Source organism: Haloplanus rubicundus (assembly GCF_003342675.1).
GTDB classification, from domain to species: Archaea; Halobacteriota; Halobacteria; order Halobacteriales; family Haloferacaceae; genus Haloplanus; species Haloplanus rubicundus.
The window spans coordinates 556,087-774,068 of sequence record NZ_CP031148.1 but is presented as its reverse complement, the minus strand read 5'-3'; the positions used below and the strand labels follow the sequence as shown (position 1 = coordinate 774,068).

The following is a 217,982-nucleotide window of genomic DNA, read 5'->3' as shown; positions in this document are numbered from 1 at the left end:
ACGGGCTCGGCACCCTCCAGCCCGAGGATCAACGGCGGGCGTACCCCAACGGACCGAGTGGGTGGGTGTCGAAGACCATCGAGCCCGGATCGCTGTGAGACGGATTATCGTAACTGGTTACCGGTGGGTCGCCGAGACGCTCCGACGACCCACCGGTGGTGACTTACGATAACCCGTATGAGACGGGCGAAGCGTTTTGTCCCCACCAACCGCTCACTGGACCACACCATCAGATGGAGAAGGCACTCTGGTATCTGCTCGCCGGCACGCGTGGCGGACGGAACCGCGCACGGATCATCCGTCTGCTCGACGAGCGTCCGCGAAACGCCAACCAACTCCACGAGGAACTCGGCATCGACTACAACTCCGTCCGCCACCACCTCGACATGCTGGAGGATCACGACGTGATCGAGAGCGGCGATCAGGAGTACGGTCGACTCTACTTCCTCACCGACCGGTTCGACCGCCACCGCGAGCAGTTCGAGGAGATCACGGAGCACGTCTGACATGGCACCAATGACCCCCACCCTCACGATAGCGAGCGCCCTTGCGGGCCTGAACATCGCATTGCTGGCCGCCTTGCTGGTCGTCTGGTGGCGCAACTACCGCGCGTTCGGCACGCCGCTCACGCTCGGCCTCGTCGCCTTCGCGCTCGTCCTCGCCGTCGAGAACGTCGTCGCCATCGGCTTCTTCCTCAGTTCGGGGATGCTGTACGCCGCCGACGCGAGCGCACAGACCGCCGTCCTCGCCATGCGTGCCCTCCAGTTCGTCGCGCTCGCCTTTCTCACCTACGTGACGATGCGATAGCCGGGGAGTTTTTTCGCCCGATGCCGATACACGGCCCATGCCCTCCGACGCGCGCCTCACGAGCGAGACGAAGGTGATCGTCGCCTGCATGTTCCTCGGCCTCACCGGCTGGTATCTGATACAGGGCGTGACCGACAGCGCCGCCGTCGAGTTCGCCGTCCTGATCGGCGTCGGCGTCGTCCTGCCGACGCTGCTCAACGAGTGGCGACGGAACTAAGCCACCGTCGCCAGGTCCTCGTGCGCCTCGGCGTCCTCGGCGGGCACGACGAACCGCGGCCGGCATCCGCCCGTCGACCCGCTCGACGGCGAGGACACCGCCGAGGGCGTCCACGAGCGACACGCAGGCGACGTGGCCGCCACCGCCGTGGGCCCTGAGGCGGGACCATACGTGCGACGTAGACACACGGCCGAAAAACCGACTGCGCGGAGTTTCAGCGATTGGCAGGCGCCACGAATCGATTCGCGGGGGCGCTAATATAGAGCGGCTAGCGGGTCGGTTCGACCGTCAGGTCGCTCGCGATCCAGCCGTCGGTGTTGCCGGACTCGATGAAGACCGTCCGACCGGGACAGCTCTCACACACCGACACCGTGGGGGTCTCCGGCGGGGAGGGCTCCCCCTCGTCGTCCGTTCCCGACTGCGTACCAGTTGGCATCGATCGTGTTTAGGGAGACCTAAAATAAAAAGGGTGCGGTTCTCACGTGCCACCGGAGTGACACGCGTCGGCCAACTCCTCTAGGTCGACGTTGGCCCCGCTGTCGACGGAGACGAAGACGCCGGAGAACTCGCCCTCGGCGTAGTGGACGCACGTCGCCCGGTCGAACCGGTGCATCGTGCAGTGCCACCGCCCGACGCTGAACAGTCCCTCCAAGTACTCCCGCCCGAGTTCCTGGAGGACGAGTTCCTCGTGGATGCGGTCGATGTCCGTCTCCTTCTGGCTCACGTCGTCGCGTTCGTAGCGGAGTTCGAGGCCATCCCGGTCGTAGGCGGCGACAGCGCGGAGGGCCTCACCGGCGACGTCCCGGAGGGTCGGCACGGGATCGAAGGACATCTCGGCTCGGACGTGTGTTTTGATCTTCATCAAACCACCGGCGGAATCCCCACCGACTATGTGTTCGGCCCCGGTTGCGGCGTCCATGGATCGGACTCTACTCGGTTGGCTCGGCACCCTCGTCGGCGTCTCGATTCTCACACCGATCGTTCTGTATCTGTTCACCGGCGCCGTCGTCGGCTTTCTCGTCGCCTGTGGCGGCGGGCCGGAGGGGACGTTCGTCGTCGGGACGTCGGGCACCGATACCCTGTCGCTCTCGTGTGCGGCCGTTCGAACGCTGGTGAAAACCGTCGTCACCGTGGGCGGGAGCGCCGCGACGACGGTGAGCGTCGCCCTCGTCGCCGTCGCCGACATCGTGCGCGAGTCGTCGGGTATCGGGCGATAGGTCGGCGGGACGTTTTTGCGTCAGGAAGCCGTCACGTACGCGCGGGGTGATGGCAGATGCCCCTCGTACCACACCTGCCAGACGACGAACCGGCACGTGACCGAACGCCACCCGACCTCGACGACATCGTCGAACGGATCGTCTACGGCGACGCGTCGTCGGCACGGGGCTGACGGCTCGTGTCGACGACCTCGTTTTGACGGCGTGACTACTTTCCGACCCGTGCGTTCGGCGTCGGCCCGCCGCTACGCTCGCGACGGTGCCGACACCGGATGCACTTCCCAGCAATCGGGACACTCCGCGTGCGGCCGCACGTCGGTGCGGTCGACGATCCGTTCGTCGGGAATCGCCGTCCCGCAGTTCGGACAGCGGATCATAGGGGGGTGGGGAGCGTGTGACACGATCCCCAGCGGAGACGAGTCACGCCGACCGCTTAGTTAATCCGCGGTTAAGCGCCTACAACAGGACGCCGCCGAGCGCGAGGAGGGCCACGGCCGCGACCGTCGCGGCGGTAAAGAAGGGCGTCGCCGACTGCGCTGGCGACCGGACCTTCCGTTCGTCGAGGCCGTCGACGAGGCGGCCCGATCCCACTTCGACCAGACCGGTCAGGACGAACCACAGCACGACCATCGCGAGCACGAGATACCCGCGGGTCGACCCGAGGAGCGTCTCGGCGGTGTAGCGCGTCCCGGCGAGGTGGCCGCCGGTGAGAAACAGCGCCAGCGACGAGACGCGCGACCACGTCCGGAACCGGCCGACGAAGCCCCGGAGTGGCGTCGCATCGAGGTCGCCGTCGCGGGCCGCGGGCACCACGGCACGCGCGACGAAGAGTACGCTTCCGGCCCACAGTCCCGCGAACACCAGGTGGATCGCGTTTATCGCCGTATCGACGGTCGCCATGGTCGTCGCTGGACCGCCGCCGACTTGAATCCGCGGATCGACGGCCGGCGTCGAACCGAAACCGATTAAACGCCCGCTCTCCCAACTTCTGGTGAGCCGAGGTAGCCTAGCCCGGCCAAGGCGGTTGCTTCGAGAGCAACTGTCCGTCAGGACTCGTGAGTTCAAATCTCACCCTCGGCGCTTCTCTTCGCCACTACTCGAAAGTCCACTCGGTAGCGACGTCCGGCGACTCGACGAGCGTCCGATACACCACGCAGAACCGCTCGGTCGCGTCCCGGATCGACGCCGCCGTCTCCGGGTCCAGATCCCCGGAAAGCGTCACGTCGAGGCGAATGTCCTGGAAGCCGACGGGCACGTCCGCGACGCCCATCGTCCCCCGGAGATCCAGATCACCCTCCACCCGCACTGCGGCGTCGGCGTCGACACCGAAGTTCTCGATGACCGCCTGCGCGGTCAGCTGTGAGCAGGCCGCCAGCGCGCCGAGCAGGAGGTCACCGGAGCAGGCGGCAGTGCCCGACCCGCCCGCACCCTCGTGTAACTCCGCCTCGTACACCGCCTCCCCCACCTCGACGCTACACGACGTCGCGTCCACGGTGTCGCCCGTCGCGGTGAGCGTCACCCGTGCCGCCTCGGGGTCGGCTTCGTACGCCTCTTTCAGGGGCCGTTGCGCCTCGCGGAGGTCGCTGTCTGTCATACCTTCTCATGGACGGACGGACTCAAAAAGGGTTCCCCACGACCTCGTATCGACGACCCTGAACCCGAGTTAACGGTCGATTCGGTCGGTGTATGGTGTGATTAACGAAGTAGTCGCTTCCCGAGTGGATCGACGATGGACGGCGGCGGAATCGCGCTGACGCGACGGCGGGCGCTGAGCGCCCTCGCCGCGACGGGTGCCGTCTCCGCGGGCGTCGGCGTCGGCACCGACGCCTTCTTCAGCGACGCCGAATCGTTCGACGGGAACCGCCTCACTGCCGGCGAACTCGACCTCGAAGTCGCGTGGCACAAGGTCGTCGAGACGGCGACGACGCGCGTGACGACGAGCGATGGGTGGCCGACGCCGCGGGGCGACGCGGCGGCGCCGCTCTGTGACCTCACGGACCTGAAACCCGGCGACACCGGCCGGCTCACGCTCGCCCTCCGGATCGACGGCCTGCCCGGCTATCTGTCCCTCGTCGGCCGCGAACGGGCCGACGAGGAACGCGGCCAGTCCGAGGCCGAAGCCGGCGACGACGACGCGGAGGGCGAACTCGACGAACTGACGACGGCGGCGGTGTCGTATCTCGACCCGACTGATCCGGCGTCGCCCGAGGCGGGCGGGGCGACCACGGGCGCCTACACCGGATCGCTGTCGTCGCTCCTCGGCCTCGGGGGGCTCGGCCGGGGCCTCCCCCTCGACGGCACCGGGGCGGCGAGCGTCTACGACTGCCTCGTCGACGATGCTCCCCTCGGGACGTTCGCCGGCGGACGCACCCACCACCTCCGCGTCGAGTGGACGGTGCCGACGTGGGTCGACTCCAGCATCGCGAGCGACGCCTTCGCGTTCGACCTCGGGATCTACGGCGTGCAGGGGGATGGCGGATGAACGACGACGCCCGCCGTCGCCTGCAGGCGGCCTTCCTCCGCCGGGAACGGGCGGCGCGACAGCAACTCCTCCAGTCGACGTACCGCGTCGACGAGGGCGACGCCGGCGGCGATCCGATCACCGACTACGGGAAGGCCCTCGTGCATCGGGACGACGGCGTGCCGACCGCGTCGGCGTACGCGAGCCTCGTCGACGCCCTCGACGCGGGCACCGTCGAGGCGTACAACGCCGTCGAACTCGACGAGCAACCGGAAGGGCGAACGCTCGCCGACCCGCACGCCGCCTACGGCTTCGAAGGGATGGGCGCCGACCCGTGGGCGATCCACATGGCGCCGCCACCCTCGTTCGCCTCGCCCGAGATGGGTTCGGAACTGGTCGAACTCTACTGCCGTGCGCTCTGTCGGGACGTCCCGTTCGGGGCGTACGGCGACGACGGCGCTATCGCCGACGCCGTCGCCGACCTCGAGGCCGCGGCGGGCTACGCCGGCCCCGGCGGGGCGACGGACCCGCAGAGCGGGTCGCTCGACGCCGCGGGGGTCTTCCGGGGCCTCCTCCCCGGCACCCGGACCGGCCCGCACGTCTCGCAGTTGCTCTGGAAGGACGTGCCCCGGGGGGCGATTCCACAGAGTCAGCGGATTCGCGTCCTCGCCGCCGAGGCGGCCGCCGGCACCGGCGACGCCGACGTGGTCGGGGTCGGCCCGGACTACCTCACCGACTGGGGGACGTGGCTCCGCGTCCAGCGTGGCGTCCCCGTCGCCCGGACGAACCCGCCGCCGACGCTGGTCGACGCGGGCGCCGACCCCGACGCGACGGTGACACGGCACATCGTCACCGGCCGCGACCTGGCGAACAAGGTCCGCCGGCAGGTGCCCTATCTCGCCAGCCGCGACGCCGCCGAGGTGTTGCTGGGGATGGGCGTCCCCCTCGACCGACGGATTCCGTACCGGCAGGGCGGGTCGGGGAGCGAAACGGCCGGGACGACCGGCATCCGGACCGCCGCGCCGGTCATCAACTTCGGCGTCCACGACGTCCTCGAATCGGTCGTGAGCGTCTTCGACCTCGCCCAGACCGCCGCCTGGTACCGGAAGTGGCTCGTCCACCGTCGCCTCCGGCCGGAGGAGTACGCCGGGCGAGTGGAGGCCGAACGCCGGGGCGCGGGGGGGCCGTTCGACCTGCCCGCCACCCTCCGCGAGTCGGCGGCGCCCGACCGGGTCGTCGACGCCCACGGCACCGCGCTCCTCCCGCAGGCCTACACCGAGGGGTCGCCCACCCACCCCTCCTACCCCGCGGGCCACAGCGTCGTCGCGGGGGCGACCGTGACGGTCCTGAAGGCGATGTTCGACGGGCGACACCCGATCCCGACCGACGAACTGGTCGTCCCCGTCGGCGACGGCACCGTCGAGGGGACGATGGCCGGCGGCGGGACGACGACGGTCCAGTCGACGCGGCTGGCGTCCGTGACCGAGGTGTCGACGGCACTGGGCGCGACGGCCGAGTCCATCGCCGAGGCGCGGTCGGCGACGATCACCGTCGACGACGAACTCAACAAACTCGCGACGAACGTCGCCCTCGGGCGCAACTGGGCCGGCATCCACTACCGATCCGACGGGGTCGAGGGACTCCTGCTCGGCGAACAGGTGGCCGTCCGCTACCTGCAGGACCACCTCCGGGCGACCGACCTGCCGTTCGACGGCTACCGCCTCGAACCCTTCTTCGACGCCTACCCGGGCACCGCCGAGGGGGCGGCGCCGAACCACGCCCAGGACGGCATCCTGATCACGCCCGACCGGATCACGACCCCCGACAACGAGTCGAGTTCGGTCGACGTGGACGACCCGGCGCGGTAGTGGGTCGTCGACCGCCTCGTCCGAGCCCGTGTCAGGCCTCGTGGATCGCCTCGCCCCGATTGAGCCGTTCGGCGATCCGGAAGGTCTGTTCGCCCTCGCGGCGCGTCGGGGTGTGGGCCGCGAGGTAGCGCGCGGTGGCGACGGGGTGGACGCGGCCGCGTCCCGCGTCGTACCGCGCGAACGCCGCCTCGACGTTCTGTCGCGGGTGGAAGCCGGCGTCCTCGCGCAGGAGCACCTCGCCGAGCGCCCGCTTCAGGCGGGCGGGGTCGCCGCCGCTCGCGAGATATTCGGCCGTATGCCGACCGGCGCGACCGACCGTCTCGTCGGCCTCCACCTCGAACGTCTCCAGCAGGTCGTCGAGGGCGGCGTCGGGGTCGGCGTCGCCGTCGGGGTCGGGGAGCGGGATGGGTGGCGTGTTGAGAAAACGGTCGAGGTAGACGCTCACGGCGCCGTCGAGGACGGCGCGGTAGAGTGCGGGGTCGTCCGTCCGCCCCGCCAGCCCACAGACCGCGTTGGCGTAGGTGTAGGTGTGATGCACCGTGTTCCAGTCGCGAAACTCGTTGGCGGTGCCGAACCCCGCGACCCGGCGAGCGGCGGCGTCCGCGACGGCGCTCGCCAGATCCTCGCCAGTCGCGCCGGCCGCGACGGCGTCGGTTAGCGCGTCGACGATGGCGTGCGGGTCGTCGCCGAGGAGTCGGTCGACGAAGCCCTCGGGTTCGGTCCACGTCTCCCCCGCACCGCGCGCGAGGAGGTCGGGGAGGTCGGCGGCCGCGTCCTCGACCAGCGCGGCCACGTCGACCGGCTGGCGCCACGACGAGCGCTCCTCCGCCCGACTCGCGTCGGCGAGGCCGGGGACGAGGCTGGGGAGGACGGCGTCGGCGTGCTCCCACCCGATCCGGTCCAGCAGTTCGAACGCCTTGTTCACGAAGTCCAGCTGATGGCCGGAGTCGAGGTAGCGGTGGTCGGTGGCGGCGGCGACGAACATCGTGGCGAGCGCCGACTCGTCGAGGCCGGCTTCGCCGGTTGCACCGTCACCGGTCGTCGACCGGTTGCCCGAGGGACGGCGTCCCTCGCTGGCTTCGTGAGGCGTCGAAGCCGCCTCGACCGCCGCGCGCACCACCCGCTCGGCCCCGTCGGCGTCGCGCACCTCGATCGTGTCGCGGAACCACTCCGTGAGGCGCTCGGCCGAAACACGGTCGGTCGAGAGCGGGTCCTGCACGAAGAAGGGAGGTTCGCCCGCGCAGTCGTCGGCGACGGCGCCGAGGCCGACGGCGAGCGCCCGGCGCCGGTCCACGGGCCGTAAGTCGGGGAGGAGATTCGCCATCGCGGCGAGGGTCGTCAGGCCGCTCCCCCACCCGTCCTGCCGGTACTCGGTCCCGAACGCCGTGCCGATCCGGAGCGACACGGCAGGATCGACGCCGGCGTCGTCCAGGCCGATCACCGCCTTGTCGATCACGAGGGGGAGCGACTCCCGCAGGCCGTGTTCGAGACGCTCCTGCCAGTGGGTCGCCGGATCGACCTCCCGTTCGGGATCGGGGTCGACGTACACCTCACCCTCGCGCACCTCGACGGGGAAGGTCGTCACGTCGTCGGCGAACGGGTCGAGCGTGTCGCCACAGGAGAGTTCGAACCGGGCGTGGTGCCACGGGCAGGTGAGGATCCCATCCTCGACGGAGCCGTCGCTGAGCGGGAAACCCATGTGCGGACAGCGGTTGTCGACGGCGTAGAACGATCCCTCGTGATAGAACAGGCCGATCGTCCGGCCGCCGCCGGTGACGACCTGCGGACTCGCCTCGCGGGCCTCGGCGGCGGCCGCCACGCGTTCGAAGCTGGGCATGAGAATTAATAGCACGCCGAGGGGAATAAGCGTGTCTCGGGGTCGTTCAGGGCTTCACCAGCACCTTGATCGCCTCGCGGTCGTCCATCAGCCGGTAGCCCTCGGGGACGCCGTCCAGGTCGACGGTGTGGGTGAAGATCGGCGAGGGGTCGAGGGTGCCGCCGAGCACGTCGGCCATCAGGTCCTCGGCGTACGCGCGGACGGGGGCGACGCCGCCCCGCAGGGCCACGTTGTCGCCGAACATCCCGTAGAGGTCTAGGTCGTCGACGCCGTGGGGGACGCCGACGTAGCCGACGGTGCCGCCGGGGCGGGCCATCGCGACGGCGGCGTTCATCGACGACGACGCACCCACGCACTCGACGACGTGGTTCGCGCCGCCGTACGTCAACTCCCGCACCCGCTCGATGGCGTCGTCGCCGCGGGCGGCGACCGTCTCCGTCGCACCGAACTCCTCGGCGACGGCGAGGCGGTCCTCGTGGTGGCCGACGGCGACAATCCGTTCGGCGCCCAGTCGCCGGGCGGCGAGGACGGCACACAGGCCGACCGCGCCGTCGCCGACGACGACGCAGGTCGATCCGGCCTCGACGCCCGCGCTGACGGCCGCGTGGTGCCCCGTCCCCATCACGTCCGTCAGCGGCAGGAGCGCGCGCAGGGTGCCCTCGTCGTCGGCGTGGCGCTCCGGCACCCGGACGAGCGTGCCGTCGGCGTGAGGCGCGCGGACGTACTCGCCCTGCCCGCCGCCGTTGTCCCCGCCCCATCCGTCGCCGTTCACACAGGAGGTGTGCAGGCCCTTCCGACAGAACTCGCAGGACCCACAGCTGATGCGGAAGGGGGCGAGCACCCGGTCGCCGGGCTCGACCGAGCGCACGTCGTCGCCGACGTCCTCGACGACGCCCATGGGTTCGTGGCCGACGGGACTGCCGACCTCTCGGTCGCTCTCGCCGCGGTAGAACCAGAGGTCGGAGCCACAGACGGCGGTGTGGGTGACGCGGACGACGGCGTCGGTCGGCGCCTCGATCTCCGGGCGCGGTCGGTCCTCGATGCGGATGTCGCCGGGGCCGTGGAAGGTGGCGGCGCGCATAGGGGGTCACGGGCGCCGAGGGACAAAGGGTTATGCCGCCGCCGGGTGCACTGACCGACATGTCACGTGGAGTCGTGTTACCACGCCGTGGGGTCGAAGCCACCCGACGGTTCGCCGTCCGGTGTGAAGACCTCGGGTACGACGCCTGCTGGACCGGCGAACTCTGGGGACGGGACGCGTTCGTCACGCTCACCGCCGTCGCCGACGCCGTCGACCGGATCGACCTCGGCACGGCCATCGTCAATATCTTCTCCCGCTCCGCGGCGACGCTCGCGGCCGCGGCGGCGACGCTCACGGAGGTCGCTCCGGGCGGCGTCCGTCTCGGTATCGGCCCGAGTACGCCCAAAGCCATCGAGGACCTCCACGGGTGCGACTACGACCGCCCCGTCCGGCGCCTCCACGAGACGGCGGAGCTGATCGCCGCCTTCACCGCGGGCGAGGGGCGCGTCGACTACGACGGCGAGACTGTCTCGGTCGCCGACTTCCCCACGCTGGACGCCGACGTGCCCGTCTACACCGCGGCGCTCGGCCCCGCCGCCCGGCGCGCGACGGGGCGGGTCGCCGACGGGTGGCTCCCCCACAACGTTCCCTTCCCGGAACTGGCGGACGCCTTCGAGACGGTGGCGAAGACGGCCCGCGAGGCCGGGCGCGATCCGGACGCGATCACCGTCGCACCCTACGTTCCCGCGGCCGTCGCGGACGACCCGAGCGAGGCGCGGGCGGCGATCCGCGGCCACCTCGCCTACTACGTCGGGAGCGGCGAGGGGTATCGCCGCGCCGTCGCGTCGGCGTTTCCCGACGAAGCGGAGCGCATCGCCGAGGCGTGGGGAGAGGGGGAGCGCGACGCGGCGCGCGAGGCGGTCACCGGCGAGATGGTCGACGCCCTCGGCGTCGCGGGGACGCCAGAGACGGCGCTGGAGCGGTTCGAGCGGGTGGCGTCGCTGGAGACGGTGGATCACCCCATCGTGGTCGTGCCGGACGGCGTGGACGCCGAGACGGTCGACCGAACCGTCGAGGCGCTGGCGCCAGGACGGCGTGAGACGCCGCCCTGAGCGTCTCACGCGGGGTTCTTCCGCGACAGATCGCTCCCGCAGATGGGACAGCGGTCGCGGTGGTCGTCGAACTCACGGCCACAACCCTGACACTGGAAGCGCCAGTCGCGCTGTTCGGTGATGCCGTCGCGCGCGATGGCCTCGACGACGACGCCCAGGTGCTCCGCGACGTTCTGCATCGCGTAGTCGTCGGTGACGAGCGTCCCGTCGAGTTCGAACGCGGCGGCGACCAGGCGCACGTCGGTGTCGGAGAGTTCCTCGCCGTCACCCGTCTCGACGGCCGCGCGCTCGATGGTCTCGACCGTGTTGTCGGCGGGGATGTGGATGTGCATACCGGCCCCCTCCATCGCGTCGAAGCGGAAGGCGCTCTCGCCTTCGAGTTCCTCCTCCACGGCGGGGACGGAGGCCATCTCGTCGGACGTGTGGTACTCGTGAATGAACGCAGAAGAGTCGAGGACGTGCATCTACCGGTCGATAACGATGTAGTCTTTCACGGCCTGCACGTGGGAGACGGGGACGTGGAGCCGACCCTGGTCGTCCATGTCGAACCCGGAGTCGGCCGCCGGGAACTCCTCGTTGGGGGAGACGAGCAGGTCGTTCAGCGACCCGGTCTTCAGGTTCATCGTGATGTTGTACAGCATGCCGAGTTCGGTCCCGTCCGATCCCATGACGGCCTTTCCGGAGAGGTTTTCGGCGAGTACGTCGGACATGGACGTGACATTCGCGGGGATGACCTTAAACGCCACGGGGTCGCGGCCGGTCGGCCGCCGCATGTTGAAAGACTTAACTTCGGTCCACGGCTCATCTCCCACAAGGAACCTTCTGCCGGGGGACACTATGTCAGATTCGGACACACGCGACCGACCGGATACGCTTCGCACCCCCATCGTCGCCGTGTTGGGGCACGTCGACCACGGGAAGACCAGCTTGCTCGATAAGGTCCGCGGGTCGGCGGTCAGCGAGGGCGAGGCCGGCGCCATCACCCAACACATCGGCGCGACCGCCGTCCCCCTCGACACCATCTCGAGCATCGCCGGCAGCCTCGTCGACCCCGACGACTTCGACCTGCCGGGGCTGCTCTTTATCGATACGCCCGGCCACCACTCGTTCTCGACGCTCCGCTCCCGTGGCGGCGCTCTCGCCGACATTGCCGTCCTCGTCGTCGACGTGAACGACGGCTTCCAGCCCCAGACCGAGGAAGCCATCGACATCCTCAAACGAACGGGGACGCCCTTCATCGTCGCCGCCAACAAGATCGACACCACGCCCGGCTGGAATCCCCAAGAAGGGGAGCCCATTCAGGTCACCTACGAGGCCCAGAGCGACCGCGCGCGCTCCCGCCTCGACGAGAACCTCTACGAGATCATCGGCCAGCTCTCTGACGCCGGATTCTCCGCCGACCTCTACTGGCGCGTCCAGGACTTCCAGGCCAACGTCGGCGTCGTCCCCGTCTCCGCGATGACGGGTGAGGGGGTCCCCGACCTCCTGACCGTCCTCATGGGCCTCTCCCAGCGGTACATGAAAGACCAGATGGCCATCGACGTCGAGGGACCGGGCGCCGGGACGGTGCTGGAGGTCAAAGAGGAGAAGGGCTTCGGCACCACCCTCGACGTGGTCGTCTACGACGGGACGATCCGCGAGGGCGACGAAATCGTCGTCGGCGGGATGCACGAACCCATCGTGACGGAGGTGCGCGCGCTCCTCCAGCCCAAGCCGCTGGCGGAGATCAGAACGGAAAAACGGTTCGACCGCGTCGACGCCGTCGCCGCCGCAGCCGGGGTAAAAATCGCCGCCCCCGACCTCGAAGACGCCATGGCCGGCGCGCCGGTCCGGGTGATCCGCGGCCGCAACCGAGACGCCGTCGTCGCCGACGTGGAGTCCGAACTCGCCGAAATCGAGGTCGATACCGAGGAGGAAGGCGTCGTCGTCAAGGCCGACACGCTCGGCAGTCTGGAGGCGATGGCCAACGCACTCGTGGAGGCCGAAGTGCCGATCCTCCGCGCCGAAGTCGGCGACGTGGCCCCGCGGGACGTGGCCGTCGCCAGCACCGCTGGCGAGGCCGACCATCAGGTGATCCTCGGATTCAACGTCGACGTGCTGAAAAACGCCCAGCGGGAGCTAGAGGAGAGCGACGTGCGCCTGTTCCGCGACGACGTGATCTACCAACTCGTCGAGGACTACGAGGAGTTCGTCGCGGAACGACAGCGCGCCCAGCAGGAGACGGTGCTCGACAAGATCGTCCGTCCCGCGCGCTTCCAGATTCTCCCCGATCACGTCTTCCGGCAGAACAACCCCGCCGTCGTCGGCGTCGAGGTGCTCTCGGGCACCCTGAAGAACAACGCCTACGTCGGCCGGTTCGACGGCAACGAGTTCGAACGCGTCGGCCAACTCAGCGGCATCCAGAAGCAGGGCGACGACGTCTCCGAGGCCCGCGCCGGCGAACGCGTCAGCGTCGCCATCGACGGTCCCACCGTCGGCCGACAGATCGACGAGGGCGACGAGCTCTGGGTGGACTTGCCCGAAAAGCACGCCAAGATTCTGGAACAGGAACTCACCGACGAGATCCCCGCCGACGAACTGGAGGCGCTGCAGGGCTTTCTCGACAACCACCGGCGGCGGGACCCGTTCTGGGGGAAATAAGCCACACTCCTACCTTGGGGACCCACCTCACGACCTTCTGTAACCGTCTCATATTATTCACGGCGGTCCCTTCGACGATCGTGAGACGTTCCCGAGACGAGTTTGGTACGCTCGAAGAAACTTTTTAGTCCGAAAATGAACGAGTAAGGAACGAGGTGAGTGTCCGATCGACCCGTAGCGACGGTATCGGCCTGCCGACGATGTCCCGCTACGATCTGCTGTTGGCGCTGCTGCCGATTCCCTTGCTTCTCGGCGGGGTGGTGTCCCGGCTCACGCCCGTTCCGGATCCCATCGGCATCGGCGCCGGGAGCCTCCCCTCGGCGCTGCTGTTCGTCTACGCGATCACCGCGGCGGCGCCGACCGTCACCGAGCGGTCGGCGTGATCCCGTCGCCGACGGCGTCCATCACTTGGAGGGCGGCGCTCGCGGCCAAGCCCCGCGCCACCTCGTCCCGTTCGTCGTCCCCGATCCCCGCTTCGAGGTCGTCGAGATTGGGGGTGAACCCCGCACTGACCGGGTGGCCGGCCGGCGGTCGGACCGCGACGGTCGCCGTCGGCCCGTTCGATCCGTAGGAGAGTTCCGACCCGACGGTGTAGCTGTCGGGGAGGTACGAGCGCGTCTGCGAGACGATCCCCGCGACGGCTCGCTGGAGCGACTGCCGTTGGTTCTGGGTGAGTTCGACGTCGGTCGACACTTTTCCGGCGTCGACTACTCCGGGTGCGCCTCCGTACGGCGTGTTTCCGTTCATCCGAGTCGCTATCGGTACGCGGAGCGTGGGTAAAAAGCCGTCGGACGTCCTAATATTGGTAGTCGGTGAATGCCATCACCGGACCGGAGTCCTCAGTGTCCTCGATTTTCGCCTTGGCGTCTCGGAAGTCCGCCATCCGGACCTCGGTGCGGTCGTCGCGGATGGCGAACATCCCCGCCTCCGTCGCCAGCGAGGCGAGGTCGGCGCCGCTGTAGTCGTCGAGGTCCGCCGCCAGTGCCACGTAGTCCACGTCGTCGTCGACGTTCATGTCGCGGGTGTGGATGCGGAGGATCTGTGCCCGGCCCTCGTCGTCGGGCTTGGGCACCTCGATGAGGCGGTCGAACCGGCCGGGGCGAAGGATCGCCTCGTCCAGCATGTCGAAGCGGTTGGTCGCGGCCATGATGCGGATCTCGCCCCGGTCGTCGAACCCGTCCATCTCCGAGAGGAGTTGCATCATCGTCCGCTGGACCTCGGCGTCGCCGGACGTCTTCGAGTCCGTCCGCTTGGCGGCGACGGCGTCGATTTCGTCGATGAAGATGACCGCCGGCTGGCGTTCCGCGGCGAGTTCGAACAGGTCGCGCACCAGCCGCGACCCCTCGCCGATGAACTTTCGCACCAACTCCGAGCCGGCCATCTTGATGAAGGTGGCGTCCGTCTCGTTGGCGACCGCTTTGGCGAGCATCGTCTTCCCCGTCCCCGGCGGGCCGTGGAGGAGGACGCCCGCGGGCGGGTCGACGCCGACCTCCTCGAACAGTTCCGGCGTCAGGAGCGGGTCCTCGACGGCCTCGCGCACCTCGCGCACCTGCTCGTCGATGCCGCCGATGTCGTCGTAGGTGACCGACGGCGACTCCTCGACCTCCATGGCCTGTGCCCGGGAGTCGGTCTCGTCGTCGAGCACCGTCTGGACGCCGAAGGAGTCGTTGACGGCGACGCGGTCGCCCGCCGCGAGCTCCTTGCGGATGCGGGGCGACGGCTCGGTCAACACTTCCTGGTTGTTGCCGTGTTGTTTGATGATCGTCCCCTCGTCGGTGACTTCCTCGACGGTGGCGATGTAGAGCGAGGACGTTTTCAAGACCTCGTTACGCCGTTTGAGGTGGTCGACTTCCTCCATGAGTTCCTCCCGGCGCTCGTCGGTCTCGTCGAGCCGTTCCGCGAGTTCTTCGTTGACGCGGACCATGCGCTCGTAATGCTGGCGGATGGCGTCGAGACGCTCCGCCTCCGACATCTCGGGGTCGAGATCGAGGCGCGGACGGTCCGGAAGCGACGGACTCCGTGACATTCTGTCCGTGCTAAGATGCGGGCGTAAATGTGCCTTTGGGTCGCCGACCGCCGCGTCGACGGGGTCGAGACGTTCGGTGGGCGGGCGACCGTCCGTACGCCGCGTGCCGATTCGACGCACGTCGACGCGTCGTGACGGCCGTCGTCACAGGACGATGGAGACGATAGCCAAGACGAGAAAGAGCAAGACGAAGATGCGGGCAATCTCCATGCTGATCCCGGCGACGCCGCGAGCCCCGACGAGCGTCGCGAGGAGTGCGAGCACGAAAAAGACGATGGCGTACTCCAGAAACTCCCCGGAGAACAACTGGAGCGGGGTGACGACGGGATCGATCATGGCCGCGACGACGACCCCCAGCGGCGTAGTTATGCGGCCGTTACTCCGGGGCGACCGGACGACCGCGGCCTCAGATCAGCGCCGCCATCTCGTCCAGATACGTTCCGTACACGGCGAGGGCGTCCTCGATGGGGTCGGCCGTCCGCATGTCGACGCCCGCCGTCCGCAGTACGTCGAGGGGATACTCGCTTCCACCCATTCTGAGTGCCTCGCGGTAGTCCACAGCCGCCGACTCGCCCTCCTCACGGATGCGTTCGACGATGGCCGTCGCTGCGCTGATGCCAGTGCTGTACTGGTAGACGTAGTAGCCGTAGTAGAAGTGGGGGATCCGCATCCACTCGCGGGCGATCCGGTCGTCGACGACGGCGGGCTCGTAGTATCGCGCTTTCAGGTCACCGTAGAGTTCGTCGAAGCGGTCCGGCGTGAGCGCGCCGCCGTCCTCGACGACGTCGTGAATCCGCTGCTCGAAATCCGCGAACATCGTCTGTCGGAACAGCGTCGAGCGGAAGCGCTCCAGATACTCGTCGAGGACGTGCCGGCGGAACGCCTCGTCCTCCACCGTCTCGAGCAGATGATGAGTCAGCAGCGTCTCGTTGACCGTGCTCGCCACCTCCGCGACGAAGATGTCGTAGCTGCTGTACTGCCACGGCTGGGCCTCGTTGGTCAGCTCCGAGTGCATCGAATGCCCGAGTTCGTGGGCCAGCGTGAACATCGACGCCACGTCGTCCTGGTAGTTCATCAGGATGAACGGCTGGGTGTCGTAGGTGCCCGCCGAGAACGCGCCGGAGCGCTTGCCGCGGTTCTCGTAGACGTCGACCCACCGGGAGTCCAGCCCCTCGGCCATCCGCTCCTGATACGCCTCGCCGAGCGGTTCGACCGCCTCGACGACGTGCTCGACCGCCTGCTCGTAGCCGATCTCCGGCTGTTCGCCCGTCGCCATCGAGGCGTAGAGGTCCCACATCCGCAGGTCGTCGACGCCGAGCGCCTGCGCTTTCAGGTCGGCGTGGCGGTGGAGGTAGTCGAGGTTGTCCTCCACCGTCTCGACCAGCGTGTCGTACACCTCGACGGGGACGTTCGGGCCGTCGAGCGCCGCCTCGCGGGCCGTCTCGTAGTTGCGGGCGCGGGCGAGTTTCACGTCCGCTGTCACGCTCTTTTTCAGCGACGTGCCCACGCTGTTTCGCACGTCCGCCCAGCGGTCGTAGAAGGCCTCGTGGACCTCGCGCCGGAACTCGCGGTTCGGGTGTTTCTGGAGTTTCGTGAAGTTCCCCAGCGAGATTTCGACCGCCTCGCCATCGGGATCTTCGACCGTCGGGAACTCCATGTCCGCGTTCGAGAGCATGTTGTACACCTCGCTCGCGGCGTCGGTCACGTCCGAGAGGTCCGCGAGGAGTTCCTCTACCTCCTTCGATCGGGTGTGGGGTTTCCCCCTGAGCACGTCGTCGAAGTAGTGTTCGTACTCGGCGAGGGCGGGTTCGGCGTCGACGAACGCCGTCAGCTCCGACTCGTCGAGTTCCTGCAGTTCGGGTTCGACGTAGCTCGCGGCGCTCCGGGCGTCGGCCGCCATCGACTCCGCCCGCGCCGACATGGCCTGATACGCCTGCTCGCGTGTGTCCTCGCTGCTCCGCAGGTTGGCGTACGTCGACACGACCGACACGTCCCGCATGAGCTCCTCGCGCAGTTCGAGGAGTTCGAGCAGGGTCTCCGGACTCTCCGTCACCCGCCCCTCGTAGGCGTCGAGGTCGTCGATCCGGTCGCGGACGTCCTCGAACGCGTCCTCCCAGTCCTCGTCGCTCGCGAAGATGCTCTCGAGTGCCCACTTGTCCTCGGCGTCGATGTCGCTCCGTTCGGGAACCGAACTCATCGACGGGCGTTGGGGTGGGGTGGCCGTAAGGGTTCGTACTCTCGGCGAGAGACTGTTCGGAGTAGCGCGAGTGGAGTAGAGACACCTCGAACGCCCCCGTCGGCGGCGAACCCGTTCGCGTGTTCGAGCTGGTCCCAGGTTCACAGGCGCATCTGAACACCGGAACAGGGTCGAATCGCTTTTGCCGGCGGCCGCCGCGTCACCCACTATGACCAGCGTCAAGGAGTTCCGCGTCGAGCGCGAACCCACGGCGACGGCGACCGGAACGGGGCGCTTCGCCTTCACCGACGACTACTCCGTCTTCGACTGGGGACCGATGCCCGACGAGATTCCGGAGAAGGGCCGCAGTCTCTGTACGATGGGCGCGTTCAACTTCGAACTGCTCGAACGCGAGGGCGTCCCCACCCACTACCGCGGGGTCGGCCCGGACGCCGTCCCCTTAGGCGAGACGAGCGAGGCGCCGCGCGAACTCGCCATCGACCTCGTGCAGGTGCCGGACCTGCCCTACGAGGACGGGTACGACTACGACGCCTACCACGGCGTGGCGGGGTCGAACTACCTGATCCCGCTCGAAATCGTCTTCCGGAACACGGTGCCGGTGGGGTCGAGCCTCCGGACGCGGGGCGAACCGCGCGACTACGGTCTCGACCACGATTCGTGGCCGGACGACCCGATCGACCTGCCGGACCCGGTCGTCGAGTTCTCGACGAAGTACGAGGAGCAGGACCGCTATCTCGACCGGGACGAGGCCGATCGGATCGCTGGCGCCGCCGCCCTCGACGAACTCGCGGACGTGGCCCGCGAAGTGAACCGCGTGGTCACGGAACGAGCGGAGGAGACGGGCTTCGTCCACGAGGACGGCAAGATCGAGTGTTGCTACGTCGACGGCGAGGTTCGCGTGGCGGACGTGGTGGGGACGTTCGACGAGAACCGCTTCGCCTACGGTGGGCAGGAGGTGTCCAAGGAGGTGGTGCGGCAGTTCTACAAGCGCGCCCACCCCGAGTGGGTCGAGGCGGTGAGCGAGGCGAAAGCCGAGGCCGACCGGCGGGGCGTGGCCGACTGGCGGCCGCTCTGTACCGTCGACCCGAACCCCCTCCCGGCGGCCGTCATCGACGCCGTCGCCGACATGTACGCCGCGGGGGCGAACGCCTACACGGGCGAGGCGTGGTTCGACGCGCCGAGCATCGGCGCGGCCGTCGACGCCGTCCGCGACCTGTAGGGCGACTCCAAAACGGCTTTTGCTCGCGGCCGCGCAGAGTCGACCGATGACGGCATACACCGCGACGGTCACGGTGCGACTCAAGCGGGGCGTCCTCGATCCGGAGGCGGAGACGACCCAGCGCGCGCTCGAACGACTCGGGTTCGAACTCGAGGATCTCCGGTCGGCCGACCGGTTCGAACTCGACCTCGACGCCGAGTCGGCGGCGGCGGCCGAGGAGCGCGTCGACGAGATGGCGGAGCGACTGCTCGCGAACCCGACCATCCACGACTACGAGGTCGAGGTCACGGAGCGATGACGGTTGCGGTGATCCAGTTCGGCGGGAGTAACTGCGACCGCGATTCGGTGCGTGCGCTCTCCCACCTCGGCATCGACGCCGAACGCGTCTGGTACGAGGACGGCCTGCCCGCCGACGCCACGGGCGTGATGCTCCCCGGCGGCTTCTCCTACGGCGACTACCTCCGTGCGGGCGTGATGGCGGCGCGCACCCCGATCATCGAGGCGGTGCGCGAGGCCGCCGCCGACGGCGTGCCCGTCCTCGGCGTCTGCAACGGCGCCCAGATCGGCTGTGAAGCGGGGCTGACCCCGGGCGCCTTCACGATCAACGAGAGCGCGCGCTTCCAGTGTGAGCGCGTCCACGTCCGGGTCGAGAACGCCGACACGCCGTGGACCCGCGCGTACGACGAGGGCGACGTGCTCGCCCTCCCCATCGCCCACGGCGAGGGGCGCTTCGAGGCGAACGACGAGACGTACGACCGCCTCGTGAGTGAGGACCGCGTCCTCCTGCGCTACTGCGACGCGCAGGGACAGGTGACGGACGACGCGAACCCCAACGGCTCCCGCGGCAACGTGGCGGGCGTCCTCGGCGACCGGGAGACGGTCGCCGTGATGATGCCCCATCCCGAGCGGGCGACGCTCCCGGACCTCGACGGGACGGACGGCGCCGGCCTGCTCCGCGGGTTCGAGGCGGCGCTGGCCGAAGCCGAGGCCTGATCGGCGCCGACCGCGCCGCTACAACAGCACCGGCACCGGTGACCCGGTGCGTATCCAGCCGTCGGCGTTACCGTTCTCCCGGATTTCGTACCAGCCGTCCCGGTGGACGACGGCCGTGCAGTTCAGGTCGGCTGTCCCGTGAACGTCGATGTGTGTCATCCGCATCTCGATGAGAGGCCCGCCACTATCGAGTGTATATGTGCCATACCCGCGGGTAACGAGTGCGTAGGCGGCGGCAGGGGGAGCCTGCCTACAGTTTCTCCGAGGCGATGGCCTGGTTGGTGCGGCGCTGTGCCTGTCGGAACCGGCGGTCGGCCGACGCTGCCGCCCGCTCCGGGAGCGTGTCACGGAGGCCGTCGAACCGCTCGACTGCGCGCTGGAGGTTGGCGGCGAGCGCTTCGAGCGCCCGGTCGGTGCCCTGTCGGTCGCCTCGATCGGCTCGTTCGGCCGCGCGCTCCGCGGCGCCGCTGACCGCCTCCATCGCCCGGAGCAGGCCGCCGAGGACGTTGGTCTTGCCCGTGGCGCCGGGCCGGGCGTCCGTGGGGGCGGACGCGTTCCCGTCGTCGTCCTCCTCGTCCCCGTCGCTTCCGATGGCGGCGAGCTGATCCGCCGTCTCGTTCGTGATCGAGGCGACGAAGGAGGCGAGCGACGCCTTGCCCGTGCGCGGGCGGTCGATACGGACCGGAGCGGTGTCCGACGGATTGACCCGGAAGGCGCCGATGGCGTCGTCGACGTCCCGCACCTCGGCCGTGTACGCGCCGTCGCGATGGACGTAGACGGCGTCGGGACCGTCGAGCGGCGCCCAGTACACGCGGCCGCCGAAGTCGTCGTCGACGGCGACTTCGGTCAGTTCCGCCTCGGCCCCGTCGGCGTCGACTTCGAGTTTGGTGGCGGCCTCGTTGGCGACGAGGGGGATGTCACCGTCGACACCGGCGAGGGTCGTCGTTCGGGAGGCGGACCCGTCGGTCGGCGTCGCGGTGGCGGTGGCGGTGGCGGTGGCGGTGGCGGTGGCGTCGGTCCCCGAGCCACCGTTACCCACCTCGACCGGTTCGTCGTGCGGGGCGAGCCCGGGGGCGTTGACCGTCAGGCGGTGCGAACCGGATTCGACGCCGCGGAACATCGACACGCCGCGGAACGTCGGTGCGGCGACGGGGTCGCTCCGAAGGAGGGCGATGGCCTCGACGGCCGTCTCCGCCGTCGTGACCCCCTCGCCGTCAGGTGCGTCCGGCGACTGGGTCACCTGACTGACCGTGGCGATCACGTCGTTGATCGGGCCGGGTGGGTCGATGGCGTCGTACTGGTCGGCGAGCGCCGCGCGGTGGGCCGGCTCGGTGATGTCGGCGGCGGGGTCGGCGTACCGTTCCTGATCCCACGGCGTGCCCGCCGTGGTGATGTGGCTCGCGATGGCGTTCTCCGCGAACTCGGGGACTGCGAACTCGAAATTCAACTGCGGACCGGTGAACTCGGCGATGTTCTCGACTTCGCTCGTCGGGACGAGGTCGTAGGTCACGTCGGCGTCGACGGCCGACCGGCCGTCGTGACCGAAGACGACCCCCGTCTCCCGGGCCGGGAGGTCCGAAGGCGGTTCGGAGAGGTCGTCGAACGACCGGACCGTCAGCGCCTCGGGGACGAGCGACTCGCGGGTGACGGCCGAGAGATCGTCGTGTTCGTAGATGGGTGCGCCGTCGAGTTCGGGGACGACGTAGGGGAGGCGCAGTCCCTCGTCCCGGGGAAGGCCGTAGGCCGCCGGGAGTTCGGCGAGCGCCTCGATGACGCCCACTGCACGGTTCGTGATGTCGGCGGGCAGGTCCTCCAGCGGGAGGCGCTGGAAGCTGTTGAGGCGGTCGTTCAGCGACAGGGCGCTGGAGTGCGACCCGAGTTCGGAGAGGATACGGGGCACCCGGTCGGGGTCCGGGTCGAGGAACTCGTTGTTCGGCACGCGCGGCGAGTGGGAACTCGCGACGAGGAGTTGGGGGTCGCCGGAGTCGGTATCGACGAAGACGTGTAACACCTCCCAGTCGTGCCAGTGGAAGTTGGTGGTGAACTGATCGAACGCCGAGTAGTACCAGAACTGGACGACCGCCAGCGGCGACTCGGCGTACTCGACGACGTTGTAGAACACCGTCGGCGCGGGCGGCTCGCCCGACTCCTCGAACGTGGCGGTGTAGCCGTCGAAGGCGGCGAAGCCGTCGACGACCGTCTCGCCGTCGCGTTCGGACGTGTACTGGCGCGGGTCCGTCGGGAACCACCGTTCCGCGGCGTCGTAGGTGAGCGCCGGGGCGAAGCGCTCGGCCAGTTCCCGAGCGCGGTCGGCGTCGGGCGTCTCGGTGGGTGGGGCGTCCGTCCCGGGGTCGTCGTCGCCGGTCGACGTGGGCGTGGCGTCGCCGCCACCGGCGGGACAACCGGCGAGTGCCGCGGTGCCCGTCCCGGCGAGGGCGCCGAGGAGCGACCGACGGCGGAGGCGGGCGTCGTCAGGTTCGGACATCGAACTCACCCGGACGGATCGACGACGATGCGACTCGTGACATACACGCTACTGCGGGTGACGAACGAAATGTCTTGGGGCGGCGGCCGCTATCGCGCCAGCGGCATCGCATACCCCGCTTCCTCGGCGACCACCGTCTCCCACGTCGCCTCGCAGTCACACGACACCTGCTCGAACACCGACGGGTCGCCGCGGAGGCTGAAATCCTTGATCGCCCGCTCCACCTGCTCGTCGCACTCGCCGCAGTTGTGGGGACCGCGGTCGCTCCCGCCGCCCACGGGGTCGGAGACGACGATGGCGTCGGCGTCGGCGGTACGTTCGAGGACGTCGGCGACCGACCAGAGCCACGGCGGGCGATAGCCGCCCTCGAAGTGGAGGTCGTCGACCATCGTGTACCGCTGGACGTTACAGGGGTTCATCGAGACGGTGTGACAGTACTCCGCACACCTGCGAATCGAAGACACCATGTCCTCGACCGCCTCGGCCTCCGTGAGGAAGGGGGGCTTCATCAGGAGGTAGGCCTTCACGCCCGCGCCGGCGGCGTCGGCCTCCTCGGTCGCGGCGACGAAGTCCGCGAAGTCGAAGTACTTGTTCACGCAGTCGTGACGGACACGGTCCGTCGCCGTCTCCAGGCCGATGGCCACGTCGGTCGCGAGACCGCGGTCGGTGAAGTCCGCGAGTTTCCCGCGGTCGACGAAGTCGGGGAGGGATTCGACGACGATGCGCTCGCGGTCGGCGAAGGCGTCGGCGATGGCGGCGCGGGTCTCCGCGCCGACTTCGCGTTCGTCGAGGAAGGAGCCGGAGGTGTAGATCTTGATCAGGCCCGACGGCTCGTCGGCGTTCTCGCGTTCGTGGGCGAGACAGGCGTCGATCTGATCCATCAGGGCGTCGTGCGGGACCGACCCGCCCTCGACGGATTCGGCCACGTACCCACACATGGTACAGCCACCGGCCCGCGCCCAGCGACAGCCACCGGTGTTGAGGATGATCGTCAACGACTGGTAGACGCCGTCAGGCGTCCGATCCTCGTCTATCCACACCCGTGTCGGTTCGTGCGGGTCGTACCGCTTCTCCTTGCGGGATCGAATCTCCCGCATCACCTGATTGTGGGCGTCCATGCCCTTCCCCCGTTCGTACACCTCGGGGCTCGGCTCGCTCATTGCGGAGGGGTAGCCGACCGACGCGTAAAGCGGCTTCGGGGTCGGTGCGAAGCGGGCGGGTTTGTGTCCAATTATCACGGAGGTCGTGGGGAATTTTCCGCACACCGCGCCTCCTTCCGACAGTCACGTAACCACGATACGTTACACCCGCGAAGCAACGACTAACACATTGGAGACGTAATAAACTAACGTACGTTACCATGACAGACTTAGGCGGATTCAACGATCACGTAGCGCGCGTGGACCTCAGTTCCGGCGACGTTGCATACGAGAGCGTCGACGACGAGGACGCGAAGAAATACATCGGCGGACGCGGCCTCGGCGTGAAGTACGTCTTCGACGCCGGGCCGGAAGTCGACCCGCTGGGTCCCGACAACCGACTCGTGTTCATGAACGGCCCACTCACCGGGTCGCAGGCCGTGATGAGCGGCCGGATCGCGATCTGTACGAAGTCCCCGCTCACGGGGACCGTCACCGACTCCCACCACGGCGGCTGGTCGGGCGCCCGGCTCAAGTGGTCCGGCTTCGACGGACTGGTGTTCGACGGGCAGTCCGAGGACCCGGTCTACGCCGTCGTCGAGGACGGCGAGGTCGAACTCCGTGACGCCTCCCATCTGTGGGGCAAGGGCGTCCACGAGACGCGCGAGACCCTCGAAGAGGAGGTCGAAGGCTCCTACGGGAAGAACCTCTCCTGTATGGCCATCGGACAGGCCGGCGAGAACGAAGCCCGCTACGCCTGCATCGTGAACGAGGACGACCGCTCCTCGGGCCGCGGTGGCACCGGCTGTGTGATGGGCAACAAGGGCCTCAAGGCCGTCGTCGTCAAATCCGGCACGAAGATGCCGAAACCCGCCGACTCCGACACGTTCGGCGAGGGCGCCCGGCAGGCCATGCAGGTCATCCAGGAGTCCGACGTCACCGCGCCCAACGAGGGCGCGCTCTCGATGTACGGCACGAACGTGCTCATGAACATCACGGAGGAGATGGACGGCCACCCGACGAAGAACGGCCAGTACACGTCCTCCTTCGCGATGAACGAGGTCGAAGGCACGGACGTCGAGGCCGAGAAGATCAGCGGCGAGAACGTTCGCGAGAACATCCTCGTCGACGAGCCGACCTGTCACTCCTGCCCCGTCGCCTGTAAGAAGGAAGTCGAGGTCAACTACAAGCACAAGGGCCAGGACATGAACGTCCGGATGGAGTCCTACGAGTACGAGAGCGCGTGGGCCCTCGGCACCAACTCGGGCAACGACGACCGCGACGCCATCGCGATCATGATCGATCGCTGTAACGACGTGGGTCTCGACACCATCGACATGGGGAACATGCTGGCCATGGCGATGGAGATGACCGACAAGGGCTACCTCGACGGCCTCGACGACGACGTCGACTGGGGCGACGAGGAGCACATGATCGACCTCATCGAGGAGACCGGACACCGCTCCAGCGACCTGGGCGACCTGCTCGCCATGGGCGCGGAGCGTGCCGCCGAGGAGATGGACGCCCACGACTGCCGGCTGGACGTCAAGGGCCAGACCATCGCCGCCTACGACCCGCGCTGCATGAAGGGTATGGGCATCGGCTACGCCACCTCGAACCGTGGCGCCTGCCACCTGCGCGGCTACACGCCGGCCGCCGAGATTCTCGGCATCCCGGAGAAGGTCGATCCCTACGAGTGGGAGGGCAAGGGCGAACTCTGTGCCACCTTCCAGGACCTCCACGCCATCTCGGACTCGTTCGACATCTGCAAGTTCAACGCGTTCGCGGAGGGCATCGAGGAGTACATCAAGCAGTACAACGGCATGACCGGCCGCGACCTCTCGGAGAACGAGCTCATGACGGCCGGTGAGCGCGTGTACAACCTCGAACGCTACTTCAACAACCTCGCCGGCTTCGACGGCGCCGACGACTCGCTCCCGGGTCGCTTCGTCGAGGGCGACGAGGAAGCCATCCCGGGCCAGCGCGGCTCCGAGGGTGAGCTCTGCGAACTCGCCGAGATGAAAGAGGAGTACTACAGCCACCGTGGCTGGGTCGACGGCGTCGTCACCGACGAGACGCTCGAAGACCTCGACATCACCGCGGGTCCGGGCACGGGCGTCTCCGGCTCCGGCGGTCAGGCTCCGGCCGACGACTAACGCAGCAGCCCACGACTTTTCGTTTTTTTACGGACCGCAGCTACGGCTCCGGATCGACACCGTGGCGGAGTTCGTACTGTGTTAGCGCGAGCATCGCCCGCCCGTCCCGCAGGCCACCGTCATCGGACTGCGTCCGATTGCTCGCGGAGCGTGGCTCCGCGCTGTCCAGTGCGGCCGCGAGAATCGCGTCGTAGTCGACCGTCTCGACGCGGATGCTCTCGTTGAAATCGAGGTCGGTTTCGGCGGTGGGGGTACACCCCTGCGCGACGAAGTGGTGGTGGACGGAGTTGGCGATGCCGTTCGTCGGTTCGGCCGAGAACAGGTGGGAGACGGTGTCGGCTTCGTAGCCCGTCTCCTCACGGAGTTCGCGCCGCGCGGCGGCGGCGAAATCGGCGTCGTCGGCTTCGACGGAGCCGGCGGGCAGCCCGCGATTCACCCGCCCGACCGCCTGACGCCACTCCTCGATGACGACCACATCGCCGTCGGGGGTAAACGGGAGGACGACGACGGCGTGCGGTTCGTCGACGTAGTGATAGTCGGTTTCGGTGCCGTCGGGCAGGGTCACCTCGTCGCGGCGCACGTCGAAGCCGGGACAGGTGTAGTCGACGGCCGAGTCGGTCGTCTCCCAGCGCAGTTCGTCGTCCGTGTCCATACCGACCGTGGGCGACGGGTGCCGAAAAAGCCTAGGCGTCCTCGCGCCGCCGCACGACGGCACCGGCCCCGACGAGTCCGAGCGAGACGAGCGTCGCGAGGAGGTGAATCTCCCCGACCCACAGCGGGAGGCGGACGCCGGCGCTGATCAAGCGGAGCAGCGGCGTGAGCACCGGCACCTGCTCGCCCGTCGCCACGCCGTCGCCCGGGGTGTCGCCGTAGGTAGGCGCGCCGGCCGGTTCGCCGACGGGCAGGCGGTCGGCCTCGTACGGCAGGGTGCGGTAGTCGAACTGGTGTTCCCGGACGACGGTTCCCGTGGAGTTGATCTCGACGAGGCGGGCGTTCCGCGTGTCGGTGATCAGCGTGTTGCCGTTGGGGAGGCGGTCGGCGTCGCGCGGCCAGTCGAACTTCTGGCCGGCGGCGCCGTGAAGCACCCAGACCGGCTCCCAGACCCCCTCGTCGTTCCGGTGGAGTTCGACGACGCGGTGGTTCTCGCTGTCGGCGACGAGGACGGCACCGTCGCCGAGCCACTGCGGGTTGTGCTGGTGGTAGAGGACCGACGGGTCGCCGACGAGGCCGTCGTCGTCGGAGTCGTCGTCGCGGTCGGCGTTGATCACCTCGACGACGCCCTCGCCGCGTTCGAGGACGACGAGCTGGTTGGCGTTGCGCACGGAGACGAGGAAGCGGCCCTGACCGATCCGGTCTACGTCGTTGATGTGGAGCCAGTCCTGGGTCGTCGGGTCGTCGGGCGCCTCGTACCGGCTGCTCGCCTCCCACTCCCACGTGATCTCGCCGCCCTCGACGACGAACACGCGTTCGTGTTCCATGTCGGCGACGACGAACCCGCCGCCCGGAAGCGGCTCCACGTCGTGGACTTCGCTCGCGACCCGGTTGCGCACCGGGAACGACCACTCGTACGTCACTGCGGGTCCGGCGTCGGCTCCGGGGTCGATGATCCGGAACCCGGTTCGGTGACAGGGTGGGGCGTAGGGCCGACAGTCCTCGTAGCCGTCGGCCATGAAGCCCGCGAGCACCGAGCCGTTGTCGAGCATGGTCACGTCGAAGTAGACGGGTGCGGAGGATTCGCGCCACGCCTCTTCGCCGCCGTCGAGGAGGCGGACGGAGCCGCCGTCGTGGTAGCTGCCGACCCCTTGGACGCCGACGAGGGTACGGGGCGTGTCGTCGGCGGGGGTCGAGGCGCCGGTGGAGCTGGTGGGTGCCAGCGCCGCCCCCACGCCTACCGTGAGGACGAGACACAGACAGCCGAGGACGACGAGGGCGTCGCCGGTGCCGAGCCGGGAGGGCATCTAGTCGTCGGGTGTCGAGTGGCGAGCATAAGCCTTCGGATACACGCTACTCCGAACGGTATCCTCGCTCTCACGACCGTCGGGTCGCCACACCGCGACGCACGGCAATACCGCCGTCAGACCCGCGTCAGACGGGGCGCCAACAGTCTTGTGGGATGAGCCTGTAGAGGCACGCATGACGGACGGCACCCCCGACAACGTCCTCTTCGAGTGGTACGAGCGGTACATCGGCGATCCCGAGACGGAGACGGACGTGTATCTCGGGTTCGCACTCTTTTTCGGCGGTATCGCCCTCGGGGCCGTCGGTATCGTCGTCTTCCTGCTGTCGGCGGCGGTGAGCGGCGGCGGCACACCGGCGTGGGCGATTCGCGAGGTGGCGATGGTCGCCGCCGCCGTCGGGTTCCCCGTCATCCTCCTCGGGATGGTCGTCCTCCTCCCCGGTGATCGACGGATGACGTACGTTTCGGTCGGGGGCTTTGCCGTCTGCCTCGTCGCCGTGGGCCTCTTCGTCGCCACCTACCCCATGAACTGGAACGTGGCGCGGACGCCGGACTACAGCGCCCAGGGCGTCGCCATCTACGCCGTCGGACTGGTGGCCGTCGTCGGTGCGACGGGGGCGGCGCTGGTCGGCCACCAGCTCGAACGCGCGGCGCCCGGCGAACGGGCGGCCGCGGTGAGCGCCGGGGCGGGAGACGCGGGAGGATCTGGCAGTGCGAACGGTGCGGGCGGCGCGGGCGGCGCGGGCGAAACGGTGTCGGACGAACAGGTGCGCCGGGACATCGACGAGGCGATGGAAGACGCCGACCTGTCGTGGGGCGGCGTCAACCGAAAGAACACCAAGCGCCTCGAACTCAACACGCCGAGCGACGTCGAGGTGGACCGCGAGGCGTTCGAGAACGCCGAGGCGACGACGGTCCGATCCTCGGGACAGAACGTGGACGACGCGCTGTCGAACCTGCGGAAGTTACAGGGCCGCGAACAGGCGACCGACTCCTCGACGGGCGTCGACGATCAGACGGCGGCCCTGACCGAACTCCGGAAACAGCAGGAGGCAGAGGAGGTCGCGACCGAGGACGAGGAGGGCCTCGTCGACCGTGCACGGAAGCTGTTTTCGTCGTAAGGGCGCCGCGTCACCCGATTCCGTATTTGCCGAATTCGACCGTCTGACGCCTGTCAGACCCAGGTAAGCGATCAAACACTTGGGCGAACGTTTATGATGGCGACGGGGCATGACACGCGTATGGCTAAAGGCCTAGACGTCGGCACCATGAACCTCATCTCGGCACAGCAGGAGGGCGCGGAGACGGTTTTCGTCCAGCAGCGCAACTCCTTCGTCGAAATCGAGTACTCCGACATGGCAGAGCAGATGCTCTCGCGGAGCGACGTCCTCCACATCCGGAAGGACGACAAGGTGTACGTCGTCGGCGACGACGCCCTCAACTTCGCGAACATCTTCAACGAGGAGACGCGCCGCCCGATGCAACACGGCATCCTCTCCTCCGAGGAGTCCTCGGCGATTCCGATGATCAAGCTCATCACCGAACAGGTAGTGGGCCAACCCAACCACCCCGGCGAGCGCCTCTACTTCTCCTCGCCCGCCGACCCCATCGACTCCAACCTCTCTACCCTCTATCACGAGAAGACCCTCGAATCCATGCTCGGCGACATGGGCTACGAGACGGAACCGATCAACGAGGGGATGGCAGTCATCTACTCCGAACTCGCCAACCACAACTTCACGGGTCTCGGCGTCTCCTTCGGCGCCGGCATGACCAACGTCTGCCTGTCGTACTACGCCGTTCCGGTCATGAAGTTCTCCATCGCTCGCGGGGGCGACTGGATCGACGAGCAGGCCGCGCAGGCGACGGGGACGCCCGTCGACAAGGTCACCTCGATCAAGGAGGACGACTTCGAACTCGACTTCCGCACCGACGTGGGCGGCGTCGAGGGCGCACTCGCCATCTACTACGAGAACCTGCTCGACTACGTCATCGAGAACATCGCCCGCGAAGTCGACGAGGAGGACGTCGAGGAGGACCTAGACGTGCCCGTCGTCGTCACCGGCGGCACCTCCAGCCCCCGCGGCTTCGAGAAACTGTTCGAGGACCACCTGCGTGACGCCTCGATTCCGTTCTCGATCAGCGAGGTCCAGAGCGTCGACGAACCGCTCTACAGCGTCGCCCGCGGCGCCCTGGTCGCCGCGCGCTCCGACGAGGAACAGGAAGAGCAGGAGAGCGGCGGGCGGCAGGCGCAGGAGTCGCCCGCGGAAGACTGAGCGGCCTCGCCCTCACTGCCCACCGCCGGCGTCGGCCTCGACGCCGGTATCCTCCGAGTGAGCCGTGTCGTCGTCGGCGTCGTCCCTCGCTTCTTCTTCGGCGTCCTCGTCCGCGGCGTCCTCGCCCGTCCGCGCGTAAAAGCGCCTGAGCGCGTCGTCCCACGACTCGCTCGACGCCCCGGAAGACGGCCGGGAGAGCGGTGGCTGGAGTTCCACGCCCGGTTCAGCGTCGGTGTCGTGGGCGTGATAGAAGCGCCGGAGCGCGTCGTCCCACGACTCGACCGTCCGAGCCTCGCCCCGGTGTTCGGCCGCGATACCGACGTAGCCGCAGTCCTCACAGACGGACGCCTCCCGCCCGCTCAGGGCGTACGTCGCGAGCGGGCCGCCACACTGCGGACAGTCCATACCCCCGGATTTCCGCCCCACGTATTTAGCCTTCCCCCCGCCGTCGCCGCTGCGGGGTGTACGTTTATGTGACCTCCCGGTTTATTCAGTGAAGTGACACGAAATACGAGACGCGCCGCGGCCGCCGCGCTGGTCGTCCTCGCGGCCGGTGCCGTTGCCCTCCCCGTCGTCGCCGTGAGTGAACCGCGCGACGCGCCCGAGGATACGCGACCGCCGGTGCGTGTCTACGTCAGCGAGACGCTCGACATCTCGTCGGTCCAGCTGTCGGGCGACGGGACGGTCGGTACCGAGGAGACGACGTTCACTGCCGTCGGCGGCGGGGAGTCGTTCACCGTCGATCCGACGAACGCGAGCTTCGACGGCGTCCCGGTGGGGTCCTACTACGCCACCGACGATAGCGACGTGCGCGCCGACCTGACGGTGGTTCGGCCACAGGTGTACAGCATCGTCCTTCGGGACGAGCGCCAAGAGGACGTGACCGGCCGCTCGACCGACGCGGCGAATTTGGATCGGCTGACGATTCGGGCCAGATACAGCTTCGCCGACGTGGACCGACTCGACGTCTCCGTCGTCGATCCCTCCGGCGCCGAAGTAGCGACCGCTCGGATCACGGAGAACGACCAGCAGATCACCGTCGACATCCCCGATCCCACGCCGGGTATCTACAGGATCACCGCGTCCGGGAGCAACATCGAGGCCGGGAACCGCACCGTGACGGTCCGCGTCCGTGGACAGGTGGCGACGGCGTCGGCGACGGCGACGGCCACGGTCACGGCGGCGCCGACGACAACGCCCACGGCGACGCCCGAACCGACGCCCACGGCGACACCCACGGCGACGCCCGAACCGACACCCACGGCGACGCCCGAACCGACACCCACGGCGACGCCCACCGCCGGCACGACGGCCGACGAGGGTCCCGGCTTCGGCGTCGTGGCCGCCCTCCTGGCGCTGCTGGCGGTCGCGCTACTCGGCAGACGGCGCCGCTAGTCGACCGACTGGGTTCGCTCGAACCGATACGCCGGCAGTCGGAGTTCGTCGAGTTCCGGCATGTGTTTGACGTTGTAGACGACCTGCATCTCGGCCGTCGCCGGCGCCCCGATACAGGAGAGGTGGATGCCACGCTCGGTCATCTCTCTCGACAGGACGTGATCGATAGGGACCGTCATCTCGCCCTCGACGACGGCGACGGCGCAGTTCGCGCACGCGCCGCCGCGGCAGGCGTAGGGCCAGGCGAAGCCGCGATTTTCGGCGGCTTCGAGCAGCGTCTCGCCGGGTTCGACCCGGAACTCGCCGTAGTCCTCGGCGTCGAGTCCGGCGTCGGCCGCGGCCGCGAAGAGTCCGTCGTCGTCGATGGACCACCCACGGTCCGCGATCACCTCGTAGTTGAGATACTCGACGCGGGCGCCGGCGTCGTGGTGCCCGTCGTCGTCTTCCTCGTCGTCGACGGCTTCGGGGGCGTCCTCGCCGGTCCGCATCGCCGTGATCGCCTCGTAGGCTTCCTTCACCCGCTGGAAGGCACGCGCCGACCCACCCTGATCCGGATGGGTCTCCATGACTCGGCGGCGGTACGCCTGGTCGATCGCCGCGTCGTCCGCCTCCGAATCCACCTCCAGAATCTCGAACGGGTCGGCCACAGGTGACGGTAGGGCGTGAGAACGATAAAAGAACGGATCGAACGCGACGTCGTCCGACGGTGCAATCCCTCACCGGTAGGTCTCGACAGCGACGCCGGGCACACTCCCGAAGTGACTGTCTCCGGCGAGGACCGGTTCGTCTCGCTCCAACGCGGTCGCAGCGACCGCTGCGTCGCCTTTCCCGATTCCGGGCCCATCACCCTCGTCGGCATCGGCCAGACGTTCCCCGAGGAGCCGTCCCGCGCGACGGGCGATGCTCGGAGTCATATCTACCAGCGGGTAGGAATCGAGTACCGCTTCTACCATCTGTCGCTCTTGACGGGTGTTCGCCACCATCCCGACGCCGATGTAGAGTTCCAGCACGGTCATCGACGGGATCACCAACGGGACGCTCTCGGCTTCGAGTTCCCGTTCCTTCGTGACGCGCTCTCGACACCGTCGACGACGTCCAGAACGAAGCTCGTATCGACGATCATTCGAAGCGCTCCGCGACCTCGTGGACCTCGTCGCGATCCTCCCGCTCAGCAGCCTCGACGGCGTTCCGCATCTCGCTCACCCGCTCTTCGTCGAAGACCCCGCGGAGGTCGCGGAGCGACCGCCCCCCGACGAGTCGCTCCAGCGTCTCGCTGAGCGTCTCTCCCTCGCGGTTCTCGCTCTGAATCCGAGCGTAGAGCCGTTCGCTCACCCGAATCTGCTTCGTTCCCATGGTCGGTCGTTGACGACGTTGACAGCAAAAGGTATCGTCGAGAGCAGCCGGGAGTCCCCGAACCGTTCGACAGTCGGCCGCCACGGAGAGCTACTGCTCGTCGGCTGAAAGTGGGGAACATGGGCCGGCACGAATTTGAATCACGCCGAGTTCGCTCGCGATGCTCGCTCCTCGTCTCATTCAAATTCGACCGGAGAGTCGTCCCACCGTTTCCCGAGGGTGAACGGTGGGAAAAGTGGGCCGGCACGAATTTGAATCGCACGAGACCTGCGGTCTCGCTGGCCCTCGCTCGCTTCGCTCGCGAGGACGTGGTTACGGCCACTCGACGGCCGTCGCTCGTCGGCTGAAAGTGGGGAAAATGGGCCGGCACGAATTTGAATCGTGGTTACGGCCACCCGAAGGCCGAAGGATACCAAGCTACCCCACCGGCCCGCGGTCGAACGAACGCCAGCGGCGAGTTTAACAGTTGTGATTCGTCGGCTTCGACGGGATCAGTACGACCGAAAGCCCGCGGTGTCGAGGTAGTTGTGCGCGACGGTGATGGCGTGGTCGGCGTGGAGCGCCTTCGGTCCGAGGCGCACCCGAGCGTCGGCACGGTCGGTCAGCAGGTCGCGTTCGTCGGCCGCGAAGTCGTGGTGGTCCGAGAGGACGAAGACGGGGTCGGTCGGTGGCTCGCAGTCGACGACCGGCGTTCCGTCCTCGTGGAGTTGAATCAGGGTGCCGTCCAGCGCGTCCAGCGTCGCCTCGAACCCCCGGCGCCGGATCGAGACGCCCGGACTCGACTCGACGGGCTGGTGGCCGATGGCGTCGTCGCGGCGGTCCAGCGCGCCCCGGATCAGCGCGGCCGTGCTCCGCTCGTCGGGGTTCAGCCGGCGGAGATTGCTCCCCTCGAAGGTGACGGTGAACGTATCCGCGAGCACGAGGTGGGCACGCACGTCCTCGCGGATGGCGTGCGAGAGGAAAAAGGCGGAGTTGACACACCGACAGAGCACGTCGAGGCGCCCGGCGGCGCCCGCGAGGTCGTCGAGCGAGAAGTCGGGGGTCGTCGGCGCGTCGTGACCGACGACGACGAACTGGCGCATGGTGCCCCTGCGCGGCCGCCGACCTTGGGCTATTCGATCCGGACCGTCGTCGACGCGGCGAGCCGTCCCGTCGGGTCGTCGACGAGGAGGCGCGCACGGAGAGTGTGGTCGCCGGCGTCGACGGCGACCCACTCGTCGGGCGCGACGCGGACGCGCTGGTACCACGTCGCCGCGAACGTCTTGGTCTCGCGGCGGGCGAAGCGAATGGTTCCAGTATCGTCGGGGAGGGCTTCGACTTCCGAGGCGCGGTCGACCCCGTCGACCGACCACGTCCACGGGACCGGCGCTCGCGTGCGCAGGCGAAGCGGGAGGGGGAGACGGTTGCGGACGGTGACGCGCAGACGGATCGATTCGTCCGGCGCGTAGCGCGCGCGGTCGGTCGCCACGTCGACGACGAGGGCGCGGCGGCGGAGCGACCGGGGGAGGAGCGCGTGACTCGCCTTCGCGGCGTCGATGGAACGGGTCGTCGCCGTGCGCGGCGCCGGGGTGTTCGGGTGGTCGTCGCGCGTCAGGGCGTCGGTGCGCTCCGCGCGGCGGGGGGGTCGCGTCACCGTTCGACCTCCAGGTCCGCGTCCAGTCGGTCGGAGTAGGGACAGGCGATGGCGTGATCCCCGGCGACCGGTTCCAGATCGGGGTGAGCGTCCCACTCGCCGCAGTCGTCCTGTGCGATGGGGCAGCGAGTGTGGAACTTACAGCCATCGGGCGGTTCGGTCGCGGAGGGGACGGCGCCGTCGAGGACGACCCGGTCGCCCGCCCACCGCGGGTCGGGTTCGGGGACGGCCGAGAGCAGCGAGTAGGTGTAGGGGTGGTAGGGGGGCGAGAACACCTCCTCGACGGTCCCGATTTCGACGAGTTCGCCGAGATACATCACGGCCACCCGGTCGGCGATGTGCTGGACGACCGAGAGGTCGTGGGCGACGAAGAGGTAGGTGAGGCCGAACTCGTCTTGCAGGTCCGCGAGCAGGTTGAGCACCCCGGCCTGGACGGACACGTCGAGTGCGCTGACGGGTTCGTCACAGACGACGAACTCGGGGTCGACGGCGAGTGCTCGGGCGATGCCGACGCGCTGGCGCTGACCGCCGGAGAGTTCGCGGGGATAGCGCCCGGCGTGGCTGGGGCGGAGACCGACCGTCTCCAGCAGTTCGGCGACCCGCCGGTCGCGCTCGCCGACCGGGCCGACCTCGTGAGCGTCGAGCGCCTCGCGGAGCGTGTCGCCGACGGTGAGACGCGGGTCGAGGCTCGCGCTCGGGTTCTGGAAGACGTACTGGAGGTCACGTCGGCGCTCGCGCAGTTCGCCGGCAGAGAGGGCGCCGAGGTCGTCGCCCCGGTGACGGACGGTCCCAGCGGTCGGCTCTTCGAGGTGGACGAGCGCCCGGCCGAGCGTGCTCTTGCCACATCCCGACTCGCCGACGAGGGCTAGCGTCTCGCCGGGGTAGATGTCGAGGTCGACGCCGTCGACGGCCCGCACCCACCGGCGTCGGCCGAGCAGGCGCGCGAGGAAACTCTCCTCGGTCGGGTAGTGTTTGACCAGTCCCTCGGCGCTGAGCAAGGGATCGGTCACGGGTCGGCCTCCCCGTCGACCTCGACGTAGAAATCGAGGTCGCCGTCGAAGTCGGCGTCGTCGACGTGGGCGAGGCAGGCAGCGCGGTGGTCGTCGCCATCGACCGCGACGAGCGGCGGGTCGCGTTTCGTACACGCGTCCTCGGCGTAGGGACAGCGGGGGTGGAAGCGACAGCCCGGCGGCGGGGCGGCGAGGTCGGGCGTGGACCCCGGAATCGTCCGGAGTCGGTCGCGGTCGTCGCCGATCCGAGGGACGGCGCTCAGGAGGCCGGCGGTGTAGGGGTGCTGTGGGCGGTAGAACAGGTCGTCGACGGACGCGGATTCGACGGCCTGCCCTGCGTACATCACGAGTGCGCGGTCACAGAACTCGGCGACGACGCCGAGGTCGTGCGAGATCAGTTGCACGGCGAGGTCGTCGGCCGCGAGTTCGTCGAGCAGGTCGAGCAGTTGGGCCTGGATCGTCACGTCGAGTGCCGTGGTGGGTTCGTCCGCGATCAGGAGGTCGGGGTCGCCCGCGAGCGCGATGGCGACGACCGCCCGCTGGGCCATGCCGCCCGAGAACTCGTGGGGGTACTGGGTCGCGCGGGTCGCGGGGTCGGGAATTCCCACCCGATCCAGCAGAGAAACGGCGCGGTCGTCCGCGGCCGCCCCGTCGAGGTCGGTGTGGACCCGCACCGCCTCGGCGACCTGTTCGCCGACGGTGTAGACGGGATCGAGCGCCGTCTCGGGGTCCTGAAACACCATGCCGACCTCGCCGCCGCGGAGGCGGCGGAGGCGTTCGGGGTCGGCGCCGAGTACCTCCTCGCCGTCGACGCGGATCGACCCGCCTTCGATCCGGCCGGGGTCGTCGAGCAAGTCGAGAATCGCGAGGGCGGCGACGGTCTTGCCCGCGCCGCTCTCGCCGACGACGCCGAGGCGCTCGCCGCGGTCGAGGGTGTACGAGAGGCCGTCCACGGCGTGGACGACCCCGCCTTCGGTGTAGAAGCGGACGTCGAGGTCCTCGACTTCCAGCAGCGCCACTACCGACCCTCCCGGGTGCGGTACCGGTCGGCACCGGCGTCGGGGTCGAGGGCGTCGCGCACGCCGTCGCCGACGAGGTTGATCGAGAGGACGAACAGAAAGATGGCGAGGCCGGGGAAGACGGTGACCCACCACTCGCCGCCGACGAGGGTGTCGCGGCCGGCCGAGAGCATCGATCCCCACTCGGCGGTGCCGGGCTGGAGTCCGAGACCGAGGAAGCCGAGCGCCGCCGCCGAGAGGACGACGGTGCCGACGTTGAGCGTCGCCTGCACGACGACGGGCGCGACGGCGTTGGGGACGACGTGACGGGCGAGGATTCGACGGTCGCGCACGCCGACCGCCCGCGCCGCGAGCACGTAGTCGCGTTCGACGACGCTCAACACCTCGCCGCGGATGAGGCGGGCGTAGCCGATCCAGCCGACGGCGACCAGGGCGCCGACGAGTTTCCAGAAGCCCTGTCCGAACACCGCCACGAGCGCGATGGCGAGGACGAGGAAAGGGAAGGCGTAGAGCACGTCGACCAGCCGCATGATGGTCTCGTCGACCCAGCCGCCGACGTAGCCGGCGATGGCGCCGAGGGGCACGCCGACGACGAGGGCGAGGGAGACGGCGATGACGCCGATGGAGAGGCTGAACCGGCCGCCGTAGACGACGCGGGAGAACACGTCGCGGCCGGCCCAGTCGGTGCCGAAGGGGTGGGCGAGGGAGGGCGGACGGTAGGTGGGGGCGACGCCGGACGCCGCGGGGTCGTAGGGGGCGATGGCGAACGGCTGGACGACGACGCTCCCCACCTCGATGGGCCGGGCGAAGACGGCTAGCAAGGCCATGACGGCGATGACGACGAGGCCGGCGACGGCGGCGCGGTCACGGCGAAAGCGGGTCCAGGCGCGCGTCCGGCGGTCGGTCGCTGGCGTCGGCGCCGCGGTGTCCGTCTCGTCGACGGCGCCGCCATCGGCGTCGGCGTCGAACCCGCGCACGCGGAGTCGGCCGCGGCCGTCGAGGGGATTTCGGGACACGGTCAGTCGGAGGGTGTTGCGTTCATACTCAGTAGGTGATGCGCGGGTCGAGCCAGGCGTACAGCACGTCCGCGAGGAGGTTGGCGACGACGACGGCGGTCGCCGTGTCGTCGCCGTCGGCCGGTCGTACACGGTCGTGAGCGGGGAGTGGCGTGTTCATACTCAGTAGGTGATGCGCGGGTCGAGCCAGGCGTACAGCACGTCCGCGAGGAGGTTGGCGACGACGACGGCGGTGGCGACGAGCAACACGATCGCCTGCACGACGGGGAAGTCGCGCTGGAGGATGGCGCGGACGAGGAGGCGCCCGAGGCCGGGCCAGGAGAACACCCGCTCGACGACGACGGCGCCGTCTAGGAGGAACGCCACCTGAACGGCGGCGACGGTGACGACCGAGATGAGGGAGTTGCGCAGGACGTGTTTGCGGATCACGGTACGCTCGTCGAGTCCTCGCGCACGGGCGGCGCGGACGTACTCCTGGCGGAGCTGTTCGGTGACGGCCGAGCGCGTGAGGCGGGTGAACAGGGCGGCCGAGGCGGTGCCGAGGGTCACGGCGGGCAGGACGAGGAAGACGAGCGATTCGGGCGCGAAGACGGGCGCCACGGGCGGGATGACGGGGACGAGGTTCAGGTGGACGCCGAACAGGAGGATGAGCAGGAGACCGAGCCAGAAGTTGGGGGTGGCGATGCCGAGGAGGGCGACGACGCGGCTCCCCTCGTCGAGGAGGCTCCCTCGCCGGACGGCGGCGACGACGCCGGCCGGGACGCCGACGAACAGGGCGATCAGGAAGGAGATGCCGCCGAGGACGAGCGTCTCGGGCAGTCGCTCGGCGATGGCGGCGCTCACGCTCCGGTCGGAGGCGATGCGTTCCCCGAAGTCGAGATGGAGTACGTCGTTCAACCAGAGCAGGTACTGTTTCCAGACGGGTTCGTCGAGGTGGTACTGGGCGCGGAGCGACGCCCGCAGCTCCGGCGTCGCCTCCTGAAACTGGAGGACGTAGTCGACGGGCGTTCCGGGCAGGAGCTTCACGAGGGCGAAGGTGAGTGCGGAGACGCCGACGAGGATGGGCAGGGTGAGAAGCGTCCGCCGGAGGACGTAACGGCGGAGCGACACCGGTCACCCGCCCCCGGTCGTGGTGTACGCCCCCATCGTCGGGGCGTAGATGGACGTGAATTCGCCGGAGTCGAGGGGGTAGGTGCGAAAGCCCTCGACGGCGTCGGTGCGGTACGCCTCGATGCGCGTGCCGAAGCGGACGAAGCCGACGGGCGCCTCCTCGACGACCCGTCGCTGGGCTTGCTCGTATCGGTCACGGCGTTCGGCGGTGTCGTAGGTAGTCAGCGCCTCGTCGAGCAGGCGGTCGACCTCGTCGCTGGCGTAGTGAGCGGCGTTACAGCACGAGGGCGTCGCCTGCTCGCTGTAGAAGAGGGGGCGAAGGTAGGTGTCGGGGTCCCACCCGCCGGACCAGCCGAGCGCCATCATGGCGTCCGAGCGGTGGGAGTCGCCCGAGAGGACTCGACCGACGTAGGTGCTCCACTCGAACTGCTCGATGGACACGTCGAAGAAGTCGGTCGCGTTCAGCTCGTCGCGGACGAGCTGCGCCCAGCGCACCCGGTCGCCCGTCTCGTTGGTGACGATGGTCGTCTCGTAGGGAGGGGAGATGTCGAGGGCGGCGAACCCGGCGTCGAGCAACTCGGCGGCTCGCTCGGGGTCGTAGCGCATGTATTCGTCGCCCATCTCCGCCAGGAACGACTCGGAGGTGTAGTCGTCGAGCAGCGGGGAGATGGGGGCGTAGGCGGGCCGGCCGATGCCGCCGTACACCGAGTCGATGATCGCCTCGCGAGGGATGAGCCGGGAGACGCCCTCGCGCACGTCGCGGTTCGAGAACGGGCGGCTGGCGAGCGGGAAGACGAGCATCTCGAAGCCGCCGGCGAGATGTTCGGAGACGGTGATCGCGTCGTCGTCGCGGAGGTCGGCCACCGCGTCCGCCGGCGGGTTGTTGGCGAGGTCGATGTCGCCGCCCTGTAGCGCCGCCACCTGTGAGGCCTGTTCGACGATGATGCGGAAGGTGATCGTCTCGATGGGGGGTTCGGCGGGGACGTCGTCGGCGTCCGACCCGTTGCCCGAACCGCCCGCGAACCAGTGGTCGTCCGCGCGGACGAGCCGGTAGAGCCGGTCGGGTTCGTGGGTGTCGAAGGCGTAGGGACCGGTGCCCACGGGGCCGGTAGAGAGATCGAGGGCGTCCGTGGCGGCCGCCTCGGGGACGATGGGGACGCCGCCGAGGGTCAGTTGGAACGGAGCGTACGGCCGCGAGAGCGTCACGTCGAGCGTGTGGTCGTCGCGGATCGTCGCGTCGTCGTACCAGAGGAACACGTCGGACTCGCGGGGGGTGCCCGCGTAGCGCTCGAAGGAGGCTTTCACGTCGGCCGCGGTGCAGTCGCTCCCGTCGTGGAAAGTGACGCCCTCGCGGAGGGAGACACGCCAGGTGCGGTCGTCGCGCTGGTCGAGGTCGGTAGCGAGGACCGGATGGACGGAACCCTCGAAGTCGACGGCGACGAGAGGTTCGTAGACGAGGTCGAACGCCTTCCGGGACGTGGTGTCGTTCGCCTGCGTCGGATCGTACGTGCTCACGTCGGCGCCGAGCGTCGCGACGAGTTCCGAGCCGTCGTCGCCGCCGGCGCAGCCGGCGAGGCCGACGGCGCCCGTAGCGCCCACCCATCGCAGCAGTTGGCGGCGCGATGTGGTGACCGGTGGCATACTACCAGTCCGGCGGTCGACGCCGAAATAGGCTACGGTTGGGGTGAGTGTGCCCGGCGTCGTCAGGCGGGTGCCGGTGTCGGCCGCGGAGGCGGCGTCGGCGCGCCGCCGTTCCCGCCGGTCGGCGGGCGCTGTGGTTCGTCGGCCCCCGGTTCGGCCGGCGCGCCCGACCGCTTCTCGCCGTCGACGAGGAAGTCGGCGAGGTTGCCGATCAGCACCTCGTTGTCGGCGTCGAAGGCGTTCTCGCGGGTGACGAAGTCCGTGTCACCGACCGCGGTGACGTTGCCGCTGCGGGCGACCACGGCGTACGTCCCGGGGTCGCGGGTCGTCGACAGGTGCGTCCCGTCGACGCCGACGAGCGCACGCGTCGCGTCGGCCGTCCGGATCGGGACGGCCTCGCGCATCACGACGCGGTCGACGCCCGTGGTGAGGTCGGTGGTCGCCGCCGGCTCGGCGAAGACGCTCTTGTAGTTGTTGTCGTTCGTCTCCATATTGTAGAGATAGCCCGAACCGTACGCGATGCCGTAGTCCGAGCCGAGCGAGGCGGTCTGGGGGCCGGTCTCCTGAAGACCGCCGAGGCCGAAGAGGATGCCGCCGGACACCTGCACCGACGGCGGCTCGCCCATCACGAGCATCCGGCCGCCGGCGTCGGTGAACGCCTCGACGCCGGCGAGTTCGTCGCTCGTGAACTTCTCGCGCGGGCTGACGACGAGGAAAGCGTCGGCCGAGCGGAGCGACTCGTTGAGGCTCCGCCGCTGACCCCGGTAGAACCGGATCCGGTGGCCGTTCTCGGCGAGCGTCGACAGCAGGGGTTCGAGTTCGGTCTCGGAGACACCGTTCTGGTGCCCCACGTCGACGAGGATCGTCTTGCCGGTGGCGTCGCTGTCCATGGTGATCTCACCCTCCTCGGGCGTCTCGTCGGGGAGGATCGTCCCGGGCTGGAACTGCTGGTTCTCGACGTCGACGGGGTCGGAACCCGCGTCGGCCTCGGAGCCGAGTGCGTAGGGGGCGACGGCTGCACCGCCGACGATTACCGCGACGATGACGACGAAGACGGCCGCGAGTCTGGAGTTAGGCGCTGACATTGCCGATCACCTCCGATTCGGTCTGCACGTCGCCGTACACCATCAGGAACGTGGGGGTGTCGACGGCGTCGTAGCCGGCGGGACTCTGCTCGACCACGACGGTGCCGCCGTCCTCGGTACTGAGGAGGAACAGCCCGCCGAGGCGGGGCGGTTCCTTGCGGACGACGTCGTAGTCCTCGAGACCGGCCGCCGAGGCGGCCCGTTCGATGGCTTCGGGCGTCGACCCGATCCGGTCGGCCATGCCGTTGTCGACGGCGCGGGCGCCGGTGTAGACCTTCGCGTGTGCGACCTCGGTCCGCGAGAGTTCGAGTTCGTCGCTCCGGTGTTTCATGACGCTCCCGACGAACGCGCGCTGGAGCGTCTCGATCTGTGCGCGGCGCTGGTCGGCCGTCGCGCTGGCCTTGTCGGGGCCGCTCTTGATCTCGCCGGGGAGCGAGGGACCGGGCGTTCCGCCGCGAACACCGACGCTCCCGACGATGGAGGCCGGGGTGACGTAGATGTCACGCGCGGGGAGCATGGCGTAGTACGCTCCCGACGCGCCGGTGGACTTGACGCTCGCGACAACCGGCATCTCCTGGGCGGTCCGTTGGACCGAGAGGTAGAGCTGTTCGCTCGCGGCCGCCGACCCGCCGGGGCTGTCGACGTTCAGGACGACCGCGTCGATCGATTCGTTCTCGCGAGCCTCGCGGAGGTCCTCCTGGACGGACGACACCGAGTTCGAGGAGATGAACCCCTCGACGGAGACGACGGCGACCGTGCCGTCGGGGGCCGTCGCCCGGTCGTAGGCGACCGGGGCGAGGATCGCGCTCAACAGGACGGCTGCGGCGACGACGAGGGCGTACGACTGGACCCGCGTCAGTCCCGAGCCATCGGGGCTGTTCGACATGCGTCCCGCCCTCGTCGGGCTATCCCGTAATAAGCTGGCTTGGCGAAAACGCCGATTGTACCTTGGCAGTCGTTCACTCGGTCAGGCCGTACCCCCGCCGGAACAGGGCGATATCGAGGGCGACGACGGCCGCGGCGAGGACGGCGAGGACGAGCAGCGAGACGTTCGGATCGACCTCGCTGGCGCCGAGGAAGCCGTAGCGCACCCCGTTGACCATGTAGACCATGGGGTTGAGATAGGAGAGCGTCGTCAACAGCGGCGGGAGTTCGGCGATGGAGTAGAAGACGCCGCCGAAGAAAACGAGGGGTCGGAGGATGAACTGGTTCATCATGGTGAGGTCGTCCCAGTCGTCGGCCCAGAGACCGCCGACGACGCCGATGCCGGCGAAGAGGACGGTGATGACGACGGCGAAGCCGACGAGATAGAGCGGGCGGGTCACCCCCACCGAGGTGAACGCGGCGCCGACGATGGCGATGAGGACGCCGACGATGGCGCCGCGGGCCGCGCCCGCGAGGACGTACGCCGTCGCCATCTCGGTGTAGGAGAGCGGCGAGGTGAGCGGTTCGTGGATGTACTCGTTCCACCGGCCGTGGAAGATGGAGAACGCGGCGTTCTCGAAGGCGTTGGAGATGGCGCCGAGGACGACGAGACCGGGGAGGATAAAGAGGATGTACGGAATCCCCTGGATCGTGTCGATACGCTGGCCGAGGATGACGCCGAACACCGAGAAGTAGAGGACGTTCGTGATCAGCGGCGGCGCGAAGGTGTTCTTGGGGCGGCGGAGAAAGCGGAGGATCTCCCGGCGCGTCAGCGTCTTGAGGCCGACGACGCTCATACCTGTCCCCCGTCCGCCACCGCCGAGTCCGTGCGGGTCATCTCGACGAACACTTCCTCCAGCGAGGTGCGCGAGACGTCGAGGTCGACGATTTCGTACCCCGCGGAGTCGAGTTCGCGAACGAGGTCCGGGGCGACGAGGCCACCACGGGACGCGGCGACGACGAGGCGGCCGTCCTCCACCTCGACGGCCTCGACGTGCCCGTTGCCGGCGGCAATTTCGGGCGCCGAGCGGATCGGTTCGCGGAACGTGACCGTGATGCGGTCGGTGCCGCGGTCCATGAGTTCGTCGGGGGTACTCACCGTCACCACCTGGCCGCTGTCGAGGATGGCAACCTCGTCACAGAGACGTTCGGCCTCCTCGATGTAGTGGGTGGTGAGCAGGATGGTCGTCCCGGACTCGTTGAGGTCGGTGATGAGGTCCCAGAGGTCGTGCCGGAGCTGGACGTCGACGCCGGCCGTCGGCTCGTCGAGGATCAGGAGGTCGGGGCGGGTGACGAGGGCGCGCGCGATGAGGAAGCGACGCTTCATCCCGCCGGAGAGCCAGTCGAAGCGCGTGTCCCGCTTCTCGTAGATGCCGACCTGCTTCAGGGCCTCGTCGGCGCGCTCGCGCGCCTCGCTCGCCGGAATCCCGTGGTACCCCGCTTTGTGTTCCAGCACCTCCCGGATGGGGAAGAAGCGGTCGACGTTGAACTCCTGGGGCGCGAGGCCGATGCAGTTCCGGGCCTCGCGGTAGTCGGTCTCCACGTCGTGGCCGAACACCCGTGCCGTCCCGCCGCTCTTGCGGACGAGGCCGACGAGGACGTTGATGAAGGTCGTCTTGCCGGCCCCGTTCGGACCGAGCAGGCCGAAGAAGCTCCCCTCGGGCACGGTCAGCGAGACGCCGTCGAGCGCCGTCACGTCGCCGTACTCCTTCCTGAGATCGTCGATCTCTATGGCGGCAACCATCTACCCGACGGTCGGCGCCGGACGGAATTAAGCCCCGTGAAGTGCGTTTGTGGAATGGTACCACGACCCGATTAAGGTACATTAACGAATATTATCATTATCAATCATTATGTTTATGTGCCCCCCAGTCGTTCGACCGGATGCAATGCACGTACGCGACTCCCGTTCCGACACGAGTTGTCCCGGCAGACGACCGACAGCAACCCCACTACCAACACCATGGAACCCACGACCCGACGCGACGACGAACTAGCACAGCAAGCCCCCCTCGTTCCCGACATCGGCCGCGGCGACACCCGGACCGACGGCGGTCGTGAACGGACCCGCCCGACGCCGCGGACGCGGACGACTGATTCTACGACCCAGCGCACCGACGACGACGAGCTGGCACAGGAAGCGCCGCTCGTCCCCGACCTGGGTCGACCCGACACCCGAACGACGGACGCGACCGAACCCTCCCAATGACGCCCGAAGAACTCGACACCGACACGGTCACCAGAGACATCGACAACCCGGCGGCCGAGCAGTTCCGCGAGCAGCTCGCGGATCAGCAGTTCGTGTTCGCGCCCGGCCTCTATCACGCCCTCGACGCGCGGCTGGCGGAGATGACGGGTCACGACGCCGTCTACATGAGCGGCTACTCGACCGTCCTCGGCCAGTTCGGCTTCCCGGACCTCGAGATGGTGACGATGACCGAGATGGTCGAGAACGCAAAGCGCATCGCGGAAGCCACCACGCTCCCGGTGATCGCCGACTGCGACACCGGCTACGGCGGCATCCACAACGTCCGCCGCGCGGTGCGGGAGTACGAGAAGGCCGGCGTCGCGGCGGTCCACATCGAGGACCAGACGACGCCCAAGCGCTGTGGCCACATCGCGGGCAAACAGATCGTCTCCCGCGAGGACGCGGAGGCGCGTTTCAGCGCCGCCGTCGACGCCAAGCAGTGCGAGGACACCGTCATCATCGCCCGCACGGACGCCTACGGCTCCGCCAACGGCGACTGGGAGGAACACCTCGAACGCGGGCGCATCTACGCCGACGCCGGCGTCGACCTCGTCTGGCCCGAGATGCCCGACCCGTCCCGCGAGGATGCGGTCGAGTACGCAGAGACCATCCACGAGACCCACCCCGACCTCGATCTGGCCTTCAACTACTCCTCCTCCTTCGCGTGGTCCGAGGAGGAGGACCCGCTGACGTTCGCGGAACTCGGTGACCTCGGCTACAAGTACATCTTCATCACCCTGTTCGGCCTCCACTCCGGCGCCCACGCGGTTTACGAGGACTTCGAGCGCCTCGCGGAGGCCGACGAGGAGGCGCAGTTCGACCTCGAGAACCGCTATCTGGGACACCCGACGGAGAGCCACCACGAACTCTCCTTCGTCAGCAAGTACCAGGACATCGAGGCGCAGTTCGACCCCGAGGCGAAGCGCCGGATGGAGTCCTCGGAAGGCTTCAGCGAGGACGAGAGCGACCCCATCTCCACCGCGGAGGAACCCGAGACGCCGACGCCGAACGACGACGACTGATCCCCTCGGCCGACTCGTTTTTTTACAGCACTGCCCCGACCGCCCACAGCGCGAGCAGTCCGACGGCGATGGTCGCGAACATGTTTTCGGTGTACCACGCCACGACGGCCGCGACGGCGCCGGCGAGCAGGCGGTCGTCGAGGACCGTCGCCGCCACCGTCGGCCCCGGATCGACGACGGCCGGCGCGACGAGCGCCGCCAGCACCGCCGCCGGGACGAACCGGAGCGCCTCCTCCACCCGCGGCGGCACCCCCTCGATCCGACCGAACAGGTAGACGAAGGAGTAGCGGATGGCGAAGGTGGCGACGCCGACGACGAGGACGACCGCCCAGATGGCGAGCGGGCCGTACGTCGTCGTCACGCGTCGCTCCCCCTCCAATCGACGACGACGCCGGCGACGACGCCGGCGAGCGCCCCACCGAGGAGGCCGAGATTCAGCGGCCACGTCGCCCCGACGACGGCGACGCTCCCCCCGACGAGCGCGGCGACCAGTCGGGGGCGATCCGACACGTCGCCGACGAGGAGCGTGAGAAAGACCAGCGGAACGGCGAAGCCCACCCCCCAGCTCTCGGGGATGCCCGCCCCGAGGAGGACGCCGGCGACGGTCGTGAGTTGCCAGACGGCCCAGATGGCGCCGGCGACGCCGAGGTAGTACCACCGCCGATCGGTCCCCGACTCGTCGGTGAACTCGGCGATAGACAGGGCGTAGGACACGTCGGTCAGGAGGTACGAACAGCCCACCGCCCACCGACGGCGGAAGGATTCGAAGTACGGTGCGATGGAAGCGGAGTACATCGCCATCCGGAGGTTGATGACGACGGCCGTGACGACGACGACGGCGAGTGAGGCGTCCCGTGCGAGCAGGTCGATGGCGGCGAGCTGTGCGGCGCCGGCGAAGACGACGGCCGACAGCCCGATGGCCTGAAACGGCGAGAGGCCGGCGTTCACCGCGGCGATGCCCGCGACGAGGCCGAACGGGACCAGTCCGAGGAGGGAGGGCAGCGCCGCGCGGACGCCGGCGCGGAAGTCGTCGGGGAGCATGGCTATCCGTGTGCGGGCACCCGGCAACGACCTTTCGGTTTACCGCCCGATGACGACCGCCTCGCGGATCTCCAGCGCCGTCTCGAACTCCTCGTCCCGGTCGCTCCGGGACCCGATCCGCCGGAGCTGTTCGGCGTGGGTTCGCGCGACCGCCTTCCGCTCGCGCTCCCCGAACCCCAGCCGGTCGCCGACCGTCTCCCAGTGCCCCGTCGGGACGAGAAACACCTCGCGGTCGTCGCTCCGGGCGACGCGCTCGAACTCGCGCCGGTACCGCTCGCGCTCTCCGGCGAGGTGGGTCTGGACGCGCCCCAGTAGCTCGGAGAGCCGTCCGGGGTCGACGCTGGCTTTCGCCGAGGCGAGCATGAACACCTGCCCGTCTATCGGCGAGTTCGGCGCCCCGGACACGATCAGCCTCCGGCGCGCATCGCCTTCTGTGCGAATCGCTCGATGAGCGGGTCGAGGGTTTCGGGGTCGCCCTCGAAGACGAGGTCGACCTGCGTCAGCGACACCGACGGCCCGATGCCGACGGTCTGCGAGGAGAGTTCGGCCGCCCAGTCCTCGGCCTCGACCCGGTCGTCGTCGACCTGTTCGGCGCCCAGATTCTCCAGATATTTGATCGCCAGCCGCTGTGAGATGCCCCGGAACGAGCGCTCCCGGCGGACCCACTCGTCGGCGGTCATGCCCCTCCCGCCACCGGCGGGAAGATAGACAGCGTGTCGCCGTCCTCCATCGGCGTCTGCGGCCCCTTCATGTGCAGCACCTCCCGCCCGTTCTTCAGGATGTTGAGGTTCGGCTGCAGTTCGCCCTGATCGTCCAGCAGTTGCCCCTCGAGCCCGTTGTATTCGGATTCGAGGGCGAGAAGCACCTCTCCGACGGTCGAGCCGTCCTCGAACTCGCGTTCGAGGGTCTTCTGGCCGACCGCTTCGCGAAACGTTGCGAAAAACCGCAGTTGCAGGTCCATGCCAACCGTTCGGAGCGCCAGCGTAAAAAGGAACGCGACAGCGTGTGGCGGTGCTACCCTACCGATCGCTCAGACGAATGCCGTCCTCGACGGTCCGGTAGTTGCGCTCCTGATCGATGCGCTCGGCGACCCAGCCGACCTCCTGAATCTGCATGATGAGGTCCGCCTGCAGATTGCGCCACGCGATGGCGTAGATGGGCGACTGCCCCCACGCCCGGAGTTCGGGGACGAACTCGTCGTACTGTTCGAGCTGGTCCTCGAGGCGTTCGAGCGCGCCGACGACCGTCTGGGCCGCCTCGCGTTCGTCGTCCGCGGCCGAGACGCCCTCGTTCAGTCGGGCTTCGAGGCCGGCGACCGCCCGCTGCATGTCCTGTCGTGCCGCCTCGTCCTCGTCGGGGAGCGATTCCAGAATCTGTGTGGGAACGCCGAGGTCGAACTCGTCCATACGAACCGGTGGCCCGCGAGCGGTAAAAGGGTCCCGCACCTATTCGAGAAACGCGCGTAGCTCCGCCGCACAGGAGCGACAGAGCATGACCCGAAGGTCGCCGTCGGCGTCGAGCAAGTCGAGTGCGCCGTAGACGTGGCCGGGTTCGATGGTCGCACCGCACCGGTAGCAGTCGTGGGGCCGCGACGGGTTCGACCCCGTCACGGGCTGTAGTCGCGGCCGGGGTCGTGCTCGACGGGCGTGACGGCCGGCGCCGATCCGAGCGGCGTCTCGTCGTCGACGACCGGACCGAGCCCAAGTCGGTCGACCGTCTCGGCGGTCGGCAGCCCCTCGACCGACCAGCCACGCGCCGCGTAGTAGGCGTCGAGCATCGCCTCGAACGCCTCGCGGTCGACGGTGCGGCCGGCCGCCGGCCCGTCGGGAAGCGGGTCCTCGAACAGTTCGGGCAGGGTGTCGTCCGCCCGGTCGAACCCCTCGCGGACGTTGAACAGGCGGACGAGCGTCCAGACGCGTTCGCCGAGCGTCGCCAGCGACGCCCGGTCGTGGTCCAGCCCGACCGCCCGCAGCCACTCCGCGCCGAGGTCCTCCCACATGGTCTCGCCGGCGAAGTCGTCGACGACGAGGCTCCAGAGCGTCGAGCGGACGTTCTGGGCGCCGACGACGGTGGCGACGCGGTCGGCGTCGCTCCACTCGTCGCGGGCGAACGCCTCGCGCTCGACCGGCCGGGCGCGGCGGTGACACCCCCCGCGGTCGCTGGTGGCGTAGGCCAGCGCCATCCCCGCGGCGCCGCGGGGGTCGTAGGCCGGCAGTTCCATCGACTTCACCGTCGGCACCGTCGCGGCGCCGTGCCGCTCGCGGGCGGCCTCGACCCCGTCGGCGAGCGTGTCACCGAGGTCGGTCGAACGGGTGGCGATGGCCTCCAGCAACGCCGCCGCGGCGTCGGCGTCGCCGAACGCGAGGTCGACATCCGTCTCGAAGTCGACGGCGGCCGCGTCCACCGCGCGCATCACCCACGCGACGGCGTTGCCGGCGCTGATGGCGTCCATACCGAGCAGGTCACAGACCGAGCCGAGACGGGCCACGTCGTCGAAGTCGTCGATCCCGAGGCCGGCGCCGAGCGACATCAGGGCGCCGCCCCGCGGCACCGACTCGTCGTCTCCGGCCTCGACGCGAAAGCCCCCCGGGACGGCGTCCTCTTCGTTTTCCCGCCCCGTCGCTGCCTCGCGCACCGCCTCGACGCCGATGTCGCCGGCGTCGTCGAACGTCCCGCCCTGCCAGCCGCGGGTGGAGAGGACGCCCACCTCGTTGGCGAAGTCGACGCTCTCGACCGTCTCGCCGGCGGCCTGCCAGCGACCGGTGTCGTCGTCGCGGTAGGCGTCGTCGTAGCGCTCCCGGAGCGCCGCGAGTTCCGGCGTCGGCTCCGGCGAGTCGCCGTGGACGGCGACGGCCTTCAGCCGTTTCGCGCCCATCACGGCTCCGGCGCCGCCGCGGCCGGCGTGGTGGTCGCCGCCGTCGGAGGCGACCGTCGCGTACGCCACCTCGTTCTCGCCGGCCGGGCCGATACAGGCGACCGATCCCGCGAGCGCGTCGTCCACCTCCGCGGCGTCGGCGCCCCAGAGGTCGGCCGCCGACTCGACGGTCACGTCGCCGTCGGCGACGGTCAGTTGCACCGGCTCGTCGGCGGCGCCCTGGACGATCAGCCCGAAGGCCTCGGGGAGCGCCCCCGCGAGGGCGTCCGCGAACGACCCGCCGCTGTAGGAGTCGAGGAAGGCGCCGGTCAGCGGCGACTTGGTGACGGCGGCGTAGCGCGATTCAGCCGGCAGGTAACCCGAGAGCGGGCCGAGGAAGAAGGCGAGGCGGTTGTCGGGGCCGAGCGGGTCGGTCCCCGCGTCGAGTTCCGCGTAGAGGTAGCGGGCGCCGAGACCCTTGCCGCCCAGGAAGTCGTGTCGCCAGTCGTCGGGGACGCGCTCGCGAACGACGGTGCCCGCGGAGAGATCGACCCGGATCACGTCGCGCCGGACGGGCGATGGCATCGACGCACGTAGTCGGGAAACGATGTTAAGCGTTGTCCTCGCTGGTCGCTCCGGACGGCCGCGGGTGATGCCCGCGGCCGACTCCGCGCTACGTCTCCTCGACGTGGCGCACCTGGACGGCCACGCCCCGCGTACTGTCCCGCATCTCCGGCCCGCTCATCTCGGCGCGGCCGACGCCGAAGGCAACGGGCCCCTCGACGACCACCTCGTCGCCGACGCGAATTCCCTCGCTCGCGTCGACGACGCCGGGAGCGAGGACGCTCCCGTGGGGGACGAAGGAGTCGATTTCGACCCGCTTGGTCGGCGCGTCGCTCTCGGCCCAGTGCCGGGCGCCGTCGAGCGTGAAAGAGAGGACGCCGTACTGGGGCACCTGTGCCGCGAGTTGCGTTCCCTCGTCGTCACGAATCTGCAACTTGGGGTGCCGGCTCGTCGTCCGCAGGTCGGGAAACAGGTCGTCGCCCGCGCCCGCGCCGAACTGGTAGTCCGCGATGGCCCGCACCGTGTTGTGCTGGCGCTCCCGCTTCGAGTACTTGAGTTCGCCCGCGAGGGCGTCCGAGAGGTTCGACAGCGACTCGGAGGTGGTGGGGTGGTCCGCGACGGTGAACTCGAAGGGCACGTCCACGTCGTCGGCCACCCGTTCGCAGATGTCGCGGTAGCCCTCGCCGGGGACGTGCGCGATGACCCGGGGGTAGTCGTTGCGCTCCAGGTAGCGCCGGAGCACCGCCGCGACGAACGTCTTCTCCCCCTCGCTCCAGTCGCCGGTGACGACGGCGTCGTAGTGCTGGGCGGGGTAGGTACACTCCAGTTCCTGGGGCACGACGCCGATGGGCGAGGTCATCGAGGCGAGGTGGCCGCGATAATGTATGGCGCGGTGGAACTGGGCGTGGCTCTGGGAGTCGCTGTAGGGTTTCCGCGCCGAACAGGGGACGAGGACGAGCGGGTTCGAGAACCGGTTGCGATAGCGGGTCGTCACGCGGTCGGCGAAGCGCTGAATCTCGACCCGATCCAGCGTCTCCTCGCTCGCCGCGCTGATCTCCGCTTCGCGAATGACGGGCGTGCGCTCCTCCAGATAGCGGTACTCGTGGTCGAACTCGCGGAACGTGGCGGTCAGCCAGTTCTCGTGGCGGGCCTGCCCCTCCAGGTAGTCCCGCAGGCGCCCCCGGCGAATCCGGGTGCGAACGGTCGCGAGCGCGGAGTCGAGCGCCGCGACGTTGTGGGAAACGCAGTCCTCGCGGGTGAACTCGTCGAGCGGCGGATCGGAGGGGAAGGAACCGGGGAGTTCGCCGCCCTCGGCGGCGAGTTCGTCGAGGTGGTACTCGCCCTCGGTCGTGAGATACACGCCCTGTCTCCCCTTCACGCGGGCGAGTTTGGCGTCGACGAGGTCGACACCGGCGGCGACGAGGCTGGCGACGTTCGCGGGCGTGGCGACGCCGGCGAGATAGAGGGCGGTGTCCGGCGGAATCGCCTCGCGGACGGCGATGGTCTCGTCGCGGAAGGATTCGCCGTGGCCGACGACGCCCGGGGCGTTCGCGAGGACGTAGGCGTCACAGCCGTAGTCGGCGGCCGTCTCGGCGGTGACGACGCCGGCGCTCGGGAAGTCGACGTCGGGGTAGTCGACGGCGAAGGACTCCTGGACGGTCGGGTCGGTGCCCGCGGGGAAGGCGCGGTGGGGAAGCACCGTCACCGCCCCCTCGTTTCCCTCCGGCGGGTCGCGGTCGGCGGCCCACAGACTCCCGGCGTCGACGACGACGTCGTCGGCGAGCGCGGGGGTCGTCACGGGGTCACGCAGGCGGAGTTCGCCGATCCGGGCGGCGCCGTCCCGCGCGTGAACCTCGAAATACTCGGTCATGGAGGGTCGTGGCGGGGGACGCGGAACTAGATTTCGTTCCCGGCCCGTCGCTACACGCTCCGCGACCCGACCTCGTCGCGGACAACGTAGTAGAGCACCCAGACGACCAGACTGCCGAGGAAGGCGCCGACGGCCCAGGCGAGGGCGTGGCGACTGCCCCGCCCCTTCGCATCCCGGTAGATCAGGACGGAAACGACGAGCGGGACGACCAGAGAGAGCACCGTGATGAGCAGGACGATCAGGAGTTCGATGCCGCCGGGGACGCCGAACTGCAGGAGCGGGCGGAGCATGACGGACGGCTCTCGGCCGGGCGACAAAAACGTTGGGCGGTCGACCAGTCCGCGGCTTTTAGCCACCCGCGTCCTAACGCGGGGCATGACCGAGGTTTCGTACACCGGCGAGTGGGACCGCGCGGGGGTCGCGTCCTTTCTCGCCGACGCTCACGTCCCGATCCGTGTGGCCTGCCGGACACCCCCCGGCGGCCTCTGGATGCTCTCGCTGTGGTACGACTTCGACCCCGACGCCGGCGAGTTCGTCTGTGCTACCTCGGCCGACGCGGACGTAGTGCGATATCTCCGGGCGGACGACGGCGTCGCCTTCGAGGTGTCGACCAACGATCCACCCTACCGGGGAGTCCGTGGCTGTGGCTCGGCGACCCTGACCCCCGACGACGACAAGGCCGTGTTGCGCTCCCTCCTCGAACGCTACCTCGGCGGTACCGACTCGTCGCTCGCCCGTCGGCTCCTCGACCCGGCGCGGGACGAAGTCGCCATCCGGATCGACCCCGAGCGATGCTACTCGTGGGACTTCACGGAGCGAATGCAGGACGTCAGTCAGGACTGACGGCCGCCGATCGGCGCACACCGGTCGCTCGGCGGGCGAGTCCGTCAAAAATACGCGTCGACTGTCGCCGCAGAGCGGCGATAGCGTTAGTTGCGGACGACGTTCGTCGCGCGGGGACCCTTGGGGGAGTCCTCGATTTCGAAGTCCACGTCCTGTCCCTCTTCGAGGTCCGGACCGCCAACGTCCTCCATGTGGAAGAACACGTCGTCGTCCGCGTCGTCAGTCTCGATGAAACCGTAGCCGCCTGTGTCGTTGAAGAAATCAACCGTACCGTTTGCCATTACAAACAAACGTACACTCCCCCGACGGATAACGGTTGCGAGGGTCGTGGTACCACGAGGGTGCCGATCAGGGCGCGGCCGGTCGGGGACGGGCGTCGACCTTCCCGTACGGCCCACTACCCCCGTCGTCGCTCCCGCCGTCGTCCTCCGGGGACGAACAGCCGGCGAGGCTGACGGTCACCGCCGCGACGAAGCGTCGTCGGTTCATGCGTGTGTCTTCGTGACACGCCCTCAAAAATCGGTCGTCGCCGAGGCGCACGCGGCCGGCACATCGCGCTCGCCACTCAGGCGTAGATGTCGGCGCTCGCCTCGCGAGTCACCGGCAACACGTCCTCGTACAGGAGTTGGAGCAGGTCGTACTGGGCGCGCGTCGCGTCGGCTTCGTCCGCGGCAGTCCGGAGTTCCGTGACGAGCGTCCCGATGGCCATCCGCCGGTCCGCGAGTCGCACGTCCTCGGCCGCCGTCGTCCGCGCGGCCACCGCGGCGCGTCTGGCGTGGTGACGGGCGGGACCGATCGGGAGCGATCCGGCACACCCGTCGATCCGGTCGGCGACGTCGCGGAGGGCCGCTGCGACGTCCGGGGAAAGCGGTTCGTCACCCGCCTCGGGGTCGTGCTCCGTCGTGTCGGCTGCGCGAGTTCGGTTGGACATCTGTCGGTTCCACCAACGGAGTGCTGACATTTCAATGAAACGTGACTGTGTGTCACACGCGAACAGCTGTCAGTCGTCGTCCCGATCCCGCCGCGCCCCCAGTCGCTCGACGGTGACCGAGTCGGGCAGCAGCGCGAGCGCCGAGGCCGGCCAGTCGTCGTGGGCGACGGTCACGTCGGTCGCGGGGTTGGCGTCGACGAGGGCGGCGACCCCCCGGGCGGCGGCCTGGCAGGCCGCCGCGTCGGTGCGGTCGGGGAGTTCGGCGGTGAACGGGTACGTCTCCGAGAGCGCGCGGGGGACGGGACCGAAGGGGGGCAAGAGGCGCCACGCGGCGTCGAAGTAGTCGTCGGAGGGCGCCGATCCTGCCGTCACCAGCAGTCGGGCGGGCGCGTCGAGGCGGCCGATCCGGTCGTGGTGGCGGACTACCTCGGGTCGGCGCGCGCTCTCGGCCGAGCAGTAGAAGAAGGCGCCCTTGGAGGCGGGGTCGTGGCGTTCGATCTCCGCGGTGTGATCCAGGAGAGCGCGGTAGCCGTCGAGCATCGTGGGGTGACCGCGGGCGCGGGTCTCGACGAGTTCGAGCAGGCTCCCCTCCCTGATCGCGTTCTTGATCCGGCGGAGTTCGCCGTAGGAGACGTGGAGGTTGTGTTCCGCGAGGAGGCGTTCGCGCTCGTCGTCGTCGGCCGCGCGGACGTCGGTGGGATCGTTGGCGGCACAGACGGGACACTCGCAGGGGAAGTAGTCGACGTCGTCGAGGTGTTTCGTCCCGCGGACGGTGAGATAGCGGTCGTCGCGCGCGTAGATGGCGTAGGCGGCGGAGTCGAAGACGTCACAGCCCATCGCGACGGCGAGCGCGAACATCATGGGGTGACCGGCGCCGAAGAGGTGGACGGGGGCGTCGGCGCCCAGCCCCCGCTTGGCCGCGGCCACCACGTCCACCACGTCGGCGTAGCGGTAGTCGTTCATCAACGGGACGACGGCGCCGACGGGGAACACGTCCAGATCGGTGGCGTCGGCGTGGCGAGCCGCCTCCTCCCGGAGGTCGAGGTGGGTCGAGCCCTGGATCGGCGCGTTGACCAGCATCTCGCCGGTGTCGACGGCCTCGGCGTCCGCGAGCGCCTGCCGGGTCGTCTCCAGGTCCACCTCGGCCGCCTCGCGGGCGGCGTCGGGCGGCGTCGGCACGTCCACCGGCGTCGCCACGTCGGAGCCGATGGCGTGCTGGAACTCCAGAATCTCGCGGGTCGTCACGTCTATCTCGCCGTACTCGGCGAGCTGGAAGGAGCCGGAGTCGGTGAAGATGGCGCCCGAGAACTCGAGCATGTCGTGGAGCCCCTCCGCTATGGCTCGCTCGCGGAGGTCGGCGGTCTTGCGAATGATGTAGGCGTTGGTGATCAAGGCCTCGGCGCCGAACTCGGCTTCGAGTCGCGCCGGCGACACCGTCCGGATGTTGGGGTTGATCACGGGGAGCAGCGCCGGCGTCTCGACGGTCCGGCCGGCCCGCGGCACGGTCAACGCCCCGATGCGGCCGAGGGCGTCGCCGCGCCGCAGTTCGAAGTGCTCGCGCATGGCCCCGGCTTTCGCGGGCGCGGCGGTAAGGGTTCCGTTCGCCGACGGGTGCGATCAGACGGGAAGCAGCGAGAGCATCTCGGTGCCGGCTCCCGGCTCCGGGAGCCCCCCCGACTCCGAGAGCCGGATGGCGAGGTAAGCGAAGGCAAACAGCGTCGCGTTGTACGCACCGTGGACAAGCGCGGGGACGACGAGGTTGTCGGTGAGTTCGTAGACGGTGCCGAAGACGAGGGCGGGGAAAAAGAGAACCGTGATGGTGACGAGGCGTCCGCCGGTGCCGCCGGTCAGGGCGGCGAAGTGGACGGCGGCGAAGAGCGCGCTCGCGAGGACGACGCCGGGGACGCGGTCGAACGTCTCGCGGAGCCGTCCCTGGACGATGCCCCGAAAGAGCAGTTCCTCGCCCGGCCCGATGAGGAGGAAGGAGGCGGGGATCAGCCACAGCAGGACGGAGGGGTCGGTGCTCGCGAACTCGGCGACCTGGTTCTCGCCCGCCGGGGCGCCCGTGACGCTGATGACGATGGCCCCGGTGATGGCGGCGATGAAGGCCGTCGCGTAGCCCGCGACGACGATCAGGAGGTCGCGCACCGAGGGGAGTCGGAGGCCGACGCTCGTGACGGGGCGACCGCGAAAGCGGAGATAGAGAAGGGCGACGCCGCCGAACGCGACGCCCTGAATCGAGACGAGCGATATCACGAGGAGGGTGAGCGGCGAGGGGTTCAGACCGAGACCGACTAGGAGCAACGAGAGGCCGACGACGAGGGCGACGCCCGCGCCGAGACCGAGTCCGGAGACTACGAGCGCGGCGACGACGGCCTGGAGAGCGGACACCGTCGAATCGTCGAACGGGAGCGAGGACGAGACCATACCCGACCGTGGGACGGGACGGTCAAAAGCTTCCCTCCGTTCACGGGGGGCCGTTACGACCGACCCCGCGACGTATCGCGGCGGCGCCGCCTCGACGGGGCAGTCACCCGTCCGTCTCCTCCCTCGGTTCGGCGGCGTCGGCACGGCCCCGGAACGCCGCCGCGGGGTGGCGGTCCCTGGACGGCGATCCGAACAGCCGCTCGCGGATCGACCGCTCGGACGGGCGTTCGGCCAGCAACACCGAACAGTCCACGTCGTTGACGACGTCCAGATGGAGCGAGTTGTGGACCAGCCGGGAGAGCAGCCCCTGTTCGGTCGCCCCGAGCATGAGCATCGTGCTGTCGGTGGCCGCGCGGGCGATGGCCGGCTCGACGTCGCCGGAGTCGACGGTGATGGCCGCGTCGTCCAGCCCGTGGTCGGCGGCCCAGTCGCGGAGGAACGCCTCGCCGGCGCGTTCGTCGGCCGCGTCGTCGACGACGTGGAGGAGTTCGACCTCCGCGTTCGCGACCTCCCGGAGCACCCGGGCGACCTCCGCGTTCAGATCGGAGTCGGGGCCGCCGGCGGTCGGCAACAGGATTCGCGACGGGTCGAGCCCGCGGTCGTTGGCGACGAGGAAGTCACAGGGCAGTCGGTTGGTCAACTCGACCAGCGGCCGCTCGGCGCGGGCGGAGCTCCACAGCCCCTCGCGGTCCCAGTCCATCACCACCAGATCGGGGCTCGTCCGCCGGGCGAGGGTGAATATCTCCTCGAAGGAGCGTGGGGTGACGACCGTCGACGTCTCCAGCGCGACGTCGTGGTTGGCGCCGATCCGGCGGGCGTCCTCCAGAAGCCGCTCGGATTCGCCGCTGATCCGGTCCCGCTGGACGCGCTCGGCGTCGGGGGACCACCGCCGCGGCGCCTGCACGACGTGGACGACGTGAACCTTCCCTTTCTCGCGGCTGCTGGCGAGCTGGCAGGCCAGCCGAACCACGCCGGCTTCGGTGCGGGGGTTGGCGATAGGCACCAGAATTCGGTACGCCTCCGGGTCGCGGACGATCTCCTCGACGGTGTCGATCACCGGGACGTACGACCGGCCGGCCAGCGAGCCGGCCAGCCACTCCCGGAGCGAGAGCCGGCGGACGTTCCGAAACCGCTCGATCTCCAGGCGCCGGTCGGAGGTCTGGTAGTAGTTGACGACGGTCACCAACACCACCCCACCGATCGTGTTACCCAGCAGGACTGGCAGGACGAACCCGACCAGCGCGGGCACCGGATTGGTGCCGGTGACGAGCGCCAGATAGACCACCTCGGTGAACGAGACCACCACGTGAAACAGGTTGCCCATGGGAATGGCGAGGAAGGCCAGGTAGACGACCAGCAGTCGGGAGACGGTGTCGCGGGCGGCGAAGTTGATCCAGACCACGCCGGCGACGATCAGCCCGGCGAAGGCGGCCTTGACGAACAGGGCGCTCGCGGGGGTGGCGATGCCTTTCTCCGCGAACCCGAGCGCGACTGCCGCGGTGGCGTCGTCGAACACCCCGCCGTAGGCCAGCGCCAGTGCCCCCAGCCCGCCGCCGAGGAAGTTGCCCGCGAGCACGATCAGCCAGTGGCGAAAGAGCGTGGGAATCGAGGCCAGCCGTTCCAGGGTCAGCGCCACCGGCGGGAGGGTGTTCTCGGTGTAGAGCTGGTAGCCGCCGATGATGATGTAGATGAACCCCAGCGGGTACAGCAGGACGCCCACGATTTTGGTCTCGGCCGTCGCCGTCACCGAGGCGTACAGCAGGAAGGTGACGGTGATCGCGAACCCGGCGGCGAGCGCGCTGAAAAACAGCTCGCGCGTCCCGGACGTGATCTCGTGGTCGGCGTCGGCGACGACCCGCTGGTACACCTCGTCGGTGGACAGCTGGTCGGCGAGCACGTCGTCCTCGTGGTCGTGGGCGGAGTCGTCGTCGGACACCGCGTCGGAGTTCGGGCCGGCCATCTCCGTACCCACGGCCTTCAGGGGGCACGGTAAGTAGCTTTGTGGTCGTCGCCGGGGGTCGTGTTGAGATACGCGAACGAAGCGAGTCCGTCCGCGAACCCGGGCGTTCACGAGAGCAGCGCTCTCGTGAGCACACCAGAAACCGGAGGAGTCTGGGGTGTCGTCAACGAAGTCGCGCGACTCCGAATAGTATCCGCTGCCCCGACCCCGGACGCTTTCACCACGGCGCCCGTCGGCATCGTCGTGAACACGTCGCGCGACTCCGCCGACGGCGCCGACGCGGACGCCCCCATCGTCACCGTCGACGCGGACCTCGATCCGGCCACGGCTGCCGACCTCCGGCGCCTCCGCGACCTGAGCCACCTGCTCGACGACTCGATTCGAGTCCCCGGCACGGAGTTCCGCGTCGGGATCGAACCTCTGATCGGGCTCCTGCCCGTCGTCGGCGACGGGTTCGGTCTCGCCGTCTCGGCGTACGTCTTCGCCGTCGCCACCCGGACGGGCGTCCCGCGGGCGACGCTGGCCCGGATCGCGTTCGTCCTCTGGCTCGACGCCGTCGTCGGGTCCGTCCCCGTCCTCGGCGACCTCTTCGACGCCTACTGGAAGGCGAACCTGCGGTCGACCCGCCTCCTCGAAGCGCGCCTCGCCGACCCCGCGAGCGCCGCCGCCGACCGCCGGTATCTGCGCCGGCTGGCCGCCGTCGTCGTCGTCCTCACGCTCGTCGTCGCCGCCGTCCTCGTCACCCTCGCGTGGTGGCTCGTGCGCACCCTCGGTGTGTCCGGATAGCAAGACAGTTACGGCCGCCGCCCCCTCACCCGCTATGAGCCTCCTCGACGACGCGCGCCGGCTCGCCGCGACCGGGCCGGTGTGTGACGCGTGTCTGGGGCGCGTCTTCGCCGACCGGAGCTTCGGGTTGACCAACGCCGAGCGCGGCCGGTCGCTCCGCGTCGCCGCCGCCCTCGACGACGACGAACCCTTCGACCCCGTCGACATCGCAGACTGCTGGGTCTGTGAAGGCCGCTGTGCCACGTTCGACGACTGGGCCGAGCGCGCCGCGGAGTCGGTCGAGACCATCGAGTTCGAGACGTATCAGGTCGGCACCCGCACGCCGCCACTGATCGAGGAGAACGAGCGCTTGCTCCGCGAGGAGGTCGGCGCCGACCCCGACGCGGGCGAGCCGTTCAAGATGGAGTTCAACCGCGAGGTGGGCAAACGAGTCGGCCGCCTGACCGACACCGAGGTGGACTTCGAGCGGCCGGACGTGCAGTTCGTCCTCGACGTCGACGCCGACCGGGTGGAGACGACGATCAACTCCGCGTTCGTCTACGGCCGCTACCGGAAACTCGAACGCGACATCCCCCAGACGGAGTGGCCCTGTCGGGAGTGCGACGGGAGCGGACGGCAGGGCAGCGAGCCCTGCGACCACTGCGACGGGTCGGGCTACCTCTACGACCGGAGCGTCGAGGGACTGATCGCCCCGCTCGTCGAGGACGTGATGGACGGCGTCGACGCCGTCTTCCACGGCGCCGGCCGCGAGGACGTGGACGCCCGAATGCTCGGCACCGGCCGCCCGTTCGTCGTCGAGGTGAAGGAGCCGCGCCGGCGCGATATCGACGTCGAGCGCCTCGAATCGGACGTGAACGCCTTCGCCGAGGGCGCCGTCGAGGTGGAGGGGCTTCGGCTGGCCACCTACGAGATGGTCGAACGCGTCAAGCGCCTCGACGCGAGCAAGACCTACCGCGCCGCCGTCGCGTTCGACGACCCGGTCGACGCGGACGCTCTCGCCGACGCCCTCGACGAACTCGACGGCGCGACGGTCGAGCAGTACACCCCCCAGCGGGTCGACCACCGGCGGGCGAATCTGACCCGCACCCGCGAGGTGTACGCCATGTCGGGCGAACTCGACGATTCCACCCACGCGACCGTCGAGATTCACGGCGCCGGCGGCCTCTACGTGAAGGAACTCGTCTCGGGCGACGACGGACGGACGGAGCCGAGCCTCGCCGGTCTGCTCGGCGTCGGCGCCCGCGTCACCGACCTCGACGTCCTCGCCGTCGAGGGCGAGGACGAACCGTTCGAGGACGACGCCTACTTCATATAGCTCGGCTGGGGTGTCCCCGGCACGGAGTACATACGGATCGGGTGCGCATCCACCCCTATGACCGACGACCACGCACTCGCGACGCTCGCAGGTGGTCGTTTCTGGTGTCTCGAAGCCCCGTTCGAGGAACTCGCGGGCGTCCACGCAGTAACCTCCGGCTACGCCGGCGGCGACGTGCCCGACCCGACCTACGAGGCAGTGTGTTCGGGATCGATTGGCCACGCGGAAGTCGTCCAGATCGAGTACGACCCCGACCGCATCGCCTACGCCGATCTGCTGGAAATCTTTTTCGCGCTTCACAACCCGACGACGAAGGACCGGCAGGGCCCGGACGTGGGATCGCAGTATCGCTCGGCCATCTTCACCCACAGCGACGCGCAACGCGAGACGACCGAGGCCGTCATCGATCGTCTCGCCGACGAGTACGACGATCCGATCGTCACTGAAGTCGAGCCGCTGGAGACGGTCTACCCCGACGACGACTACCACGCCAACACCCCCGAACGAGCGTACTGTCAGGTGCAGATCCGACCGAAGATGCAGAAGGTGCGCGAGCGGTTCACGGAGCGAGTGACCGACGACTGATACGGTTTACTGTAAGTCAGCACCGGTGGTTCACCAAGGGGTCGGTCAACGACTGGTGACCACTCTACTGTCGGCTGTAAGTCGATCGAGATATTCGCCGCCCCGGTATGGCGAATATCGTGACACAGTTACAGCCAACGGTATCACACCGGCCCGTCTGATCGCGCCTCCACCCTCGTGGTGGTATCCACGACGGGCGCTACACTCCTGCGGCGAACGTTTTTCAGGGTAGCCGACGACTGGAACACGGAGTGGTATGATAATGAGTACCGAACGAGGGACACACGCGAAGGTGGGGGTGCGATGACCGATGGAGTTCGACGGGACGTTCACCATCGAGGACGTATCGGCCGAGGAGGTCTGGCTCTCCCTCTCCGATCCGTACATGATAAAGCGGTCACTGCCCGGCTGTCAGTTCCTGACCCAGGTCGAGGAACCAGACGAGGTGGATTTCGAGGCGTTGCGCGAGGAAGACGCGGACGAAGATCCGACGCTCTTGCCCGACGCGGACCCCGACGTGGTGAAAGCGCGGGGCTTCGAAACGGGGCAGCATTACGCGGCGCTGGTGGAGATTAGCGTCGGCTCGGTCAGCCCGAGCTTCCGGACGGCCGTTACCATCGACGAGTGGGACTTTCCCGCGGGCAGTGCCTCGGGCGAGGGCGAAGCCAGCGGCAGTTCCTTCGAGATGAACTCCCGAATGTCCATCACGGAACACGACGACGGGGTCGACATCGAGTGGGGCGCGGAGGCGGACGTCTTCGGTCGAATCGCCAAGATGGGCCAGCGGGTCATCAATCCGGTCGCGAACCGCGTCGTCAACCGCTTTTTCGGCAACATGGAGGAACAGCTCACGGCGGTTGCGGAGGAGGACTCGGACGGGCTCCGTGACCGTATCCGGGGGATGTTCTGAACGATCCCATTCCCGACTGATACGGTTTATCGTAAGTCAGTGCCGGTGGTTCGCCGAAACGATCCGGCGAACCACCGGTGAACAGTTACAATAATCCGTATGAGCGGCCGCAGACGGCGGTACCTCGGTCTCGATACTCCCGTTCGGCGCCGAATCGTGGTGGTCTGTACCATGAATTTATCCCGACTGCACGCCTGCATCCTCCTGTGAGCGAGAACCCCTTCGCCGACACGAGAGAGCCGGAGCTCCGGGCGGCGTTCGACGCAACGGACTACGTCGCTGGGGACGACATCGTGACCACGGTACTCTTGGCGCTTCGCCTCGGCCGACCGCTCCTGATCGAGGGCGAGCCCGGTGCGGGCAAGACGGAACTGGCGAAGGCACTGGCCGATGGCTTCGACACCGAGCTCGTTCGTCTCCAGTGTTACGAGGGACTGACCGCCGAGAACGCACTCTACGAGTGGAACTACACGAAGCAGTTGCTCGCCGTCCAGGCCGACGACCACGGTGTTTCGGGGGACGACTCCGTGTTTACCGAGGAGTACCTCCTCGAGCGACCACTGGTACGAGCGCTGTCGGGCGATCACGACCGACCGCCGGTGTTGCTTATCGACGAAATCGACCGAGCCGACGAGGAGTTCGAGGCGCTCTTGCTCGAGGTGCTGTCGGACTTTCAGGTGTCGATTCCCGAACTCGGAACCGTCAGCACCGACCGACCCCCGGCCGTGGTCATCACGTCCAACCGAACCCGCGGACTGAGCGACGCCCTGAAACGTCGGTGTCTGTATCTGCACGTCGAGCCGCCGTCGTTCGAGAAGGAACGAAATATCGTCGAGCGGAAAGTCCCCGAACTGGACGGGGCTGTCGCCGCGGAACTCTGCGGGGTGACCCAACGGCTCCGCGAGGAGCCCTTCCGGAAGCATCCGGGCGTCGCGGAGACGCTCGACTGGGCGCGTGCGGTGGCCGAACTCCGGGCCGCGGACGACGACGACTCGCTGACGCCAGCGGAAATCGAACACACCCTCGGCTGCCTGCTCAAGGAAGTCGAGGACATCGAACGGGTCGACGACACACTGCTTGAGGCTCTCGTCGACTCCGCTCGCTCGGCCCGTATCGAAGCGGGGACGGGGTGAGAAGAATGCCTGACCGAGACGGTACCCGTGTCCCGGATGTCGCCGGCGTTCGCGACGACGTGCGCTCGGAGCTGATCACCTTCGTCAGATCGCTTCGACACGCCGGTGTGGACGTACCAGCGAACGCGGCGATCGTCGCGACTCGGGCACTCGTGGAAGTTGGGTTCGGGGACGAGACGCGCGCACGGGCGGCGCTCAGAGCGGCACTCGTGGGACGGCCGGAGGATGTCGGCCGATTCGACCGAGCGTTCGGAGAGTTCTGGAATCGGCTGACTGCACACCTGTCGCTGGTCGGGGCCGGCGAGTCGGAACACGGAGCGGACGACGGCGACCCGCCGGGCGGCCACATCGCGTCCGTCGGCGACCAAGCGCTTCCCGAACTGGACGGCGATGATCCGGAGCGAGACGACGCCACGCTCGACTCGACACACGACCGGGCAGGGGGTCTCGGCATCGCCGGCGACGCCGAGACCACCGAGAACGGAACGGTGGCGACGGCGACGTACAGTCCCTCCGGACAGCCGAAGCGGGTGTCCGTCACCCTCTCGCCATCCGCCGGAGACGAGGAGTTGTTGCGCGCGGTCGACCGACTCTCGCGGGCCGTCGCGACCGAACGGGGGCGCCGGTGGCGACCCACCCCCGCGGGAGAGCGAGCGGACGTGAGGCGCTCGCTGCGACGGAGCATCTCGACTGGCGGTGCCATCCTCTCCGTCCCCAAACAGCGCCGGACGCGAACGGCGAGCAGAGTGCTCGTCCTCGCGGACGTGAGCCGGTCGGTGCTCGATGTCGTCGACCGGTCCTTCCTCCTGCGGTGGCTCCGGGCACTTCGGGCACGGGCACGCAACTGTCGCGTGTTCCTCTTCGACACCGACATCAAGGAGGTGACGGCCGCGCTCGATTCGGGGTCGACGCGTGCCGCCGTCGACGCACTCCGGGACGCCGAGACGGCGTGGGGCGGCGGCACCCGAATCGGTCACGCCGTCACGACGATTCGGGACGAGTACGCCGACGCCGTCGACAGGCGGACGACGGTTCTTATTATGAGCGACGGCCTAGAGATGGGGGACGTGTCGGAACTCGAATCCGGAATGGCCTGGCTTTCGCGTCGGGCCGCGACGGTGCTGTGGCTGAATCCGCTCGCCGCCGCCCCGAACTACGAACCGTCCGCCGCCGGCATCGCCGCCGCGCTGCCATCCGTCGACGGCCTGTTCGCATTCACCGGACCGGACGACCTCACGGAGATGACCCGTCAGCTCACCCGATACGGCCGTGGAGGCGCGATCGGCTACGAACACGATCCCCGACGCGGGAGTCGAACACAATCATGACACATCACACACCGAGGGGGCGACCCGCATGACTGCAGGCGACTGGAGCGTACCGGAGACGGAAGTACTGGACGCCGTCGGCGGCGCCATCGACGACCAGCACGCGGTGTTGGCAACGGTCGTCGACGTCGTCGGCAACGCCTACCGGCGCCCGGGGGCGAAGATGGTCGTCGCCGACGAGGGAGACGGCATCGGCTCCATCACCGCCGGCTGCCTCGAAGACGAGGTGCTCGCGATCGCCGAGGACGTCGTCGCGGAGGGACGCCCACGCGTCGAACGGTTCGACCTCACCGGCGACGACGACGTGTGGGGACTCGGCGTCGGCTGTAACGGCGTCATCGACATCTTGCTCGAACCCCTCGACGACAGCTACCGCCCCGTCGTCGATGCCTACGAGCGTGGCGAGGACATCGTCGTCCTGACCGTGGTCGAATCCGACACCTCGACCGCTCGGCGCGGCGACCGGGCGTACGCCACGCGGGCGAACGGCACGCTGTCGTTCGACGCGTCGGGCTGGCCGGACTGGCTGCTCGATGCGCTCGACGATCCGGCCACGAAACTGCTCGCGACCGAGACATCCGACACCCTCGAATTCGAGCACGACGGCGAGCGAGTCGAGGTGTTCGTCGATGCCGTGACGGCGCCGCCGGAGCTGGTGATTTTCGGCTCCGGTCACGATGTCGCACCCGTCGCGAATCTCGGCTCGCGCGTCGACTTTCGCGTGACGGTGGCGAGTTTCCGTGGCGCAGCCGCCACCAGCGACCGCTTCCCGGACGCCGACAGGGTCGTCTCGACCTCACCGGCCACCATCCGGGAGACGATCGACTTCGACGAGAACACGTACGCAGTCGTGATGACACACAACTTCGTCGACGACCACATCGCTCTCGAGGAGCTACTCGACACCCCCGTCCCGTATATCGGGCTACTCGGCCCTCGCGAGCGATTCGAGGAGATCCGCGACGAGTTCAGGGACGGCGGGGTGGAACTGAGCGAGGCGGACCTGGAGCGTATCTTCACGCCCGCAGGGCTCGATCTCGGCGGCGGGACGCCGTTTCACATCGCTCAGTCAGTCGTCGCCGAGGTCACGGCGATCCGATTCGGCCGCGAACCGGCTCATCTCACGGAGCGCGAGGGCCATATCCACGAGCGACCGTCGCTGGAGTGAGGACGACGGCGACTGCGCGCGGCGCCCTATCGGCGACACAGTCGCCGGAGTCGGTCGCCCCCGAACCTACGGCGCGGTTCCGCTGCGATCGGCGACTCCGGTGATGGCCTGTTTCGTGTACACTTCGAGGAGCGTCGAGCGATACTCCGCCGACGCCTGATTGTCGTCCATCAGTTCGAACGTCTCGATTTCGTCGGTCGCGTGTGTCGCCGCGGCCGAGATATCGTCCTCGTCGAGGGTCGTCCCCACGAGTTCCTCCTCGACGACGGGGAGTCTCATAGCGTGATCGACCGCGCCGGTCGCGGCGATCCGCGCGGATTCGACGACGCCGTCCTCGAACTCCACGACTGCAGACACCCCGACCATCGCGTAGCCCGAGGACGGGCTGGGCTTTTTGACGTACGTGCCAACGTCGTGTGTCGGCACCTCGACGGTCGTGAGGAGCTCGCCGTCGTCGAGGGCGGTTCCGTACAGGCCGGTGAAAAAGTCGTCCGCGGCGATGGTTCGGTGGCCGTCCCGGCCCTCCGCGTGCAGGGTCGCATCCGCGGCGAGTGCCGCCGCCGGCAGGTCGGACGCCGGATCGGCGTGGGCGAGATTGCCGCCCACGGTTCCGCGATTGCGCACCTGCACGTCACCGATGACCTCGGCGGCCTGCGTGACGGCTGGAATCGCGTCGTGGAGCGTCTCGTCGTCGGCGACCGTGTTGTAGCTGGTGAGTGCCCCGATTTCCACGACTCCGTCGCCACGGCTCACGCCGTGCAGGTCGTCGATCCCCCCGATGTCGATCACGACATCCGGGCTCGCCAGGCCGGATTTCATCGTCGGCAGGAGACTGTGCCCCCCCGCCAGTATCTCGACCTGGCCCTCCTGTTCCGCGAGGAGGGTGATCGCCTCGTCGACGCTCTCTGCTCGCTCGTAACCGAATTCGGACGGGAACATCAGTCCGCCCCTCCGGGCTCCGCCGTCGCATGCTGGATCGCCTGCCACACCGTCTCGTCGGTCAGCGGCATGTCGATGTGGTCGATCCCGAACGGTTGGAGCGCGTCGGTGACCGCGTTCACGACGGCCGGTGGGGCCGCAATCGTCCCTGCCTCGCCGATCCCCTTCGCCCCGAGGGGGTTGTGTGGACTCGGCGTCACCGTGTGATCGGTCTCGTACTCCGGCACCTGAAACGCCTTGGGGAGCGTGTAGTCCTGCATGGAGCCGGTGAGGAGCGTGCCGTTCTCGTCGTACTCGACGCCCTCGAAGAGCCCCTGTCCGAGGCCCTGTGCGATGGCGCCGTGCACCTGCCCCTCGACGATTTTGGGGTTGATCTGGTTGCCGCAGTCGTCGACCGCGACGTATCGCTCGATGTCGACCTCGCCGGTGTCCGGATCGACTTCGACGACGACGATGTGGGTTCCGAAGGGGAACACCAGATTCTCCGGGTCGTAGAAGTTCGTGGCCTCCAGCCCGGGCGACGTGCCGTCGGGGAGGTCGTGTGCCAGATACGCCTCGCGGGCGACCTCCTGAATGGTCATCGACCGCGCCGGTGCGCCGGTGATTTGGAACTCGCCGTCCTCGAACTCCAGGTCTTCTTCGCTCACCTCTAGGTGGTGTGCCGCAATCGTCCCCGCCTTCTCGACGACCTCTCGGGACGCCTCGACGATTGCACTGCCGCCGACGGAGACACTCCGGGAGCCGTAGGTGCCCATCCCCATGGGAACTTCGTCGGTGTCGCCTTCGATCACCTCGATATCGTCGTAGTCGACGCCGAGTTCGTCCGCGACGATCTGGGCGTAGGTCGTCTCGTGGCCCTGTCCATGACCGGACGTGCCACAGTAGACCGTCACCGACCCGGACGGGTGGAATCTGACGACGCCGTTTTCGTAGAGCCCCAGCTGGCCGCCGATCTGACCGATGATCTCCGAGGGGCCGTAGCCACAGGACTCGTTATAACACGAGATCCCGATACCGAGATAGCGCCCCTCCTCGCGGAGGTCGGCCTGCTTCTCGCGAAGTGCCTCGAGATCGGCCATCTCGATCGCCCGATCCAGCGTCTTGTCGTAATCGCCGGAGTCGTAGAGGAGGCCTGTCGCCGTCTCGTGCGGGAAGTCGTCGCGGGAAATGAAGTTCTTCCGTCGGAACTCCACCGGGTCCATGTCCAACTCCCTGGCGGCGAGCGTCGCCAGCCGTTCGATAACGTACGACGCTTCGGGTCGGCCGGCACCACGGTACGGTTCGGTCGGCGTCGCGTTCGTGAACACCTCCGTCACCTCACAGTAGACGTTCTCGACGTCGTACTGGCCGGGGAGCATCAGCGCGTATCCGTGAGCCGGCATCAGCGGTCCCCACGTGGAGAGGTATCCTCCGAGGTCACCGTACGTCTCGACTCGGAGTGCCTGGATCGAGCCGTCCTCGTCGACGGCTATCTCGGCAGTGGTCTCCTGGCCACGTCCGTGGCCGGTCGACGCGTACGCTTCGGTTCGCGTCGCCTGCCACTTCACGGGGCGCTCCAACTGTAGCGAACACCAGGCAGTGAGCGCCTCGTCCGGGTGGGCCGAGTCCTTACTCCCGAAGCCACCGCCGACCTCCGGCGCGATGACGCGCATCTTCTGCTCCGGGAAGTCGAGCATGTCGGCCATGAACCGACGGTGGAGGTGGGGACACTGCGTCCCCATGTGAACCACGAGTTCGTCGGCGCTGGGGCGGTAGTTCGCCAGCGTAACCCGGGGTTCCATCGCCGTCGGGAGGAGGCGCTGGTTGACCAGATCCACCGACACCGTCCGGTCGGCGTTCTCGAACGCCTCGTCGGTCGCCTCCTCGTCTCCCACGTCCCACTCGGCGGCGACGTTTTCCGGCGCTTCCTCGTGGATCGTCGGCGCATCCTCGTCGGTCGCCTCCCGCGCCCCGGTCACCGCCTCCAGGCGGTCGTACGTTACGTCGATAGCGTCGACGGCGTCGCTCGCTCGGTAGCGGTCGTCGGCGACGGCGACGGCGACCGGTTGCCCCTGATACCGGGCCTTGTCCCGGGCCAGCATCGGATAGGGTGGGCGTTTCAGGTCGGGCAGCAGCCAGATCGGTTCGATCTGTCCCGGTGCCTCGCTCGCCGCAACGTCGTCGGCGGTGTAGACGGCGAGCACCCCGTCGAGTTCCTCCGCTGCACTCGTGTCGATCGATTCGATCCGTGCGTGGCCGTACTGGCTCCGGAGCACCGCCATGTGGACGGTGCCGCGTGGCTCCATATCGTCGGTGAACGTCGCTTCGCCCGTGAGCAGTTCCGGGTCTTCCCGGCGCTCGACCGGCGATCCCTGAAGTTTCTCGGCCTGCCCCGCTTCGATCGAGTCGGGCATCTCAGTCCGCCCCCGAGACGCCGCCCATGTCGTCGGCAGCCGATTTGACAGCGTTGATAATGTTCTGATAGCCCGTACACCGACAGATGTTCCCTTCGAGGGCTTCCCGAATCTCCGCATCGTCCGGATCGGGATTGTCCTCGAGGACGTCGAGGGCGGTCATCATCATGCCTGGCGTGCAGTAGCCACACTGCAACCCGTGCTCCTTCTGGAAGCTCTTCTGGAGGGGGTGGAACTCGCCGTCGTCCGACAGCCCCTCGACTGTCTTGACCTCCGCCCCGTCCGCCTGCACCGCCAGCACCGTACAGGACTTGACGGCGTCGCCGTCGAGGAGCACCGTACAAGCCCCACACATCGTCGTCTCGCACCCGACGTTCGTTCCCGTATAGCCCAATTCGTCCCGGAGGGCGTGTGCGAGGAGGGTTCGTGGTTCGACGCTCAGTTCGTGCTCGGTCCCGTTGACGCTCAGTTCGATGTCGTGGTGTGTCATAGTCCGTGTACTGTGCCCGCGCTGGAACGGCGAACACCCAGCATCCCCGAATAGTGATGTGTGTTATCTCTACCCATATCATATACATGGCGGCTAGCTGATTACTTATAGCTTTGCGTGGCGAGTGAACTGCTATACTGCATCTTACCGCAGTACAGCTATCTTCGCCCTGTGACATATCAATTCTATACCATACATTTATAACAACCAATCGTGAACGTTTCGGCTGGTGGAGACAGTGACAGCACACACTCGCAACGCCGAGACGCCGCGGCTTCGGGGGACAGACCACGCTCGATATCTGCCGGGGAGGGGGACGCATGGTTAACGCTACGGCGTTCGGGATGTCCGGCCTCGTCCTCCCGCTGTTCGTCTGGTTCGTCGCCATTTACCAGGATTACGAGCTAAACGAGGCGGAACTCAAGGGGATCGCAGCCGTCGAATTCACCGGCTTCCTGACGCTGTTCGTCATGGGGCTCTGGCATACGATCGATAACACCTTCGGCGGCGCCGTCAGCCTCCTCTTCACGGCGATTCCGCTCCTGTACGGCCTGCTCTGGCTGATCGCCGCAATTATTCACTGGTACGGTGCGGACATGAAGCCACTCGGCGTGGTCGCCCTCGTCCAGATTCCGGTACAACTCCTCCTGATTGTGGGGCTTTTCGCCGTCGGTGCCCCCATCTCGTGGGGTATCGTCGTCGATCTGCTCATCTACGCGCCGTTCACCCTCGCTGGGTTCTACCTCTTCACTCACGGGTACATGATGCCCGCCGCGAAGCGATACACCGGCTGGATCTCACTGCTCGCAACCATCGCGACCCTCCACGTGATGTTCGTCGGTTCGGGCATCATCGGGCCGATCCTCCCCGGGATTTAATCCCTCGGGGAGCATCTCCCCGGCTACCAGTCGGCTATGGTTCACCAAATCGACATCAACTGCGACATGGGCGAGAGCTTCGGCAAGTACACCAAAGGGCGGGACGCCGAAGTGATGCCCTACATCACGACGGCGAACATCGCCGGGGGGTATCACGCGGGAGATCCACACGTCATGCGGCGAACGGTCGCCCTCGCCGACGACCACGATGTCGATGTCGGCGTCCATCCGGGCCTCCCCGACAAACTCGGCTTCGGGCGTCGAACGATGGATGCCTCACCCGAGGAGGTGCGAGACTACGTTGTCTACCAACTCGGCGCGCTGCGAGCGTTCGCCGACCAACTCGGCGTCCCGTTCCAGCATGTCAAACCGCACGGCGCGATGTACACGATGCTCTCCGAAAGCGAGGAGCATGCCCGGGCGGTGATCGAGGGCATCTTGGAGGTCGACGAGGATCTGATCTATCTCGCGACGGATATGAACATCTACGAGATCGCTCAGGAGTACCCCATTCGAGCCGCGTTCGAGGGCTACGTCGACCTCGATTACCGGCCGGATCGGAGCGTCGTGATCCCGAAAGAGAAGACGGCCCGCGATCCGGAACTCGTCGCCGACCGCTTCATCAGCATCGCAACCGAGGGCGTCGTCGAGACGCCATCCGGCGAGCAGATCGATATCCCGGCGGAAAGCATCTGCGTACACGGAGACACCCCGAACGTCGTCGAGATTCTGGAGGAGATCCACGACCGCCTCGACGACACCGACATCGAACTGACGGGCGTCGCCGATATCGTCTGATACGCACTGTCGACCGTCAGTTTCGGCGGTCGCCGTGGTCGACGACCGCCCGGACACGTCACAACAATCCGTAGAACGGGACCCCCGCCCGGCCTCGCGGAGTCGTTCGAGCGAGTGGATGGGTACTGCACTCCCCACAGAGGAGTCCTCTTCCTTCATCCCTGCCACGTCGCACCGTGATATCGGCTGTCACAACAGTTGTGTTCTTGGACCCGTTGCAGCCGTAGGGGATCTTGCCATGTGTCATCCCCACAAACCAATCGACCGCATCGCGGAGCGGTACGCCGACGCCGTGCGTGCGGAAGACGAAGCGGACGAGGCCGACACCGAGCCCGAAGCGCCGACGCTCACCCCGCCCGCCGACGACTGAGACGGAGTGGTGCAACTGTGTACCGGTGGTTCGTCGACCCGTCTCGGTGAGCCACCGGTACTGACGTACGACCGTCCGTTCGACTGCGTGTCGCAGCCGTCGCTCACGGGCGACGATGGGCGGACGGAGCCCAGCCTCGCCGGACTGCTCGGCGTCGGCGCCCGCGTCACCGCCCTCGCCGTCGAGGGCACGGACGAACCGTTCGAGGACGACGCCTACTTCGCGTAGGCGCGGGGTACATGGTCGTCCGGCGTCTACGATCCCCCATGACCGACGACCACGACCACGAACTCGCGACGCTCGCGGGCGGCTGTTTCTGGTGTCTCGAAGCGCCGTTTCAAGAACTCGCCGGCGTCCACGCCGTCACCTCCGGCTACGCCGGCGGCCACGTCGACGACCCGACCTACGAGGAGGTGTGTTCGGGGTCGACCGGCCACGCCGAAGTCGTCCAGATCGAGTACGACCCCGACCGCCTCTCCTACACCGACCTCCTGACGGTCTTTTTCGCGCTCCACGACCCGACGACGAAGGACCGACAGGGACCGGACGTGGGCTCGCAGTACCGCTCGGCCATCTTCACCCACGACGACGAACAGCGCGAACTCGCCGCGGCGACCATCGAGCGACTGGCCGCCGACTACGACGACCCCATCGTCACCGAGGTGGAGCCACTCGACACCTTCTACCCCGCCGAGGACTACCACCAGGACTACTACGCCAACAACCCCCAGCGGGCGTACTGTCAGATGCAGATTCGACCGAAGATGGAGAAGGTGCGCGAACTGTTCGCGGGGCGGGTAGCGGACGACTGAGACGGTTTATTGTAAGTCAGTACCGGTGAGTCGCCGAGACAGCCCGGCGAACCACGGTGAACAGTCCCAATAATCGTATGAGAAACCGCCGGTCGAGTCGCTCGAGTGACCGGACAGAACCAAGTAGCCACGGCGTTAACGACTACGTATACGATGGCCGCCGACAACCACATCCGCGTGTCGGACCGCGTGAAGTCGCTCATCGACGACCGGCGTCGCGAGGGAGAGAGCTACAGCGACGCGCTCGAACGCATCCTCGGCGACGAACGCGACCTCACCGACGGGATGGGGTTCTGGTCCGACACCGACGCCGCCGTCGAGGCCCGCGAAACACACGAGCGGGGGAAGCGGAAGACGCTCGAACGGACCGACGGATGAGGGTCGTCGACACCACGTTTCTCGTCGACTACCTCGACGGCCACGACGCCGTCCGCGACTATCTCGGCGCCCATCCGGACGTGTACGTCACCCCTGCGCCCGCGTTCACCGAGGTGCTTCAGGGCGAGGTGTACAAGTCGGATCGATCGACCGTCGACGTTCCCGGGGCACGTGACGCACTCGAGTTCGTCGACGTCGTCGGCGTCGACGAGCGACTCGCCGTCGCCGCCGCTGAGTTCGCGGGCGAGGTGTTTCCCCCCGGGCCGAAGATGGGGGCCGTCGACGCCCTCGTCGGGGCGCTCGCCCGGCGAGAGGGGGCGACGGTCGTCACGAACGACGCCGACCTGACGCATTCGGAGACGCAGGCGGTCGTGGCCGTCGACGCGTATCGGGAGTAAACTACCCCACCCTACTCGCTCACGGATTCGCCGTTCGCTTCGTTGAGGGTGTCGTCAGAAGCGGAGCTTCTGACTGCTAACCAGAACCGAAGGTTCTGGTGATGGGGCTTTCGCGTGGACTCCCGTTCTGGCCTTCACAGGCAGGCGAATACTCGCCGTTCACGTTCAGCGTCCCGCGATTCAAGCGCACGTTTACGGGTGCGCATCCGCCCGACGACTTTTGCGCCGAGCGGAGATGCTTTAGACCGATGTTCTTCGCCGCGTTGTAGTCGGCGTTCACTTCATAGCCGCACTTCTGGCAACAGAATCGCTCTTGTGTCTGGCGGTTTTCGCGGAGCGTCGTCCCACACTTGGAACACCGCTGGCTCGTGTACGCAGGACTCACCTGGTCGACCGAGATACCGAACATCTCGGCTTTGTACTCGACGTACTCGAACAAGCGTCGGAACGCCCACGCGTGGAACTTCTTGGCGTTCGGCATCCGCTCACGAATCCCCGTCAGGTTCTCGAATGCGATCACGTCACAGCCGTTCTCGACGGCTTCCGCGACGAGTTCCTTCGAGACGGTATGTAAGAAGTGGTCGTAGCGACCCGTCTCGGTGCGTCCGACCGACTGGATGGTTTCGTGAGCGGCCCGCGTTCCACGCTGTTGAAGCGACCCCCGTCGTTTCTCGAACTCGCGGTGCCAGTGGTTCAACTCCGACCCGTTCCAGAATCCACCTGTCGAAGTGACGGCGACGTTTTCGATGCCGAGGTCAACGCCAAGGACTGTGCTGTGCTCGTCGTTGCCGTCGTCGGCAGTCTCGGACTCCACGTCCGCCTTTGTTCGGACGTGAAGGTAGAACTCACCGTCGCGGTAGTGGAGTTCTCCGCCCGTCACTTCGTAGTCATTATTGAACAGGTACTCCGAGTGGGGCGTCTCACGGTTCTCGTCGGGGAGGACGTACTCGGCGGTGATGCGTCCGTCGACGGTCGAGAGCGTCGCGTGGTCGTCGTTGAACGTCGCACATCGCTTGTCGTAGACGAGCGTCGGGGCAGTGAAGTGCGGCTTCCCTGCATCGTCACCTTGCTTCCACCGAGCGACGACGCTCTGTACGGCGTCGGCGGCCTTGTTACGGGCGTTCTGGACGAGGTTCGCTTGGAGTCTCGTTTCGGCCCGCACGTCGTCGTATGTTTCCCGTTGGAGTTCGGCTTTGCTTGTGGTCTTGTACTCGCCTCTCCACGCGTGGTCGACGACGTAGTTGGCGGCCCACAGGAACTCGGAGATTGTATCGTGGAGGAGTTCGGCGTCGCTGTCGGCCACGTCGAGCTTGATGGGGACGGTGCGACGTACCTCCATCCGTGGTTCAGATGTAGGCCGGCGTTTTTATATTAGTAACGACTCGGTGGGGAGTCGGCCTTCCATCGAGCGTGGTTGGTGTAGTACCGTGTCGGTTTCCTCTCCGACCTACTCGCTCGCTACGCTCGCTCCTTGAGGTCGGAGGCTCCACCTTGCATTACGCTGAAGATGCGGCTCCACGGTACTGTGGGCGGCCCGCGGTGGGGACCAATTCGCTCGTAACCCGGTGACTGCGCCGGAATCGGTATCGTCGCGACGAACGCGAGTCCCGACCTCACTCCAGCGCCCGAATCAGGTCTGCTCCCTCGACGAACGGCAGGTCGTACCGGCGGGCGTACGCCTCGGCGTCGGCCGTCGAGAGCGCACCCCCCGTCTCGTCGTCGAGCATCTCACACCCGGCGACGGCGGGGGCGACGCCGGCCGCCTCGGCCAGCGCCAGGCCGAGTTCGGTGTGGCCACGGCGTTCGTCGAGGAGGCCGGGCGCCCCCCGGAGGAGGTGGACGTGACCCGGCGTCCGGAACTCGTCGGCGAAGGCGTCGACGCCGTAGTCCGCGTCGGCGCTCACCTCGCCCAGCCGGCGGATGGTGAGCGCCCGGTCGTCGTCCGTGACACCGGTAAAGCCGTCGCGGTGGTTCACCGTCAGCGAGAACGAGGGGTGGGCGTCGTAGCCGAGGTCGGTATGGTCGTTCGCCGGGTGGTCGACCGCCTCGTGGAGGAAGGGGAGGTCGAACCGATCGGCGACGGTAGCGGGGAGCGCGGCGAAAATGAGGCCGCCGCCGTCGTTGCGGAGGCGCGCGACGGTGGCGGGCGTCACCGCGCTCGCTGGGTAGAGGAGGTCGGTCTCGCCCTCGCGGTCGTCGGCGTCGTGGACGAGCACCGGCTCGCCGGCCCGGAACGCCGCGACCGCTCGCTCCAGCGCTCCCGTCGATTCGCCGCGCATCACGGCTCCCCCACGTGGACGGTCAGGTCGTCGCCGTCCGAGAGGGCGAGTTCGTCACGCAGTTTCACCGGCGCGATGAGTTCGAGTTGCGTGGCGTCGTGGTGGGTGCGCTCGGGGACGATGACGTGGGCGCCGTCGTAGCTCCCGGCGTCGCTCTCGACGCGGGCCGCGTAACACGTCGCGGGGCCGAACGTCCGGTCGCCGTCCTCCCAGCCGTCGATTCGGGTCGCGTCGTCCGTCTGTGCCTCCAGTTCGCCGCGCGCTCGGACGCTCGCGGCCGTGAGTTCGACGTTGAGCGTGCCCGCGAACGGCTCGTAGCCGAGTCGGTCGCGGAACTGCGCCATGTAGCCCGACAGCGAGATGTAATGTTTCCCCTCGCCCATCCCGCTGGTCACCGTGCCGTCGAGCGACAGGGTCGCGTCGGCCTCGAACAACTGGCGGTAGTCGGCGTACTCGCGTCGGAGCCGAGCCACGCCCGCGTCGGTGACGACGACGCGCTGGCCGTCGGCCAGCACCTCCCGGTCGACGAGTCCCGCGTCGTCGAGACGCTGGAGTCGTCGCGAGGCCGTCTGGGCCGACGCGTCGAGCTGTTCGGCCAACCCCGAACAGGATAGCTTCGCTCGGTCGTCGAGGCCGCCGGCCAGCGCGACTCGCTTCAGGGCGGCGAGTTCGTCCGGGCCGACCGTCGACGCCGCTGCGGTCTCTGCCATATCCGGGGTTGCGGCTCGTCGCGTATAAGTATACCGAATACGATATGCATCACAAAATCGTGATGGAATTCGCGGAGTGTACCGGCCCTAGCGACGGGAGTGGTCTATATGCGTCGGTCCGCTACACTGGGAGGACGGCGCCGGCGATCAGCGAGCCGCCGACCGTCGACACCGCGAGCGCCCCGAGTCCGAGTGCGAGCACCAGAAACACCAGTATCCACCACAGCGGAACCGCGTTCGACTCTGCCATGACTGCCCGTCGTCGTGGAGGCCCCAAAGAACTTCCCGTTCACCGCAGCAGCCAGCGCAGGAATCCCGTCCGCTCGTCGCCGGCCTCGTCGGTCGGGGGAGCCTCGTCGCCGCCGTCCCCGTCGGCCGGGGCCGACGGGTCGTCGGTATCGGCGCCGTCGTCCTCGTCCGCCGGCTCCGTCGGCGCCAGCGACCCGTCGCCCGTCAGATCGACCGCGAGCCGTCGGTAGGCGTCGGTCGCCGGGGCGTCGGGCGCGGCGACGACGAGCGGGTCGCCCCCCTCGGCCGCGGCCGACACCGCCGGATCGTCCGGGATCGACCCCCGGATCGGGACGCCGAGACGGTCGGCGACGGCGTCCAGATCGGTGTCCGACGCGATCCGTGTCACCACCGCCCCCGCCATCGGCGTCCCGAAGCGTCCGGCCACGTCCCGGGTCTTCGCCGTGTCGCCGAGCGCCCCGCGTTCCGGCGTCGAGACGAGCAACACCTCGTCGGCGATCCGGAGGGGTTCGACGCTGTCGTGGCTCAGGCCCGCCGAGGTGTCGACGAGGACCACCTCGGCGCCCGCCTCGTCGAGACCGTCGAGCAACGCCGTCAGGTTCGACGGGTTGGCCGCTCCGAAGTCGTCGAGTGAGTCCGACGCCGGGAGGACGCCGAGGCCGACCGGCCCCTCCCGGCGGGCCTCGGCGGCCGTCGCCCGCCCCGCGAGTACGTCGTGGACGGTCGGTCCCTCGTCGGCGTCGACGCCGAGGGCGCCCGCGAGGTTCCCCATCCCGAGGTCGGCGTCGACGACGACCGTCTCGTGGCCGCCCGCGGCGAGGACGGCACCGAGGTTCGCCACCGTCGTCGTCTTGCCGACGCCGCCCTTGCCGCTGGCGACCGCGTACACGCGCATGAGTCGTCAGCAACCACCGGCGGGGAGCATATAACTCTGCTCCCCGCCAGCGGGGCGGGGTGTGGCGTCGTGAGCCGGTATCGACGGGACGCCGACGGAGCCGGTGAATCCACGGTACGCGGTCACGAGACCCCCATCAAAGGTTACTTCAGCGCGGCCGGCGCTAGACACACCAATGAGTACCGACACGCAGGACGCCGACGACGACCGTCGGAAATACGAGTTCCGGAAGGTCATCGAGGACCTGAAGGAGTACGAGGGCTCCGGCACCCAACTCGTCACCATCTACATCCCGCCGGACAAGCAGATCTCCTCGGTCGTCGCCCACGTCACGCAGGAACACTCCGAGGCGAGCAACATCAAGTCCAAGCAGACCCGGACGAACGTCCAGGACGCCCTCACGAGCATCAAGGACCGCCTCCGCTACTACGACACCTACCCCCCGGACAACGGCATCGTGGTCTTCAGCGGCGCCGTCGACAGCGGCGGCGGCCAGACCGACATGGTCACCAAGGTACTGGAGAGCCCGCCCGACCCCATCCAGTCCTTTCGCTACCACTGCGACTCCGATTTCCTCACCGAACCGCTAGAGGAGATGCTGACCGACAAGGGCCTGTTCGGCCTGATCGTCCTCGACCGCCGCGAGGCCAACGTCGGCTGGCTCAAGGGCAAGCGCGTCGAACCCGTCAAGTCCGCCTCGTCGCTCGTCCCCGGCAAGCAGCGGAAAGGTGGCCAGTCCGCCCAGCGGTTCGCCCGCCTCCGCCTCGAAGCCATCGACAACTTCTACCAGGAGGTGGCGGAGATGGCCAACGACCTGTTCGTCGCCGAGCGCCACGACCTGGACGGCATCCTCGTCGGCGGCCCGTCGCCCACGAAAGACGAATTCCTCGACGGCGACTACCTCCACCACGAACTCCAGGACAAGGTGGTCGGCAAGTTCGACGTCTCCTACACCGACGAATCCGGGCTCTACGACCTGGTCGACGCCGCACAGGACGTGCTCGCCGACCAGGAGATAATGAAAGACAAGGTGGAGATGGAGGAGTTCTTCGAGAACCTCCACACCGGTGACCTCGCCACCTACGGCTTCGAGCAGACCCGCCGGAACCTCGTCATGGGCTCCGTCGACCGCCTGCTCATCAGCGAGGACCTCCGCAAGGACGTGGTCGTCTACGACTGCGGCGGGGGCGAGGAGTTCGAAGTGGTCGACCGCCGACACGCCACGCCCGACCACCAGTGCGACGACGGGAGCGAGGCCGAAGTGAAAGAGCGCGAGGACGTGATCGAGCACCTCATGGCCATCGCGGAACAGCGCGGCACCGAGACGAAGTTCATCAGCACCGACTTCGAGAAGGGCGAACAGCTCTACGACGCCTTCGGCGGCGTCGCCGGCATCCTGCGGTACTCGACCGGCATCTAAGCCGAGACGGAGTTTTTTTCGCCCGCGCCGTTCCATCCTCCCTGCATGTCCCTCCTCCGTCGACTCCTCGCGCTCCGCGGCGAGCGCCCCGGTTTCGTCGCCGTCGCCTGTCTCGCGCTCGCCGCCCTCGCAGCCTATCCCGCCGTCGACTGGTATCTCCGCGCCATCGACGTCGCCCCCCGCTTCGGCTTCTGGGACTTCGGCGCGTACTCCGCTGCCGTCGAACGCTGGGAGGCCGGCGAGTCCCTGTACGTCCAGAACGACGACGGCGGCTACCACGGCAGCTACCTCTACCCGCCCGTCGCCGTCCTCGCTTTCGCCCCCGTCCTCCTCGCGCTCCCCTTCCGGCCCGCCGTCCTCCTGTGGACCGCCGTCACCGTCGCGCTCCTGTGGGTCGCCCTCCAGCGCCTCGCGGCCGCGCTCGGCGCCGACTTCCACCCCCTCGAACGCCTCGGCGCCCTCGCGCTCGTCGTCGGCTTCCACCCCGTCCTCCTCTCGATGAAGCTCGGACAGACGGCGGCCGCGCTCGGTGCCCTCCTCACGTTCGCCGCGTCGGCGTCGCTCCGCGGCCGAGGCTACCTGAGCGGCGCGCTCACCGCCTGCTGTGGCGTGATCAAACTCCCCTACGCCCCCGCCGGGGCGCACCTGCTCGAGGATCGGACGCGCTTCGTCGGCGCCGTCGCCGGCGGCCTCGCGCTCCTCCTCGTCTCGCTTCTCGCCTTCGGCGTCGACGCCCACCGCACCTTCCTCGAGGTGCTCGCGTGGGGCATCGGCGAGGGGACGGCCGCCCGCTCGCCGCGGATCTGGCTCCCGCCGTACTACCGCCCGTTCTACGACGTGCCCTACTCGCTTGCCATCCGCGTCGCCGCCAGCCTCGCCATCGTCGTCGGCGTCCTCCGGGCCGAGGGCGCCACCCGCGAGGTGACCGCCCTCGGCTTCGCCGCCGTCCCCCTCCTCGCGCCGCTCACCTACGCCTACTACTTCGTCGCCGCGCTGCCGGCGGCCGTCCTCCTCGTCGCCGCCGAACTCGACCGCCCGGACGGGCACCCGGCCCTGCCGGTCGTCGGCCTCCTCCTGATCCAGTTCCACTCGTACGGGCTCCGGTGGGCCGGAACCGCCGCCCCCGAGTGGCTCCCCGCCGTCCTCCTCCAACCCGGCCTCTACGGGAACCTCCTGCTCGTCGGCCTCGCGGCGGCCCGGGTCGCCGCCGCCGGCGAGGGGAATCTTACGCGCCGCTCGCTCGCCAGGGTCCGCGGCCAGCGTGGCGACTAGCGGAGCAGCTCGGCCAACTGGTGCCGGCGGCGCTCGATATCGAAATGCGGGTCCAGCCCATCCGCGGTCGCGAGCCGGTCGAGCGTCAACAGCACGTCGGCGCCCGCCCGCTCCGCGTACGAACAGCAGTCGTCGATGGCGTCCCGACGGAGGGCGAGCGAGTCGAGGAGGCCGAGCGCGAGCGCGAGCGCCGCGCCGGCCTCGCCGTCCGGAAACGACTCGTGGACGGCCGCGAACGTCGGGTCGGCCGGGGCGTCGCCGGCCGCGTGCGTCCGAAGACAGGTAGAACAGAGCGCGGCGTACGCGCCCGAGTCGGGGGCGTACGCGCCCGAGTCGGGGGCGTACGCGCGTAAGTCGGCCGGGACGGCGAAGGCGATGGCGTCGCCGCCGCAGGCCGGGCAGGGTATCACGTCGCTCCTCGCGAGGGTGCCGGGTGGCTCACGGCGACGGCTAGTCGTCGGCCGTGACGACTTCCGCTTCCCGTTCGGCCTCGGCCTCCGCCTTCTCCTCTTCTTCCTTTTTCGCCTTGATTTTCTTCAGGCGGAAGATTTCCTCGCGTTCCTGCTCCTCCAACTTCTGCTCGATGTACTCCTTGTTCTCGTGGAGGTCGGGCAGGAGTTTGAACTCCAGGGCGTTGACGCGGCGCTTGGTCGTCTCGATTTCGGTCAGCATCTTCTTCATCGCCGTCTCCACCTCGGCGGCGAGGATGATCGATTCGAGGAGCTCCTCGTAGGCGTCGGCGGCCTCGTCGATGCGGCCCGACGATCCGAGCAGGCCGTAGCCACGCTGATCGAGGCTCTTCCTGACGCGGGAGGACTCGATCTGTGGGACGACCACGCCCATGATGTTTTTCGACTGGGTGGTGATCTCGGGGTGCTCTTTGAGCGCGGCGGCGGCGCCGCGGACGGCCACGTCGCCTTCCATCGCCCGCGCCATGTTGATCTTACGCTGTGCCGTCTGGTAGTTCTCGTCTAAGTCCGCGCGGATATCCTGGGCTTGGTCCAGAATGTCCATGAACTCCATGATGAGGCCGTCGCGTTTCTGTTCCAGCGTGTCGTGACCCCGCTCGGAGAGTTCGATCCGATCCTCGATCGCCATGAGGTTCTTGCGGGTGGGTTTGACGTCCTCGGCCATTGACGGAGAGTTGTGGACCGAGCCTGTTAACCTTTTACTGTTTCCGACCCAGCCCGGCGCCCTCGACCCGATCCATCCACGTCACGACCGCGACGTGTGGGAGGGTCAACACGGCGATGAAGACCAGATACAACGCAGCCAGGAGGCGGGGATCGGTGTCGACGCCGGCGACGACCCCCACCCCGACCAGGAGAACGACCGAGACGGCGGTCAGCGGTGCCGCGTCCCGTCCCGTCCGGGCCAGCGCCGCGAGCACCCCCCGCGTCCGGAACGCCGCGCGGGCGCCGTCGTCGACGCCCATCAGTCGGCCGACGTGTCGGAGCGAGTGCCACACGCAGAAGTAGACGCCGATGGCGACGAGCGGCGGGACGACGAGGAAGTACGCCCACAGGAGCAGCGTCTCGGCGGCGTCGAGTCGCCACCCCGCGGTGTCGCGATAGCCCGCCGCGAGCGTCGCGAGGGTCACCCCCGCGAAGGCCAGCCCGAGCGCCACGCGCGTGTCGGGGGCGACGAGCCACGCCGCTCCGAGGTCCCGGCCGAACAGCGCCACCCACGCGTCGACGACGTCCCGGTACCGCTCCGGGTAGCGCAGAAGAGGGACGAGCATGGGGAGGCCGCCGCGGACGACCACCGTTCCCGCGCGCACGCCCGCGCTTTCGAGATGTGAACTCCCCAGCGCGTCCAGCGCGTACAGGTCGCCCTGTCCCCAGTGGAGCCAGGTCAAGGCGACGAACAGCGCCGCCGACGCGACGGGCGCCACGACCCACAGCGCGGCGTAGGCGCCGCCGAGCAGGAGGTACGCGAGGCCGACGGCCGCCATCGACCGGGGCGTCGTCGGCCGGCCGGCGGCGCGGGTCGGCGCGAGGTGGTCGACGGCGCCGTGTGGCAGGCCGAAAAGGAGCAGGCTCGCCGCCAGGGGGAGATAGCGCAGCCACGCCGGGACGGGGATGGGACCGACCGCGGCGGCGACGAGCGACCCCAGCCCCACGAGGCCGACGGTGACCCACGCGGGACGACAGCCCACCGCGCGCACGAGCGCCGCCAGTTCGGCGTCGCCGCCGGGCGCCGCCGTCCCGCGCACGGTCCGGGTCATCTACGTCGAGTCCGTCTCGGGGTCGATGCCGGCCGGGACGCGGGGCTCCGACACGTCCCGGTCGTCCGCGGCCCACCAGTCCAGCACCCACCGGTAGAGGATCAGCCCCTGCACGACGAAGAGGTTCGTCACGAGGAAGAACGTGGCCTCCTCGACGGGAAGTCCGGCGACGGTGAGGCCGGTCGTGTACCGCTCCGAGAGGACCCAGATGCCGTACTCGATGGCGATGCGGTCGGCGACGCAGAGATACGTCGTGGGAACGAGCGTGCCGAGCGCGACGAGCCGTCGCCGCGCCCAGAGCTGTGGCGCCCCGACCGCCCACTGGAGCGCCAGCACCGGTGCGGCCCAGGCGGTGATCGCCCCGAGGTAGAACGTGGCGTCGCTGCCGAGCAGCGTCCAGCCGACGACGAAGAGGACGCCGGCGAGAGCGGTCGCGACGACCCGCGTTCGGATCGGCCGCGTGACCGACGGCCACTCGGTCGGCAGCGAGAGATGCGAGAGCCAGAGTGCCGTCAGCCACGGCTGTACGAGGATGAAGAGGTACTCCTCGAGCGGCGCGTGCCAGAGCGTGACGAGCGTGCTCCCGTCGCCGTACCACCAGACGCCGGTCGCGATGAGGTAGTTGTCCCACGGCGTCGTGTACACCAAGGCGATGACGGTGATGATGGCGACGCCCGTCCAGTACGTGCGCCCGACGCCGAGCGGGCGGACGGCAGCACTCATCTGCGCCCGACTCACGAACGCCGTCGCGACCATGAGCATCGCGGCCGGGAGCAGGAACGCCAGGTGAAACTGCAGGTACGTTGGTCCAGTCATGGGTATCTTCGTCGTGCCGCCGCCGTGTGATCGTACAGCCGTTCGCCGTTGTCCCCTAAAGATTCTCGGATCGCGCTATCACGGACGGGAATTTCGGCCTCCCGTCCGGCGTCGGTGCGCCGTTCGGACGCCCCGTCTCGCAGGGAGTATCGGAAGTCGCCGGGGACCCTCGCCGGATCGACCCGGCGAGCGTCGCCGGACGGCAACGAGACCCCCTACCTCAGTCGTCGGCCGGTTCGGCCGCCGGCGACGTCGATCCCGCGGCGTCGAGCACTTCGCGGCTCGACAGCAGGATGATACCGAAGCCGACCTTCGCGACCAGGTCGAGCACCATGAAGCCGGCCGTCTCGATGTACAGCGAGATGACCCCGAGCCCCTCGGTGCCGACGATCCACCACACGGGGTAGACGAGCCAGACGACCACGATCAGCGTCCGCAGGGTGCTGAACGTCGACGCCGCGTCACCCGAGAGCCGACTGGCCTTCTCGTCGAGCGAGCCGTACAGCATGTACAGCAGGACGAGCAGGAAGCCCGTCGAGACGCCCCACCAGACCAGCCGCCGCGCGCCCTCGGTGAGCACGCCGGGACCGGCCGAGAGCGTCGCCACGACGCCCGTCCCGATCATCAGCATGTCCAGGCTGACGAGCGACGATAGCTCGTTCCGGCTCGCCCCGGCCAGCAGGCCGAGGTCGATCAACAGCAGCGGTGTGGTGAAAAACCAGTCCGTGTACCGCGCCCAGTAGATCGGTAGCTCCTCGCCACCGACCGTCACCATCGTCAACCCGAAGCCGAGCGCCATCGCGAGATAGTTCACGAACGCGATGGCGGTGATGAATATGGTGACGATGTAGAACTCCTGTCGCCGTTCGTTCGTTTCGCCCCAGCCCCTGGCGATGAAGTACAACATCCCCAGGAACATGCCGAGCGTGCCGATCCAGAGCCAAATCCCCTCGCTACCAGGTTGTGGCATGATGCAGGCAATATTTGACGGTCGATTGGCCTAAGCAGCGTCCCCAACTAGTTGGGCTACCGGTCCAGAATCGCCCCGATGAGCTTCCGCTGGGCCGCGCGCAGGTGCTCGTGGAACGTCGACCGACAGACGCCCATCGCCTCGGCGAGGTCGTCGCCCGTCGCCTCGTGGGGCCACTCGAAGAAACCGCCGGTGTACGCCCGCATCAGGGCCGCGTACTGCCGGTCGGTCAGTTCGTCGCGAAGGCGGGCGACGAACTCCTGGCGCGTCTCTTCGCGTCGCTCGGTGTGTCGGTAGCTGGCCAGATCACCACCCTCGTATCGCTCCAGCACGGCGTCCGCCAGCGACCGCGCCAGCGACTCCCGGGCCACCTCGACGGTGAACCGTGCGACGCTGCTGTCGACGCGTATGTCTCGCAGTTCGGCACCGTGGTCCGCGAGCAGCCCACGGAGGCTGTCGTCCACGATCGACAGTTCGACGAGACAGCCCGTCTCGCCCTCGAAGAGGACGGCGTGGACCGTGACGGCCGTGCCGTCGGCCGCCGCCCGGACCGCCTCGGCCGTCGCGTCCGACAGTTCGAAGAGGCTCGTCGACCGGTCGCGGTCGGCGACGTTCCCCCGGTACGCCAGCCGACAGTCGAGGGCGCCGGCCACGTCGACCAGCGGATGCTGCATGACGGTGAACTGCAGTTCGATGGTCTCCTCGCTTCGGAGCGTCCGCTGGCTCTCCAGCGTGTTGATGCCCGTGGCGACGGTTCGCCCCAGAGACCGAAGGACCGCACGCTCGTGGTCGTCGAACTCGCTGTTGTTCTCGGCGAACACCACGGCGACACCGTACATCGCGTCGCCGTAGTGGAGGGGCACCGCGGCGACGGCCGTCGCCGGCGTCGTCGGGTCGGTACACGCCTGAATCCACACCTGTCGGTCGGTGACCGCCCGCGTGACGGCCACACCGACCGGATCGGTACGGGACTCGTCGACGGCGACGGCGTCCTCGCCCGCTACCTCGTCGTCACCGGTCCAGCCCGCGGCGGCGCCGCGGACGACTGCCTCCTCGGCGGGTTGGTAGGTCCCGATCCACGCACCGGCGTACGTCGCCGCCAACCCTTCGACGACGCGCCGTTCCAGGGCCGACCGCGACCGGGCCTCCGCCACCCCGCTCGTCACCTCGGCGACGACGCCGTTGAGGCGGTCGAGCAGGAGCTCCTGGGCCGCGCGTTCCCGCTCGATTCGGGCCGCCCGGCGGGCCGCCGCCTGCTCCGCTTTCTTGCGTCGGGTCACCTCCTGCTGGAAGCCGACGTAGTAGGTCACCGCGCCGTCGTCGTCGCGGAGCGGTGCGATGGTTACCTCGTTCCAGAACAGTTCGCCGTCGCGGCGGTAGTTCCGGAGTTCGACCGTCGTCGAGGTGTCGTTCTCGATGGCCGCACGCATCTTCGCGACCGGTTCGTCGCGGGTCCCCTCGCCCTGCAGGAACCGACAGTTGCGCCCGACGGCGTACTCCGGGGGGTAGCCCGTGATGCGCTCGAAGGCGGCGTTGGCGTACACCAGCGGCATGTCCGGCTCCGTCGCGTCCGCGATGGTGATGCCGATCGGCGCCTCGTCCATCGTCCGCGTCTTCAACGCCTCGTCGACGGCGTCGGTGCTGGCGGCAGTCGTCGTCTCGCCGCTGGATTCCCCGGGAACGACGGGCGCGCCCACAGCCGTTGAACTCGGCCCCTCAGACATGTCCTGCCGTAGGAACGGGAGATAAAATGACTGTCGACCGCCGAACGATTGCTGTCCGATCGTCAACAAATGGCGGGGGTTTCCGCCGAGATGAAAGAAGTCGCCGTGATCAGTCCGCGGTCGCCTCTTCCTCGACCGCGTCTTCGCGGTAGTGCTCCGCGATGAGCTCCTCGTCGATCCGGTTGAGCTCCTCTTTCGGGAGGTTCGAGAGGAGGTCCCAGCCGATGTCGAGGGTCTCGTCGATGTCGCGGTTGGTGTCGAAGCCCTGGTCGACGAACTCGCGTTCGAACTCGTCGGCGAAGTCGAGATACTTGTTGTCCCGGTCGCTCAGCGCCTCGCGACCGACGATGTTCACCAGGTCGCGCAGGTCCTCACCCTCCGCGTACGCGGCGTACATCTGGTCGGAGACGTCGGCGTGGTCCGCACGGGTGAGCCCTTCACCGATCCCGTCGTCCATCAGGCGCGACAGGGAGGGAAGCACGTTGACCGGGGGCTGGACGCCCTGACTGTTGAGGTCGCGGTCGACGTAGATCTGCCCCTCCGTGATGTAGCCCGTCAGGTCCGGGATCGGGTGCGTGTCGTCGTCGCCGGGCATCGTCAGAATCGGAATCTGGGTCACCGATCCGTCGCGGCCCTGAATCCGACCGGCGCGCTCGTAGAGCTGGGCCAGGTCGGTGTACATGTAGCCGGGGTAGCCACGGCGACCCGGCACCTCCTCGCGGGCGGCACCGATCTCACGGAGCGCCTCGCAGTAGTTGGTCATGTCCGTCAGGATCACCAGCACGTGGTAATCCTTCTCGAAGGCGAGATACTCGGCGGTCGTCAGGGCCATCCGCGGCGTGACCGTCCGCTCGACGGCGGGGTCGTCCGCGAGGTTCATGAAGACGACCGAGCGTTCCAGCGCGCCGGTGCGCTCGAAGTCGTCCATGAACTCGTTGGCCTCCTCGGCCGTGATGCCCATCGCACCGAAGATGACGGCGAACTCGGAGCCTTCGCCACCTTCCTCCTCCTCGGGGACGCTCGCCTGTCGTGCGATCTGGAGCGCGAGCTCGTTGTGCGGCAGGCCGGAGCCGGAGAAGATGGGGAGCTTCTGCCCGCGAACGAGGGTGTTCATACCGTCGATGGCGGAGACGCCGGTCTGGATGAACTCCTCGGGGTACTCGCGGGAGTAGGGGTTGATCGCCGCGCCGACGATGTCCTCGCGCTTCTCGGGTTCGATTGCGGGCCCGTCGTCGATGGGTTCGCCCGACCCGGAGAGAACGCGACCGAGGAGGTCCTCGGTCAGCTTCATCTTCAGCGTCTCGCCCTGGAAGCGGACGAACGCGTTCTTGTCGATGCCCGAAGTGCCTTCGAACACCTGGATGGCGACGAGGCCGTCCTCGGACTCGAGCACCTGCCCCCGGCGGATCTCGCCGTCGGCGGTCTCGATTTCCACCATCTCGTCGTAGCCGATGGGTTTGTCGACCTCGGCGAACACCAGCGGGCCGCTGATCTCGGTGATCGTCTTGTACTCTTTCATCTCAGTACAGCTCCCGGATCTGCTCGGTAATCGAGTCTTTCAGTTCGTCCATGTACGCCTCGTACTCCTCCTGAACGCCGATGCGGTTGATGCGAGGCAGGGCCTCGACGGCCGTGATCTCCTCGACGGGGACGCCGGCTTCGAGGGCGTCGAACGCCTCGTCGTTGAACGTCTTGATCGTCGTGAGGATGAGGTACGTCTTGTCGGGTTCGCAGTAGGTGTCGACGTCGTGGAACGCGTTCTGCTGGAGCCACGCCTCGCGGATGTACCGCGCGATCTCGAGGGTGAGCTGCTGGTCCTCCGGCAGCGCGTCCTTGCCGACGAGCTGGACGATCTCTTGGAGTTCGCCCTCCTCGTCGAGCGTGTCGATCGCCCACTGGCGGACCTCGGCGTAGTCGTCCGCGACGTTCTCTTCGAACCACGGGTCGAGCTGGTCCCGGTAGAGGGAGTAGGACTCGTTCCAGTTGATCGAAGGGAAGTGCCGGCGCTCGGCCAGGTCGGCGTCGAGCGCCCAGAAACACTTCACGATGCGGAGCGTGTTCTGCGTGACCGGCTCGGAGAAGTCGCCACCGGGCGGCGAGACGGCGCCGACCACGGAGATGGAGCCTTCCGTGCCGTTGATGTTCTGGAAGTAGCCCGCGCGCTCGTAGAACTGGGAGAGCCGCGCGGCGAGGTAGGCCGGATACCCCTCCTCGCCGGGCATCTCCTCCAGGCGCGAACTGATCTCGCGCATGGCCTCCGCCCACCGCGAGGTGGAGTCGGCCATCAGCGCCACGTCGTACCCCATGTCGCGGTAGTACTCCGCGATGGTGATGCCCGTGTACACGCAGGACTCCCGTGCGGCGACGGGCATGTTCGACGTGTTGGCGATGAGCGTCGTCCGGGCCATCAGCGGGTTCCCCGTCTGCGGGTCGGGCAGTTCCGGGAAGTCCTCGATGACCTCGGTCATCTCGTTGCCGCGCTCGCCACAGCCGATGTAGACGACGATGTCCGCGTCGGACCACTTCGCCAACTGCTGCTGGGTGACGGTCTTTCCGGAACCGAACGGCCCCGGAATCGCCGCCGTCCCGCCCTTGGCGATGGGGAACAGGCCGTCCTGCACCCGCTGGCCGGTCAGGAGCGGCTCCGTCGGCGTCTGCTTGTCGCCGGCGGGGCGTGCCTCACGCACCGGCCACTCCTGGCGCATCCGGATCTCTTCGCCGTTGTCGAGTTCGGCCACCGTCTCGTCGACGTTGAACTCGCCGTCCTCGATGGCGACGATCTCCGCCGTCTCGCCTTCCTCGAGGGCGCCCGGCGGCACGAGCACCTTGTGCTCGATGGTCACCGTCTCGGGGACGGTGCCGATGACGTCGCCGCGGCCGACCTCGTCGCCCGCCTCGACCGTGGGAGTGAACTCCCACTCCTTCTCCAAGTCGATGCCGGGGGCGTCGACCCCACGGTCGAGATACGGGCTGTTCATCTTGCTCTCGAGCACGTCGAGGGGGCGCTGGACGCCGTCGTAGATGGTGTCCAGCAGGCCCGGCCCGAGGTCGACGGTCAGCGGGTCGCCCGTGTTCTCGACGGGTTCGCCGGGACCGACGCCCGAGGTCTCTTCGTACACCTGAATGGTCGTGATATCGCCTTCGATCTCGATGACTTCGCCCATCAGCCCTTCGTCGCCCACGTAGACGACGTCGTTCATTCGGGCGTCGAGATCGACGGCGGTCACGACCGGACCACTCACGCTGTCGATGATGCCGTCCTCTCGGACGGTCGTGTCTGCCTGACTCATGTTAGTCTTCCTCCATCAGGTCGATACCGATGGCTCGCTTGATCTGCTGGCGCAGGCCGCCGCTGCCGGCGCCGCCGCCGAGGGTGACCAGCACCGGTTCGATGCTGCCCTCGACGGCCTCCCGAGCGGTCCGGGAGAGATGCGCCATGTCCTCGTCGTGCATCACGACGATGCCGACGTCGTCGTCGTCGAGCGTCCGCATGACGGCGTCGTCGAGCTCTTCTTCCTTCTGTTCGTCCGGTACGTTCTCGAACTTCCGCACGCCCGCGAGTCGAAAGCCCGTCGTGAAGTCAGGGCTGCCGATGACGGCGATTTCCTGGCTCATAGGATCACCAGTTCCTCCTCGATCTCCTCCTCGGACAGGCCGGCCTCGCGGCCGCGGGCGATGGCGCGGATGTTGTCCACCTCGCGCTCCTTCGCGAGGATGTAGGAGATGACCGGCGCCACCGACAGCGGGTGGACGAAGCCGAGCCGGTCCGAGTATTCGAGCAGTGCCGCGTCGAGCGCGCGCTCGAGCGAGATGAGGCTGTTCGCCGCCTCGAACTCGTCGAGCGCATCGTCGAGGTCGTCGCCGTACGTGCTCTCGCGGATCGTCGCGACGAGTTCGTCGACGTTCGACGCCAGCGCGTTCAACTGCCCCGCGGTGAAGAGCCGACCGCCCTCGATGAAGTACTCCGAGGGGTCGACGTCGGCGCCGCTCCGGGCCAGCCGGAGCGCGTTCCGGGCGTTCCGGAAGTCGATCTCCGCCTGCAGGAACTCGCGGTACGTCTCGGTCGCCTCGCTGACGACCAGCCCCGACAGGAGCTGTTCGTAGAACACGCGGTCGATTGCGTTCTCCAGCGGGACGAGCACGCCGCTGTCCTCGTAGTCGTCGAACGCCGCACGGAGTGGGTCCGCGAACATCGTCCGGTCGAGCAGGTCGATGGCCTCCTCGATGGAGCCCGCGTCGAGCAGTCGGTCGAGCAGCCGGTCGTCCAGTTCGCCCGCGCGGATGAGGTCCGTCTCCACGCTCTCGCGGTCCGCGCCGGAGTAGATCCCGCGCAGGACCGTCTTGACGTTCCACGCGTCGAACTTCCGGAGATACCGGGCGATCAGGTCGTAGAGGCGGCCGTCCGCCCACGCCAACAGGTCGTTGAAGTGTTTCGCCAGGTTCCGGTTGAGCGCGTACTCGATGAGGTCGACCCCCGAGTGACGCGCGCCGAGCGCGTTGATCTCGCGCTCGTACTCCGACTCCTCCATGAAGCGAGCGATTTCGGCCGGTCCCATGCGGACGAGCTTCCGGTAGTCGTCGTCGCTGAAGAGCGCCGAACGGCGCGACCGGACGCGGGCAGTGACGTACTCGGGGTTCGAACTGCCGGGGCTCGCGCTCATCGCTCGAACAGTCGGTTACTCAGTTCCTTCAAGTTGTCCTCCCAGACCGTCTCGAGGATGGAGTCGAAGGTGTTGTTCACGCGAACCCGCGACTCCTCGCTCTCGACGACGACGCCGCCGAGGCAGTCGTGCTCGCCGGCGACGCTGAAGCCCTCGTACCCATCGAGCAGGTCTTCGAGCAGTTCCTGATCGTCCGCGCGACCGTAGACGGAGACCGACTCCGTCTCCTCGAACTCCTCGGCGGCCGCCTCGAGGAGCGTCTCGGTCAGTGACCGGCGGCGCTCGCCGTCGATGTCGACGATGGCGGCCTCGACCTCCTCGCGGACCTCTTCCAGCGCATCGCGGCGGGCCTCCAGCCGAGCCTGCTTGGCCTCGAGTTTCGCGCTGGAGATCGCCTGTTCGCGCCGCTGTTCGATCTCGCGTTCGACCGCGGCCTCGCGCTCCTCGCGGATCTCCTCCGCGTCGGCCTCGGCGTCGGCGATGATCTCTTCGGCGCGCTCTTCGCCCTCTTCGCGGATGTCCTCCGCACGCGCGCGGGCCTCGTCTCGAATGTCCTCGGCAACTGTTTCTAAACTCATGATAAGCGAGAGGGTGTGTTCAGACCAGGAACACGACGACCAGCGCGAGGATCACGAGGGTCTCCGGCAGGACTGTGAAAATCAGCCCCTGAACGAAGAGATCCTGGTCCTCGGCGACGGCGCCGACGGCGGCCGCGCCGATACCGCGCTCGGCGTACCCCGCGCCGAATGCGGCCAGCCCGACGGCCAGTGCCGCGGCGGCGGTGGGCGGAATGGCCGGTGCCGCTGCCCCTTCTGCCTGCAGTACGACGGATGCCAGCTGCGTTGCGAGTTCGTACATTGTGTATAGTGGTGTGGAGTCCGTTTAGTCGTCTCCGAACATCCCGTAGTTGCCTCTACGACCGTCATAAAGCTTCCCAAACCGATCCGCGAAAATTGCCGAATACGGGAGCGAAACCGGCGTCTACTGGGTCGTCGTCCGGTACGGCGTGACACGGGGGAGCGGATCACGGGGGGAGGCCCCCGCGGCGCTCAGTCTTCGGTCGTATACCGCCGCTCGTAGCCGAACGGCTCGTACTCCCGACCGCCGCCGCCGTAGAACTTCCCGAAGAACTCCACGTACTCGAGACGCACCGCCTGCAGGCCAGCGCTCGTCACGCCGAGCGCGAGGACGAGCGCGTGGCCGAGGACGAGCACGAGGAGGCCGACGATCAGCATCGCCGGGCCGGAGTGAACCAGCCCGCCGAACATGATCTCGGTCACTTCGTGGCCGTGGTACATCGACCCGACTTCGGGCATGTGGCCGAGCCCGAAGTGGAACGCCGCTTCGGGTCCCTCGCCGGTGACGTACACGCCGAAGAACAGCAGGTTGACCGTGAAGGCCATCCCCGCCTTCGCCAGCAACACCGCGGCGATCCGGGTGTACGACAGCGCGTTCACCAGCACGTTCAGGAACTCGATGGCCTCGACGGGTTCGCCCACGACGAGCAGGATCAACCCCAGGAAGAAGGCCCCGAGGGCGAGCAAGCCGACGATCTGTGGGAACCCGTTGAACCCGAGCGCGTAGGTGGCGTGAATCGCCTCGGCGCCCTCCGGCGCGGCGCCCGTGCCGTCGAAGATGGTGAACACGAAGTCGGGCGTGGCGCCGACGAGGTCGGGCGAGAGGATGGCGATCCAGAGCCCGTTCAACATCAGGATCCACGACCCGCTCTCGAAGAGCGCGTGTTTCGCGTCGTGGAGTTCGAGGTTCTCGACGAAGTCGAAGACGTAGCCCACGTTGAGGTGGAGGATGCCCACCAGGATGCTCACGACGAGCCACGTCAGGGCGTAGGACTGCCCTGCGGGCGAGAGGCCCTTCTCCATCGGCGGGTGCGAGAGGCCGAGCGCACCCTCCCAGAAGTACGTCGCGATCAAGTGCAGGCCGAAGAATTCGCCGTAGAGGATGCCAAAGAGCATCGTAAACAGCCCGGCGAAGATCGTGACACCGCCCATGCTCTTGAACGCGTCACCCTCGAAGTTGGAGTAGAGGTAGTACCCGATCAGGGTGTAGAGCGCGCCGTAGCCCAAGTCGCCGATCATGAACCCGAAGAAGGCCGGGAACGTCAGGAAGAGCACGACCGTGGGGTCGAACTCGTCGTACTTCGGCCGGCTGACGGCCTGGGTCAGGATCTCGAACGGCTTGACGACGCCGGGGTTGTTCGGGATGACCGGCGGCGAGTCGTCGCGCATGACGACGTTGCCGCCGCCGTCGGCGCGGATCTCGTCCCCGCCGTCGGTGGCCGCGGTGCCCTCGGCGCTCCCGGCCGAGACGTCCTCGTGGACCTCGCTGCCGTCGGACTTGAACGCCGCGCGCTCCAGCTCCTCGACCTCGGCGTGATCGCCGACGGCGTCGGTGATGGCCGCCGCGAAGTCGGTGTACTCCTCGGTCGGGATCCACCCCTCCGCGACGAACGCGTTGTCGGTCGTCGCGAAAGAGAGCGGCGCCTCCCGTTTCTGGACGTCTATCGAGAGTTTCTCCTCGGCGGCCAGCAGGAAGCCGGCCGCGTCGAGTTTCACTTCCTCCAGTTCGTTCTCGACGGTACGGCGTTTGTTTTCGAGCTGCTGTTGTCGGTGTTCGAGCTCGGTGACGTACTCCTCCGGGGCGCCCTCGGCGTCGGGCACCTCCAGCGCGGTGAAGTCGACGCCGACCAGCGCGTCGGTGAGCACGTCGTCGTCCGCCGTCTCCGCCGGGCGGGCGAACACCGCGACGATGTCGTCCTCGGAGAATATCCCGACGGCGTCGATGCCGTCGGCGTCGACGACGGCGCGCTCGACGGCCTCGCGTTTGCCCTCGCCGACGATCACGTCGAGCGTGTCGTAGCCCGAGAGCAGATCCAGGTCGATGCCGAGCGTGGCGAACGGCTCGACGGCCGCTATCTGCTCCTCGACGTCGCCGAGTTCCGTGCGGATCTCGTCGCGGCGATCCTCGAGTTCGTTGACGCGTTCCCGGATCTCGCCGAGTTCCTCCTCCAACGCCTCGTCGGTGACGATGCGCGTCGGGCCGGCGTCCTCGGCGTCGACGTCGAGGATGCTCTCGATGGAGCGGACCGTCACCAACTTCTCGGAGGCCGTCTCGGCGCCGTCGATCGGGTTGCCCGGTTGGAAGCCGTCCCAGGACCCGTCGTACTCGGTGACGTGGAGCAGGTTGCAGTCGTGGACCGTCTCGACGACGTCGTCCATGACTCCCTTCGATCCCGTCACCGAGACCTTGCTCATTTGCTCAGGTCTGAGCATGCACCGCCTCCTCGAACTGTGTGATGGCGTACTCGACGGCCTCGTCCATCTGTGCCTCGGCCTGGGCGATGAGTTCCTCGCGGGCCGCCTGCCCCTCCTCGCGAAGCTCCGTCGCCTCGGCTTCGGTCTCCGATTCGGCTTCCTCGAGGCGGCGTTCGGCCATCTCCTCGGCCTCCTCCTCGGCCTCGGCGCGAATCTCGTCGGCGCGCTCACGCGCCTCCGCGATCCGATCGTCGCGGTCCCGTTCCGCCTCCGCGACGATCTCCTCGGCCTCCTCCTCGGCCGCCTTGATTCGTTCGAGAACCTCTGGTCTCGGCATACTACTGATCGTTGGAAACTTGCGCAATCGGCATATAAGGTGTTTGCGGAACGGTGCTGCCGGATCGGCGCCGACCTCACTCCGTCAGCGGGAGGGCAACCCCGAACACGAGCGGCGAGAGCAAGAAGAGGGCGACGCCGAGGACTTCGGCGTCGAACAGCAACGTCGCCTCCCACGCCGGGAGTTGCAGACCCATGGCGTGGGCGCCGAGTTCGCCCGCGGCGCCCACCGCGAACAGACAGAGGCCGAGGAGCGTCCCGCGTTTCGCCAGCGTCGGGTAGTCCAAGTCGCCGTAGCGTCCGGTCATATCGGCTTCGGATCGGCCGACTCGACGCAAGAGCCTTTCGCTTCGGCGAACCGAAAGAGCCACAACCGCTGCCGACCTGCGAACCCCATGACCACCACACTCCTCGAACTGCTCCCCCAACTGCTCGAACTCCTGGCGTTCGGCGTCGGGAGCGTCGGGCTCTCCGTGTTCGGTCTCTACGTCGAACGCTTCGCGCTCGCCACCGCCGAGAGCGGGCAGGTCAAACTCGGCGCGTGGATGGCGTTCGTGGGCGCGATGGCCTTCTACTTCGCCTACCTCATGAGCACCGACAAGTTCCAGCCGAAACTGGCGGCGGTGCGGAAGCAACTGGCGGACTGAGCGGCCGGGGATCGGAGTCTACCGGTGCCGCGCTACTCGCTACTCCCACCTTTTACTCGCTCGCTTCCCTCGCTCGCAAAAGCTGGACCAAAACCTACGCCAGCGGCGTCCGTTCCACCACAGTGCCGTCGACCGTCGGATACTGCTCGACGATTTCGCCCTCGCCCACGTCGCCCTCGTCGACCATCTCCTCTAGGAGCCACCACGCGAGTTCGACGTGGTCGGATTTGACGGTGTAGAACTCCTCGGGCACGCCGAGTTCGCGCAGGCGCTCCTCGGTGACCCACGTCTTGCCGTAGACGAGGGTGCCGTCGTCGGTCACCTCGTCGAACTCCCGACGAATCTTCCGGGCCATCCGCTTCAGGCGACGGCGGTGCTGGGCGGCGTCTTTGAACACCGAGGTACAGAAGTAGACCCGGTCGTGGTCGCCCATCACGTCGAGAATCTCCTCTTTGGGCGACTCGACGGCGCTCATGTGGCCCTCGCGGAGGTCGTAGCCCTCCGCCTGCATCCGGCGGTAGTTGCCGTCGGACATCTCGAACTCGTTGATGTTACAGAAGTCGGCGGCGCCCTCGTCGAGGAACTCCAGAAATTCGGGTTCGGCACGGATGCCGGGAATCTCGAACGCCGGCGTCAGTCCTTCCTCGCGGGCGATGTGGAGGATGTCCTCCCACTCGGTGCCGTGGAGGTCCCCCCACAGGTCGAGCGGCGGGTGGAAGCGAATCTCGTCCAGACCCGCTTCGGAGAGGCGGCGCATGTTCTCTCGACCGCCCGTGATGCCGGTGTAGAGGTGGGTGTGGTGGTCCTCGCCGAACTCGTCTTTCAGGAGGGAGAGGTAGTGACAGGTCCGGTCGAGGGCCTCCTGGGGTTCGCCGCCCGTGATGGACGTACCGAGGGCGTCCATCCGATGGGCCTCGGTCAACACGTCCTCGTCGCTCTCGACTTGCCGTTCGTTGGCGTAGACGGTGTCGACGTTCTTGCGGTTCTCCCCGAGCGGGCAGTAGAAACAGTCACGCTGGTCGCAGTAGCCGTAGACGAACAGCACCATCTTCCCGCCCTTGGCGCACTGTTCACAGCCCTTCGAGATCATTCGTTGTCGGGAAATCGTCCCCGAGGTGGGAAAAGCCGTCGGTACGGATCGAACCAACCGTTTAGGGTCGTCGCTCGCATACCGGGAGCCATGCCGTACGATCCCGATTCCACGGCGGTCGTCGTCGTCGACATGCAGAACGGGTTCTGTCACCCCGACGGGAGCCTCTACGCCCCCGCGAGCGAGGCGGCCATCGACGACGTGGCAGCGCTCGTCGATCGCGCTCACGACGCGGGCGCCCGCGTCGTCTACACCCGCGACGTGCATCCCCCCGAACAGTTCGACGACGCCCACTACTACGACGAGTTCGAGCGCTGGGGCGACCACGTCCTCGAAGGCTCGTGGGAAGCCCGACTCGTCGACGAACTCGACGTACGTCCCGGCGACCACGTCGTCGAGAAACACACCTACGACGCCTTCCACGAGACGGAACTCGACGGCTGGCTCTCGGCGAGGGGTATCGACGACCTGCTCATCTGTGGCACCCTCGCCAACGTCTGTGTCCTCCACACGGCCGGCAGCGCCGGTCTCCGGGACTATCGGCCCGTCCTCGTCGCGGACGCCATCGGCTATCTCGAAGAGGACGACCACGAGTACGCCCTCGCCCACGCCGACTGGCTGTTCGGCGAGACGACGACCCGCGACGCCGTCGACTTCCTGCCGACCTGCTGAGCGTTTTAGTAATTGTTAATATTCGAGCGGTGTTGAGTTAATACATGACCGTCGTCAGTATCTCGATGCCCGAGGAGTTGGTCGAGCGAATCGATGCGTTCGCGGACGAACACGGCTACACCGGCCGGAGCGAAGTCGTCCGCGAGGCGTCGCGGAACCTGCTCGGCGAGTTCGAGGACAAACGACTGGAGGACCGCGACCTCATGGCCGTCGTCACCGTCATCTTCGACTACGAGACGACGAGCGTCGAGGAGCGGATGATGGGCCTCCGACACGACTACGAGGGGCTCGTCGTCGCCAACTTCCACAGCCACGTCGGCTCCCACTACTGCATGGAGCTGTTCGTCCTCGAAGGGCAGTTGGAGACAATCTCGACGTTCGTCGGCAAGATTCGGGCGACGAAAGACACCCTCAGCGTCGACTACTCGGTGATGCCGGTCGACGAGTTCGGGCCGTTCGCGTCGCCCGAGTAGGGGTGTCTCGGCCGTCTACTCAACCACGAGGGCACCCTTCGCGCCGAGCGAGTGGTGGGGCGCACAGGCGTAGCGGTAGACCCCCGGCTCCTCGAACGTGTGTTCGAACCGCACGCCGGGGTCCGTCTCCACCGCGCTCCCGATGTCGGCGTCCTCGAACGAAATCTGGTGGGGGCCGCCGGTCCACACCCAGCGGACCGTCGTCCCCGCCGACACCCGGGCCGCGGGCGGCGAGAAGGTGAACTCGCTCTCGCCCTCGGCGGAGCCGACGGTGACGACGGGCGAGGGGTAGTCCCGCCAGTCGACGACGGTGCCGTCGTAGATGTTCACGTCCGCCAGCCAGTCGTCGACGGCCGGGTAGTCGCTCGACGGCGGGTCCGCGACGACGACGGCGCCGTACATGCCGTCGTCCCGCGACGGCTCCGAGACGTACCGGTACGTCCCGCGGTCCTCGAACGTGTGCGAGAACGTCGTTCCGTGGGCGGAGACGGGGCCACCGCTGTCGAACGCGCCGTCGACGGCGACGACGTTCGCCGGGTCGTCGTGGTCGCTCCACTCCCACCGGACGGTCGTTCCCGGCGGGACGCGGATGCCTGCCGGATCGAACGCCGCGCCCTCGTGGTGGGTGCCGCGATACTCGCCGACCGTCACCGTGGGCGTGTCGTCGGGACCGTAGCGCTCGATCACCCCCTCGTAGCCGTTCGCGTCCGCCAGCCAGTCGTCGAGACAGGCCGCGTCCGCGTGCTCGTTCGTCGCGGAGGGTTCTTCACCTCGTGCCAGACAGCCGGCGAGGGCGCCGGTGCCGACGAGGGCGGTGGTCACGAACTCGCGCCGGGACCAATCGGACGGATCGTGCATCGGGTTCACACCTCCCCTCGAACTGTCCGCCGAAGGAGGATCGACCCCGTCCCGTGTTCCCGGACGCCGGGAATCGCCGAAACCACCCCCGGACGGTTTTTGTGTCCCGCTCGCCATCCACCCGCATGACCGAACTCCGCTATCTCCCCGACGACGACGACGTGACCGAGTTCGAAGCGACGGTCGTCGAGACGGCCGACGACTACGTGATCCTCGACGGGACCCACTTCTACCCCGGCGGCGGCGGACAGCCGGCCGACCGCGGGACACTCTCGTGGCCCGGCGGCGAGGCGGCCGTCGTCGACGCCCGGAAGAACCACGGCGACGTGCGACACTACGTCGAGGACGTGACGGGGGGACTCCCCGAAACCGGGACGACCGTCACCGGCCGGATCGACGCCGAGCGCCGCGACCGCCTCACCCGCCTCCACACCGCCCAGCACGTCGTCTCGCGGGTCGTCCTCGACGAGTACGGGGCGGCGACGGTCGGCAACGGCCTGAGCGTCGACGGCGGGTGGGTCGAGTTCGAGGGCGACGACGTCGGCGACGTGGCCGAGATCGAACACCTGACGAACGCCGCTATCGACCACGACCTCGCAGTGCAGAAAGCCGAACGCCCCCGCGCGGCCGTCGAGGACGCGGTGCCGGAGGGGCGGGCACAGCTCGATCTGATCCCCGATCACGTCGATCCGATGCGCGTCGTCGAAATCGAGGGCTTCGACGTCTGTCCCTGCGGCGGCACGCACGTCGACGCCCTCGGCGAGATCGGAACCGTCCGGATCACGGGGTCGTCGACCGCGGACGGTGCCGTGCGGATCGAATTCGACGTGGTAGCCTAACGCCCGCGGACGGTTCGGCACGGACCGCGCCCAGGCCCCCCGATCGCTTGTGCGTCGGGCGCGTACCCACGGTAGACGCCGGATCATACGTCGCCGGTGGCGACGGCGCCGGCGACGACTACCATGGAAGCGGACAGCGACGGAGGGTACGAAGCGGTGTATCGCGCGGCGATGCCGTCGGTGACGTCGATTTACGTCTCGTACCCCGACACGAACCACGGCGGCGGCGCCGGGTCGGGGTTCGTCTACGACGCCGACGGTCACCTCGTCACGAATCAACACGTCGTCGGGGGAGCGAGCGAGGTTGACCTCCGGTTCGCCGAGGGCGACTGGCGGGTCGGCCGCGTCGTCGGAGCCGACGCCTACACCGACCTCGCGGTGATCCGCGTCGACGACCTGCCGGCGTACGCGACGCCGCTCCCCGTCGCCGAACGGGCGCCGCCACCGGGCCGGCCGGTCGCCGCCCTCGGCAACCCCCTCGGCCTCGACGGGACGATTTCGGCCGGCATCGTCAGCGGGACGAACCGCTCGATGCCGACGGGCCGGGGCTTTGCCATCCCCGACACCGTCCAGACCGACGCGCCGATCAACCCCGGCAACAGTGGGGGACCGCTCGTCACCCTCGACGGCGTCGTCGTCGGCGTCAACCGCGCGACTGCGGGCGAGAACATCGGCTTCGCGGTGTCGCCGCTCCTGCTCCGACGGGTCGTCCCCCGGCTGATCGCGGACGGCCACGTCAGCCACCCCTACATGCGGGTCCGGACCGTCGACGTCTCGCCCACGGTGGCCGAGGCGAACGGCCTCGACGAGCCACGGGGCGTCCTCGTCGTCGACGCGTGGTACGGGCCGGCCGGCACCGTCCTCGCGCCCAGCGACCGGACGACGCGGGTCCGGGGTCGGGAGGTGCCCGTCGGCGGCGACGTCATAGTGGGGATCGAGGGGACGCGGATCGACTCCCACGAGGCGCTGGTCCGCTATCTCATCACCGAGACGGAGCCGGGCGAGACGGTCGAACTGCGGGTCGTCCGCGGCGGCCGTGAGACGAGCGAGCGCGTCCGACTGGAGGCGCGACCGGACCCCGACGACGGCGCGGACGGCCGCCGGCGACGGCTCCGGGGACGCTGATCGAAAGCGACGCATCCAAACGCCCCGCCGCGCTACGGGTCTCCAATGGACGTTCGGTTTCTCGGCGGCGCCCGCGAGGTCGGCCGGAGCGCCATCCTCGTCAACGACCGCCTCCTCCTCGATTACGGCACGCTGACCGGGAACCCGCCGCAGTTCCCGGTGGCGGCACCAGACCCCGAGGCGGTCGTCGTCAGCCACGGGCACCTCGATCACGTCGGCTCCATTCCGTCCTTGCTCTCCGGCGACCGCCGCCCGCCGATCCACTGGACGCCGCCGACCCGCGAACTGGCGCTGACGCTCGCCCGCGACACGCTCAAACTCCACGGGGGCACGTACGACTGCCCGTTCACCGAGGAGGAGGTGCGCCGCGTCACGCAGGTGTCGGAGACCCACGGCTACCGCGAGACGTTCACGGCCGCGGGTCACGAAATCACCTTCTACAACGCCGGCCACATTCCCGGGAGCGCGCACGTCCTCGTCGACGACGGCGAGACGCGCCTGCTGTATACGGGCGATTTCCACCTCGACGACGCGTCCGCGGCCGACCACCCCGGCGGTCAGCGACTCGTCGCGGGAACGACCGCCCGCCCCGACGCCGACGTCGTCGTCTGCGAGAGCACCTACTCGGACGTGGAACACGGGGACCGGGCGGAACTGGAGGAGCGCTTCGCCGAGAGCGTGCGGACGACCCTCTGGGAGGGCGGCACCGTCGTCGTCCCCGCCTTCGCCATCGGCCGCACGCAGGAGCTGCTTCTCGTCTGCGAGGCGTACGACATCCCGTGTTACGTCGACGGCATGGGCAAGCGGGTGACCGAGATGCTCCGCCGGCATCCGGAGTTCGTCCGCGACGCCGACGCGCTCGGCCGCGCGAAGTCACACGCCCGCTTCGTCACCGGACGGGACGGCCAGCGCCGACGGATCGCGGACCAGAACGTCGCCATCGTCACGACCAGCGGGATGCTCTCGGGTGGTCCCGCGATGACGTACATCCCCGAGGTGCGGGACCACCCCGTGAACAAGATCACCCTCACCGGCTACCAGGTGGAAGGGACGCCCGGGCGCGACCTGCTGGACACCGGCAGCGCCGAACTCGACGGTCGGGTGATGCCCGTCGCCGCACGGGTCGAATCCTACGACTTCTCCGCGCACGCCGACGCCGACGGACTCCGAACCTTCCTCGATTCCTACCGCGACGCGACGGTGCTCGTCAACCACGGCGACCGGTGTGTGGCCTTCGCCGACGACCTGACCGCCGACGGCTACCGGGCCGTCGCGCCGGCGGTCGGCGAGACGGTGTCGGTCGGCCCCGCGACGCTGGAGCGGCAGGCCTGAGCGCGCCCGTCACTCCGCAGTGTCGACGACTTCGTAGCTGATCGTCCCCTCGCGGAGACGGTCCAGATGCGTCGAGAGTTCGTCCGCGACGGCGAGGAGGAGGACGTCGAGTCCCCGGACCGCCGCCTCGTTCACCGCCTGCGGCGTGCCGAAGCGCACGTCGGGGTCGAGGCCGGCCGCCCGCGCGGCCACTAGCGCCTCGGTTCCCGCCGTCGCCACCAGGTCGCAGTCGTCGGCGTGAGCGAGGAGCGTCTCGCTCGCCACGGCGACGCTGCCGCCGTCCTGCACCCGCGGAATCGAGACGGCGGTCACCCGGCCCAGATCGTAGTCGAGGACGCCCTCGAAGTCGGTGACGCCCACGTCGCGCCCCGCCTCGGCGGCCGTGACCGCAACCGCAGTTGTGCTCCCCGCGGTGCCGGGGGTCGCCCGGAGGACGCCGTCGCGCATCGACAGCGAGACGGCGTCGCCCTCGGCGACGTCGGCGGTGGCGATAGCCGTCTCGATCTCCACCTGCCCGATCACGTCCTCCGAGACGTGGGTCACGAACTCGTGGAGTTCGTCCGTCCGGCCGATGAGCCAGTCCACCCCCTCTTTGGTCACCTCGTAGCGCCCACGGCCGGGACTCCGGACGTACCCCTCCTCGATCAGCCCCTGCAGGTAGTCGCTCACTGCCTGTGCCGTGATGCCGATGTCGTCGGCGATCTCCCGCTGACTGACTGCCGGTTGGCGCTCCGCGATCCCCACCAGAATCTGATACCGGGTCGCCGAGCGCTTGCTCCGGAGGACGCCCTCGTCGGCGTTCTCTGCCATCACGTTCGCTCCGTGGTCGGTCCACAAGTAATTTTGCCATAATGCGGGTTCGATTGTCTTTTTTCGGCAGATTGAACAAATGGATATTACTAAGGCAAATTCCACGTGAATTGTGCCCCACGTGAGTTGCACAATCGGACCGCCGGACGGTCGTGACGCGGCGTCGCAACCCCTAACTGACCCACGGCCGTCCGCCACCGCATGTCACTGATCGACACGACGCTTCGGGAGCGACTCGACCGCCGCATCGAGGGCCTTCGGGACGCCCGCGAGATCAAGCCGGGGCACCCGAGCGTCGAGACGGAGACACTCAGCAACTACCACGCTCGGGCGCACGCGGACGGGTTCACTTTCGACGCCGACGAACCCGTCTCGAAGGTGGGCGGCACCGGGACCGCCCCACGCCCGCTTCGGTACTTCCTCGCCGGCTTCGCCTTCTGTCTGCAGGCTCAGTACGTCCGCAACGCCATCCGGATGGGGATCGAACTCGACGAACTCGCCGTCGACGTGGAGAGCGAAATCGACCGGCGGGGTGGCCTCGGCTTCCGCGACGAGCCGGCCGACTTCGAGTCCATCGCGTACACGACGACCCTGCGGACCGACGCCCCCGACTCCGACGTGCGCGAGTTGGTCGAGACGGCCGAGTCCTGCTGTTACGTCCACGGTACGCTCTCGCAGGCGGTCGATCTGGACGGAACGACGGTGGTGAACGGCACCCCGCTCGACCGCTAACCTACGCGCCGCTCGGGACGCGTTCCCACAGCGACGGCAGGTCGTCGATGCGTGCCCACCCGGCCGCCTCGTCGACGTTCTCCTCGACGACGGTCACGGAGTCGAAGTATTCCTCGAGGACCGCACGCTCCATCGCCAGCGGCGGCGAACAGTAGTCCTCCTCGACCCACACGGCCTCGCCGGTCTTCGGGTCGAACTTGGCGTCGGTCAGCGACCGCGTCATCGCCCGACCGAACGGCTCCATCTCGGCGATGTCGCCGTCGTCGAGTCGCTCGCGTAACTCGGGCATCCGGTCGACCCTCGGCCGCGCCCGTACGAATCGGTACGCCATACGTTCGCTACGCGCCGCGAACGGATAAATCGCGCCTCACTCCTCGTAGCGCCGCACCCCGAACTGGGCGTACGCGTCGCCGTGAGCCACCGCGAGCGCCCCGACCCACCAGTTCCAGCGCTCCGAGACCGACGACCCCTCGGGCGCGTCGTCGAGTTCCCGCACGACCGTCTCGACGGTGAGTGCCGCCCCGCGGTCGGCGGCGAGGCGACCGCTGTCGGCCAGGTCCCCCGCCGCCCGGACCACGGCACGGCGCTCCCCCTCGCCGCCGTCGAAGGCGCGTTCGAGCGCGCGGTCGAGACGTTCGCGGTCGATCCCACTCACGCTACGCCCACCACGCGCTCCGTCGGTCGCGCCCGCTCGCGTCGCGGAACGGCGGCGGCTTTTCTTCGTCCTCCTCGGCTCCAAAGGCGTGGGCCAGCCAGTACCCGACGTGCCAGCCCACCGCCTCGGTGTCGAGACCGACGAGCGTGATTTCGACCCGTGTGTACGTCTCGATGGCGCCGTCGCCGTCCGGATCGGTGCCGTACGTGCCGATGCAGGACCCGCTCGACGCCCGGCAGTCCGCCGTCGGCCCGAACCGGATCAGTACCTCCGCGTCCGCGTCAGTACGCTCGAAGGTCAGGTTCGTCGGCATCCCCGGCGGGTCGTCCTCGTAGTACGTCAGCGCGTGGTCGACCTGTGACCGCGCTCCCGCGGGGTCGGACGCGTTCGCCGCGTCGACGCGTACCGTGAAGTCCGCGTCGGCCCACGGGAACGCCCGCTCCGTCGCGTTCGGCTGTGGTTCGGTGTAGAGCACCGACCGCGCCCGCATCACGTCCCGCGGCGGGTCGTCGTGGGTCAACCCCAGCGTGTGCCCGAGTTCGTGTTCGGTCACGAGCACCGTCGACTCGTCGGAGAGGTCGGTCTTTACCCACGCCGTCTCCGGGCGGTCGACCTGCCGCGAGTCCGTGAGCAGGGGCGCACACCCCACCGCGTCGCTCACGTCGCCGCAGTCCGGTATCTCGTCGGTGAACGCGACGATCAGGTCGGGGTCCTCGGCGTCCGGGCGCACCTCGTACTCGACGTCGAAGCCGAGATACCGTGATCCCTCCTCCCAGAAGGCCGTCGCCTCACGGACGAGGGCGGCGAAGTCGCGGTCACGCGACCCCTCGTTCCGGACGGCGACGACGATAGGCTCGTCCCCCCACGGGTTCGCGCTCGGCGTCGCGGTCGGGGGACGGTCGGTCGGCGTCGAGGCCGTCGGCGTCGTCCCGGCCGTCGACACTGGGCCGTCGGCCGGCACCGCCGTCGGCGTCCCCGCCGTCGGATCGAGCGGCGTCGTACAGCCCGCGAGAACCAGGAGGCAGGCGAGGGCGAGCGTGCGGGTCGCCATACTCGCCTTCGGTGGCGGGCACTCAAAAGCCGTTTCCCTCCGTCCGAAACGGCCGGTTTCCCGAGACGACCGGCGTTACCGCCGTCGCGCCGTCGCCGCTGCCGCCGCAGTCAGGAGTGCGACGACTGCGATCACCGGTCCGAACCCGGCGCCGTCGCTGGCGGTCGGTTCGGGCGTCGCCGTCGACTCGGCCCCGTCAGTCGGCGCGGCCGTCGCGGTGGGCGTGGCCGTCGAAGCGGGCGTCGCAGTGGGTGTCGGTGAGGCGGCCGGCGTCGCCGTCGGTGCCGCCCCGGTCGTCCGCGCCGCCGGCTGGTTCGGCGCGATCACCGCGAACGTAGAGAAGCCGGGCGTCCCCGCCGCGACGACGACCGTCTCGTCGTCGGCCGCGAGGACGTCGGCGTCGAGGCGGTGGAGTTCGTCCCCGCCGTCGAACCGGACGGCGCGCAGCGCCGACGGCTCGACGCCCGCGCTCTCGACGGCGGACCGCGGGACCGTGACCTCGACGGTCGCCGATCGGTCGACGGCGTCGTCAGGCACCGACACGTCGACGGCCGCGACGGTCCGCCCGTTCGGCTCGGGGGCCGCGGCCGGAAGCCCGCCCACCGCCTCGACGGCGACGGTGCCGGTCGTCGCCCGGTCGAACGCGACGGTCGCTCGCCGTGCGGTCCCGTCGTACAGCCGCTGGGTCACGGAGCGCTCGGCGGTGAGGATCGACGCCCCGATGCCGGCGTCGCCCCCGCTGCCGCCGGCGGTCGCCGTGACCGGATCACCGACCACGAAGACGGAGAACCCGGGCGTCTCGAAGGTCAGGCGAACGCGACTTTCGGTCACGCTCTGGACCTGCGTCGCGAGCGGCTGGTAGCCGTTCCCGCCGCCCACGTACCGCCACACCTGCGTGTCGTCCGGATCGTCGATCCGACTCCGGTCGACGACGAGTTCGACCGTCGCGTTCGCGCCGTCCGTCGGCTCCGGCGCCGTGATCTCGACGTACGACGCCACGCGGTTCACGTCCACGCCGCCGCTCGTCGTCGCGTTCGGCACGCTCGACGGCTTCGACGACAGGTCGCTGACCGTCGCCGTGCCGCTCTGCCCCGCCGTGTAGTCGATGCTCGCGTCGACGACCTCCGTGCCGTTGACGTCGAGCGTCCCCGTCGAGGTGCCGTCGACGACGGTCCCCCCTTCGCCGCTCTCGGGGTCGCCGAGGACGACGACCTGTCCGAAGCTGGTGAGGTTAGCCGTGACGGTGTTGGCCGCCGAATCGGGCGTGCTCGTGGCCGTCGCGTACGACCCGGACGCCGAGTCGTATCGGGCGATTTCGAAGCTCGATTCGTTCAGTCCCAGCGCGTCCGTGTCCGCGTACTCGACCGTCACGTCGGCGAACGCACCGGCGTCCAGCCGACTGAGGTTCCCGACGGTCCGGACGGTTTCCGATTCGCCCGCCGGCGATGGCGGCGACGTGAGGTTCCCTTCCACGGAAGTGTTTTTCAGTTCGACCGTCTCGAACGTCGTCGCCCCGACGGTGACGTTCGTACCGTTCAGCGTTCCCACCGGCGGCGCGAGGCCCGACGTGCTCGACCGCGCGAGCAGTTCCGCGTTCGTATTGTTCTCGGTCACGGTGTCGACGACGCGGGTGCCGGACCGGGGCGCGAGGCTGATCCCGACATCCCGGTTGTTCCGCACCGTCACGCCGGTGAGCGTGAGGTTCTCTCCGGCTCTCGGCTCGGTGAACACCCCCTTGCTGTTGTTCGCCGCCGTCACGTTCCGGAGTGTCGCGTTCGTCGAGTCGGTGGTGATCCAGACACCCCACCTAGTGTTGTTCGTGACCGTCGTGTTGCGCACCACGACGTTCTTCGAGCCGTCTATCTCGATGCCATCGTCGTTTTCCGCGACCGTGACGTTTCGGACGGTGGCGTTCTTTCCTTCCACGGAGATGCCCGGTCCATTGTAGCCGATGCCGTATTCCTGCGTGTTATTCCGGACGACGCTGTCGACCAGCGTCCCCCCTTCGCCGAGTCTGATTCCAGCACTACCGTGCCGGGTGATCGTCACGTCGTCGAACGTGTTGTTCACGACACCGATCGCGCTCACTCCGTAGTCGCGGTTGTTCGTCACGACCGCGTCCCGAACGGTTGCGTTGGCGACGCTGACTTCGATCCCGTCGTCGTTGCGCTTGGCGGTCACGTCGGTGATCGTCGCGCCGTCGGCGTCGGCCGTGACCTTGATCCCGTCCCCGTCGTTGTCGGTCGCGGTGAGATCCCGGACCGTCTCCGGGATTTCCAGCCGGACGCCGTGTTCCCCGTTGTCGACGGCGGTGACGTTCGACAGCAGGACGCCGTCGCCCTCGTTGGCGATGATCCCGTCCGCCGCGTTGTCCTCGACGGTCACGTTCCGTAGCGTCGCGTTCGTGCTGACGGACTCCGACACCCCGATTTCGAACCCTTCGGTGCTGCTGTTGGTGACCGTGACGTTCTCGTAGGTGTTGTTCACGCCGGATTCGAGGATTCCACTACCGCTGGTGGTGTTGTTCACCGTCACGTCCCGGATCGTGTGGTTCGCGCTGTCGATCTCGAGGCCGGTGGACGAAGCCTGTCGGATCGTCACCCCCGCGATGGTCGAGCCGTTCGATATCCCTTGGTAGAGGCCGACGCTTCCTCCCTCGACCGTCGTGTTCCGGATGGTCCCGTTGGCGAAGTCGATGCCGTGGTTGTTGCTGTCGATGACTTCGACGTTCCGGAGCGTCACGTCGGCGGCGCTCAGGCTGCCGATTCCGTCGCCTCCGGAGTCGACGACGGTGAGGTTCCGCACCGTCGCCCCGTCGACAGTCACGTTGACGGCGGGATATCCGAGTGAAACACCGCCACCGTCGAGTCGGCTGTACCCGCCGTCGAGCACGATTCCAGCCGTCGAATCGACGTCGACGCTCCCGTCGAACGTCCCGCCGCCGACGACGACGGTGTCGTACGTCGCCGTCGCGTTGTCCAGCGCGAACTGGATGGCCGTCGCGCTGTCGGTGTAGGAGACGTTCACGTCCGGCTTGTCGCCGGCGTAGGAGGCGTTGATCGTCCCCGAGGTGGTGTTGACCCGATACGTCGCGTTGACGGTGCCGTCGCCGTCGGTCAGCGAGACGGCGAGGTCCCCGGGATCGGCGGTCGGGGACGGATTGCCACCGGAACTGGCGGCGACGGTCCCGCCGAACGCCCCGAGACCGCTCGTGACGAGCAGGATGGCCATCGCTACCGCCGTGAGGCGTGTCCCTGTCCCACCGGTCATCGAGCTGTAATCCCAGCCGACGATACTATTAGAAAAATGTCACTACTGATCGGGCCGCTGTCACTCGATGGGCTCCCCCACATATCCACTGGCCACCAGTTCGAGTCTGAAAAAAGTGGTGCCGAAAACGGCGGACGGGGTGCCGGTATCCGGCTTCGCGCCGCTCACTCACTCCTCCGGTTCGACGTTCGCCAGCCGCATCGCGTTGCCCGTCACCGCGAGGCTCATCCCCATGTCGCCGATGACGACGGCGTGGACGACGCTCACCAGCCCGAGCGGCGCGCCGGCCGCGAGGACGGCCTTCACGCCCAGCGACGACCAGACGTTCGTCTCGATGACGCGGTTGGCGCGACGGGCGAGGGTGACGAGGTAGGGGAGGCGGGTGAGGTCGTCGCCCATCAGTGCCACGTCGGCCGTCTCGATGGCGGTGTCGGTGCCCGCGGCGCCCATGGCGACGCCCACCGTCGCCGCCGCGAGCGCGGGGGCGTCGTTGACGCCGTCGCCCACCATCGCCACGCCGCCGGCGGTACGGTTCCACGGGAGGCGGGCGTCTTCCTTCGCCGCCGAGTCGGCGGCTAGCTCCCGCACCACGTCGACTTTCTCCGCGGGCAGGAGGTCGGCGTACACGTCCGCCTCGTCGATACCGACCTGCGCCGCGATAGCGCGGGCCGTCCGCTCGTTGTCGCCGGTCAGCATGACGACGCGGTCGATGCCCGCCTCGCGCAGGTGGGCGATGGACCGCTCCGCCTCGGGGCGCACCGTATCGGCCACGGCGATCACGCCCTCGAGTTCGTCCTCGGTACCGACGAGGACCGCCGTCTTGCCTGCGGCCTGCAGGCGCGGCAACACGTCGTTGACGAGGTCGAGGTAGGTACCGTGATCGCAGGTCGCGGGGGCGAGGTCGCCGACGGCCGCGCCGCCGTCCGTCTCGACGTGCGTGTGTTCGAGGTCGAAGCCGAGGTCCGCGAACAGCCCCGGCTTGCCCGCGTAGTGGGTGACGCCGTCGAGGTCGGCGCGAACGCCCTCACCCGTGATCGACTGGAAGTCGGTCACGTCGCGGCCGCCGACGCCACGGTCCGATGCGTACTCCACGATGGCGCCCGCGATTGGGTGTTCGCTCCGGCGCTCCAGCGCCGCCGCACACCGCAGCACGTCGTCCTCGCTCGTCCCGTTCAGCGCCACCACGTCGGTGACGCCGAGTTCGCCCGTCGTGATCGTCCCCGTCTTGTCGAGGGCGACGGCGTCCACCTCGCCCATCGCCTCCAGGCGGTCGCCGCCCTTGATCAGGACGCCGTTGCGTGCCGCGCTCGTGATGCCCGAGACGACGCTGACGGGGGTGCTGATGACGAACGCGCAGGGACAGGCGATCACCAGGAGCGTCAGCCCGCGCGTGAACCACGTTTCGAGGGGCGCGCCGAACAGCGGCGGCCCGACGGCGGTCACGACCGCCAGCGCCACCACCGCTGGCGTGTAGTAGTCCGCGAAGCGGTCGATGAACCGCTCGCGCTCGGACTTGTCGCGTTCCGCCTCCTCGACGAGGTCGATAACCTTCGACAGCGTCGACTCGCCCGCCGGCGCCGTCGTCTCCACCTCCAGATACCCCTCCTCGACGATGCTACCCGCGTACACCTCGTCGCCCTCGGTGACGTCGACGGGGACGCTCTCGCCCGTGATCGGGGACTCGTCCACCGCGCTCGTTCCCTCGCGGACGACGCCGTCGACCGGAATGCGCTCGCCCGGTCGGACCACGACCACGTCGCCGACGGCCACGTCCTCGACGGCGACGGTCTCCTCGGTGTCGGCGGTTGCGCCGCCGTCCCCGGGCGTCTCCGACGCTCCGCGCACCACCGTCGCCGTGTCGGGCGAGAGGTCCATCAGCTCCGACATCGACGTGCGGGCACGGTCCATCGAGTAGCGCTCGAGGAGTTCGGAAATCGAAAAGAGGACCGCGAGCGTCGCCGCCTCGAAGGGGAGGTCGACCGCGACGGCGCCCAGCACCCCGGCGCTCATCAGGAAGTCGATGTCGAGGCTCCGGTTTCGCGCCGAGTACCACCCGTTGCGCAGGATGGCCTGTCCCGCAACCGCCGCGGCGAGGACGTACAGCGCCCAGTCGAGGGTGATCGTTCGGCCCAGCACGCTCGTCAGGGTGGGGTTCGGGACGCCCAGATACTCGACGACGATTCCCGCGAGGAGGAGGGCGGCGCCGGCGCCCGTCTTCACCGCGCGCCGACTCCGCCAGATCGAATCCGTCTCCCGGTCGCCCTCGATCACCTCGTAGCCGGCGTTCTCGATGCCGGCCACCACGTCGCCGCGGGTCGCCCGCGCGGGGTCGTACGTCACCGCGACCCGGCCCGAGGCGGGCCGGGCGTCGTAGTCGACGACGCCCTCGATCCGCGACAGCGCCGACTCGACCGTGCCGGCACACGACGAGCAGTCCATCGACGGCACCGCGAACGTCTCCGTCTCCGCCTCGGCCACGTCGTAGCCCGCCGCCTCGACCCGCTCGCGGATCGCCGCGTCGCTCGTCGCGTCGGGATCGTAGCCGACGACGAGCGTCCCGGTCGCGGGGCGCGGATCGACCGCCGTGACCCCGGGGAGCGAGTCGACGCTCCGCTCGACCTTGCTCGCACACGACGCACAGTCCATCGACGGCACCGAAGCGCGAAACGACGCGCCGTCCGGCGCAGTCGCCCCGTCGGCGTCGCCCGACGACTCGTGATCGTGGTCGTGGCCAGCGTCCTCGTCACACCCGTTCCCACCGTTCATCGGTCGGGCCTAGTCGGCGGAAGAGTATTAATCCCACTACCATCGATCCCGGTTTTGAACCCCAATTATTCATAACTGAATCCGTCTGAGTTAATAATATCCGCCACGGTCGCCCCGATTCGGCCGAGCGGGGCGTCCGCCGAGACGACGCTCGGTTTCGACGTGCTTTTTATCGGCGACCGTCTGAATCCGGGCATGGCAGACTTCAAGGTCGTCGTTTCGGACCCCGAGACGGGGCGGACGGTACAGGTCGAGGTCGACGGACAGGACGCGAACCGATTCCTCGGACGCGAACTCGGCGACGAGGTCGACGGCGGCGCCGTCGGCCTCGACGGGACCACGCTCGAACTGACGGGTGGCTCCGACAACGCCGGGCGCCCCCTGCGGTCGGACGTGGCCGGCCCCGCGCTGAAGGAACTCCTCCTCGAGGGCGGCGTCGGCTTCGAGCCCTCGCGCGACGGCGAGCGAAAGCGCGTGACCGTCCGCGGGCGAGAGGTTAGCGACGAAGTCGCCCAGATCAACGCGACGGTGGTCGACGGCGACGCCGACTTCGACGCCCTGACCGACGACGAGTAACCGTGTCCGACCGCGTCGCCAGCGACGGGGATGCGGTGACCACGTATCGCGCTCGACTCGCCCGGAGCGGCGGCACTCGCCGGCCCTGTCTTCGCCTCCCCGACGAGGCCGCCGTGGAATCGGGCGACCTGATCCGTCTCGTCCTCGACGGCACCGAGTATCACGCCAAGGTGGAGGGCGACGCGGAGGGTGCCCTGATTCGCGGCGCCGCCGACAACCGCCGCCTCGCACGGGCCGACGGCGAGGGTGCGAACCGCCTCGTCGAGTGGGTCCGCGGCACCGACCGCGAGACGGGACAGAGCGTCGACCTCGACGAGGTGACGCCGGGCTATCTCTACGGCGTTCGCGTCCCCGGTCGGCGGGCGGTGTACACCGTCACCCGCCAGCCCGACTCCTCGCTCTCCTCGATTGCGGAGGGGCTGGACGGCGACCGCTAGAGCTGGAGCACGACCCCAGCGAGCAACAGCGCGCTCCCGAACCACAGTAAGGCCAGCACCCACGTCGGCTGGGCGCCGATGTCGACGCTCACGCCGAACGGGGCCGCGTCCGGTCGCACGAGTCCGGCGGCCGCCGCGACGACGACCAGGAGGCTCATCACGACCGCCACGACGGGGAGAATATCGATCGAGGACCGCAGGGAGAGGGCGTTGCTCGACAGCAGCGCGAGGCCGAACAGGAGGTACGTCAGCCGGGTGAAACGCGTTCGATCCACGGTCCCGACCACGGGGACCAGGGGCAAAACCCCGTCGCCGTCGCGTCCGAAACGACCGTTCTTTACCGCTCGACCCTCATCGCTCGGTATGACCGACTCCGACCTCGACGCGTTCCTCGCGGGCGACCGTCTCGATCACGTCGTCCTCTATCTCACCGACGACTTCCTCGACGACGAGGGGACCATCGCCGACTACGGCACGGAAGTCGACGGCGGCGTCGTCCTCGTCGTCCCCGGCGAGAAGGGCCGCCGGCTCTTCTCGGCCGGCACCGGCATGGACGCCATGGAGTTCGCGAAACAGGCGATGGGGAGCGAGGGCGACATCGACCGCGACCTGCAGGGGGGCACCTGTCCCGACTGCGGCGAGGGCGCGGCCTACATCCTCGCGTTCGCCGAAGCACAGAACGAGGAGGTCGGCGGCATCTACGCCGAGGGCGACGTGATCCACGCCTACGCCGCCTGTCCCGACGGCACCGCGTTCTCGGATCGGTGGATCGTGGACGAGGCGTAATACTGTCGGCCGTTCCTGTTTCACGATAGGTGCCGCCGAGGGTGGCGACTATCCGCATCGACGTACAGCCGACAGTATCGTTACTCGTCGGTCTCGCCGTCGTCCGCATCCTCGGCTCCGCGGGTCGTGCCTCCCCGCTCCGCTTCGAGGCCTCGTTTCACTCGGCCTCGCTTGCCACCCGCTCGAACGCCGCCAGAATCACCTGTTTCGTCGTCGCCCCCTCCGTCGTCCAGTGGTAGGCGTAGTCCAGCATGTCGTCGTAGATGTCGGGCTTACAGCCCGCGGCGCGGGGGTGCCCGCCGCCGTTCACCAGCCCCGCCACCTCGTGGGCACGCTCGAACCCCTCGCTCCCGCGGATGCTCGCGCTCCCGGCGGGCTTGACGATCACCGCGGCGTCGGCGCCCTGCTCCCGAAGGGCCTCGGCCACCTCGTTTTGCGAACACCGGCCGTAGGTGACGCCGACGGTCCACGGTCCCACGGATTCCATCTCGGCGCGGTCGACGGCCGCCTCGATCAGTCGCTCCTTCTCGACGCGACGGTGATCGAGGTAATCGACCACCGGCTCCGGCAGGGCGGGACCGTAGCGTCCGACGACGGTCACGTACTCCTCGGCGCTCGCCCAGTGGCTGTAGTCGGCCAGGTCGTCGCTCCGGGGGTCCTCCTTGATCCAGAGGTCGTGGTCCCGCGTGACCGCCGCGAGGTCGGCGAGGTGGTCGGGGAAGTCGTAGTCGAGGGAGCGAAGCGCCACGTCGGCAGTACACTCCTCGTCGCTCTCCCCGACGACGAGGTCGACGCCGGCCCCGCGGACCGCCGCGGCGACGTCGTCGTCCCACTGGTGGTGGTCGAACCACCGCACCGTCTCGGCACGGGCGACGACCGCCTCCACCACCTCGATCACCGACTCGTCGTCGGGACAGAGGTCACAGACGAAGACGTCGACGTCGGGGTCGGCGTACTCCGCGACGCGTTCGAGGGCGTCGTCGAGGGAGTGGGGGCTGGCGGTGACGAGACCGACCGGGGAGTCCTCGCGGTCGTCATCGTCCTCGTCGTCCTCGTCGTCCGTCAGGCTCGAGTCGGCGCGGGCCGCCAGCGACGCCTCGAACGGCGCCACGTCGAGGGCGGCGTCGTAGACTTCGCGGAGGAGGGCGACACAGCCGAGACCGTCGGCGTCGCCGTCGGCCACGACCACCGCCTCGGCGCCCTCGATGGCCTCGCGGGCGCGACGGTCGGCGTACTCCTCGTCGAGCGAGTCGGGGTAGAAGAAGCCGGCACCGGGGAGCCGCGACTTCCGCGAGAGCGAGAGCGCGTCCGAATCGATAAGGTCGTCGTCCATACCGTCCGGATGGGAGGCGGGGGGAAGTATTCCGCGGTCCGTGGGCGTTTCAGGCCGCGGCGCTACCGTCCCCGCCGCGCTCGCTCTCGTCGAGCTGTCGCACCGTCAGCACGGGAACGGGACAGGTGCGGACGACCCGCTCGGCGACGCTCCCGATGAGAAAGCGGTTCTCGCCGTGGCGCCCGCGGGTCCCCATCGCCACCACGTCGGCGTCGTGTTCGACCGCGTACTCGCGAATCACGGTCGCCGGGCGCCCCTCGCGGACGGCGGTCGTCACCGGGCGGTCGGTCGCGGCGGCCACCTCCGCCAACGCTTCCTCCCCCGAATCGTCGAGGGCGGCGCGCATCTCCTCGCGCACTCGTTCGGGCGAGGATTCGACCTCGCCCTCGTCGACGACGTAGAGCGCGTGGACCGTCGCGTCGAACCGGTCGGCGAAATCGAGGGCGACGTGGACGGCCCGGCGGACGCTCTCGGAGCCGTCGGTGGCGATGACGATCCGGTCGAATGCGGGTAGCATACCTGAGCGTTCGGCCGGTCGGTGCATAAAACGTCCCGATGGGGGAGCGTTTTTGCCCGTGGCCCGCGCACGCCCCGGCATGACCGTTCCGCTCTCGCCCTCGCTCGTGCTCGTCCCCGTCGACGGGAGCGAGGAGTCGCTCTCGGCCGTCGAGTACGCCACCGCCATCGCCGCCGAGTACGACGCTGCAGTCCACGCGCTCTACGTCGTCAGCGAGGACCTCGCGCGCGCCATCGACACCGGCGCCGTCGACGACGCGTCGCTCGCGGCCGACACCGAGGCCTTCCTCGAAGCCGTCGTCGACGTCGTCGACGGCGCGGGCGTGCCGCTCTCGACGTCGATGGCCTACGGCTTCTCGACCCGCCAACTCTCGCGGCATCCGGGCAGCGTCGTCCTCGACACCGCGGAGGAACTCGGTGCCGACTTCGTGGTCGTCCCGCGGGAACCCGTCTCCGGCGACCCCGACGAGGTGCTCGCGAAGGCCGCGGAGTACGTCCTCCTCTACGCGAGCCAGCCGGTCCTCTCAGTGTAATAGGGTGTATCGGAAGTCATCGTAGATTCCCGCCGGCCCGTGACGGCGGGAATCGACGAACAGTTACGAGACCCTCTATAGACGGATCGCCATCTCGTGTTCGAAGCTCTCGGTGTCGCTGGCGACGAACCCCACCTTCTCGTACAGCGAGATGGCCGGGTCGTTCCAGCGCTCGACCGAGAGCCAGACGCGTTCGACCCCCGCCTCGCGCCCGGCGCCGAGGAGCGTCTCGATCAGGGTAGTGCCGATGCCCGCACCCTGGTAGTCCTGCAGGACGAAGATGGCGAGTTCGGCGGTCGCCTCGGGTTCGTCGGGGACGAGCGTCGCGTGCCCGACGACGGCGTCGCCGTGGTTCGCGACGACGTTCACCGTCTCCGGGCCGGTGATCGCGTCCAGCCAGTCGGCGATGCGCTCCTCGCCAGTCGGCGGGATGCCCTGTGCCCGGTCCGCGGGGTCGAACGCCTCGTACATCGCCTCCAGGGCGTCTCGATCCAGCGCCTCGTCGTACCGACGCACCGTGATCGGCCGCCCCTCGCGGTCGTCGAACGTCGTCGGCGGCTCGGGGAAGGGACCGGCCGGCTCGTCGGGGAAGGCGTCGTCACCGCTCATCGGACGAGCGTCACCGAGACGTGAGAGTTCAACAGGACGAACTCGGCGATACCGCCCAGTTTGATCTTGCCCATCGGACTGGTCTCGCCGCCACCGAGGACGATCCGGTCGAAGTCCTCGCGCTCGGCCAGGTCGACCAGTCGGCTCCCGGGGTCACCCTCTAGCTGTCGGATCGGGGCCGACACGCCCGCGTCGTCGAGGACCGCCCGCACCCGCTCCTCGATGGCCGCGGGATCGACCTCGGTCGCCGGGTTTCGGAGGATCGCGACCGTCAGGTCGTCGCCCGTTTCGGCGACGCGGTCGACCGCGCGCTCCAGCGCGCGGATCGAGTCGTCGCTTCCGCCGATGCCCAGCAGTAGCTTCATGCCCGAGGCGTCGGGGGCGCGAGTGAAAAAGGTACGCGACGTGCGGCCCGATGTGGACCGACGTCCGTCGGTTCCAGCCATCGCCACCGCCACGGCCGGCGGCGACCCGGAAGCGGGGACGTCGACCCGTCTGACGGCCGGCAGACGCCTTCGTGTTTAGTTTGGAGCATTGTGCCAGCGAGCGAAACTCTGCAACCAGTTTTCAGCTGTTGCTGGTTCGACGTGGCTAAAACAGTTTGAAAACGAAGAGGTTCGTCGTTTTACTTCTCTAAAGATACGTTCAATGGCATTCCGATTTCCGTGGCGTTCTGTCTGAAATCGGAGCCCCGATCGGTCGAGTGCAGTTTGGAGATGTTTGGCGCCATCGACGAGAAACAGGGCGGATTCGACATCGTGTTTCTCCCGCAGTTCGTTGAGAAAGAGTTCGGTGAGACCGATTGTAGTGGTCGAAAACAGCCGTAGATGGAGTAATTCGTTCGTCTGTGGATCCGCGGCGGCGTACAGCCAGAACTGCTGATCGTTGATTCGAATCACGGTTTCGTCAACCGCAACCTGATTCGGAGCCTTTCCGCTGACCGGCTGTAGATCGGCCTTCTGTACCCAATCGTGAACCGCTTTTCGAGAACGTTCGACACCCAAACTATCAAGAGCAGAGACGGTATTCGAAAGTGATAGTCCAGCCAGATGCATCTGAATACCGAGCTTCATCGCCGGCTCGGGTGTCCGCTCTCGCTCCACAAAATCCAAATCAATCCAGTCGTTATTCCCGCTGAGGCGTGTGATTTCTGCCATAGACCAGCAAGAAATTCACTCGCCTCACTCTTCATCGTTAACTAAACACGAAGGCAGACGCCGACGGAACCCTTTTCCACCGGCGCTCGAAATCCGGGCGCATGAGCGACGACGCGCAGGCCGACGGGTCCGTAGACGACGACTCCGGAGCCGGGGCCGCTCCGTCGGCGTCGGATGCCGGGCCGTCGACCGACGCCGACGTGCCGCCCGACGTGCGCAAGTACGAGCGCTTCAAGAAGATGGACGGCGCCCAGTACGAGCGCGTCAACGACTTCCTCCGCGACCGGACGTACGTCACCGCCCGCGAGTGGGCCATCGCCCGCCTCTGTGTCGACTTCCGCACCGAGACGGGCGTGGAGATGACGAAAATCGGCGAGAACCTGCCCGAACTCGTCCCCTTCATGACCGACACCTACTCGCCGCAGGCGGTCAACCAAGCCCGGGCGTCCTTCGAGGAGAAAGTCCAGAAGGCCGGCGCGACCTTCCTCTACGGCGCCATGTCCGGCTTCTTCACCGCCGAGGAGTTGGACGAGATGATGTACGAGGTGACCGAGGTGGCGAAGTTCCTGTTGGAGGTGGAGGGCGTCGACCTCTCGGTCGCCGAGGAACTCGACGCCGAGGACCGCGTCTCGGAGGTCATGCGCGAGGTGCGCGAGTCGAGCGAAACGCTCCGAGACGACCTCGATTAGCGCCTGACGTTAGCGCCGTCGGTCGATCCGAAGGTGTCCATCGCGCCGTCGTAGACGCGTTCGCCGCGCACCAGCGTCCACTCGGGGAAGACGCCCGGTCGCCCCTCGAACGGCGTCCACCCACATTTCGAGTGGAGCCGACTCCCCCGGACCGTCCGCGGGCTATCGAGATCGTACAGCGCCAGGTCGGCGTCCATCCCCGCCTCGACGCGCCCTTTCCGGTCGAGACCGAACGTCTCCGCCGGCGTCGCCGCCGTCAGGTCCCGGACGCGCTCGGCCGTCAGCGGGCCGTCGAGCGTCTCCGCGAGGAGCAAGGGCACCATCGTCTCGACACCGGGCACGCCGCTCGGCGCGTCGAGTAGTGTCGTCTCCTTCTCGGCGCGCGCGTGCGGAGCGTGGTCCGTGGCGATCAGGTCGACCCGCCCGCGGACGACGCGGTCGTAGAGGGCCACACGGCGCTTCTCGCTCCGGAGCGGCGGGTTCATCCGCCCGAACGTGCCCAGATCACGCAGGTCGTCACGGGAGAGCAGGCAGTGGTGCGGCGTCACTTCGCAGGTCACGGTGTCGGGGGCATCGGCGACGATATTGACGGCCTCGGGCGTGCTGGTGTGGGCGATGTGGAGTCGTGCGCCCGCGTCGACGCCGATTTCGACGGCACGTTCGACGGCGGCGATTTCCGCCTCGGCGGCGCGGTAGGCGCTCCACGCGTCGGCGTTTGCTCCCCGACCCGTCCCCTCGCCCGCCCGGTCCCGCGCGCTCTCGTCGAACAGCGTCGCGTCCTCGGCGTGGACGGTGACGGGGACGCCCGCCTCGCTCGCGCGATGGACCGCGTCCTCGAACAGGTCGCCGTCGATGCCCATCTCGCCCGTCGAGTCGGCGAGGAAGACTTCCCCGAGCGCGAAGACGGGGCGGTCGAACAGCGTCTCGGGGTCCCAGTCGGGCGTGACGCCGCCGTTGATGCCGTAGTCGACCAGCGAGTCGTCGGCACAGAGTTCCTTCTGGTCGTACGCCGCGCCCGTCGTCGTCGGCGGGTCGGTGTTGGGCTGGTCGACGACGGTCGTGACCCCGCCCGCGGCGGCGCTCCGGGAGCCGGTTCGCCACGTCTCCTTGTGCGGGGCGCCGGGCTCCCGGAAGTGGACGTGAGCGTCGACGGCGCCGGGAAGCAGGAGTCGCTCGGCGGCGTCGACGACTTCGCCCGCCCCCGTCAGATCACGGCCAACGGCGTCGATGCGCTCCCCCTCGATCCGAACGTCGCGAACGCGGCCGTCGGCCAGCGTCGCGTTCCGTACGAGCATACCGATCCCTGTTCCCGCGGTGCCCTAAGTGTGCCCGTTCCCGATCCGGCTGACGGTCGTCGCCGCGTCGCCCACGAGTTGCCGTTCGACCGCGTCGATCACCGGGTCGGGGTCGCTCGGCCCGCCCGCGGCCGCGACGCTCCCGACGCTCGCCGGGTCGAAGGGCTGTTCGAGGGCGCCGTACACCGCGTCGACCACGTCCGCGAACGCCCCGCGGTCGGCGACGACGACACAGCCGGCGACGAGGGTGGCGTCGGTGCGGACCCGCTGAGCGATACCCACGACCTTCCCCTCACACTGGAGCGAGTGACTGCCCGGACAGAACGCGTCGGGCGGTTCGCCGGGGACGGCGTCGACGCCGAGGCTCGCGAGCGCGCGCCGGAGGCTCCCGACCGCCGCGTCGTAGCGGTCGTCGAGGCCGACCCGCGGGTCCGCGACGGGCACGGCGTGGGCGAACGCGACGGTCGACCCCGTGTAGGCGACGGCCCGACCGCCGACCGACCGCTCGACCGGGTCGAAGCCGCGTTCGCGGGCGGCCGCGACGGCGCGGTCGTACCCCGGCTCGGCCGCCTCGCGCCGCCCGAACGCCACCTGGCGGTGTGGCGCCCACACCCGGACCGCCGGCTCACCCGTCTCGCCCGTCCGGGCGAGCATCGTCCGGGTTCGCTCCCGGTCGGCCGCGATGGTCGCCGCCCGGCCGCGGAGGACACGCATGGGTCGCCGCAGGCGCCGGACGGTGAAAACCGTGTGGCTAGCGGACCGGGGGTTTAGCTGTCGGGTGCCGTTCCCAGCGGGTGGTAACGTGAGCTATAACACCGGCGCGGCGCGCAGTTCGGCCCATGACCGCCCACGACATGCGTCGCGACGAAATCGACGCGTTCCTCCGTGACATCGGTACCGGCGTGTTGTCGCTGACCGACGGCGCCGAGACGTACGCCATCCCCGAGTCGTTCGGCTACGACGACGGGACGCTCTACTTCCAGTTCGGCTACGGCGACGACAGCAACAAACTCTCGTATCTCTCGACGACCGACGTGGCGACGTTCACCGCCTACACCGTCGACCCCGCGCGTAGCGTCGTCGCCCGTGGTCCGGTCGAGCCAGTCTCCGACCCGGCCGACGACCGGGCCGCGGCGGCGCTCGCCGGGAACGCGACGATTCCGAACGTGAACGTCAGCCCCGACGGCGACGTGCAGTTCGCCTTCTACCGCCTCGACCCCGACGAACTCTCGGGCCGGGCGTTCGGCGCGACTCCGGACGGCCTCGTCGGATAGGCGAGCGTATAAGCCGCCCCGCCCCAACCCCCGCTATGGTCACGGTTCCGGCGTCGACGCTCGCGAACTACCGGCGCTTTTCGCTCTACAACTCGCCGTACGCCGCCCACGACCACGGCTGTGCCATCGACCTGTATCCCGAGGACGACCGCGGGCGCTCGCCCGTCGCGGGCGAGGTAGTCGACACCCAGACGGTTCGGGTTCCCGACCGACCGTACGCCGTCACCGAAGATCACCTGATCCTGATCGACACCGGCGCGTACGTCGCCCGCGTCCTCCACGTCGACCCCGCGGTGTCGCCCGGTGATCGGGTCGCAGTCGGCGACTCGCTCGGCGAGATGGTTCGCTCCGGCTTCTTCGGCCAGTGGGTCGACAACCACGTCCACCTCGGCTTCCGCGACCCGGACGCGAACCCCTATCGCGCCGCGGGATCGCTCCCCGTCGAGGTGGACGTGGACGTACACCCCCTCGGCTGGGACGGAACGGGCGTCGTCCGCGACGTCGGCGAGACGTCCGTCGTCCTCGACGAACCGAAGCATCCGGACCCGGGGACGTGGGCGGGGCTGGCCGCCGGTCCGGGGGTCGTCCTCGACGGCGGCTGTCCCCACTACGACGGCGGCGGCGTCCTGCCGGGCGCCGACGGTCCCGTCTCGCTCGTGGGGGCACGCGTCGGCGCCGCCGACGGGCGCGACGTGACGTGGGACGACGTGACGCTTTCGGCGAACGGGGAACCGATCAGGGGGGTGTCGCTCTTTATCGCCCGCGACGCCGCCTTCGGCGCGAAGCTCGTCTGCCCGGGCCACGACTTCGCCGTCGGCGAGCGGATCACCGTGTCCGTCGGCCGGAAGTGACCGAGACGGACGACGGACCGCCGGCGGGACGACCAGTTCGGTGGGAACCGTACACGCCCACCGGTAGCTTTTGAATCCCCTGCACCAACGATGGGGCGATGAGCGACGACCCGGACGCACCGGAGCGCCCAGCCGACCGCGAGTCGCCGGTCGGCCAGCCCGTCGTCCGCGCCGACCCCGCGGTGACGGGCGAGCGGGCGACCGACGCCGTCGGCTTCGACCCCGACGACCCCGAGAGCGTCCAGCTCGCCGCCGACACGGTGCGTTCGTTCGCGGAGAACACCGTCGGCTCGGAGGACCACGTCTACATGCTCCGGGGGGCGGCAGCGTGTGCGGCACTGGTGCGGGGCGTCGGCTCCTACAAGGCGGCCGCGGAGCGTGCCGGCGGCGACGTGTCGGTCGCCTTCATTCGCAAGTGGGCGCGGGTCCACGACCTGCCGCAGGCGATCCGCCGGCACGTCGCCCGCGGCACCATCGCCCCCACCGCCGCCAAACACCTCGCGCGCGTCTCGGGCGACGACCGCTACGCGCTGGCGTGGGCGACGCTCGAACACGACCTCACCGTCCGCGAGATTCGCCGCCTCGCCAGCGAGGTGGGCAACGGCGCGTCCGTCGAGGACGCTCTCTCGGACCGCGACCTCACCTTCGGTCGCATGGGCGTGATCCTGCCGCCGGATCAGTACATCGAACTCCGGCGCCGGGCGTCGGTCGAGAACCGCGACCCGGACGGGCTGGTGGCGGAGGCGCTGGACGAGTTTCTGGAGCTTTCAGCGGACGGCGGTAGCTGAAAACGTTTATACCGTAGCGTCGGATACGACTCGGTGAGGGCCGGTAGCTCAGTCAGGCAGAGCGTCTGGCTTTTAACGTGGTCGCCCGGTCGAACGGGCGGGTGCGGAAGTGACCAGACGGTCGGGGGTTCAACTCCCTCCCGGCCCGTGCAACGAGACGGTGAGCGGAGCGAACCGTCGAGTGAACCGGCAGGAAGGAGTTGAACCACGCGAGACGAACGTAGTGAGTCTCGCAATCGGGGTCAACTCCCTCCCGGCCCGTTTCGTGCACCGCCACTACCCCATCACCACCAGCCGCGCCTCCGTCTCACGCACCCCGTCCACCACCACGTCGACGGCGTGGTTCCCGCCGGACGGGTTCCGGGCCACGGCGTACTCGACGAACAGCGCACCGTTGGTCCGGGGCTCGGCGAGCGTCACGTGGAACCGGCCGTCGTCGGTGACGTGCGCCTCGGCGACGGCGACGGTATCGGCGTCGTCGGTCCGGACCCGGACGCCACGCTCCGGCAGCACCGCCGTATCGAGGTCCCGGTAGTCGACGACGACGGAGCGCGTCGGCACGTCGACTTCGAGGACGAGCGTGTGCGCGACCGGCGTGTCGGCCGCGCCGGGGAGCGACGGGTCCGCGAGGAGCGTCGTCCGCAGGTCGGACGGCGCGACCGGGCCGTCGCCGACGGGCGTCCAGCAGGCCACGTCGACGGTGTCCGACCGTGGCGACGGGGGGCCGAGGCCGTCCGCCGGTGCGGTCGTGGGTCCGTCGCCGTCGAACGTACGGTCCCGAACCCGTGGCGGCGGCCGCGTCACGAGCCGTTCGAGCGTCGTCCGGGGCGGTTGCCGTCGCCAGTTTCGAGGGGGCACGGTCGACGAATGCCCCTCCGTGGTCGTCAGTAATCGGTTCGTGTGTGGCCCTAATCGACGATTAACCGTCCAATCGCTCGCCCTGATAGCTCCCGTCGTAGGTGCCGTCGTGGTTCGCCTCGGCGAAGACCAACTGCGCGATCCGAGCGTCGGGTTCGATTTCCACGGGCCGGTGGACGGCCAGCAGTCCCTCGCCGCGGCCCTCGTAGCCGGCGTCCCAGACGGCCGTATGGAGCATGCAGGCGTTGCGCATGAGCGACGAGCGCGGGTAGACGAAGCCGACGTGGCCCTCGGGAATCCGGATCGTCTCGCCGTAGCGGGCGACGTAGCCGCCGGGGGAGAGGACGTACGCGTCGGCGTCGGGGTCGATCGGCTCGCGGGCCGCGACGTGTTTGCCGTCGCGGCCGATCCGGCCGCGCTCGGTCGGTTCGAGGACCGCCTCTACGGTCAGGTCGACGCCGTTCGGCTGGACCTGTTCGGGCGCGACGGGCGTGACGTGGTCGGCGACGAACGAACCGGCACGGAACATACCGGGGGGTCGCCGAGTGAGGACAAAACCGTGGCGGTCGGGTCGATAGACGATCCGCCGAGCGGGCGCAAACGCGGCGAAAATTCGTGATAGAGCCGCCCGTGGAGAGTGTTAGAGAGCGTCAACGCGGGTTTTATATCCATCGGCGGTCGATGGCCGGACGTTATGGGACAGACGCTCACGGAAAAAATTCTCGACGACCACCTCGTCGAGGGAGATCTGGAACCCGGCGAGGAGATCGGGATCGAGATCGATCAGGTGCTGACACAGGACACGACCGGCACGATGGTCTGGCTGCAGTTCGAGGCGCTCGAACTCGACGAAGTGCAGACGGAACTCGCCGCGCAGTACTGTGACCACCAGACGTACCAGTTCGACTTCAAGAACACCGACGACCACCGCTTCCTCCGCTCCGCCGCGGGCACGTACGGCGCGTACTTCTCCCGCCCGGGCAACGGCATCTGCCACAACGTCCACAAGGAGAACTTCGCGGCGCCCGGGAAGACGATGCTCGGCTCCGACTCCCACACGCCGACGCCCGGCGGCCTGGGCGAACTCGCCATCGGCGCGGGCGGCCTCGACGTGGCCGTCGCCATGGGCGGCGGCCCCTACTTCGTCGAGATGCCCGAAGTCGTGAACGTCCGACTGGAGGGCGAACTCCCCGACTGGGCGACCGCGAAGGACCTCATCCTCGAGATGCTGCGGCGCCTCTCGGTCAAGGGCGGCGTCGGCAAGGTGTTCGAGTACTCCGGCCCCGGCGTCGAGAGCCTCTCGGTGCCCGAACGGACCACCGTCACGAACATGGGGACGGAACTCGGTGCGACCACCTCCATCTTCCCGACCGACGAGCGCACCAAAAACTACCTCGACCGGCAGGGTCGTGGCGACGAGTACGTCGAACTCTCACCCGACGAAGACGCGGAGTACGCCGACGAAATCGTCGTCGACCTCTCGGAGCTGGAGCCGCTCGTCTCCACGCCGTCGATGCCGGACAACGTCGTGCCCGTCCGCGAGGTCGCCGGCACCGACGTCGAACAGGTCATCGTCGGCTCCTGTACCAACGGCGGCTACGCGGACATCCTGCCCGCCGCGAAGATGCTCGAGGGCCGCGAGATCCAGAAGGACCTCGAGATGATCGTCGCCCCCGGCTCGAAGCAGGCCGGCGAACTCCTCGCCCGTCAGGGCTGGACCGCGGAGATGATGGCGGCCGGCGTCAACGTCTCCGAATCGACGTGTGGCCCCTGCATCGGCATCGGCCACGTCCCAGCCTCCGACTCCGTCTCCATGCGGACCTTCAACCGCAACTTCGAGGGGCGGTCCGGCATCGAGAACGACTCGGTGTTCCTCTGCTCGCCGCAGGTGGCCGCCGCGGCCGCGCTCAAAGGCGAAATCGTCGACCCGCGCGACCTGGCCGAGGAACTCGGCGACCTGGAGTCGCCGGGCGTCGAACTCCCCGAGAAGTACGACGGCTCGAAAGCCGACATCATCGAGCCCGACGAGGCCGTCGACGACGACCTGATCAAGGGGCCGAACATCGGCGACGTGCCGCTGAAGGACCCGCTCGGGGCCGACATCGGCGGTGAGACCCTCCTCAAGATGGAGGACAACATCACTACCGACCACATCATCCCCGCCACCTCGGACATCCTCAAGTTCCGTTCGAACATCGAGCGGCTGTCCGAGTTCACGCTCTCCCGCGTCGACGAGACGTTCGCGGAGCGCGCGAAGGCGTCGGATCACGGCGTCCTCGTCGCCGGCGAGAACTACGGCCAGGGCTCCTCCCGCGAGCACGCGGCGATGTGTCCGATGTATCTCGGCGTCGAGGCCGTTCTCGCGCAGTCGTTCGCCCGCATCCACAAGGCGAACCTGTTCAACTTCGGCCTCCTGCCGCTGACCATCGACGCGGAGACGTACGACCGCATCGACCAGGGCGACCACGTCGAAGTCGTCGACGACGTGGCTGCCGCGGTGGAGTCCGGCGCGGAGGAGTTCACCATCCGCGTCAACGACGACTGGGAGGCGACCGCGCAGTTCGACGCCTCCGAGCGCGAGCGCGAAATCCTCGCGGCCGGCGGCAAGCTCACCCTCACGAAACAGCAGTACCAAGAGGACGCCGACGGCGCGACGCCCGCCGACGACTGAATCCATCGGCTCCACCGCACCCGGCGGATTCGCGGCTCCGAATGGCGAGCGATGGACTGCATCCGGAGGGTGCCACCCTCAGTCCGCGGTCGTCCGATCGTTCGCTTCCGTCCCGACGTAGCCCGCGACCGTCGGGTAGAGCAGGACGAGCGGAACCGCCCCGAGCACGACGCCGTGTGTGACCGTGTTGCCGCCGACGCTGACGGCGGCCGCCACCACGCCGGCGTCGGCGTCGATCGCCAGGAACGCTAGCCCCTCGGCGAAGGCTTGGGCGAACGCGCCGAGGACGGCGGCCACCACCTGTGCGCGCCTGTCGGACGGGTCCCCGGCGACCCGGTGGAGGTACCAGCCGAACACGGTGAAGCCGACAACGTAGCCGATGAATCCGATCGGATCGTCCAGTTCGTACCCCTCGAAGACGTCGAGGATGCCCTCGCCGACCGCCGCACCGAGCCCGGCCGAGAGCGTGGGGAATCCGAACCGACAGACTGCGACGAGGAGATAGACCAAGAAGAACGGCTTCAGATCCACGTCCGTGGCGATCTCTCCCGGCGCCTCCGTGACCAGCAGTCCGGCGGCAAACAACAGGCAACTCAGGACGCCGATACCGATCATTCGGAGCGGGTTTCCCCCCCGACTGGGGGCATCGATTCCATCCGCCTCGGTCGGCGAGTCCCCGAGCATCGATCGATTCTTGTCGAACTAACGTAAAATACTCCGGTGCCGATTATCAGCCGAGAGACCACCACAAGAGCACTATATAGCACTCATACGAGTGTTCATTGTCGTGTGTCGTATGGGTCTCGTCACGATGAGCATCGCCGCCAAGTGGCTCCGGCGCGATCCCGGACGCGTCGGCATGTGGGTGCTGTGGACGGCGTTCACGAGCGCCTACATCGTCTTCTTCTACCTGTACAACGACGCCCGGGAGATCGCGGACGCGGAGCTCGACGGCTACCTCGAGGTGATCCTGCTCGGGATACCGCTGATGGTCACGTTCGCCGCGACCGTCTGGATGTCCGAGTCGGACGTGGATCGATCGCTTCACTACCGGGTCGTAGTGTGGACCGTCGGCGTCTCGGTGTTGTTTCTGGTGGCGGTGACGACGGCGCTGTTCGTCCTCGACCCGCAGTACGACCGCGGCGAACATCTGCTCATGCTGTTGATGTCGGCGGGATTCGGGGCGTCGATGGGCGCGGTGACTGGCATCGTCGAGGCGCGGTCGGTTCACTACGGGCGGGCCCAGGAGCGCGCCCGGGTCGAGGCTCGTCGCCGTCGGCGCGAACAGCGGCGACTCGAGTATCTGAACCAGTATCTGCGCCACGAGGTGTTGAACGAGGTGAACAAGATCAACGGTTACGCGGATCTGGTGGCGGCCCGTCTGGACGACGACGACGCCCGCGAGTGGGTCGAGGTAATCGAACAGTCGAGCGCCGAGGTTGGCACGTTCATCGCGTCGATCCGGTCGATCATGACCGACGACACCGAGAACCTCCACATCCGCCCAACCGACGTAACCGCCGTCGCCGAGACGACGGCCGATCGGGTGCGGACGACCGGCGACGGCACGGACGTCGTCGTCGACGCGCCCGGTCCGGTGTACGCCGCGGCCGGCGACCTGCTCGACCGGGTGTTCGTCAACCTCGTCGAGAACGCCGTCGAGCACTGCGCCGATCCGAGCGTCCGGATCACCGTCCGCTCCCAGGGCGACAGCGTCACAGTCAGCGTCCGCGACGACGGCCCGGGCATCCCCGACGACGCGCGCGAGACGCTGTTCGACCCGCCGGAAGCCGGTGACCACGGCTACGGCCTCTTTTTGAGTCAGCACCTCGTCGAACTGTACGGTGGCCGTCTCGAACTCGACGAGACCGGACCCGACGGCACGGCGTTCTCGATGCGACTCGACGCGGCGGAGGCGCCCGACTGCCCGAATCCGGAGACTGCAGAGGGTCGGAAGACCGCGGCGACGTGATGCCCGAGGGCTTTTGCTCCCGTCGTCCGTACCCGAGCGTGTGGCCACTCCCCCCGAATCCGCCGACGTGACCATCCGCGACGCCGAGCGGTCGGACCTGGAGTCGGTCGTGGCCATCGAACGCGCTGCCTTCGATCAGCCGTGGCCCTACACCGCCTTCGAGCGCTTTCTCGGCGAGTCCGGCTTCCTGGTGGCCGTAAAAGACCGCGAGGTGGGACATCGACCACGCACCGACACCGTGGTCGGCTACGTCGTCGGCGACGTGACGCCCAACTTCGGCCGCGACATCGGGCACGTGAAGGACCTCGCCGTCGCCGACGCGGCCCGCCGGTGCGGCATCGGTCGCTCGCTGCTCGTCCAGTCGCTCGCCGCCCTCGCCGTCGACGGCGCCGAGGTGGTGAAACTGGAGGTGCGCGAGAGCAACGACCCCGCCCGGACGCTGTATCGCGACGTCGGCTTCGACGTCGCCAGACGCGTCTCGCGATACTACCGGGACGGCGAGGACGCCCTCGTGATGGTGCTCGACGTGGCGGCGTGGCGGGGGTCGGACGCCGGGGAAGCCGAACCCTAATGCCCCTCAGGCCCCGTTTTCCGGGCATGGGACACGCCTGCCCGGTCTGTGCGACGCCCCAGCGCGACGCCGAGCATCTCGCGAACCACCTCGCCTTTACCGCCATGCTCCACGGCGACGCCCACGAGGCGTGGCTGGACGAACACGCCCCGGGGTGGGAGTCGGAGGGCGTCGCCGAACTCGCGCCGGTCGTCGTCGAGTACGCCGAGACGGTCGAGTACGACGAGGTGTTCGAGGATACGGTGCCCGAGGGCGACGGGCACGACCACGACCACGGGCACCCCCCGACCGGCGCCGCGTTCGACGCCGGCGACGCCGACGCCGACGCCGACACCCAGCGCGTCCTCGCGGAGGCCCGCGAGCTGACGCGGGCGATGCTGGACGACGAGGACGGCGACGCCGCGGACGACGATAACAAGTCGTAAGCCGTCGCCGGCGGACGGGGACGTATGGAGACCGAAGGTGTGTTCGCCCCCGAGACGCTCGAAGACGCCCGCGAGGCCTACGAGTCGGTCGGCCCGGCGGCACAGACGGTCGTCCGCGAGACGGCGACGGCGATGGACTTCGACAGCGAGGAGTACCGGGAGCGTGTGACGAGCGACGTGGTGGAGACGGCGCGGGACGCGCTCTTTGCCTCGTTGCTGGTCGTCCACGTCGGGGACTTCGAGTCGTTCGCGGACTGGCGTGCCGACGCCGCGGTCGAGGTGACGCTGCTCGGCAGCGAGGACGTGGACAACGTCGTCTGGCACGTCGCGCCCTTCGCGGATGCGGCGGTGGCAGCCACCTACCAGAACGAACGCGACGCGGCGGCCGCGACGTGTCGGCGGTCGGCGTTCGGGCGGCTCTACCGCGACGCGCTGTAGGCGCCGAAAGGCGTTTGCCCGCCGCGCGCCAACGGCCGCCGTGCGACCGATCACCCGCCGTGCGATCATCGGCTTCGCCCTCGTCTGTCTCGCCCTCCTCGCCCTCGGCGCCCTCCCCTCCTTCCTGGGCGCCGGCGAGCCGTACTACCTGACGGCGACGCCCACCGACGCCGACGGGGAGGCGGTGAACGTCACCGGCCTCTCGGAGCGTCGCTACCCCTACCTCACGAGCGCCATCGAGTCGGCGTCGGGGCGCTCCGACCCCTATCGCCGCGGCCCGTTCGGCCTGAAGGAGTCGTTCGCCCACTCGCCGTTCGACGAGCGGGACGGACTGGTGGCCCGGAATCCCGACGCCCGACGCGACGGGGGCGTCCTCGTCGAGGACGGCGACGACCGGTATCTGGTGGCGGTGAGTCGCGGATGACCGATCACGACTGGCCGGTAATCGAGTCGGTGACGGAGTACGAAACCGGCTGGTACACCGGGGGGTACGATCTGGTCGAACAGCCCGACGGGTCGACGAAGCGCTACTACTGGGCGGAGCTCCCGCCGGCGGCGGTGGTGGTCGCCGTCGTCGACGACCGACTCCTCTTCGTCGAGCAGTTCCGGCCGACCATCAGGGAGACGCAACTCGAACTCCCGGCGGGCATCGTCGAGGACGGCGAATCGTTCACGACGGCCGCGGCGCGAGAACTGCAGGAGGAGACGGGCTTCGCTCCGGACTCGACGGCGCTGCTCGACGACTTCTGGACCTGCACCGGCGTCCTGCGGCACCGCCGCGGCATCGTCTTCGCCGAGGGCCTGACCCCCGCCGCCCGCGACCTCGACGGCAACGAGTTTCTCACCGTTCGAACCGTCCCCGTCGCCGACGCCCTCGACGTGGCCCGCGCCCCGCCGACCAACGACGCCACCATCGAGGGCGTGTTGCTCGCACGCGAGGAAGGCCTGTTGTAGGCAAGAACGACGCTCGACTGACAATTTTTGTGACCCCGGCGCTCAAGGGAGGGTATGTCCGGCCCGGACCCCCGCGACCGATCACGCCGGCTGGCCTCCACCGCCCGCGAGACGGGTGGGTCGATCTACGACCGCACCCAACAGACGTTGCTGACGGGCATCGCCATCACGATTCCGGTGATCGTGACGCTGTACATTCTCACCGTCGTCCTCGATTTCATCTCCGGCGCGCTCGACCCCTTCATCGCCCTGTTGCGGTGGTTCGGGATCATCGAACAGTTCGAGCGCGTCCGCTTCGTCAGCCTCCTGATCGAGGTGGGAGTCTACCCGTACGTCGTCGACTTCTTCACCGAATTCGTCGCGCTGATCGTCCTCTTCTTGCTCGTCACGACCATCGGGACGGTCGGGCGCAACCGCTACGGCGAGCGCCTCATCGACGTCTTCGATTTCGCCATCACGTCGATTCCGGGCGTCGGGACGGTGTACAAGAGCTTCCGACGGATGGGCGACGTGATGCTCGACGAGGGCGGCGAGAACTTTCAGGACATCAAACTCGTCCAGTGTTTCGAGGAGGACGTCTACGTCCTGGGATTCGTGACGAGCGAGTCGCCGGAGACCATCGAAACGTCGACCGGCCACGACGACATGGTGTCGATGTTTCTCCCGCTGGCGCCGAACCCGGTCACCGGTGGCCTCCTCACCTACGTCCCCGAGAAGGACGTCTACGACATCGACATGACCGTCGAGGAGGGGGTCCGGAGCATCCTCACGAGCGGCGTCGCCACCGGACGAGGGGTCGAAGAGTCGACACAACTCACGATGGACGACCTCAAGCGCGTCACCGACCTCGACTGGCGGGAGTCGATCCGAACCGACGACGGGGACGGGGAGTCGGCGACGGACGACGAGTGACCGTTCGCGTGACCAAAATCGAGATTGTTCCAATCCGATAACGTAAGTTCGGCTGGAGTCGATGGATCGGTAATGGATCCCGCGTTCGCGCCTCGCAGCAACAGAACCGTCCCCGTCGTCCGGCACCCCGTCCGTCCGCGGTGGTCTCGGCATGTCTGATCGGGCGCTCGTCGTCCTCGCCGTCGCCGTCGTCCTGGCGACGAGTGCGGTGCCGCTCGGCGCCGGCGTCGCGTCGGCGGAGAGTCAGGTCGTCGTCCAGTCGGTCGCCGTCGACCCGTCGACGCCCCGCGTCGGCGAGGACGTGACCGTCACCGCGACGATACGGAACTTCGAGAGCAGCAGCGACGCGGCACGGATCAACCAGGTGTCGCTCCGCGCCGGGAGTCGAACCCTCGCGACCGCCAGGGATCTCGGGACGCTCGGTTCCGGCGGCACGGTCGAACTCCCGCTCACCACGGACTTCGAGACGCCGGGGCGGAAGGATCTCACCCTCCACGTCTACGGGCAGGGCATCGGCGGCGGCATCTTCAACGTCCAGTATCCCGTGTCAGTGTCGGTCAACGAACGCGACAGCGACGTCCAGCTCTCCCTGGAGACGCCGAACGACCCCTCGACCGAGGGGCAGGTGAACGTCACCGTCGCCAACGGCGCCCCATCCAACGTCTCCAACCTCCGACTCACGCTGTCGGGACCGAACGCCACCGTCGACGACGCCAGCCGCGTGAACGCGTCGCTGGGAAGCGGCCGCGAGCGCCGCGTCGAGTTCGACGTGACCTTCGACGGTCCCGGCGCCCAGCCGCTCACCGCGTCGCTGTCGTACCGCGACGCCGACGGCGACCGGCGGACGGTCGTCGAATCGCGCACGTTCGACGTCGACCCGCCCGACGTGGACGCCGAACTCGACGCGGAGGTGGTCCGGGAAAACGGCACCGCCCGCATCGACGCCGAACTCACCAACTTCGGGAACGTCCCCCTGGAAGGGGTGCGCCTCCGCGCCGACGCGGACGGCGAGACGGTCGCGCGAAAACTCGTCGCGGACGTGGGGACGGAGTCGACCCGCGAACTGTCCATCGGCGAGTCGAGTCTGCCGGCCGGCGACGTGACCCTGATCGCGAGCTACGAGGCCGCCGGCGAGCGCTACGAGACGACGACGACCGTCGACTTCGCGCCGACGACCGACGGCAACATCTCGCTGACGGGGATCGAAGTGATTCCGGCCGGCGGGGCGATCAGACTCGCCGGCAGCGCCTCGAACACCGGCGAGACGGCCGTGACCGGTGCCGTCGTGAGCGTCGTCGGCACCGAGCGCGTGACGCCGGTGTCGCCGGCGAAAAACTACTTCGTCGGCAACGTGCCGGCGGGCGAGTTCACGTCGTTCGAGTTGACGGCGCGACTGGCGGGCAACCGGACCGACACGGTGCCCATCCGGATCAGCTACATCGCCGACGGCGAGGGGTACACCCGGGTCGTCGACGTGACGATAACCGACGGTGCCGTCGGGGCGTCGCAGGGCGGCCCGGAGCCGGACGGTCCCCCCGGTGGGGGCGGCTTCCTCGGTCTCGGCCGCATCGACGTGGTCGGCCTCCTCCTCCGCCTCGCCCTCGTCGTTGCCGTGGGCGGCGGCGCGTTCTACTGGTGGCAACGCCGCGGTACCGACGAATGATGACGGGACGCGATTCCGGCGCCGCGGCCGACGCCGACCCGGCGACCACCCGTCACCCCGTCGCCGAACTCGACGACGTGACCAAGGAGTACCGGAGCGGCGGCGAGACCATCGCCGCCCTCGCCGACGTCGACTTCGCGGTCGAACCCGGCGAGATGGTCGCCGTCATCGGCCCCAGCGGCTCCGGCAAGAGCACGCTGTTGAACGTGCTGGGTCTCCTCGACGTGCCCACCTCGGGGACGGTGCGTCTCGACGGCGACGACGTGACCGACTACGACGACGAGGCGCGGACGATGGCCCGCCGTCGGACCATCGGCTTCGTCTTCCAGTCGTTCCACCTCGTCCCCATGCTGACCGCCGTCGAGAACGTCCTCGTGCCCACGATGTTCGTGCAGGGGGATCAGACGCCACGGGCGCGGGCGCTGCTGGAACGGATGGGCCTCGACGACCGACTCGACCACCGGCCGGACCAGCTCTCGGGCGGCCAGCGTCAGCGCGTCGCCATCGCCCGCGCGCTGGTGAACGAGCCGCGGCTCCTGCTCGCGGACGAACCGACCGGGAACCTGGACCGGGACACTGGACGCAACATTTTGGAGGAGTTCGAGCGCATCAGCACGGAGGCGGAGGTGGGCGTGGTGGCGGTCACCCACGACGAACTGGTGACCGAGTTCACCGACCGGACGGTCGAACTCGTCGACGGGGTGATCCAGTGAGGGGACCGCTCGACGCGCCGGCGCTTCGGATGGCGTGGCTCAACCTCCAGCGCAACCGGCTCCGAACCGGGCTGGCGACCCTCGGCATCGTCATCGGCGTCGTCGCTATCGCGGCCATCGGCATCACGGGAACGGCGCTCCAGTACGGCGCCACCCAGGAACTCGGCGGGCTGTCGAACACGGTGACGGTGTTTCCCGGCGAGGAGAACGAGGCGGGCGTCGTCACCGACGCGCAGGTCGACTCGATAGAGCGGGTGGCGACCGGTGCCGTGGTCGTCCCGCGGCGCACGGAGACGCTGACGGTGGCCTCCCGGTCCGAACGCCGGCAGGTGAACGTGCAGGCGATGTCCCGGCCCGCGGCGCTCTACGACGCCGCGGAGGGCACCATCCCGTCGCCGATGCGGAGCGGCGCCTTGCTCAACGCCGAACTCGCCGCCGAGCTCGGGGTGGAACTCGGGCAGACCGTCTCCATCGGCGGCCGCTCGTATCGCATCATCGCCATCCTCGACGAACCCGGCGGCTTCGGGCAGGGCGTCTCGGTCGTCGTCCCCCTCGACGACGTCGACGGGGACGGCTACGACCAGGTGACCGTCGTCGCGGCGGACGGCGAGGACGCCCAGCGCCTGGCCGCGGAGATACCGGCGGAACTGAACCAGCGCGAGGAGGTGGTGGGGACGTTCACCCCCGCCGACATCCAGGAGACCGTCAGCGGCTTCTTCGCCACGCTGAACGCCGCGCTCCTCGGCGTCGGCTCCATCTCGCTGGTCGTCGCCGGCGTCAGCATCCTGAACGTCATGCTGATGAGCGTGGTCGAGCGCCGCGCCGAAATCGGAGTCTTCCGGGCCGTGGGCATCCGACGACGGGAGGTGATGCGGATGATCGTCGCGGAAGCTGCGCTCCTCGGCGTCGTCGGCGGCGCCGTCGGCGTCGTCCTCTCGATACTGATCGGCTACACCGTCAACGGACAGCTCAACGGCCAGCCGGGGCTTGTCTTCCAGCCGCGCAACCTGGAGTTCCTCGCGCTCGGCTTCGGGTTCGCGGTGATCGCGAGCACGGTCAGCGGCCTCTACCCCGCGTGGAAGGCGTCGACGGCGAACCCGGTCGAGGTGCTGCGGGGCTGATACTGCCGGCTGTAAGTCGATCGAGATATTTGCCATCCCGAGATGGCGAATATCTTGAAACGGTTACAGCCGACAGTACGAATTCGGCGCTCGACGGCGTGGGAAACCGTTATGTGAACCACCGCGCAAGCCCCGGTAGTTATGGGACAGACACTCACGGAGAAGATTCTGGAGGATCACCTCGTCGACGGCGAGATAGCGACGGGCGAGGAGGTCGGCATCGCGGTCGATCAGACCATCGCCCACGACCTGACGGGAACGATGGCGTGGCTCCAGTTCGAGGCGCTCGGCCTCGACGAGGTACAGGTCGAGGTGGCCGGCCAGCACTGCGACCACCAGACCTACCAGCCGGACTTCAAGGTGTCCGACGACCACCGCTTCCTCCGGTCGGCCGCGGGCACCTACGGCGCCTACTTCGCGCGGCCGGGCACCGGCATCCTCCACCAGGTCCACAAGGAGAACTTCACGGCGCCGGGCAAGACCCTCATCGGTGCGGATTCGCACACCCCGACGGCGGGTGGCCTCGGCTGTCTCGGCATCGGCACCGGCGGCCTCGACGTGGCCACCGCGATGGGCGGCGCGCCCTACTACCTCGACGTGCCCGAAATCGTCAACGTCCGCCTCGAAGGGGCACTCCCCGAGTGGTCCACCGCGAAAGACGTCATCCTCGAACTCCTCCGGCGGTTCTCGGTCAAGGAGGGCGTCGGCAAGGTGTTCGAGTACACCGGCCCCGGCGTCGAGACGCTCTCGGCCCACGAGCGCACCGTCATCACGAACATGGGGACGGAACTCGGCGCCACCACCTCCATCTTCCCGACCGACGAGCGCACGAAGGAGTTCTTCGAGCGCCTCGGCCGGCCGGAGGACTTCGTCGAACTCTCGCCCGACCCCGACGCGGAGTACGACGACGAAATCGTCGTCGACCTCTCCGACATCGAACCCCTGATCGCGTGTCCGTCGATGCCGGACAACGTGGTGCCGGTCCGGGAAGTGGCGGGCACCGAGACCGATCAGGTGCTCGTCGGCTCCTGTACCAACGGCGCCTACGAGGACATCCTCCCCGTGGCGAAGATGCTCCGCGACCGCGAGGTGGCGAAGCGAACCGAGATGATCGTCGCACCGGGATCGAAACAGGCCGCCGAGATGGCGGCGCGGAACGGTCTCACCGCGGAACTGATGGCCGCCGGCGTCAACATCTCCGAGGCGACGTGTGGCGCCTGCATCGGCGCCGGCCACGTCCCCGCCTCCGACTCCGTGAGCGTCCGCACCTTCAACCGCAACTTCGAGGGACGCTCCGGGATGGAAGACGACGCGGTCTATCTCTGCTCGCCCGAAGTCGCCGCGGCGACGGCGCTGACCGGCGAGATCACCGATCCGCGTGACCTGGCCGACGAACTCGACGACCTGGAGGCGCCCGGCTTCGAGTACCCCGAACGCTACATCGGCGCCAGCGAGTCGGACATCATCATGCCGGACCAGGCCGTCGACGACGGCCTCGTCAAGGGACCGAACATCGACGAAGTGCCCCTGAAAGAACCGCTCGGCAGTGAGCTGACGGGACCGGCGCTCCTGAAGATGCCCGACAACATCACGACCGACCACATCATCCCGGCGACCCAGGAGGTGTCGGTCTACCGCTCGAACGTGCCCAAGCTCTCCGAGTTCACGCTCAAGCGGGTCGACGAGACGTTCGCGGGGCGGGCCGCCGAGGCCGACGGCGGCTTCCTCGTCGCCGGCGAGAACTACGGCCAGGGCTCCTCACGGGAACACGCCGCGCTCTGTCCGATGTACCTCGGCATCCACGGCGTCCTCGCGCAGTCGTTCGCCCGCATCCACAAGTCCAACCTGATCAACTTCGGCCTCCTGCCGCTGAGCATCGACGCGGAGACGTACGACCGCATCGAGCAGGGCGACGACGTCGAACTCGTCGACGACGCGGTCGAAGCGGTCGAGAGCGGGCAGGAGACGCTCACTATCCGCGTGAACGACGACTGGGAGGCGACGGCTCACCTCGACGCCAACGAGCGCGAACGTGAACTGCTCGCGGCGGGCGGAAAACTTCCGCACACGCGCCGGGAGTTCGCGGACGGCGTCGACGAGGAGGCGTAGGCGGGGCCACCGAAAGATCCCGCCTCGAATCGGAACGTCGAGATGCGGCCGCCGAATCGCATGCCAACCGTTAAGTGCCGGATTGCTGATATGCAGCGTATATGGCGTTGAGTGACTCGCTGGCGAACTACTTCGGCTTCGAGGAGCACGGGACGACGCTCCGGACGGAGGTGCTCGCGGGACTCACGACGTTCCTGACGATGTCGTACATCGTCGTCGTGAACCCGAGCATTCTCGTCGGGATTCCGGGCGAGAAACCAGGCATCGTCGTGGCGGGATACGGTCCCGGCGAGGTACAGTCGATGCTCGCCGTCGTCACCATCGTCGCGGCGGCGACGGCGACGCTGATCATGGCGCTGTACGCCAACCGCCCGTTCGGACAGGCGCCCGGCCTCGGCCTGAACGCCTTCTTCGCCTTCACCGTCGTCGGGGCGCTCGGCATCCCCTGGCAGACGGCGCTCGCCGCCGTCGTCGTCGAGGGCATCGTCTTCATCGTCCTCACCGCCATCGGCGCCCGCGAGTACATCATCCGAGCGTTTCCGGAGCCCGTCAAGTTCGCCGTCGGTACCGGGATCGGACTCTTTCTCGCCATCATCGGCTTACAGGCCATGGGCATCGTCGTCGACGACCCGGCGACGCTGATCACGCTCGGCGCCGTCGCGTCCGATCCGGTCGCCATCGTCTCCGTCGTCGGCCTCCTCTTTACGTTCGCGCTCTACGCCCGCGGGATTCGCGGATCGATCATCCTCGGCATCGTCGGGACGACGGCGCTCGGCTGGATCGTCGCCAACGCGGGCCTCGTGGGCGGCGACGCGGCCGGTCGCCTCGTCGCCGGCGCCCCCGGCGCCACCTACGACATCACGCCCCTCGCAGGGGCGTTCGTCGTCGGCCTCGCCGACATCGAGGCGTTCACCTTCGCGCTGGTCGTGTTCACCTTCTTTTTCGTCGACTTCTTCGACACCGCGGGGACGCTCACCGGCGTCGCCCAGATTGCGGGCTTTCTCGACGAGAAGGGGAACCTCCCGGACATCGACAAGCCGCTGATGGCCGACGCCGTCGGGACGACGGTCGGCGGGATGCTCGGCACCTCCACCGTCACGACCTACATCGAGTCGGCCTCCGGCGTCGAGGAGGGCGGCCGGACGGGGATGACCGCCCTCGTCGTCGCCCTGCTCTTTCTCGCGTCGCTGGCCGTCGTCCCCCTCGCCGCCGCCATCCCCCTCTACGCCTCCCACATCGCCCTCGTCGTCATCGGCGTCGTGATGCTCGGCAACGTCGTCGACATCGCGTGGGACGACCTCTCTTATGCGATTCCGGCGGGCATGACCATCCTCGTGATGCCGCTGACCTACTCCATCGCGACGGGCATCGCGGCGGGCATCGTCACCTACCCCATCGTGAAGGCGGCGCGCGGCGAGTGGGGCGACGTGCGCCCCGGCCACTGGGTGCTCGCGGGCGCGTTCGTCATGTACTACGTGGTGCGGACGAACACGCTGGCGTAGGCCCTGGGCGTCCACCGGCCTCGCGCCCGCAGCGCACACGTCCGTCGGCCTCAAGTTCGCGGAGCCTGTACGCCCACTCGATGCCGAACCTGGAACTCTACGAACTCCCCGGCTGTCCCTACTGCGCGAAGGTAAAGACCAAACTCGACGAACTCGGGCTGGAGTACGTCTCCCACGAGGTGCCGCGCTCGCACCCCGAGCGAACGGAAGTGGAGGAAGTGAGCGGGCAGACGGGCGTCCCCGTCCTCGTCGATCCGGACCACGACGTCGAGGGGATGTCCGAGAGCGACGACATCGTCGCGTATCTGGAGCAGACGTACGGCGCTTAAGACTCCTCGACGACGTACGATCCGAAGTTCTCGACGGTGCCGACCGGCGGCGCGCCGAACGCCAGCCAGACGTGGGTCTCGTCGGTGTGATTACAGAGGTTCCGAACCGTCTCCGGGGCGACGCGGACGACGCCGCCGGCGGGCACGTCGTGTACCTCGCCGGCGAGCGATATCTGTCCGCCGTCCATCGAGACGAACACCTCCTCCTGTCCCTCGTGGGTGTGGGGCGTCGTCACCTCCCCCGGCTCGACGACGACCTGATTCACCCGGAGTTCGGTCGCCCCGAGCGGCGCCGTCAGCTTCCGGACCGTCGTCTCACACGTGTTGAACTGTTCGGCCGGTACGTCGGCGGGGTGGACGATGCTGTAGCCGTCCGTCATGGACGGGGTGTCGGCGCGGGCGCGCAAAATCTTTCGTCTTCGGTTAGCTCTCGGCGGGCGCCCGTGCGCGTTCGAGGATCAGGTCGCGCAGGTCGTCGGCGTCCCGGAGCGCCGCGAGTTCCTCCTGGCTCACGAGCGCCGTCCCCTCGATGGCGTCCCGCTTCTCGCGTTCTTCGGTGACATAGACCGACCGCGTGCGGGTGACTTCGCCGAGCGAGGACATGATCCGGGCGCGTTTCTCCGCGCTCCGGGTGAAGGCCGAGTGGCCGGTGAGCAGGTTCTCGATCTCGTGGTCGCCGTCCTCGCTGACGGCGGTGAAGGGCGCGCGGTTCGTCGGGTGGACGGTGAAGCCGACGCGGGCGAGGACGGCGAGGACGTGATCCTCCTCGGGGTCGAGGGCGGGGTCCTGGGGCGTCGGCTCCGCGTCCCGCACCGCATCGGCGCCCTCCAGCACGTTCACGGGGTCGCTGAAGGGCTGGTCGAACAGCTCCTCGAGCTTGATCGCCACCTCGATGCTGGCGTTCATGCCGTCCTCGTACTTCGAGACGGTGCGCCGGGAGACGCCGAGTTCGGTCGCCAGCCGACCGAGGCTCCAGCCGCGCTCCTCGCGTTCGTCCGCGAGCAAGTCGCCGTCGATGTTGACGTAGAGGCCGCCGGGCGCCGCGTAGATGAGCGGCGGGACGTTCTCGACGAACAGGTCGAAGGCGGTGTCGGGGTTGATCGCGGGCACGCCGTGGCGGAAGTAGACCACCTCTGGTTTCAGGTCCTCGTCGCGGGTGCGCAGGCCGATGACCAGCGGCGTCGCCGAGAGGTAGGAGCCGAGGCGGCGCATCTCGGTCCCGGTTTCGGCGTCGAGGCTATCGACGTTGGCGAGAATCTTCACCAACAGCAGGTCGTCGCCGCGCCGGGCCGCCAGGTCGAAGCTCTTGGGGCGGATCGAACACCGGTCGCTCACCACGAAGCCCGCGTCCTGCAGCATCGCAGTGACGTTTCCGACCAGTGCTGACCGTGACATAGCGGGAGGTAAGCGCTCCGTCACATATATAAGTTGTGTCGGGCATCCGTATCACGTCCGTCGATTGGCGGAGACGACCCACGCCGGCGCGACCCCACCGCGAGACGGGGGCGACGACAGCGCTTATCACCGGCCGTCCGCCTACACCCCCTGTGACCCTCGTCGGCCTCGACGACACCGACTCCCGCGAGCACGGGATGTGTACGACGTACGTGGCGGCCCGCGTGGCCGACGCCATCGAGGCGGCCGGCGGGACCGTCGAGCGCCGCCTCCTGATCCGTCTCAACCCCGCCGTCGAGTACAAGACGCGGGGCAACGCCGCCCTCTGCATCGAGACGGACCTCGACCCGGACCGGGCGTTCGCCCTCGCCGTCGCGGCCGTCGACCGGCTGGCCGAAACCGACGACCCGCGGACGGACCCGGGTGTCGTCGTCGCGGACGCGTCGGTGCCGGACGCCGTCGCCGACTTCGCCCGCCGGGCGCTCCACGAGAAACTCGGGGTCGACGAGACGCGCGCCCTCCTGGATCGGCTGGGTTACCGCCACCACGGCGGCCGGGGCCGGATCGGCGCCCTCGCGGCCGTCGGCGCCGACCGCGCCTTCGACGACTGGACCTACGAACGGATCGCCTACCGGGACCTAGAACGGTGCGGGACGCCCCGCGACGTGGACCGCGAGAGTGCGTTCGCGGCGGCCGAGGCGGCCTACCCCGACGCCTGGGACACGGTGGACCGGGTCGAGGACGAACTCGTCTGCGTGCCGGCGGCACCGGGACCGATCCTCTACGGGATCCGCGGCGACGACCCCGCGACGGTCCGCGCGGTAGCGGCGAATATCGAGAGCGAACCCGTCGCACGGGCGGTCACGTACCGCACCAACCAGGGAACGGACGCCCACCTCCGCCCGGGGACCGCAGCGTCCGTCGAGGACGGCCGCGCGTACCGGGTCGACGGCGTCGTCGACGACGCGCCGGAGACGCGGGCGGGCGGGCACGTCCACCTGTCGATCCGCGACGGCGACGCGACCCTCCCGTGTGTGGCGTTCGAGCCGACCAAACGGTTCCGGGACCGGGTGCGGCGTCTCCGCCCCGGCGACCGCGTGACGGTCTGTGGCGAGGTTGGCAACGGGACGCTCAAGCTGGAGAAGTTCGTCCTCAGAGAACTGGTGCGGACCGAACGGGTCGTTCCGACCTGCCCCGACTGCGGCCGGTCGATGGAGAGCGCTGGCCGCGAGCAAGGCTACCGGTGTCGCGACTGCGGGACGACGGCCCCCGGCCGCGTGGAGCGACCGCTCGACCGGACGCTCGATCCGGGGTGGTACGAGGTGCCGCCGTGTGCCCGCCGACACGTCGCCCAACCGCTCGTTCGCGGCGGTTTCGACGCACCGACCCACCCCGAACGGTGACGGTAGGCCACGACTGAACCCGTTCAACGGGTCGTTAACCCGTAGTAATCAGTGAATAGCCAAGCCGGATGCGCGCCTCGCGTCGACTGTGATGTGTGATCGACCCGCACGGACCGGGAGGGCAGTGCCGTGAGTTCGGCCGACGAGGGGGAGCCACCCGTCGCGGCGGACACCTCCGCGCTCGACCGCTGGCCGACGTACACGCTCGACCACACCATCGAAGCCGTCGGTAGCGACGGCGAACAGTGTACGATCTTTCCCTCCGTAGTCGACGACGGAGAGCGGCTCACGGCGTGGATCACGGCGAGCGACGACGCCTTCGTCGCCATCGACGAGATCAGATGACTACTTCCCGCGGCCGGTGAGCGGAACGACGACATCGGTCCCGCCTTCGAGGACGCCCCGGTCGCGATACTCCCGGAGCCCCGCGACGGCCGCCGCGGCGGTCGGTTCCACGTCGAAACCGCGCGCCAGAAGCGCGTCGCGTGCCCGGGCAACGGCGTCGCTCGACACCGCGACGGCGTCGCCGTCGGTCGCGTCGATGGCGTCCACGACGGCCTCACGGCGCACCGGCTCGCGTACCTGAATCCCGTCCGCGAGGTCGTTGGTCTCCGGCCCCAGGTGACCCGCGACCGGCGCGTACCCCGCCGCCTGCACCGCCAGCAGTCGGGGCATCCGGTCGGTCCAGCCGGCCTCGACGAGCGCTCGGAACCCCCGATAGGCTCCGAGAAGCAACGTACCGTGACCGAGGGGGACGACGACGGCGTCCGGGACCGACCAGTCGCGCTGGGCGGCGAGTTCGATGCCGAACGTCGCCGTCCCCGCGAAGAAGGCGGGGTTCCAGGCGTGGCTAGCGTACCAGGCGAGCGAGGAACGCCGTTCCTCGCTCGCCTCGACGACGTTCCGACAGGCCGCGGCCACCGTCTCGCGGTCCCCTGCCACCTCGACGACGCGTGCCCCGACGGCCTCGATGGCCCGCCGCTTCGCGGCCGTGACGGACACCGGGACGTAGATGTCGGCATCGAGGCCCGCGCGAGCGGCGTAGGCAGCGATGGCCGCGCCCGCGTTGCCGGAGGAGTCCTCGACGACTCGGTCGGCGCCGCGTTCGACCGCCCGCGAGACGACGGTCGCCGCACCGCGGTCCTTGAAACTCCCCGTGGGCGAGACGTACTCCAGTTTGAACGTCGCGTCCCACTCGGGGGCGTCGACCAGCGGGGTGAACCCCTCCCCCAGCGTGACGTGCCGGGCGACTGGGAGGAACTCGGAGAACGCCCACAGGCCGCGCCGGGAGTCGAACGCCGAGAAGTCGGGCGCCGGCCCGTCGGGACGCGGTTCGGACGCGAACTCCAGTGGCGCGCCACAGCTGCAGCGCCAGCGGTCGGCGTAGGTGCGGTCACAGACGGAGCAGACGAGGTCGGCGGACACGGCTAGTACGTGTCGACGGTCTTGCCCACCGAGCAGACGTACTCGCCGGTGGCGACCTGCGGGAGGCGACGACTCCGCCAGAAGATGCCGTCGTTGTCGGCGGTGATCCGGGCTTTCAGCTCGCCGAACACGTCGGTCACCTCGAACAGCGTCTCGTCGGCGCTCACGCGGTCGCCGAGGTCGTGGTGGAACCGGACGAGGCCGCCGACCGGCGAGCCGTACTGGTCGAACGCCTTCGCGCGCGTCTGGGGTTCGAGCCCCGCATCTCCGGGGAGGAAATCGTAGCCGCGGAGGACGTTGAACACGCCCTCGACGCCCTTGGCGATGCTCTCCTCGTCCCAGCCGACGGCACCGCCGAGTTCGGGGTCGACCGCCGGCACGCCGTCGGAGGGGGCGACGCGGGCGAGTTGGCCGTCCGGCCCCTTCTGGTCGAGGACGTAGCCACAGCCGAACGTCTTCGCGAGGTCGAGACACTTGGAGTGGAGGCGATGGCGGCGGCCACACCGGACACGCACCTCGTCGATCATCCGGCTGGTCGATCCCTGATGGAGGTCGAGCACGAGGTCCGCGTCCCGCGCCACGTCGTAGGTGGCAGCGGCGATACGCTCGCTCGACGTGCCGTTCTCGTCGCCGGGGTAGGCCCGGTTCATCTTCGTGTCGTCGATGGGGTTCCGGTGTTCGGCCACCTGGAACGCGTGGTAGTTGACGACGCCGACGACGATCACCGTCCCCGCGAGTTCGTCGGGGTCGATCCGCGGGACGACGCGCTGAACGACGCCGACGCCGTTGAGTTCGTCGCCGTCGCTGGCCGCCTGGATGTAGAGCGTCTTGCCGTCGCGGGCCCCCTCCACGACGGCGACGGGGAGGCCGAACGTACTGCCGTCGCGGGTCTCGCCGACCTCGAGACGGCCCGTATCGACCGTCCCCGGCGACGCGTCCGCGGTTCCCACCGAAGTCATTGTTCGACCCACGAACTCGTCCCCTTTGAGCGGTTCGGTCGCGAGTGGCGCGTACTCGCCCGACGCCGGACGGATGCCCGGCGACACAACGACGCGCCTTTGATCGTGGCCCCCGAAGGGGTGGTCGTGAGCGACGAGACACCTGCGCGCCCTCCGTCGGCGGGGCTCCTCGACGCCCTGGAGGTGCGCCGAAACGCACTCGTCGGCGTCGTCGCCGGTGTCGCCCTCGCCGTTTCCGTCTACCTCGTCCGCGTCTTCGAGTTGGTCGGCCCGGTGGGCGGGACACAGCGGTATCCCGGAATCGGCCCCGAGGGCTGGTTTCTGCTCCTCGGGTTCGTTCTCGCGTCGGCGACGGCGCTGCTCGTGGCCGCGGCCCTGACGCTCGTGACGGCGTATCGGGTCACGCGGGAACTGTAATCAGGCGTCGATCGGATCGTCTGCGCCCGCGAGGTCGGCGAGCCGGCCCGCACCCGCACGTGTCCCCTTCGCGATGAGCACGTCGCCGTCGCGGACCGCCGTCTCCGGGCCGGGCGAGACGACCCAGTCCCCGTCGCCGCGGCGCACGGCGATCACGCGCATCCCCGTCGCCGTCTTGACTTCGAGTTCGCCGAGCGACGCGTCGGCCAACTGGCTCCCGGCGGCGACGGTGAGGCGGACGATCACCTCGTCGGACTCCTCCACCGCGGCGGCGACGACGGGGTGGGTATCGAGTCCCCGGAGGACGCCCTCGCTGATCTCTAAGGCGGCGTCGCTGATCACCTCCGTCGCGCTCGCGAGATGCACCAGCCCCCGGAGGGTGATGGGGTCCTCGACCCGCGGCGCGGCGCGCAACACCCACGCCTCGAACCGCGATTTCAGGGCGTCCACCTCGGCTTCGAGTTCGACCACCTCCTCGGCGACGCCCTCGCTGTCGAAGAGGACGGCGCCGTAGGCCAGATCCACCGCGAGTTCGCTCATGTTCTTCATCAGGACGATGGAGTCGACGGCACGGTCCAGGTCGTCGATGGAGGAGTCGACCGGTTCGGGCGGGTCGTACGCGTCGCCGGTGACGGCCTCGTACACCGTCGACAGCGCCGTCTCCGTCCCGCGGAGCAGGGCCACGTCGTCGGCCTCGAACGTCGTCGTCCGGTCGGGGTTGACGATCCACTCACCCGCCCGCCGGATGGCGATGACGCGGACGCCCGTCTCCGTTTCGAGGTTGCAGTCGCCGAGCGACACGTCGCGGTAGTCGGAGTCGGAGGCGACCTGTGCCCGGACCACCGTCTCGACGGCCTCCGGAATCGCCGTCCGCATCGCCTCGGGGATGCCGATGTCCTCCAGCACTATCTTGGCGATGTCGCCGGCGGCGTCGCTGATCTTCTCGGCGGCGCCGACGACGCCGAGGACGGGCGCCAACGCTTCCGCGTCCTCCGGGCTCCGGGCGGCCATCAGGAGGCTCATCCGTGCCTGCATCTGCAACACGTCCATCCGCTCTTCGAGTTCCAGCACCTCCGCCGCTACCTCGTCGCTCCCGTGGAGTACCGCCGAGTACGAGAGGTCGATGAGGAGTTCGGCCGTGTCCTTCATCTCCGCGAGGACGGCCTTCACGCTTATCGGCTCGTACTCCACGTCCCCAGGGTCCATACGTGGGACTCCCGCGCCGTGGCGATAAAAACGTCCGGGGCGAGGTCGCCCCATCGATGGGTTATTGCCGCCATCGGGGCAACGTCGCCGGAGGGATGTCGGTATGGACGAATCCGCGACGGCGCCGCTGGATCGGCTGGGTCGTCCTCGCCACGGGATTCGCGCTGTTCAGCTTCCACCGGGTGTCGACGTCGGTCATCGCCGACGACCTGATGCGGGCGTTCGACACCACCGGGACCGAACTCGGCGTACTTCACTCCTCGCTGTTCTACATCTACGCGCTGTTGCAGGTGCCCGCGGGAGTGTTTGCCGACCGCTTCGGGACCCGCCGGGTCGCGGCGGTGGGGACCCTGCTCATGAGCGCGGGCGTCGTCGCGTTCGCCGCCAGCGACGGCTACGTCCTCGCCTTTGCCTCGCGGTCGATCATCGGTCTCGGCGGGAGCGTCATCTACATCTCGACGCTCCGGTACTGCGCGAACTGGTACCGGACCGACGAGTTCGCGACGATCACCGGCGTCACCTCGGCGATGGCGGGGATCGGCGGCATCCTGGCCACCACACCGCTCGCAGTCGGGGTCGCCGAATTCGGGTGGCGGACGACGCTCGCGGCCGTGGGCGTCGTCGGCCTCGGCTCGGCCGTGGCCGTCTTCGCCGGGGTACGCGACACCCCGGCGGACGCCGGCCTCCCACCCATCGAGGGAGCCTCGCCGCCATCGGAAACCTCGTTTCGGGAGGCGGCCGACCACGCCAAGACGGTGCTCGCCGACCCGCTGACGTGGGTGCTCGGCGCCGTCTTCCTCTCCTTTGTCGGCACGACGTTCACCGTCCTCGGCATCTGGGGCGTCCCCTTTCTCGTCGACCGGTACGGTCTCTCGGTCCGGCAGGCGTCGACGTACGTCCTCGTCGGCAACCTCGGGTTCCTCTTCGGCCCGCCCGCGATGGGGCGGCTGTCGGACCGCCTCGGCGTCCGGGCTCCCATCGTCGCCGCCGCGGGCGCCTGTTTCGCCGCGGGCTACGGGTTGCTCGCCGTCGTCGGACGCCCCCCGCTGCCCGTCACTGGGGCGGTGTTTTTCGGCGCGACGTTCGTCGGCGGGGCGGGCTTCGTCACGCTCACGCTGGTCAAGGACCGCCACCCGGCCGAAGCCAGCGGGTCGGCGACCGGCGCGGTCAACAGCCTCGGGTTCGTCGGCGTGGCGGCGTTGCCGGTGGTGATGGGGTGGCTCCTCGACGCCTTCTGGACGGGCGCCGTCGTCGACGGCGCGCGGGTGTACACCGCGCTCGGCTACCGGGCCGCCTTCGCCGTCGCCGCGGCGATGGGGCTGGTCGCGCTCGGCTGCTCGGTCTGGTACTGGTGGGCCACGACCCGGCGCTCCGACCGAGCGCAAGCGCAAGAACGAAGCGAGTAGCGGGGGACGACCCCATCGATGAAACGGTGGGACCTGCTCGGCGTGACGACCGGCGCCTTCTTCGTGACGATGGTCGCCCGACTGGCGCCGAGTCCCCTGGTGCCCGACGTCATCGACGCGTTCGGCGTCTCGACGGGGACCGTCGGCCTCGCGCTCTCGGGGATGTGGGCCGCCTACGCCCTGTTTCAGTTCCCGGGCGGCGTCGTCGCCGACCGGATCGGCCAGCGACGGGTCGTCCTGTTCGCGATGGCCGGCATCGCGGCGACGAGCCTCCTGCTCGCGAGCGCGACGGGGATCCTGATCTTCGCCGTCGGCGCCGTCGCCCTCGGTGCGAGCGCCGGCCTCTACTTCACCGCCGGCACCTCCTTTCTCGCCGACCGGTTCGAGAACACCGGTCGCGCGCTCGGCGTCCACGAAATCGGCGCGTCGGGTGCCGGCCTGGTTGCCCCCGTCGCGAGCGCCGCCGTCGCCACGCGGTTCGGCTGGCGGGCCGGCCTGCTCGTGCCCGCCGTCGTCGCCCCCGTCGCGCTCGTCCTGTTCGCGTGGCGGGTGCCGGAGACGCCGCCCACGAAGCCCGACCGGACGGGACTGGGCGTCGATCCGTCCGAACTGCTGGCGATGCTCGCCCGCCCCAGCATCGCCTTCACCACTCTGCTGGCCATGATCGCCTTCTTCACCTGGCAGTCCTTCGCCTCCTTCTTCCCGACCTTCCTCGTCGAACACGTCGGGCTGGGGACCGGCCGGGCGAGTTTCCTCTTCGGCGTGGTCTTCGCCATCACGCTCGTCGCGGCGCCGTCGCTGGGGTGGGTCTCCGATGCGCTCGGCCGGGACCGGACTCTCGGCGCCGCCTTCCTCGCCGGCGTCGCCGGCTACGCCTGCTTCCTGTTCGGGGACGGCGGTCTCGCGGTCGTCGTCGCCGGGACGGGGCTTCTGGGGCTCGGCCTCTCGTGGCCGGGCGTACTCAACTCCCGGTTCATGGACTATCTCGGCGCCGACGAGCGCGGCACCGGGTTCGGGCTGGTGCGGACGGTCGTGTTGCTCGTGAGTTCGCTCGGGAGCGGCGTGACGGGGACGCTCGCCGGTCGACTGGGGTGGGTCGCGGCCTACGGTCTCGTCGCGAGTCTGCTCGCCGTCCTGGTCGGCGCGCTGGCGGCCAATCGGGCGCTGGGGATCGAGGCCTGACGGCCGGGAGGCCACGCGTCAGCCACGCGGACGACAATATAAGCGTTGCCCCGGATCGCGCGCGAAGGTTTAATTTCCGGGCGCCCGTACGCCTCGGCGTTCCGTGGCCATCGATCCCCGAAACTACGACCTCGACGAACTCCGGGCGGCCAGCGTCGGCCAGCCGTCGCTCGGCGGGCGTGACGACTGGCCCGAGGCGTGGGTCGACGCGGCGGCCGACGACGACGAGGAAACGACCGACGACGACGGCGACACGGACCGGCCGGCCGCCGCCGTCGCCTTCGAGACGGCCATCACGCGTGACCTCGCGGCGCTGGACGGCGCGGACGTGGAGCGACCGTATCTCCCCGCCCTCCCCGCGTCGCTGTCCGCCGAGGCGCTGATCTTCGAGTGGCTGGAGTTTCTCGTCCTGCAGGGGGGCCACGAATCGGCCGCCGACGCCCTCGAGTTCTACGAGCGGGTGGGGTGGCTCGGGAGCGACACCACCGGGATGCTCGACCGGTATCTCGCCGGCATCGGCGACCCGCAGGCCGACGCCGCGAACGGCCTCGGGGCCGACGATCACCGGGTGAGCCTCCACTACATCGCTCGGCTGGCGTCCTGTTCGCAACGCTGAGAATCGCGGGCGTGATTATTTACCATCCCCCCGAGTAGCCGCGGCCGTATGAGCGAAGCCGACGCGGAGATGGACGACGACCCGGAGCACGAGGAGGCCGACACTGGCGGTGGCGGCGACGACCCGATTCCCATCGGCGTCAAACTCGGAAGCACGCGGACGGTCATCACGGTTCCCGAAGACGACGGCTTCCGGACGGTCAAGACGCTGACCTGTCTCGCCACCTACGAGGACGTGATCACGGGCGAGGAGAAGGTACTCTACGGCGAGGAGGCGGCGACGGAGTATCCCGACCGGGTGCAGTACACGCTTCGCTCGGGCCTGCCGGAAGACGAGTCGCGGGCGGAGCTCACGTCGACGTTCTTCGAGGAAGTGATCGACGCCAACGACGTTCCCGAGAACAGCGCCGTCGTCTACGCCATTCCGACCATCGACAACGAACGTGGACTGGCGAACCTGGAGTCGGTCATCGAGGGGAGTTCCATCGGCGAGGCACTCATCCGAAGCTATCCGGAATCGCTCTGTGGCTCGGTGCCGGCGATGGGCGACGGGCTGGAAGCCGTCGACGACATCTTCGTCACCGTGAACCTGGGGTCGACGAACCTCGAAGCCTCCGCGTACCGGCGGGGCGAGCAGCTCATCCCCTTCACCACCGGCGCCGTCACCGGCAACGAGGTGGATCGGATGATCGCCAACTACGTCGAGGAGGAGACGCAGGGACGGGTGAACATCGACACCACCACGGCCCGCGAGTACAAAGAAGCGCACGCCGACTTCGTGGACTTCGAGCCGTTCACGGACGTGATCCAACAGCCCGGCGGCGGCTCCCACGAGTTCACCATCGAGCGCAGCGTCATGGACGCCGTCGACGAGTACGTCGACGACGCCGTCGAGGAGATCGCCAACGCCTTCCTGCCCGAACTCGCCAACGACTACATCAAGGTGTACCAGCTGGCGCTCGACCGCCCCATCGTCCTCACGGGCGGGATGGCCTGTATCCCCGGCATCGTCGAGGAGTTCGAGGAGCGCCTGAGCGAGGAACTCCAGCGGGACGTGGAGGCGGTGGCACCCGACGAACCGGCCGAGTCCGCGGCCGTCGGCGCCCAGCGCATCGCCGAGCGACTCGTCGCCGCCGACGCGTACTAGGGAAACGGCTTTTTTCGCCCGGACGGGATACCGGCCGTGGCTTCGCCGGCCCTCCAACGGACCGTCCGTCGCGGCGTCGCGCTCGTGCTCCTCCAGTTCGGCACCATCTCGGCCCAGCTCTACGAAATCGACTCCGGCGGGAGCGAGGACTCCGTCGCGACGTTCGTCACGATTCCGCTGTTCGTGGGGTCCCTGTGCTACCTGCTCGGGAGTCTCGGCTACGGAGCGTTGCGACCCCGTCCCTCGGAGGAAGGCGCCACCTGACCGCACCGGACCGACGACGCTTTGGCCCGCCCGCGTCAGCGGTGGGGTATGAAACAGGCCATCGTCGCGCGGACCGACCTCGGCATGGGGCAGGGAAAGCTCGCTGCACAGGTCGCCCACGCGTCGCTCTCGGCGTACGAGGACGCCGACGAGCGCACCCGCCGCGCGTGGAAAGGGGAGGGACAGAAGAAAGTCGTCCTGAAGGGGAGCGGCGAGGCCGAACTGTTCGAGCTGGCCGACGCTGCCGAACGGGCCGGCCTGCCGAACGCCATCATCCGCGACGCCGGCCACACCCAGTTGGATCCGGGGACGGTGACGGCGCTCGCCGTCGGCCCCGGCGACGACGAGGACGTGGACCGCGTGACCGGCGAGCTGTCGCTGTACTGAGCGCCGGCCGCGGGACCGTCAGCCGTCCATCGACGTGTCGTTCGTTCCGTCGTCCATCGTGCCATTCTCCGTCCCGTCCATCGTGCTGTTTTCGCCGCCGGCCATCGACGTGCCGTTCGTTCCGTCCTCCATCGTCCCGTTTTCGTCTCCGGCCATCGACGTCTCGGTCATTCCGCCGTCCATCGTGCTGTTTTCACCTCCGTCCATCGTGCTGTCTTCGCTCCCGTCCATCGACGACTCGTCCATCCCGTCCCCGTCGCCGCCGGACCCGGAGTCCGTACAGCCGGCCAGCGCCGTCACGGTCAGTGCGCCAGCCGTTCCGAGGGACCGCCGTCGTGTCGTGTGATGTGACATCGCGTCCGATCCGAGAACGTCGGCGGTAAAGGCGATTTTTCAAGTTTCGGACAGGCTTCGTCGGAACTCCATCTAGAGTTCGTCCGGACTGTGAGCCGGGCACGGTCGGGGGCAGACGGCGCCGCGCCGGAGGCGGTCCGGAGCGATCCAACGAACCACGCGAATTAAGCCCGGGGGCGACGAGCCGCGAACGTGTCACTCGTCGCCGCCGCCGTCGCCGGGGGTGCCCTCGGCGCGCGCCACGCACTCGAAACGGACCACCTCGCCGCCATCGTGACGCTCGTCGACGACGACCCATCCCGGCCCGGCCTCGTCGGCGCCTCGTGGGGCGTCGGCCACACCCTCCCCATCGCCGCGCTCGGGGTGACGTTCCTCCTCCTCGGCGTCAGGCTTCCGACTTCGGTCACCGCGCTGTTCGAGGGCGTCGTCGGCGTCGTCCTCGTCTACCTCGGGGCGCGGATGCTGGCCGGCGTCCTCGGCTACCGCGAACACGACCACGGGACGCATCCGCTCCACGGTCACCTGCAGGTCGGGGACCTATCGCTGGGCGGCGGGCACGTCCACCTGCACGGCGACTCGGTTCTCGTCGGCGCCCTCCACGGCGTCGCGGGGAGCGGCGCGCTGGTGGTCGCGCTGGTCGCCGCCGCACCGGATCTGCCGACCGGCGTCGCCTTCCTCGCTGCCTTCGGCGTCGGATCGGTGCTGACGATGGCGGCCGCGTCGGCGGTGTGGGGGCGGAGCCTCGACGCCGGCGCCCGGCGCACCCTCCGGGGACTCGCCGGCGTCGTCGGCGTCGCCGTCGGCTGTCTGTTGCTGGCCGAGGTGGCCGGCCTCGTCTGAGCACCGACCGTCGAACCGACAGCGTATCCCGTCGGGGGCGCGAATCGCCGGTGACGACCCCGATGCGCGAGGCACACCCACTGGAACGGCAGGTCGGCATCGACTACTACGTGAGCGACGGCCCCGGCGTCGGGGGACACCTCCGTGACGCCCCGGCCGACTTCCGGGTGCGCGAACTCGAGGGCGTAGAGCCGGAGCCGCTCGACGCCGACCCCGGCGCCTACCCCCACCTCCTCGTCCGCGCGACGCTCACCGACTGGGACACCAACGACTTCGCGGGAGCGCTCTCCTCGGCGCTCGAGGTTAGCCGCGAGCGCGTGTCGTGGGCGGGGACGAAGGACAAGCGCGCGGTCACGACGCAGCTATTCTCGGTCCAAGGCGTCGACGCCGGCGACCTGCCCGACCTCTCGGGCGCCGACATCGAGGCGCTGGGCCGGATCGGCCGCAATCTGGAGTTCGGTGACCTCGCGGGCAACGCCTTCGAGATTCGGATCGCCGACCCGGAGCGGCCCGACGAGGTGGACGCGGTCACCGACGCCCTCCGCGAGTTCGGCGGCGGACGCGTCGCCGTCCCCAACGTCTTCGGCCACCAGCGCTTCGGCAGTCGGCGGCCCGTCACCCACGAGGTGGGACTCCACGTCGTCCGCGAGGAGTGGCGCGAGGCGGTGCTCGCGTACGTCGGCAACCCCGCGGAGTCGGAGCCCGACCGAACACAGGAGGCGCGGGCGACGGTCGATACGGTGGCGGACAGCGCCGATCCGGACTGGCAGGTCGCCCTCGACGCGACGCCGGGTCACCTCGGCTACGAGCGGTCGATGCTCCACGCGCTGGTCGAGAACGGCGGCGCGGAGCCGGCGGACTTCCGGGCCGCGCTCGAAACCGTGCCGTGGAACCTCCAGCGGCTCTTCGTCAACGCGGCGCAGTCCTACGCGTTCAACCGTATGCTCTCGAAGCGCCTGCGCCGCGGCCTCCCCTTCGACCGCCCGGTCGCCGGTGACGTGGTGGCCTTCGCCGACGCCGACGCGCCCGAGGGCTTGCCGGTCCCCGACACCGACCGCCTGCAACGAGTGAGCGAAGGTCGGGTCGACGTGGTGACCCGGCACTGCGAGCGCGGCCGCGCGTTCGTCACCGCGCCGCTCGTCGGGACCGAGACCGGTCTGGGCGACGGCGAACCCGGCGAGATAGCGCGCGAGGTGCTGGCCGATCTGGACCTCGCACCCGCCGATTTCGACCTCCCCGGCAACTTCGAGTCGACGGGGACCCGGCGGGCAATTCTGGTCGGGACCGACCTCGACGTCGCCCGCGACCCGCTCACCCTCTCCTTTTCGCTCCCGCGGGGGTCGTACGCGACGGCCGTCCTGCGGGAGTTCCTGAAAGTCGACCCGCGGGACCTCTAGTCGTCCGCGGTCCCGCCGTCGGCGGTGGGGGGCGTGCCCGTTCGGGGCAGGCTGTGGCCGAGCAGGAACAACGGAATACCGACGATAGCGGCGCCGATAGCGCCGATGACGGCGACGGCGACGCCGAGGAAGTAGAGCGTCCCACCCTGCGAGAGGATCGGAAAGGTGGTGACGAGGACGAGGGCGAACGCGCCGGCGGCGGCCGCCAGCGCCGCGCGGAGGCGGCCGTGAGCCGCCGCGTACCCGACGAGCGTGACGGCGTACACCGGGAGGACGACGAGCATCCGGCGGACGACCTGCTCGGTGACGTGGAGGTCCGTCAGCGCCCGGAGGAGGACGCCGACGGCGACGGCGACGACGAACGCGAGGCCGACGAGGCCGGCGAGACGGGCGACCGAGAGGCGGGCACGCACGGCGGGAACGGCGAGGGCGCCGCCGAGCACGACGGCGCCGGCCGCGCCGGCGACGAGTGGCGGTTCGACGCCGCCGAGGGCGAACAGCCCCGGGGCGAGCGGGTGGGCGAGGGCGAGGAGAGCGAGGGCGACGACGACGAGTGCGCGGCGGTCGGAGGTGGCGGCCGCCGGATCGAGACCCGCGGCCGAGACGGCCCACGCGACGGCCCGGAGGCCGCCGACGAAGACGAGCGTCGGAATCGCGACGAGGAAGGCGAGGTTCCGGCCGACGACGGGGACGAGCGGGAGGGTGACGGCGACGAGGCTCCACAGCGGGGCGAGCGGATCGCCCTCGGGGACGAGGGTGACGAAGGGACCGTCGCCGCCGCCGTCGAACGACGTGACCGTCATCTCGCGGCCCGACACGTCGGCGCCGGGGAGGGCGTGGCCGACGGCCATCCCTTCGGGGGCGACGAGCGTGAGGCGGTCGGCACCGAGGCCGGATCGGACCATGGCACCGGGGTCGTCGCGGAAGTATTCGACCCGGAGGACGCCGCCGGATGCCTCGGTCGCGGCGTCGGACGTGCGGTAGCGCATCCGCACCGTATCGCCCGAGACGCTCGTCGACAACAGGCGGGCGTCGTGGACCAAGATGGCCTCCTCGGCGACGGCCTGCCGGAGCGACGCGTTCTCGAAGGCGGCCGTGTCGTTCAGCCGGTTCTCGACGGTCCACGTCGCGGAGCCGTTGCGGTGGACGCGCATGGTGGCGGTACTGCGTTCTATCTCCACGTCCACGTCGTGGCTCTGGGCCGCGTAGGTGAACCCGCGTTCACAGGGCGAACACACCTGAATGGGACGGGGGCTGGCCGCCGCGGGGACCGCGAACGCGGCACCGAGGAGCGCCCCGACGAGGGCGAGGGCGACGAGGGTCCGGGGGAGGGAGAGAGGGGGGACCATGCGTGAGCCGTGCGAACGGAATACAATGGGTCTTGTGTCGGGGTCGAAGGACGCACTTATCCGCGCGGGCCGACTGCCACGACCATGGAGTGTGGGCGGTGTGGGTCCCCGTTAGACCGGCCGGGCGACTACTGTCTGGTCTGTCACACCGCCAACTGCGACGCCGTCGTCCTCGACATCGCGGAGGACCGCGCTCGCCTGACGATGCTCGACGAGGAGGACGTGTTGGGCGAAACGACGATCACCACGCGCCCGGAGGAGGAGGGGGAAGCGCGGGTCATCGAACGGCGGAACTTCGCGGGGTTGATCGCCGACGAACTGCGCCGGAAGCGCCCGGAGACGGTGTTCGCGGCCGGCGACCGGGAGACCATCCGCGCGGTGCGGGCGGAGACCCACTACGAGTTCTACCGCGTCGCCGGCGAGGACCCGGTGGCGGCGGTGCTGGAGCGGCGCGGCGACCGGGCGCTGGAGGTGGTGGAGACGCCGCCGAAGGAGAAACTCGGCGGCCGGCACACGACGCTGATCGGCGGGCGGACGGGGCGGCGCGCCATCTCGACGGTGGCCGAACACCCGCACGTCAAAAAGATCGTTCCCGGTCCGATCGACGCCGGCGGGACGGGATCGCAGTCCGGACTCCGGGCGAAGGTGACCCGGGCGGACGGCAACGGCAACGTGCGCCTCCTCCTGCGCGACGGGTCGAGCGTCCAGGAGAACCGGATCGTGACGACGGCGATGGACCGGGAGACGGGCGAACGCGTCCGCGACGACCTGAACGAGGCGTTGGCGGCCGCCGACCTGCAGGACTGATAGGGATTATCGGAAGTCAGCAGAGATTCTCGCTGGGACGGTCCGACGAGAATCTAAGGACAGTTACGATAACCCCTACGAACGCCCGGCCCGAGCGTTCGTGGAGGGACCACTGGACGGACGGGAACGCGGTCGATCCCCGGGTCGAAGGTTCGCTCGAATCGCCCGGATTAATCAGGGTCCGGCCACGAACACCGGGCGAATGGCCGGGACTCTGATTCAGGCGCTGTCGTACACGATGTTGGCCGTCGTGGCCGCGCTGGTCGGCGGCGTGATCGCCGTCTACCGACCGCCGGGGGCGCAGATGGAGAGCAACGTGCAACATTTCGCGGCCGGCGTGGTCATCGCCGCCGTCGCCGCCGAACTGCTGCCGGACGTCCACGACCGGGCGCCGACGGTGGTCGTCGTCGGGTTCGCCGTCGGTGTCGTGACGATGCTCGGCATCCACCGGCTGAGCACGGTCATCGAGAAGCGAGGGGTTGGCGGGAGTTACGCGGGCGCCGCCGGACTGCTCATCACCGTCGGTATCGACATGCTCATCGACGGGGTGCTCATCGGCGTCACCTTCCTCACGGAGGCCGCGACCGGCGTCCTCATCGCCGTGGCGCTTTCCATCGAGGTGCTCTTTCTGGGTGTCGCCGGCGTCGTCGCGCTGCCCTCGGGGATCGGGACCCTCCGCAAACTCGCGGTGCCGGCGGCGTTCGGGGCGTTGCTGACGGCCGGCGTGACCGTCGGCGTCCTCGCTCTCGACGGGGTGACCGGGGCACCAATCGCGATCATCCTCGCCTTCGGCTCCGCGGCACTGCTGTATCTCGTCACCGAGGAGTTGCTGGTGAAAGCACAGAAAGTCCCCGAGACGCCGGTGTCGACGACGCTGTTTTTCGTCGGGTTCCTCTCGATTTTCCTGCTGGATATGGTGCACTGATCCGACGGGGGCAACTCGCAGGGTTTATCCGTTCCCTCCCGGTATTCAGCGGTACTATGGCCGAGAACAAGGCACGCAGCACCGGGAGCGCGGGCCGATTCGGCGCGCGATACGGGCGTGTCGCCCGCCGGCGCGTCAAGGAGATCGAAGCAGGGATGCAGAACGCCACCGTCGACGGGGACAGCGTCACCCGAGTCGGAACCGGCGTCTGGAAGAACGAGGAGACGGGCGAGACCTTCACCGGCGGGGCGTACCGGCCCGAGACGCCCGGCGGCCGCACCGTTCGGCGGTCGATCCGCGCGGCGCTGGCCACCGACGACGACGAATAACATGAGCTACAAGTGTTCCCGGTGTAAGCGCGACGTGGAACTCGACGAGTACGGCGGCGTCCGCTGCCCGTACTGCGGGCACCGGGTGCTCCTGAAGGAGCGCGCGCCGACGGTCAAGGAAGTCGACGTCCAGTAGCGTACTGCCGTGTTCGTCGACGACGCGCCACACACCCTCTCTCTGCGGTTCGCGTACGACACCGAGCGGCGCGCCCGGATCGTCGAGCGCAGCGTCCGCGTCGAGGTGGGGGAGATAGACGACGACCGCTCGACGGCCCGGGTCGAACGCGAGGGCCGGACGGTTCGGGTGCAGGTCGGCGCGGCCGACCTCGTCGCCCTGCGTGCCGGGGCGAACACGTGGCTCCGCCTGCTGGACGTGGCGGAGGCGGTGTCGGTCGATGCCGAGGACTCGGCGGGAGCCTGAACCCCTCGCGGGCCGTCGATCACGCCGGCGCGAACGGGAATACGGGGCTTTTTCACTCCGGGACCCAACGATCCGCCCATGCAAGGCAATCTGCCGCCGGAGGCCCAGGAGAAAATCGAGGAACTGCAGGACCTGCAGGAGACGGCCCAGCAGGTTGCGGCCCAGAAACAGCAGGCCGAAACCACGCTCAACGAGTCCCAGACGGCGCTCGACGCGCTCGAGGACATCGACGAGGACACCGAGATGTACCGCGAGGTCGGCGAGCTCCTCGTCTCGACGGAGTACGACGACGCCTACGACAACCTGGAGGAGAAAGTCGAGAGCCTCGAGGTTCGCGTCGAGCAGCTGGGTAAACAGGAAGAGCGCGTCCGCGAGCAGTTCGAGTCGCTCCAGCAGGAACTCCAGCAGATGCTGCAGGGCGGCGCTGGTGGCGGCCCGATGGGACCGGGCGGCGCCGGCGGCGCGTAAGGCCGTGGGCGAGCCCGACGACGAAACCGTCGTTCGGACGGCCGCCGAAGCGGCCGAGGGAGTCGTCTTCGCACACTACCGCCAGTCCGACGTGCGCGATCTCGACGTGACCGTGACGTTCGAGGAGGGCGTCCTCGAGGTCGACGTCTATCTGAACGCACCGGACGACGAGGCGGACCCTGAAGCGGTCGCCGACGAGGCGGCGCTCGCGGCGCGGGACGCCGTCGACGACTTGTTCGACGCCGACGACGACGGCGCGGCGTAGCCGTCGACCGCTAAACCGAATTAAACTGGCGTTAAACGCCGCCAAAATCGCGTTAACGGCTTCCCCTTTTTACCACACCTCCGTCCCCAGAGCCGGGTGGAGTGATCGAACGATGCGAGACACGACACGTCGCACGTTCCTTCGGAGCACTGCAGCGGTCGCCGGGCTGGCGGCCGTGCCGACCATCGGCGCCGCGGACCGCGTGTGGCTGAGCGCCGAGACGCCCGTGGACGTGACCCTCCACGACGTGGAGACGACGGCCGCCGGCGAGTACGCCGTCGGCGGGAGCGGCTACGTCATCGAGCGCGGCGAGGACAGCTGGCTCATCGCCGCGAGCGGCGGGCCGACCGGGAACGGCAACAACCTCTACGGCTCGGACGTGACCGACGACGGCGAGCGCCTCTGGTTCGTCGGCTCCAGCGGCGCCATCGGGGAGTACGACGTGAGCATCCGGGACCTGACCGACCACTCGGCGCCCAACGACGTGACGAACAACTTCAACGACGTGGCGGTGACCGGCGAGGCCGGCGACGCCAACGTCTACGTCGCGGGCGACTCGGGCAAGATCTACTACAGCTTCGAGAACGGCGAGACCGGAACCTGGGATTCGGTCACGCCGGGGAGCGGGTCGAACGTGAACGCCATCGACTTCCACGGGCCGCGGTCGGGACACGCCGTCGACGGCAACAAGACCGTCTTCGTCACCGACGACGGCTCGACGTGGGAGGAGGTGGGCATCGCCGACGCCAACTACAACTTCTACGGCGTCGACTCCGACGCCCCCGACGACCTGACCGTCGTCGGCGGGGGCGGGACGGTGTATCACTGGAACGGCTCGCAGTGGGTCCGCGAGGACACCGGCGACGCCTCGCTCCGCGACGTGGAACTGGCCGGCGAGGCGGGGCTGACCGTCGGGGGCGGCGGCGCCGTCTACCGCCGCGACGCCGAGGGGTGGACCCGGGAGATGACGCCAAGCGGGTCGAACCTGAACGCCGTCGTCGACGCGGACGGGATCGAAGTCGTCGGCGGCGCCGGCGGGACCGTCCTCGAACGCTAAGCCGGCCCGTTCCGCGGCGGGCAAGGTACTTCCGTAGCGCATCCCAACGGGGGGGTATGCGAAAGCGGGCATCCGCGGTTCTCGCGGTACTGATGATGGTGGCGGCGGTCGCGCCGGTGACGGCGGCCGCACCGGCGGCGGTCGAACGCGGCGGGGCGACGGCCGTCGACGGCGCGGACGTCGTCGAGCAGCGCGCCGACCCCGACGAGGACGTCGTCGGGTGGGAAGGTGGCTACTGGCACAATGAGTCGATCGACGTCGACCAGTCCGACGGCCTCAGCGACGAGGAGCTGGACGCGTACGTGTCGCGGGCGATGGCCCGCGTCGAGTACCTCAGGGAGTCGGAGTTCGACAGCGACGTGCCGGTCCAGGTGCTCTCTCGGGAGGAGTTCCAGCGCCAGCGGGGCGAGAACGCCACGAGCAACGCCTCGTTCGACGCCTGGAACGATCAGGTGTGGGAGGCGCTGTTCGTCATCGGCGAGGACCGGGAGGCGAACGAGGCGCTGCAGTCGGCGACCGGGGAGACCACGGCCGGCTTCTACGCCCCCAGCGACGACCGCATCCGGATCATCACCGACTCGCCGGATAGCCCGACCATCGACAACGCGACGCTCGTCCACGAACTCGTCCACGCCCTGCAGGATCAGGACGGTGACCTCGGCGAGCGAATCACCGCGACCGAGACGCAGGACGCGGGCCTGGCGACCGACGGTGTCGTCGAGGGGGAGGCCAACTACATCGAGCAGCGCTACACGAACCGCTGTGGCGCCGAGTGGGACTGCGTCGCAACGCCCGGTTCGGACGGGGGCGCAGGGGAGCCCCCGAACCTCGGCATCCTGCTGACGCTCCTGCAGCCCTACTCCGACGGTCCGGTCTACATCGACTGGCTCATCGAACGGGGCGGCTGGGAGGCGGTCGAGGAGGCGTTCGACGACCCGCCGCAGTCGACGGAGCAGGTCATCCACCTGACCGACGAGGAGCCGATACCCATCGAGTACACGGACCGCGCCCGGAACGGCTGGGAGACCTTCCCGAACCAGGGTGAGGGCGGATCGGACACCGTCGGTGAGGCGTCGATGTACGTGATGTTCTGGTATCAGGCGCGGACGGCGCGCGCCCGGACGATATCGCCACAGTCCGTCGTCCAGACCACCAGCCAGTACGACATCTACAACTACGACGCGGAGCCCTCCGCAGGCTGGGGCAACGACCGCGTGTTCCCGTACGCGAAGGGGAGCGGCGAGGACGCACAGTACGGCTACGTCTGGGTGACCGAGTGGGACACCGAGCAGGACGCCGCGCAGTTCCACAACGCCTACCGCGCCATCCTCGACGCCCACGACGCGCAGTCGCAGGGGGACAACACGTACGTCGTCCCGAGCGGCGAGTTCGCCGACGCCTTCCGCATCGACCGGCAGGGGACGACGGTCACTATCGTCAACGCGCCGACGACCGAGCAACTGAGCGAGATTCGGCCGGCGCCGGAGAGCGGGGGCGGTGACGGCGCGAGCGGCGACGGCGACGGCGGGACCGCCGCGACGAGCGACGGGGGCGACGCGAGTACCACGGCCACGGCGGACGACGACGAGTCCGGCTCGACCGGCCTCGAAGCGCCCGGTTTCGGCCCGCTGACGGCCGTGCTCGCTCTGCTCGCCGCCGTGGCGCTGGTCGCGGTTGCTCGCCGGCTGAACTGACCGCGACGGCACCCTTTTCACCGACCGCCGCCGACGACCGGGGAGATGCGTCTCCCCGTCCTGCTGGCGGTCCTCGTCGTTCTCGCGGGCTGTGGGGGAGCGGTCGGGCCGGATGGGGCCCCGACGACGACGGCGACGCCGGAACGAACGGGTACGTCGACGCCGACGGCGGCGACGACGACGGCCACGCCATCGCCAACGCCGACGCCCGCCCACCCCGACTTCACCGACCCGGACGCGGACCGCCTCGGCTGGGAGGCCGGCTACTGGTACGACGAGTCGCTCGCGGTGAACGCGTCGGACGGCCTGAACGCGAGCGAGCGCGAGGCGGTCGTCGCGCGGACGATGGCCCGCGTCGAGCGGCTTCGGGGGCTGGAGTTCGAATCCACGGTACCGGTCGAAGTGGTCGACCGCGAGACGTATCTCGCGGACGAGAACGTGACCGCGACGGCGTTCGAGGAGGTGGTGTGGGAGGCCCTGCTCCTCGTCGGCGAGGACCGGTCGGTCGCGGCGACGTTCGAGGCGTTCTACGGCGCGTCGGTACAGGGGGCGTACGTCCCGAGCGAGGATCGGATCGTCGTGGTGAGCGACTCGGCGCGGCCGACGCTCGACCGCCGGACGCTCGCGCACGAACTCACTCACGCCCTGCAGGACCAGCACTTCGGGGCGGCGTTCGAGGGACGGCGGAACCTGACCCGCGACGAGCGGCTTGGGTGGCAGGGGTTGATCGAGGGCGACGCGGGCTACGTCGAGGACCTGTACGAGCAACGGTGTGGGGGAGAGTGGTCGTGTCTGGCGCGGCCGACGAGCGGCCCGGGGGCGAGCCTCGACGGTGAGATGGGCGTCTACGTCGCCGTCTACCAGCCCTACAGCGACGGCCCGGCGTTCGTCCACCGGCTCCGGGAGCGTGGCGGGTGGGCGGCGGTGAACGCCGCCTACGCCGACCCGCCGACGAGTTCGGCGGCGGTGATCCACCCCACACGATATCCGGACTGGGAACCGACGGCGGTCCGGGTGCCGGACCGCTCCGCCGACGACTGGCGTCGCTTCGGCCGGTCGCCGCCGGGGACGACGGTCGGCGAGGCGTCGCTCTTCGCGACCCTGTGGGCCAACGGCGGGACCGAGACGTTCCACCTGCAACGCCCCTCGCGCCCGCACCGCACGTACAACTACACCCACCCGGTCACGGCGGGGTGGGTCGGCGACCGACTCGTCCCCTACCGCAACGAGACGGCGACGGGCTACGTCCTGCGGACCGAGTGGGCGACGACGGGCGACGCCGCGGCCTTCGCCATCGCGTACCGTGACCTGTTGCGGACGCGTCGGGGTGCCGAGCGCCGCGCCGGCGACGTGCTCGTGGTGCCTGCGGGCCCCTACACCGACGCGTACCGGGTGACGCGAAACGGGACGACGGTGACGGTCACCAACGCGCCGACGGTCGAGGCGCTGGACGCGGTCCACCGCCCGCCGGCCGACTGAGTAGGCGTATGAAGAGGAATCCTCTTCGACCGCGGCGACCGAACGACGGGATTTTTCACCGGCGGGAGCGAAGCCGGCGGCAATGCCACCGTTCGACATCGTCGGTCCCGAGGCCATCCGCGACGGGACGGCGACCGACGCGTACTTCCTGCGGACGGAGACGACGCTGCGACACGCCGGCCGGAACCCGACGGTCGTCGCGGAGGTGACGGCCGATCAGTTCCCCGACGGCGACTTCGAACTGCTCGCGGGGGTGAAAGACGCGGCTGCCCTGCTGGAGGGGCGGGGCGTCGACGTCGACGCAATGGGCGAGGGGCGACTGTTCGACGGCGGGCCAGTCATGCGGATCGAAGGGCCGTATCTCGAATTCGCGCGGTTCGAAACCTCGCTGCTCGGTCTGCTCTCACACGCCAGCGGGATGGCGACGGGGGCGTTAGAGGCGCGGCGGGCCGCCCCGGAGTCGACGGTGCTCTCCTTCGGGGCGCGCCACGTCCACCCGTCCATCGCGGCGGTCGTCGAACGGAGCGCGTTGCTCGCGGGACTGGACGGGTTCTCCCACGTCGCCGCCGGCGAGGTGCTGGATCGGGAGGCCGGGGGGACGATGCCCCACGCCCTGCTGATCTGTTTCGGTCGCGGGGAACAGGCGGCGGCGTGGCGGGCGTTCGACGACGCGGTGGCGCCGGACGTTCCTCGTGTGGCGCTCTGTGACACCTACAGCGACGAGGTGGACGAGGTCCTGCGGGCGGTCGAAACCCTCGGCGACGACCTGGACAGCGTCCGACTCGACACCACGGGGTCGCGCCGCGGGGACTTCCGGCACATCCTCCGCGAGGTGCGCTGGGAACTCGACGCCCGCGGGTACGACGACGTGGACGTGTTCGCGAGTGGGGGCCTCGGACCGGCGGAACTGCGTGACCTCCGGGACGTGGCCGACGGCTTCGGCGTCGGCAGTCACATCTCGAACGCCGACCCCGTTGATTTCGCCCTCGACATCGTCGAAGTCGACGGCGAACCGGCGGCCAAACGGGGGAAGCTCTCGGGGACCAAGCAGGCCTACCGGACGCCGGACGGCGGTCACCACGTCGGGCTCGCGGACCACGAGGGACCGGCCGACGGCGAACCGCTCCTCGAACCACTGATTCGGGACGGCGAGGTGGTCAGGGAGTTCGACGTGGACGCGGCGGCGGAGCGGGCGCTGGCGGACGCCGAGGCCGTGGGATTCGGGGCGGACCGCTAGCTCGTTTCGTCGGAGTCCAGCGGTTGGCGGTCGAGTCCGACCGAATCGTAGGCCCGGTCGCTCGATAACACCGTCTCGTCGTTCGTGGCGGCAACGCCAGCGTGGAGCGCGTCGAACGGGGTCAGACCGTGTTCGTCGATGAACACCGTCGCGGCGAGGACGGCGTCCTCGTGGGGCGCTGGCTCGATCGGAACGAGTTCGAGCAGATTGGCGACCGCTCGTGGGGCGTCGATTTCGTACGCGGACGCCTCGCGGTCGTAGAAGAGCACCAACACCTCGGCGTACGACAGAATCGAGGTGTGGATGTCGTCGTGTTCGTCGAGGGAACGGAGCGCCGCGTCACGAAGCCAGTCCTCCTCTTTCAGCAATGCCACCAGAAAGTCCGTCTCGACGTACATTACTCGGTGTCATCCCGTGCCTCACGCGCGATGGCTCGCCTCGCCTCGGTCTTGAGTCGGTCCACGTCCGCATCCTCGAACGCGTCGCCGACTGCGGCGCGAAGTCCCGAAATCGGGTCGTCGTCGACGGGGACGAGGGCGACGTGACCGGGGAGTTCGACGATGCGGTACCGGTCCCCAAACCGGTCACGAACGCCCTTCGGCAGGTAGAGCCGGCCGCGCTCGTCCGTCGACTTGGACATACCCGTCGGTAGAACGTGCTCGCGCTAAAACCTTCCCGTGATTCCGGTCCCTTTCCCACATTCCAGTCGGAGGGCCACCCGGCGACGAACGGCGACCTACAGCTGCTCGACGGAGCCGCCTTCGGGGCGCTCGCGGAACACCTGTCCCTCGAAGAGGGTGATCATGGTGTCGTCGTCCTGCCAGGCGAGCGGCGAGAGGCCGGCTTTCCGGCAGGCGTGGGTGAGGAACTGCTCTTCGCTCCAGCCGTTCTCGACCGGAAGCGTGGGGTACATCCAGGCGTGTTGGCCGTCGGCGTCGAGCGCGACGCCGTGGGTGCCGAGTTCCAGGTCGGCCAGCGGGTCGTTGGTGAGGACGTGATTGCAGACGACACAGATGGAGATGTTGAGATGTTGGAGCTCCGGGGGTTCGATTTCGGAGCCACAGGAGTCGTCGGAGGCGGCGGTGATGGCCGCGTCGACGATGGCGTGGCCGAGTTGGTCGGAGCCACGATAGGCGCCGGCACAGCCGCGAAGCCGTCCACGGCCGCGGGTCGACGTGATGCGGACGAACGCGCCCGTGCGGGCGTAGAACGCGTCACGCATACTTCCCGGCTGTTCTCGCTGGCCCTGGAGCACGTACGCCTCGACGGCTTCACGAGCCAGTTCGACCGCTCGGGCTCCGTCGTCGTAAGAAAGGTGTACCGTCTGCGCCTCGGACATACGACAACGTTGCTCCGAACCGACTTGAACTCTTCCTTTCCGACGGGCAAAACCGTGAGGAATTCCCGGTCGACCGGGCGGGCGAACGGAGGACGCTGCCGGCCGTACGTCGACGCCGATGATCGCACCCCAGGTGGCGGACACCAAACGGCGCCAGCCGACAGTGTTATTCGGGCGACCGATCTATCTTCGGACGGCAGAGAGAGCCCGGCCCCCGTGCCCACACGGGCATGAGGAAAGTCCCCCCACCGTCCGGACGGGTGACCGGGCGCAAGCCCGGAGTCGGAGACGGCTGGCTCTGGAACAGAAACGAGACCACTCGACCCGACCGATGAGGTGTGCGAACCCGAGCGCAAGCGAGGGGAGTTGACCCACCGAGGGACGGGAGACGCTACGCGTCTCCGAACGCGAGCGGCGAAGCCGCGAGCAGGGAGACGCGACGCGCCTCGCTGACGGTCGAGAACGGATGGAACGGCGAATCCTCACCGGTGCAAGTCCGCCTCGTCAAGGTAGTCCGGACGCGGAGGTGGACGCTCAGCCGAATGCCGGGCCGAACAGAAGGGGGCTTACTCCTCTCAGCCGCTCACACGGCTAGTCACGACTCCCCGTCCCCTTGCCGATCCACCGCGTCAACCCCGGATAGTCGGCGATCAGGCCGTCGGCGCCGGCCTCGACCGCCGCGCGCGCTTCGACCCACGTCCGTACCGTCCAGACGTTGACGGTGCGGTCGGCGGGCACCGACTCGGCGGCCCGCACCGCCGCCAACGACGGGTGGATCGCTCCGGCGTCGTACCGGGTGGCGAGTGCCCGGCCCGTGTCGAGGTCGGTACAGAGCGGCGCGAGCACCGCCGACGCGTCCCGTTCGCGGACCGCGGCGAGGGCGCCCTCGAAGAACGAGGAGTAGCGAGCGTCGCGACCGTCGATCAGGTCGAGCACCCGGTCGACGAAGGGGAGCCAGCGCTCGCGGGCGGCGTCGCGGTCGGCGGGCGGGAGCGACCCGCGTGGCCCCGTCCCCGCGCCGGGGCGCTTGAGTTCCACGTCGAGCGGCACGTCCGTCTCGGCGAGGAGGCGGTCGAGGGTCGGCACCCGCTGGCCGCTTTCGAGCACCTCGGCGGCGGTCACGGCCGCGGACGGCAGGTCGGCGACGGCACCCGATCCGTCGGTGACGCCGCGGCTGTCCGCCTCGGCGTCCAGCCGCGCGTCGTGGAAGACGACGGGCGTCCCGTCCGCGCAGGCGACGACGTCGACTTCGACCCGGTCGGTCCGGTCCGCCGCGGCCCGGACCGCTCCGACCGTGTTCTCGGGGTTGAGGCCCGCGAACCCCCGATGGGCGATGATCGTCGTCACCCTTCGAACCCGTCCTCCCACCGGAACAGGCCGTCCCGCTGGATCACGTCGCCGTCGACGACGAGGCGGGAGCCCTCGCCCATCCGGGTGATGAGGTCGGTGTGGATCGCACTCCCGTTACCGGACTCGCCCGCGGGGAGGCAGGCGTCGTACGAGCGCCCGAGCGCGAGGTGGACGGTCCCGGCCATCTTCTCGTCGAAGAGCACGTTGTCCGTGGGGCGGGTGATACCGCGGTTCATGCCGACGCCGAGTTCCCCCAACCGTTTCGCGCCGTCGTCGGTGGCGAGCAGGTCCGCGAGGGCGTCCTCGCCCGCCGCGGCCGAGAAATCGACCACCGCGCCGTCCTCGAAGACGAGGTGGGCGTCGCGGAGGCGACGACCCTGCACCGTGATGGGTACGTCGAAGGTGACTTCGCCCTCGGCCGTCGCCGGCGCGGTGAACACCTCGCCGCTGGGGAGATTGTGGGAGTCGTAGGCGACGCTCGCGGCGCTGTTGACGGCGGTGCGACCCTCGATGGAGAGCGTGAGGTCCGTCCCCTCACCGACGATTCGGACCTCGCGGCCGTCGTCGAGGATCTCCTTCAGCCCCGCCATCTCCTCGGCCAGCGACGCCCAGTCGCGAAGGACGGCGTCGTAGACGAAGTCCACGTACGCCTCGTAGGACATGCCGGCGGCCTGTGCGAGCGAGCGGGTGGGGTGGACGGTCGACACCCAGTCGGTCGCCATGCGGGCCTCGCGGGCGTCGGTACGGGCACGGGCGTGGGCGCTCCGTACGTCGCCGGGCACGTCGGCCGTGGCGGTGGTGTTGCGACCGCCGCCGAGCGAGAGGTAGACGTCGGCGCGGTCGTAGAGGGCGCGTTCGGCCTCGGCGGGAGCGAAGTCGCCGTCGTGGGCGCGGAGGTAGGCGCGTTGCACCTCGTCGGAGCCGTAGGTGGCGACGAGGGTCGCGCCGCGGGTGCCGAGTTCGGCGGCGACGGCGACGGCGAGGTCGTGGGCACCCTCCGCGACGCGCATCACCACCTCGTCGCCGGGGTCGACGCGGGCGCTCCAGTCGACGAGCGTCCGGGCGTGCTCGCGGATGCGGTCGTCCATGTGGTGGCGTGGCGGGGGGCGGGGAAAAGGGCGCCGCCCGCAGTCGCGACCGCAACCACTACCTCCCGGCGCGCAGGAGTCGGAGACATGCAACTCGGAGTCGTCGGACTCGGGCGGATGGGACGGATCGTCGTCGACCGCGTACTCGACGCGGGCCACGACGTCGTGGCGTTCGACATCGACGAGGAGTCGGTGGCCGCGGCCGCGGACGCCGGGGCCGAACCCGCGGATTCGATCCCCGACCTCGCGAAGCGACTGGGTGACGACAAGCGGATCTGGCTGATGGTGCCCGCGGGCGACGCGGTTGACGCCGCGCTGGAGGAACTGGAGCCACACCTCGGCAGCGACGATATCGTCGTCGACGGCGGCAACTCCCACTTCGAGGACTCGGTCCGGCGGGCGGAGTCGACCGACGCGGCCTACCTCGACTGCGGGACGAGCGGCGGCCCCGCGGGCGCCGACCTCGGCTTCTCGCTGATGGTCGGCGGCCCGGAGGCCGCCTACGAGGAACTGACGCCGGTGTTCGACGCGGTGGCGACGGGACCGGGCGGCCACGACCGGATGGGGGTGGCGGGGTCGGGCCACTACGTGAAGATGGTGCACAACGGCGTCGAGTACGCGCTCATGCAGGCCTACGGCGAGGGGTTCGAACTCCTCCACGAGGGGCAGTACGACCTCGACCTCGAAGCAGTGGCGCGGACGTGGAACAACGGCGCCGTGATCCGGTCGTGGCTGCTCGAACTCTGCGAGGAGGCGTTCCGCGAGGAGGGGTCGGATCTGGGCGACGTGGCCGACCACGTCGCCGGCGGGTCGACGGGGACGTGGACGGTCCAGGAGGCGCTGGCACAGGAGGTGCCGGTGCCGCTGATCCACCAGGCGCTCGCCGAGCGGTTCGGCTCGCGTCGGGAGCGGTTCTCGCGACGGCTCGCAAACCGCCTGCGCTACGGGTTCGGTCGCCACGAGGTCGCTCGGCGGGAGTAGAGCGAAGTCAGTTACTCTCCCCGCCGAACCCGGACGGTGGCCACGGCGCCCGTCGAACGCGAGCGACCGTTTCAGCCACTGGGGTCGGACGGCGGTATCAGTAGCCGGCCCCTCCCTCGAAGCATCGACCGCATTTGTCGGCGTCGTGTTCGGCGACCGCCCGCTTGACCGGAATCGTTCGCAGTCGATCCGGTTCGAGGTGGTACGTGGCACCACAGACCGTGTGGAGGTCCGGTGCGCCGGTTTCGTGCTTGTGAACCGTTTTGGTGTGTTCGTTCAAGACCCCATACGTGTCGGTGTATGCACTACACCCGTAACAAAATGTCACGTGACCCGGGAAATCACAAATGACGGCGAGGGGTGTGGACGGGGAGACGACGTGACTCGAACGGGATCGGCGGACAGCTGCCGCATTCGTCACGGCGCGACAATCACAATCCCCTTAACCCCCGCATCCAAACCGTGGATCATGGTCGAGGTTAATCTGGTGGGACTGAGCATCGGGGCACTCCTGACGCTCACCGCCGTCGCGCTCCATCTATCGAAGGGGACGGGATGGACGCCCACCACCGACATCAGCCAAGAAGTACTCGAACGCCGGGCCGAGTCGGTGCCCGAGACGGACTTCCCGGAGCCGATGAACCGCGCCATCGGCGCCGGCGGTGGTGGCGCCGTCGCGGCCGGCGCCGTCGCCGGCGACGAGGAGGGCGCCGAACTCGAAGGGGGTGCCGAGGCGGCCGAGGAGGCCGGCCCCTGGGACGTGTCCGACGACGAGGCCGAAGTCTTCGAAATCGAGTACGCCAAGGAGGGCGCGAGCATCGAGGTCAAGGAGAACGAGACGGTGCTCGAAGCCGGCGAGGACGAGGGGTGGGACCTGCCCTACGCCTGCCGGCAGGGCCAGTGTGTCTCCTGTGCCGGCCAGATCACCTCCGGGGGCAACTCCGAGGACTACGTCGTCCACGACGACCAGCAGATGCTCGACGACAACGAACTCGACGACGGCTACACGCTGACCTGCGTCGCCTACCCGAAGGCCGACTTCACCATCGAGACGGGCGAGGCGCCCTAATCTCGAAACTCGAAGCGCGCGCCGCCGCCGTCGGCCTCGACGGCGTCGACCGACCACCCGTGTTCTCTCGCGATTCGCTCGACGATGGCGAGCCCCAGCCCCGTCCCCTCGGACCCCGTCGTGTAGCCCGCCTCGAACACGTCGCCGTCGTCGGGAAGCCCCGGGCCGTCGTCCTCGACGTAGAAGCCGTCGGGGAGTGAGCCGACGGTGACGGTGACGTCGTCGTCGGCCTCGGGCGGAGGCGGAGTATCAGTGGAGCCGTGCTCCACACTATCACCGGCGCTTTCGCGCCGGTTGTTCGTGGAACCGTGTTCCACGCAATTCCGAAACAGGTTCTCGAGCAGTCGGCGGAGACGGGCTTCGTCAGCCCGGACGGTGGGGTCGCTCTCGACGACGAGCGCCGCGCCGTCCGTGTCGGCGGTCCGCCAACACGCCTCGGCGACCGCCGAGACGTCGACCGGCCGTCGGTCGGCGGCGTCCGCCGTCCGGGCCAGGGCCAACAGCTCCTCGATCAGGTCGAAAGCGCGGTCGAGCGACCGGGCGGCGCGGTCGAGGTCCTCGTCGTCGTAGCGCTCGCGGGCGAGTTCGAGCGAACCCTCGACGACCGTCAGGGGCGTGCGGAGGTCGTGGGAGACGACGCTCGCGAACTCCTCCAGCCGTTCGTTCTGGCGCTCCAGATCACGGGTGCGGTCGAGCAGCGTCAGCGCCGTCGCGGCGTTGGCCGCGAACACCTCCGCGAGGTGGCGATCCAGCCGGTCGAAGGTGCCGACCTCGGTGTCGCCGACGCTCAGGACGCCGTGGTCGCCGATGGGGACGAACATCGACGCGCGGGCGTTCGTGCGGTCGTAGCCGTCCTCGACCGCACGAACGTCGTCGTAGACCAGCGTTTCCCCCTCGTCGAAGGCGCGTCCGGCGGTGCCCTCGCCGACCCGGTAGACGGGGCGCTCGCCGAGTCGCCGCTCGGCCTCGTCGGTGATGGCGACCGGGTGGAGTTCGTCCCCGTCGACGAGTCTGACGAGGTTCATCGGGTAGCCGAGCACGTCCCGTACCGCGTCAGTGACGATGTCCGCCACCTGCGTGTGGGTTCCAGCCCGGAGCAGGTTGCGCGTGGCGTCGTGGAGCCGTTCGAGCGTCCGCTCGCGGCGCTTCTGGGCCGTGATGTCGACGTACAGCCCGATGGTGCCGATCACGTCGCCGGCCGCGTCGAGGCGGGGGCTCGCGCGAAAGAGGGTGTCGACGCGCTCCCCGTCGACGGCGACGAGCGTCCGCTCCTGCTGGCCGAACGTGCCCCGGCGCCCGCTGTCGAAGCCGTCGACGGCGCGGTCCATGGACTCGTCGGCGTAGATGTCCCAGACCGACCGGTCGAGCAGGTCGTCGCGTTCGTAGCCGAGCCGATCGAGAAAGCGATCGTTGCAGTCCTCGATGACCGGTTCGTCGTCGACGCTCCGGAAGACGACGTACATGACGGGCGCGTCCGCGAAGAGCTGGCGGTACTGGGCGCGTTCGGCGCGGAGGCGAGATTCGGTGCGATGGCGCTCGACGGTGGCGCGGACCCGGTGAGCGAGGAGGTCGGGTCCCGTCGCGCCGGCGACCCGGACGCAGTCGGTGACGCCCGCGTCGAGGGCGTCGCCGACGAGCGCGTCGGGGTCCGGACCGACCACGAGCACGAACGGGATGTCCTCGTAGAGGTCCCGAACCGCCTCGAAAAAGGCGAGGGCGCCCATCTCGGGGAGCGACGCCTCGCTCACGACGCAGTCGACCGACGTATCGGCGTCGAGGGTGGCGAGCGCGTCGCCCGCCGTCGTGGCCCGACGGACCGACAGCCGGTCGTCGGCGCGTGATAGCCCGTCGGCGTCGGTGCCGACGTACAGCGCGTCGACGGACGGATCGGAGGTCGGCTGGCACATGGAGTTCTCGAAAGGGCGGTCAGTCGGCCGTCGGCGTCGAGTCGCCGTCGTCGACCCTAACGGCACCGGTCTCGGCCCGGTCGGCGTCGGCGATGGCGTCCATCCCGTCGACCGCCAGGGCGACGAAGGCCGCCTTGCTGATCAGGTCGAGATAGGCGATCACGAGCATCGCCATGTCGCGGGTGAGGAGCCCGAGCCCGGACGGCGCCAGCACCCAGACGACGGGGTAGAGCGTCCACAGCGCGATGGTGAGGTTCCGGAGCGTAACGAAGAGGATGCGCGTCCGCTCGTTCGAGAACGTCGCCAGCCGTGGAATCCGGACGTAGAGATCGTAGACCAGCACGCCGAAGCAGACGACGCCGCCGGCGAAGACCGCCCAGCGGATCGGGCCGGTGAGGACGACGGCGATGCCGCCGAGCAGGAGGAGGACGACGTCGGCGACGACGAGTCGGAGGACCGACCCGCGGCCGGTTCGGCCGAGCATCGCGAGAAAGAGCAGGATGAGCGGCGTCGTGATCAGCCAGTCGACGTACCGCGGGATCGAGACGACGCGTCCCGAGGCGGTGATCGTCCCGACGTCGAACGCCATGAGGGCGTAGGCGACGGTGGCGACGCCGGTCACGCCCGCGAGCGCGAGGTAGTGGGTTCGGCGGGCGGGGTCGTTGCGCAGCCCCCAGAGCGGGGGAATCGTTCCGAGCGCCATGCCGATGGCACCGACCGCTGCCCACGTCGTTGCCGTGCTGATCATCTGTATCCCTCCGTATCGCGGCCGCCGTCACCCAGCGCGTCGGCCCGCTGACGGGCGGCCGGGGTCGGCGAGTCGGTCGCGCCGACGTCGAAGTCGGCGAGCTGTTCGCGGAGACGGGCGGCCCGGCGGGTGAGTTCGTCCGCCGCGTCGTCCACCTCGGCGATGGTCCGCTCCTGTCGGTCCGCCGTCTCGGTCACGTCGGTGGCTTGCTCGGCGGTCTGCTTGCTGATCGCCGCCACCTCGTCTAAGCTCTCGACCACGCGCTCGGTGGAGTCGGCCTGGCCGTCGGTGGCGTCGGCGATGCCTTGGATGCTGGAGTCGATCTCCTCGACGTAGTCGGCGATCTGTTCGAGCGCGTCGATGGCTCCCTCGACGGTCTCGACGCCCTCGGCGACGCGCTGTCCGGTCTCCTGAGTTCCCTCGACGACCTGTTCGGTCCGCTCACGGACCGACTCGATCCGGGCTTCGATCTCGCTCGCGGACTCTTTGGTCTCCTCGGCGAGGTTCTTCACCTCGTCGGCGACGACGGCGAAGCCGTCGGCGTCGCCCGCGTCGCCGTTGGCGTGGGCAGCCTCGATGGAGGCGTTGAGGGCGAGCAGATTGGTCTGCTCGGCGATGTCGGAGATGACGTCGACGATTTCGCCGATTTCGGCCATCTCGTCTTTGAGTGCCTCGACTTCCTCCTGGGTGTGTTCGGTCGTCTCCTCGATGCCGTCGAGTTCCTCGACCGCCGCCTCGGCGGCGGCGCGGCCGTCGGCGCCGGCGTCGGCGGCGCGTTCGGAGGTGTCGGCGACGGTGTCGACGGTCGCCGCAATCTCCTCGGCGCTAGCCGAGAGGTCGTTCACCTCGCCGGTCATGTCCTGGAGGCTCTCGGTCTGCGTGCGGGCACCGTCGGCGATCTCCGCGACGGATTCGTTCATCTCCTCGCCCGCGGTCATCACGTCGGTGGCGTTGCGGTCGACCGCCTCGGCCGCGTTCGCCACCTCCGACCCGAAGGCCTTCACGTCCTCGATGGTCGACTCGATGGCCGACACCATGTCGTTGAACGCGACGCCGACGGTCGCCATCGCACCACCCGCGTCGTCCACGTCGATCCGCCGGGTGAGGTCGCCGTCGGCCACGTCCTGCATCACCTCGCCGTACGCCTCGGCGGTGGCTTCGAGGCGCTCGTTGGTCCGCGTGGCCTCGGCGCGGGCCGCCTCGGCTTCGGCGCGGGCCTCCTCCGCCTCGGCACGGGCGGATTCGGCCTCCGAGAGCGCCTCCTCGGCCTCGGTGATGCGTTCACGGAGGGAATCCCGCATCGCGTCGAACGCCCGGTAGAGGCCCCCGATTTCGTCGGTACGGCCGGTCGTCAGATCCACGTCGAGGTCGCCGTCGGCCATCGCCTCGGCCTTCCCGGAGAGGCGGCGCAGGGAGAGCGTCGTCCGGCTTCCGATCGTGACGCCGATCAGCGCGAGGCTGACGACGGAGACGAGTATGAGGCCGACGATGCCGGAGACGACCGCACGCTGGACGGCGAAGGCCGCCGACGCGGGCTGTGAGACCACGACCGCCCAGTCGGTCGTCTCCATCGGCGCCGCCGCGACGGCCTCACCGTCGGTCTGCTGGAAGGTCGCCCCCTCGAACGCCGAGGCAGGGACGACCGTCTCGGTCCCGTCGACCGTCGAGCCGATCAGGTCCGCGTTCGGATGGGCGATGAGCGTGCCGTCGGCGCCGACGACGACCGTCTCGCTCTCGCCCTCGGTCCCGGCGAAGGCGCCGACCTGTCGTTCGAAGTTGACCATGTAGACGAGCAGTCGGTCGCTCCGGCCGTCGACCGGCGTCGCGACGGCGACGGTCGTGAAGTCGACGACCGACGGACGGAAGGGATCGGTGACGAGGACGTCGCTCGCCCCCGAGAAGGAGACGCGCTCCTGGGCGAAGGGAGCGCCCTGTGCGCGGGCGTCGACGCCCACGAGGTCCGGGTCGGAACTCGTGACGATTTCGCCGGTGTCGGCGTCGACGTAGTGGGTGGCGACGACGCCGGGCGGCGCCCGGTCGTCGCTCGCCAGTTCGTCGAGATACGCCGTGACCGCCGCCCGGTCGTCGCTGCGGAGCGCCGGATGGTCCGACGCGACGCGGGCTTGCGTCGTCACACCCGTCAACCAAGTGTCGAGACGGTCGGCCCGCTGATCCGCCGTCCCGATCATGTGACTCTCGACGTCGTCGCGTAGCTGTGTGGACGCGTCGGCGCTCACGACGGTCCCGACCCCGACGGTCAACAGCAGGACCGCGGTAAACGCCACCGCGAGTTTGAGTCCGTACCGCTCCCGGATGCGGTTCAGAAAGGGAATACCCATGCCTGGTGCCGATTTTTGTCCACCATTTAATAATCGCATCCCCCCAAGTATAGTGACTGATAATCAGGAACGGCGGTCGGGGCGGCAGCCGTGGCCGGTCGTTCAGTCGGCGGTGGTCGTCACCTCGGCGTCGGCGTCGGTCGGGGTCCGACCGATGCGTGCGCGCAACGCGGGAACGACGGTCCGGTCGAGGGCGAGCGGTCCGCTGCCGGTGATCAGGAGGGCGGAGGTGAGGCCGAAGAGAGTGACGTGGGCGAGCACCGGATCGTCGGGGAGGCCAAAGAGGGTGGTGGTGAGAATGAGGAAGCCGGCGCCCGCGGCGCTCCGGGTGAACAGGCCGGTCAGGATGAGCAAGCCGACGGCGAGTTCGCCCAGCCCCGCGCCGAACACCCACATCTCGGGAGCGACGGGGGCGACCGCAGTGAGGTCGTACTTCTCGACGACCTGGAGTGCCCGGCCGGGGTCGAGCCACTTCTCGGTCACGCCGAGGTAGGCGAAGTTGAGGCCGAGGAAGACCCGGATGAGGAGGGGGGCGACGGATTTCTCGATGCCGAGTCCGGAGAGGAGGTCCGAGACGGTCGTCATACCCCGGAAGCGGCTCATGATCGTTCCGTCGGTGAGCACCAGTCGCCGGAACAGGAGGTCGGCGCTCGGCTGTCCTGGGCCGACGACGAGGATGCCGAGGAACCCGGCGACGTACTCCGAACTGAGCAGGAGCGTCGGGAAATGCGTCGCCAGCCCGACGGCGTAGGTGAGCAGGCCGGCGAGCGCCGCCAGCCGCGTCGCCAGGCCGAACAGGAGGAGGAAGGCGAGGGTGATCTGGACGAGACGCGCCTCGACGCTCACGACGGGCGAGAAGAAGTAGCCGCCGAAGCCGGCGCCCATCAGGGGCAACCCGGTCGCGAGGCGCAACAGCCAGCCCAGATACGGCTGATAGGAGCGCAGCGTCCGCCGGGTCACCGTCACGTCCGCGAGGTGGTCGCCGTAGCGGAGCCACCCGAGCGTCGCGACGGTCACGCCCGTCCCGCCAGCGGCGAGGAGGGCGAGGTTGAGAGGGTCCGAGAGCACGGTGACGAGGAAGTCGACGACGCCGGGGCCGGAACCGTCGCCTTCGGTCACGTAGTCGACGTGGGCCACGACGGGCGTCGACACGACGACGACCCCGACGAGCGCCCCCACCGTGGCACCATACAACCGTTCAAGGTTCATTATTTCGAATGAGGTAATCGCCGATATTAAAAACTCGCCAGAGGTATCCCGAGCAAAATGTTTAATAATCTATAATGTCAATGGTGATGTCATTACGTCACATGTCACCTCGTGTCGTACCCGTGCGGGTGCTTCTCCAGCCCTCGCTCGTTCCGCGAGGGGCACGCTCGGAGATTTTTCGGGAGATTTACGTCGTCTTTCTGATTCTCGGGACGCTCGTCGGCGTCGTCGTCATCGCGTACATGCTGCACAAGGCGTACCGGTATCGGGCGGCGGCGGAGCGGGCCGACGACCGTGACCGACCACAGGTCGGCGAGCTACCGACCGGCGGCGGCGGCGGCCGGAAGCTGTTCGTCTCCCTCGCGCTCAGCGCCGTCATCGTCGTCTCGCTGATCACGTGGACCTACTTCACGCTCCTCTACGTGGAGGACCCGGAACCGGTGGCAGAGGAGGAGCCGCTGGAGATTCGGGTCGTCGGCCACCAGTTCTATTGGGAGTTCATATATCCCGACGGTCGGTCGGTGCAGGGGACGCTCCGCGTCCCGGAGGACCGGCGCGTGCGGTTGCAGGTGACCTCCGCGGACGTATTCCACAACTTCGGGGTGCCGGAGCTTCGCGCGAAGGCCGACGCTATCCCCGGCCAGCGGACCGAGACGTGGTTCGTCGCCGAGGAGACGGGGACGTATCAGGCACACTGTTACGAACTCTGTGGCGCCGCCCACTCCTACATGGACGCCACGGTGCGGGTGATGGAGCCAGACGCCTACCGGCAGTGGTACGCGAACGGGAGCGATGACACGACCGGTGCGAACGCGACGGTCGAGGGGAACGCGAGTGCAGTGGCGAGCGGTCGAATCAACCCGTGACACCCATGTCAGAATCCGACACCGACACGACTGCGAACGCGCGATCCGACGGGGGCGTGGTCCACGACGAGGTGAGCGAGGATCACTCTTTCCCGCCGAAAGAGTCGCTCAAGCGCTGGTTCGTCACGACGAATCACAAGGACGTCGGCATCCTCTATCTCGTCACGTCGCTGCTCTTTCTCGTGATGGGTGGCGTCCTCGCACTGCTAATGCGGGCGCAGTTGTGGGTGCCACGTGCGCCGGGAACCGGCCCACTCTCCGCGCTCGCGTACAATCAGGCCGTCTCCGTCCACGGACTGGTGATGGTGTTCTGGTTCCTCTCGCCTTTCGCCTTCGGCTTCGCGAACTACGTCGTCCCGCTCCAGATCGGGGCGAAGGACCTGGCCTTCCCGCGGCTGAACGCGCTGAGTTACTGGCTCTACCTCGCCTCCGGCATCCTCCTCGGCGTCTCCTTCTTCCAGGGCGGGTCGTTCGCCGGCGGGTGGACGATGTACGCGCCGCTGAACCTGCCGACGTTCACCCCCAGCGTCGGCGGCAGTGCGGCCATCCTCGCACTCACGCTCTTCGTCGTCTCGGTGACCGTCGGGTCGGTGAACTTCCTGACGACGATTCACCGCATGCGAGCCGAGGGGCTGACGCTCCGGCGCCTCCCGCTCTTTACCTGGACCATCCTGCTGACGGTCTGGATGATGCTGTTCGCCTTCGCCGCGCTCCTGGCCGCCCTCCTGATCCTCTCGTCGGATCGACTCCTCGGGACGACGTACTTCGCGACGGAGGCGGCGAACGGGTCGCTCCTGTGGACGCATCTGTTCTGGTTTTTCGGCCACCCGGAGGTCTACATCGTGTTCTTCCCGGCGGTGGGCGTGATGGCCGAGACGTTCCAGACGTTCACGGGGCGACGGCTCGTCGGTCGCAAGTGGTTCATCGCTGCCATGGTACTCGTCGCCCTCCAGAGCTTCATCGTCTGGATGCATCACATGTTCCTGACGAGCATCAACCTCCAGATCAAGACGCTCTTTATGGCGACCACCATCGGCATCTCGCTGCCCTTCGACCTGATGGTGTTCGCGCTCATCTACACCATGGTCAAGGGGCGCATCCGGTTCGAGACGCCCTTCCTCTTTTCCTTCGGCGGCCTGCTTCTCTTCATCGTCGGCGGCATCACCGGCGTCTTCCTCGGCGCCGTCGTCCTCGACTACGAGTTCCGGGGCACCTACTGGGTGGTCGCGCACTTCCACTACGTGATGGTCGGCGGGGTGACAGCCCTGATCGGCGGCCTCTACTACTGGTATCCGAAGATCACCGGCCGGATGTACGACGAGTTCCTCGGTAAGCTCCACTTCGCGGTGTATTTCGTCGGTTTCAACCTCCTCTACTTCCCGATGTTCGTCGCCTGGGAGACGCCACGGCGGGTGTTCGAGTACGAGACCGGGATGACGCCGTGGCACCAGCTCGCCACCGTCGGCGCCGTCGTCTTCGGCGCCTCCTTCCTGATCATGTTCTACAACCTGATCGTCTCGGCGTACGCGGGCGAGCGGGCGAGCGACAACCCGTGGGACTACTCGTCGACGGCGGAGTGGGCGGTGCCGTCGCCGCCGCCGCTGGAGAACTACCCGGGGCTGCCGAGCTACGGCGACGGAAGCCTGCGATTCCGGAGCGAGGGCGCCGGCGGCGGGGTGACCGACGGCGGCACCGCCCGCGCGACGGCCCACGGTCACGACGACGGCCCGAGCCACGCGAGCATCTGGCCGTTCGGGGTCGGCGTCGCGGCGCTGCTCCTCTTTTTCGGCCTCTCGGGGATTCAGGGTGGCGAGGTGCCGGCAGGGACGGCCGGCTACGTCTACGCGGCCGCGACGGGCGTCGGCCTCGCCGCCACGCTCGCGACGCTCGTCGGGATGGCCCGCGAGCGGTTCCACGGACCGAGCGGCCCGTTCGGCGAGAGCTGGCCGTTCGGCGGCGTCGACAACGTCAAGACGGGGATCTGGATATTCCTCGCGTCGGACGTGGTGCTCTTTGGCGCCTTCATCGGCGCCTACGTCTTCCTCCGGTTCTCGATGGGGTGGACGGGGTGGGAGCCGATTCCGGAGAACGTCACGCCCGGACTGATCAACACGTATCTCCTGTTGACGAGCAGTTTCGCCGTCGTGCTCGCGCTGGAGGCCGCCGAACGCGGGAGTCGCCACGGCGTCGTCGCCAGCCTGGTGACGACGCTCGTCCTCGGCGTCGGGTTCCTCGGGAACAAGGCCATCGAGTGGAGTCACCTGTTCCACGAGGGGATCGGTCTCGCGTCGAACGTCCGCGCGTCGACGTTCTTCCTGACCACCGGGCTGCACGCCGCACACGTCATCACCGGCCTCGTGATCGTGGCCTACATGATCCCGCGGGCGTGGCGGGGGGCGTACCTCGACGACGACGCGCCGATCGAGGGGTTCGGGTTGTACTGGCACTTCGTCGACATCGTGTGGCTGTTCCTGTTCCCCCTGTTTTACATCCTATGACCCGACTCAAACTCTACACCGCGATTTACGTCGTCCTGTTCGTCTCGGCGACCGTACAGGTGCTCGTCGAGGGCGCAGACCTGTCCTACGGGCGGGCGCTGGGGATCATCATGGTCCTATCGTTCGTGAAGGCGGTCATCGTCGCGGGCTACTACCAGCACCTCCGGTGGGAGCCACGGTCGCTCACGTATCTCGTCGGGATGGGACTGCTCGCGGCGCTCGCGTTGACCGTCGCCGCGACGTACTCGGTCACCTGACCCCGTGCTCTCCCCACTCGCCGTCGTCGCGCTGGTCGGCATCCCCCTCGCACAGCTCCCGCTGGTGGCGTATCTCTCGCGCCACGTCGAACTCGACGGCGACGAACCGCGCCCGTCGCCGGGACGGGGGTACGTGACCTACGGCACCGCCGGCGTGCGGCCCACGGCGCGCGAGCGCGAACCGGTCTGTCCCCACTGTGGAACCCCCGTCGACGACGCGTACGACTACTGCGGGCGCTGTGCCGGGCGGCTCCCGCCACGGCGGGTGCGCCGATGACGAGCATCCGGGAGCGTGCGGGGTGGGCGGTGTTGTTCGGCCTGCCGATGGGCGTCGGAATCGGGGTGGCGACGGCCCGCACCGCGGGGACGGGGCTCGCCGATCCGCTCGTCGTCGTCGCCGGCGGAGTGGCCGGCGTCGGCGTGGCCGCCTTCGTGTTCGGGGCGAGCCTGACCGGCTCGCGACGTCCGGAGTAGCGTGGGCACCGTTCCTTTATTCCGCTCGGCCGCGTACTGTGCTAGCATGGTACAGTCAGCGGCCGCGTACGCGGGCGTGCTCGTCCTGCTGACCGTCGGCGTCGCCGCGTTGCTCGCGGGCGAGTTCTTCGACGGCGTCGGGTATCTGATCCCCGCGGGCGGCGTCCTCGCCCTCCTCGCCGTGGGGGGACTCACGGCCGCCATCGCGCGGGCGGGGACGCCGGCGACGGCCGAGGAGGGGTGAGGCCACCGCGTTACAGGACCCCGCCGCCCAGCGCGACCATGTACAGGAGGACGGTGACCGCGTAGAGGACGCCGAGCGCCGCCACGACCCGCAGATGAAAGTAAAAGAGGGTCTCGCGCTCGTCGTCGCGGGCGGCCTCGTAGGCGTCGCACTCGGCGGCCGAGCACGCGTCGGCGTGTCGGTCGCCGACGTGCAGGTCGCGGGCCTCGCGGGTGGCGAAGGGACGCCCGCAGTGCGGGCAGGCGGCGGCCACCGTCTCGTCGGCGCGGACGCGGGTCTCGGGGGGTGGCCACTCGCCCGCGTCCCGATGATCGGCGCCCGGGAGCATCCGTTCGTGATACGTCATCGTGTCACAAGAATGCCGGGGTAACGGTCGGCTGGCCGACGACCCACGCGCCCGTCATGGTGTAGCCGACCATGACGACGACGAACGGATACTGGCTCCGGATGGGGCGGAGCACGCCCGGGAAGAGGTCCATCGCGAGCGCGTGGGCCACCCACACGGCGAGGAGGTGGCCGACGACGACGAAGCCGAGTTGGAGCGTACCGAACCACGGCGGCAAGACGGCGACCCGAGCGGCGCCGGCGCCGAACGGATCGACGAGGGCCGCCACCAGCGCCGGCGACAGCGTGAGGGCGTAGCCGAGGAAGTGAGCGACGTGGTAGCCGGCGGCGATGGGGAGCAGCGACGGGGCGAGTCGCCGTTCGATGGCGGCGGGGGTCAGCAAGCTGTCGACCGTCGCCCGGGAGCGGTCGGCGGCGAGCCGATAGGCGACGAGGAAGGTGCCGAAGCCGACGAGGAGGGCGGCGAGGTAGAACGCCGCCACGACGACCTGTCCGGCGGGGCCGACGGGGACGACCGGCGAGAGGAGCGGGCGGGCGAACGCGTTCCACGCCGGCGTCGCCACGAGGCCGTCGAACGTCGTCACCCAGAGGAGCGCGACGACGAACGCCGTCGACCCGGGGGGCGCCGGCCGCGGCTCGGTGAGCGCGGCGCCGGGGAGCCGAAGCCGGAGGCCGCCGTCCGCCGACGCGGGCCGAATCGGGGCGACCCGACCGTAGAGCCGAAACACGCGCGAAATCGGATCGACGCGGTCGAACCACGGGTCGACGCCGTACCGGGCCGCGCCCGCGAGCGTGACCGCCGTGTAGGCGAGGACGAACGCGACGAGCGCCCGCGGGTTCGACGCGAGGGGGGTGACGACCTCTATCCACACCAGGGCGAGCAGGAAGCCGACGCTCGGCCACGCGCCGTAGCGTCGCGGGGGGCGGCGGCCGGCCGAGCCCGCACGGAGTCGGGCGAGCGTCCGCCAGGGATTCACCGCGGGCCAGGAGTTCGCGACGAGATACGTCGACATCGCGTAGCCCGCCCACCAGCCGACCCAGACCACGAGCACTCCGAGGTTCGCCGTCGGCGTCGGAGGACCGAGGGTGCCGGCGACGAGGACGACGACGAGGACGAGGAGCCCGGCCGCCGAGAGCGACGCCGCGACGGGACGGCGGAGGATAGCGGGCACGGGGAGGGAGACGCCGAAGGCGTTGACGGTACGGATGGCCTCGTGATCGGTCAGCAGGCTGACGAACAGGAAGGAGGCGCCGACGAGGACGCCGCCGGTGAGGACGGTGAGCCACGACGGCACGGGCGTCGCGGCGACGGCGTCGCTCAGCCCGCCGACGTGGAGGACGACCGGTTCGTGGGGGGCGATCATCGTGTGCGCGACGGCTCACGCGAGCAGGAGTCGGACCGCGACGACGCCGATCAGGACGGCGCCGAACAGCCACACGCTCAGTCCGACGGCGTGGGCCGTGGCGAGGCCACGAACGCGAGCCAGCGCGTAGATGCCCCACGAGAAGAAGCCGACCACCACGAGCGCGAACAGGAGAAAGAGCAATGTGAGGGGGTCGACGACGGTGGCGGCGCCGAGAGCGAGGAGCAAAACGACGACGATGGCGAGGCCGACGGCGTCGGTTCGGTCGTCGGTGCCAGCTACCTCCGCGTCGAGCGCCGGCACGCCGCGACCGGAGGGACGAGGGATCGCCTCACGCCGTCGGAGTCGAGCGACGCCCACGGCGGCGACGACGACGAGCAGTCCCGTCACGACGGAGACGAGCAGGAAGTCTTGGGCCACCATCGGTGTTCACCATGTGGTATTTATTATGAATTGACAAGAAAGTTCGGGTGGGGATCGCCTCAAACGTCGTGTTCCGGAATCCCGGTGAGTCGCTGCATGACGAGGCCGAGAACGGCGCCGTAAATCCAGTGTGATACCAGCGTGACGACGAGGAACGTCGCGTCGACGACCACGCCCGCGCCGGGCCAGAAGATGTAGACGAACGCGATCCAAAAGAGGGAGCTGATGGTGGCTCCGCGCAGGTAGCGTGGTTCACGGGGTGGGAGGAACGTCGCCGTGACGAGGAAAAAGAGCGGCAGGACGACGACGCCACCGGCGACGAAAAAGAGCAGTCCCAGCACCGCGTCCGCCTGCGAGATGACGAAGTCGGCGAAGCGCGCGAGCGAGTCGAGTCGGAAGACACCGAGGAGAATCGGAACGCCCGCGATCAGCGGCGACATCACGACGATGCCCGCGAGCCCGCCCACGAACGCGCTCGCGACGCTCCGCAGCGTCAGCGGTTCTCCGGACTCCCCGAGTGCCGGTTCTTCGACGGCCGCCGGCTGTCGCGATCCTTCACCCATAAATTCATAATTATCTTCCGTTCGGGAAAAATGTTGGTATTTTAACGTTTCGGCCGTCGAGAGGGCCGGAGACGCGCGCTTCGGCCGGCAGGGACGGTCGTGGCCGATTATGTTCGGGGGCGACTACAGGCCGACGTTGGCCGCCAGCGGCCACGCCTCGCTCGCGAGCACGAGGAACCCGAGGGCGGCGCCGAGGAGGGCGACGTTCTTCAGGAAGTTGTTGAACTCGCCCTGCCGCTGCTCCTCGGGCGCGTTCCAGAAGTCGTGCATCGTCGGCGTGGCCGCGACGAGGAAGACGGCGACGGCACCCGCCGCGATGGTGGGGTAGACGCCGAGAGCGATGCCCAGCCCACCGGCGATCAGCATACCACCGGACACGGGGACGCCGAGCGACGCCATCGGGATGCCCTTCGCCTGCGCGTAGCCGATCATCCCCTCCGCGTCGAGGAAGTGATTCAGCCCCGTGAAGGCGAAGACGGCGCCGAAGAGGACGCGCGCGAGCAGAAAGGCGAGGCCCGCGCCGGCGGTGTCGAAGGCCATCAGACCCCCTCCTCGGCGGCGTGGGTCGGAAGCGATACGTCGGCGGTGATCGGTTCGATCATCGTATTCTCGTAGCCCTCCACCACACATATACGTTATCTGACATTGGTGTTACCGGGTGGCGTCGATGTCACCGGGGCGGACCCTACCACGGTAACATTTCGATACCTGATTCGGAACGGAACCTCTAACCGTTCCGGCGTCGTGGGGAGGATATGGCGATACGGACGGAAAACGAGGACGACGAGACCTGTTACGTCATCGACTCGCTCGAACAGATCGGCTCCCAGTGGCGGCTGGCCGTCCTGCACGACCTGCAAGAGGGTGAAAAGCGGTTCAACGAGCTCAAGCGCTCGACGGGGGCGAGTTCGCGGACGCTCTCTCGGGTCGTCGACGACCTGGGGGAGATGGGCTTCGTCGACCGACGCCTCGAGGAGGACGCCCCGGTGGCGACGTACTACTCCCTGACGGAGAAAGGGGAGTCGCTCTGTCCGGTGTTCGACGCCATCGGCGACTGGGCGAAAGAGTGGATTGCCGAGGAATCGACGGCCTAATCGCCGCGATTGACCCACAGGAGCATCGGTCCGGCCAGAACGAGCAGCAGGCCGAGGAGGGCGACGAGGGTCCAGACGCCACCCATCGACCCGCCGGCGCTGGCCGTGGCCTCCCCCGTCGTCCGTGCGGTCGACGGATCGCTCAACAGGAGCAGCGCCTTGTCCTGTGGCATCACTCCCGGATACGTCCGATCCGGCGAGACGGAGAAGAAGCGAATCAGATGTGGCTTCGTGGTCGCCGGCACCGACATCGACCGCCCGTACCACCCGACGATGACGGCGATGATCCCGAGGAGCGTCAGATCGAGCGGGGAGGTACTGTCACTATTTATGAGGCGGGTTTTCATACGCGCGGTACGGTCCGGAGTAACATATACTCCCGGCCGAGCGAACGCGATGCGACATACTTAGCCGGCCGCGGTCCGTTCACCCCCCATGACCCACCTCCTCGTCCGCGCGGCCCGTGGCGAACGGACCGAGCGGCCGCCGGTCTGGCTGATGCGACAGGCCGGGCGCCACATCCCCGAGTACCGCGAGATTCGCGCCGACTACACGTTCCGCGAGGCCATCGAGACGCCCGAAGTGGCCGAGCGCATCACCCTCCTCCCGTGGGACCTGTACGAACCGGACGGCCTCGTCATGTTCTCGGACATCCTCACGGTGCTCGAACCCCTCGGCTTCGACTACCACATCGAGAGCGGCGTCGGTCCCGTCGTCGAGAACCCCGTCGACGGCCCCGCGGACGCCGACCGACCCCGCGGCGACGTGGCGACCGACCTCGATTTCGTCGGCGCCCTCCTCGACCGACTCGTCGAGCGCGTCGGCTCGGAGACGGCCATCATCGGCTTCGCCGGCGGCCCGTTCACCCTCGCCTCCTACGCCGTCGCCGGTGGGTCCTCCCGCAACCACGGCCCCGTCCGTCGCTTCCGTGCCCGTCACCCCGAGGCGTTCCGCACCCTCCTCTCGGCCTTCGCCGACGTGGTACGCGAGTATCTGGAGTATCAGGCCGCCCACGGCGCCGACGTGGTGCAACTGTTCGACACCTACGCCGGCGTGCTCTCGCCCGCCGACTACCGCGAGTTCGTCCTCCCGCTCCACCGCGAAATCCTCGCCGACCTCTCGGTGCCGTCCATCGTCTTCGTGCGCAACATGGGCGGCCGCCTCGACAGCCTGCAGGCGACGGGCGCGGACGTGGTGAGCCTCGACTGGACCGTCGACATGGCCGCGGCGCGGGCCGAACTCGGCGACCAGCCCGTGCAGGGCAACCTCGACCCGCAGTATCTCTTCGGGTCGCCCGAGTTCGTCCGGGAAGAGACGAAACAGGTCGTCGACGCTGCCGGACCCCGGGGCCACATTCTCAACCTCGGCCACGGCGTCAACCGCGACACGCCGGTCGAGTCGGTGAAGGCGTTCGTGGAGACGGCGAAGTCGATCAGCCGGTAGCCTCGGCGCGGCCGGCGTCGGCGTCCACGCCGTCGTCTGCGAAGCGCTCGGCCAGCCGTTTCGCCTCCCGCACCCGCGCCGGGACGCCCATCCGCCCGGCGTAGTTCGAGGCGAGCGTGACCCCGTCGGGGAGGTCCACGTCCTCCATCGCCGTCCACGACCCGTCGTAGGCGGGGATGCCCCGCGGGTGGCGCGTGACGCTCAGTACGTCGGCCTCGGCACCCATCACTGCCTCGAACTCCTCGCGGGCGATGCGGCCGAGTTCCCGCTCCGGCCGGTCGACCAGCCCCGGATTCTCCATGCCGCCGAGGAAGCAGGTGTAGACGCCGTCGCGGTCGAACAGGCTCGCGTTCCACGTCACGCCGAGCGTCCGGAGCGGTTCGTCGTGGCGCACCTGGTAGCCGTAGCCGTCGGGGTCGGCCGCGGAGTAGAGGTGGACGTACGCGAGCGGGTTGTAGTAGAGCCGACGGAGCGCGCGGGCGCTCCCTCTGTCGACGTCGGCCAGCAAGCCGGCCGCCACGTCGGCGCGCGCGGTGACGACGACGTGGTCGACGCGGTGGCTCCCGTCCCCGGTCTCCAGTCGGTACCCCGTCCCCTCGGGGACGATCCGGTCCACCGCCGTCTCCAGTGCCACCCGGTCGGCGTTGTGCTCGTAGAGCGCGCGCGGGAGTTGGGCCATGCCGTCGTCGAAGGAGACGGGAGGCTGGCGCTCCTTCCCTTCCAGTCGGCGGTTGACCGCCGCCCGGAGCAGGCTGCCCGAGCGTTCCATCTTCTTCACCGTCCGCAGGGCGTACTTCCCCGGCATCTCCGCGGGGTCCGAGCCGTAGATGCCGCCGAACAGCGGTTCGACGAGGTTCTGATACGCCTCGGGACCGAACTTCCGAACAAAGTAGTCGGCGGCCGTCTCGTCGTCGCGGGCACCCTCGGTCAGCGGCTCCACGAGCATCCGCACCTTCCCCCGGACGGAGAGCAGGTCGGTCGACAGGAACTCGCGGGGTGAGAACGGGACCCGACGGAGCCGGCCGTCGACGTAGACGTACAGCGGGAGGTCGGTGTCGGCGGTCCGGAGGTCGCTCCGGAGCCCGCAGTCGTCGACCAGCGCCTCGATTTCGGGAGTCAGCCGCGTGCGCTGGGGACCGTGTTCGAGGACGCGCCCGTCGACGCGCGCCGATTCGATGACGCCGCCGGGATCGGACGCCGCCTCGAAGGCCACCGAGTCGACGCCGCGCTCCCCGAGGTAGTGGGCGAGCGCGAGGCCGGTGATGCCGGCGCCGACGATGCCGACCGTCATTCGTCGTGGTGGGCGGCGTTCAGACACATCGTCCCCGGCACGTCCCGACATTTGCACTGCTGGAGGCCGGCGTAGGAGGGGTCGTAGCCCGCGACGAACGGCTCCACGAGGTCCGCGAGCGCGCCGACGAACCGCTCGTCGTCGTACGGGATGGGGACACGGTAGAAGTCCAGCCCCTCCGCCTCGGCCTCCTCCCGGAGCTCCACGTCGAGTTCCGAGAGCGTCTCGCTCTGTTCGTGCATGAAGCTGACCGGTTCGACGACGACCCGGTCGGCCTCGACGTTCTCGATGACCTCCTCCACGTCGGGTTCGGTCCACTCCACGTCCCGGTTCTCGTGGTTCTGGTAGCCGAGCGCGTAGTCCGGCGCGTCGAGTGCCGTCGCGACGACGCCACAGAACTCCTCGACGTACTCCTCGTACCGGCTCCCCTCGTCGAGGTAGTACTGGGGCGTCCCGTGGGCGGAGAAGACGAGTTGCGTCCCGTCCCCGAGCGAGAGGTCGTTCTCGTCGAGGAACGCGCGGATGTTGTCGATGCGACACCGGGTGTAGCCGGGGTGTTTGTGCCAGCCGGTCAGGCCGTCGACGGGCACGTCCCACCCCACCTCGTCGAGCGCCGCGTCGAGTTCGTCCAGCGACTGGACGTTGGTCGACGGGCCACAGAGCGGGTAGATGGGGAGGCCGACCAGGTGGTCGACGCCGTCCGCGCGGGCCTGCTCCACGGCGTCGGTGATGAACGGCTCGGTGTACTGCATCCCGTAGTAGGTGTTCACGTCGTAGCCGCGGCGGTCGAGTTCGGCCGCGAGCATCGACGCCTGCGTGGTGGCGTGGTCGTAGAGCGGCGACCCGCCGATGTCCTCGTACTCCTCCATCAGGCCGGGGGCGCGACGCTGGGCCAGTTTGCTCGCGCGTGCCCGTGCCTCCTTCTCCGTCGTCTCCTTCCCCTCGATGTCCATGTTGGCGAAGAAGATGCGTTCCAGGTAGTCGACGACGACGTCACGGTCCGGTTCCGACGGCTCGCCGAAGTTGAGTAACACGATGCCGGTGGTCATACGACTGGCCTAGGGACAGGTCGGTACAAAACCTGTCGGTCGGTGCGGGACGCCGGGCATCGGCTCAAGGATTTACATTACTCGACGAGTCGGTGGAGCGCGCCGGTCGACCCCTCTACGCCCCCGCGCCGGGTCGTCAGAACGTAGAGGCGGCCCTCCGGGTCGCGCCCGAACGCGCGGACGAAGGGGACGGCCGACTCGCCGCGGATCGGCACGGTCGACATCGGCCACAGCCCCTCGTCGGTCGGCTCGGCCACGAACAGCCGACCGTCAGCCCGCCAGTCCGCGAAGACGTACCGCCCGTCGAACTCCGCGAGGGGTCCGTCGTAGCGGTAGCCGCCGACGACGGCGATGCCCGTCGCCGTCGGGTCGTCTTCGACCCCGGGATGCGGATACTCGATCACCGGGTCGCGGAGCTGCTGGCCCGCGAGCGTGTGGCTCGGACAGCCCGCCGGCTCCTCGCTCGGCGCCGCGGGGTCGAAACAGCTCGTCCCCTCGTGGACGTTCCACCCGTAGTTCTCGCCCGCCTCGACGCGGCTCACCTCCTCGTAGCGCGCCTGTCCCACGTCGGCGACGAGGAGGGCGACGCCGTCGTCGGCAGCCGACCGACTGCCCGAGGAACGTCGTTCCTCGCTGTCGACCGAGAAGCGCCACGGGTTGCGAAACCCCCACGCCCACTGCTCGTCCAGTCCGTCCGCCCCCACGAGGGGGTTGTCGTCGGGGACGGCGTAGCCCTCGGCCGGTGAGACGTCGAGCCGAAGGATGCTCCCCAGCAGGTTCTCGGTGAGGTCCTGCCCGTTGCCGCCGCGGATGCGTTCGTACCAGTCCTCGGCGTGCCCGCGCCCCACGTCGCCGGCGCCGCCGCCGTCGCCGACGCCGACGAACAGGTGGCCGTCGGGGCCGAACGCGAGCGAGCCGGCGTTGTGGTTGGGCTGGGGCTGCGGGATTTCGAGGACGATCCGTTCGTCCGCCGACGCGCGCTCGGCGGTCGGGTCGACGGTGAACTCGCTGAGGACGAACGTATGCGAGTACCCCGACGGCGTCGACGAGCGGGTGGGCGCGCTGTAGCGGACGAACAGCCGGCCGTTTGACGCGAAGTCGGGGTGGGGGGCGAGGCCGAGCAGCCCCCGTTCGTCGGGGCCGGATCGAAGGTCGACGACGCGGTCGGTGAGGTCGAGAAACGGTTCGTCCGGACGGTCGGTCGCGTAGACGGAGCCGGGCTGGTCGGCGACGAATCCGCGGTCGACCCTCGGCGGGAACGCCACGTCGGTCGGGGCGGTGAAACCGTCGGCGACGGCGACGGTGCCGATCCCAGGTCTGTCGGGGGTGGCCGTCGGCGTCCCCGTATCCGTCCCCGTCGGGGCAGGCACCTCGCCGTCGCCGTCCGCCCCCCCACAGCCCGCGAGGCCCGCGAGGAGGGCGCCACCCGCCCACCGGAGGAACCCCCGGCGTCCGTCGGTGCCGCTCGTCCGCGGCCGGCGCGTCGCGTGTCGTTCGCCCGTGCGTGTCACGATCTGGTGTACGGGAAGCGACGGGTAGAGCGTTTGGGTCGAACGCACGGGCGAACGACCGCGGTAAGCACTCCTTTCTCGGGGTTTTAGTCCCCCAAAGACCGGTATTTTGACAGTTTCGGGAGCGCAGTCACGGCGGGTTCAAACGAGGCTGGAGGGGCAGTATGGTCCCGATACCTATGGGTGATGACGGCGAACGGGAAGCTATGCGCTCCGGACCGCGATCCGATCGAGGGGGGAACCGAGGGGTCGACACCGACGCGAGTCCGACGATTGCCTCGACGAGCGAGGCCATCGAGCGCCAGTTGACGGCGGCGCTCGACGCCGCGGAGTCGTCACAGACGCAGTTTCACCTCCGACAGGCTCTCCAACTCGTCAAGGCGCTCGACGAGTGAGGGTCGCTACGCGGGCGAGCGATCGGCGACGCCCCCGAGTCGGGTCGAACGCGAGTTAGTAATCGTTATACGCCGGGTGGACTAGATCCGACGTATGCAACGACGCGCTGCGGCCATCTACGTCGCGTTCTTCATCGTGCTCGGCGCGGCGTCGTACTCGGTCATCGCCACGGCCACCGCGCCGACGGTCGAGTTCGACAACCCCGATCACAGGCTCTCCCAAGGCGATCAGTTCTCGGTCGACGACCGACAGTACACCGTCTCGACGATTTCGGCCGAAACCTCCGGCGGCGGCGGCGGCCACGGCGGTGGCGGCGCGAGCGTCACCCGCTCGGGCGAACTCAGTTGGACCAACGACACGGCTCGCTACACGCAGACGTGGGAACACAACGCCACGGTCACGTATCAAAACGAGACCTACCGCGTCCTCGTCGAGGACGCCGACGACCCGGCGTCGTTCCGGCTGATCGAGGAGATAAACCGCACGGCCATCCTGCAGGAGGATGCGGCCGTCGAGGACGAGACGGTCACGGTGAACGGCACGGAGTACGTCGTCCGGCAGGACGGTGACGGCCGGACGCTGACGCCCGCGAGCGAGTACTTCCCGACGCCGGCCTCGACGAACTACGCCGAGGGCGACAGCCTCCAGTTCCAGGGCAACACGACCACCGTCGCCGACGTGACGGGCGAGGGCGCGACGCTCGCGTGGACCGCCCCGCAGACCAACACCGTCAGCGTGGGTAACGAAGCGAACGTCACGGTGAACGGCCAGCAGTACTTCGCGTACTTCCCCGACAACAGCACGCTCGTCCTCGAGAGCGACTACGGGGTCTATCAGCAACAGACGAACGAAATCGACACGTACCACGATCACGTCAACGGCCTCTGGGGCGTCTCCATCGTCAGCTTCTCGGCAGCCATCATGCTGCTCGGCATGGCGTACATGCCGTCGCGGTACTGAGAACTCGCCACGCGGTCCGGCGAGTCCACGACGGCACCGAGCCGTCCACGGCTTCTCCGGGCACCCCACACCTCCGGAACGGTTTTTCCGTCACCCTACGTATCCCCAGAGATGAGAGTCTGGGTCGATCCGAAGGAGACGGCTGCGGGTGCGTGGGGGGCCACCGACAACGACGACGACGACCCCCCAGCCACGTCGCCCGCCGTGCCGGTCTTCGAGCGGGCGCTCTCGACCCGGTATCCCGTCCAGTACACGGACGGCGCGTACCTGACGCCAATGGCGACCGATCCGAACGAACGGACCGGCGGCGACGGCTACGCCCGCATCCAGTTCAACTGCGCCGTCGACCGCGCGGGGACGATCAAACTGACCGCCCGGGGCTACCGGTGGGGTGGCGACGAGCCGGATATGCGGTTCAAATCGCTGTTCTCGCGGGAGGCCGAGCCGACCGAGACGGTGCCGTTCGAGACGTACGAGCGGTGGCTCCGCTTCCAGCACGGTACAGTGACGGGTTTCGAGGACGGCGACGCCTACATCCACTTCGAGCCGACGGACGGGGCCGTCGAGGACGGTCGCGAGCGACGCGAGTGGACGGCGCTTCGCTGGGCCGTCCGGCTCAGGCTCGCCGAACTCGAACTGATCAGAAACGCACCGTTCGCCCGCTATCGGCTCCGGGAGCGCGACGAGTGGGACGCGGTTTGTGGCACCCTCCGCTGGAAGCCCACGGCGTTCGGCGACGCGGCGGGAGATTAGCCGCCGCGGACGGGGATCTTCGCCAGGTCGACGCGGCGCTCGACCGTCTCGACCGAGCCGTCGGCGTAGACGAGAGCGACGACGTCGACGGCGCGTGGCGTCGACCCGGCGGGAATCGACCACTCGCCGGTGATGGTTCGGGTCTCGCCGGGGGCGAGGCGGTCGGTGCTCGTCCGCCCGCTCACGGTCCGCCCGTCGTCGAGGTGGACCGAGAGGAGTTGGAACTCGTAGTCGGTGTCGCCGGCGTTGTGCACCTCGACGGTGAGCGAGAGGGGCCAGCGGTCGCCGCCGGTCTCGCGGAGGACGGCCGAAGCGAGCGTCTCGGAGCGCTCCGTCTCCGGGAGGAGGTCGTCGCCGACGCCGACGGCCGAGGTGGGAGTTTCGGTGGCGGTCGACCCGGAACCGGCGTCGTCGCCACCTCCGCCGCCGAACTGCTGATCGAGCAAGCCGAGGAAGGTGATCGCCTCGATGAGGATGGGGATGCCGATGCCGAACCCGACCAGGAGGCGAATCAGCGTCCGTTTCGAGATGCCGCCGGGGGTGTCGCCGTCGCTGTCGGCGGGCGTATCGGCCGTGTTCGTGGGGTCGTTGGGTGCGTCAGTCACGAATAGGAGGAGAGCGGTTAGACGGGGATCGGCGGGCTACCCGGAGCGAACAGGCCGTCGGCGACCATCGCCGACAGCGGCAGACCGTAGGCGAGGACGATCAGCACGATGGCGACCGCCGTCCAGAGCTTCAGGTTGTCGAGGATCTTCGGGCTGTGTTCGGGGCCGGAGAGCGGCGCCGGAATCCGGCCGTTGACCCGCAGGGAGTCGTTCCCGCTGCCGCCGAACCACGTCCCGAAGATGACGATCAGGAAGAGCACGAGCCCCAGGAAGAGGATCGTACCGCCGATGGCGATCTGGAGGCGCATCTCGCTCACGCCACCGACGACGCCCTGGAACGTCACGGCGTCGTACTGTGGTTCGGCGGTTCGGCGCGGGATGCCCGCGAGGCCGGCGCGGTGCATCGCGTTCGACATCAGCGTCATGCCGATGAACCAGACGTAAGGCTGGACCGTCGCGAGCGACCGGAAGCGCAGGCGGTTGCCGGTGATCTGCGGAAACAGCCAGTAGCCGGCGGCCATGAAGGTAAGCGTCGACGCGGTGCCGACGGTGAGGTGGAAGTGACCCGGCACCCACAGCGTGTTGTGGATGAGGTAGTTGATGTTCATGCCCGCGTTGATCATGCCGGAGAAGCCGCCGGCGGCGAACATGAGGCCGGCGAGTGCACAGCCGGCGAAGGCCGGTTCGTCCCACGGGAGTTTCCGAAGCCAGCCGAGTCGTCCCTCACCGCCCCGCTGTCTGGCGCCGTGTTCCATACTGGCGACGACGGTGAAGGCGGTGAGCAGACTGGGCAGGAGGAGGAACATCGTGTTCGTCATCGCGATGAACTTGAAGCCCTCGGGGATGCCAGGGTCGACGTACTGGTGGTGGAAGCCGACCGGCGTCGAGAGCAGGAGGAAGAGGACGAACACGACGCGGGCGAGTGGGTCGCTGAACAGCCGGCCGCCGGAGAACTTCGGCAGGACGGTGTACCAGATGAAGTAGGCCGGCATGAGCCAGAAGTAGACGACCGGGTGACCGAAGTACCAGAACAGCGTTCGGGTGAGCAGCGGGTCGACGCTCTCGATCAGGCCGAGCGACCACGGCAGGAGGAAAAAGAGCACCTCCACCGCGACGCCGGCCGACGAGATGTACCACATCAGCATCGTCACCAGTACCATGAACGTCTGGAGCGGGATGCGTTCGCCGGGGTTGTCGCCGCGCCACTGCCAGTACGCGCGGAACCAGTCGAGACCGGCGAGCCACGTCCCGACGATGAACAGCGCGAGGCCGGCGTAGAAGGCCGGGTGCGCCTGCATGGGCGCGTAGAACGTGTAGAGCACGTCGGCGTTGAACGGGATGGAGGGGACCAGCCCGCCGAGAATCGTGACGGCGGCCGCGAGGGCGCCCACGAGCATCAGGGCGAACCACGTCAGCGTGAAGCGTGGGTTCGGGAGCGGCCGGTCGAGGCTCCGAGTGACGCCCCAGGTGAAGAGTCCACACAGCGCGAAGATGGTGAACACCAGCGCGAGCAGGACGCCGTGGCCCGTAAGTACCGTGTAGTAGTCGGCCGAACTCACGAAGCCACGGAAGACGCCGGTGCGGTGGAGCGCCTGGATCATCCCGAAGAGGCCGCCGATGCCGAGCGCGAGGAAGGCGACCCCCATGTTCCAGCGAACGATGCGTGCGTCGGTCGGAAAGTCGTCGACGTATGCCATCTTAGCTACCTCCTTCGTACTCGTCCTCGGGGACGACCACGAGCTGTCCAGCCATGGTGTGATGGCCGGCGCCGCAGTACTCGTGACAGACGATACCGTACTGTGCCGGCTCGTCGAACCGGACGGTCACCTCCGTGACCTGTCCGGGGATTACCATGGTGTTGACGTTGGTGCCCGCGAGCTCGAACCCGTGAACCACGTCAGGGCTGGTGACGTAGAACGTCACCTCGGAGTTGGCCGGCACGCGGATTGGCTCGGCGGTGCCGGGCTGGAAGAGGAACTGTCGGGCGACCACGTGCACCTCGTACTGATCCTCGCCCACCTGCGTCACGCCGGGGTCGCCGAACTCGGTGTCGCCGAGCGATCCGGCGTCGATAGTGCCGCCGGAGTCGTCGACCATCTTCACGCCCGGGCCGAGCGCACCGTAGGTCACCGTCGCGATGAGTCCGACGATCAACAGCAGTGCAGCGGCCGTCCAAAGCTTCTCGTATCGGTGAATTTCCATGCGTGATACCTCCTATCCGATCACCGTCGGTCCGCCGCCGAGGAACTCGACGAAGTACATGAACACCCACAGCAGGCTGATGAGACCGACGTAGATGACGATGAGCGTCGCGGTGCCGTACGGATCGAAGTCGTCGTGGCCGAGTTCGCGGACGACCCCCGACTCGAAGACCGACTGCGAGGAGGTCCGGTCGGCCACGGAGCGGACGGCCTCCGCCGTCCCGCCGCCGGTCGTGAAGTCGTCGTAGTTGAGGAACACCCACGCGGTGACCCCGAGGACGACGGCGAGCGCCACCGCGACGGCGCCGCCGACCAGCTGGAAGGCGAGGGTGAGCGCGGGCGAACTGCCGGCGCCGGCACCCTCACCGCCACCGTCGCCGCCGGCAGCCCCGTCGCCGCCACCGCCGCTATCACCGCCGCCACCGCCACCGCCGCTGCCGCCGACGACGACGGCGCCTTTCATCCCGAGCGCGAGGTGTGGCTGGCAGTAGTACTTGTAAATCCCTTCGGTCTCGAAGGTGTGTTCGTGGCTGAAACCGGTGTTCTCGATGGCTTCGACACCGCCCCACCCCGCGCCGGACGGCTGTTCCTCGATCAGGATGTTGTGGGTGTCGGACACCCACTCGAAGGTGATCGTCGTCCCGGGGTCGACGCGCACGGCGGCCGGCCCGAAGGCGTACGGCCCACCGTTGCCCTCGGAGCCGACTTCGACCGTCACCGAGTCCTGACCGGTCCGGTCGACGGTGCCGTCGAAGTTCCCCGTCTCGCCGCCGGTGCCGCTCCCGAACCAGCCGCCGTAGTCGACGCCGCCCTGTGCGGCGGCGGTGCCGGCCACACTCGCCCCGGCGATACCGGCGGCGACGGTCCCCGCGGCCGTCCGGAGCGCCGCCCGGCGGGTGAGCGTTCGCGGCCCACCGTCGGGGTTCCGTTTCATCGTCGTCGCCTCCCGACGTGGCGTCCGTACCACGTCCCGACGAACCGTTCACTACCGTCGTCTACCACCATACGTGCCACCTCACAACCTCGTCCGTATAATACGGGCCGGCGATTTTCGGTTTGCTGGAATGGCGGCGCCAGTTATTAGGACGACTCCCCGAGAGTATCGATATGGTTTCAGTCCAGCAGGTACCGATCGTCGCGTTGCTCGCACTGCTTCCGGTCGCAGCGTACGCGTTCTCGATCAGTACCCTCGTCGCCGTCGCGCTGGTCAACGTCGTCCTCATCGCGGCGAGCGTCTACGTCATGTTCCTGCCGAGCGAGGCGACGGTCAGGGCCACGTCCGCGTAGGCCATGCTGCCACTCGCCGGCGCGTCGAGCGTGTTGCCCGCCGTGCAGGGGGACGTTGGACTGCTCGTCTTCCTCGCCATCGGCGTCCTCGGCGGCGCGCACTGTCTGGGTATGTGTGGGCCGCTGGTGACGCTGTACGCCGACCGGATGGGGAGCGACGCGAAGCGCGTCCGCCCCGTCGACGTCCGCCAGCACCTCCTGTTCAACGCCGGTCGGACGGCCAGTTACGCCCTCATCGGCGGGGTGATGGGAGCACTCGGGGCCGTCCTCTTCGACGCCGCCGCCGTCGCCGCCGTCGCGACCGACGTGCGCGCCGTCACCGGCATTCTGGTCGGCGGGTTCATCGTGTTCACTGGCGTCGGCTACGTCGCCAGGGGATCGGTCGGTCACGGCGCCTCGATACCGGTCGTCGGTGACGCGTTCGCCCGGGTCTACGGCACTGTCACGAGCCGCGTCGACCGCTGGGTCGGTGGCCCGCGGATCGTCGCGCTCGGCGCGCTCCACGGGGTCCTGCCCTGTCCCCTGCTCTACCCCGCCTTCCTCTACGCCTTCGCCGTCGGCTCGCCGGCCCGCGGGGCGCTGTCGCTCGCCGTCCTCGGCCTCGGCACCGTGCCGACGCTTCTGGCCTACGGTACCGTCTTCCAGTCGCTCGGTGCGGGAACGCGCGTGGGGCTCCACCGGATTCTCGGCGTCGCCTTCGTCGCCCTCGGTTACTTGCCGCTGGCGCACGGGCTGATGCTCCTCGGGATCCACCTTCCCCACCCGCCGATTCCCGTCTACCAACCCCTCGGCTGATGCCCTGTACGCTCTGTGACCTGCCGACACCCGACCCGCCCGTGAGCGACGCGGACGTGGATGGGAGCTTCTGCTGTCGGGGCTGTCTGGAAGTGGCGCGGGCACTCGACGGGATGGACGCCGACGCCGCCGACGTGGACGGGCCGGCGGGCGTGCGGGCGGCGCTGGACGGGGACGATGCCGCCGCCGATGCACCCGACCCGGACGGGACCGAAACCGCCTTCGTCGCCGTCGACGGGATGCACTGTGCGACCTGCGAGGCGTTTCTGGAGACGCGCGCGACGGACGCCGCGGGCGTCGTCGGCGCCGAGGCGTCGTACCCGTCCAACCTGGTCCGCCTCGTCTACGATCCGGGCCGCCTCGACGAGGACGACCTGCCGGCGATTCTGGACGGCGCGGGCTACCGCGCCCGCCCGGTCGACGCCGAGGGCGAGGACGACACCACCGAGACGGTCGGCCGCCTCGTCATCGGCGGCTTCTTCGCCATGATGACGATGGCGTGGTACGTCCTCTTTCTCTACCCCACCTACCTCGGCCTCGACGTGAGCCTGCTGGACGTGGACGGGCTCGCGGGGCAGTATCTCCTCTGGAACGCCTGGCTGATGACGAGCGTCGTCTTCGGCTACACCGGCTACCCCATCCTCCGCGGGGCGTACGTCAGCCTCCGAGCGGGCCAGCCGAACATGGACCTGCTGGTCGCGCTGGCGGCCGGCACCGCCTACGTCTACTCGACGGCGACGCTACTGCTCGGCGGCACGGAGGTGTACTTCGACATCACGACGGTGGTCGTCCTCGTCGTGACCCTCGGGGGCTACTACGAGACGCGCCTGAAGGAGCGCGCGGCTGGACGACTGACCGAACTCACCGAGAGCCGGGTGGCGGAGGCCCGCCGGCGGACGAGCGGGGGCGAGGAGACGGTGGCCGTCGAGGACGTGACGGCGGGCGACGAACTCGTCGTCGGCGCGGGAGAGCGACTGCCCGTCGACGGCACGGTGATCGAGGGGACCGCCGCCGTCGACGAGTCGCTCGTCACCGGCGAGTCCGTGCCCGTCCGCCGGGACGTCGGCGACGAGGTGATCGGCGGCGGCCTCGTCACGGAGGGCGGGGTGGTGATCGAAGCCGACGAGGCGGCGACGAGCACGCTCGACCGCCTCGTCACCCACCTCTGGAACGTCCGGAGTTCGCGCTCGGGCGTCCAGCGCCTCGCCGACCGCATCGCGGCGGTGTTCGTCCCCGTCGTCGTCCTGCTGGCGCTCGCGGCGTTCGTGACCCACCTCGCACTCGGCGCGGCACCGACGGCCGCCTTCCTGACCGGGCTGACCGTCCTCGTCGTCTCCTGTCCGTGCGCGCTGGGGCTGGCGACGCCGCTCGCCGTCGCCGCGGGCGTCCGCGAGGCGCTCGATTCGGGCGTCGTCGTCACCGACGGCGACGTGTTCGAGCGCGCGACGGCGGCCGACATCGTCGCCTTCGACAAGACGGGGACGCTCACCACGGGCGAGATGCGCCTCGTCGACGCCGTGGGCGAGGGCACCGACGAGACCGGCGGACACGACGCCATCGCCCGCGCCGCCGCCGTCGAACGGTTCGCCGATCACCCGATGGGGCGGGCGGTGACCGAGGCGGTCGACGCGGGCGAGGCGTCTCCGACGCCTCGGGATGCCGGTGGAGCCGGCATCACCGTCGACGACTTCGAACGCCACCCCGGCCGGGGCGTCAGTGGCGTGGTGTCGGAGACACCACGGGAAGCCGGCGATGCCGGCGATGGCGACCGAGTGACCGTCGGCCGCGCCGACCTGTTCGACGGCTGTGCGATCCCGGACCGCTACCGCGAGCGCTACGACCGCGCCGTCGACGCCGGCCGCGTCGCCGCCTACGTCGGGTGGAGCGGCCGCGTCCGGGGCGTCCTCGTCGCGGGCGACGAACCCCGGCCGGAGTGGGAGTCGGTCGTCTCGGCCGTCGCGGAGGACGTGGGGCGCGTAGTGGTCATCACCGGCGATGGGGAGTCGGCGGCCGCCCGCTTCCGCGAGCATCCCGACGTGGACGACGTGTTCGCGGGCGTCCCCCCCGAGGCGAAGGCCGAGGTGATCGACCGCCTCCGGACGGAGGGGACGACGGTGATGGTGGGCGACGGGAGCAACGACGCGCCGGCGCTCGCGACCGCCGATCTGGGTATCTCGCTGGAGAGCGGCACCCGCCTCGCCGCCGACGCCGCCGACGCCGTGATCACGACCGACGACCTGACGACCGTGCCCGCGGTGTTCGATCTGACCGCGGCGACGAAACGGCGCCTCCGGGGGAACCTCGCGTGGGCGTTCCTGTACAACGCCCTCGCGGTGCCGGCGGCCGCGCTGGGCGTCCTCAACCCCCTCGTCGCCGCCGTCGCGATGGCGGCGAGTAGCCTGCTGGTGGTCGGGAACTCGGCGCGGGGGCTGGGGACCGATAGCGAGGCAGAGCGGCGAACCGGGGGTGTCGACACCGGTGCCGACCCCGTTCCGTCGCCGGCGGACTAATCCGCCCCGGCGTGACTCAAACGCGCGCTTGCGCCATCGAACCGCCTTTTGAGGAGGGGACCGACGACGTTGATATGGTCCCCTCCGTCTCCACCCACCACGCCCGGTCCGCCGCCGCCCGCACCGGGTCCGCCGTCCGTGCGGCCGCTTTCTGGACCGCCGTTGCCCTCCCGTTCGTCGCCGTCGTCCTCCTCGCCCTCGGCGTTCCCCTCACCTGGATCGGCCTCCTGCTCCTCGGTAACGCCGCGGCGTTCGTCGTCGGGCACGACTACCGCACGCGGCCGAACCACGAGGGGTGATACTGCCGGCTGTGATACGGTTTACTGTAAGTCATTACCGGTGGTTCGCCAGACCGTCTCGACGAACCACCGGTGAACAGTTACAGTAAACCGTATGAGTCGATCGAAATAGTCACAGCCGACAGTATAAGGCACCCGGCCGGCAACCTCTCGTCGAATGCGGGTGACGCTACTCGGGACGGGCGATACGACGGGGACGCCGACGGTCGGCTGTGACTGTGACACCTGCGAACGCGCACGCGAACTCGGCGTCGAGCGCTCGCGGTTCGCCGTCCACGTCGAGAACGAGCGGACCGGCGAGTCGCTGTTGATCGATCTGAGCCCCGACTTCCGGCACCAGTTTCTCACACAGGACGTGGCGCTCCCGGACGCCGCCGTGGTGACACACATCCACTTCGACCACCTCGACGGCCTCGGCAACGCCTACCGCGTGTTCGACGACCTGCCCGTCCACGCGACGGGCGAGGTGGACCCCGTGACCGGAGAGAGCGTCGCCGACACGATTCGCCGGAAGTACGACTACCTCGACCGGGTGACCGTCCACGACCACGATCCGATGGCGCCGTTCCGGACCTGCGGGCTCGACGTGCGCTTCGTCCCCGTCGATCACCCTCCCTTGCTCTGTTACGGCGTCGTCGTCGAGGACCCCGAGACGGGCGCGAAATGTTCGCTCACCGGCGATACGAGCTACGGGATTCCCGACGAGTCCCGGGCGGCACTCGCCGACCCCGACCTCCTGCTCGCGGACGCCATCGTCCCCGCGTCCTCGGCCCGACACCACCCGCTCGGCGGCAAACACCACGACGCCGACGGCGTCCCGCGGACGTTCGGGACGAAACACATGACCCGCGAGGGGGCGCTCGACCTCGCGGACGAACTCGGCGCCGACCGGACACGGCTGGTCCACGTCGCTCACTTCTATCCGGCCGACGAGGCGTTCGCGGAGCCGCTGGCCGTCGACGGCGAGCAGTACGATCTGTAGATTAATGGCCCTCGCTCGCCCACACCCACTATGACCGTCGTCTCGACGCTCGGCCGCGGCGCCGCCAGCGGCCTCGCGGGTGTGCTCGTCTGGATCGCCGCCTCGCTGCTCCTCGTCGGCACGCCCGACCCACGGCGGGCGGCCGTCGCGGGGGTCGCCCTCGCCGTCGCCGTCGTCGCCGTCACCGCCGCCGCCCGCCTCATCTGAACCGATCCAGCCCCGCCTGTCGGCGCGTCACGCCCGCGGGGTCCGCGACCCACGGCGTCCGGGCGTCGCGCAGGGCCTCGCGGTCGACCGCCGGGGGGTCGGCGGCCTCGAACGCCGGACACGACGCGCCGCAGTCGTGTCCCGGATCGACCACCCGGTCGAACGCGGTGCAGTAGGGGCGGCCGTCGTCGGTCGGGCACATCGACACACAGCCCGGATACTCGTGGGGGCGCCACCCCTTGCCGTAGGCGCGTTCGGCGATGGCGCGGCGCTTGCGCGCCTTCGCCTCGGGGTCGACGACGGCCACGTCCGTCCGGAGCGAACCCTCAGTGAGGGGTTCGACGCCCGGTTCCGTCGGGTCGAGCGGCGTCGGTTCGCGGACGACGGTGAGACCGCCACCGACGGCTTCGCCGTCACCGGCCTGTGGCCGGTTGCCCGAGGAACGCAGTTCCTCGCCGTCTCCACGAGGCGTCTCCGACGCCTCGCTGAACCGCCACACGCCCACGTCGTCGGGGATGCGGTTCAGGTGCGCGCCGGTGACGTAGCTCTCGGTGGCGAGGACGACGGCGTCGAAGAGCCCGAGCGAGGTGTCGCGGCGCAACTGCCGCTGGAGGTCACCCGGCCGCCCGAGGTCCGGCTTGTTCTCGATACCGACCAGCCCGCCGATCCAGTCGGGATACCGGGTCGTCGCGCGGACGTGGCGGCGGCTCCCTTGGCGTTCGGCCTCGAAAAAGCCCACCTCGACGGCGCGGTCGGCGAGGCGCCGGGCGCGGGCGGGTGCACAGTCGAAGGCCGAGACGGGGTCGACGGCTCGGCCCGGTCCCACGCACTCGACGGCGCGGGGCGGGATGGTCTCGCTCGTGATCGCGGCCCGGCGGTCGAACTCGGGGCCGGGAACGACGGCACAGACGTCGACGACGCGGGCGCCGGGGTCGGCCACCGAGGCGCCGAGCTGTCGGCCCAACACCCACTCGCGGGTCCGTTCGAGATGCGCACACAGCGCGAGTTCGAAGGCGTACTCCGGCCGGTCGGCGGTCATGCGGGCGCCCCGCGTCGAGAACTCACCGGTCGGACGCGATCAGTCGTCGACGACGACTTCGACGGGGTCGTCGGCGTCGTCGTCCTCGTCGAGGCCGTCGGCCCCGCCGCGCTCCTGCCAGAGCAGGACGCCGGCGACGAGGACGACGAGCCACGACCGCCAGTTCGCCAGGTTCAGCGTGTAGCCGATGCCGAAGGGCTTCTCGACGACCATGCCCTCGCCGGGCTTCCAGTGGGCGGAGATCAGGCGCCCCAGACTCGGGCGTTCGAAGTTGTACGGGATACCGAGAATCGATCCGGACTGCGGCTTGTCTGCCATAGGGGAGGCGTACGGTTTCCCGGGATAAATCGTTTCGGCTCGACGGCGAGTGGGATCGAGAACGGCGGCCCGAACAGCCACACGCACGATACGCCGAGTTTAAACCCCTCACCCGTCTATCGCGTCCATGTTCGAGGACCGCCCGGACCGCGACGAGGTCGTCCTCGTCGGCCGGTCGAACGTGGGCAAGTCGACGCTGATGCGGGAGTTGACCGGCCACTCGGTGTCGACGGGTCGAAAGCCGGGCGTGACCCGCCAGCCCAACCACTTCGACTGGGCCTCCGAGTCGTTCATGTTCACCGACCTCCCCGGCTTCGGCTTCATGTCCGGCGTCCCCGAGGAGCAACGCGAGCAGATCAAGACCGACGTGGTGCAGTACGTCGAGCGCAACGCCGACGATATCCTCGCGGGCGTCCTCGTCGTCGACGGCAAGAGCGTCGTCGACATCATCGACCGCCACAGCGGCGAGGGCGAGGTGCCCCACGACGTGGAGCTGTTTCACTTCCTGCAGGAGCTAGATATCCCGACGGTCGTCGCGGTCAACAAGATGGACAAGGTCGACGACCGGGACGAGCGACTGGACGACCTCTGTGATCGGCTGGGCATCCTCCCGCCGTGGCAGCAGTGGCAGGACACCATCGCACCAATCACCGCCAAACGTGGCGACATCGACGCGCTCACCGACGCGCTGAGGACGCATTTCCACGAGCAGAAGCGGGACGACCTGCTGAAGTTTCTCTAAACGACTCTGTTGGTCAGCGACTCGCCCGCGTCGAACCGGCGCAGGTTCTCGCGGACGATGGTCGCCACGCGCTCGTAGTACTCGTCGTTGAAGCCGGCGGCGTGGGGCGTGACGATCACCTCCTCGCAGTCCCAGAGCGTCGAGTCGTCGGGGAGAGGTTCGGTTTCGAACACGTCGAGACCGGCGCCCGCGAGTTCGCCGGCGTCGAGGGCGTCGACGAGGGCGGCCTGATCGACGACCGGGCCGCGCGCGACGTTGATCAGGTAGGCGTCGTCGCGCATGGCCGCGAACTCCGCGGTGCTCATCATGCCCTCGGTGTCGTCGGTCAGCGGCACCGCGAGCGCGACGAACCGGGCGTTTCCGATCGCTTCGTGGAGCCGTTCGGGCGGGTACACCCGGTCGACGCCGTCGACGGGGAGCGGGGTTCGCTTGACGCCGGTCACGTCCATCCCGAGGGCGGCGGCACGGGTGGCGATGCCCTGCCCCAGCGTCCCGAGGCCGACGACGCAGGCCGACTCCCGGCGGAGGGGGAAGGCGTCGTCCCAGTCGGGTTGCCGCCACTCGCCGCGTTCCTGGTGCGATCGGTGGACGTGCAGGCGGCGGGCGAAGGCGAGCATCAGCCCCACGCCCGTCTCGCCCACCACGTCGCCGTGGATACCCGTGCTGTTGGTGAGGGCGATACCGCGCTCCTGCAGGGCGTCGAAGGGGAAGCGATCCACGCCGGCCTGGATCGAGTGAATCCAGTCGAGGCCAGCCTCCAGAAATCGGTCCTCGTAGGTGAAGGTGACGAGCGCGTCACACGGCGACAGGTCGTCGCCGTCGCCCACGACCCGGACGTCGGGCGCGGCATCGGCGAGAGCGTCTCGAAAGACCGACGCGGGAAACACGGCGGTCACCGAGTCGTGGACCCCGATGGTCGCAATGTCGGACATGGCGTCGGCTTCAGAGGCGGGGAGCAAAAGCCTACCTGCGAACGCGGGCGTGCGGGCTCGACGACGTGGCACAGACGAACGGTGGCTCGGGAAAGGCCCTCGTCACAAGGGGCTCGGAGGGGGTAACCTTCGTCACGGCCACCGGCGGCGGTTGGTCGGCCGGCCTCAAGAACCCCGCGTCTCGGCGGCGCGGCGGTCAGTCCCCCGCCGTGGGCGTCGCCTCCGCGTCCGCCACGTCCCGCGGATACGATTCGACGCCCGCGTACCGGACGAGTTCAGCGCCCAGCCGTTCGACCCGCTCCCGGAGGTCCGGGTCGGTCAACTCGCCGTCCGCGAACTGGGCGTGTGAATCGGGGACCGCGGCCTGGTGTGGGAGCACCCACGCGTCGAGCGCCCGGGCGACGATCCGCAGGTGATCCAGCGCGGCCGTCGGGAACGCGCCCCCCGAGACGGCCAACAAGCCGACGGTCGTTCCCTCGAACTCGTCGAAGCCGCAGTAGTCGAGCGCCGTCTTCAGCGGCGACGCGACGGAGCCGTGGTACATCGGCGTCGCGAGGAGGACGGCGTCGGCCGCCCGCACCCGCCGCCGGAGGGCCTCGGCGTCGCCCGCGTCGGGGCGGTCGGGGTCGAACAGCGGCAGGTCGAGCGTCGAGAGGTCGACGTGATCCGTCTCCGCGCCCGCGCGGCGCGCCCGCTCCAGTGCGACGTCGACGGCCGTCGCCGTGTGACTGCCGTCGCGTTGACTTCCGGTGATCGCCACGATAGTCGGTTCGGTTATCATTTGCTATCTACTCGAAACACAGGTGCGAAAGCCAGTTAAGCGATTCGTGGATTCGATTCCAGTAAGAAATTCGAGAAGTTTATCCGTCGGCGAGTGTCACCGAGAGGTCCGCGTCGACGAGCGCGACGACCGGGTCGCCGTCCGGCAGCTCGGCGGTGACCGCCACCGTCGGTGGGTCCACCTCGCGGACGACGACGGGGTCGGCGTCGACGACGAATCCCAGTTCCCACAGCGGCGTCTCGCGGGTGTCGAGGCCGCGTTCGTGGAGCCGACCCGTCACTCGCGGTCGTTGCAGGAGAACGACGCCGACGGGGACGAAACTGTAGAAGCTACAGCGCCGGCAGTCGAGCGAGACGACGGCCGGATGGTCGCGCGCGAAGTACTCGTCGTAACGGTCGAGGTCCTCCAGGACGCCGATACAGAGGCCGGTCGACCCGGCGCCCTCGGCGATTTCGCGGTCGACCCGGCCGGCACAGAACGGACAGACGCCGTCGAGCGCGCAGCCCCAGATCAGCCGCGTCCGGCGGTCGAACGCCGCCGCCACCTCGCGGGGCGTCCGGTCGGCGACGCCGCCGGGGTCGAACGGCCACTCCAGCACCCGCTCGTCGCAGTCCGGGCAGCCGACGCGGCCGATGTAGTCCGCGTCGTAGGTGAAGGTGAGCGCGGCGCCGCAGTCGGGGCAGGGCGCCTCGAGTTCGACCGGGCCGACTGTCCCTCTCTGGTGGAAGACGCCGCTCTGAATCGCGTCGAGCACCCGGTGGCCCGGATACTGGAGTTCGTAGCCGTCGGCCGTCTCGCCGACGAAGTGGCCGACGAGTTCGTCGAGGTGGTAGGTGAACGTCCCCGAGTCGCGCTCGCCGACCGCCTTGCGTAGCTCCGCGAATGAGAGCGAAAAGTCCGGCGCGTCCCACAGCGCCAGCAGGATTTCGAGTCGAAGGTCGTTGCTCAGCGTCATGAACGCGTCCTCGGGGTCGGTCGGGGAGTCGACGCCGCCTTCGGCCATACGCGTCGACTCGGCGTCGAGGCTGATAAACGTCGGTACGGGACGGTGCGCGTGGCGGCCGTCGCCCGCGACGGTGCCGGGGAAGCGGGGTTCAGCCCCCTTGACCCCAGTTAAGCGCCGTTAAATCCGGGTTAAATCCGGTTCAAACCGATGAAATCCGGGTTGACCGGGATCGGGGTTCAAGACCCCCGAGCGACACGCACCGAGCGCAACGATGACCCGAACGAAACTCGTCGCGGTCGTGTTCGCGGCGCTCGTGGTGACCGTCGGTACGGTCGCCGCGGCGCCCGGGAACGCGCCCGTGGACGTCGGTGCGGACGACCAGTACGACGACCACGCCGAGCAGGCCGAGGAGAACGCCGACGAACACGCCGACGACGCGCACGACGCGACCGAGGGTCAGCCCGCGGACGCGCCCGCTGACGACGCGGACGAGAACGCGGACGACGCCGAGGACAACGCGGACGACGGCGCTAACGACGCGGCTGCCGGCGACGAGGGGGCGGCGAACGCCGACGCCTCGAACGCCGACCGCCGCGGCCCGCCCGCGGACCTGCCCGCGCAGGTGCCCGATCACGTCAGTCAGATCCACGACCTGATCGGGTCGTTCCTGAGCGGTGACCTCGACGGCTCGCTCGGCGACGCAGTGAGCGACGCGACGCCGGACGACGCGAACGAGAACGCGGACGGGAACGCCGCGTAACGCAACCCCCGATCACGGCGCCGACCCTCGTCCCTTCGGTGTCGGCGCTGGGCGTGCCCGGCGCCTGATCCCCTGCTGACGAATCAGCTCTCCTCCTCGTCCCAGCGTGCGTGTGTTTCGTGTTCGGCCGCCACGTCCCCGACCGCCGCGGCGTCGAGAACCCCTCGTTCCGTGATCACGCCGGTCACGAGGTCGGCGGGCGTCCGGTCGAAGATGGGGTTCGCGACGATCACCGGTGCCGATCCGTCGTAGAGGTCGGCGTCGTCACCCGTTTCGCCCTCGAACCGCTCGTCCGATCGCACCTTGTCCGTGGCGGCGACGGCGTACACCGGCACGTCCTCGCGGGCGGCCGCGAGGGCGAGCCCGCGGGTGCCGACCTTGTTGACGACGCTCCCGTCCGCGAGCACCGCGTCGGCGCCGACGAGGACGGCATCCGGGTCGCGCCCCGCGAGTTCGCTCGAAAGCGCCGCGTCCGTCGTCAGCGTCACGTCCAGACCGTCGTCGGCCAGAGCCGCGGCCACGTCGACCCCCTCGCGGGCGGGGCGCGACTCGCCGATCAGGACCGACGGGGTCGCCTCGCGGATCGCCGCGCGGACGGTACCGGAACGCGAGAGGGTGGCGACCGACGCGCCACAGCGCTCGGCCGCCCGCGCTGCCGCCGCGTCGTCGGCGTCGAGTGCCGCCTCGGCCGCTGCCTGTGCCCGGTCCCGGATCGCCGCGGGCGTCCGGTCGGTCTCGGCCATCACCCGATTCACGCGGTTGGCGACGGCGGCCATGCTCGGGCGGGCGGCCCGGAGTTCGCGCGCGACGGCGACGACGGCGTCGGCCGTCTCCGCCACCGCTGCCCGGTCCCGCAGGACGTCGAGCGCGCGCACGGAGAGCCACGCCGAGCCGTGGATGTCGTCGGTCGCCACCGTCTCGACCGTCGGGGCGACGGCGGCGTAGGCGTCCCAGAGGCCGGGGACGGTCTCCCGCTCGCGGATCACCGGCGGTGACACCCACTCGTGGGCGCCGATCTCCTCGTTGGGATCGATATCGCGGGACGCGACCTCGAACAGGAACGGGTGGACCGTCCACGTCCGGTCGCCGTCCCGCACGTCGAGGGGGTCGCCGGCGCGGACGAGCGTCGCCGATTCGACGCCGGTCTCCTCGCGAAGCTCGCGGCGAGCGTCGGCCTCGGCGTCCGCGGGGTCGCCCTCGACGTAGCCGGAGATTCCGGCCCAGCGGCCGGCGTAGGTGCCGACGGCGTCGCTCCGGCGGGCGAGCAGGACGTGCGTGCGGTGACGGGGGAAGCAGGTGACGACGTGGGGCATGGCGGCCCTTCGGGAGCCAGCGACACGGCTCTTGCGTTGGGACAAGGATTTCACGCCGCGCGACTACGGGCGTGTATGGAGCTGGCGATCATCAGCGACACGCACGTTCCCGGACGGGCGAGCGGCATCCCCGACTGGGTTCGTGAGCGGGTCGAGGCGGCCGATCACGTCATCCACGCCGGCGACTTCGAGACGCCGGCCGTCGTCGACGAAGTGCGCTCCCTCGCGGGCGGCTCGTTCACCGGCGTCCGGGGCAACGTCGACGCGGCGGGCGTCGACCTGCCCAAGGTGGCGACGGTCGAGTGCGGCGGTGTCGAGTTCGTCGTCACCCACGGCACGGGTGACCGCATCGGCTACGAGGACCGCGTCGTCGCCGCGGTGCGGGAACACGGGGGGGCGGACGCCGTCGGCGTCGCCGGACACACGCACGACCCCCTCGACGAGGTGCACGACGGCGTGCGGGTCCTGAACCCGGGATCGGCGACGGGGGCGAGTCCGGCGGGCGCGACGACGATGCTGACGGCCACCGTCGCCGACGGCGACCTGACCGTGACGCTCCACCGCGAGGACCGCTGGTGACGCGGCGCGTCGCCGGGAGCGGCCGATGAAGGTGTTCGCCGTCCCCGACCTCCCCGAGTTCGAGCCGGACGACTCGATTTCCGACCTCGTCGCCGAGCGGATCGACCTCCGCCCGGACGACGTGGTCTGTGTGGCGAGTACGGTCGTCTCGAAGGTCGAGGACCGCGTCGCGGACCTCTCGGCGTTCCCGGCCGGGCCGCGCGCTCGCGAGGTGGCTGCCCGCCTCGAACGCGCCACGGGCGAGGAGAAGGACCCGCGGTTCGCGCAGGCGGTGCTGGAGGAGAGCACCGACCTCCTGATGGAGGCGCCGTTCCTCCTCACCGAGACGCGGTTCGGGCACGTGACGGTCAACGCGGGCATCGACCGCTCGAACGTCCCCGGGGGCGACCTGTTGCTCCTGCCGCGGCGGCCGGACGAGAGCGCGGCCCGGATCGAAGCGGGTCTCGACGCCGACCGGGTGATCGTCACCGACACCTGTGGGCGCCCGTTCCGCCACGGGCAGCGGGGCGTCGCCATCGGCTGGGCGGGCACCCCCGCGGCCCGGGACTGGCGGGGGGAGCACGACCGCGACGGGCGCGAACTCGGCGTGACGGTGCAGGCCATCGTCGACGAACTCGCCGCCGCCGCGAACCTCGTCGCCGGCGAGGGAGCGGGCGGGACGCCCGTCGTCGTCGTCCGCGATTTCGACTTCGGCGACCACGCGGGCAGCGACGCCCTCTTCCGGGACGTGGAGGGGGACTTCGTTCGGCAGGCGCTCCGGGGCTGGTCGTTCGACGTGGACTGAGTCCGCCGCCGCCCGGCACTCTTTTGTCATCGCCATGCCTGCGGCTGGCATGGAGTATACGACGCTCGGGTCCACTGGGACGAAAGTCAGCCGCCTCTGTCTCGGCTGTATGAGCTTCGGATCGAGCGACTGGCGCGACTGGGTCCTCGACGAGGAGGAGAGTCGGGAGATCATCGAGCGGGCCATCGAGTTGGGGATCAACTTCTTCGACACGGCAAATATGTACTCGCTCGGCGAGTCCGAGCGCGTCCTCGGGGACGTCCTCGCGGAGTACGACCGCGACTGGTCGGTCGTCGCGACGAAGGTGTACAACTCCATGGACGACGACAACCCGAACGCACAGGGGCTGTCGCGGAAGGCCATCGAGCAGGAACTCGCCAACTCGCTGGACCGGCTGGGGATGGATACGGTCGACCTCTACCAGATCCACCGCTGGGACTACGAGACGCCCATCGAGGAGACGCTTCGCGCCCTCGACGACGCGGTGCGCCGGGGGCAGGTCCGCCACCTCGGTGCCTCCTCGATGTGGGCCTACCAGTTCGCGGACGCCCTCCATACGAGCGATCGGCTGGGACTGGATCGCTTCGCCACTATGCAGAACCACTACAACCTCGCCTACCGCGAGGAGGAACGCGAGATGCTCCCCCTGTGTGCACAGGAGGGCGTCGGCGTCCTCACGTGGTCGCCGCTCGCCCGCGGCTTCCTCGCGCGTCCGCACGAGTCCTTCCTGGAGACGACACGCGGCGAGTTCATGGACGAACACGAGCGGATGTCCGAACGCGTCGCTACCTACTACGCCAACGGCGGCGACGAGATCAACGAACGCGCCGCCGAACTCGCCGAGGAGAAGGGCGTGACGATGGCACAGGTCGCTCTCGCGTGGCTCCTCCACCAGGACGAGGTGGACGCGCCCATCGTCGGCACGACGAGCGTCGAGCATCTGGAGTCGGCGGTCGAGGCGCTGGAGGTCGACCTCTCCGACAGCGACCTGGACTATCTGGAGGAGCCGTACGGGCCGGTGCCGGTCAACGGACACGAGTAAGGCTCGACGCTGTCGACGGCTTTGCCGTCTCTTCGTGGCACGTCGCGCCGCGCCCGTCTCCGACACCGGCAGGTACCGCGTACGACGAACGGTTTTTGACCGTCGACACTAACCGACGCACGGATGACCCAGCCCGCGTACCCCCGGAGGAGGCACCGCCGCTGATGTTCGGAATCGAACTCACGCCCGAGCATCCGCTCGATCGAGTGGTCGACCTCGGCACGGCCGCGGAGGCCGCGGGCTACGACACCATCTTCGTCTCCAGTCACTACAACAACCGCTCGCCCTTCGCCGCCCTCTCGTGGCTCGCGGCGGCGACCGACGAGATTCGGCTGGGACCGGGCGTCGTCAACCCCCTCGAACGCCACCCGGTGACGCTCGCGGGCGAGGTGGCCACCGTCGCCGAGGCCAGCGACGGCCGCGCCGTCTTCGGCATCGGGCCGGGTGACCCCTCGACGCTCGGCAACCTCGGCCTCGCGGACGACCGGGGGCTCCGCCCCGTGCTGGAGGCGTTCAAAGTCGCCCAGCGGCTCTGGGAGGGAGAGCGCGTCAGCCACGACGGCACGTTCCAGGCGACCGACGCCGGCCTCAACTTCGACGTGCCGACGCCCATCCCGACCTACGTCGGCGGCGAGGGACCGCACATGTGCAAGATGGCGGCCAAACACGCCGACGGCCTGCTGTACAACGGCTCCCACCCCGCCGACCTGCGTTGGGCGCGCGAGCAGGTGGACGAGGGGCTCGACGACCGCCTCGACGGCCTCGGCGAGTTCGACCTCGCGGCCTACGCGAGCGTCAGCGTCGCCGACGACGGCGAGGCGGCCCGCGAGGCCGCGCGGCCCCCCGTCGCGTTCATCGCCGCCGGCTCGCCCCCGCCGGTCCTGCAGCGTCACGGCATCGACGCCGACCGCGCCGACGAGGTCGGCGACGCCATCTCGGCCGGCGACTTCTCGGACGCCTTCGACCTCGTGACCCCCGCCATGATCGACGCCTTCTGTGCCGCGGGGACGGTCGACGAGGTGGCCGAGCGCCTCGCAGACGTACTGGAGTACGCCGACAGCGTCGTCGTCGGGTCACCGCTCGGACCGGATCTCGACGCCGCGATCGACCTCGCGGCCGAAGCGCACGACCGGGCGCAGGACTAGGCGACGGCGTCGCGCACCCACCCGAACAGGGCGCCGACCGTGAGGACGCCGAAGAGCCCGGCGGCGAACGTCGTGAGCGCCGCGCCGACGAGAAAGACCAGCAGCCCGATCGGGTCCTGTGGCGCCACCTCCGTCGCGAAGATGATCACGAGGTCGACGACGCTCTCGACCAGCTGGACCACGAAATCCGTTAGGGTAGCCATAGCGCCGGTAGGCGTGGGCCGCACTTGGCCGTTCCGGGCTGCCCAGCCGTCGTCACCGCTAAGCCCCTCGGCGCCCAGACGACACGCGTGTCCGACCGCTCACTCGACGAGTTCGTCGCCGCGTCGGCGGGGAGCGACGGGACCGACGACGGCGACGACGCCCACGCCGACCCCAGCGTCCCGACGATGCGGTGGTCGGCCGACGGCGCGGCCTGCGGCGTCTGCGGGGTCGTCGTCTCGCGGCGGTGGCGGGACGGGGAGGCGCCACGCGCCTCCGGAAGTCGGCCGTCGGCCGACGCCACCTTCGTCTGTGCCGACTGCAAGGAGTGGTAGTTCGCCGTCGACCCGCAGTTCGACGCCGAACCGTGCGCAGTGTGTGCCCGCCATCTCATCCCGTCCGAAGGACGATCGTTACCGTACTCCCCCCAGCATCGTTCTCGTCGACTAGCAACCGACCGTCCGACTGTCGGACGATCGTATTGACGAGCCACAGACCGAGACCGCTCCCGTGGTACAACGGACCGATCTCTACCTCGCGAGTCAAGACCCTCCACTCCAGATCGGGGATTCCGGGTCCGTTGTCGCTCACTTCGATTTCGGCGACGTCGTCCCCACGTCGAACGGTGAGATCGACCGCAGGAAAGACCGTCTCCGAATGCGTTACCGCGTTGTCGATCAACTCTCGAACCGCTCGTCCGACTTCGCGAGTCGCCGTCACCGGACAGCTCTCGGGAAGCGTCGTACTCACCGTCGCCTCCGGATGCTGCTCCCGAACCGCCGAGACCGCGGACGCCACTGCCGGCACGACGTCGTACCGTTCCCGTTCCGACGACTCCGTTAGCAGCGTCGTGATCTTCTGCTGTTTGGCTGCCAGCTCGACGAACTCCTCACTGGTTTCGAGAATTTCTCCAGCCTGCGACCGAATCTCGCTCGACCCTTCGGCTCGAATGAACTCGGCACGGCCCATGATCACGTTCATCTCGTTCCGTATGTTATGACGGAGAACGCGGTCCATGACCCGCAGTTGCTGACGGTTCTCTTCCCGCTCGGAAACGTCCCGGATGTGATCGACGAAGCCGATCACGCTGTCCTCGTAATCCTGCAAGTAGGACACGCTCGACTCCCCGGGGAACACCTGCCCCGACTTCTTTTCGTAGTCTACCGTCCAGGAACGGGGAAGGGTGTCCTGACTCGCACACTCCGCAGACAGGAGGGTGTCCAGCTCTCCGTCGTCGGCGAGGAGCGTGGCGAGTGAGTCGCCCTCGATCGCGTCCAACTCGTAGCCGAACAGCCGGCTGAACCCCGGATTGCAGTTCGTAATCCGCCCCTCGGTATCCGTCACGACGATCGGATCCCGGATGCTGTTGAACAACGACTCGAACCGGCGTTTCTGCTCGACGATCTCGCGTTCGCGTCCTATCTGTTCCGTCACGTCTCTGAAAACCCTGTAGCTGACGGGCCCCGTGGGGAGTTGGAACGTGCTGACCGTGATCTCTACCGGAACCGTCTCGCCCGTCGACGTGACTGCACGGATTCGTGAGCCATCTCGATACTCCCGCCACACCTCCTCTTTCCCCACTGCGTCCTCGAACAGTTCTCGGACCTTCTCCCGCTCTTCGGGGGGGTGGAGCTGTGACTGGTGTAGACCGATGATCTCGTCCCGATCCTGATCGCGCAGCGTCTCCGCGGCCTCGTTCGCTTCGATCAACTCACCGGTGTTCGCCTCGACGACGAAGACGGGGTTCGGCGCGCTCTGGAGGAGCGTCTTGTACCGCTGTCTGCTCGCGTCGATCTGCTTTTCACGCGTTTTCTGTGGGGTGATGTCTTGGACCACGCCGATCCCTTTGACCGGGTCTCCGGCTTCGTCGAACGTGATCTCCGCCGTCTCCAGCACCCACTTGACCTCGTCGTCCACGACGATCCTGTGTTCGATTTCGTAGGGTTCTCCGTCCAGCGCGGCGCTCCAGGCCTCCTCGACGTCCTCGCGATCACGAGGATGTACCAACGATAGAAACCGCTCGTACGTCATCGGCTGACCGGGCTGAATGCCGAAGATTCGGTAGCATTCGTCCGACCAGTACAGCTCCTCCGCTTCGAGATCCAGATGCCAGCTCCCTACGTTACTGATCTCCTGTGCCTGCTCTAGGTGTGTCCGAATAGTCTCCTCTTGCTCCTTGCGAGTCGTGACGTCCCTCGAAACGATCGCGACGCCACGCTCGCCATCGTAGAGGTCGACGGGGACGAATCGCTGCTCGACCACGACGCGGCCGACCGACTCGAAGGAAAGCTCGAACTCGAGGCTCAACGTTTCCGTCCCATCGCGTTCTCGAATCCACTCCCCGACGTCCGGTTCCTCGTCCGTCAGGATCGAATCGACGGCGTTCAGGAACCGTTGTTCGTCCTCGTCCGGCGCCGCTACCCCCTCGACGAACGATTCGATCGGCAGCCCCGTGATCGCCTCCAGCGAGACGTCTGCAAAGTCCAGCACCGCCTGATTGGCAAACTGGATCCGCTTCCGGCCGTCGACGAGAAACGCCACCTCGTTCATCGCCTGTACGACGAGTTCGTGGGTCTGGAGGCGTCTTTCCCGCTCTTTCCGTTCGGTAATGTCGTCGTAGATGGCGACGAAGTTGGTCACGGTCCCCGAGTCGTTCGTCACCGGCGCGATGGTGATGTTGGCGATAAACTGCGTTCCGTCCTTGCGCTCGTTCACGATCTCCCCGTTCCAGGTGCTGCCGTCCAGAATGGTCTCCCACAGGTCGGCAAAAAACGCATCTCCGTGCTCTCCGGACGTGAGCAGGTGAGGCGTCTCGCCGAGTGCCTCGGCGGACGTGTATCCGGTCATCCGTTCGAACGACGGATTCACGTACTGGATCTCGCCGTCCACGTTCGTGAAGAAGACGGCGTGCCCGGTGTGTTGAACCATCCGTTCGAACTTGCGTAACTGGCTCCGTCGTGCCCTCCGCTCGGTCGCGTCCCGCGAGTGTACCGAGAGTCCGCTCTCGTCCGCAAAGACCCGGACCTCGGCCCAGTAGTCGAGTGGCTCGGGAATGTACTGGTCGAATTCGGCGGGCTCGCCGGTCTCCATCACGGTCCGGTACCGCTCTTCCAGCTCGGGGGGAATCACGTCGCCGAACGCGTCCCAGAGGTTTTCGCCAACGACTTCGTCGGGATCGGTCCCAGTTCGTTGCGCCATCTGGCTGTCCCAGAACGTTATCGTCCACTCGGTGTCGACCGTGTATACGGCGTCGGCCGTCCGTTCGAGATACTGGAACTGCTTTGCCGGGGTGTCCCCGGCGGGCATCGGTTCGTCGGCGTTCCCTTCTATCGTCATTGATTGCTTACGATGTGCTGATTCGCTGGAGCGGTGTACGAGTTCGCATTCTCCGGAGATTAGTCCGCCCCGCCCTCGGGCGTCGAGTACCCGCTCCCGTCCGCGTGAACCGACGACCGGGTTGCAGAACCAGCCACGTCCGCAATCTCTCCGGCGCCGCTACCCCGAATCTCGAACGTCGAGACCTGATCGTGGAGCGTCTCGGAGAGCTGTGAGAGATCCTGGACGTTCTCGGCGACTTCCGAGAGCGACGCGGTCTGCTCTTCGGTGGCGGCGGAGACGTTGCTCGCCTCCGCCGCAGTCTGTTGGCTCACGCTCGACACCTCGTCTACCATCGCGACGACTTCCTCCGACGAGGCTGCCTGATCGTCGGTCGCCTCACTGATCTCCCGAACGCCCGTCTCCGCCTCTCGGACCGCGTCGGCGATCTCGTCGAACGTCTCGATCGCGTCGTCGATGGTCTCCGCTCCCCGTTCGACGCGCTCGCTCATCGTCTCCATCCCGTCGACGGTCTCGGCCGTCGTCGACTGAATGGCGGTGATGCGCCGTTCGATGTCGGTCGTCGCATCGGCGACCTCCTCCGCGAGACTCTTGATCTCGCTCGCGACGACGGCGAACCCTTCACCGGCCTCACCCGCACGCGCCGCCTCGATCGAGGCGTTCAACGCGAGCATGTTCGTCTGGTCGGCGATGTCGGTGATCATCTCGACGATCTCGCCGATCTCGTCCATCTTCTCGTCGAGCGTTTCCACCTGTGCTGTGGCTTCGTCGGCCTGCACTTCGATCGCCTCGATCTCCTCGGTCGCTTCGGCGGCGTACGCTTGGCCCGTTTCACTCCGCTCGACGGCCGTCGTGGCGGTCGAGGCGACTTCCTCCGACGAAGACGCGATCTCCTCGACGGTCGCCGACATCTCGTTCATCTCGCTCGCGACCTGTCGCAAGTTCTCACTCTGTTCGTCCGCCCCTTGCGAGATCTCTTCGACCGAGGTCGCGACTTCCTCACTGGCCTGTTCGATCTCCTCCGTGCTGTTCGCGACGTCTTCGCTGGCGGTGGCGACCTCGTCGGCGATCTCCTGTACGGCCGCGACGCTCTCGCTCATCTGCTGGAGCCCCTCTTCGAGACTCGTGAGGACGTCGCCGTACTGCCCGGGGTAGTCGGTCCGGAGACGCTCGTCGAGGTCGCCGGCTTCGAGTCCCTCGCTGGCGGTCGCGATCTGCTCGAAGCTTTCGGATAGTTTGGTCGTTCCCTCGTCGATGTTTTCGAGTACGATGCCGTACTGGCCCGGCTGCTCCGTCTCGATGTGCTGGTCGAGTCGACCGGTTTTCAGGCCCTCGCTCGCGGCCGTTATCTGGGCAAAGCTCTCCGAAAGGCGGGTGGCGCCGGCGTCGAGACTGTCGAGCACAGCCCCGTACCGACCCGGTCGATCCGTCGCGATCGACTGATCGAGTTGACCGTGACCGAGGGACTCACTCGCCTGCTGTATCTCGTCGAAACTGGCGGTGAGTTGATCGGTGCCCGAATCGAGGCGCTCCATGAGGTCCCCGTAGGTGCCGGGGTAGTCGGTTTCGATATCCCGCTCCAGCTCCCCGGTTTCGAGGTTCCGGCTGACGGCGCCGAGTTCGTCGAAGACGCCCCGCAGATTCGTCTGCATCTCGGTGAACGCGTCGACCATCCGACCGAGTTCGTCGTCTTCGGCGTGCTCGTCGAGATCCGTATCCAGATCGCCGTTACTGGCGGCGATAGCCGCTTCGGATAGCTGCGTGACGGGGGACGTGATGCGACGGGCGACGAACAGCCCGACGACGACTGCGAGGGCGAACGCGCCGATCGTCAACCCGACGATCTCCAGCTGTGCCGTCCGTGTCGTGCTATCGGCGACCGCTACCTGTGCTTCCATATCCGCCCGTGACGACTGCTCGATGGCGTGTGCGTTCTCCTCCATCTGTGACACTAACGCCGCCATTTCGTCGGCTTTCCGTGCAGCGAGTGCATCGTCACCCGCCGCTCTCGCTTCGAAAAACTCGCTCGCGAGAGCGTCGTACTCCTCGTGTTGTGATTCGAGCGTCGCGAACTGTTCTTCCTGCTGTGGCGTCAGCTCCGTCGCTTCGAGCTGGCGTGCCTGTTCGTCGAACAGCTGGGTCGCCTGCTCGAACTCCTGCTGTGTGCTTTCCTCGCCGAGTTGGGCGGCCTGTACCGCGCCCTGCTGTTGTTCGATGGCGACGATCAGTTGCGCGGCTGCGTCCATCTTTTCGCCGTCGTCCGCGATGCGGTGGGCTTCGTCGTCGACGGTAGCGACCGACGTGTATCCGATCGCGCCCGTGACGGCAACCAGCGTGGCCACCAGTACGAACGCGAGGATCAGTTTGGCCCGCAGATCGAAACTGTCGAGTTTCACTCTGTCTATCATCGTAGTATTCCGAGAAACTGACTTCTTCAAGGATTAGTCGGCTGTTTGGACTGAACGTTTCGTCTCTCCTGTGATAGTATACTGCTCGTCGTCGAAAGGCAACTAGTACTGAACGGTCGGTGACTGTTGCTTGGTTCGACCATTATCGCTAGAGGAAAGGTTTTGTTACTTAAGCGCGCCCCTTCGATTCTCAAATATAAAAATTCGATTTGCGGATCGAGAACTATCGTGCGACGACGGCTACCGACACTCGCTACCCACGCCGCGGATGTCGCTCGAACCCGCGCGCGAGATGTCCCTCGTCGATGGCGAGGACCGTCGGCCGTCCGTGCGGGCAGGCGAAGGGTTGCTCGCACGCCCCGAGACGCTCGACGAGCGCCGCAGCGTCGTCGTCGGTGAGTTCGTCGCCCGCCTTCAGCGACGGGTGACAGGCCAGGTCCGCGAGGAGTTCGTCGCGCCGGTTCGGGTCTTCGCCCTCCCGAAGGGCGGTCAGCGTCGACTCCAGCGTGTCTGGAGCCGCCACTCGGCCCAGCGGCGCCGGCACCGCCCGCACGCGCACGGTGCCGCCACCGAAGGGCTCACAGTCGAAGCCGAGGCGTTCGAGCTCGTCGGCGTGGGATTCGACGGCGGCGACTTGGCCGGGCGAGAGCGAGAGCGTCGCCGGCGGGTCGAGGGGGACCGACTCGACGCCCTCGGACTCGACGGCCGCCCGCAGACGCTCGTAGTTGATCCGCTCGTGGGCGGCGTGTTGATCGATCACCAGCAGGTCGTCGTCGGCCTCACAGAGTAAGTACAGGTCGCGGAAGCGACCGAGAACCGTCGCGTCGTCGAGCGCCGACGCCGCGGTGTCGACCGGATCGAGGGCCGCGTCGAGATCCATCGCCACGTCCGCCGACCGCCGGAGGTCCGCCGTCGAGAGCGCGTCGGAAACGGCGTCTTCCACCACCCCCGCCACGGCGTCCGCCGCCCGGAGCGCCACCGTCTGCTTCGTCGGGTGGACGTTCGGATCGACCGCCCACGGCGGGAGCGAGACGGCGAGGGCGACGACCGGGTGGCGGTCGCCGGCGAGGAGCGAGCCGTACCCGCGTTCGACCGCGCGACGGAGCGCGGGCACCGAGACGGGGCGGCCGTTGACCGCGATCCGGACGTGGTCGGCCGACGCCCGGGTGATCGAGGGGTAGGCGAGCAGACCACGGAGTTCGACCGTCGCCTTCTCGTCGCCGACCGTCGCCGTCGCCGTCGCGTCGACCGTCGTGCTCTCGCGAGCCACCTCCCGGCCGTAGACCGACAGCGCCGCGTCCGCGGCATCGCCCGATCCCGGCGTAGCGAACACCCGCCGGCCGTCGTGTTCGAGCGAGAGGGCAACGTCGGGACGCAGAAGGGCGTAGGCCGCCACGCGGTCGCTGATCCGTTCGAACTCCGTCGCCGGCGCGGCCAGCGACTCCACTCGCGCCGGGCGGTTGTGGAACAGGTCGCGCACCTCGACGGTCGTCCCGCGACCGCGCCCCGCGGAGTCGACGGTCACGTCGTCGCCGGCCGCAGGCCGGCTCCCCGCGGAACGTGGTCCCGCCCCGTCGACGTGTACCGACGTTCCCCGCGGGCCGCCGTCGTTCGTCGTCAGGGTCATCCGGGCCACGTCCGCGATGCTGGCGAGCGCCTCGCCCCGGAAGCCGAGCGTCTCGACCGCCGTCAGGTCGCAGTCGGGCAGCTTGCTCGTGGTGTGGCGCTCGACGGCCAGTTCCGCCTCGTCGGCGCTCATCCCCCGGCCGTCGTCGGCGACGCGGATCCGCTCGGTGCCGTCGCCGTCGACCTCGATCTCGATTCGCTCCGCGCCGGCGTCGAGGGCGTTCTCGACGAGTTCTTCGACGACGCGGGCCGGTCGGGTCACGACTTCCCCGGCGGCGATGCGGTCGACCGTCTCGCGATCTAGACGCCTCATGGGTGCCGTCGTCGGTCGGGACGCGCCCAGTCGCGGGGTCGCGTGCGGTCGGTTTTCGTCATTCGTCGACCCGATCTTGCAGGTCCGCCAGCAGGTTCAACGCCTCGATGGGCGTCGTCCGCGCGAGGTCGACTTCGCGGAGGGTGGCGACGAGGTCGGCGTCCACTTCGTCGTCGGCGTCCGCGTCGCCGTCCGCCGCCCTGTCGACCCCGTCCGGGCCGACGCCGGAAAGCGTCACCTGCACCCCCTCGTCGTGCCCGTTCGTCTCGGGACCGGCGCCGTCGACGAGCGCCCGCGACCGCTCGACGACGGGAGCCGGCACCCCGGCCATCCGCGCCACCTCGACGCCGTAGGACGACGAGGCCGGTCCCTCCGCGACCCGGTGGAGGAAGGTCACGTCGTCCCCGTCGGCCGCCGGCCGACTCCCCGCGGCGCGTGGCTCCGCACGTTCGGCCGCGAAATGCAGGTTCCGCACCCGGGCGTACTCCTCGGCCAGTCCCGTCAGGTCGTGGTAGTGGGTGGCAAAGAGCGTCGTCGCGCCCACCTCGTCGTGGAGGAACTCGGCGGTGGCACGGGCGATGGCGCGGCCGTCCGCGGTACTGGTGCCGCGTCCCACCTCGTCCAGGAGAACGAGGGAATCCGGCGTCGCCTCGTGGAGGATCGAGGTGAGTTCGCTCATCTCGCGCATGAACGTGGACTGGCCGCCCGCGATGTCGTCGCTGGCGCCGACGCGGGTGAACACCCGGTCGACCACGGGGAGGCGGGCGGCGTCGGCGGGGACGAAACTCCCGACCTGCGCGAGGACGGCGATCAGCGCCACCTGCCGCATATACGTCGACTTCCCGCTCATGTTCGGGCCGGTGACGAGGCTGACGCTCCCGGGCGGCAACTCCGCGTCGTTGGGGACGAAGCGGTCCTGTGTCACCTCGACGACGGGGTGCCGACCCGCCTCGACGTCGATCCCCCCGTCGTGGAACGTCGGCCGCGCGTAGTTCTGGTCGACGGCGACGGCCGCGAGCGCCGCGAGGGCATCGAGTTCGGCGAGGGCGTCCGCCACCGCCTGTATCCGGTCCGTCTCCGCCGCGACCGACGCCCGGACCTCGCGGAAGCGCTCGTACTCTAGGGTGTCGGCCCGCTCGGCCGCTCCCAGAATCTCGTCCTCGCGGCGCTTCAGCTCCGGCGTGTAGAACCGTTCGGCGTTCTTCAACGTCTGCCGGCGCGTGTAGTCGTCGGGCACCCGGTCGAGGTTGGGATCGGTCACCTCGATGTAGTAGCCGTGGACCTGATTGTGACCGACCGAGAGGGAGTCGATACCGGTTCGCTCCCGCTCGCGGGCTTCGAGTTCGGCCACCCACGCCCGGCCCTCGCGTTCGGTCTCTCGGAGTCGGTCGAGTTCGTCGTCGAAGCCCTCGCGGATCACGCCGCCCTCGGTCACCTCGACCGGCGGGTCGGGGCGGATCGCCCGCTCGATCAGGTCGCGGGCGTCGTCGACGGGATCGATCCGTTCGCGCAACTCGTCGAGGCGAGCCGACTCGGCGTCCACGTCGGCCAGCCCGTCCAGCACCGCGGGCACGGCGTCGAGCGTCGCCTGCAGGGAACGCAGGTCGCGGGCGTCCGCCCGGCCGCGGGACACCCGGCCGGCGAGGCGTTCGAGGTCGTACACCGCCCGGAGCGCGTCGCGGATCGCCTCGCGGGCGAGGGCGTCGTCTGTGAGGGCCGCCACGGCGTCGAGTCGCGCCTCGATAGCGTCGCGGTCGACGAGCGGTCGGCGGAGCCAGCCGTCGAGTTTCCGGCGGCCGAGCGCGCAGGCCGTGTCGTCGAGTACGTCGAAGAGCGTCTCGCTCGCTCCGGCGCCCCGGTTCTCGAACAGTTCGAGGCTCCGGATGGCCGCCGAATCGAGGCCTAGCGACTCGCGCGGGTCGTGACGGCGGATGCGCGTGACGTATTCGAGAGGACCGTCGTCGCCCTGCGTCCACTCGGCGTAGGCGAGGGCGGCGCCGCAGGCCCGGCGCTCGGCGTCGCCTGCGACCACCGCGTCGGGCCGGGCGACGTACGACGAGAGCGTCTCCGTCGCGGCGTCGGCGTCCATCGCCGCCGCCTCGTGGTCGGTCACCATCGGCGCGGCGGCGAGCGCCGCGGCGTCGACGGCCGCGTCGGAGCCGACGAGCAGTTCCGCGGGCGCGAGGCGGTCGAGTTCGGCGTACAGCCCGGCCTCGTCGCCGACGCTCGTCACCAGACACTCGCCGGTGGCGGCGTCGACGGCCGCGACGCCGCGGGTCTCGCCCTCGCGGGTCACCGCCGCGACGTAGTTTGTCGTCCCCGTCCCCAGCAACTCGTCGTCGACGACGGTACCC

244 protein-coding genes, 3 tRNA genes, 1 other RNA gene and 1 pseudogene (2 of these 249 only partly in view) are annotated in these 217,982 nt (G+C 69.0%); 116 read left to right on the top strand and 133 right to left on the bottom strand.

Annotation, left to right across the window (positions count from 1 at the left end):
- The 4 genes from DU484_RS04835 to DU484_RS04820 form a co-directional block, all read left to right on the top strand.
- On the top strand, positions 1 to 98 hold the 3' portion of the coding sequence (locus DU484_RS04835; protein ID WP_114605248.1) for a molybdopterin-dependent oxidoreductase. Its footprint begins 1,393 nt before the window's first position; the window shows 98 of its 1,491 coding nt (coding positions 1,394-1,491); its start codon lies off the left edge, out of view; its stop codon occupies positions 96 to 98.
- Positions 99 to 233: 135 nt separating this feature from the next.
- Positions 234 to 506 (top strand): ArsR/SmtB family transcription factor, encoded by a 273-nt coding sequence (locus tag DU484_RS04830; RefSeq protein ID WP_114585043.1) that lies wholly within the window; start codon positions 234 to 236, stop codon positions 504 to 506.
- A gap of 1 nt (position 507) precedes the next feature.
- On the top strand, positions 508 to 807 hold the full coding sequence (locus DU484_RS04825) for a hypothetical protein (protein ID WP_222844877.1): 300 nt from the start codon (positions 508 to 510) through the stop codon (positions 805 to 807).
- A 37-nt stretch (positions 808 to 844) separates the two neighbouring features.
- Entirely contained in the window at positions 845 to 1,024 is a 180-nt protein-coding gene (locus DU484_RS04820) for a hypothetical protein (RefSeq protein WP_114585042.1), read from the top strand.
- Positions 1,025 to 1,292: 268 nt separating this feature from the next.
- Here DU484_RS04820 and DU484_RS19915 read toward each other — a convergent pair whose 3' ends face one another.
- Both DU484_RS19915 and DU484_RS04815 read right to left on the bottom strand, forming a co-directional pair.
- Positions 1,293 to 1,460 (bottom strand): hypothetical protein, encoded by a 168-nt coding sequence (locus tag DU484_RS19915; protein WP_187347764.1) that lies wholly within the window; start codon positions 1,458 to 1,460, stop codon positions 1,293 to 1,295.
- Positions 1,461 to 1,502: 42 nt separating this feature from the next.
- Positions 1,503 to 1,886: a hypothetical protein gene (locus DU484_RS04815; RefSeq protein WP_157969499.1), complete on the bottom strand. Its 384-nt coding sequence runs from the start codon at positions 1,884 to 1,886 to the stop codon at positions 1,503 to 1,505.
- 55 nt (positions 1,887 to 1,941) lie between these two features.
- Between DU484_RS04815 and DU484_RS04810 the strand changes: the two genes are divergently transcribed.
- Positions 1,942 to 2,241 carry a hypothetical protein gene (locus DU484_RS04810; protein ID WP_114585040.1) on the top strand — a complete coding sequence of 100 codons (300 nt, stop codon included), beginning with the start codon at positions 1,942 to 1,944 and terminating at the stop codon, positions 2,239 to 2,241.
- A 456-nt stretch (positions 2,242 to 2,697) separates the two neighbouring features.
- Here DU484_RS04810 and DU484_RS04805 read toward each other — a convergent pair whose 3' ends face one another.
- A complete protein-coding gene (locus DU484_RS04805) occupies positions 2,698 to 3,141 on the bottom strand; it encodes a CopD family protein (RefSeq protein WP_114585039.1) in 444 nt (147 codons plus the stop codon).
- Positions 3,142 to 3,236: 95 nt separating this feature from the next.
- Between DU484_RS04805 and DU484_RS04800 the strand changes: the two genes are divergently transcribed.
- Positions 3,237 to 3,321, top strand: a tRNA-Ser gene (locus DU484_RS04800).
- 13 nt (positions 3,322 to 3,334) lie between these two features.
- Here DU484_RS04800 and DU484_RS04795 read toward each other — a convergent pair.
- Positions 3,335 to 3,835 carry an OsmC family protein gene (locus tag DU484_RS04795; protein WP_114585038.1) on the bottom strand — a complete coding sequence of 167 codons (501 nt, stop codon included), beginning with the start codon at positions 3,833 to 3,835 and terminating at the stop codon, positions 3,335 to 3,337.
- Between the two features lie 135 nt (positions 3,836 to 3,970).
- Between DU484_RS04795 and DU484_RS04790 the strand changes: the two genes are divergently transcribed.
- Positions 3,971 to 4,723 (top strand): SipW-dependent-type signal peptide-containing protein, encoded by a 753-nt coding sequence (locus DU484_RS04790; RefSeq protein ID WP_114605246.1) that lies wholly within the window; start codon positions 3,971 to 3,973, stop codon positions 4,721 to 4,723.
- On the top strand, positions 4,720 to 6,570 hold the full coding sequence (locus DU484_RS04785) for a phosphatase PAP2 family protein (RefSeq protein WP_114605245.1): 1,851 nt from the start codon (positions 4,720 to 4,722) through the stop codon (positions 6,568 to 6,570). The genes DU484_RS04790 and DU484_RS04785 overlap by 4 nt, the downstream gene beginning before the upstream one ends.
- Positions 6,571 to 6,601: 31 nt before the next feature.
- Here the strand turns inward: DU484_RS04785 and DU484_RS04780 are convergent, their stop codons facing one another.
- Positions 6,602 to 8,407 carry a Rieske (2Fe-2S) protein gene (locus tag DU484_RS04780; RefSeq protein WP_114605244.1) on the bottom strand — a complete coding sequence of 602 codons (1,806 nt, stop codon included), beginning with the start codon at positions 8,405 to 8,407 and terminating at the stop codon, positions 6,602 to 6,604.
- Positions 8,408 to 8,453: 46 nt separating this feature from the next.
- A complete protein-coding gene (locus DU484_RS04775; protein WP_114605243.1) occupies positions 8,454 to 9,488 on the bottom strand; it encodes a zinc-dependent alcohol dehydrogenase family protein in 1,035 nt (344 codons plus the stop codon).
- A gap of 59 nt (positions 9,489 to 9,547) precedes the next feature.
- Between DU484_RS04775 and DU484_RS04770 the strand changes: the two genes are divergently transcribed.
- Complete coding sequence (locus DU484_RS04770) at positions 9,548 to 10,540, top strand: LLM class flavin-dependent oxidoreductase (RefSeq protein ID WP_114605242.1); 993 nt, start codon at positions 9,548 to 9,550, stop codon at positions 10,538 to 10,540.
- 5 nt (positions 10,541 to 10,545) lie between these two features.
- Here the strand turns inward: DU484_RS04770 and DU484_RS04765 are convergent, their stop codons facing one another.
- Together DU484_RS04765 and DU484_RS04760 are read right to left on the bottom strand one after the other, a co-directional pair.
- Positions 10,546 to 11,004, bottom strand: coding sequence for an NOB1 family endonuclease (locus tag DU484_RS04765; RefSeq protein WP_114585032.1), 459 nt, complete (start codon positions 11,002 to 11,004; stop codon positions 10,546 to 10,548).
- A complete protein-coding gene (locus DU484_RS04760) occupies positions 11,005 to 11,250 on the bottom strand; it encodes a PRC-barrel domain-containing protein (protein ID WP_114585031.1) in 246 nt (81 codons plus the stop codon).
- A 127-nt stretch (positions 11,251 to 11,377) separates the two neighbouring features.
- Between DU484_RS04760 and infB the strand changes: the two genes are divergently transcribed.
- Positions 11,378 to 13,180, top strand: a complete 1,803-nt coding sequence (infB, locus tag DU484_RS04755; RefSeq protein WP_114585030.1) for a translation initiation factor IF-2 — start codon at positions 11,378 to 11,380, stop codon at positions 13,178 to 13,180.
- Between the two features lie 155 nt (positions 13,181 to 13,335).
- Entirely contained in the window at positions 13,336 to 13,563 is a 228-nt protein-coding gene (locus DU484_RS04750; protein WP_114585024.1) for a hypothetical protein, read from the top strand.
- Here DU484_RS04750 and DU484_RS04745 read toward each other — a convergent pair.
- The 4 genes from DU484_RS04745 to pepF all read right to left on the bottom strand — a co-directional run bounded on the left by DU484_RS04745 (position 13,544) and on the right by pepF (position 17,403).
- Positions 13,544 to 13,927: a DUF5811 family protein gene (locus DU484_RS04745; RefSeq protein ID WP_114605241.1), complete on the bottom strand. Its 384-nt coding sequence runs from the start codon at positions 13,925 to 13,927 to the stop codon at positions 13,544 to 13,546. The genes DU484_RS04750 and DU484_RS04745 overlap by 20 nt on opposite strands.
- A gap of 49 nt (positions 13,928 to 13,976) precedes the next feature.
- On the bottom strand, positions 13,977 to 15,206 hold the full coding sequence (gene pan2 / locus DU484_RS04740; protein ID WP_114605240.1) for a proteasome-activating nucleotidase Pan2: 1,230 nt from the start codon (positions 15,204 to 15,206) through the stop codon (positions 13,977 to 13,979).
- Between the two features lie 144 nt (positions 15,207 to 15,350).
- The gene (locus DU484_RS04735) at positions 15,351 to 15,542 is read right to left on the bottom strand and encodes a DUF1328 domain-containing protein (RefSeq protein ID WP_114605239.1); all 192 of its coding nucleotides are present in this window, start codon (positions 15,540 to 15,542) and stop codon (positions 15,351 to 15,353) included.
- A gap of 70 nt (positions 15,543 to 15,612) precedes the next feature.
- Positions 15,613 to 17,403: an oligoendopeptidase F gene (gene pepF, locus DU484_RS04730; protein ID WP_114585020.1), complete on the bottom strand. Its 1,791-nt coding sequence runs from the start codon at positions 17,401 to 17,403 to the stop codon at positions 15,613 to 15,615.
- 208 nt (positions 17,404 to 17,611) lie between these two features.
- Between pepF and DU484_RS04725 the strand changes: the two genes are divergently transcribed.
- From DU484_RS04725 to purQ, 3 genes are read left to right on the top strand one after another with little or no spacing between them, the layout of a single operon-like run.
- Complete coding sequence (locus DU484_RS04725) at positions 17,612 to 18,622, top strand: phosphoribosylaminoimidazolesuccinocarboxamide synthase (protein WP_114605238.1); 1,011 nt, start codon at positions 17,612 to 17,614, stop codon at positions 18,620 to 18,622.
- Between the two features lie 46 nt (positions 18,623 to 18,668).
- Positions 18,669 to 18,920: a phosphoribosylformylglycinamidine synthase subunit PurS gene (purS, locus tag DU484_RS04720; protein WP_114585018.1), complete on the top strand. Its 252-nt coding sequence runs from the start codon at positions 18,669 to 18,671 to the stop codon at positions 18,918 to 18,920.
- A complete protein-coding gene (gene purQ / locus DU484_RS04715) occupies positions 18,917 to 19,615 on the top strand; it encodes a phosphoribosylformylglycinamidine synthase I (RefSeq protein ID WP_114585017.1) in 699 nt (232 codons plus the stop codon). Before purS ends, purQ begins: the two co-directional genes overlap by 4 nt.
- An 18-nt stretch (positions 19,616 to 19,633) precedes the next feature.
- On the opposite strand, the gene DU484_RS19400 is transcribed toward purQ, so the two are convergent.
- From DU484_RS19400 to DU484_RS04705, 3 genes are all read right to left on the bottom strand, one after another.
- Positions 19,634 to 19,774 carry a hypothetical protein gene (locus tag DU484_RS19400; RefSeq protein WP_157969253.1) on the bottom strand — a complete coding sequence of 47 codons (141 nt, stop codon included), beginning with the start codon at positions 19,772 to 19,774 and terminating at the stop codon, positions 19,634 to 19,636.
- A gap of 91 nt (positions 19,775 to 19,865) precedes the next feature.
- Positions 19,866 to 22,100, bottom strand: coding sequence for a hypothetical protein (locus DU484_RS19910; RefSeq protein ID WP_187347763.1), 2,235 nt, complete (start codon positions 22,098 to 22,100; stop codon positions 19,866 to 19,868).
- An 89-nt stretch (positions 22,101 to 22,189) separates the two neighbouring features.
- Positions 22,190 to 23,260, bottom strand: coding sequence for an archaeosine biosynthesis radical SAM protein RaSEA (locus DU484_RS04705; RefSeq protein WP_114605237.1), 1,071 nt, complete (start codon positions 23,258 to 23,260; stop codon positions 22,190 to 22,192).
- Between the two features lie 200 nt (positions 23,261 to 23,460).
- Between DU484_RS04705 and DU484_RS04700 the strand changes: the two genes are divergently transcribed.
- Positions 23,461 to 25,395, top strand: coding sequence for an aldehyde ferredoxin oxidoreductase family protein (locus tag DU484_RS04700; protein WP_114605236.1), 1,935 nt, complete (start codon positions 23,461 to 23,463; stop codon positions 25,393 to 25,395).
- A 40-nt stretch (positions 25,396 to 25,435) separates the two neighbouring features.
- Here DU484_RS04700 and DU484_RS04695 read toward each other — a convergent pair whose 3' ends face one another.
- Together DU484_RS04695 and DU484_RS04690 are read right to left on the bottom strand one after the other, a co-directional pair.
- On the bottom strand, positions 25,436 to 26,047 hold the full coding sequence (locus DU484_RS04695; RefSeq protein WP_114605235.1) for an NUDIX hydrolase: 612 nt from the start codon (positions 26,045 to 26,047) through the stop codon (positions 25,436 to 25,438).
- 31 nt (positions 26,048 to 26,078) lie between these two features.
- Entirely contained in the window at positions 26,079 to 27,353 is a 1,275-nt protein-coding gene (locus tag DU484_RS04690) for an aryl-sulfate sulfotransferase (RefSeq protein ID WP_114585013.1), read from the bottom strand.
- Between the two features lie 175 nt (positions 27,354 to 27,528).
- Here DU484_RS04690 and DU484_RS04685 point away from each other — a divergent pair, with 175 nt between their 5' ends.
- A complete protein-coding gene (locus DU484_RS04685) occupies positions 27,529 to 28,473 on the top strand; it encodes a DUF7139 domain-containing protein (RefSeq protein ID WP_114605234.1) in 945 nt (314 codons plus the stop codon).
- Positions 28,474 to 28,593: 120 nt separating this feature from the next.
- Entirely contained in the window at positions 28,594 to 29,628 is a 1,035-nt protein-coding gene (locus DU484_RS04680; RefSeq protein WP_114605233.1) for a disk-shape morphogenesis protein volactin, read from the top strand.
- 12 nt (positions 29,629 to 29,640) lie between these two features.
- Here DU484_RS04680 and DU484_RS04675 read toward each other — a convergent pair whose 3' ends face one another.
- A complete protein-coding gene (locus DU484_RS04675; RefSeq protein ID WP_114585010.1) occupies positions 29,641 to 30,033 on the bottom strand; it encodes a TFIIB-type zinc ribbon-containing protein in 393 nt (130 codons plus the stop codon).
- A 93-nt stretch (positions 30,034 to 30,126) separates the two neighbouring features.
- On the opposite strand from DU484_RS04675, the gene DU484_RS04670 reads away from it, so the two are divergent.
- Complete coding sequence (locus DU484_RS04670; RefSeq protein ID WP_114605232.1) at positions 30,127 to 31,023, top strand: PGF-CTERM sorting domain-containing protein; 897 nt, start codon at positions 30,127 to 30,129, stop codon at positions 31,021 to 31,023.
- Here DU484_RS04670 and fer read toward each other — a convergent pair.
- The 16 genes and pseudogenes from fer to DU484_RS04595 all read right to left on the bottom strand — a co-directional run bounded on the left by fer (position 31,020) and on the right by DU484_RS04595 (position 43,558).
- A complete protein-coding gene (gene fer / locus DU484_RS04665; protein ID WP_114605231.1) occupies positions 31,020 to 31,670 on the bottom strand; it encodes a ferredoxin Fer in 651 nt (216 codons plus the stop codon). The two genes, DU484_RS04670 and fer, sit on opposite strands and share 4 nt — an antisense overlap.
- Positions 31,671 to 31,739: 69 nt before the next feature.
- Positions 31,740 to 32,146, bottom strand: a pseudogene (locus DU484_RS04660) (PIN domain-containing protein).
- A complete protein-coding gene (locus DU484_RS04655; RefSeq protein ID WP_114585008.1) occupies positions 32,143 to 32,376 on the bottom strand; it encodes an antitoxin VapB family protein in 234 nt (77 codons plus the stop codon). Before DU484_RS04655 ends, DU484_RS04660 begins: the two are co-directional and overlap by 4 nt.
- Before the next feature lie 359 nt (positions 32,377 to 32,735).
- Positions 32,736 to 32,808: transfer RNA gene (locus DU484_RS04650), tRNA-Pro, on the bottom strand.
- Positions 32,809 to 32,867: 59 nt separating this feature from the next.
- Entirely contained in the window at positions 32,868 to 33,458 is a 591-nt protein-coding gene (trmY, locus tag DU484_RS04645; protein WP_114585007.1) for a tRNA (pseudouridine(54)-N(1))-methyltransferase TrmY, read from the bottom strand.
- A 29-nt stretch (positions 33,459 to 33,487) separates the two neighbouring features.
- Complete coding sequence (locus DU484_RS04640) at positions 33,488 to 34,009, bottom strand: hypothetical protein (RefSeq protein ID WP_114585006.1); 522 nt, start codon at positions 34,007 to 34,009, stop codon at positions 33,488 to 33,490.
- Entirely contained in the window at positions 34,006 to 35,019 is a 1,014-nt protein-coding gene (locus tag DU484_RS04635; protein WP_114605230.1) for an ABC transporter ATP-binding protein, read from the bottom strand. The genes DU484_RS04640 and DU484_RS04635 overlap by 4 nt, the downstream gene beginning before the upstream one ends.
- Complete coding sequence (locus tag DU484_RS04630) at positions 35,016 to 36,038, bottom strand: ABC transporter ATP-binding protein (RefSeq protein WP_114585004.1); 1,023 nt, start codon at positions 36,036 to 36,038, stop codon at positions 35,016 to 35,018. The genes DU484_RS04635 and DU484_RS04630 overlap by 4 nt, the downstream gene beginning before the upstream one ends.
- Positions 36,038 to 37,060 carry an ABC transporter permease gene (locus tag DU484_RS04625; RefSeq protein WP_394338758.1) on the bottom strand — a complete coding sequence of 341 codons (1,023 nt, stop codon included), beginning with the start codon at positions 37,058 to 37,060 and terminating at the stop codon, positions 36,038 to 36,040. Before DU484_RS04625 ends, DU484_RS04630 begins: the two co-directional genes overlap by 1 nt.
- Before the next feature lie 22 nt (positions 37,061 to 37,082).
- A complete protein-coding gene (locus DU484_RS20290; RefSeq protein WP_262342854.1) occupies positions 37,083 to 37,214 on the bottom strand; it encodes a hypothetical protein in 132 nt (43 codons plus the stop codon).
- A 2-nt stretch (positions 37,215 to 37,216) separates the two neighbouring features.
- Positions 37,217 to 38,164 (bottom strand): ABC transporter permease, encoded by a 948-nt coding sequence (locus DU484_RS04620; RefSeq protein WP_114605228.1) that lies wholly within the window; start codon positions 38,162 to 38,164, stop codon positions 37,217 to 37,219.
- A 3-nt stretch (positions 38,165 to 38,167) separates the two neighbouring features.
- On the bottom strand, positions 38,168 to 39,805 hold the full coding sequence (locus DU484_RS04615) for an ABC transporter substrate-binding protein (RefSeq protein WP_114605227.1): 1,638 nt from the start codon (positions 39,803 to 39,805) through the stop codon (positions 38,168 to 38,170).
- A gap of 62 nt (positions 39,806 to 39,867) precedes the next feature.
- Entirely contained in the window at positions 39,868 to 40,890 is a 1,023-nt protein-coding gene (locus DU484_RS04610; RefSeq protein ID WP_114605226.1) for a DUF4350 domain-containing protein, read from the bottom strand.
- Positions 40,877 to 41,776: a S49 family peptidase gene (locus DU484_RS04605; protein ID WP_114584999.1), complete on the bottom strand. Its 900-nt coding sequence runs from the start codon at positions 41,774 to 41,776 to the stop codon at positions 40,877 to 40,879. The genes DU484_RS04610 and DU484_RS04605 overlap by 14 nt, the downstream gene beginning before the upstream one ends.
- Positions 41,777 to 41,849: 73 nt before the next feature.
- A complete protein-coding gene (locus DU484_RS04600) occupies positions 41,850 to 42,611 on the bottom strand; it encodes an ABC transporter permease (RefSeq protein ID WP_114584998.1) in 762 nt (253 codons plus the stop codon).
- Entirely contained in the window at positions 42,608 to 43,558 is a 951-nt protein-coding gene (locus DU484_RS04595; protein WP_114605225.1) for an ABC transporter ATP-binding protein, read from the bottom strand. The genes DU484_RS04600 and DU484_RS04595 overlap by 4 nt, the downstream gene beginning before the upstream one ends.
- A 219-nt stretch (positions 43,559 to 43,777) precedes the next feature.
- On the opposite strand from DU484_RS04595, the gene DU484_RS04590 reads away from it, so the two are divergent.
- Together DU484_RS04590 and aceA are read left to right on the top strand one after the other, a co-directional pair.
- Positions 43,778 to 44,023, top strand: a complete 246-nt coding sequence (locus DU484_RS04590) for a hypothetical protein (protein ID WP_114605224.1) — start codon at positions 43,778 to 43,780, stop codon at positions 44,021 to 44,023.
- The gene (gene aceA, locus DU484_RS04585; protein WP_114605223.1) at positions 44,020 to 45,084 is read left to right on the top strand and encodes an isocitrate lyase; all 1,065 of its coding nucleotides are present in this window, start codon (positions 44,020 to 44,022) and stop codon (positions 45,082 to 45,084) included. The genes DU484_RS04590 and aceA overlap by 4 nt, the downstream gene beginning before the upstream one ends.
- Before the next feature lie 22 nt (positions 45,085 to 45,106).
- Here the strand turns inward: aceA and DU484_RS04580 are convergent, their stop codons facing one another.
- The 10 genes from DU484_RS04580 to DU484_RS04540 form a co-directional block, all read right to left on the bottom strand.
- Positions 45,107 to 45,445, bottom strand: coding sequence for an AzlD domain-containing protein (locus DU484_RS04580; protein WP_114584994.1), 339 nt, complete (start codon positions 45,443 to 45,445; stop codon positions 45,107 to 45,109).
- Positions 45,442 to 46,125 (bottom strand): AzlC family ABC transporter permease, encoded by a 684-nt coding sequence (locus DU484_RS04575; protein WP_114605222.1) that lies wholly within the window; start codon positions 46,123 to 46,125, stop codon positions 45,442 to 45,444. Before DU484_RS04575 ends, DU484_RS04580 begins: the two co-directional genes overlap by 4 nt.
- A gap of 39 nt (positions 46,126 to 46,164) precedes the next feature.
- Positions 46,165 to 46,488 carry a hypothetical protein gene (locus DU484_RS04570; RefSeq protein ID WP_114587161.1) on the bottom strand — a complete coding sequence of 108 codons (324 nt, stop codon included), beginning with the start codon at positions 46,486 to 46,488 and terminating at the stop codon, positions 46,165 to 46,167.
- Between the two features lie 44 nt (positions 46,489 to 46,532).
- Positions 46,533 to 46,805 (bottom strand): hypothetical protein, encoded by a 273-nt coding sequence (locus DU484_RS04565; protein ID WP_114605221.1) that lies wholly within the window; start codon positions 46,803 to 46,805, stop codon positions 46,533 to 46,535.
- Positions 46,802 to 47,086 carry a ubiquitin-like small modifier protein 1 gene (locus DU484_RS04560; protein ID WP_114584991.1) on the bottom strand — a complete coding sequence of 95 codons (285 nt, stop codon included), beginning with the start codon at positions 47,084 to 47,086 and terminating at the stop codon, positions 46,802 to 46,804. The genes DU484_RS04565 and DU484_RS04560 overlap by 4 nt, the downstream gene beginning before the upstream one ends.
- Positions 47,087 to 47,144: 58 nt before the next feature.
- Positions 47,145 to 47,531 (bottom strand): hypothetical protein, encoded by a 387-nt coding sequence (locus DU484_RS04555; protein ID WP_114584990.1) that lies wholly within the window; start codon positions 47,529 to 47,531, stop codon positions 47,145 to 47,147.
- A gap of 39 nt (positions 47,532 to 47,570) precedes the next feature.
- Positions 47,571 to 47,735 (bottom strand): hypothetical protein, encoded by a 165-nt coding sequence (locus DU484_RS19395; RefSeq protein ID WP_157969498.1) that lies wholly within the window; start codon positions 47,733 to 47,735, stop codon positions 47,571 to 47,573.
- The gene (locus DU484_RS04550; RefSeq protein WP_114605220.1) at positions 47,732 to 49,564 is read right to left on the bottom strand and encodes an aldehyde ferredoxin oxidoreductase family protein; all 1,833 of its coding nucleotides are present in this window, start codon (positions 49,562 to 49,564) and stop codon (positions 47,732 to 47,734) included. The genes DU484_RS19395 and DU484_RS04550 overlap by 4 nt, the downstream gene beginning before the upstream one ends.
- Before the next feature lie 88 nt (positions 49,565 to 49,652).
- Entirely contained in the window at positions 49,653 to 51,413 is a 1,761-nt protein-coding gene (arcS, locus tag DU484_RS04545) for an archaeosine synthase subunit alpha (RefSeq protein ID WP_114605219.1), read from the bottom strand.
- Between the two features lie 50 nt (positions 51,414 to 51,463).
- Entirely contained in the window at positions 51,464 to 51,703 is a 240-nt protein-coding gene (locus DU484_RS04540) for a hypothetical protein (RefSeq protein WP_114584987.1), read from the bottom strand.
- Between the two features lie 85 nt (positions 51,704 to 51,788).
- On the opposite strand from DU484_RS04540, the gene DU484_RS04535 reads away from it, so the two are divergent.
- Entirely contained in the window at positions 51,789 to 52,256 is a 468-nt protein-coding gene (locus DU484_RS04535) for a pyridoxamine 5'-phosphate oxidase family protein (RefSeq protein ID WP_114584986.1), read from the top strand.
- A gap of 86 nt (positions 52,257 to 52,342) precedes the next feature.
- On the opposite strand, the gene DU484_RS04530 is transcribed toward DU484_RS04535, so the two are convergent.
- From DU484_RS04530 to DU484_RS04510, 6 genes are all read right to left on the bottom strand, one after another.
- Positions 52,343 to 52,537: a cold-shock protein gene (locus DU484_RS04530; protein WP_114605218.1), complete on the bottom strand. Its 195-nt coding sequence runs from the start codon at positions 52,535 to 52,537 to the stop codon at positions 52,343 to 52,345.
- Positions 52,538 to 52,604: 67 nt separating this feature from the next.
- Complete coding sequence (locus DU484_RS19390; RefSeq protein WP_157969251.1) at positions 52,605 to 52,745, bottom strand: hypothetical protein; 141 nt, start codon at positions 52,743 to 52,745, stop codon at positions 52,605 to 52,607.
- A gap of 76 nt (positions 52,746 to 52,821) precedes the next feature.
- On the bottom strand, positions 52,822 to 53,187 hold the full coding sequence (locus DU484_RS04525; RefSeq protein ID WP_114584984.1) for a hypothetical protein: 366 nt from the start codon (positions 53,185 to 53,187) through the stop codon (positions 52,822 to 52,824).
- A 69-nt stretch (positions 53,188 to 53,256) separates the two neighbouring features.
- Entirely contained in the window at positions 53,257 to 54,750 is a 1,494-nt protein-coding gene (tgtA, locus tag DU484_RS04520) for a tRNA guanosine(15) transglycosylase TgtA (RefSeq protein ID WP_114605217.1), read from the bottom strand.
- A gap of 54 nt (positions 54,751 to 54,804) precedes the next feature.
- Positions 54,805 to 55,614, bottom strand: coding sequence for a CPBP family intramembrane glutamic endopeptidase (locus tag DU484_RS04515; RefSeq protein ID WP_114584982.1), 810 nt, complete (start codon positions 55,612 to 55,614; stop codon positions 54,805 to 54,807).
- Positions 55,615 to 55,717: 103 nt separating this feature from the next.
- A complete protein-coding gene (locus tag DU484_RS04510) occupies positions 55,718 to 57,574 on the bottom strand; it encodes a formate/nitrite transporter family protein (RefSeq protein ID WP_114605216.1) in 1,857 nt (618 codons plus the stop codon).
- 243 nt (positions 57,575 to 57,817) lie between these two features.
- Here DU484_RS04510 and DU484_RS04505 point away from each other — a divergent pair, with 243 nt between their 5' ends.
- The 7 genes from DU484_RS04505 to DU484_RS04475 all read left to right on the top strand — a co-directional run bounded on the left by DU484_RS04505 (position 57,818) and on the right by DU484_RS04475 (position 64,799).
- Positions 57,818 to 58,360 carry a DUF4112 domain-containing protein gene (locus tag DU484_RS04505; RefSeq protein ID WP_157969250.1) on the top strand — a complete coding sequence of 181 codons (543 nt, stop codon included), beginning with the start codon at positions 57,818 to 57,820 and terminating at the stop codon, positions 58,358 to 58,360.
- Between the two features lie 34 nt (positions 58,361 to 58,394).
- Positions 58,395 to 59,675: a tRNA pseudouridine(54/55) synthase Pus10 gene (locus DU484_RS04500; protein ID WP_114605215.1), complete on the top strand. Its 1,281-nt coding sequence runs from the start codon at positions 58,395 to 58,397 to the stop codon at positions 59,673 to 59,675.
- Between the two features lie 57 nt (positions 59,676 to 59,732).
- Positions 59,733 to 60,260, top strand: a complete 528-nt coding sequence (msrA, locus tag DU484_RS04495; protein ID WP_114605214.1) for a peptide-methionine (S)-S-oxide reductase MsrA — start codon at positions 59,733 to 59,735, stop codon at positions 60,258 to 60,260.
- A gap of 310 nt (positions 60,261 to 60,570) precedes the next feature.
- The gene (locus DU484_RS04490) at positions 60,571 to 61,170 is read left to right on the top strand and encodes a CoxG family protein (RefSeq protein WP_114605213.1); all 600 of its coding nucleotides are present in this window, start codon (positions 60,571 to 60,573) and stop codon (positions 61,168 to 61,170) included.
- 206 nt (positions 61,171 to 61,376) lie between these two features.
- Entirely contained in the window at positions 61,377 to 62,303 is a 927-nt protein-coding gene (locus tag DU484_RS04485; protein WP_114605212.1) for an AAA family ATPase, read from the top strand.
- Between the two features lie 5 nt (positions 62,304 to 62,308).
- Positions 62,309 to 63,631 (top strand): VWA domain-containing protein, encoded by a 1,323-nt coding sequence (locus DU484_RS04480; RefSeq protein WP_114605211.1) that lies wholly within the window; start codon positions 62,309 to 62,311, stop codon positions 63,629 to 63,631.
- 28 nt (positions 63,632 to 63,659) lie between these two features.
- Positions 63,660 to 64,799 (top strand): XdhC family protein, encoded by a 1,140-nt coding sequence (locus DU484_RS04475; RefSeq protein ID WP_114605210.1) that lies wholly within the window; start codon positions 63,660 to 63,662, stop codon positions 64,797 to 64,799.
- A 66-nt stretch (positions 64,800 to 64,865) separates the two neighbouring features.
- Here DU484_RS04475 and DU484_RS04470 read toward each other — a convergent pair whose 3' ends face one another.
- From DU484_RS04470 to DU484_RS04460, 3 genes are read right to left on the bottom strand one after another with little or no spacing between them, the layout of a single operon-like run.
- Positions 64,866 to 65,738, bottom strand: coding sequence for an FAD binding domain-containing protein (locus DU484_RS04470; RefSeq protein WP_114605209.1), 873 nt, complete (start codon positions 65,736 to 65,738; stop codon positions 64,866 to 64,868).
- On the bottom strand, positions 65,738 to 68,131 hold the full coding sequence (locus tag DU484_RS04465) for a xanthine dehydrogenase family protein molybdopterin-binding subunit (protein ID WP_114605208.1): 2,394 nt from the start codon (positions 68,129 to 68,131) through the stop codon (positions 65,738 to 65,740). Before DU484_RS04465 ends, DU484_RS04470 begins: the two co-directional genes overlap by 1 nt.
- A gap of 1 nt (position 68,132) precedes the next feature.
- On the bottom strand, positions 68,133 to 68,621 hold the full coding sequence (locus DU484_RS04460) for a (2Fe-2S)-binding protein (protein ID WP_114605207.1): 489 nt from the start codon (positions 68,619 to 68,621) through the stop codon (positions 68,133 to 68,135).
- 320 nt (positions 68,622 to 68,941) lie between these two features.
- Here DU484_RS04460 and DU484_RS04455 point away from each other — a divergent pair, with 320 nt between their 5' ends.
- From DU484_RS04455 to DU484_RS04430, 7 genes are all read left to right on the top strand, one after another.
- Positions 68,942 to 69,499: a hypothetical protein gene (locus DU484_RS04455; protein ID WP_157969497.1), complete on the top strand. Its 558-nt coding sequence runs from the start codon at positions 68,942 to 68,944 to the stop codon at positions 69,497 to 69,499.
- Between the two features lie 36 nt (positions 69,500 to 69,535).
- On the top strand, positions 69,536 to 70,297 hold the full coding sequence (locus DU484_RS04450) for a LamB/YcsF family protein (RefSeq protein ID WP_114605205.1): 762 nt from the start codon (positions 69,536 to 69,538) through the stop codon (positions 70,295 to 70,297).
- A 238-nt stretch (positions 70,298 to 70,535) separates the two neighbouring features.
- Positions 70,536 to 70,667 carry a hypothetical protein gene (locus tag DU484_RS20285; RefSeq protein WP_262342850.1) on the top strand — a complete coding sequence of 44 codons (132 nt, stop codon included), beginning with the start codon at positions 70,536 to 70,538 and terminating at the stop codon, positions 70,665 to 70,667.
- A gap of 9 nt (positions 70,668 to 70,676) precedes the next feature.
- Complete coding sequence (locus tag DU484_RS04445) at positions 70,677 to 70,895, top strand: hypothetical protein (RefSeq protein WP_157969496.1); 219 nt, start codon at positions 70,677 to 70,679, stop codon at positions 70,893 to 70,895.
- Between the two features lie 38 nt (positions 70,896 to 70,933).
- The gene (gene msrA / locus DU484_RS04440) at positions 70,934 to 71,479 is read left to right on the top strand and encodes a peptide-methionine (S)-S-oxide reductase MsrA (protein WP_114584978.1); all 546 of its coding nucleotides are present in this window, start codon (positions 70,934 to 70,936) and stop codon (positions 71,477 to 71,479) included.
- Positions 71,480 to 71,632: 153 nt separating this feature from the next.
- Complete coding sequence (locus DU484_RS04435) at positions 71,633 to 71,857, top strand: antitoxin VapB family protein (protein ID WP_114584977.1); 225 nt, start codon at positions 71,633 to 71,635, stop codon at positions 71,855 to 71,857.
- On the top strand, positions 71,854 to 72,255 hold the full coding sequence (locus tag DU484_RS04430) for a PIN domain-containing protein (RefSeq protein ID WP_114605203.1): 402 nt from the start codon (positions 71,854 to 71,856) through the stop codon (positions 72,253 to 72,255). The genes DU484_RS04435 and DU484_RS04430 overlap by 4 nt, the downstream gene beginning before the upstream one ends.
- 76 nt (positions 72,256 to 72,331) lie before the next feature.
- Here the strand turns inward: DU484_RS04430 and DU484_RS04425 are convergent, their stop codons facing one another.
- From DU484_RS04425 to DU484_RS04410, 5 genes are all read right to left on the bottom strand, one after another.
- A complete protein-coding gene (locus DU484_RS04425) occupies positions 72,332 to 73,594 on the bottom strand; it encodes an RNA-guided endonuclease InsQ/TnpB family protein (RefSeq protein WP_114605202.1) in 1,263 nt (420 codons plus the stop codon).
- 274 nt (positions 73,595 to 73,868) lie between these two features.
- Positions 73,869 to 74,534 carry a 3,4-dihydroxy-2-butanone-4-phosphate synthase gene (ribB, locus tag DU484_RS04420; RefSeq protein ID WP_114605201.1) on the bottom strand — a complete coding sequence of 222 codons (666 nt, stop codon included), beginning with the start codon at positions 74,532 to 74,534 and terminating at the stop codon, positions 73,869 to 73,871.
- The gene (locus tag DU484_RS04415) at positions 74,534 to 75,244 is read right to left on the bottom strand and encodes a DUF120 domain-containing protein (protein WP_114584974.1); all 711 of its coding nucleotides are present in this window, start codon (positions 75,242 to 75,244) and stop codon (positions 74,534 to 74,536) included. Before DU484_RS04415 ends, ribB begins: the two co-directional genes overlap by 1 nt.
- 121 nt (positions 75,245 to 75,365) lie before the next feature.
- A complete protein-coding gene (locus DU484_RS20280) occupies positions 75,366 to 75,494 on the bottom strand; it encodes a hypothetical protein (RefSeq protein ID WP_262342849.1) in 129 nt (42 codons plus the stop codon).
- Between the two features lie 39 nt (positions 75,495 to 75,533).
- Positions 75,534 to 76,388: a nucleotide-binding protein gene (locus DU484_RS04410; protein WP_114584973.1), complete on the bottom strand. Its 855-nt coding sequence runs from the start codon at positions 76,386 to 76,388 to the stop codon at positions 75,534 to 75,536.
- 175 nt (positions 76,389 to 76,563) lie between these two features.
- Here DU484_RS04410 and prf1 point away from each other — a divergent pair, with 175 nt between their 5' ends.
- Both prf1 and DU484_RS04400 read left to right on the top strand, forming a co-directional pair.
- Complete coding sequence (prf1, locus tag DU484_RS04405; protein WP_114605200.1) at positions 76,564 to 77,808, top strand: peptide chain release factor aRF-1; 1,245 nt, start codon at positions 76,564 to 76,566, stop codon at positions 77,806 to 77,808.
- 45 nt (positions 77,809 to 77,853) lie between these two features.
- On the top strand, positions 77,854 to 79,080 hold the full coding sequence (locus DU484_RS04400) for a glycosyltransferase family 87 protein (RefSeq protein WP_114584971.1): 1,227 nt from the start codon (positions 77,854 to 77,856) through the stop codon (positions 79,078 to 79,080).
- On the opposite strand, the gene DU484_RS04395 is transcribed toward DU484_RS04400, so the two are convergent.
- The 15 genes from DU484_RS04395 to DU484_RS04325 form a co-directional block, all read right to left on the bottom strand.
- Positions 79,077 to 79,490, bottom strand: coding sequence for a DUF6276 family protein (locus tag DU484_RS04395; protein WP_316043103.1), 414 nt, complete (start codon positions 79,488 to 79,490; stop codon positions 79,077 to 79,079). The genes DU484_RS04400 and DU484_RS04395 overlap by 4 nt on opposite strands.
- A gap of 40 nt (positions 79,491 to 79,530) precedes the next feature.
- The gene (locus tag DU484_RS04390; protein WP_114584970.1) at positions 79,531 to 80,214 is read right to left on the bottom strand and encodes a V-type ATP synthase subunit D; all 684 of its coding nucleotides are present in this window, start codon (positions 80,212 to 80,214) and stop codon (positions 79,531 to 79,533) included.
- Positions 80,215 to 80,248: 34 nt separating this feature from the next.
- A complete protein-coding gene (locus DU484_RS04385) occupies positions 80,249 to 81,307 on the bottom strand; it encodes a Brp/Blh family beta-carotene 15,15'-dioxygenase (protein ID WP_114584969.1) in 1,059 nt (352 codons plus the stop codon).
- Positions 81,308 to 82,123 (bottom strand): lycopene cyclase domain-containing protein, encoded by an 816-nt coding sequence (locus DU484_RS04380; RefSeq protein WP_114584968.1) that lies wholly within the window; start codon positions 82,121 to 82,123, stop codon positions 81,308 to 81,310.
- A gap of 220 nt (positions 82,124 to 82,343) precedes the next feature.
- A complete protein-coding gene (locus tag DU484_RS04375; protein ID WP_114605199.1) occupies positions 82,344 to 83,093 on the bottom strand; it encodes a bacteriorhodopsin in 750 nt (249 codons plus the stop codon).
- A gap of 56 nt (positions 83,094 to 83,149) precedes the next feature.
- Entirely contained in the window at positions 83,150 to 84,817 is a 1,668-nt protein-coding gene (locus tag DU484_RS04370; protein ID WP_114605198.1) for a bacterio-opsin activator domain-containing protein, read from the bottom strand.
- A 109-nt stretch (positions 84,818 to 84,926) separates the two neighbouring features.
- Complete coding sequence (locus DU484_RS04365; RefSeq protein ID WP_114584965.1) at positions 84,927 to 86,336, bottom strand: ATP synthase subunit B; 1,410 nt, start codon at positions 86,334 to 86,336, stop codon at positions 84,927 to 84,929.
- A 1-nt stretch (position 86,337) separates the two neighbouring features.
- On the bottom strand, positions 86,338 to 88,107 hold the full coding sequence (locus DU484_RS04360; protein WP_114584964.1) for an ATP synthase subunit A: 1,770 nt from the start codon (positions 88,105 to 88,107) through the stop codon (positions 86,338 to 86,340).
- A 1-nt stretch (position 88,108) separates the two neighbouring features.
- Positions 88,109 to 88,432, bottom strand: a complete 324-nt coding sequence (locus tag DU484_RS04355; protein ID WP_114584963.1) for a V-type ATP synthase subunit F — start codon at positions 88,430 to 88,432, stop codon at positions 88,109 to 88,111.
- Positions 88,429 to 89,478, bottom strand: a complete 1,050-nt coding sequence (locus DU484_RS04350) for a V-type ATP synthase subunit C (RefSeq protein ID WP_114605197.1) — start codon at positions 89,476 to 89,478, stop codon at positions 88,429 to 88,431. The genes DU484_RS04355 and DU484_RS04350 overlap by 4 nt, the downstream gene beginning before the upstream one ends.
- Positions 89,475 to 90,056: a V-type ATP synthase subunit E gene (locus DU484_RS04345; RefSeq protein ID WP_114584961.1), complete on the bottom strand. Its 582-nt coding sequence runs from the start codon at positions 90,054 to 90,056 to the stop codon at positions 89,475 to 89,477. Before DU484_RS04345 ends, DU484_RS04350 begins: the two co-directional genes overlap by 4 nt.
- Before the next feature lie 19 nt (positions 90,057 to 90,075).
- Positions 90,076 to 90,336, bottom strand: a complete 261-nt coding sequence (locus tag DU484_RS04340; RefSeq protein WP_049934937.1) for an ATP synthase subunit K — start codon at positions 90,334 to 90,336, stop codon at positions 90,076 to 90,078.
- A 191-nt stretch (positions 90,337 to 90,527) separates the two neighbouring features.
- Complete coding sequence (locus tag DU484_RS04335; RefSeq protein WP_114605196.1) at positions 90,528 to 92,768, bottom strand: V-type ATP synthase subunit I; 2,241 nt, start codon at positions 92,766 to 92,768, stop codon at positions 90,528 to 90,530.
- On the bottom strand, positions 92,755 to 93,087 hold the full coding sequence (gene ahaH, locus DU484_RS04330) for an ATP synthase archaeal subunit H (protein WP_114605195.1): 333 nt from the start codon (positions 93,085 to 93,087) through the stop codon (positions 92,755 to 92,757). Before ahaH ends, DU484_RS04335 begins: the two co-directional genes overlap by 14 nt.
- A gap of 76 nt (positions 93,088 to 93,163) precedes the next feature.
- Complete coding sequence (locus DU484_RS04325) at positions 93,164 to 93,394, bottom strand: DUF7860 family protein (protein ID WP_114584958.1); 231 nt, start codon at positions 93,392 to 93,394, stop codon at positions 93,164 to 93,166.
- Positions 93,395 to 93,481: 87 nt separating this feature from the next.
- Between DU484_RS04325 and DU484_RS04320 the strand changes: the two genes are divergently transcribed.
- The gene (locus tag DU484_RS04320; protein ID WP_114605194.1) at positions 93,482 to 93,733 is read left to right on the top strand and encodes a hypothetical protein; all 252 of its coding nucleotides are present in this window, start codon (positions 93,482 to 93,484) and stop codon (positions 93,731 to 93,733) included.
- A gap of 94 nt (positions 93,734 to 93,827) precedes the next feature.
- On the opposite strand, the gene DU484_RS04315 is transcribed toward DU484_RS04320, so the two are convergent.
- Positions 93,828 to 94,823, bottom strand: a complete 996-nt coding sequence (locus DU484_RS04315) for a radical SAM protein (protein WP_114605193.1) — start codon at positions 94,821 to 94,823, stop codon at positions 93,828 to 93,830.
- 90 nt (positions 94,824 to 94,913) lie between these two features.
- Between DU484_RS04315 and DU484_RS04310 the strand changes: the two genes are divergently transcribed.
- Together DU484_RS04310 and DU484_RS04305 are read left to right on the top strand one after the other, a co-directional pair.
- A complete protein-coding gene (locus tag DU484_RS04310; protein ID WP_114584955.1) occupies positions 94,914 to 95,495 on the top strand; it encodes a cysteine hydrolase family protein in 582 nt (193 codons plus the stop codon).
- A gap of 44 nt (positions 95,496 to 95,539) precedes the next feature.
- Positions 95,540 to 95,968 carry a CopG family ribbon-helix-helix protein gene (locus DU484_RS04305; RefSeq protein WP_114584954.1) on the top strand — a complete coding sequence of 143 codons (429 nt, stop codon included), beginning with the start codon at positions 95,540 to 95,542 and terminating at the stop codon, positions 95,966 to 95,968.
- A 15-nt stretch (positions 95,969 to 95,983) separates the two neighbouring features.
- Here DU484_RS04305 and DU484_RS04300 read toward each other — a convergent pair whose 3' ends face one another.
- Positions 95,984 to 96,826, bottom strand: a complete 843-nt coding sequence (locus DU484_RS04300; RefSeq protein WP_114605192.1) for a halocyanin domain-containing protein — start codon at positions 96,824 to 96,826, stop codon at positions 95,984 to 95,986.
- Positions 96,827 to 96,951: 125 nt separating this feature from the next.
- On the opposite strand from DU484_RS04300, the gene DU484_RS04295 reads away from it, so the two are divergent.
- From DU484_RS04295 to DU484_RS04285, 3 genes are all read left to right on the top strand, one after another.
- Entirely contained in the window at positions 96,952 to 97,665 is a 714-nt protein-coding gene (locus DU484_RS04295; protein WP_114605191.1) for an alanyl-tRNA editing protein, read from the top strand.
- 123 nt (positions 97,666 to 97,788) lie between these two features.
- A complete protein-coding gene (locus DU484_RS04290; protein WP_114584951.1) occupies positions 97,789 to 98,790 on the top strand; it encodes a S1C family serine protease in 1,002 nt (333 codons plus the stop codon).
- Positions 98,791 to 98,835: 45 nt separating this feature from the next.
- Positions 98,836 to 100,122: an MBL fold metallo-hydrolase gene (locus tag DU484_RS04285; protein WP_114584950.1), complete on the top strand. Its 1,287-nt coding sequence runs from the start codon at positions 98,836 to 98,838 to the stop codon at positions 100,120 to 100,122.
- Positions 100,123 to 100,131: 9 nt separating this feature from the next.
- Here the strand turns inward: DU484_RS04285 and DU484_RS04280 are convergent, their stop codons facing one another.
- On the bottom strand, positions 100,132 to 100,932 hold the full coding sequence (locus DU484_RS04280; RefSeq protein ID WP_114605190.1) for a DUF7839 domain-containing protein: 801 nt from the start codon (positions 100,930 to 100,932) through the stop codon (positions 100,132 to 100,134).
- Positions 100,933 to 101,133: 201 nt separating this feature from the next.
- Here DU484_RS04280 and DU484_RS04275 point away from each other — a divergent pair, with 201 nt between their 5' ends.
- Entirely contained in the window at positions 101,134 to 101,664 is a 531-nt protein-coding gene (locus DU484_RS04275) for an OsmC family protein (protein ID WP_114584948.1), read from the top strand.
- A gap of 1 nt (position 101,665) precedes the next feature.
- Here DU484_RS04275 and DU484_RS04270 read toward each other — a convergent pair whose 3' ends face one another.
- The 5 genes from DU484_RS04270 to DU484_RS04250 all read right to left on the bottom strand — a co-directional run bounded on the left by DU484_RS04270 (position 101,666) and on the right by DU484_RS04250 (position 109,406).
- Positions 101,666 to 101,995, bottom strand: a complete 330-nt coding sequence (locus DU484_RS04270) for an aspartate/glutamate racemase family protein (protein ID WP_114584947.1) — start codon at positions 101,993 to 101,995, stop codon at positions 101,666 to 101,668.
- Between the two features lie 36 nt (positions 101,996 to 102,031).
- Positions 102,032 to 102,310, bottom strand: coding sequence for a hypothetical protein (locus DU484_RS04265; RefSeq protein ID WP_114606710.1), 279 nt, complete (start codon positions 102,308 to 102,310; stop codon positions 102,032 to 102,034).
- 10 nt (positions 102,311 to 102,320) lie between these two features.
- On the bottom strand, positions 102,321 to 103,370 hold the full coding sequence (locus DU484_RS04260) for a zinc metalloprotease (RefSeq protein WP_114605189.1): 1,050 nt from the start codon (positions 103,368 to 103,370) through the stop codon (positions 102,321 to 102,323).
- A 75-nt stretch (positions 103,371 to 103,445) separates the two neighbouring features.
- Complete coding sequence (locus tag DU484_RS04255) at positions 103,446 to 106,640, bottom strand: right-handed parallel beta-helix repeat-containing protein (RefSeq protein ID WP_114605188.1); 3,195 nt, start codon at positions 106,638 to 106,640, stop codon at positions 103,446 to 103,448.
- A gap of 168 nt (positions 106,641 to 106,808) precedes the next feature.
- Positions 106,809 to 109,406, bottom strand: coding sequence for a heavy metal translocating P-type ATPase (locus tag DU484_RS04250; RefSeq protein ID WP_114584944.1), 2,598 nt, complete (start codon positions 109,404 to 109,406; stop codon positions 106,809 to 106,811).
- A gap of 195 nt (positions 109,407 to 109,601) precedes the next feature.
- Between DU484_RS04250 and DU484_RS04245 the strand changes: the two genes are divergently transcribed.
- Together DU484_RS04245 and DU484_RS04240 are read left to right on the top strand one after the other, a co-directional pair.
- On the top strand, positions 109,602 to 109,982 hold the full coding sequence (locus DU484_RS04245) for a 30S ribosomal protein S6e (RefSeq protein ID WP_114584943.1): 381 nt from the start codon (positions 109,602 to 109,604) through the stop codon (positions 109,980 to 109,982).
- A gap of 2 nt (positions 109,983 to 109,984) precedes the next feature.
- Positions 109,985 to 110,419, top strand: a complete 435-nt coding sequence (locus DU484_RS04240) for a DUF7112 family protein (RefSeq protein ID WP_114584942.1) — start codon at positions 109,985 to 109,987, stop codon at positions 110,417 to 110,419.
- On the opposite strand, the gene DU484_RS04235 is transcribed toward DU484_RS04240, so the two are convergent.
- On the bottom strand, positions 110,416 to 110,694 hold the full coding sequence (locus tag DU484_RS04235) for a hypothetical protein (RefSeq protein WP_157969249.1): 279 nt from the start codon (positions 110,692 to 110,694) through the stop codon (positions 110,416 to 110,418). The two genes, DU484_RS04240 and DU484_RS04235, sit on opposite strands and share 4 nt — an antisense overlap.
- A gap of 88 nt (positions 110,695 to 110,782) precedes the next feature.
- Between DU484_RS04235 and DU484_RS04230 the strand changes: the two genes are divergently transcribed.
- The gene (locus tag DU484_RS04230; RefSeq protein WP_114605187.1) at positions 110,783 to 111,205 is read left to right on the top strand and encodes a DUF5807 family protein; all 423 of its coding nucleotides are present in this window, start codon (positions 110,783 to 110,785) and stop codon (positions 111,203 to 111,205) included.
- Positions 111,206 to 111,362: 157 nt separating this feature from the next.
- Here DU484_RS04230 and DU484_RS04225 read toward each other — a convergent pair whose 3' ends face one another.
- Entirely contained in the window at positions 111,363 to 112,538 is a 1,176-nt protein-coding gene (locus DU484_RS04225) for a DHH family phosphoesterase (protein WP_114605186.1), read from the bottom strand.
- A 49-nt stretch (positions 112,539 to 112,587) separates the two neighbouring features.
- On the bottom strand, positions 112,588 to 113,055 hold the full coding sequence (locus DU484_RS04220; protein ID WP_114605185.1) for a universal stress protein: 468 nt from the start codon (positions 113,053 to 113,055) through the stop codon (positions 112,588 to 112,590).
- Positions 113,056 to 113,134: 79 nt separating this feature from the next.
- On the opposite strand from DU484_RS04220, the gene DU484_RS04215 reads away from it, so the two are divergent.
- Positions 113,135 to 113,587, top strand: a complete 453-nt coding sequence (locus DU484_RS04215; RefSeq protein ID WP_114584937.1) for a universal stress protein — start codon at positions 113,135 to 113,137, stop codon at positions 113,585 to 113,587.
- A 75-nt stretch (positions 113,588 to 113,662) separates the two neighbouring features.
- Here DU484_RS04215 and DU484_RS04210 read toward each other — a convergent pair whose 3' ends face one another.
- From DU484_RS04210 to DU484_RS04200, 3 genes are all read right to left on the bottom strand, one after another.
- The gene (locus tag DU484_RS04210) at positions 113,663 to 114,196 is read right to left on the bottom strand and encodes a GNAT family N-acetyltransferase (protein ID WP_114584936.1); all 534 of its coding nucleotides are present in this window, start codon (positions 114,194 to 114,196) and stop codon (positions 113,663 to 113,665) included.
- On the bottom strand, positions 114,193 to 114,561 hold the full coding sequence (locus DU484_RS04205) for a universal stress protein (RefSeq protein ID WP_114584935.1): 369 nt from the start codon (positions 114,559 to 114,561) through the stop codon (positions 114,193 to 114,195). The genes DU484_RS04210 and DU484_RS04205 overlap by 4 nt, the downstream gene beginning before the upstream one ends.
- A 156-nt stretch (positions 114,562 to 114,717) precedes the next feature.
- Positions 114,718 to 115,353, bottom strand: a complete 636-nt coding sequence (locus tag DU484_RS04200; RefSeq protein WP_114605184.1) for an IS6 family transposase — start codon at positions 115,351 to 115,353, stop codon at positions 114,718 to 114,720.
- Between the two features lie 101 nt (positions 115,354 to 115,454).
- Between DU484_RS04200 and DU484_RS04195 the strand changes: the two genes are divergently transcribed.
- A complete protein-coding gene (locus DU484_RS04195) occupies positions 115,455 to 116,042 on the top strand; it encodes a DUF5806 family protein (RefSeq protein ID WP_114605183.1) in 588 nt (195 codons plus the stop codon).
- Here the strand turns inward: DU484_RS04195 and DU484_RS04190 are convergent.
- Together DU484_RS04190 and DU484_RS04185 are read right to left on the bottom strand one after the other, a co-directional pair.
- Positions 116,039 to 117,337 carry a dihydroorotase gene (locus tag DU484_RS04190; protein WP_114605182.1) on the bottom strand — a complete coding sequence of 433 codons (1,299 nt, stop codon included), beginning with the start codon at positions 117,335 to 117,337 and terminating at the stop codon, positions 116,039 to 116,041. The genes DU484_RS04195 and DU484_RS04190 overlap by 4 nt on opposite strands.
- Positions 117,338 to 117,361: 24 nt before the next feature.
- Complete coding sequence (locus tag DU484_RS04185; protein WP_114605181.1) at positions 117,362 to 118,051, bottom strand: lipoyl protein ligase domain-containing protein; 690 nt, start codon at positions 118,049 to 118,051, stop codon at positions 117,362 to 117,364.
- Positions 118,052 to 118,176: 125 nt separating this feature from the next.
- On the opposite strand from DU484_RS04185, the gene DU484_RS04180 reads away from it, so the two are divergent.
- The 4 genes from DU484_RS04180 (at position 118,177) to DU484_RS04165 (ending at position 120,398) form a co-directional block, all read left to right on the top strand.
- Entirely contained in the window at positions 118,177 to 118,611 is a 435-nt protein-coding gene (locus tag DU484_RS04180; protein WP_114584932.1) for a pyridoxamine 5'-phosphate oxidase family protein, read from the top strand.
- A gap of 35 nt (positions 118,612 to 118,646) precedes the next feature.
- Positions 118,647 to 119,462 carry a hypothetical protein gene (locus DU484_RS04175; protein WP_114584931.1) on the top strand — a complete coding sequence of 272 codons (816 nt, stop codon included), beginning with the start codon at positions 118,647 to 118,649 and terminating at the stop codon, positions 119,460 to 119,462.
- 98 nt (positions 119,463 to 119,560) lie between these two features.
- On the top strand, positions 119,561 to 120,250 hold the full coding sequence (locus DU484_RS04170) for a DUF7119 family protein (protein WP_114584930.1): 690 nt from the start codon (positions 119,561 to 119,563) through the stop codon (positions 120,248 to 120,250).
- Positions 120,251 to 120,287: 37 nt separating this feature from the next.
- Positions 120,288 to 120,398, top strand: a tRNA-Lys gene (locus tag DU484_RS04165).
- A 128-nt stretch (positions 120,399 to 120,526) separates the two neighbouring features.
- Here the strand turns inward: DU484_RS04165 and DU484_RS04160 are convergent.
- Together DU484_RS04160 and DU484_RS04155 are read right to left on the bottom strand one after the other, a co-directional pair.
- The gene (locus DU484_RS04160; RefSeq protein WP_114605180.1) at positions 120,527 to 121,108 is read right to left on the bottom strand and encodes a hypothetical protein; all 582 of its coding nucleotides are present in this window, start codon (positions 121,106 to 121,108) and stop codon (positions 120,527 to 120,529) included.
- Between the two features lie 61 nt (positions 121,109 to 121,169).
- A complete protein-coding gene (locus tag DU484_RS04155) occupies positions 121,170 to 121,637 on the bottom strand; it encodes a deoxyuridine 5'-triphosphate nucleotidohydrolase (protein ID WP_114605179.1) in 468 nt (155 codons plus the stop codon).
- 165 nt (positions 121,638 to 121,802) lie between these two features.
- Here DU484_RS04155 and DU484_RS04150 point away from each other — a divergent pair, with 165 nt between their 5' ends.
- Entirely contained in the window at positions 121,803 to 123,779 is a 1,977-nt protein-coding gene (locus DU484_RS04150) for an aconitate hydratase (protein ID WP_114605178.1), read from the top strand.
- A gap of 78 nt (positions 123,780 to 123,857) precedes the next feature.
- Here the strand turns inward: DU484_RS04150 and DU484_RS04145 are convergent, their stop codons facing one another.
- Entirely contained in the window at positions 123,858 to 124,463 is a 606-nt protein-coding gene (locus DU484_RS04145) for a hypothetical protein (RefSeq protein WP_114605177.1), read from the bottom strand.
- 112 nt (positions 124,464 to 124,575) lie between these two features.
- On the opposite strand from DU484_RS04145, the gene DU484_RS04140 reads away from it, so the two are divergent.
- From DU484_RS04140 to DU484_RS04080, 13 genes are all read left to right on the top strand, one after another.
- The gene (locus DU484_RS04140) at positions 124,576 to 125,751 is read left to right on the top strand and encodes a sensor histidine kinase (protein ID WP_114584925.1); all 1,176 of its coding nucleotides are present in this window, start codon (positions 124,576 to 124,578) and stop codon (positions 125,749 to 125,751) included.
- Between the two features lie 40 nt (positions 125,752 to 125,791).
- Positions 125,792 to 126,322 (top strand): ribosomal protein S18-alanine N-acetyltransferase, encoded by a 531-nt coding sequence (gene rimI, locus DU484_RS04135; RefSeq protein ID WP_114584924.1) that lies wholly within the window; start codon positions 125,792 to 125,794, stop codon positions 126,320 to 126,322.
- Positions 126,323 to 126,348: 26 nt separating this feature from the next.
- Complete coding sequence (locus tag DU484_RS04130) at positions 126,349 to 126,747, top strand: DUF5810 domain-containing protein (protein WP_114605176.1); 399 nt, start codon at positions 126,349 to 126,351, stop codon at positions 126,745 to 126,747.
- Positions 126,748 to 126,771: 24 nt separating this feature from the next.
- Positions 126,772 to 127,185 (top strand): DUF5809 family protein, encoded by a 414-nt coding sequence (locus tag DU484_RS04125; protein WP_114584922.1) that lies wholly within the window; start codon positions 126,772 to 126,774, stop codon positions 127,183 to 127,185.
- 40 nt (positions 127,186 to 127,225) lie between these two features.
- Positions 127,226 to 127,609: a hypothetical protein gene (locus DU484_RS04120; RefSeq protein WP_114584921.1), complete on the top strand. Its 384-nt coding sequence runs from the start codon at positions 127,226 to 127,228 to the stop codon at positions 127,607 to 127,609.
- Positions 127,606 to 128,139, top strand: coding sequence for an NUDIX hydrolase (locus DU484_RS04115; protein ID WP_114584920.1), 534 nt, complete (start codon positions 127,606 to 127,608; stop codon positions 128,137 to 128,139). Before DU484_RS04120 ends, DU484_RS04115 begins: the two co-directional genes overlap by 4 nt.
- A 54-nt stretch (positions 128,140 to 128,193) precedes the next feature.
- A complete protein-coding gene (locus DU484_RS04110; RefSeq protein ID WP_114584919.1) occupies positions 128,194 to 129,051 on the top strand; it encodes a DUF502 domain-containing protein in 858 nt (285 codons plus the stop codon).
- Positions 129,052 to 129,202: 151 nt separating this feature from the next.
- Complete coding sequence (locus tag DU484_RS04105; RefSeq protein WP_114605175.1) at positions 129,203 to 130,714, top strand: COG1361 family protein; 1,512 nt, start codon at positions 129,203 to 129,205, stop codon at positions 130,712 to 130,714.
- Complete coding sequence (locus tag DU484_RS04100; RefSeq protein ID WP_114587158.1) at positions 130,714 to 131,427, top strand: ABC transporter ATP-binding protein; 714 nt, start codon at positions 130,714 to 130,716, stop codon at positions 131,425 to 131,427. The genes DU484_RS04105 and DU484_RS04100 overlap by 1 nt, the downstream gene beginning before the upstream one ends.
- A complete protein-coding gene (locus tag DU484_RS04095) occupies positions 131,424 to 132,548 on the top strand; it encodes an ABC transporter permease (protein WP_262342842.1) in 1,125 nt (374 codons plus the stop codon). Before DU484_RS04100 ends, DU484_RS04095 begins: the two co-directional genes overlap by 4 nt.
- Positions 132,549 to 132,689: 141 nt before the next feature.
- A complete protein-coding gene (locus DU484_RS04090) occupies positions 132,690 to 134,657 on the top strand; it encodes an aconitate hydratase (RefSeq protein WP_114605173.1) in 1,968 nt (655 codons plus the stop codon).
- 101 nt (positions 134,658 to 134,758) lie between these two features.
- A complete protein-coding gene (locus DU484_RS04085) occupies positions 134,759 to 136,159 on the top strand; it encodes an NCS2 family permease (RefSeq protein ID WP_114605172.1) in 1,401 nt (466 codons plus the stop codon).
- Between the two features lie 80 nt (positions 136,160 to 136,239).
- Entirely contained in the window at positions 136,240 to 136,488 is a 249-nt protein-coding gene (locus DU484_RS04080; protein WP_114584914.1) for a glutathione S-transferase N-terminal domain-containing protein, read from the top strand.
- On the opposite strand, the gene DU484_RS04075 is transcribed toward DU484_RS04080, so the two are convergent.
- A complete protein-coding gene (locus DU484_RS04075) occupies positions 136,485 to 136,868 on the bottom strand; it encodes a cupin domain-containing protein (RefSeq protein ID WP_114605171.1) in 384 nt (127 codons plus the stop codon). The genes DU484_RS04080 and DU484_RS04075 overlap by 4 nt on opposite strands.
- A 43-nt stretch (positions 136,869 to 136,911) precedes the next feature.
- Positions 136,912 to 137,883 carry a transcriptional regulator gene (locus tag DU484_RS04070; RefSeq protein ID WP_114584912.1) on the bottom strand — a complete coding sequence of 324 codons (972 nt, stop codon included), beginning with the start codon at positions 137,881 to 137,883 and terminating at the stop codon, positions 136,912 to 136,914.
- A gap of 152 nt (positions 137,884 to 138,035) precedes the next feature.
- On the opposite strand from DU484_RS04070, the gene DU484_RS04065 reads away from it, so the two are divergent.
- Both DU484_RS04065 and DU484_RS04060 read left to right on the top strand, forming a co-directional pair.
- Positions 138,036 to 139,286, top strand: a complete 1,251-nt coding sequence (locus tag DU484_RS04065; RefSeq protein ID WP_114605170.1) for a tRNA(Ile)(2)-agmatinylcytidine synthase — start codon at positions 138,036 to 138,038, stop codon at positions 139,284 to 139,286.
- Between the two features lie 129 nt (positions 139,287 to 139,415).
- Entirely contained in the window at positions 139,416 to 139,631 is a 216-nt protein-coding gene (locus DU484_RS04060; protein ID WP_114605169.1) for a DUF7511 domain-containing protein, read from the top strand.
- Here DU484_RS04060 and DU484_RS04055 read toward each other — a convergent pair whose 3' ends face one another.
- Positions 139,632 to 140,711: a pyridoxal-phosphate dependent enzyme gene (locus DU484_RS04055; protein WP_114605168.1), complete on the bottom strand. Its 1,080-nt coding sequence runs from the start codon at positions 140,709 to 140,711 to the stop codon at positions 139,632 to 139,634. It abuts the gene before it with no gap.
- A 2-nt stretch (positions 140,712 to 140,713) separates the two neighbouring features.
- Positions 140,714 to 141,670 (bottom strand): succinylglutamate desuccinylase/aspartoacylase family protein, encoded by a 957-nt coding sequence (locus DU484_RS04050; RefSeq protein ID WP_114587157.1) that lies wholly within the window; start codon positions 141,668 to 141,670, stop codon positions 140,714 to 140,716.
- A gap of 126 nt (positions 141,671 to 141,796) precedes the next feature.
- Between DU484_RS04050 and DU484_RS04045 the strand changes: the two genes are divergently transcribed.
- Complete coding sequence (locus DU484_RS04045) at positions 141,797 to 142,087, top strand: DUF7536 family protein (protein WP_114587156.1); 291 nt, start codon at positions 141,797 to 141,799, stop codon at positions 142,085 to 142,087.
- Here DU484_RS04045 and DU484_RS04040 read toward each other — a convergent pair whose 3' ends face one another.
- Positions 142,088 to 143,293: a potassium channel family protein gene (locus tag DU484_RS04040; protein ID WP_114584908.1), complete on the bottom strand. Its 1,206-nt coding sequence runs from the start codon at positions 143,291 to 143,293 to the stop codon at positions 142,088 to 142,090.
- A 95-nt stretch (positions 143,294 to 143,388) separates the two neighbouring features.
- On the opposite strand from DU484_RS04040, the gene DU484_RS04035 reads away from it, so the two are divergent.
- The 6 genes from DU484_RS04035 (at position 143,389) to pth2 (ending at position 148,294) form a co-directional block, all read left to right on the top strand.
- Complete coding sequence (locus tag DU484_RS04035) at positions 143,389 to 144,699, top strand: MFS transporter (RefSeq protein WP_114584907.1); 1,311 nt, start codon at positions 143,389 to 143,391, stop codon at positions 144,697 to 144,699.
- 18 nt (positions 144,700 to 144,717) lie between these two features.
- A complete protein-coding gene (locus tag DU484_RS04030) occupies positions 144,718 to 145,881 on the top strand; it encodes an MFS transporter (protein ID WP_114584906.1) in 1,164 nt (387 codons plus the stop codon).
- 103 nt (positions 145,882 to 145,984) lie between these two features.
- Complete coding sequence (locus DU484_RS04025) at positions 145,985 to 146,497, top strand: FlaD/FlaE family flagellar protein (RefSeq protein WP_114605167.1); 513 nt, start codon at positions 145,985 to 145,987, stop codon at positions 146,495 to 146,497.
- Positions 146,498 to 146,545: 48 nt separating this feature from the next.
- A complete protein-coding gene (locus DU484_RS04020; RefSeq protein ID WP_394338754.1) occupies positions 146,546 to 147,643 on the top strand; it encodes a hypothetical protein in 1,098 nt (365 codons plus the stop codon).
- 36 nt (positions 147,644 to 147,679) lie between these two features.
- Positions 147,680 to 147,907, top strand: coding sequence for a hypothetical protein (locus DU484_RS04015; protein WP_114584904.1), 228 nt, complete (start codon positions 147,680 to 147,682; stop codon positions 147,905 to 147,907).
- Positions 147,908 to 147,955: 48 nt separating this feature from the next.
- On the top strand, positions 147,956 to 148,294 hold the full coding sequence (gene pth2 / locus DU484_RS04010; RefSeq protein WP_114584903.1) for a peptidyl-tRNA hydrolase Pth2: 339 nt from the start codon (positions 147,956 to 147,958) through the stop codon (positions 148,292 to 148,294).
- An 18-nt stretch (positions 148,295 to 148,312) separates the two neighbouring features.
- Here the strand turns inward: pth2 and DU484_RS04005 are convergent, their stop codons facing one another.
- Positions 148,313 to 148,648 (bottom strand): hypothetical protein, encoded by a 336-nt coding sequence (locus DU484_RS04005; protein WP_114605166.1) that lies wholly within the window; start codon positions 148,646 to 148,648, stop codon positions 148,313 to 148,315.
- 192 nt (positions 148,649 to 148,840) lie between these two features.
- On the opposite strand from DU484_RS04005, the gene DU484_RS04000 reads away from it, so the two are divergent.
- Both DU484_RS04000 and truD read left to right on the top strand, forming a co-directional pair.
- Positions 148,841 to 149,488, top strand: a complete 648-nt coding sequence (locus DU484_RS04000; protein ID WP_114605165.1) for an urease accessory protein UreH domain-containing protein — start codon at positions 148,841 to 148,843, stop codon at positions 149,486 to 149,488.
- A 62-nt stretch (positions 149,489 to 149,550) separates the two neighbouring features.
- Complete coding sequence (gene truD, locus DU484_RS03995) at positions 149,551 to 150,885, top strand: tRNA pseudouridine(13) synthase TruD (RefSeq protein ID WP_114605164.1); 1,335 nt, start codon at positions 149,551 to 149,553, stop codon at positions 150,883 to 150,885.
- On the opposite strand, the gene DU484_RS03990 is transcribed toward truD, so the two are convergent.
- A complete protein-coding gene (locus tag DU484_RS03990) occupies positions 150,882 to 152,234 on the bottom strand; it encodes a hypothetical protein (RefSeq protein WP_114584899.1) in 1,353 nt (450 codons plus the stop codon). The two genes, truD and DU484_RS03990, sit on opposite strands and share 4 nt — an antisense overlap.
- An 84-nt stretch (positions 152,235 to 152,318) precedes the next feature.
- Between DU484_RS03990 and DU484_RS03985 the strand changes: the two genes are divergently transcribed.
- The 11 genes from DU484_RS03985 (at position 152,319) to DU484_RS03930 (ending at position 160,916) form a co-directional block, all read left to right on the top strand.
- Positions 152,319 to 153,041: a DUF2103 domain-containing protein gene (locus DU484_RS03985; protein WP_114605163.1), complete on the top strand. Its 723-nt coding sequence runs from the start codon at positions 152,319 to 152,321 to the stop codon at positions 153,039 to 153,041.
- A 202-nt stretch (positions 153,042 to 153,243) separates the two neighbouring features.
- Positions 153,244 to 153,966 carry a ZIP family metal transporter gene (locus tag DU484_RS03980; protein ID WP_187347762.1) on the top strand — a complete coding sequence of 241 codons (723 nt, stop codon included), beginning with the start codon at positions 153,244 to 153,246 and terminating at the stop codon, positions 153,964 to 153,966.
- Between the two features lie 56 nt (positions 153,967 to 154,022).
- Positions 154,023 to 154,295 (top strand): eL43 family ribosomal protein, encoded by a 273-nt coding sequence (locus DU484_RS03975; RefSeq protein WP_114584897.1) that lies wholly within the window; start codon positions 154,023 to 154,025, stop codon positions 154,293 to 154,295.
- A gap of 1 nt (position 154,296) precedes the next feature.
- A complete protein-coding gene (locus tag DU484_RS03970) occupies positions 154,297 to 154,431 on the top strand; it encodes a DNA-directed RNA polymerase subunit P (RefSeq protein WP_114584896.1) in 135 nt (44 codons plus the stop codon).
- Between the two features lie 9 nt (positions 154,432 to 154,440).
- Complete coding sequence (locus DU484_RS03965) at positions 154,441 to 154,716, top strand: KEOPS complex subunit Pcc1 (RefSeq protein ID WP_114584895.1); 276 nt, start codon at positions 154,441 to 154,443, stop codon at positions 154,714 to 154,716.
- 78 nt (positions 154,717 to 154,794) lie between these two features.
- A complete protein-coding gene (locus DU484_RS03960; RefSeq protein ID WP_114584894.1) occupies positions 154,795 to 155,184 on the top strand; it encodes a prefoldin subunit beta in 390 nt (129 codons plus the stop codon).
- Positions 155,185 to 155,188: 4 nt separating this feature from the next.
- Positions 155,189 to 155,449, top strand: a complete 261-nt coding sequence (locus DU484_RS03955; protein ID WP_114587153.1) for a DUF3194 domain-containing protein — start codon at positions 155,189 to 155,191, stop codon at positions 155,447 to 155,449.
- Between the two features lie 112 nt (positions 155,450 to 155,561).
- Positions 155,562 to 156,506: a WD40/YVTN/BNR-like repeat-containing protein gene (locus DU484_RS03950; protein ID WP_114584893.1), complete on the top strand. Its 945-nt coding sequence runs from the start codon at positions 155,562 to 155,564 to the stop codon at positions 156,504 to 156,506.
- 56 nt (positions 156,507 to 156,562) lie between these two features.
- Positions 156,563 to 158,200 carry an Hvo_1808 family surface protein gene (locus tag DU484_RS03945; RefSeq protein WP_187347761.1) on the top strand — a complete coding sequence of 546 codons (1,638 nt, stop codon included), beginning with the start codon at positions 156,563 to 156,565 and terminating at the stop codon, positions 158,198 to 158,200.
- Between the two features lie 45 nt (positions 158,201 to 158,245).
- The gene (locus DU484_RS03935; RefSeq protein ID WP_157969495.1) at positions 158,246 to 159,679 is read left to right on the top strand and encodes an Hvo_1808 family surface protein; all 1,434 of its coding nucleotides are present in this window, start codon (positions 158,246 to 158,248) and stop codon (positions 159,677 to 159,679) included.
- Positions 159,680 to 159,761: 82 nt separating this feature from the next.
- Positions 159,762 to 160,916 (top strand): nicotinate phosphoribosyltransferase, encoded by a 1,155-nt coding sequence (locus DU484_RS03930; protein WP_114584891.1) that lies wholly within the window; start codon positions 159,762 to 159,764, stop codon positions 160,914 to 160,916.
- On the opposite strand, the gene DU484_RS03925 is transcribed toward DU484_RS03930, so the two are convergent.
- The 3 genes from DU484_RS03925 to DU484_RS03915 form a co-directional block, all read right to left on the bottom strand.
- On the bottom strand, positions 160,913 to 161,314 hold the full coding sequence (locus DU484_RS03925; RefSeq protein ID WP_114584890.1) for a PIN domain-containing protein: 402 nt from the start codon (positions 161,312 to 161,314) through the stop codon (positions 160,913 to 160,915). The genes DU484_RS03930 and DU484_RS03925 overlap by 4 nt on opposite strands.
- On the bottom strand, positions 161,314 to 161,556 hold the full coding sequence (locus tag DU484_RS03920) for an AbrB/MazE/SpoVT family DNA-binding domain-containing protein (RefSeq protein WP_114584889.1): 243 nt from the start codon (positions 161,554 to 161,556) through the stop codon (positions 161,314 to 161,316). The genes DU484_RS03925 and DU484_RS03920 overlap by 1 nt, the downstream gene beginning before the upstream one ends.
- Positions 161,557 to 161,652: 96 nt before the next feature.
- Positions 161,653 to 162,255, bottom strand: coding sequence for a TIGR00296 family protein (locus DU484_RS03915; protein ID WP_114584888.1), 603 nt, complete (start codon positions 162,253 to 162,255; stop codon positions 161,653 to 161,655).
- Between the two features lie 195 nt (positions 162,256 to 162,450).
- On the opposite strand from DU484_RS03915, the gene rnpB reads away from it, so the two are divergent.
- An RNA gene (gene rnpB / locus DU484_RS03910) (RNase P RNA component) lies at positions 162,451 to 162,836 on the top strand.
- Positions 162,837 to 162,846: 10 nt separating this feature from the next.
- Here the strand turns inward: rnpB and DU484_RS03905 are convergent.
- Positions 162,847 to 163,602 (bottom strand): glycerophosphodiester phosphodiesterase, encoded by a 756-nt coding sequence (locus DU484_RS03905; protein ID WP_262342840.1) that lies wholly within the window; start codon positions 163,600 to 163,602, stop codon positions 162,847 to 162,849.
- The gene (locus tag DU484_RS03900) at positions 163,599 to 164,693 is read right to left on the bottom strand and encodes an aminopeptidase (RefSeq protein WP_114605159.1); all 1,095 of its coding nucleotides are present in this window, start codon (positions 164,691 to 164,693) and stop codon (positions 163,599 to 163,601) included. Before DU484_RS03900 ends, DU484_RS03905 begins: the two co-directional genes overlap by 4 nt.
- An 87-nt stretch (positions 164,694 to 164,780) precedes the next feature.
- On the opposite strand from DU484_RS03900, the gene gnd reads away from it, so the two are divergent.
- A complete protein-coding gene (gene gnd / locus DU484_RS03895; protein ID WP_114584885.1) occupies positions 164,781 to 165,674 on the top strand; it encodes a phosphogluconate dehydrogenase (NAD(+)-dependent, decarboxylating) in 894 nt (297 codons plus the stop codon).
- A gap of 97 nt (positions 165,675 to 165,771) precedes the next feature.
- On the opposite strand, the gene DU484_RS03890 is transcribed toward gnd, so the two are convergent.
- The gene (locus DU484_RS03890) at positions 165,772 to 165,954 is read right to left on the bottom strand and encodes a hypothetical protein (RefSeq protein WP_222844876.1); all 183 of its coding nucleotides are present in this window, start codon (positions 165,952 to 165,954) and stop codon (positions 165,772 to 165,774) included.
- Between the two features lie 189 nt (positions 165,955 to 166,143).
- Here DU484_RS03890 and DU484_RS20595 point away from each other — a divergent pair, with 189 nt between their 5' ends.
- Complete coding sequence (locus DU484_RS20595; RefSeq protein ID WP_114584883.1) at positions 166,144 to 166,743, top strand: 2Fe-2S iron-sulfur cluster-binding protein; 600 nt, start codon at positions 166,144 to 166,146, stop codon at positions 166,741 to 166,743.
- On the opposite strand, the gene DU484_RS03880 is transcribed toward DU484_RS20595, so the two are convergent.
- The 4 genes from DU484_RS03880 to DU484_RS03865 form a co-directional block, all read right to left on the bottom strand.
- Entirely contained in the window at positions 166,740 to 168,650 is a 1,911-nt protein-coding gene (locus DU484_RS03880) for a hybrid sensor histidine kinase/response regulator (RefSeq protein ID WP_114605158.1), read from the bottom strand. The two genes, DU484_RS20595 and DU484_RS03880, sit on opposite strands and share 4 nt — an antisense overlap.
- 19 nt (positions 168,651 to 168,669) lie before the next feature.
- On the bottom strand, positions 168,670 to 169,398 hold the full coding sequence (locus DU484_RS03875) for a bacteriorhodopsin (RefSeq protein ID WP_114584881.1): 729 nt from the start codon (positions 169,396 to 169,398) through the stop codon (positions 168,670 to 168,672).
- Entirely contained in the window at positions 169,395 to 171,737 is a 2,343-nt protein-coding gene (locus DU484_RS03870; protein ID WP_187347760.1) for a methyl-accepting chemotaxis protein, read from the bottom strand. Before DU484_RS03870 ends, DU484_RS03875 begins: the two co-directional genes overlap by 4 nt.
- Before the next feature lie 102 nt (positions 171,738 to 171,839).
- The gene (locus DU484_RS03865) at positions 171,840 to 172,946 is read right to left on the bottom strand and encodes a DoxX family protein (RefSeq protein WP_114605156.1); all 1,107 of its coding nucleotides are present in this window, start codon (positions 172,944 to 172,946) and stop codon (positions 171,840 to 171,842) included.
- A 101-nt stretch (positions 172,947 to 173,047) separates the two neighbouring features.
- On the opposite strand from DU484_RS03865, the gene coxB reads away from it, so the two are divergent.
- Genes coxB through DU484_RS03835 form a run of 6 tightly spaced genes read left to right on the top strand, consistent with a single transcriptional unit; the run spans position 173,048 to position 177,285 of the window.
- Positions 173,048 to 173,812: a cytochrome c oxidase subunit II gene (coxB, locus tag DU484_RS03860; RefSeq protein WP_114584878.1), complete on the top strand. Its 765-nt coding sequence runs from the start codon at positions 173,048 to 173,050 to the stop codon at positions 173,810 to 173,812.
- Between the two features lie 5 nt (positions 173,813 to 173,817).
- Positions 173,818 to 176,310, top strand: a complete 2,493-nt coding sequence (locus DU484_RS03855; RefSeq protein ID WP_114584877.1) for a cbb3-type cytochrome c oxidase subunit I — start codon at positions 173,818 to 173,820, stop codon at positions 176,308 to 176,310.
- Positions 176,307 to 176,567 (top strand): cytochrome C oxidase subunit IV family protein, encoded by a 261-nt coding sequence (locus DU484_RS03850; protein WP_114584876.1) that lies wholly within the window; start codon positions 176,307 to 176,309, stop codon positions 176,565 to 176,567. The genes DU484_RS03855 and DU484_RS03850 overlap by 4 nt, the downstream gene beginning before the upstream one ends.
- 4 nt (positions 176,568 to 176,571) lie before the next feature.
- A complete protein-coding gene (locus DU484_RS03845; protein WP_114584875.1) occupies positions 176,572 to 176,844 on the top strand; it encodes a zinc ribbon domain-containing protein in 273 nt (90 codons plus the stop codon).
- Positions 176,841 to 177,041: a hypothetical protein gene (locus DU484_RS03840; protein WP_114605155.1), complete on the top strand. Its 201-nt coding sequence runs from the start codon at positions 176,841 to 176,843 to the stop codon at positions 177,039 to 177,041. The genes DU484_RS03845 and DU484_RS03840 overlap by 4 nt, the downstream gene beginning before the upstream one ends.
- Before the next feature lie 46 nt (positions 177,042 to 177,087).
- Positions 177,088 to 177,285, top strand: coding sequence for a hypothetical protein (locus DU484_RS03835; RefSeq protein ID WP_114584873.1), 198 nt, complete (start codon positions 177,088 to 177,090; stop codon positions 177,283 to 177,285).
- A 10-nt stretch (positions 177,286 to 177,295) separates the two neighbouring features.
- Here the strand turns inward: DU484_RS03835 and DU484_RS03830 are convergent, their stop codons facing one another.
- The 5 genes from DU484_RS03830 to DU484_RS03810 form a co-directional block, all read right to left on the bottom strand.
- Positions 177,296 to 177,631, bottom strand: coding sequence for a DUF7410 domain-containing protein (locus DU484_RS03830; RefSeq protein ID WP_316043101.1), 336 nt, complete (start codon positions 177,629 to 177,631; stop codon positions 177,296 to 177,298).
- Positions 177,632 to 177,635: 4 nt separating this feature from the next.
- Positions 177,636 to 178,994 (bottom strand): NAD(P)/FAD-dependent oxidoreductase, encoded by a 1,359-nt coding sequence (locus tag DU484_RS03825; protein WP_114605154.1) that lies wholly within the window; start codon positions 178,992 to 178,994, stop codon positions 177,636 to 177,638.
- Positions 178,995 to 179,009: 15 nt separating this feature from the next.
- Positions 179,010 to 179,417, bottom strand: coding sequence for a hypothetical protein (locus DU484_RS03820; protein WP_114584871.1), 408 nt, complete (start codon positions 179,415 to 179,417; stop codon positions 179,010 to 179,012).
- Between the two features lie 59 nt (positions 179,418 to 179,476).
- A complete protein-coding gene (locus tag DU484_RS03815) occupies positions 179,477 to 179,980 on the bottom strand; it encodes a DUF6789 family protein (RefSeq protein WP_114584870.1) in 504 nt (167 codons plus the stop codon).
- A gap of 123 nt (positions 179,981 to 180,103) precedes the next feature.
- Positions 180,104 to 180,520 (bottom strand): DoxX family protein, encoded by a 417-nt coding sequence (locus tag DU484_RS03810; protein WP_114584869.1) that lies wholly within the window; start codon positions 180,518 to 180,520, stop codon positions 180,104 to 180,106.
- 215 nt (positions 180,521 to 180,735) lie between these two features.
- On the opposite strand from DU484_RS03810, the gene DU484_RS03805 reads away from it, so the two are divergent.
- Positions 180,736 to 181,074, top strand: coding sequence for a winged helix-turn-helix transcriptional regulator (locus tag DU484_RS03805; RefSeq protein ID WP_114584868.1), 339 nt, complete (start codon positions 180,736 to 180,738; stop codon positions 181,072 to 181,074).
- Here DU484_RS03805 and DU484_RS03800 read toward each other — a convergent pair.
- Positions 181,071 to 181,421: a hypothetical protein gene (locus tag DU484_RS03800; RefSeq protein WP_114584867.1), complete on the bottom strand. Its 351-nt coding sequence runs from the start codon at positions 181,419 to 181,421 to the stop codon at positions 181,071 to 181,073. The two genes, DU484_RS03805 and DU484_RS03800, sit on opposite strands and share 4 nt — an antisense overlap.
- Before the next feature lie 88 nt (positions 181,422 to 181,509).
- On the opposite strand from DU484_RS03800, the gene hemE reads away from it, so the two are divergent.
- Positions 181,510 to 182,517: a uroporphyrinogen decarboxylase gene (gene hemE, locus DU484_RS03795; protein WP_114605153.1), complete on the top strand. Its 1,008-nt coding sequence runs from the start codon at positions 181,510 to 181,512 to the stop codon at positions 182,515 to 182,517.
- Here the strand turns inward: hemE and hemG are convergent.
- From hemG to DU484_RS03780, 3 genes are all read right to left on the bottom strand, one after another.
- On the bottom strand, positions 182,507 to 183,808 hold the full coding sequence (hemG, locus tag DU484_RS03790; protein ID WP_114605152.1) for a protoporphyrinogen oxidase: 1,302 nt from the start codon (positions 183,806 to 183,808) through the stop codon (positions 182,507 to 182,509). The two genes, hemE and hemG, sit on opposite strands and share 11 nt — an antisense overlap.
- On the bottom strand, positions 183,805 to 184,857 hold the full coding sequence (gene hemH / locus DU484_RS03785; RefSeq protein WP_114605151.1) for a ferrochelatase: 1,053 nt from the start codon (positions 184,855 to 184,857) through the stop codon (positions 183,805 to 183,807). The genes hemG and hemH overlap by 4 nt, the downstream gene beginning before the upstream one ends.
- Before the next feature lie 77 nt (positions 184,858 to 184,934).
- Complete coding sequence (locus DU484_RS03780; protein ID WP_187347759.1) at positions 184,935 to 186,368, bottom strand: PQQ-dependent sugar dehydrogenase; 1,434 nt, start codon at positions 186,366 to 186,368, stop codon at positions 184,935 to 184,937.
- Positions 186,369 to 186,532: 164 nt separating this feature from the next.
- Here DU484_RS03780 and DU484_RS03775 point away from each other — a divergent pair, with 164 nt between their 5' ends.
- The 3 genes from DU484_RS03775 (at position 186,533) to DU484_RS03765 (ending at position 188,477) form a co-directional block, all read left to right on the top strand.
- Positions 186,533 to 186,763 carry a hypothetical protein gene (locus DU484_RS03775; protein ID WP_157969494.1) on the top strand — a complete coding sequence of 77 codons (231 nt, stop codon included), beginning with the start codon at positions 186,533 to 186,535 and terminating at the stop codon, positions 186,761 to 186,763.
- Between the two features lie 94 nt (positions 186,764 to 186,857).
- Positions 186,858 to 187,724 carry a hypothetical protein gene (locus DU484_RS03770; RefSeq protein WP_114584861.1) on the top strand — a complete coding sequence of 289 codons (867 nt, stop codon included), beginning with the start codon at positions 186,858 to 186,860 and terminating at the stop codon, positions 187,722 to 187,724.
- 111 nt (positions 187,725 to 187,835) lie between these two features.
- The gene (locus DU484_RS03765) at positions 187,836 to 188,477 is read left to right on the top strand and encodes a hypothetical protein (protein ID WP_114584860.1); all 642 of its coding nucleotides are present in this window, start codon (positions 187,836 to 187,838) and stop codon (positions 188,475 to 188,477) included.
- On the opposite strand, the gene DU484_RS03760 is transcribed toward DU484_RS03765, so the two are convergent.
- From DU484_RS03760 to DU484_RS03745, 4 genes are read right to left on the bottom strand one after another with little or no spacing between them, the layout of a single operon-like run.
- Entirely contained in the window at positions 188,474 to 189,082 is a 609-nt protein-coding gene (locus tag DU484_RS03760; RefSeq protein ID WP_114584859.1) for a hypothetical protein, read from the bottom strand. The two genes, DU484_RS03765 and DU484_RS03760, sit on opposite strands and share 4 nt — an antisense overlap.
- A gap of 17 nt (positions 189,083 to 189,099) precedes the next feature.
- Positions 189,100 to 190,779: a b(o/a)3-type cytochrome-c oxidase subunit 1 gene (locus DU484_RS03755; protein ID WP_114584858.1), complete on the bottom strand. Its 1,680-nt coding sequence runs from the start codon at positions 190,777 to 190,779 to the stop codon at positions 189,100 to 189,102.
- A gap of 1 nt (position 190,780) precedes the next feature.
- Positions 190,781 to 191,284 (bottom strand): cytochrome c oxidase subunit II, encoded by a 504-nt coding sequence (locus DU484_RS03750; protein ID WP_114584857.1) that lies wholly within the window; start codon positions 191,282 to 191,284, stop codon positions 190,781 to 190,783.
- A 12-nt stretch (positions 191,285 to 191,296) separates the two neighbouring features.
- Positions 191,297 to 192,217, bottom strand: coding sequence for a halocyanin domain-containing protein (locus DU484_RS03745; RefSeq protein WP_114587151.1), 921 nt, complete (start codon positions 192,215 to 192,217; stop codon positions 191,297 to 191,299).
- Between the two features lie 173 nt (positions 192,218 to 192,390).
- On the opposite strand from DU484_RS03745, the gene DU484_RS03740 reads away from it, so the two are divergent.
- The 6 genes from DU484_RS03740 to DU484_RS19385 all read left to right on the top strand — a co-directional run bounded on the left by DU484_RS03740 (position 192,391) and on the right by DU484_RS19385 (position 197,363).
- Entirely contained in the window at positions 192,391 to 192,570 is a 180-nt protein-coding gene (locus DU484_RS03740; protein ID WP_114584856.1) for a cytochrome-ba3 oxidase subunit, read from the top strand.
- A 3-nt stretch (positions 192,571 to 192,573) separates the two neighbouring features.
- Positions 192,574 to 193,365 carry a sulfite exporter TauE/SafE family protein gene (locus DU484_RS03735; protein WP_114584855.1) on the top strand — a complete coding sequence of 264 codons (792 nt, stop codon included), beginning with the start codon at positions 192,574 to 192,576 and terminating at the stop codon, positions 193,363 to 193,365.
- Positions 193,362 to 195,875 carry a heavy metal translocating P-type ATPase gene (locus DU484_RS03730; RefSeq protein ID WP_114605149.1) on the top strand — a complete coding sequence of 838 codons (2,514 nt, stop codon included), beginning with the start codon at positions 193,362 to 193,364 and terminating at the stop codon, positions 195,873 to 195,875. Before DU484_RS03735 ends, DU484_RS03730 begins: the two co-directional genes overlap by 4 nt.
- Before the next feature lie 74 nt (positions 195,876 to 195,949).
- Positions 195,950 to 196,174 carry a hypothetical protein gene (locus DU484_RS03725; protein WP_114584853.1) on the top strand — a complete coding sequence of 75 codons (225 nt, stop codon included), beginning with the start codon at positions 195,950 to 195,952 and terminating at the stop codon, positions 196,172 to 196,174.
- Positions 196,175 to 196,331: 157 nt separating this feature from the next.
- The gene (locus DU484_RS03720; RefSeq protein WP_114584852.1) at positions 196,332 to 197,156 is read left to right on the top strand and encodes an MBL fold metallo-hydrolase; all 825 of its coding nucleotides are present in this window, start codon (positions 196,332 to 196,334) and stop codon (positions 197,154 to 197,156) included.
- Positions 197,157 to 197,186: 30 nt separating this feature from the next.
- Positions 197,187 to 197,363 (top strand): hypothetical protein, encoded by a 177-nt coding sequence (locus tag DU484_RS19385; protein WP_157969247.1) that lies wholly within the window; start codon positions 197,187 to 197,189, stop codon positions 197,361 to 197,363.
- Here the strand turns inward: DU484_RS19385 and DU484_RS03715 are convergent.
- Together DU484_RS03715 and DU484_RS03710 are read right to left on the bottom strand one after the other, a co-directional pair.
- Entirely contained in the window at positions 197,356 to 198,402 is a 1,047-nt protein-coding gene (locus tag DU484_RS03715; RefSeq protein ID WP_114605148.1) for a DUF5787 family protein, read from the bottom strand. The genes DU484_RS19385 and DU484_RS03715 overlap by 8 nt on opposite strands.
- Positions 198,403 to 198,441: 39 nt before the next feature.
- A complete protein-coding gene (locus tag DU484_RS03710; protein ID WP_114605147.1) occupies positions 198,442 to 198,720 on the bottom strand; it encodes a DUF5808 domain-containing protein in 279 nt (92 codons plus the stop codon).
- Positions 198,721 to 198,847: 127 nt separating this feature from the next.
- Here DU484_RS03710 and engB point away from each other — a divergent pair, with 127 nt between their 5' ends.
- Positions 198,848 to 199,462: a GTP-binding protein EngB gene (gene engB / locus DU484_RS03705; RefSeq protein WP_114584849.1), complete on the top strand. Its 615-nt coding sequence runs from the start codon at positions 198,848 to 198,850 to the stop codon at positions 199,460 to 199,462.
- On the opposite strand, the gene ddh is transcribed toward engB, so the two are convergent.
- The 3 genes from ddh to DU484_RS03690 form a co-directional block, all read right to left on the bottom strand.
- Complete coding sequence (ddh, locus tag DU484_RS03700; protein WP_114605146.1) at positions 199,459 to 200,394, bottom strand: D-2-hydroxyacid dehydrogenase; 936 nt, start codon at positions 200,392 to 200,394, stop codon at positions 199,459 to 199,461. The genes engB and ddh overlap by 4 nt on opposite strands.
- A gap of 196 nt (positions 200,395 to 200,590) precedes the next feature.
- Positions 200,591 to 201,175 carry an NADPH-dependent FMN reductase gene (locus tag DU484_RS03695; RefSeq protein ID WP_114584847.1) on the bottom strand — a complete coding sequence of 195 codons (585 nt, stop codon included), beginning with the start codon at positions 201,173 to 201,175 and terminating at the stop codon, positions 200,591 to 200,593.
- 79 nt (positions 201,176 to 201,254) lie between these two features.
- Positions 201,255 to 202,178: a winged helix-turn-helix domain-containing protein gene (locus DU484_RS03690; protein ID WP_114605145.1), complete on the bottom strand. Its 924-nt coding sequence runs from the start codon at positions 202,176 to 202,178 to the stop codon at positions 201,255 to 201,257.
- Positions 202,179 to 202,392: 214 nt separating this feature from the next.
- Between DU484_RS03690 and DU484_RS03685 the strand changes: the two genes are divergently transcribed.
- Positions 202,393 to 202,881: a hypothetical protein gene (locus tag DU484_RS03685; protein ID WP_114605144.1), complete on the top strand. Its 489-nt coding sequence runs from the start codon at positions 202,393 to 202,395 to the stop codon at positions 202,879 to 202,881.
- 83 nt (positions 202,882 to 202,964) lie between these two features.
- Here DU484_RS03685 and DU484_RS03680 read toward each other — a convergent pair whose 3' ends face one another.
- Positions 202,965 to 204,194 (bottom strand): NUDIX domain-containing protein, encoded by a 1,230-nt coding sequence (locus DU484_RS03680; protein ID WP_114605143.1) that lies wholly within the window; start codon positions 204,192 to 204,194, stop codon positions 202,965 to 202,967.
- Positions 204,195 to 204,269: 75 nt separating this feature from the next.
- Here DU484_RS03680 and DU484_RS03675 point away from each other — a divergent pair, with 75 nt between their 5' ends.
- The 4 genes from DU484_RS03675 to DU484_RS03660 all read left to right on the top strand — a co-directional run bounded on the left by DU484_RS03675 (position 204,270) and on the right by DU484_RS03660 (position 207,744).
- A complete protein-coding gene (locus DU484_RS03675) occupies positions 204,270 to 204,773 on the top strand; it encodes a metallophosphoesterase family protein (RefSeq protein ID WP_114584843.1) in 504 nt (167 codons plus the stop codon).
- Between the two features lie 25 nt (positions 204,774 to 204,798).
- Positions 204,799 to 205,557 (top strand): coenzyme F420-0:L-glutamate ligase, encoded by a 759-nt coding sequence (locus tag DU484_RS03670; RefSeq protein WP_114584842.1) that lies wholly within the window; start codon positions 204,799 to 204,801, stop codon positions 205,555 to 205,557.
- Positions 205,558 to 205,606: 49 nt separating this feature from the next.
- Entirely contained in the window at positions 205,607 to 206,599 is a 993-nt protein-coding gene (locus DU484_RS03665; protein ID WP_114605142.1) for an aldo/keto reductase, read from the top strand.
- Between the two features lie 164 nt (positions 206,600 to 206,763).
- Positions 206,764 to 207,744 carry a 5,10-methylenetetrahydromethanopterin reductase gene (locus DU484_RS03660; protein ID WP_114605141.1) on the top strand — a complete coding sequence of 327 codons (981 nt, stop codon included), beginning with the start codon at positions 206,764 to 206,766 and terminating at the stop codon, positions 207,742 to 207,744.
- On the opposite strand, the gene DU484_RS03655 is transcribed toward DU484_RS03660, so the two are convergent.
- On the bottom strand, positions 207,741 to 207,947 hold the full coding sequence (locus tag DU484_RS03655; protein WP_157969246.1) for a hypothetical protein: 207 nt from the start codon (positions 207,945 to 207,947) through the stop codon (positions 207,741 to 207,743). The genes DU484_RS03660 and DU484_RS03655 overlap by 4 nt on opposite strands.
- 87 nt (positions 207,948 to 208,034) lie before the next feature.
- On the opposite strand from DU484_RS03655, the gene DU484_RS03650 reads away from it, so the two are divergent.
- Positions 208,035 to 208,280, top strand: a complete 246-nt coding sequence (locus tag DU484_RS03650; RefSeq protein WP_114584838.1) for a DUF7573 domain-containing protein — start codon at positions 208,035 to 208,037, stop codon at positions 208,278 to 208,280.
- A 55-nt stretch (positions 208,281 to 208,335) separates the two neighbouring features.
- On the opposite strand, the gene DU484_RS03645 is transcribed toward DU484_RS03650, so the two are convergent.
- The 4 genes from DU484_RS03645 to mutS form a co-directional block, all read right to left on the bottom strand.
- A complete protein-coding gene (locus tag DU484_RS03645; protein WP_114605140.1) occupies positions 208,336 to 211,281 on the bottom strand; it encodes a PAS domain S-box protein in 2,946 nt (981 codons plus the stop codon).
- Positions 211,282 to 211,340: 59 nt separating this feature from the next.
- A complete protein-coding gene (locus tag DU484_RS03640; protein ID WP_114605139.1) occupies positions 211,341 to 213,689 on the bottom strand; it encodes a HAMP domain-containing methyl-accepting chemotaxis protein in 2,349 nt (782 codons plus the stop codon).
- A gap of 253 nt (positions 213,690 to 213,942) precedes the next feature.
- Positions 213,943 to 215,628, bottom strand: coding sequence for a DNA mismatch repair endonuclease MutL (gene mutL / locus DU484_RS03635; RefSeq protein ID WP_114605138.1), 1,686 nt, complete (start codon positions 215,626 to 215,628; stop codon positions 213,943 to 213,945).
- Positions 215,629 to 215,686: 58 nt separating this feature from the next.
- Positions 215,687 to 217,982: the 3' portion of a DNA mismatch repair protein MutS gene (gene mutS / locus DU484_RS03630; protein WP_114605137.1), read on the bottom strand. Its footprint extends 410 nt past the window's final position; only the last 2,296 of its 2,706 coding nucleotides appear in the window; its start codon lies off the right edge, out of view — the gene reads right to left on this strand; its stop codon occupies positions 215,687 to 215,689.

Coding starts and splice junctions, on each gene's coding strand:
- DU484_RS04830 (WP_114585043.1), top strand. CDS start 234: ATGGAGAAGGCACTCTGGTATCTGCTCGCCGGCACGCGTGGCGGACGG.
- DU484_RS04825 (WP_222844877.1), top strand. CDS start 508: ATGGCACCAATGACCCCCACCCTCACGATAGCGAGCGCCCTTGCGGGC.
- DU484_RS04820 (WP_114585042.1), top strand. CDS start 845: ATGCCCTCCGACGCGCGCCTCACGAGCGAGACGAAGGTGATCGTCGCC.
- DU484_RS19915 (WP_187347764.1), bottom strand. CDS start 1,460: ATGCCAACTGGTACGCAGTCGGGAACGGACGACGAGGGGGAGCCCTCC.
- DU484_RS04815 (WP_157969499.1), bottom strand. CDS start 1,886: ATGAAGATCAAAACACACGTCCGAGCCGAGATGTCCTTCGATCCCGTG.
- DU484_RS04810 (WP_114585040.1), top strand. CDS start 1,942: ATGGATCGGACTCTACTCGGTTGGCTCGGCACCCTCGTCGGCGTCTCG.
- DU484_RS04805 (WP_114585039.1), bottom strand. CDS start 3,141: ATGGCGACCGTCGATACGGCGATAAACGCGATCCACCTGGTGTTCGCG.
- DU484_RS04795 (WP_114585038.1), bottom strand. CDS start 3,835: ATGACAGACAGCGACCTCCGCGAGGCGCAACGGCCCCTGAAAGAGGCG.
- DU484_RS04790 (WP_114605246.1), top strand. CDS start 3,971: ATGGACGGCGGCGGAATCGCGCTGACGCGACGGCGGGCGCTGAGCGCC.
- DU484_RS04785 (WP_114605245.1), top strand. CDS start 4,720: ATGAACGACGACGCCCGCCGTCGCCTGCAGGCGGCCTTCCTCCGCCGG.
- DU484_RS04780 (WP_114605244.1), bottom strand. CDS start 8,407: ATGCCCAGCTTCGAACGCGTGGCGGCCGCCGCCGAGGCCCGCGAGGCG.
- DU484_RS04775 (WP_114605243.1), bottom strand. CDS start 9,488: ATGCGCGCCGCCACCTTCCACGGCCCCGGCGACATCCGCATCGAGGAC.
- DU484_RS04770 (WP_114605242.1), top strand. CDS start 9,548: ATGTCACGTGGAGTCGTGTTACCACGCCGTGGGGTCGAAGCCACCCGA.
- DU484_RS04765 (WP_114585032.1), bottom strand. CDS start 11,004: ATGCACGTCCTCGACTCTTCTGCGTTCATTCACGAGTACCACACGTCC.
- DU484_RS04760 (WP_114585031.1), bottom strand. CDS start 11,250: ATGTCCGACGTACTCGCCGAAAACCTCTCCGGAAAGGCCGTCATGGGA.
- infB (WP_114585030.1), top strand. CDS start 11,378: ATGTCAGATTCGGACACACGCGACCGACCGGATACGCTTCGCACCCCC.
- DU484_RS04745 (WP_114605241.1), bottom strand. CDS start 13,927: ATGAACGGAAACACGCCGTACGGAGGCGCACCCGGAGTAGTCGACGCC.
- pan2 (WP_114605240.1), bottom strand. CDS start 15,206: ATGTCACGGAGTCCGTCGCTTCCGGACCGTCCGCGCCTCGATCTCGAC.
- DU484_RS04735 (WP_114605239.1), bottom strand. CDS start 15,542: ATGATCGATCCCGTCGTCACCCCGCTCCAGTTGTTCTCCGGGGAGTTT.
- pepF (WP_114585020.1), bottom strand. CDS start 17,403: ATGAGTTCGGTTCCCGAACGGAGCGACATCGACGCCGAGGACAAGTGG.
- DU484_RS04725 (WP_114605238.1), top strand. CDS start 17,612: ATGACCAGCGTCAAGGAGTTCCGCGTCGAGCGCGAACCCACGGCGACG.
- purS (WP_114585018.1), top strand. CDS start 18,669: ATGACGGCATACACCGCGACGGTCACGGTGCGACTCAAGCGGGGCGTC.
- purQ (WP_114585017.1), top strand. CDS start 18,917: ATGACGGTTGCGGTGATCCAGTTCGGCGGGAGTAACTGCGACCGCGAT.
- DU484_RS19400 (WP_157969253.1), bottom strand. CDS start 19,774: ATGACACACATCGACGTTCACGGGACAGCCGACCTGAACTGCACGGCC.
- DU484_RS19910 (WP_187347763.1), bottom strand. CDS start 22,100: ATGTCCGAACCTGACGACGCCCGCCTCCGCCGTCGGTCGCTCCTCGGC.
- DU484_RS04705 (WP_114605237.1), bottom strand. CDS start 23,260: ATGAGCGAGCCGAGCCCCGAGGTGTACGAACGGGGGAAGGGCATGGAC.
- DU484_RS04700 (WP_114605236.1), top strand. CDS start 23,461: ATGACAGACTTAGGCGGATTCAACGATCACGTAGCGCGCGTGGACCTC.
- DU484_RS04695 (WP_114605235.1), bottom strand. CDS start 26,047: ATGGACACGGACGACGAACTGCGCTGGGAGACGACCGACTCGGCCGTC.
- DU484_RS04690 (WP_114585013.1), bottom strand. CDS start 27,353: ATGCCCTCCCGGCTCGGCACCGGCGACGCCCTCGTCGTCCTCGGCTGT.
- DU484_RS04685 (WP_114605234.1), top strand. CDS start 27,529: ATGACGGACGGCACCCCCGACAACGTCCTCTTCGAGTGGTACGAGCGG.
- DU484_RS04680 (WP_114605233.1), top strand. CDS start 28,594: ATGGCTAAAGGCCTAGACGTCGGCACCATGAACCTCATCTCGGCACAG.
- DU484_RS04675 (WP_114585010.1), bottom strand. CDS start 30,033: ATGGACTGTCCGCAGTGTGGCGGCCCGCTCGCGACGTACGCCCTGAGC.
- DU484_RS04655 (WP_114585008.1), bottom strand. CDS start 32,376: ATGGGAACGAAGCAGATTCGGGTGAGCGAACGGCTCTACGCTCGGATT.
- trmY (WP_114585007.1), bottom strand. CDS start 33,458: ATGCGCCAGTTCGTCGTCGTCGGTCACGACGCGCCGACGACCCCCGAC.
- DU484_RS20290 (WP_262342854.1), bottom strand. CDS start 37,214: ATGAACACGCCACTCCCCGCTCACGACCGTGTACGACCGGCCGACGGC.
- DU484_RS04615 (WP_114605227.1), bottom strand. CDS start 39,805: ATGCCACCGGTCACCACATCGCGCCGCCAACTGCTGCGATGGGTGGGC.
- DU484_RS04610 (WP_114605226.1), bottom strand. CDS start 40,890: ATGTCAGCGCCTAACTCCAGACTCGCGGCCGTCTTCGTCGTCATCGTC.
- DU484_RS04605 (WP_114584999.1), bottom strand. CDS start 41,776: ATGTCGAACAGCCCCGATGGCTCGGGACTGACGCGGGTCCAGTCGTAC.
- DU484_RS04600 (WP_114584998.1), bottom strand. CDS start 42,611: ATGAGCGTCGTCGGCCTCAAGACGCTGACGCGCCGGGAGATCCTCCGC.
- DU484_RS04595 (WP_114605225.1), bottom strand. CDS start 43,558: ATGGTTGCCGCCATAGAGATCGACGATCTCAGGAAGGAGTACGGCGAC.
- DU484_RS04590 (WP_114605224.1), top strand. CDS start 43,778: ATGGAACCCACGACCCGACGCGACGACGAACTAGCACAGCAAGCCCCC.
- aceA (WP_114605223.1), top strand. CDS start 44,020: ATGACGCCCGAAGAACTCGACACCGACACGGTCACCAGAGACATCGAC.
- DU484_RS04575 (WP_114605222.1), bottom strand. CDS start 46,125: ATGCTCCCCGACGACTTCCGCGCCGGCGTCCGCGCGGCGCTGCCCTCC.
- DU484_RS04570 (WP_114587161.1), bottom strand. CDS start 46,488: ATGCTCGCCTCGGCGAAAGCCAGCGTCGACCCCGGACGGCTCTCCGAG.
- DU484_RS04565 (WP_114605221.1), bottom strand. CDS start 46,805: ATGACCGCCGACGAGTGGGTCCGCCGGGAGCGCTCGTTCCGGGGCATC.
- DU484_RS04560 (WP_114584991.1), bottom strand. CDS start 47,086: ATGGACCTGCAACTGCGGTTTTTCGCAACGTTTCGCGAAGCGGTCGGC.
- DU484_RS04555 (WP_114584990.1), bottom strand. CDS start 47,531: ATGGACGAGTTCGACCTCGGCGTTCCCACACAGATTCTGGAATCGCTC.
- DU484_RS04550 (WP_114605220.1), bottom strand. CDS start 49,564: ATGCCATCGCCCGTCCGGCGCGACGTGATCCGGGTCGATCTCTCCGCG.
- arcS (WP_114605219.1), bottom strand. CDS start 51,413: ATGACCGAGTATTTCGAGGTTCACGCGCGGGACGGCGCCGCCCGGATC.
- DU484_RS04540 (WP_114584987.1), bottom strand. CDS start 51,703: ATGCTCCGCCCGCTCCTGCAGTTCGGCGTCCCCGGCGGCATCGAACTC.
- DU484_RS04535 (WP_114584986.1), top strand. CDS start 51,789: ATGACCGAGGTTTCGTACACCGGCGAGTGGGACCGCGCGGGGGTCGCG.
- DU484_RS04530 (WP_114605218.1), bottom strand. CDS start 52,537: ATGGCAAACGGTACGGTTGATTTCTTCAACGACACAGGCGGCTACGGT.
- DU484_RS19390 (WP_157969251.1), bottom strand. CDS start 52,745: ATGAACCGACGACGCTTCGTCGCGGCGGTGACCGTCAGCCTCGCCGGC.
- DU484_RS04525 (WP_114584984.1), bottom strand. CDS start 53,187: ATGTCCAACCGAACTCGCGCAGCCGACACGACGGAGCACGACCCCGAG.
- tgtA (WP_114605217.1), bottom strand. CDS start 54,750: ATGCGCGAGCACTTCGAACTGCGGCGCGGCGACGCCCTCGGCCGCATC.
- DU484_RS04515 (WP_114584982.1), bottom strand. CDS start 55,614: ATGGTCTCGTCCTCGCTCCCGTTCGACGATTCGACGGTGTCCGCTCTC.
- DU484_RS04510 (WP_114605216.1), bottom strand. CDS start 57,574: ATGGCCGGCCCGAACTCCGACGCGGTGTCCGACGACGACTCCGCCCAC.
- DU484_RS04500 (WP_114605215.1), top strand. CDS start 58,395: ATGAGCCTCCTCGACGACGCGCGCCGGCTCGCCGCGACCGGGCCGGTG.
- msrA (WP_114605214.1), top strand. CDS start 59,733: ATGACCGACGACCACGCACTCGCGACGCTCGCAGGTGGTCGTTTCTGG.
- DU484_RS04490 (WP_114605213.1), top strand. CDS start 60,571: ATGGAGTTCGACGGGACGTTCACCATCGAGGACGTATCGGCCGAGGAG.
- DU484_RS04480 (WP_114605211.1), top strand. CDS start 62,309: ATGCCTGACCGAGACGGTACCCGTGTCCCGGATGTCGCCGGCGTTCGC.
- DU484_RS04475 (WP_114605210.1), top strand. CDS start 63,660: ATGACTGCAGGCGACTGGAGCGTACCGGAGACGGAAGTACTGGACGCC.
- DU484_RS04470 (WP_114605209.1), bottom strand. CDS start 65,738: ATGTTCCCGTCCGAATTCGGTTACGAGCGAGCAGAGAGCGTCGACGAG.
- DU484_RS04465 (WP_114605208.1), bottom strand. CDS start 68,131: ATGCCCGACTCGATCGAAGCGGGGCAGGCCGAGAAACTTCAGGGATCG.
- DU484_RS04460 (WP_114605207.1), bottom strand. CDS start 68,621: ATGACACACCACGACATCGAACTGAGCGTCAACGGGACCGAGCACGAA.
- DU484_RS04455 (WP_157969497.1), top strand. CDS start 68,942: ATGGTTAACGCTACGGCGTTCGGGATGTCCGGCCTCGTCCTCCCGCTG.
- DU484_RS04450 (WP_114605205.1), top strand. CDS start 69,536: ATGGTTCACCAAATCGACATCAACTGCGACATGGGCGAGAGCTTCGGC.
- DU484_RS20285 (WP_262342850.1), top strand. CDS start 70,536: ATGTGTCATCCCCACAAACCAATCGACCGCATCGCGGAGCGGTACGCC.
- msrA (WP_114584978.1), top strand. CDS start 70,934: ATGACCGACGACCACGACCACGAACTCGCGACGCTCGCGGGCGGCTGT.
- DU484_RS04435 (WP_114584977.1), top strand. CDS start 71,633: ATGGCCGCCGACAACCACATCCGCGTGTCGGACCGCGTGAAGTCGCTC.
- DU484_RS04430 (WP_114605203.1), top strand. CDS start 71,854: ATGAGGGTCGTCGACACCACGTTTCTCGTCGACTACCTCGACGGCCAC.
- DU484_RS04425 (WP_114605202.1), bottom strand. CDS start 73,594: ATGGAGGTACGTCGCACCGTCCCCATCAAGCTCGACGTGGCCGACAGC.
- ribB (WP_114605201.1), bottom strand. CDS start 74,534: ATGCGCGGCGAATCGACGGGAGCGCTGGAGCGAGCGGTCGCGGCGTTC.
- DU484_RS04415 (WP_114584974.1), bottom strand. CDS start 75,244: ATGGCAGAGACCGCAGCGGCGTCGACGGTCGGCCCGGACGAACTCGCC.
- DU484_RS20280 (WP_262342849.1), bottom strand. CDS start 75,494: ATGGCAGAGTCGAACGCGGTTCCGCTGTGGTGGATACTGGTGTTTCTG.
- DU484_RS04410 (WP_114584973.1), bottom strand. CDS start 76,388: ATGCGCGTGTACGCGGTCGCCAGCGGCAAGGGCGGCGTCGGCAAGACG.
- prf1 (WP_114605200.1), top strand. CDS start 76,564: ATGAGTACCGACACGCAGGACGCCGACGACGACCGTCGGAAATACGAG.
- DU484_RS04400 (WP_114584971.1), top strand. CDS start 77,854: ATGTCCCTCCTCCGTCGACTCCTCGCGCTCCGCGGCGAGCGCCCCGGT.
- DU484_RS04390 (WP_114584970.1), bottom strand. CDS start 80,214: ATGGCCGAGGACGTCAAACCCACCCGCAAGAACCTCATGGCGATCGAG.
- DU484_RS04385 (WP_114584969.1), bottom strand. CDS start 81,307: ATGACCCGGACCGTGCGCGGGACGGCGGCGCCCGGCGGCGACGCCGAA.
- DU484_RS04380 (WP_114584968.1), bottom strand. CDS start 82,123: ATGACTGGACCAACGTACCTGCAGTTTCACCTGGCGTTCCTGCTCCCG.
- DU484_RS04375 (WP_114605199.1), bottom strand. CDS start 83,093: ATGCCACAACCTGGTAGCGAGGGGATTTGGCTCTGGATCGGCACGCTC.
- DU484_RS04370 (WP_114605198.1), bottom strand. CDS start 84,817: ATGTCTGAGGGGCCGAGTTCAACGGCTGTGGGCGCGCCCGTCGTTCCC.
- DU484_RS04365 (WP_114584965.1), bottom strand. CDS start 86,336: ATGAAAGAGTACAAGACGATCACCGAGATCAGCGGCCCGCTGGTGTTC.
- DU484_RS04360 (WP_114584964.1), bottom strand. CDS start 88,107: ATGAGTCAGGCAGACACGACCGTCCGAGAGGACGGCATCATCGACAGC.
- DU484_RS04355 (WP_114584963.1), bottom strand. CDS start 88,432: ATGAGCCAGGAAATCGCCGTCATCGGCAGCCCTGACTTCACGACGGGC.
- DU484_RS04350 (WP_114605197.1), bottom strand. CDS start 89,478: ATGAGCGCGAGCCCCGGCAGTTCGAACCCCGAGTACGTCACTGCCCGC.
- DU484_RS04345 (WP_114584961.1), bottom strand. CDS start 90,056: ATGAGTTTAGAAACAGTTGCCGAGGACATTCGAGACGAGGCCCGCGCG.
- DU484_RS04340 (WP_049934937.1), bottom strand. CDS start 90,336: ATGTACGAACTCGCAACGCAGCTGGCATCCGTCGTACTGCAGGCAGAA.
- DU484_RS04335 (WP_114605196.1), bottom strand. CDS start 92,768: ATGCTCAGACCTGAGCAAATGAGCAAGGTCTCGGTGACGGGATCGAAG.
- ahaH (WP_114605195.1), bottom strand. CDS start 93,087: ATGCCGAGACCAGAGGTTCTCGAACGAATCAAGGCGGCCGAGGAGGAG.
- DU484_RS04325 (WP_114584958.1), bottom strand. CDS start 93,394: ATGACCGGACGCTACGGCGACTTGGACTACCCGACGCTGGCGAAACGC.
- DU484_RS04320 (WP_114605194.1), top strand. CDS start 93,482: ATGACCACCACACTCCTCGAACTGCTCCCCCAACTGCTCGAACTCCTG.
- DU484_RS04315 (WP_114605193.1), bottom strand. CDS start 94,823: ATGATCTCGAAGGGCTGTGAACAGTGCGCCAAGGGCGGGAAGATGGTG.
- DU484_RS04310 (WP_114584955.1), top strand. CDS start 94,914: ATGCCGTACGATCCCGATTCCACGGCGGTCGTCGTCGTCGACATGCAG.
- DU484_RS04305 (WP_114584954.1), top strand. CDS start 95,540: ATGACCGTCGTCAGTATCTCGATGCCCGAGGAGTTGGTCGAGCGAATC.
- DU484_RS04300 (WP_114605192.1), bottom strand. CDS start 96,826: ATGCACGATCCGTCCGATTGGTCCCGGCGCGAGTTCGTGACCACCGCC.
- DU484_RS04295 (WP_114605191.1), top strand. CDS start 96,952: ATGACCGAACTCCGCTATCTCCCCGACGACGACGACGTGACCGAGTTC.
- DU484_RS04290 (WP_114584951.1), top strand. CDS start 97,789: ATGGAAGCGGACAGCGACGGAGGGTACGAAGCGGTGTATCGCGCGGCG.
- DU484_RS04285 (WP_114584950.1), top strand. CDS start 98,836: ATGGACGTTCGGTTTCTCGGCGGCGCCCGCGAGGTCGGCCGGAGCGCC.
- DU484_RS04280 (WP_114605190.1), bottom strand. CDS start 100,932: ATGGCAGAGAACGCCGACGAGGGCGTCCTCCGGAGCAAGCGCTCGGCG.
- DU484_RS04275 (WP_114584948.1), top strand. CDS start 101,134: ATGTCACTGATCGACACGACGCTTCGGGAGCGACTCGACCGCCGCATC.
- DU484_RS04270 (WP_114584947.1), bottom strand. CDS start 101,995: ATGGCGTACCGATTCGTACGGGCGCGGCCGAGGGTCGACCGGATGCCC.
- DU484_RS04260 (WP_114605189.1), bottom strand. CDS start 103,370: ATGGCGACCCGCACGCTCGCCCTCGCCTGCCTCCTGGTTCTCGCGGGC.
- DU484_RS04255 (WP_114605188.1), bottom strand. CDS start 106,640: ATGACCGGTGGGACAGGGACACGCCTCACGGCGGTAGCGATGGCCATC.
- DU484_RS04250 (WP_114584944.1), bottom strand. CDS start 109,406: ATGAACGGTGGGAACGGGTGTGACGAGGACGCTGGCCACGACCACGAT.
- DU484_RS04245 (WP_114584943.1), top strand. CDS start 109,602: ATGGCAGACTTCAAGGTCGTCGTTTCGGACCCCGAGACGGGGCGGACG.
- DU484_RS04230 (WP_114605187.1), top strand. CDS start 110,783: ATGACCGACTCCGACCTCGACGCGTTCCTCGCGGGCGACCGTCTCGAT.
- DU484_RS04225 (WP_114605186.1), bottom strand. CDS start 112,538: ATGGACGACGACCTTATCGATTCGGACGCGCTCTCGCTCTCGCGGAAG.
- DU484_RS04220 (WP_114605185.1), bottom strand. CDS start 113,055: ATGCTACCCGCATTCGACCGGATCGTCATCGCCACCGACGGCTCCGAG.
- DU484_RS04215 (WP_114584937.1), top strand. CDS start 113,135: ATGACCGTTCCGCTCTCGCCCTCGCTCGTGCTCGTCCCCGTCGACGGG.
- DU484_RS04210 (WP_114584936.1), bottom strand. CDS start 114,196: ATGAGCGGTGACGACGCCTTCCCCGACGAGCCGGCCGGTCCCTTCCCC.
- DU484_RS04205 (WP_114584935.1), bottom strand. CDS start 114,561: ATGAAGCTACTGCTGGGCATCGGCGGAAGCGACGACTCGATCCGCGCG.
- DU484_RS04200 (WP_114605184.1), bottom strand. CDS start 115,353: ATGGCAGAAATCACACGCCTCAGCGGGAATAACGACTGGATTGATTTG.
- DU484_RS04195 (WP_114605183.1), top strand. CDS start 115,455: ATGAGCGACGACGCGCAGGCCGACGGGTCCGTAGACGACGACTCCGGA.
- DU484_RS04190 (WP_114605182.1), bottom strand. CDS start 117,337: ATGCTCGTACGGAACGCGACGCTGGCCGACGGCCGCGTTCGCGACGTT.
- DU484_RS04185 (WP_114605181.1), bottom strand. CDS start 118,051: ATGCGTGTCCTCCGCGGCCGGGCGGCGACCATCGCGGCCGACCGGGAG.
- DU484_RS04180 (WP_114584932.1), top strand. CDS start 118,177: ATGACCGCCCACGACATGCGTCGCGACGAAATCGACGCGTTCCTCCGT.
- DU484_RS04175 (WP_114584931.1), top strand. CDS start 118,647: ATGGTCACGGTTCCGGCGTCGACGCTCGCGAACTACCGGCGCTTTTCG.
- DU484_RS04170 (WP_114584930.1), top strand. CDS start 119,561: ATGAGCGACGACCCGGACGCACCGGAGCGCCCAGCCGACCGCGAGTCG.
- DU484_RS04155 (WP_114605179.1), bottom strand. CDS start 121,637: ATGTTCCGTGCCGGTTCGTTCGTCGCCGACCACGTCACGCCCGTCGCG.
- DU484_RS04150 (WP_114605178.1), top strand. CDS start 121,803: ATGGGACAGACGCTCACGGAAAAAATTCTCGACGACCACCTCGTCGAG.
- DU484_RS04145 (WP_114605177.1), bottom strand. CDS start 124,463: ATGCTCGGGGACTCGCCGACCGAGGCGGATGGAATCGATGCCCCCAGT.
- DU484_RS04140 (WP_114584925.1), top strand. CDS start 124,576: ATGGGTCTCGTCACGATGAGCATCGCCGCCAAGTGGCTCCGGCGCGAT.
- DU484_RS04130 (WP_114605176.1), top strand. CDS start 126,349: ATGGGACACGCCTGCCCGGTCTGTGCGACGCCCCAGCGCGACGCCGAG.
- DU484_RS04125 (WP_114584922.1), top strand. CDS start 126,772: ATGGAGACCGAAGGTGTGTTCGCCCCCGAGACGCTCGAAGACGCCCGC.
- DU484_RS04115 (WP_114584920.1), top strand. CDS start 127,606: ATGACCGATCACGACTGGCCGGTAATCGAGTCGGTGACGGAGTACGAA.
- DU484_RS04110 (WP_114584919.1), top strand. CDS start 128,194: ATGTCCGGCCCGGACCCCCGCGACCGATCACGCCGGCTGGCCTCCACC.
- DU484_RS04105 (WP_114605175.1), top strand. CDS start 129,203: ATGTCTGATCGGGCGCTCGTCGTCCTCGCCGTCGCCGTCGTCCTGGCG.
- DU484_RS04100 (WP_114587158.1), top strand. CDS start 130,714: ATGACGGGACGCGATTCCGGCGCCGCGGCCGACGCCGACCCGGCGACC.
- DU484_RS04090 (WP_114605173.1), top strand. CDS start 132,690: ATGGGACAGACACTCACGGAGAAGATTCTGGAGGATCACCTCGTCGAC.
- DU484_RS04085 (WP_114605172.1), top strand. CDS start 134,759: ATGGCGTTGAGTGACTCGCTGGCGAACTACTTCGGCTTCGAGGAGCAC.
- DU484_RS04080 (WP_114584914.1), top strand. CDS start 136,240: ATGCCGAACCTGGAACTCTACGAACTCCCCGGCTGTCCCTACTGCGCG.
- DU484_RS04075 (WP_114605171.1), bottom strand. CDS start 136,868: ATGACGGACGGCTACAGCATCGTCCACCCCGCCGACGTACCGGCCGAA.
- DU484_RS04070 (WP_114584912.1), bottom strand. CDS start 137,883: ATGTCACGGTCAGCACTGGTCGGAAACGTCACTGCGATGCTGCAGGAC.
- DU484_RS04050 (WP_114587157.1), bottom strand. CDS start 141,670: ATGACTTCGGTGGGAACCGCGGACGCGTCGCCGGGGACGGTCGATACG.
- DU484_RS04040 (WP_114584908.1), bottom strand. CDS start 143,293: ATGGACCCTGGGGACGTGGAGTACGAGCCGATAAGCGTGAAGGCCGTC.
- DU484_RS04035 (WP_114584907.1), top strand. CDS start 143,389: ATGTCGGTATGGACGAATCCGCGACGGCGCCGCTGGATCGGCTGGGTC.
- DU484_RS04030 (WP_114584906.1), top strand. CDS start 144,718: ATGAAACGGTGGGACCTGCTCGGCGTGACGACCGGCGCCTTCTTCGTG.
- DU484_RS04020 (WP_394338754.1), top strand. CDS start 146,546: ATGAGCGAAGCCGACGCGGAGATGGACGACGACCCGGAGCACGAGGAG.
- pth2 (WP_114584903.1), top strand. CDS start 147,956: ATGAAACAGGCCATCGTCGCGCGGACCGACCTCGGCATGGGGCAGGGA.
- DU484_RS04005 (WP_114605166.1), bottom strand. CDS start 148,648: ATGTCACATCACACGACACGACGGCGGTCCCTCGGAACGGCTGGCGCA.
- truD (WP_114605164.1), top strand. CDS start 149,551: ATGCGCGAGGCACACCCACTGGAACGGCAGGTCGGCATCGACTACTAC.
- DU484_RS03990 (WP_114584899.1), bottom strand. CDS start 152,234: ATGGTCCCCCCTCTCTCCCTCCCCCGGACCCTCGTCGCCCTCGCCCTC.
- DU484_RS03985 (WP_114605163.1), top strand. CDS start 152,319: ATGGAGTGTGGGCGGTGTGGGTCCCCGTTAGACCGGCCGGGCGACTAC.
- DU484_RS03980 (WP_187347762.1), top strand. CDS start 153,244: ATGGCCGGGACTCTGATTCAGGCGCTGTCGTACACGATGTTGGCCGTC.
- DU484_RS03975 (WP_114584897.1), top strand. CDS start 154,023: ATGGCCGAGAACAAGGCACGCAGCACCGGGAGCGCGGGCCGATTCGGC.
- DU484_RS03970 (WP_114584896.1), top strand. CDS start 154,297: ATGAGCTACAAGTGTTCCCGGTGTAAGCGCGACGTGGAACTCGACGAG.
- DU484_RS03960 (WP_114584894.1), top strand. CDS start 154,795: ATGCAAGGCAATCTGCCGCCGGAGGCCCAGGAGAAAATCGAGGAACTG.
- DU484_RS03950 (WP_114584893.1), top strand. CDS start 155,562: ATGCGAGACACGACACGTCGCACGTTCCTTCGGAGCACTGCAGCGGTC.
- DU484_RS03945 (WP_187347761.1), top strand. CDS start 156,563: ATGCGAAAGCGGGCATCCGCGGTTCTCGCGGTACTGATGATGGTGGCG.
- DU484_RS03935 (WP_157969495.1), top strand. CDS start 158,246: ATGCGTCTCCCCGTCCTGCTGGCGGTCCTCGTCGTTCTCGCGGGCTGT.
- DU484_RS03930 (WP_114584891.1), top strand. CDS start 159,762: ATGCCACCGTTCGACATCGTCGGTCCCGAGGCCATCCGCGACGGGACG.
- DU484_RS03925 (WP_114584890.1), bottom strand. CDS start 161,314: ATGTACGTCGAGACGGACTTTCTGGTGGCATTGCTGAAAGAGGAGGAC.
- DU484_RS03920 (WP_114584889.1), bottom strand. CDS start 161,556: ATGTCCAAGTCGACGGACGAGCGCGGCCGGCTCTACCTGCCGAAGGGC.
- DU484_RS03915 (WP_114584888.1), bottom strand. CDS start 162,255: ATGTCCGAGGCGCAGACGGTACACCTTTCTTACGACGACGGAGCCCGA.
- DU484_RS03900 (WP_114605159.1), bottom strand. CDS start 164,693: ATGGACGACCGCATCCGCGAGCACGCCCGGACGCTCGTCGACTGGAGC.
- gnd (WP_114584885.1), top strand. CDS start 164,781: ATGCAACTCGGAGTCGTCGGACTCGGGCGGATGGGACGGATCGTCGTC.
- DU484_RS20595 (WP_114584883.1), top strand. CDS start 166,144: ATGGTCGAGGTTAATCTGGTGGGACTGAGCATCGGGGCACTCCTGACG.
- DU484_RS03880 (WP_114605158.1), bottom strand. CDS start 168,650: ATGTGCCAGCCGACCTCCGATCCGTCCGTCGACGCGCTGTACGTCGGC.
- DU484_RS03875 (WP_114584881.1), bottom strand. CDS start 169,398: ATGATCAGCACGGCAACGACGTGGGCAGCGGTCGGTGCCATCGGCATG.
- DU484_RS03870 (WP_187347760.1), bottom strand. CDS start 171,737: ATGGGTATTCCCTTTCTGAACCGCATCCGGGAGCGGTACGGACTCAAA.
- DU484_RS03865 (WP_114605156.1), bottom strand. CDS start 172,946: ATGAACCTTGAACGGTTGTATGGTGCCACGGTGGGGGCGCTCGTCGGG.
- coxB (WP_114584878.1), top strand. CDS start 173,048: ATGTCACCTCGTGTCGTACCCGTGCGGGTGCTTCTCCAGCCCTCGCTC.
- DU484_RS03855 (WP_114584877.1), top strand. CDS start 173,818: ATGTCAGAATCCGACACCGACACGACTGCGAACGCGCGATCCGACGGG.
- DU484_RS03850 (WP_114584876.1), top strand. CDS start 176,307: ATGACCCGACTCAAACTCTACACCGCGATTTACGTCGTCCTGTTCGTC.
- DU484_RS03840 (WP_114605155.1), top strand. CDS start 176,841: ATGACGAGCATCCGGGAGCGTGCGGGGTGGGCGGTGTTGTTCGGCCTG.
- DU484_RS03835 (WP_114584873.1), top strand. CDS start 177,088: ATGGTACAGTCAGCGGCCGCGTACGCGGGCGTGCTCGTCCTGCTGACC.
- DU484_RS03830 (WP_316043101.1), bottom strand. CDS start 177,631: ATGACGTATCACGAACGGATGCTCCCGGGCGCCGATCATCGGGACGCG.
- DU484_RS03825 (WP_114605154.1), bottom strand. CDS start 178,994: ATGATCGCCCCCCACGAACCGGTCGTCCTCCACGTCGGCGGGCTGAGC.
- DU484_RS03820 (WP_114584871.1), bottom strand. CDS start 179,417: ATGGTGGCCCAAGACTTCCTGCTCGTCTCCGTCGTGACGGGACTGCTC.
- DU484_RS03815 (WP_114584870.1), bottom strand. CDS start 179,980: ATGGGTGAAGGATCGCGACAGCCGGCGGCCGTCGAAGAACCGGCACTC.
- DU484_RS03810 (WP_114584869.1), bottom strand. CDS start 180,520: ATGGCCTTCGACACCGCCGGCGCGGGCCTCGCCTTTCTGCTCGCGCGC.
- DU484_RS03805 (WP_114584868.1), top strand. CDS start 180,736: ATGGCGATACGGACGGAAAACGAGGACGACGAGACCTGTTACGTCATC.
- DU484_RS03800 (WP_114584867.1), bottom strand. CDS start 181,421: ATGAAAACCCGCCTCATAAATAGTGACAGTACCTCCCCGCTCGATCTG.
- hemE (WP_114605153.1), top strand. CDS start 181,510: ATGACCCACCTCCTCGTCCGCGCGGCCCGTGGCGAACGGACCGAGCGG.
- hemG (WP_114605152.1), bottom strand. CDS start 183,808: ATGACGGTCGGCATCGTCGGCGCCGGCATCACCGGCCTCGCGCTCGCC.
- hemH (WP_114605151.1), bottom strand. CDS start 184,857: ATGACCACCGGCATCGTGTTACTCAACTTCGGCGAGCCGTCGGAACCG.
- DU484_RS03775 (WP_157969494.1), top strand. CDS start 186,533: ATGGTCCCGATACCTATGGGTGATGACGGCGAACGGGAAGCTATGCGC.
- DU484_RS03770 (WP_114584861.1), top strand. CDS start 186,858: ATGCAACGACGCGCTGCGGCCATCTACGTCGCGTTCTTCATCGTGCTC.
- DU484_RS03765 (WP_114584860.1), top strand. CDS start 187,836: ATGAGAGTCTGGGTCGATCCGAAGGAGACGGCTGCGGGTGCGTGGGGG.
- DU484_RS03755 (WP_114584858.1), bottom strand. CDS start 190,779: ATGGCATACGTCGACGACTTTCCGACCGACGCACGCATCGTTCGCTGG.
- DU484_RS03750 (WP_114584857.1), bottom strand. CDS start 191,284: ATGGAAATTCACCGATACGAGAAGCTTTGGACGGCCGCTGCACTGCTG.
- DU484_RS03745 (WP_114587151.1), bottom strand. CDS start 192,217: ATGAAACGGAACCCCGACGGTGGGCCGCGAACGCTCACCCGCCGGGCG.
- DU484_RS03740 (WP_114584856.1), top strand. CDS start 192,391: ATGGTTTCAGTCCAGCAGGTACCGATCGTCGCGTTGCTCGCACTGCTT.
- DU484_RS03735 (WP_114584855.1), top strand. CDS start 192,574: ATGCTGCCACTCGCCGGCGCGTCGAGCGTGTTGCCCGCCGTGCAGGGG.
- DU484_RS03725 (WP_114584853.1), top strand. CDS start 195,950: ATGGTCCCCTCCGTCTCCACCCACCACGCCCGGTCCGCCGCCGCCCGC.
- DU484_RS03720 (WP_114584852.1), top strand. CDS start 196,332: ATGCGGGTGACGCTACTCGGGACGGGCGATACGACGGGGACGCCGACG.
- DU484_RS19385 (WP_157969247.1), top strand. CDS start 197,187: ATGACCGTCGTCTCGACGCTCGGCCGCGGCGCCGCCAGCGGCCTCGCG.
- DU484_RS03715 (WP_114605148.1), bottom strand. CDS start 198,402: ATGACCGCCGACCGGCCGGAGTACGCCTTCGAACTCGCGCTGTGTGCG.
- DU484_RS03710 (WP_114605147.1), bottom strand. CDS start 198,720: ATGGCAGACAAGCCGCAGTCCGGATCGATTCTCGGTATCCCGTACAAC.
- engB (WP_114584849.1), top strand. CDS start 198,848: ATGTTCGAGGACCGCCCGGACCGCGACGAGGTCGTCCTCGTCGGCCGG.
- ddh (WP_114605146.1), bottom strand. CDS start 200,394: ATGTCCGACATTGCGACCATCGGGGTCCACGACTCGGTGACCGCCGTG.
- DU484_RS03695 (WP_114584847.1), bottom strand. CDS start 201,175: ATGATAACCGAACCGACTATCGTGGCGATCACCGGAAGTCAACGCGAC.
- DU484_RS03690 (WP_114605145.1), bottom strand. CDS start 202,178: ATGGCCGAAGGCGGCGTCGACTCCCCGACCGACCCCGAGGACGCGTTC.
- DU484_RS03685 (WP_114605144.1), top strand. CDS start 202,393: ATGACCCGAACGAAACTCGTCGCGGTCGTGTTCGCGGCGCTCGTGGTG.
- DU484_RS03680 (WP_114605143.1), bottom strand. CDS start 204,194: ATGCCCCACGTCGTCACCTGCTTCCCCCGTCACCGCACGCACGTCCTG.
- DU484_RS03675 (WP_114584843.1), top strand. CDS start 204,270: ATGGAGCTGGCGATCATCAGCGACACGCACGTTCCCGGACGGGCGAGC.
- DU484_RS03670 (WP_114584842.1), top strand. CDS start 204,799: ATGAAGGTGTTCGCCGTCCCCGACCTCCCCGAGTTCGAGCCGGACGAC.
- DU484_RS03665 (WP_114605142.1), top strand. CDS start 205,607: ATGGAGTATACGACGCTCGGGTCCACTGGGACGAAAGTCAGCCGCCTC.
- DU484_RS03660 (WP_114605141.1), top strand. CDS start 206,764: ATGTTCGGAATCGAACTCACGCCCGAGCATCCGCTCGATCGAGTGGTC.
- DU484_RS03655 (WP_157969246.1), bottom strand. CDS start 207,947: ATGGCTACCCTAACGGATTTCGTGGTCCAGCTGGTCGAGAGCGTCGTC.
- DU484_RS03645 (WP_114605140.1), bottom strand. CDS start 211,281: ATGACGATAGAAGGGAACGCCGACGAACCGATGCCCGCCGGGGACACC.
- DU484_RS03640 (WP_114605139.1), bottom strand. CDS start 213,689: ATGATAGACAGAGTGAAACTCGACAGTTTCGATCTGCGGGCCAAACTG.
- mutL (WP_114605138.1), bottom strand. CDS start 215,628: ATGAGGCGTCTAGATCGCGAGACGGTCGACCGCATCGCCGCCGGGGAA.